The organism is Bosea sp. 29B (assembly GCF_902506165.1).
Lineage (GTDB): Bacteria > Pseudomonadota > Alphaproteobacteria > Rhizobiales > Beijerinckiaceae > Allobosea.
In genome coordinates this window covers 5,921,583-6,141,675 of sequence record NZ_LR733817.1, presented here as the reverse complement: position 1 = coordinate 6,141,675, position 220,093 = coordinate 5,921,583, and the positions used below count along the sequence as shown (strand labels likewise).

Annotated in this window: 221 protein-coding genes and 1 pseudogene (1 of these 222 running past the window's edge); 106 read left to right on the top strand and 116 right to left on the bottom strand. The window is 66.7% G+C overall.

Annotated features, from left to right (window positions below; translation table 11 throughout):
• From puuE to uraH, 3 genes and pseudogenes are all read right to left on the bottom strand, one after another.
• On the bottom strand, window positions 1-1,136 hold the 5' portion of the coding sequence (gene puuE / locus GV161_RS29865) for an allantoinase PuuE (RefSeq protein WP_193219495.1). The gene continues 286 nt to the left of window position 1, outside the view; only the first 1,136 of its 1,422 coding nucleotides appear in the window; the start codon lies at window positions 1,134-1,136; the stop codon falls past the left edge of the window.
• A gap of 63 nt (window positions 1,137-1,199) precedes the next feature.
• A pseudogene (locus tag GV161_RS31295) lies at window positions 1,200-1,364 on the bottom strand (polysaccharide deacetylase); the annotation flags it as partial.
• 68 nt (window positions 1,365-1,432) lie between these two features.
• Window positions 1,433-1,786, bottom strand: coding sequence for a hydroxyisourate hydrolase (gene uraH, locus GV161_RS29855; protein ID WP_152012885.1), 354 nt, complete (start codon window positions 1,784-1,786; stop codon window positions 1,433-1,435).
• Window positions 1,787-1,954: 168 nt separating this feature from the next.
• Between uraH and GV161_RS29850 the strand changes: the two genes are divergently transcribed.
• Together GV161_RS29850 and GV161_RS29845 are read left to right on the top strand one after the other, a co-directional pair.
• Window positions 1,955-3,187 carry a urate hydroxylase PuuD gene (locus GV161_RS29850; protein WP_152013555.1) on the top strand — a complete coding sequence of 411 codons (1,233 nt, stop codon included), beginning with the start codon at window positions 1,955-1,957 and terminating at the stop codon, window positions 3,185-3,187.
• A 180-nt stretch (window positions 3,188-3,367) separates the two neighbouring features.
• On the top strand, window positions 3,368-5,842 hold the full coding sequence (locus GV161_RS29845) for a YfhO family protein (RefSeq protein WP_152012884.1): 2,475 nt from the start codon (window positions 3,368-3,370) through the stop codon (window positions 5,840-5,842).
• A gap of 123 nt (window positions 5,843-5,965) precedes the next feature.
• Here GV161_RS29845 and GV161_RS29840 read toward each other — a convergent pair whose 3' ends face one another.
• Both GV161_RS29840 and GV161_RS29835 read right to left on the bottom strand, forming a co-directional pair.
• The gene (locus tag GV161_RS29840; protein ID WP_152012883.1) at window positions 5,966-7,036 is read right to left on the bottom strand and encodes an NAD(P)/FAD-dependent oxidoreductase; all 1,071 of its coding nucleotides are present in this window, start codon (window positions 7,034-7,036) and stop codon (window positions 5,966-5,968) included.
• 126 nt (window positions 7,037-7,162) lie between these two features.
• Window positions 7,163-7,597 carry a heme-binding protein gene (locus GV161_RS29835; protein WP_152012882.1) on the bottom strand — a complete coding sequence of 145 codons (435 nt, stop codon included), beginning with the start codon at window positions 7,595-7,597 and terminating at the stop codon, window positions 7,163-7,165.
• A gap of 283 nt (window positions 7,598-7,880) precedes the next feature.
• Between GV161_RS29835 and lysM the strand changes: the two genes are divergently transcribed.
• From lysM to GV161_RS29790, 9 genes are all read left to right on the top strand, one after another.
• Entirely contained in the window at window positions 7,881-8,324 is a 444-nt protein-coding gene (lysM, locus tag GV161_RS29830) for a peptidoglycan-binding protein LysM (RefSeq protein ID WP_152012881.1), read from the top strand.
• A gap of 205 nt (window positions 8,325-8,529) precedes the next feature.
• Entirely contained in the window at window positions 8,530-9,582 is a 1,053-nt protein-coding gene (locus GV161_RS29825; protein WP_152012880.1) for a TRAP transporter substrate-binding protein, read from the top strand.
• A 4-nt stretch (window positions 9,583-9,586) separates the two neighbouring features.
• On the top strand, window positions 9,587-10,093 hold the full coding sequence (locus GV161_RS29820; RefSeq protein WP_152012879.1) for a TRAP transporter small permease: 507 nt from the start codon (window positions 9,587-9,589) through the stop codon (window positions 10,091-10,093).
• Complete coding sequence (locus GV161_RS29815) at window positions 10,090-11,409, top strand: TRAP transporter large permease (RefSeq protein WP_152012878.1); 1,320 nt, start codon at window positions 10,090-10,092, stop codon at window positions 11,407-11,409. The genes GV161_RS29820 and GV161_RS29815 overlap by 4 nt, the downstream gene beginning before the upstream one ends.
• 16 nt (window positions 11,410-11,425) lie before the next feature.
• On the top strand, window positions 11,426-11,740 hold the full coding sequence (locus GV161_RS29810; RefSeq protein ID WP_152012877.1) for a rhodanese-like domain-containing protein: 315 nt from the start codon (window positions 11,426-11,428) through the stop codon (window positions 11,738-11,740).
• An 88-nt stretch (window positions 11,741-11,828) separates the two neighbouring features.
• Complete coding sequence (locus GV161_RS29805; protein WP_152012876.1) at window positions 11,829-12,782, top strand: YiiG family protein; 954 nt, start codon at window positions 11,829-11,831, stop codon at window positions 12,780-12,782.
• Between the two features lie 119 nt (window positions 12,783-12,901).
• A complete protein-coding gene (locus tag GV161_RS29800; RefSeq protein WP_152012875.1) occupies window positions 12,902-15,211 on the top strand; it encodes a xanthine dehydrogenase family protein molybdopterin-binding subunit in 2,310 nt (769 codons plus the stop codon).
• 132 nt (window positions 15,212-15,343) lie between these two features.
• Window positions 15,344-15,775 carry a cytochrome c gene (locus GV161_RS29795; protein ID WP_152012874.1) on the top strand — a complete coding sequence of 144 codons (432 nt, stop codon included), beginning with the start codon at window positions 15,344-15,346 and terminating at the stop codon, window positions 15,773-15,775.
• Between the two features lie 146 nt (window positions 15,776-15,921).
• Window positions 15,922-16,857, top strand: coding sequence for a cytochrome c (locus GV161_RS29790; RefSeq protein WP_152012873.1), 936 nt, complete (start codon window positions 15,922-15,924; stop codon window positions 16,855-16,857).
• Window positions 16,858-16,897: 40 nt separating this feature from the next.
• Here the strand turns inward: GV161_RS29790 and GV161_RS29785 are convergent, their stop codons facing one another.
• From GV161_RS29785 to GV161_RS29770, 4 genes are all read right to left on the bottom strand, one after another.
• Complete coding sequence (locus GV161_RS29785; protein WP_152012872.1) at window positions 16,898-17,518, bottom strand: XRE family transcriptional regulator; 621 nt, start codon at window positions 17,516-17,518, stop codon at window positions 16,898-16,900.
• A gap of 119 nt (window positions 17,519-17,637) precedes the next feature.
• The gene (locus tag GV161_RS29780) at window positions 17,638-18,567 is read right to left on the bottom strand and encodes a DMT family transporter (protein WP_152012871.1); all 930 of its coding nucleotides are present in this window, start codon (window positions 18,565-18,567) and stop codon (window positions 17,638-17,640) included.
• A 134-nt stretch (window positions 18,568-18,701) separates the two neighbouring features.
• Window positions 18,702-19,154 (bottom strand): GNAT family N-acetyltransferase, encoded by a 453-nt coding sequence (locus GV161_RS29775; RefSeq protein WP_152012870.1) that lies wholly within the window; start codon window positions 19,152-19,154, stop codon window positions 18,702-18,704.
• A gap of 56 nt (window positions 19,155-19,210) precedes the next feature.
• Complete coding sequence (locus tag GV161_RS29770) at window positions 19,211-19,990, bottom strand: SDR family oxidoreductase (protein WP_152012869.1); 780 nt, start codon at window positions 19,988-19,990, stop codon at window positions 19,211-19,213.
• Window positions 19,991-20,115: 125 nt separating this feature from the next.
• Here GV161_RS29770 and GV161_RS29765 point away from each other — a divergent pair, with 125 nt between their 5' ends.
• Window positions 20,116-20,943 carry a UDP-2,3-diacylglucosamine diphosphatase gene (locus GV161_RS29765; RefSeq protein WP_152012868.1) on the top strand — a complete coding sequence of 276 codons (828 nt, stop codon included), beginning with the start codon at window positions 20,116-20,118 and terminating at the stop codon, window positions 20,941-20,943.
• On the top strand, window positions 20,943-22,043 hold the full coding sequence (locus GV161_RS29760; protein ID WP_152012867.1) for a glycosyltransferase family 1 protein: 1,101 nt from the start codon (window positions 20,943-20,945) through the stop codon (window positions 22,041-22,043). The genes GV161_RS29765 and GV161_RS29760 overlap by 1 nt, the downstream gene beginning before the upstream one ends.
• 168 nt (window positions 22,044-22,211) lie before the next feature.
• Here GV161_RS29760 and GV161_RS29755 read toward each other — a convergent pair whose 3' ends face one another.
• A complete protein-coding gene (locus GV161_RS29755; protein WP_152012866.1) occupies window positions 22,212-23,999 on the bottom strand; it encodes a cation:proton antiporter in 1,788 nt (595 codons plus the stop codon).
• Window positions 24,000-24,180: 181 nt separating this feature from the next.
• On the opposite strand from GV161_RS29755, the gene GV161_RS29750 reads away from it, so the two are divergent.
• A complete protein-coding gene (locus tag GV161_RS29750) occupies window positions 24,181-25,026 on the top strand; it encodes a MoxR family ATPase (RefSeq protein ID WP_152012865.1) in 846 nt (281 codons plus the stop codon).
• Here the strand turns inward: GV161_RS29750 and GV161_RS29745 are convergent.
• The gene (locus tag GV161_RS29745; protein ID WP_210253498.1) at window positions 25,001-25,777 is read right to left on the bottom strand and encodes a hypothetical protein; all 777 of its coding nucleotides are present in this window, start codon (window positions 25,775-25,777) and stop codon (window positions 25,001-25,003) included. The genes GV161_RS29750 and GV161_RS29745 overlap by 26 nt on opposite strands.
• On the opposite strand from GV161_RS29745, the gene GV161_RS29740 reads away from it, so the two are divergent.
• Together GV161_RS29740 and GV161_RS29735 are read left to right on the top strand one after the other, a co-directional pair.
• Window positions 25,770-26,279 (top strand): DUF2975 domain-containing protein, encoded by a 510-nt coding sequence (locus GV161_RS29740; RefSeq protein WP_159650542.1) that lies wholly within the window; start codon window positions 25,770-25,772, stop codon window positions 26,277-26,279. The genes GV161_RS29745 and GV161_RS29740 overlap by 8 nt on opposite strands.
• 10 nt (window positions 26,280-26,289) lie before the next feature.
• Entirely contained in the window at window positions 26,290-26,535 is a 246-nt protein-coding gene (locus GV161_RS29735) for a helix-turn-helix transcriptional regulator (RefSeq protein ID WP_152012862.1), read from the top strand.
• A gap of 6 nt (window positions 26,536-26,541) precedes the next feature.
• Here GV161_RS29735 and GV161_RS31000 read toward each other — a convergent pair whose 3' ends face one another.
• The gene (locus tag GV161_RS31000) at window positions 26,542-27,804 is read right to left on the bottom strand and encodes an ABA4-like family protein (protein WP_201303062.1); all 1,263 of its coding nucleotides are present in this window, start codon (window positions 27,802-27,804) and stop codon (window positions 26,542-26,544) included.
• Window positions 27,805-27,905: 101 nt separating this feature from the next.
• Between GV161_RS31000 and GV161_RS29725 the strand changes: the two genes are divergently transcribed.
• The 7 genes from GV161_RS29725 (at window position 27,906) to GV161_RS29695 (ending at window position 36,679) form a co-directional block, all read left to right on the top strand.
• Window positions 27,906-28,610 carry a TetR/AcrR family transcriptional regulator gene (locus GV161_RS29725; RefSeq protein ID WP_152012861.1) on the top strand — a complete coding sequence of 235 codons (705 nt, stop codon included), beginning with the start codon at window positions 27,906-27,908 and terminating at the stop codon, window positions 28,608-28,610.
• Window positions 28,611-28,619: 9 nt separating this feature from the next.
• Window positions 28,620-29,147 carry a histidine phosphatase family protein gene (locus GV161_RS29720; RefSeq protein WP_152012860.1) on the top strand — a complete coding sequence of 176 codons (528 nt, stop codon included), beginning with the start codon at window positions 28,620-28,622 and terminating at the stop codon, window positions 29,145-29,147.
• Between the two features lie 13 nt (window positions 29,148-29,160).
• A complete protein-coding gene (locus GV161_RS29715; RefSeq protein WP_152012859.1) occupies window positions 29,161-30,609 on the top strand; it encodes a YcjX family protein in 1,449 nt (482 codons plus the stop codon).
• 13 nt (window positions 30,610-30,622) lie between these two features.
• Complete coding sequence (locus tag GV161_RS29710) at window positions 30,623-31,624, top strand: TIGR01620 family protein (RefSeq protein WP_152012858.1); 1,002 nt, start codon at window positions 30,623-30,625, stop codon at window positions 31,622-31,624.
• Between the two features lie 188 nt (window positions 31,625-31,812).
• Window positions 31,813-33,216 (top strand): flagellar hook-basal body complex protein, encoded by a 1,404-nt coding sequence (locus tag GV161_RS29705; protein WP_152012857.1) that lies wholly within the window; start codon window positions 31,813-31,815, stop codon window positions 33,214-33,216.
• A gap of 77 nt (window positions 33,217-33,293) precedes the next feature.
• On the top strand, window positions 33,294-35,153 hold the full coding sequence (gene flgK, locus GV161_RS29700) for a flagellar hook-associated protein FlgK (RefSeq protein WP_152012856.1): 1,860 nt from the start codon (window positions 33,294-33,296) through the stop codon (window positions 35,151-35,153).
• A gap of 11 nt (window positions 35,154-35,164) precedes the next feature.
• On the top strand, window positions 35,165-36,679 hold the full coding sequence (locus GV161_RS29695) for a flagellar biosynthesis protein FlgL (protein ID WP_152012855.1): 1,515 nt from the start codon (window positions 35,165-35,167) through the stop codon (window positions 36,677-36,679).
• Between the two features lie 88 nt (window positions 36,680-36,767).
• On the opposite strand, the gene flaF is transcribed toward GV161_RS29695, so the two are convergent.
• The 9 genes from flaF to GV161_RS29650 form a co-directional block, all read right to left on the bottom strand.
• Window positions 36,768-37,139, bottom strand: coding sequence for a flagellar biosynthesis regulator FlaF (flaF, locus tag GV161_RS29690; RefSeq protein ID WP_152012854.1), 372 nt, complete (start codon window positions 37,137-37,139; stop codon window positions 36,768-36,770).
• Window positions 37,123-37,515, bottom strand: a complete 393-nt coding sequence (gene flbT, locus GV161_RS29685) for a flagellar biosynthesis repressor FlbT (protein ID WP_152012853.1) — start codon at window positions 37,513-37,515, stop codon at window positions 37,123-37,125. The genes flaF and flbT overlap by 17 nt, the downstream gene beginning before the upstream one ends.
• Window positions 37,516-37,651: 136 nt before the next feature.
• Entirely contained in the window at window positions 37,652-38,992 is a 1,341-nt protein-coding gene (locus GV161_RS29680; protein ID WP_152012852.1) for a flagellin, read from the bottom strand.
• Between the two features lie 188 nt (window positions 38,993-39,180).
• Window positions 39,181-40,509, bottom strand: a complete 1,329-nt coding sequence (locus GV161_RS29675; RefSeq protein WP_159650540.1) for a flagellin — start codon at window positions 40,507-40,509, stop codon at window positions 39,181-39,183.
• Between the two features lie 276 nt (window positions 40,510-40,785).
• Entirely contained in the window at window positions 40,786-42,111 is a 1,326-nt protein-coding gene (locus tag GV161_RS29670) for a flagellin (RefSeq protein ID WP_152012850.1), read from the bottom strand.
• Between the two features lie 258 nt (window positions 42,112-42,369).
• On the bottom strand, window positions 42,370-42,840 hold the full coding sequence (locus GV161_RS29665; RefSeq protein WP_152012849.1) for a hypothetical protein: 471 nt from the start codon (window positions 42,838-42,840) through the stop codon (window positions 42,370-42,372).
• Between the two features lie 244 nt (window positions 42,841-43,084).
• The gene (locus tag GV161_RS29660; protein WP_152012848.1) at window positions 43,085-43,573 is read right to left on the bottom strand and encodes a hypothetical protein; all 489 of its coding nucleotides are present in this window, start codon (window positions 43,571-43,573) and stop codon (window positions 43,085-43,087) included.
• Window positions 43,566-43,937, bottom strand: coding sequence for a rod-binding protein (locus GV161_RS29655; RefSeq protein ID WP_152012847.1), 372 nt, complete (start codon window positions 43,935-43,937; stop codon window positions 43,566-43,568). The genes GV161_RS29660 and GV161_RS29655 overlap by 8 nt, the downstream gene beginning before the upstream one ends.
• On the bottom strand, window positions 43,937-44,989 hold the full coding sequence (locus GV161_RS29650) for a flagellar basal body P-ring protein FlgI (RefSeq protein WP_152013554.1): 1,053 nt from the start codon (window positions 44,987-44,989) through the stop codon (window positions 43,937-43,939). Before GV161_RS29650 ends, GV161_RS29655 begins: the two co-directional genes overlap by 1 nt.
• A gap of 453 nt (window positions 44,990-45,442) precedes the next feature.
• On the opposite strand from GV161_RS29650, the gene GV161_RS29645 reads away from it, so the two are divergent.
• Both GV161_RS29645 and GV161_RS29640 read left to right on the top strand, forming a co-directional pair.
• Window positions 45,443-45,850, top strand: coding sequence for a flagellar assembly protein FliX (locus GV161_RS29645; protein WP_152012846.1), 408 nt, complete (start codon window positions 45,443-45,445; stop codon window positions 45,848-45,850).
• A gap of 90 nt (window positions 45,851-45,940) precedes the next feature.
• Window positions 45,941-46,852 carry a hypothetical protein gene (locus tag GV161_RS29640; protein ID WP_152012845.1) on the top strand — a complete coding sequence of 304 codons (912 nt, stop codon included), beginning with the start codon at window positions 45,941-45,943 and terminating at the stop codon, window positions 46,850-46,852.
• Between the two features lie 24 nt (window positions 46,853-46,876).
• Here GV161_RS29640 and GV161_RS29635 read toward each other — a convergent pair whose 3' ends face one another.
• Together GV161_RS29635 and GV161_RS29630 are read right to left on the bottom strand one after the other, a co-directional pair.
• Window positions 46,877-47,422: a 2,4'-dihydroxyacetophenone dioxygenase family protein gene (locus tag GV161_RS29635; RefSeq protein WP_137882296.1), complete on the bottom strand. Its 546-nt coding sequence runs from the start codon at window positions 47,420-47,422 to the stop codon at window positions 46,877-46,879.
• A 203-nt stretch (window positions 47,423-47,625) separates the two neighbouring features.
• A complete protein-coding gene (locus GV161_RS29630) occupies window positions 47,626-48,345 on the bottom strand; it encodes an SDR family oxidoreductase (protein ID WP_152012844.1) in 720 nt (239 codons plus the stop codon).
• Window positions 48,346-48,561: 216 nt separating this feature from the next.
• On the opposite strand from GV161_RS29630, the gene GV161_RS29625 reads away from it, so the two are divergent.
• On the top strand, window positions 48,562-49,776 hold the full coding sequence (locus GV161_RS29625) for an NADP-dependent isocitrate dehydrogenase (RefSeq protein WP_152012843.1): 1,215 nt from the start codon (window positions 48,562-48,564) through the stop codon (window positions 49,774-49,776).
• Between the two features lie 145 nt (window positions 49,777-49,921).
• Here GV161_RS29625 and GV161_RS29620 read toward each other — a convergent pair whose 3' ends face one another.
• Window positions 49,922-50,560 (bottom strand): TetR family transcriptional regulator, encoded by a 639-nt coding sequence (locus GV161_RS29620; protein WP_152012842.1) that lies wholly within the window; start codon window positions 50,558-50,560, stop codon window positions 49,922-49,924.
• Window positions 50,561-50,653: 93 nt separating this feature from the next.
• Here GV161_RS29620 and GV161_RS29615 point away from each other — a divergent pair, with 93 nt between their 5' ends.
• The gene (locus GV161_RS29615; protein WP_152012841.1) at window positions 50,654-51,310 is read left to right on the top strand and encodes a class I SAM-dependent methyltransferase; all 657 of its coding nucleotides are present in this window, start codon (window positions 50,654-50,656) and stop codon (window positions 51,308-51,310) included.
• 104 nt (window positions 51,311-51,414) lie between these two features.
• Window positions 51,415-51,876: a GFA family protein gene (locus GV161_RS29610; protein WP_152012840.1), complete on the top strand. Its 462-nt coding sequence runs from the start codon at window positions 51,415-51,417 to the stop codon at window positions 51,874-51,876.
• Window positions 51,877-51,879: 3 nt separating this feature from the next.
• On the opposite strand, the gene GV161_RS29605 is transcribed toward GV161_RS29610, so the two are convergent.
• The 7 genes from GV161_RS29605 to GV161_RS29575 form a co-directional block, all read right to left on the bottom strand.
• Window positions 51,880-52,455, bottom strand: coding sequence for a hypothetical protein (locus tag GV161_RS29605; protein WP_152012839.1), 576 nt, complete (start codon window positions 52,453-52,455; stop codon window positions 51,880-51,882).
• A gap of 53 nt (window positions 52,456-52,508) precedes the next feature.
• Window positions 52,509-53,666, bottom strand: a complete 1,158-nt coding sequence (locus GV161_RS29600; RefSeq protein WP_244623927.1) for a cyclic nucleotide-gated ion channel — start codon at window positions 53,664-53,666, stop codon at window positions 52,509-52,511.
• 7 nt (window positions 53,667-53,673) lie between these two features.
• Window positions 53,674-56,325 (bottom strand): alanine--tRNA ligase, encoded by a 2,652-nt coding sequence (gene alaS, locus GV161_RS29595; protein ID WP_152012838.1) that lies wholly within the window; start codon window positions 56,323-56,325, stop codon window positions 53,674-53,676.
• Window positions 56,326-56,510: 185 nt separating this feature from the next.
• On the bottom strand, window positions 56,511-57,596 hold the full coding sequence (gene recA / locus GV161_RS29590; protein ID WP_280179022.1) for a recombinase RecA: 1,086 nt from the start codon (window positions 57,594-57,596) through the stop codon (window positions 56,511-56,513).
• 272 nt (window positions 57,597-57,868) lie between these two features.
• Window positions 57,869-58,459 (bottom strand): TadE/TadG family type IV pilus assembly protein, encoded by a 591-nt coding sequence (locus tag GV161_RS29585; protein ID WP_159650538.1) that lies wholly within the window; start codon window positions 58,457-58,459, stop codon window positions 57,869-57,871.
• Entirely contained in the window at window positions 58,456-59,070 is a 615-nt protein-coding gene (locus tag GV161_RS29580; protein WP_159650536.1) for a TadE/TadG family type IV pilus assembly protein, read from the bottom strand. Before GV161_RS29580 ends, GV161_RS29585 begins: the two co-directional genes overlap by 4 nt.
• Window positions 59,071-59,251: 181 nt before the next feature.
• On the bottom strand, window positions 59,252-60,496 hold the full coding sequence (locus GV161_RS29575; protein WP_152012835.1) for a pilus assembly protein: 1,245 nt from the start codon (window positions 60,494-60,496) through the stop codon (window positions 59,252-59,254).
• 269 nt (window positions 60,497-60,765) lie between these two features.
• On the opposite strand from GV161_RS29575, the gene GV161_RS29570 reads away from it, so the two are divergent.
• Window positions 60,766-61,284: a hypothetical protein gene (locus GV161_RS29570; RefSeq protein WP_152012834.1), complete on the top strand. Its 519-nt coding sequence runs from the start codon at window positions 60,766-60,768 to the stop codon at window positions 61,282-61,284.
• Between the two features lie 6 nt (window positions 61,285-61,290).
• Here the strand turns inward: GV161_RS29570 and GV161_RS29565 are convergent, their stop codons facing one another.
• Window positions 61,291-61,755 carry a hypothetical protein gene (locus tag GV161_RS29565; protein ID WP_152012833.1) on the bottom strand — a complete coding sequence of 155 codons (465 nt, stop codon included), beginning with the start codon at window positions 61,753-61,755 and terminating at the stop codon, window positions 61,291-61,293.
• A 31-nt stretch (window positions 61,756-61,786) separates the two neighbouring features.
• On the bottom strand, window positions 61,787-62,371 hold the full coding sequence (locus GV161_RS29560; RefSeq protein WP_152012832.1) for a TetR/AcrR family transcriptional regulator: 585 nt from the start codon (window positions 62,369-62,371) through the stop codon (window positions 61,787-61,789).
• Between the two features lie 84 nt (window positions 62,372-62,455).
• Here GV161_RS29560 and GV161_RS29555 point away from each other — a divergent pair, with 84 nt between their 5' ends.
• The gene (locus GV161_RS29555) at window positions 62,456-63,277 is read left to right on the top strand and encodes a crotonase/enoyl-CoA hydratase family protein (protein ID WP_152012831.1); all 822 of its coding nucleotides are present in this window, start codon (window positions 62,456-62,458) and stop codon (window positions 63,275-63,277) included.
• Between the two features lie 10 nt (window positions 63,278-63,287).
• Complete coding sequence (locus GV161_RS29550; protein ID WP_152012830.1) at window positions 63,288-63,707, top strand: DUF1330 domain-containing protein; 420 nt, start codon at window positions 63,288-63,290, stop codon at window positions 63,705-63,707.
• Between the two features lie 11 nt (window positions 63,708-63,718).
• Here the strand turns inward: GV161_RS29550 and GV161_RS29545 are convergent, their stop codons facing one another.
• From GV161_RS29545 to GV161_RS29535, 3 genes are all read right to left on the bottom strand, one after another.
• Window positions 63,719-64,192 (bottom strand): ester cyclase, encoded by a 474-nt coding sequence (locus tag GV161_RS29545; protein WP_244623926.1) that lies wholly within the window; start codon window positions 64,190-64,192, stop codon window positions 63,719-63,721.
• Between the two features lie 130 nt (window positions 64,193-64,322).
• A complete protein-coding gene (locus tag GV161_RS29540) occupies window positions 64,323-67,445 on the bottom strand; it encodes an efflux RND transporter permease subunit (protein ID WP_152012829.1) in 3,123 nt (1,040 codons plus the stop codon).
• 9 nt (window positions 67,446-67,454) lie between these two features.
• Entirely contained in the window at window positions 67,455-68,600 is a 1,146-nt protein-coding gene (locus GV161_RS29535) for an efflux RND transporter periplasmic adaptor subunit (RefSeq protein WP_152012828.1), read from the bottom strand.
• Between the two features lie 255 nt (window positions 68,601-68,855).
• Between GV161_RS29535 and GV161_RS29530 the strand changes: the two genes are divergently transcribed.
• A complete protein-coding gene (locus tag GV161_RS29530) occupies window positions 68,856-69,593 on the top strand; it encodes a class I SAM-dependent methyltransferase (RefSeq protein WP_152012827.1) in 738 nt (245 codons plus the stop codon).
• Between the two features lie 84 nt (window positions 69,594-69,677).
• Here GV161_RS29530 and GV161_RS29525 read toward each other — a convergent pair whose 3' ends face one another.
• From GV161_RS29525 to flgB, 7 genes are all read right to left on the bottom strand, one after another.
• Window positions 69,678-72,182: a cell cycle histidine kinase CckA gene (locus GV161_RS29525; RefSeq protein WP_152012826.1), complete on the bottom strand. Its 2,505-nt coding sequence runs from the start codon at window positions 72,180-72,182 to the stop codon at window positions 69,678-69,680.
• Window positions 72,183-72,266: 84 nt separating this feature from the next.
• Window positions 72,267-73,334 (bottom strand): flagellar biosynthesis protein FlhB, encoded by a 1,068-nt coding sequence (gene flhB / locus GV161_RS29520; protein ID WP_152012825.1) that lies wholly within the window; start codon window positions 73,332-73,334, stop codon window positions 72,267-72,269.
• Between the two features lie 12 nt (window positions 73,335-73,346).
• Complete coding sequence (fliR, locus tag GV161_RS29515; RefSeq protein ID WP_152012824.1) at window positions 73,347-74,105, bottom strand: flagellar biosynthetic protein FliR; 759 nt, start codon at window positions 74,103-74,105, stop codon at window positions 73,347-73,349.
• A 77-nt stretch (window positions 74,106-74,182) separates the two neighbouring features.
• Entirely contained in the window at window positions 74,183-74,449 is a 267-nt protein-coding gene (gene fliQ, locus GV161_RS29510; protein ID WP_091840857.1) for a flagellar biosynthesis protein FliQ, read from the bottom strand.
• Window positions 74,450-74,489: 40 nt separating this feature from the next.
• Window positions 74,490-74,822, bottom strand: coding sequence for a flagellar hook-basal body complex protein FliE (locus tag GV161_RS29505; RefSeq protein WP_152012823.1), 333 nt, complete (start codon window positions 74,820-74,822; stop codon window positions 74,490-74,492).
• A gap of 29 nt (window positions 74,823-74,851) precedes the next feature.
• On the bottom strand, window positions 74,852-75,262 hold the full coding sequence (gene flgC / locus GV161_RS29500) for a flagellar basal body rod protein FlgC (protein ID WP_091840862.1): 411 nt from the start codon (window positions 75,260-75,262) through the stop codon (window positions 74,852-74,854).
• Between the two features lie 11 nt (window positions 75,263-75,273).
• The gene (gene flgB / locus GV161_RS29495) at window positions 75,274-75,660 is read right to left on the bottom strand and encodes a flagellar basal body rod protein FlgB (RefSeq protein ID WP_091840864.1); all 387 of its coding nucleotides are present in this window, start codon (window positions 75,658-75,660) and stop codon (window positions 75,274-75,276) included.
• Between the two features lie 219 nt (window positions 75,661-75,879).
• Here flgB and GV161_RS29490 point away from each other — a divergent pair, with 219 nt between their 5' ends.
• Together GV161_RS29490 and fliP are read left to right on the top strand one after the other, a co-directional pair.
• A complete protein-coding gene (locus tag GV161_RS29490; protein WP_159650532.1) occupies window positions 75,880-77,250 on the top strand; it encodes a flagellar biosynthetic protein FliO in 1,371 nt (456 codons plus the stop codon).
• 117 nt (window positions 77,251-77,367) lie between these two features.
• The gene (gene fliP / locus GV161_RS29485) at window positions 77,368-78,126 is read left to right on the top strand and encodes a flagellar type III secretion system pore protein FliP (RefSeq protein WP_152012821.1); all 759 of its coding nucleotides are present in this window, start codon (window positions 77,368-77,370) and stop codon (window positions 78,124-78,126) included.
• A gap of 9 nt (window positions 78,127-78,135) precedes the next feature.
• On the opposite strand, the gene GV161_RS29480 is transcribed toward fliP, so the two are convergent.
• The 3 genes from GV161_RS29480 to GV161_RS29470 form a co-directional block, all read right to left on the bottom strand.
• Complete coding sequence (locus tag GV161_RS29480; RefSeq protein ID WP_152012820.1) at window positions 78,136-81,549, bottom strand: hypothetical protein; 3,414 nt, start codon at window positions 81,547-81,549, stop codon at window positions 78,136-78,138.
• 231 nt (window positions 81,550-81,780) lie between these two features.
• Window positions 81,781-82,380 (bottom strand): hypothetical protein, encoded by a 600-nt coding sequence (locus GV161_RS29475; protein WP_152012819.1) that lies wholly within the window; start codon window positions 82,378-82,380, stop codon window positions 81,781-81,783.
• Between the two features lie 231 nt (window positions 82,381-82,611).
• Window positions 82,612-83,520 (bottom strand): LysR family transcriptional regulator, encoded by a 909-nt coding sequence (locus tag GV161_RS29470; RefSeq protein WP_152012818.1) that lies wholly within the window; start codon window positions 83,518-83,520, stop codon window positions 82,612-82,614.
• A gap of 141 nt (window positions 83,521-83,661) precedes the next feature.
• Between GV161_RS29470 and GV161_RS29465 the strand changes: the two genes are divergently transcribed.
• Window positions 83,662-84,423 carry a hypothetical protein gene (locus GV161_RS29465; protein ID WP_152012817.1) on the top strand — a complete coding sequence of 254 codons (762 nt, stop codon included), beginning with the start codon at window positions 83,662-83,664 and terminating at the stop codon, window positions 84,421-84,423.
• A 149-nt stretch (window positions 84,424-84,572) separates the two neighbouring features.
• Window positions 84,573-85,448, top strand: a complete 876-nt coding sequence (locus tag GV161_RS29460; protein WP_159650530.1) for a tripartite tricarboxylate transporter substrate binding protein — start codon at window positions 84,573-84,575, stop codon at window positions 85,446-85,448.
• A gap of 9 nt (window positions 85,449-85,457) precedes the next feature.
• Here GV161_RS29460 and GV161_RS29455 read toward each other — a convergent pair whose 3' ends face one another.
• The 4 genes from GV161_RS29455 to fliL are packed head-to-tail and all read right to left on the bottom strand — an operon-like array spanning window position 85,458 to window position 88,391.
• Window positions 85,458-86,255 (bottom strand): hypothetical protein, encoded by a 798-nt coding sequence (locus GV161_RS29455; protein WP_244623925.1) that lies wholly within the window; start codon window positions 86,253-86,255, stop codon window positions 85,458-85,460.
• Complete coding sequence (locus tag GV161_RS29450; RefSeq protein WP_152012815.1) at window positions 86,252-86,698, bottom strand: DUF6468 domain-containing protein; 447 nt, start codon at window positions 86,696-86,698, stop codon at window positions 86,252-86,254. The genes GV161_RS29455 and GV161_RS29450 overlap by 4 nt, the downstream gene beginning before the upstream one ends.
• A gap of 16 nt (window positions 86,699-86,714) precedes the next feature.
• Window positions 86,715-87,845, bottom strand: coding sequence for a flagellar motor switch protein FliM (gene fliM / locus GV161_RS29445; RefSeq protein WP_152012814.1), 1,131 nt, complete (start codon window positions 87,843-87,845; stop codon window positions 86,715-86,717).
• A gap of 30 nt (window positions 87,846-87,875) precedes the next feature.
• Window positions 87,876-88,391, bottom strand: a complete 516-nt coding sequence (fliL, locus tag GV161_RS29440; RefSeq protein WP_152012813.1) for a flagellar basal body-associated protein FliL — start codon at window positions 88,389-88,391, stop codon at window positions 87,876-87,878.
• 289 nt (window positions 88,392-88,680) lie between these two features.
• Between fliL and flgF the strand changes: the two genes are divergently transcribed.
• The 4 genes from flgF to flgH are packed head-to-tail and all read left to right on the top strand — an operon-like array spanning window position 88,681 to window position 92,050.
• Complete coding sequence (gene flgF / locus GV161_RS29435) at window positions 88,681-89,424, top strand: flagellar basal-body rod protein FlgF (protein WP_152012812.1); 744 nt, start codon at window positions 88,681-88,683, stop codon at window positions 89,422-89,424.
• A 19-nt stretch (window positions 89,425-89,443) separates the two neighbouring features.
• Window positions 89,444-90,232, top strand: coding sequence for a flagellar basal-body rod protein FlgG (gene flgG / locus GV161_RS29430; RefSeq protein WP_152012811.1), 789 nt, complete (start codon window positions 89,444-89,446; stop codon window positions 90,230-90,232).
• 15 nt (window positions 90,233-90,247) lie between these two features.
• Window positions 90,248-91,279 carry a flagellar basal body P-ring formation chaperone FlgA gene (gene flgA, locus GV161_RS29425; protein ID WP_159650528.1) on the top strand — a complete coding sequence of 344 codons (1,032 nt, stop codon included), beginning with the start codon at window positions 90,248-90,250 and terminating at the stop codon, window positions 91,277-91,279.
• Window positions 91,280-91,309: 30 nt separating this feature from the next.
• The gene (flgH, locus tag GV161_RS29420) at window positions 91,310-92,050 is read left to right on the top strand and encodes a flagellar basal body L-ring protein FlgH (RefSeq protein ID WP_152012809.1); all 741 of its coding nucleotides are present in this window, start codon (window positions 91,310-91,312) and stop codon (window positions 92,048-92,050) included.
• A gap of 259 nt (window positions 92,051-92,309) precedes the next feature.
• On the opposite strand, the gene GV161_RS29415 is transcribed toward flgH, so the two are convergent.
• From GV161_RS29415 to GV161_RS29380, 8 genes are read right to left on the bottom strand one after another with little or no spacing between them, the layout of a single operon-like run.
• Complete coding sequence (locus GV161_RS29415; protein WP_201303061.1) at window positions 92,310-92,984, bottom strand: class II aldolase/adducin family protein; 675 nt, start codon at window positions 92,982-92,984, stop codon at window positions 92,310-92,312.
• Window positions 92,985-93,006: 22 nt separating this feature from the next.
• Window positions 93,007-93,864, bottom strand: a complete 858-nt coding sequence (locus GV161_RS29410; protein WP_152012807.1) for a VOC family protein — start codon at window positions 93,862-93,864, stop codon at window positions 93,007-93,009.
• Between the two features lie 40 nt (window positions 93,865-93,904).
• A complete protein-coding gene (locus GV161_RS29405) occupies window positions 93,905-94,762 on the bottom strand; it encodes a VOC family protein (RefSeq protein WP_152012806.1) in 858 nt (285 codons plus the stop codon).
• Window positions 94,759-95,505, bottom strand: a complete 747-nt coding sequence (locus tag GV161_RS29400) for an ABC transporter ATP-binding protein (protein WP_152012805.1) — start codon at window positions 95,503-95,505, stop codon at window positions 94,759-94,761. The genes GV161_RS29405 and GV161_RS29400 overlap by 4 nt, the downstream gene beginning before the upstream one ends.
• Complete coding sequence (locus GV161_RS29395) at window positions 95,505-96,275, bottom strand: ABC transporter ATP-binding protein (protein WP_152012804.1); 771 nt, start codon at window positions 96,273-96,275, stop codon at window positions 95,505-95,507. The genes GV161_RS29400 and GV161_RS29395 overlap by 1 nt, the downstream gene beginning before the upstream one ends.
• Complete coding sequence (locus tag GV161_RS29390; protein WP_152012803.1) at window positions 96,272-97,291, bottom strand: branched-chain amino acid ABC transporter permease; 1,020 nt, start codon at window positions 97,289-97,291, stop codon at window positions 96,272-96,274. Before GV161_RS29390 ends, GV161_RS29395 begins: the two co-directional genes overlap by 4 nt.
• Window positions 97,288-98,157 (bottom strand): branched-chain amino acid ABC transporter permease, encoded by an 870-nt coding sequence (locus GV161_RS29385; protein ID WP_152012802.1) that lies wholly within the window; start codon window positions 98,155-98,157, stop codon window positions 97,288-97,290. Before GV161_RS29385 ends, GV161_RS29390 begins: the two co-directional genes overlap by 4 nt.
• Before the next feature lie 21 nt (window positions 98,158-98,178).
• Window positions 98,179-99,381, bottom strand: coding sequence for an ABC transporter substrate-binding protein (locus GV161_RS29380; protein ID WP_152012801.1), 1,203 nt, complete (start codon window positions 99,379-99,381; stop codon window positions 98,179-98,181).
• 255 nt (window positions 99,382-99,636) lie between these two features.
• Here GV161_RS29380 and GV161_RS29375 point away from each other — a divergent pair, with 255 nt between their 5' ends.
• The 5 genes from GV161_RS29375 to GV161_RS29355 all read left to right on the top strand — a co-directional run bounded on the left by GV161_RS29375 (window position 99,637) and on the right by GV161_RS29355 (window position 104,270).
• Complete coding sequence (locus GV161_RS29375) at window positions 99,637-100,353, top strand: FCD domain-containing protein (protein WP_152012800.1); 717 nt, start codon at window positions 99,637-99,639, stop codon at window positions 100,351-100,353.
• On the top strand, window positions 100,350-101,090 hold the full coding sequence (locus GV161_RS29370) for an SDR family oxidoreductase (RefSeq protein WP_159650526.1): 741 nt from the start codon (window positions 100,350-100,352) through the stop codon (window positions 101,088-101,090). The genes GV161_RS29375 and GV161_RS29370 overlap by 4 nt, the downstream gene beginning before the upstream one ends.
• A 27-nt stretch (window positions 101,091-101,117) precedes the next feature.
• Window positions 101,118-102,623 carry a 2-hydroxymuconic semialdehyde dehydrogenase gene (locus GV161_RS29365; RefSeq protein WP_152012798.1) on the top strand — a complete coding sequence of 502 codons (1,506 nt, stop codon included), beginning with the start codon at window positions 101,118-101,120 and terminating at the stop codon, window positions 102,621-102,623.
• Window positions 102,624-102,714: 91 nt separating this feature from the next.
• Window positions 102,715-103,497, top strand: coding sequence for a 2-oxo-hept-4-ene-1,7-dioate hydratase (hpaH, locus tag GV161_RS29360; RefSeq protein ID WP_152012797.1), 783 nt, complete (start codon window positions 102,715-102,717; stop codon window positions 103,495-103,497).
• A gap of 11 nt (window positions 103,498-103,508) precedes the next feature.
• The gene (locus tag GV161_RS29355) at window positions 103,509-104,270 is read left to right on the top strand and encodes an HpcH/HpaI aldolase/citrate lyase family protein (RefSeq protein ID WP_152012796.1); all 762 of its coding nucleotides are present in this window, start codon (window positions 103,509-103,511) and stop codon (window positions 104,268-104,270) included.
• Window positions 104,271-104,519: 249 nt separating this feature from the next.
• Here GV161_RS29355 and dksA read toward each other — a convergent pair whose 3' ends face one another.
• The 4 genes from dksA to GV161_RS29335 all read right to left on the bottom strand — a co-directional run bounded on the left by dksA (window position 104,520) and on the right by GV161_RS29335 (window position 109,021).
• Window positions 104,520-104,942, bottom strand: coding sequence for an RNA polymerase-binding protein DksA (dksA, locus tag GV161_RS29350; RefSeq protein WP_152012795.1), 423 nt, complete (start codon window positions 104,940-104,942; stop codon window positions 104,520-104,522).
• Between the two features lie 334 nt (window positions 104,943-105,276).
• Complete coding sequence (locus tag GV161_RS29345) at window positions 105,277-106,650, bottom strand: MBOAT family O-acyltransferase (protein WP_152012794.1); 1,374 nt, start codon at window positions 106,648-106,650, stop codon at window positions 105,277-105,279.
• A gap of 250 nt (window positions 106,651-106,900) precedes the next feature.
• On the bottom strand, window positions 106,901-107,977 hold the full coding sequence (locus GV161_RS29340) for a tartrate dehydrogenase (RefSeq protein WP_152012793.1): 1,077 nt from the start codon (window positions 107,975-107,977) through the stop codon (window positions 106,901-106,903).
• Window positions 107,978-108,046: 69 nt separating this feature from the next.
• Window positions 108,047-109,021 (bottom strand): tripartite tricarboxylate transporter substrate-binding protein, encoded by a 975-nt coding sequence (locus GV161_RS29335; RefSeq protein WP_152012792.1) that lies wholly within the window; start codon window positions 109,019-109,021, stop codon window positions 108,047-108,049.
• A gap of 170 nt (window positions 109,022-109,191) precedes the next feature.
• Between GV161_RS29335 and GV161_RS29330 the strand changes: the two genes are divergently transcribed.
• From GV161_RS29330 to fabF, 9 genes are all read left to right on the top strand, one after another.
• Window positions 109,192-109,899 carry a GntR family transcriptional regulator gene (locus GV161_RS29330; protein ID WP_244623924.1) on the top strand — a complete coding sequence of 236 codons (708 nt, stop codon included), beginning with the start codon at window positions 109,192-109,194 and terminating at the stop codon, window positions 109,897-109,899.
• Window positions 109,900-109,957: 58 nt separating this feature from the next.
• Complete coding sequence (locus tag GV161_RS29325; protein WP_152012790.1) at window positions 109,958-110,557, top strand: Crp/Fnr family transcriptional regulator; 600 nt, start codon at window positions 109,958-109,960, stop codon at window positions 110,555-110,557.
• Window positions 110,558-110,696: 139 nt separating this feature from the next.
• Window positions 110,697-111,104 carry a VOC family protein gene (locus tag GV161_RS29320; protein WP_152012789.1) on the top strand — a complete coding sequence of 136 codons (408 nt, stop codon included), beginning with the start codon at window positions 110,697-110,699 and terminating at the stop codon, window positions 111,102-111,104.
• Between the two features lie 235 nt (window positions 111,105-111,339).
• Window positions 111,340-112,011, top strand: coding sequence for a CerR family C-terminal domain-containing protein (locus GV161_RS29315; RefSeq protein WP_152012788.1), 672 nt, complete (start codon window positions 111,340-111,342; stop codon window positions 112,009-112,011).
• Entirely contained in the window at window positions 112,008-112,964 is a 957-nt protein-coding gene (locus GV161_RS29310) for an HlyD family efflux transporter periplasmic adaptor subunit (protein WP_152012787.1), read from the top strand. The genes GV161_RS29315 and GV161_RS29310 overlap by 4 nt, the downstream gene beginning before the upstream one ends.
• Before the next feature lie 29 nt (window positions 112,965-112,993).
• The gene (locus GV161_RS29305; protein WP_152013549.1) at window positions 112,994-113,893 is read left to right on the top strand and encodes an ABC transporter ATP-binding protein; all 900 of its coding nucleotides are present in this window, start codon (window positions 112,994-112,996) and stop codon (window positions 113,891-113,893) included.
• Window positions 113,890-115,032: an ABC transporter permease gene (locus tag GV161_RS29300; RefSeq protein WP_152012786.1), complete on the top strand. Its 1,143-nt coding sequence runs from the start codon at window positions 113,890-113,892 to the stop codon at window positions 115,030-115,032. Before GV161_RS29305 ends, GV161_RS29300 begins: the two co-directional genes overlap by 4 nt.
• 74 nt (window positions 115,033-115,106) lie before the next feature.
• Window positions 115,107-115,613: a helix-turn-helix domain-containing protein gene (locus GV161_RS29295; RefSeq protein ID WP_152012785.1), complete on the top strand. Its 507-nt coding sequence runs from the start codon at window positions 115,107-115,109 to the stop codon at window positions 115,611-115,613.
• 9 nt (window positions 115,614-115,622) lie between these two features.
• Window positions 115,623-116,888: a beta-ketoacyl-ACP synthase II gene (gene fabF / locus GV161_RS29290; protein WP_152012784.1), complete on the top strand. Its 1,266-nt coding sequence runs from the start codon at window positions 115,623-115,625 to the stop codon at window positions 116,886-116,888.
• A gap of 7 nt (window positions 116,889-116,895) precedes the next feature.
• Here the strand turns inward: fabF and GV161_RS29285 are convergent, their stop codons facing one another.
• Window positions 116,896-117,885: a zinc-dependent alcohol dehydrogenase family protein gene (locus GV161_RS29285; protein WP_152012783.1), complete on the bottom strand. Its 990-nt coding sequence runs from the start codon at window positions 117,883-117,885 to the stop codon at window positions 116,896-116,898.
• A gap of 103 nt (window positions 117,886-117,988) precedes the next feature.
• On the opposite strand from GV161_RS29285, the gene GV161_RS29280 reads away from it, so the two are divergent.
• The 3 genes from GV161_RS29280 to GV161_RS29270 all read left to right on the top strand — a co-directional run bounded on the left by GV161_RS29280 (window position 117,989) and on the right by GV161_RS29270 (window position 119,619).
• The gene (locus GV161_RS29280) at window positions 117,989-118,885 is read left to right on the top strand and encodes a LysR family transcriptional regulator (RefSeq protein ID WP_152013548.1); all 897 of its coding nucleotides are present in this window, start codon (window positions 117,989-117,991) and stop codon (window positions 118,883-118,885) included.
• Between the two features lie 65 nt (window positions 118,886-118,950).
• Window positions 118,951-119,208 carry a type II toxin-antitoxin system Phd/YefM family antitoxin gene (locus GV161_RS29275; RefSeq protein ID WP_152012782.1) on the top strand — a complete coding sequence of 86 codons (258 nt, stop codon included), beginning with the start codon at window positions 118,951-118,953 and terminating at the stop codon, window positions 119,206-119,208.
• A gap of 3 nt (window positions 119,209-119,211) precedes the next feature.
• Complete coding sequence (locus tag GV161_RS29270; RefSeq protein WP_152012781.1) at window positions 119,212-119,619, top strand: type II toxin-antitoxin system VapC family toxin; 408 nt, start codon at window positions 119,212-119,214, stop codon at window positions 119,617-119,619.
• A gap of 61 nt (window positions 119,620-119,680) precedes the next feature.
• On the opposite strand, the gene GV161_RS29265 is transcribed toward GV161_RS29270, so the two are convergent.
• A complete protein-coding gene (locus tag GV161_RS29265; protein WP_152012780.1) occupies window positions 119,681-121,210 on the bottom strand; it encodes an acyl-CoA carboxylase subunit beta in 1,530 nt (509 codons plus the stop codon).
• 119 nt (window positions 121,211-121,329) lie between these two features.
• Window positions 121,330-122,709, bottom strand: a complete 1,380-nt coding sequence (locus GV161_RS29260; RefSeq protein ID WP_152012779.1) for a PLP-dependent aminotransferase family protein — start codon at window positions 122,707-122,709, stop codon at window positions 121,330-121,332.
• 97 nt (window positions 122,710-122,806) lie between these two features.
• Between GV161_RS29260 and GV161_RS29255 the strand changes: the two genes are divergently transcribed.
• From GV161_RS29255 to GV161_RS29240, 4 genes are read left to right on the top strand one after another with little or no spacing between them, the layout of a single operon-like run.
• The gene (locus GV161_RS29255) at window positions 122,807-123,403 is read left to right on the top strand and encodes a LysE family translocator (RefSeq protein ID WP_152012778.1); all 597 of its coding nucleotides are present in this window, start codon (window positions 122,807-122,809) and stop codon (window positions 123,401-123,403) included.
• A 54-nt stretch (window positions 123,404-123,457) separates the two neighbouring features.
• The gene (locus GV161_RS29250) at window positions 123,458-123,769 is read left to right on the top strand and encodes a metalloregulator ArsR/SmtB family transcription factor (protein ID WP_152012777.1); all 312 of its coding nucleotides are present in this window, start codon (window positions 123,458-123,460) and stop codon (window positions 123,767-123,769) included.
• Window positions 123,766-124,107: an SRPBCC domain-containing protein gene (locus GV161_RS29245; RefSeq protein WP_152012776.1), complete on the top strand. Its 342-nt coding sequence runs from the start codon at window positions 123,766-123,768 to the stop codon at window positions 124,105-124,107. Before GV161_RS29250 ends, GV161_RS29245 begins: the two co-directional genes overlap by 4 nt.
• A 51-nt stretch (window positions 124,108-124,158) precedes the next feature.
• Window positions 124,159-124,764 carry an ATP-dependent Clp protease proteolytic subunit gene (locus GV161_RS29240; RefSeq protein ID WP_152012775.1) on the top strand — a complete coding sequence of 202 codons (606 nt, stop codon included), beginning with the start codon at window positions 124,159-124,161 and terminating at the stop codon, window positions 124,762-124,764.
• Here GV161_RS29240 and GV161_RS29235 read toward each other — a convergent pair whose 3' ends face one another.
• The 4 genes from GV161_RS29235 to GV161_RS29220 are packed head-to-tail and all read right to left on the bottom strand — an operon-like array spanning window position 124,765 to window position 127,378.
• On the bottom strand, window positions 124,765-125,154 hold the full coding sequence (locus GV161_RS29235) for a DUF1801 domain-containing protein (protein ID WP_152012774.1): 390 nt from the start codon (window positions 125,152-125,154) through the stop codon (window positions 124,765-124,767).
• A gap of 4 nt (window positions 125,155-125,158) precedes the next feature.
• A complete protein-coding gene (locus tag GV161_RS29230) occupies window positions 125,159-125,947 on the bottom strand; it encodes an ATP12 family protein (protein ID WP_152012773.1) in 789 nt (262 codons plus the stop codon).
• 39 nt (window positions 125,948-125,986) lie between these two features.
• A complete protein-coding gene (locus tag GV161_RS29225) occupies window positions 125,987-126,352 on the bottom strand; it encodes a VOC family protein (protein WP_152012772.1) in 366 nt (121 codons plus the stop codon).
• Window positions 126,353-126,379: 27 nt separating this feature from the next.
• Window positions 126,380-127,378: a P1 family peptidase gene (locus GV161_RS29220; protein ID WP_152012771.1), complete on the bottom strand. Its 999-nt coding sequence runs from the start codon at window positions 127,376-127,378 to the stop codon at window positions 126,380-126,382.
• A gap of 242 nt (window positions 127,379-127,620) precedes the next feature.
• Here GV161_RS29220 and GV161_RS29215 point away from each other — a divergent pair, with 242 nt between their 5' ends.
• Window positions 127,621-128,277: a Spy/CpxP family protein refolding chaperone gene (locus GV161_RS29215; protein ID WP_152012770.1), complete on the top strand. Its 657-nt coding sequence runs from the start codon at window positions 127,621-127,623 to the stop codon at window positions 128,275-128,277.
• A 98-nt stretch (window positions 128,278-128,375) separates the two neighbouring features.
• Here the strand turns inward: GV161_RS29215 and GV161_RS29210 are convergent, their stop codons facing one another.
• Window positions 128,376-128,621 carry a hypothetical protein gene (locus GV161_RS29210; protein ID WP_152012769.1) on the bottom strand — a complete coding sequence of 82 codons (246 nt, stop codon included), beginning with the start codon at window positions 128,619-128,621 and terminating at the stop codon, window positions 128,376-128,378.
• A gap of 282 nt (window positions 128,622-128,903) precedes the next feature.
• Between GV161_RS29210 and GV161_RS29205 the strand changes: the two genes are divergently transcribed.
• Together GV161_RS29205 and GV161_RS29200 are read left to right on the top strand one after the other, a co-directional pair.
• On the top strand, window positions 128,904-129,620 hold the full coding sequence (locus tag GV161_RS29205; protein WP_152012768.1) for an MgtC/SapB family protein: 717 nt from the start codon (window positions 128,904-128,906) through the stop codon (window positions 129,618-129,620).
• A 120-nt stretch (window positions 129,621-129,740) separates the two neighbouring features.
• The gene (locus GV161_RS29200; RefSeq protein WP_152012767.1) at window positions 129,741-130,052 is read left to right on the top strand and encodes a hypothetical protein; all 312 of its coding nucleotides are present in this window, start codon (window positions 129,741-129,743) and stop codon (window positions 130,050-130,052) included.
• Window positions 130,053-130,082: 30 nt separating this feature from the next.
• Here the strand turns inward: GV161_RS29200 and GV161_RS29195 are convergent, their stop codons facing one another.
• Complete coding sequence (locus GV161_RS29195; RefSeq protein WP_159650524.1) at window positions 130,083-130,589, bottom strand: DUF3060 domain-containing protein; 507 nt, start codon at window positions 130,587-130,589, stop codon at window positions 130,083-130,085.
• Between the two features lie 141 nt (window positions 130,590-130,730).
• On the opposite strand from GV161_RS29195, the gene GV161_RS29190 reads away from it, so the two are divergent.
• Entirely contained in the window at window positions 130,731-131,669 is a 939-nt protein-coding gene (locus GV161_RS29190; RefSeq protein WP_152012765.1) for a heparin lyase I family protein, read from the top strand.
• 236 nt (window positions 131,670-131,905) lie between these two features.
• The gene (locus GV161_RS29185) at window positions 131,906-132,874 is read left to right on the top strand and encodes a hypothetical protein (protein WP_152012764.1); all 969 of its coding nucleotides are present in this window, start codon (window positions 131,906-131,908) and stop codon (window positions 132,872-132,874) included.
• 90 nt (window positions 132,875-132,964) lie between these two features.
• Here GV161_RS29185 and rpsD read toward each other — a convergent pair whose 3' ends face one another.
• The 4 genes from rpsD to murI all read right to left on the bottom strand — a co-directional run bounded on the left by rpsD (window position 132,965) and on the right by murI (window position 136,489).
• Window positions 132,965-133,582 carry a 30S ribosomal protein S4 gene (gene rpsD / locus GV161_RS29180; RefSeq protein WP_152012763.1) on the bottom strand — a complete coding sequence of 206 codons (618 nt, stop codon included), beginning with the start codon at window positions 133,580-133,582 and terminating at the stop codon, window positions 132,965-132,967.
• Window positions 133,583-133,790: 208 nt separating this feature from the next.
• Complete coding sequence (locus tag GV161_RS29175; RefSeq protein WP_152012762.1) at window positions 133,791-134,456, bottom strand: antibiotic biosynthesis monooxygenase; 666 nt, start codon at window positions 134,454-134,456, stop codon at window positions 133,791-133,793.
• Window positions 134,457-134,472: 16 nt separating this feature from the next.
• Window positions 134,473-135,462, bottom strand: coding sequence for an alpha/beta hydrolase (locus tag GV161_RS29170; RefSeq protein ID WP_159650520.1), 990 nt, complete (start codon window positions 135,460-135,462; stop codon window positions 134,473-134,475).
• A 163-nt stretch (window positions 135,463-135,625) separates the two neighbouring features.
• The gene (murI, locus tag GV161_RS29165) at window positions 135,626-136,489 is read right to left on the bottom strand and encodes a glutamate racemase (RefSeq protein ID WP_152013547.1); all 864 of its coding nucleotides are present in this window, start codon (window positions 136,487-136,489) and stop codon (window positions 135,626-135,628) included.
• Between the two features lie 282 nt (window positions 136,490-136,771).
• Here murI and GV161_RS29160 point away from each other — a divergent pair, with 282 nt between their 5' ends.
• Window positions 136,772-137,698 carry a helix-turn-helix domain-containing GNAT family N-acetyltransferase gene (locus tag GV161_RS29160; protein ID WP_152012760.1) on the top strand — a complete coding sequence of 309 codons (927 nt, stop codon included), beginning with the start codon at window positions 136,772-136,774 and terminating at the stop codon, window positions 137,696-137,698.
• Here the strand turns inward: GV161_RS29160 and GV161_RS29155 are convergent.
• From GV161_RS29155 to GV161_RS29145, 3 genes are all read right to left on the bottom strand, one after another.
• Window positions 137,622-138,119, bottom strand: coding sequence for a hypothetical protein (locus GV161_RS29155; protein WP_152012759.1), 498 nt, complete (start codon window positions 138,117-138,119; stop codon window positions 137,622-137,624). The two genes, GV161_RS29160 and GV161_RS29155, sit on opposite strands and share 77 nt — an antisense overlap.
• A 10-nt stretch (window positions 138,120-138,129) precedes the next feature.
• On the bottom strand, window positions 138,130-139,140 hold the full coding sequence (locus GV161_RS29150; protein WP_152012758.1) for a hypothetical protein: 1,011 nt from the start codon (window positions 139,138-139,140) through the stop codon (window positions 138,130-138,132).
• A gap of 96 nt (window positions 139,141-139,236) precedes the next feature.
• Entirely contained in the window at window positions 139,237-140,553 is a 1,317-nt protein-coding gene (locus GV161_RS29145) for an NAD(P)/FAD-dependent oxidoreductase (RefSeq protein ID WP_152012757.1), read from the bottom strand.
• A 354-nt stretch (window positions 140,554-140,907) separates the two neighbouring features.
• On the opposite strand from GV161_RS29145, the gene GV161_RS29140 reads away from it, so the two are divergent.
• From GV161_RS29140 to GV161_RS29125, 4 genes are all read left to right on the top strand, one after another.
• Complete coding sequence (locus GV161_RS29140) at window positions 140,908-143,175, top strand: TonB-dependent hemoglobin/transferrin/lactoferrin family receptor (RefSeq protein WP_152012756.1); 2,268 nt, start codon at window positions 140,908-140,910, stop codon at window positions 143,173-143,175.
• Between the two features lie 216 nt (window positions 143,176-143,391).
• Window positions 143,392-146,193, top strand: coding sequence for an autotransporter domain-containing protein (locus GV161_RS29135; RefSeq protein WP_159650518.1), 2,802 nt, complete (start codon window positions 143,392-143,394; stop codon window positions 146,191-146,193).
• Between the two features lie 308 nt (window positions 146,194-146,501).
• Window positions 146,502-147,359 (top strand): flagellar motor stator protein MotA, encoded by an 858-nt coding sequence (motA, locus tag GV161_RS29130; protein WP_152012754.1) that lies wholly within the window; start codon window positions 146,502-146,504, stop codon window positions 147,357-147,359.
• A gap of 28 nt (window positions 147,360-147,387) precedes the next feature.
• Window positions 147,388-148,260, top strand: coding sequence for a flagellar motor protein MotB (locus GV161_RS29125; protein ID WP_152012753.1), 873 nt, complete (start codon window positions 147,388-147,390; stop codon window positions 148,258-148,260).
• 215 nt (window positions 148,261-148,475) lie between these two features.
• On the opposite strand, the gene GV161_RS29120 is transcribed toward GV161_RS29125, so the two are convergent.
• Genes GV161_RS29120 through GV161_RS29110 form a run of 3 tightly spaced genes read right to left on the bottom strand, consistent with a single transcriptional unit; the run spans window position 148,476 to window position 150,897 of the window.
• Window positions 148,476-148,835, bottom strand: a complete 360-nt coding sequence (locus GV161_RS29120) for a VOC family protein (RefSeq protein ID WP_152012752.1) — start codon at window positions 148,833-148,835, stop codon at window positions 148,476-148,478.
• A gap of 48 nt (window positions 148,836-148,883) precedes the next feature.
• Window positions 148,884-150,245, bottom strand: a complete 1,362-nt coding sequence (locus tag GV161_RS29115) for a sensor histidine kinase (protein ID WP_244623923.1) — start codon at window positions 150,243-150,245, stop codon at window positions 148,884-148,886.
• Window positions 150,232-150,897: a response regulator transcription factor gene (locus tag GV161_RS29110; RefSeq protein WP_152012750.1), complete on the bottom strand. Its 666-nt coding sequence runs from the start codon at window positions 150,895-150,897 to the stop codon at window positions 150,232-150,234. Before GV161_RS29110 ends, GV161_RS29115 begins: the two co-directional genes overlap by 14 nt.
• Before the next feature lie 105 nt (window positions 150,898-151,002).
• Between GV161_RS29110 and GV161_RS29105 the strand changes: the two genes are divergently transcribed.
• From GV161_RS29105 to GV161_RS29095, 3 genes are read left to right on the top strand one after another with little or no spacing between them, the layout of a single operon-like run.
• Entirely contained in the window at window positions 151,003-151,782 is a 780-nt protein-coding gene (locus GV161_RS29105; RefSeq protein ID WP_152012749.1) for an ABC transporter ATP-binding protein, read from the top strand.
• A gap of 16 nt (window positions 151,783-151,798) precedes the next feature.
• Window positions 151,799-152,665 (top strand): ABC transporter permease, encoded by an 867-nt coding sequence (locus GV161_RS29100; RefSeq protein WP_152012748.1) that lies wholly within the window; start codon window positions 151,799-151,801, stop codon window positions 152,663-152,665.
• 50 nt (window positions 152,666-152,715) lie between these two features.
• Window positions 152,716-153,732: an ABC transporter substrate-binding protein gene (locus GV161_RS29095; RefSeq protein WP_152012747.1), complete on the top strand. Its 1,017-nt coding sequence runs from the start codon at window positions 152,716-152,718 to the stop codon at window positions 153,730-153,732.
• A gap of 69 nt (window positions 153,733-153,801) precedes the next feature.
• On the opposite strand, the gene GV161_RS29090 is transcribed toward GV161_RS29095, so the two are convergent.
• From GV161_RS29090 to GV161_RS29075, 4 genes are all read right to left on the bottom strand, one after another.
• Window positions 153,802-154,602 carry an RNA methyltransferase gene (locus tag GV161_RS29090; RefSeq protein ID WP_152012746.1) on the bottom strand — a complete coding sequence of 267 codons (801 nt, stop codon included), beginning with the start codon at window positions 154,600-154,602 and terminating at the stop codon, window positions 153,802-153,804.
• 76 nt (window positions 154,603-154,678) lie between these two features.
• Window positions 154,679-156,856, bottom strand: coding sequence for a methyl-accepting chemotaxis protein (locus GV161_RS29085; RefSeq protein ID WP_152012745.1), 2,178 nt, complete (start codon window positions 156,854-156,856; stop codon window positions 154,679-154,681).
• A 121-nt stretch (window positions 156,857-156,977) separates the two neighbouring features.
• A complete protein-coding gene (locus GV161_RS29080; RefSeq protein ID WP_152012744.1) occupies window positions 156,978-159,488 on the bottom strand; it encodes a methyl-accepting chemotaxis protein in 2,511 nt (836 codons plus the stop codon).
• 134 nt (window positions 159,489-159,622) lie between these two features.
• Complete coding sequence (locus GV161_RS29075) at window positions 159,623-160,765, bottom strand: dipeptidase (protein ID WP_159650516.1); 1,143 nt, start codon at window positions 160,763-160,765, stop codon at window positions 159,623-159,625.
• 412 nt (window positions 160,766-161,177) lie between these two features.
• Between GV161_RS29075 and GV161_RS29070 the strand changes: the two genes are divergently transcribed.
• The 7 genes from GV161_RS29070 to GV161_RS29040 all read left to right on the top strand — a co-directional run bounded on the left by GV161_RS29070 (window position 161,178) and on the right by GV161_RS29040 (window position 167,535).
• The gene (locus tag GV161_RS29070; RefSeq protein ID WP_152012742.1) at window positions 161,178-162,095 is read left to right on the top strand and encodes a branched-chain amino acid ABC transporter permease LivH; all 918 of its coding nucleotides are present in this window, start codon (window positions 161,178-161,180) and stop codon (window positions 162,093-162,095) included.
• Window positions 162,096-162,100: 5 nt separating this feature from the next.
• Window positions 162,101-163,483 (top strand): high-affinity branched-chain amino acid ABC transporter permease LivM, encoded by a 1,383-nt coding sequence (gene livM / locus GV161_RS29065; RefSeq protein WP_152012741.1) that lies wholly within the window; start codon window positions 162,101-162,103, stop codon window positions 163,481-163,483.
• Window positions 163,483-164,319, top strand: coding sequence for an ABC transporter ATP-binding protein (locus GV161_RS29060; protein WP_152012740.1), 837 nt, complete (start codon window positions 163,483-163,485; stop codon window positions 164,317-164,319). The genes livM and GV161_RS29060 overlap by 1 nt, the downstream gene beginning before the upstream one ends.
• Entirely contained in the window at window positions 164,316-165,047 is a 732-nt protein-coding gene (locus GV161_RS29055; protein ID WP_152012739.1) for an ABC transporter ATP-binding protein, read from the top strand. The genes GV161_RS29060 and GV161_RS29055 overlap by 4 nt, the downstream gene beginning before the upstream one ends.
• A gap of 28 nt (window positions 165,048-165,075) precedes the next feature.
• Window positions 165,076-165,429 (top strand): DUF6867 family protein, encoded by a 354-nt coding sequence (locus tag GV161_RS29050; protein WP_152012738.1) that lies wholly within the window; start codon window positions 165,076-165,078, stop codon window positions 165,427-165,429.
• A 146-nt stretch (window positions 165,430-165,575) separates the two neighbouring features.
• A complete protein-coding gene (locus GV161_RS29045; protein WP_152012737.1) occupies window positions 165,576-166,691 on the top strand; it encodes a branched-chain amino acid ABC transporter substrate-binding protein in 1,116 nt (371 codons plus the stop codon).
• Between the two features lie 193 nt (window positions 166,692-166,884).
• Complete coding sequence (locus GV161_RS29040; RefSeq protein WP_152012736.1) at window positions 166,885-167,535, top strand: glutathione S-transferase family protein; 651 nt, start codon at window positions 166,885-166,887, stop codon at window positions 167,533-167,535.
• A 49-nt stretch (window positions 167,536-167,584) separates the two neighbouring features.
• Here GV161_RS29040 and GV161_RS29035 read toward each other — a convergent pair whose 3' ends face one another.
• The 6 genes from GV161_RS29035 to purB all read right to left on the bottom strand — a co-directional run bounded on the left by GV161_RS29035 (window position 167,585) and on the right by purB (window position 171,938).
• Window positions 167,585-168,223, bottom strand: a complete 639-nt coding sequence (locus GV161_RS29035) for a LysE family transporter (protein WP_152012735.1) — start codon at window positions 168,221-168,223, stop codon at window positions 167,585-167,587.
• Window positions 168,224-168,396: 173 nt separating this feature from the next.
• On the bottom strand, window positions 168,397-168,957 hold the full coding sequence (locus tag GV161_RS29030) for an alpha/beta hydrolase (RefSeq protein ID WP_152012734.1): 561 nt from the start codon (window positions 168,955-168,957) through the stop codon (window positions 168,397-168,399).
• Between the two features lie 4 nt (window positions 168,958-168,961).
• Window positions 168,962-169,369: a type II toxin-antitoxin system VapC family toxin gene (locus GV161_RS29025; RefSeq protein WP_152012733.1), complete on the bottom strand. Its 408-nt coding sequence runs from the start codon at window positions 169,367-169,369 to the stop codon at window positions 168,962-168,964.
• Complete coding sequence (locus tag GV161_RS29020) at window positions 169,366-169,644, bottom strand: type II toxin-antitoxin system prevent-host-death family antitoxin (RefSeq protein WP_152012732.1); 279 nt, start codon at window positions 169,642-169,644, stop codon at window positions 169,366-169,368. The genes GV161_RS29025 and GV161_RS29020 overlap by 4 nt, the downstream gene beginning before the upstream one ends.
• An 18-nt stretch (window positions 169,645-169,662) precedes the next feature.
• Entirely contained in the window at window positions 169,663-170,442 is a 780-nt protein-coding gene (locus GV161_RS29015; protein WP_159650514.1) for a hypothetical protein, read from the bottom strand.
• A 188-nt stretch (window positions 170,443-170,630) separates the two neighbouring features.
• Window positions 170,631-171,938 carry an adenylosuccinate lyase gene (gene purB / locus GV161_RS29010; protein WP_152012730.1) on the bottom strand — a complete coding sequence of 436 codons (1,308 nt, stop codon included), beginning with the start codon at window positions 171,936-171,938 and terminating at the stop codon, window positions 170,631-170,633.
• 181 nt (window positions 171,939-172,119) lie between these two features.
• Here purB and GV161_RS29005 point away from each other — a divergent pair, with 181 nt between their 5' ends.
• Window positions 172,120-172,470: a DUF1428 domain-containing protein gene (locus tag GV161_RS29005; RefSeq protein ID WP_152012729.1), complete on the top strand. Its 351-nt coding sequence runs from the start codon at window positions 172,120-172,122 to the stop codon at window positions 172,468-172,470.
• A gap of 5 nt (window positions 172,471-172,475) precedes the next feature.
• Here GV161_RS29005 and rpe read toward each other — a convergent pair whose 3' ends face one another.
• From rpe to GV161_RS28980, 5 genes are all read right to left on the bottom strand, one after another.
• The gene (gene rpe / locus GV161_RS29000; RefSeq protein WP_152012728.1) at window positions 172,476-173,156 is read right to left on the bottom strand and encodes a ribulose-phosphate 3-epimerase; all 681 of its coding nucleotides are present in this window, start codon (window positions 173,154-173,156) and stop codon (window positions 172,476-172,478) included.
• A 52-nt stretch (window positions 173,157-173,208) separates the two neighbouring features.
• Window positions 173,209-173,886 carry a glutathione S-transferase family protein gene (locus GV161_RS28995; protein ID WP_244623922.1) on the bottom strand — a complete coding sequence of 226 codons (678 nt, stop codon included), beginning with the start codon at window positions 173,884-173,886 and terminating at the stop codon, window positions 173,209-173,211.
• Between the two features lie 119 nt (window positions 173,887-174,005).
• Entirely contained in the window at window positions 174,006-174,677 is a 672-nt protein-coding gene (locus GV161_RS28990; RefSeq protein ID WP_152012727.1) for a glutathione S-transferase family protein, read from the bottom strand.
• Window positions 174,678-174,743: 66 nt separating this feature from the next.
• Window positions 174,744-175,742: a hypothetical protein gene (locus tag GV161_RS28985; RefSeq protein WP_159650511.1), complete on the bottom strand. Its 999-nt coding sequence runs from the start codon at window positions 175,740-175,742 to the stop codon at window positions 174,744-174,746.
• 103 nt (window positions 175,743-175,845) lie between these two features.
• The gene (locus GV161_RS28980; protein WP_152012725.1) at window positions 175,846-176,289 is read right to left on the bottom strand and encodes an Lrp/AsnC family transcriptional regulator; all 444 of its coding nucleotides are present in this window, start codon (window positions 176,287-176,289) and stop codon (window positions 175,846-175,848) included.
• Between the two features lie 139 nt (window positions 176,290-176,428).
• Here GV161_RS28980 and GV161_RS28975 point away from each other — a divergent pair, with 139 nt between their 5' ends.
• The 3 genes from GV161_RS28975 to GV161_RS28965 all read left to right on the top strand — a co-directional run bounded on the left by GV161_RS28975 (window position 176,429) and on the right by GV161_RS28965 (window position 179,883).
• On the top strand, window positions 176,429-177,481 hold the full coding sequence (locus GV161_RS28975; RefSeq protein WP_152012724.1) for an ornithine cyclodeaminase: 1,053 nt from the start codon (window positions 176,429-176,431) through the stop codon (window positions 177,479-177,481).
• An 18-nt stretch (window positions 177,482-177,499) separates the two neighbouring features.
• Complete coding sequence (locus GV161_RS28970) at window positions 177,500-178,447, top strand: arginine deiminase-related protein (protein WP_152012723.1); 948 nt, start codon at window positions 177,500-177,502, stop codon at window positions 178,445-178,447.
• Between the two features lie 188 nt (window positions 178,448-178,635).
• Entirely contained in the window at window positions 178,636-179,883 is a 1,248-nt protein-coding gene (locus tag GV161_RS28965) for an FAD-dependent oxidoreductase (protein ID WP_152012722.1), read from the top strand.
• A gap of 146 nt (window positions 179,884-180,029) precedes the next feature.
• On the opposite strand, the gene GV161_RS28960 is transcribed toward GV161_RS28965, so the two are convergent.
• From GV161_RS28960 to GV161_RS28945, 4 genes are all read right to left on the bottom strand, one after another.
• A complete protein-coding gene (locus GV161_RS28960) occupies window positions 180,030-180,905 on the bottom strand; it encodes a bile acid:sodium symporter family protein (protein ID WP_152012721.1) in 876 nt (291 codons plus the stop codon).
• Between the two features lie 131 nt (window positions 180,906-181,036).
• Window positions 181,037-181,447, bottom strand: coding sequence for a DUF3574 domain-containing protein (locus GV161_RS28955; RefSeq protein ID WP_152012720.1), 411 nt, complete (start codon window positions 181,445-181,447; stop codon window positions 181,037-181,039).
• A gap of 78 nt (window positions 181,448-181,525) precedes the next feature.
• The gene (locus tag GV161_RS28950) at window positions 181,526-182,758 is read right to left on the bottom strand and encodes an FAD-binding oxidoreductase (protein WP_152012719.1); all 1,233 of its coding nucleotides are present in this window, start codon (window positions 182,756-182,758) and stop codon (window positions 181,526-181,528) included.
• Entirely contained in the window at window positions 182,755-183,081 is a 327-nt protein-coding gene (locus GV161_RS28945) for a cupin domain-containing protein (protein ID WP_152012718.1), read from the bottom strand. Before GV161_RS28945 ends, GV161_RS28950 begins: the two co-directional genes overlap by 4 nt.
• A gap of 118 nt (window positions 183,082-183,199) precedes the next feature.
• Here GV161_RS28945 and GV161_RS28940 point away from each other — a divergent pair, with 118 nt between their 5' ends.
• Window positions 183,200-183,886: a GntR family transcriptional regulator gene (locus GV161_RS28940; RefSeq protein WP_152012717.1), complete on the top strand. Its 687-nt coding sequence runs from the start codon at window positions 183,200-183,202 to the stop codon at window positions 183,884-183,886.
• A gap of 129 nt (window positions 183,887-184,015) precedes the next feature.
• Window positions 184,016-184,531 (top strand): flavin reductase, encoded by a 516-nt coding sequence (locus GV161_RS28935; protein WP_152012716.1) that lies wholly within the window; start codon window positions 184,016-184,018, stop codon window positions 184,529-184,531.
• 48 nt (window positions 184,532-184,579) lie between these two features.
• Here the strand turns inward: GV161_RS28935 and pcaB are convergent, their stop codons facing one another.
• Window positions 184,580-185,950: a 3-carboxy-cis,cis-muconate cycloisomerase gene (gene pcaB, locus GV161_RS28930; protein ID WP_152012715.1), complete on the bottom strand. Its 1,371-nt coding sequence runs from the start codon at window positions 185,948-185,950 to the stop codon at window positions 184,580-184,582.
• Window positions 185,951-186,118: 168 nt separating this feature from the next.
• On the opposite strand from pcaB, the gene GV161_RS28925 reads away from it, so the two are divergent.
• Window positions 186,119-186,571 (top strand): carbon monoxide dehydrogenase subunit G, encoded by a 453-nt coding sequence (locus GV161_RS28925; RefSeq protein WP_152012714.1) that lies wholly within the window; start codon window positions 186,119-186,121, stop codon window positions 186,569-186,571.
• A gap of 3 nt (window positions 186,572-186,574) precedes the next feature.
• Here the strand turns inward: GV161_RS28925 and GV161_RS28920 are convergent, their stop codons facing one another.
• Window positions 186,575-187,918, bottom strand: coding sequence for a methyl-accepting chemotaxis protein (locus tag GV161_RS28920; protein ID WP_159650509.1), 1,344 nt, complete (start codon window positions 187,916-187,918; stop codon window positions 186,575-186,577).
• Window positions 187,919-188,254: 336 nt separating this feature from the next.
• Here GV161_RS28920 and GV161_RS28915 point away from each other — a divergent pair, with 336 nt between their 5' ends.
• From GV161_RS28915 to GV161_RS28905, 3 genes are all read left to right on the top strand, one after another.
• On the top strand, window positions 188,255-188,755 hold the full coding sequence (locus GV161_RS28915) for a (2Fe-2S)-binding protein (RefSeq protein WP_152012712.1): 501 nt from the start codon (window positions 188,255-188,257) through the stop codon (window positions 188,753-188,755).
• Window positions 188,756-188,862: 107 nt separating this feature from the next.
• Window positions 188,863-191,226, top strand: a complete 2,364-nt coding sequence (locus GV161_RS28910) for a xanthine dehydrogenase family protein molybdopterin-binding subunit (protein WP_152012711.1) — start codon at window positions 188,863-188,865, stop codon at window positions 191,224-191,226.
• 17 nt (window positions 191,227-191,243) lie between these two features.
• Window positions 191,244-192,050: a xanthine dehydrogenase family protein subunit M gene (locus tag GV161_RS28905; RefSeq protein ID WP_152012710.1), complete on the top strand. Its 807-nt coding sequence runs from the start codon at window positions 191,244-191,246 to the stop codon at window positions 192,048-192,050.
• A gap of 127 nt (window positions 192,051-192,177) precedes the next feature.
• Here GV161_RS28905 and GV161_RS28900 read toward each other — a convergent pair whose 3' ends face one another.
• Both GV161_RS28900 and GV161_RS28895 read right to left on the bottom strand, forming a co-directional pair.
• Window positions 192,178-192,534: a nuclear transport factor 2 family protein gene (locus GV161_RS28900; protein WP_152012709.1), complete on the bottom strand. Its 357-nt coding sequence runs from the start codon at window positions 192,532-192,534 to the stop codon at window positions 192,178-192,180.
• A gap of 74 nt (window positions 192,535-192,608) precedes the next feature.
• Entirely contained in the window at window positions 192,609-193,211 is a 603-nt protein-coding gene (locus tag GV161_RS28895; RefSeq protein ID WP_152013545.1) for a trimeric intracellular cation channel family protein, read from the bottom strand.
• A gap of 125 nt (window positions 193,212-193,336) precedes the next feature.
• Between GV161_RS28895 and GV161_RS28890 the strand changes: the two genes are divergently transcribed.
• The 7 genes from GV161_RS28890 to GV161_RS28860 all read left to right on the top strand — a co-directional run bounded on the left by GV161_RS28890 (window position 193,337) and on the right by GV161_RS28860 (window position 199,608).
• A complete protein-coding gene (locus tag GV161_RS28890; RefSeq protein ID WP_152012708.1) occupies window positions 193,337-194,254 on the top strand; it encodes a MoxR family ATPase in 918 nt (305 codons plus the stop codon).
• Window positions 194,255-194,357: 103 nt separating this feature from the next.
• Entirely contained in the window at window positions 194,358-194,732 is a 375-nt protein-coding gene (locus GV161_RS28885; protein WP_152012707.1) for a nuclear transport factor 2 family protein, read from the top strand.
• A 163-nt stretch (window positions 194,733-194,895) separates the two neighbouring features.
• Window positions 194,896-196,095 (top strand): VWA domain-containing protein, encoded by a 1,200-nt coding sequence (locus GV161_RS28880; protein ID WP_152012706.1) that lies wholly within the window; start codon window positions 194,896-194,898, stop codon window positions 196,093-196,095.
• A gap of 38 nt (window positions 196,096-196,133) precedes the next feature.
• Window positions 196,134-196,460: an XdhC family protein gene (locus tag GV161_RS28875; protein WP_126110316.1), complete on the top strand. Its 327-nt coding sequence runs from the start codon at window positions 196,134-196,136 to the stop codon at window positions 196,458-196,460.
• Between the two features lie 12 nt (window positions 196,461-196,472).
• Entirely contained in the window at window positions 196,473-197,105 is a 633-nt protein-coding gene (locus tag GV161_RS28870; RefSeq protein ID WP_152012705.1) for a LysE family translocator, read from the top strand.
• Between the two features lie 4 nt (window positions 197,106-197,109).
• Entirely contained in the window at window positions 197,110-197,802 is a 693-nt protein-coding gene (locus GV161_RS28865) for an XdhC family protein (protein ID WP_152012704.1), read from the top strand.
• Window positions 197,803-197,991: 189 nt separating this feature from the next.
• Window positions 197,992-199,608: a molybdopterin-binding/glycosyltransferase family 2 protein gene (locus GV161_RS28860; protein WP_152012703.1), complete on the top strand. Its 1,617-nt coding sequence runs from the start codon at window positions 197,992-197,994 to the stop codon at window positions 199,606-199,608.
• Window positions 199,609-199,611: 3 nt separating this feature from the next.
• Here GV161_RS28860 and bcsS read toward each other — a convergent pair whose 3' ends face one another.
• Window positions 199,612-200,355 (bottom strand): cellulose biosynthesis protein BcsS, encoded by a 744-nt coding sequence (gene bcsS, locus GV161_RS28855; protein WP_159650507.1) that lies wholly within the window; start codon window positions 200,353-200,355, stop codon window positions 199,612-199,614.
• A gap of 148 nt (window positions 200,356-200,503) precedes the next feature.
• On the opposite strand from bcsS, the gene GV161_RS28850 reads away from it, so the two are divergent.
• Both GV161_RS28850 and GV161_RS28845 read left to right on the top strand, forming a co-directional pair.
• Window positions 200,504-200,773: an usg protein gene (locus GV161_RS28850; protein ID WP_152012701.1), complete on the top strand. Its 270-nt coding sequence runs from the start codon at window positions 200,504-200,506 to the stop codon at window positions 200,771-200,773.
• A gap of 82 nt (window positions 200,774-200,855) precedes the next feature.
• Window positions 200,856-201,452 carry an exopolysaccharide biosynthesis protein gene (locus GV161_RS28845; RefSeq protein ID WP_152012700.1) on the top strand — a complete coding sequence of 199 codons (597 nt, stop codon included), beginning with the start codon at window positions 200,856-200,858 and terminating at the stop codon, window positions 201,450-201,452.
• Window positions 201,453-201,461: 9 nt separating this feature from the next.
• Here the strand turns inward: GV161_RS28845 and GV161_RS28840 are convergent, their stop codons facing one another.
• The 5 genes from GV161_RS28840 to GV161_RS28820 all read right to left on the bottom strand — a co-directional run bounded on the left by GV161_RS28840 (window position 201,462) and on the right by GV161_RS28820 (window position 207,898).
• On the bottom strand, window positions 201,462-203,648 hold the full coding sequence (locus GV161_RS28840; protein ID WP_159650505.1) for an EAL domain-containing protein: 2,187 nt from the start codon (window positions 203,646-203,648) through the stop codon (window positions 201,462-201,464).
• A gap of 142 nt (window positions 203,649-203,790) precedes the next feature.
• Window positions 203,791-204,540, bottom strand: coding sequence for a peptidase (locus GV161_RS28835; protein ID WP_152012698.1), 750 nt, complete (start codon window positions 204,538-204,540; stop codon window positions 203,791-203,793).
• A gap of 81 nt (window positions 204,541-204,621) precedes the next feature.
• Window positions 204,622-205,449 carry a transglutaminase family protein gene (locus GV161_RS28830; protein ID WP_152012697.1) on the bottom strand — a complete coding sequence of 276 codons (828 nt, stop codon included), beginning with the start codon at window positions 205,447-205,449 and terminating at the stop codon, window positions 204,622-204,624.
• Window positions 205,450-205,488: 39 nt separating this feature from the next.
• Window positions 205,489-206,430 carry an alpha-E domain-containing protein gene (locus GV161_RS28825; protein ID WP_152012696.1) on the bottom strand — a complete coding sequence of 314 codons (942 nt, stop codon included), beginning with the start codon at window positions 206,428-206,430 and terminating at the stop codon, window positions 205,489-205,491.
• A gap of 52 nt (window positions 206,431-206,482) precedes the next feature.
• On the bottom strand, window positions 206,483-207,898 hold the full coding sequence (locus GV161_RS28820; protein WP_152012695.1) for a circularly permuted type 2 ATP-grasp protein: 1,416 nt from the start codon (window positions 207,896-207,898) through the stop codon (window positions 206,483-206,485).
• Between the two features lie 239 nt (window positions 207,899-208,137).
• Here GV161_RS28820 and GV161_RS28815 point away from each other — a divergent pair, with 239 nt between their 5' ends.
• Window positions 208,138-208,755 (top strand): NAD(P)H-dependent oxidoreductase, encoded by a 618-nt coding sequence (locus tag GV161_RS28815; protein WP_193219515.1) that lies wholly within the window; start codon window positions 208,138-208,140, stop codon window positions 208,753-208,755.
• A gap of 9 nt (window positions 208,756-208,764) precedes the next feature.
• Here the strand turns inward: GV161_RS28815 and GV161_RS28810 are convergent, their stop codons facing one another.
• Window positions 208,765-209,139, bottom strand: a complete 375-nt coding sequence (locus GV161_RS28810; protein ID WP_152012694.1) for a hypothetical protein — start codon at window positions 209,137-209,139, stop codon at window positions 208,765-208,767.
• Window positions 209,140-209,298: 159 nt separating this feature from the next.
• Between GV161_RS28810 and GV161_RS28805 the strand changes: the two genes are divergently transcribed.
• Entirely contained in the window at window positions 209,299-210,336 is a 1,038-nt protein-coding gene (locus GV161_RS28805; protein ID WP_152012693.1) for a tripartite tricarboxylate transporter substrate binding protein, read from the top strand.
• 149 nt (window positions 210,337-210,485) lie between these two features.
• Here GV161_RS28805 and radC read toward each other — a convergent pair whose 3' ends face one another.
• The 3 genes from radC to GV161_RS28790 all read right to left on the bottom strand — a co-directional run bounded on the left by radC (window position 210,486) and on the right by GV161_RS28790 (window position 213,051).
• A complete protein-coding gene (gene radC, locus GV161_RS28800; RefSeq protein WP_152012692.1) occupies window positions 210,486-211,214 on the bottom strand; it encodes a DNA repair protein RadC in 729 nt (242 codons plus the stop codon).
• Window positions 211,211-212,035 (bottom strand): type I methionyl aminopeptidase, encoded by an 825-nt coding sequence (map, locus tag GV161_RS28795; RefSeq protein WP_152012691.1) that lies wholly within the window; start codon window positions 212,033-212,035, stop codon window positions 211,211-211,213. The genes radC and map overlap by 4 nt, the downstream gene beginning before the upstream one ends.
• Window positions 212,036-212,130: 95 nt before the next feature.
• Window positions 212,131-213,051: an alpha/beta hydrolase gene (locus GV161_RS28790; RefSeq protein WP_152012690.1), complete on the bottom strand. Its 921-nt coding sequence runs from the start codon at window positions 213,049-213,051 to the stop codon at window positions 212,131-212,133.
• Window positions 213,052-213,205: 154 nt separating this feature from the next.
• On the opposite strand from GV161_RS28790, the gene GV161_RS28785 reads away from it, so the two are divergent.
• From GV161_RS28785 to gpt, 4 genes are all read left to right on the top strand, one after another.
• Complete coding sequence (locus GV161_RS28785; RefSeq protein ID WP_152012689.1) at window positions 213,206-214,057, top strand: FkbM family methyltransferase; 852 nt, start codon at window positions 213,206-213,208, stop codon at window positions 214,055-214,057.
• Window positions 214,058-214,183: 126 nt separating this feature from the next.
• Window positions 214,184-214,948, top strand: coding sequence for a molybdopterin-binding protein (locus GV161_RS28780; RefSeq protein WP_152012688.1), 765 nt, complete (start codon window positions 214,184-214,186; stop codon window positions 214,946-214,948).
• A gap of 366 nt (window positions 214,949-215,314) precedes the next feature.
• Complete coding sequence (locus GV161_RS28775) at window positions 215,315-217,138, top strand: methyl-accepting chemotaxis protein (protein WP_152012687.1); 1,824 nt, start codon at window positions 215,315-215,317, stop codon at window positions 217,136-217,138.
• A 106-nt stretch (window positions 217,139-217,244) separates the two neighbouring features.
• Window positions 217,245-217,754 (top strand): xanthine phosphoribosyltransferase, encoded by a 510-nt coding sequence (gene gpt / locus GV161_RS28770; RefSeq protein ID WP_152012686.1) that lies wholly within the window; start codon window positions 217,245-217,247, stop codon window positions 217,752-217,754.
• Window positions 217,755-217,889: 135 nt separating this feature from the next.
• On the opposite strand, the gene GV161_RS28765 is transcribed toward gpt, so the two are convergent.
• Together GV161_RS28765 and GV161_RS28760 are read right to left on the bottom strand one after the other, a co-directional pair.
• Window positions 217,890-218,792, bottom strand: a complete 903-nt coding sequence (locus GV161_RS28765) for a DMT family transporter (RefSeq protein WP_159650501.1) — start codon at window positions 218,790-218,792, stop codon at window positions 217,890-217,892.
• Window positions 218,793-219,024: 232 nt separating this feature from the next.
• Window positions 219,025-220,093, bottom strand: a 1,069-nt coding sequence (locus tag GV161_RS28760; protein WP_159741850.1) for a serine hydrolase, incomplete at its 5' end; no start/stop codon positions are given.

The window sequence follows — 220,093 nt, the reverse complement described above, 5'->3', positions numbered from 1 at the left end:
GCGATCTTGCCGACAAGGTCCGGATGGGCGTCGAGCAGCGCCTTCTGCCGCTCGCGCGGGGCCTTGCGGACAACCGCGACCATCGCTGCGTGGAGACCCTCGGCGCTGTCCTGCGCCGTCGAGAGCCCGGCGGCATGGGTCTGCTCGGCGATCCAGGGCGAGTGCTCCCAGACCCGGCCATAGACCTCGGTGAACAGCGCCTGCGGCAGCCGCGAGGGGACATAGCCGCCTTCCGGCGGATGCGTCCTGACCCAATGGCGGGCGATGTCGAGCCGGGTCGCGACCCAGACGCGGTCATGGCTCTGGACGTAGTCGAGGAAGCGGGCGAGCGCCGCGGCCCGGCCGGGCCGGCCGACGAGGCGGCAATGCAGGCCGACCGACATCATCTTCGGGGCGCTCTCGCCCTCGGCATAGAGCGTGTCGAAGCTATCCTTGAGATAGGCGAAGAACTGCTCGCCGCTGTTGAAGCCCTGCGGCGTCGCAAAGCGCATGTCGTTAGCGTCGAGCGTATAGGGCACGGCGAGCTGCGGGCCGTGCGGGCCTGCGAGCCAATAGGGCAGCTCGTCGGCATAGACGTCGGCGGTGTAGAGGAAGCCGCCTTCCGCCATGGTCAGCGGAATGGTGTTGACCGAGGTGCGGCCCTGATAGCAGCCGAGCGGGCGTTCCCCGGCGAGCTCGCTCTGGATGCGGATGGCCTCGGCGATGTGCTCGCGCTCGAGCTCGGCGGATGCGTCGCGATAGTCGATCCATTTCAGGCCATGGGTCGCGATCTCCCAGCCGGCCTCCTGCATGGACGAGACGATCGCCGGGTAACGCTGCAGCGCCGAGGCGACGGCAAAGACCGTGACCGGCAGGTTGCGCTCAGTGAACATCCGCCAGAGCCGCCAATAGCCGGCGCGCGAGCCGTATTCGTAGATCGACTCCATGTTCATGTGACGCTGGCCGGGCCAGGGCGCGGCGCCGACGATCTCGGAGAGGAAGGCCTCCGAGGCGGCGTCGCCATGCAGGATATTGTTCTCGCCGCCTTCCTCGTAATTGACCACGAACTGCACCGCGATGCGGGCCCCGCCCGGCCAATGCGGATGCGGGGCGTTACGGCCATAGCCGACGAGGTCGCGCGGGTAGGAAGTGCTCATCAGGTGATTCAAGTCCATGCGACGGTGATTCAAATGCGGCTCGCAAGCCGTTGGCGACAGAGNGGAGAGGAAGGCCTCCGAGGCGGCGTCGCCATGCAGGATATTGTTCTCGCCGCCTTCCTCGTAATTGACCACGAACTGCACCGCGATGCGGGCCCCGCCCGGCCAATGCGGATGCGGGGCGTTACGGCCATAGCCGACGAGGTCGCGCGGGTAGGAAGTGCTCATCAGGTGATTCAAGTCCATGCGACGGTGATTCAAATGCGGCTCGCAAGCCGTTGGCGACAGAGTCGTTCTTAGCTGCCGCGATAGGTCGAGTAGCTCCAGGGCGAGGCGAGGAGGGGCACGTGGTAATGCCCATTCGGCTCGGCGATGGCGAAGCGGATCGGCACGAGATCGAGGAAGGCTGGCTCGGGCAGCTTCGCTCCGAGATGGCGGAAATAGTCGCCGATGGCGAAGGTCAGCTCATAGCTGCCCACAGCCAGTTTGCCGCTGAGCAGCGGCGCATCGGTGCGGCCATCGGCGTTGGTCACCACATCGGCGATGCGGCTGCGGCTGCCGTCCGGCAGCAGCGCGTCGAGTGCGATCGCGACGCCCGCGGCCGGCCGGCCGTTGACCGTGTCGAGCACATGCGTCGACAGACGCCCCATGGCCTATAACCTCTCGTTGAAGCCGCGCTGAGCAGCCGGAATGCCGCTTGCCTTCCAAGGCTGCGAACCTAGTCTGGACTGCGATGCAAATTCCCTCCCGGATTCCGCCCTGTCAATTCGTGTGCATGCGGCCCCGATCGGAGCCCGCCCGTGCTTGAGGCCTATCTGATGGAATGGGGCAGCCAGCTCTTGCGCTGGCTGCATGTGATCGCGGCGATCGCCTGGATCGGCTCGTCCTTCTTCTTCATCCATCTCGACGCCTCGCTCAGGGCCGCGCCCGATGCGCCGAAGACCGAAACCGGGCAGCCGACGCAGTTCCTCGCCTGGCAGGTCCATGGCGGTGGCTTCTATGCGATGCGCAAATATCTGGTCGCGCCGGAGGTGCTGCCGAAGGAGCTGACCTGGCACAAATGGCAGGCCTACTGGACCTGGATCTCCGGCTTCTTCCTGCTGGTCTGGGTTTATTACGCCCAGTCCGAGCTCTATTTGATCGACCCGGCGGTGATGGCGCTCTCGCCCTTCGCGGCGGGCGCGATCGGTATCGCCGCATTGGCCGGCGGCTGGCTGTTCTACGACCTGCTCTGCAAGTCGCCGCTCGGCAAGAACGACGTCGTGCTCGGCCTACTCGGCTTCGGCTATGTGGTTGCGGCGAGCTGGGCCTTCGCCTCGGTCTTCTCGGGGCGCGGCGCGCTGATCCACACCGGCGCTCTGATGGCGACGATCATGTCGGCCAACGTCTTCTTCGTGATCATGCCGGGCCAGCGCAAGACCATCGCCGCGATGGTCGCCGGCGAGGTGCCCGATCCGAAATACGGCAAGCAGGCCAAGCAGCGCTCGCTGCATAACAACTACATCACCCTGCCGGTGCTGTTCCTGATGCTGGCGAACCATTACCCGGTGACCTACGCCAGTTCGGCGGTGATTCCGGCCCTGGTCGCGCTGATCATCGTCGCCGGCGCGCTGATCCGCCACTTCTACAATGTCCGCCATGCCGACCATGCCAAATCGCCCTGGTGGACCTGGGCGGTGGCGGCGCTCGCGCTCTGGCTCGCGTTCTGGGTGGCGATGGCGTCCTCGCCCGGCGGGCGCGAGCGTCTCGGCCTGAAGCCGCTCGATCCGGTGAAGCCGGTGATGCTCGCTGGTCTCGTGCCGCCTTCGCCCGAGGTAGCGAATATCGTCACAGGCCGCTGCGCCATGTGCCATGCGCCCGAGCCGTCCTGGCCAGGCATCGGGATTGCGCCCAAGGGCGTCTTCCTGCACGAACCCGAGCTGATCGCACGCCAGCGCCGCGCTATCGGCGTGCAGGCGGTACTGACCCATGCCATGCCGCCGAACAACCTCTCGGGGATGACCGCGGACGAGCGGCGCGTCCTCGCCGCCTGGGTAGCGCAGAAGCGCTGATTCCGCTGCGCCGGCGCGGCATGGTGACGCTGCCACGCCACAGTCGGGCGCCTGATCCACAGCGTTCAGTTTCATTCAGTTTCGGTTCATCGCGGAACCTTCATCGTCGAACGTGATCACATCGGCGTGATCGGCGCGTGATCATGCGCGCCGGGTGCGCCAGGGGCCTTGGGGGTCCAGTTGAAAGCGGTTTGGAGATCGGGCTCCAGCTACTGGCTGGCGGCCGCGCTGTTCTGTTGCGCCTGGGTGGCGCTGTGCTGGCCCTGGCTGTCGGGGGCGGTGACGATTCCGTTCGACGCCAAGGCACATTTCCAGGCGCAGATCCAGTTCCTGGCGCAGGCGCTGCATTCAGGGCAGTCGCCGTTCTGGACGCACAACGTCTTCGCCGGCTCGCCGCAGGTCGCTGATCCGCAATCGCTGATCTTCTCGCCCGCGATCCTGCTGGCGCTGTTCAATCCCTCGCCGAGCTTCCGTGCGGTCGATGCCTATGTGCTGGCGCATCTGCTGGTCGGCGGGCTCGCCATGCTGATGTTCTTCCGCGACCGCAACTGGCATCCGGCCGGGGCGCTGCTCGCGGCGCTGGTCTTCGCCTTCGGTGCCTCCGCCGCCTGGCGGGTCCAGCATGTCGGCCAGATCGCCAGCTTTGCTTTCTTCGGGCTGTCGTTCTGGCTGACGGCGCGGATGCTGCAGCGCGCCTCGCTGCGCTACGGCCTGCTCGCCGGCTTTTCCGCCGGCATGATGGTGCTTGAGCCCGATCAGGTCGCGTTGCTCGGCGCCTATATCCTGATCGGCATGGTGGTGGCCTACTGGCTCTCCGAGGGCTGGACGGGCTTGCACGAGAGTCTCGCGCCGATCGCGGCCGCCTGCTTTGCCGGAATCGTCACCATCGCGGTGCCGCTGCTCTGGACCTGGCTCTTCGCCGAGGCGACGACGCGTCCCGCCATCGATCTCGTCGAAGCCGGCAGGGGCTCGCTGCACCCGGCCTCGCTGCTGACCGCCTTCGTCGGTGACCTGTTCGGCGTGCGTGACCCGTCCGTCGAATTCTGGGGACCTTACGCCCCGGACTGGAACGCCAAGGAACTCTTCCTGTCGAAGAATATGGGGCAGGTCTATCTGGGTGCGCTGCCTTTCCTGCTGCTGATCGTGCCGGGCCTGACGCGCGGCTGGCTCTGGGACAGGGCGATCCGGCCCTTCACCATCCTGTTCGTGCTGATGGTACTGTTCGCGCTCGGCCGCTACACGCCGTTCTTCCACCTGGCCTATGACTATCTGCCGGGCGTCAAGGTGTTCCGCCGGCCGGCCGATGCGACCTTCCTGATCGGCGGGCTCGGCGCCGTGCTCTCGGGCTACCTGCTGCATCGCATGCTGAGCGAGGAGAAGCAGGGCGCGATCTGGCGCGATCTCGGCATCGGCGCCGGCGCGATCACCATACTGATCGGCGTTGCCCTGCTGGTGGCGCGCGATGCCGGCCATCTCGGCCAGGCCTGGCTGCCGAGCGCGACCGCCGCCGCCTGGTTCGCGAGCGCGCTGCTGCTGCTCGTCGTGCTGACGCGCTGGCGCGGCGCTGCGACCCCGCTTGCCGCAAGCCTGTTCATCACCGGGGTCGTCGCTGCCGACCTTGCCGCCAATAACGGCCCGAACGAGGCTACGGCGCTGGCGCCGGAGGTCTACGACGTGCTCAGGCCGGAGACCAAGAACGAGACCGTCGCGGTGCTGAAAAAGCTCACGGCACAGCCGCCGGATTCGCCGCGACGCGACCGGGTCGAGTTGCTTGGCATGGGGTTCGAATGGCCCAATGCCGGCATGATCCACGGCTTCGACCACACGCTGGGCTACAATCCGCTGCGCCTGGCCGACTTTTCGGACGCGGTCGGCACGCGCGATTCGATCGCGGCGCCGGGCGAGCGCGTGTTCACGCCGCTGTTCCCGTCCTATCGCTGCCGCCTCGCCGACTTCCTCGGCCTGCGCTACATCGCGACACGGGTGCCGATCGGCCAGGTCGACCGCTCGCTGCGCGAGGGCGACCTCAAGCTCGTCGCCTACACGAAGGACGGCTACATCTACGAGAACCCGCGGGCGCTGCCGCGCGTGATGTTCGTCGGTGGCTGGCAGCTTGCCGATTTCGACGGGATGAAATCGGCCGGCAAATGGCCGGATGCCGACTCCCAGCGCGTCGTCCTGCTCGACCAGGAGCCGGAGCCCGGAGTGCCGGAGGGGCCGGTGACGAGCAACGCCGAGGTCAAGCTCAAGCGCTACCGCAATACGGTGGTCGAGATCGAGGTGACGAGCGCGCAAGCCGGCTTCGTCGTGCTGAACGACATCTGGCATCCCTGGTGGAAGGCTGAGCTCGACGGCCAGGAGGTCGAAATCCTCAAGGCCAATGTCCTGTTCCGGGCGGTGCAGATCCCGGCGGGCACGCACAAGATCCGCTTCAGCTTCCACCCGCTCGAGGGCGCGATCGCCGAACTGCGCGACCGCGTGACGCCGCCGGAAGAGGAGGGTGTGGTCGCGGAGGCGCCGACGCATAGCGGTCCCTCGGGCTCGCCGGCGACGCGCATCCAGCCGGTGCCGGCCGAGCCGGCCGCGCGCCCGGCGCACGACATGGCCGCGCACGACATGCTGCCGCCTTCGTCGGCAATGTCGGTGCTGCGGTAGGCCCACGCCGTCATGCTCGGGCTTGACCCGAGCATCTCAGGCCGGAGGAGGCGCCAATGGCGCCTCCTCGTCAGGAGATTCCCGGGCCTGCGCTTCGCTTCGCCCGAGAATGACGGTTGAGGCTCAAGCCACGCCGAGCTTCTTCTGCAGGGCGCTCGACGAGGTCGTGTACTGGAAGGTCAGCCGCTTCTCCGGATAGACGTAGCGGTGGACCTTCTGGGCGGCGAGCGCCGCCTCGTGGAAGCCCGAGAGGATCAGCTTCAGCTTGCCGGGATAGGTGTTGATGTCGCCGATGGCGAAGATGCCGGGCACATTGGTCTCGAACTTCTCGGTGTCGGCCGGGATCAAGTTCTCGTGGAGGTTCAGGCCCCAGTCGGCGATCGGGCCAAGCTTCATCGTCAACCCGAAGAAGGGCAGCATCGTATTGCAGGCGATCTCGAACTCGGCGCCGGCATTGTCGCGGCAGATCGCGCCGTGCAGGTCGTTGCCTTCGCCCTTGAGGCTCAAGACCTGGCCGAGCCGCAGATCCATCGCGCCGGAGGCGACGAGGGCGCGCATCTGCTCGACCGAATGCGGCGCGGCGCGGAAATCGTCCCGCCGATGCATCAGCGTCACCCGCTTGGCGATCGGCTGCAGGTTCAGCGTCCAGTCGAGCGCCGAATCGCCGCCGCCGACGATCAGGATCTCGCGGTCGCGGAAGGCCTCCATCTTGCGCACGGCATAGTGCACGCCGCCGCCGTCGCTGCGGCCTTCATAGGCTTCGATGCCGGGGATCGGCGGCTTCTTGGGCAGGAAGGAACCGCCACCGGCGGCGATCAGCACTGTCTTGGCCTCGAACACCGTGCCGCCATCGGTACGCAGGCGGAAACGCGGGGCCTCGGCTGAGCCGAGCACCTCGATCTGCTCGATCATCTGGTTGAGATGGAAGGTCGCGCCGAAGGGCTTGATCTGCTCCAGCAGATTGTCGACCAGCCCCTGGCCGGTGACGAGCGGGAAGCCGGGAATGTCGTAGATCGGCTTCTCCGGATAGAGCTCGGCGCATTGGCCGCCGACCTTCGGCAGGATGTCGACGAGATGGGCCTTGATGTCGAGCAGGCCGAGCTCGAACACGGCGAACAGGCCGCAGGGGCCGGCGCCGATGATCAGCACATCGGTCTGGACGGTCTCGCCCTCGATGGCGGCGGCAATGTTCATGGTCGCAGTTCCTGAGACGGCTTCAAGGGCCGCCGGTCACGCACCCGTTGCCGGAAATCCGCCGGCCTTGCAATGCGACATGGCGCAAGGCCGGGCCGGCGGGGCCGCATGTGACGATAGCAGAATTCAGCCGCCGGTTTCGGCAACCAGCCCTGCCGCGGCGATGCCGGCGAGCGCCGCCGCCTCGTCATTGTCCGAGGTGTCGCCGGAGATGCCGACGACGCCGATGAGGTTGCCGCCGGCATCGCGGATCAGCGCGCCGCCGGGCACGGGCACGACCGGGCCGCCGACCGAGAGAGCGACGCCGTTGATGAAGTGCGGGCGCTCCAGCGCCATCTTGTTGAGCGTGCGCGGGCCGACGCCGAGCGCGATCGCGCCATTGGCCTTGCCGAGCGCGATCTCGCCGCGCTTCAGGCTGGTGCCGTCCTGGGCGAGGAAGAATTTCTGCACGCCGCGCGCGTCGAGGACCGCGATGGCGAGCGGCTTCAGCCCGTTCTCGCGGGCATATTTCAGGGTGCCATCGACGATCACGCTGGCCTGTTCGAGGGAGAGGGCGGTCATGGCTGGCCTTTCATAGGTATCGATGACGGAGCTTGTCGGCTCGGCACCGTTCTGCCAGTGCCGGCGACGCGAGGGAAGGGCAGACCTCGCCGTCCTGCCGCGAAGGTTTCGTCTTGCAGTTGTCGCTCCGAGCAGGCTTCATGGGGCGCCCGCCTCGGGGCATGTTCACGCAAGATGGTCGCCTTGTTTGCGACCAGAACATGCGCCAAGGCAGTCGAGTGGCGCGAAGCCCGATCGTCCAGCCGATCCTGGCGGGGCGGCTGGTGCGTTAGGAGAACATGCTATGGGTCTGTTCAGTTTCATCAAGGATGCCGGCGCCAAGATCTTCGGGTCGAGCCCTGCCAATGCGGCAACGTCTGAGCAGTTGCAGAAGGAACTGGCCGGCCACGGCCTGCCGTCCGATGTCAAGATCGACGTCTCGGGCGACAAGGTGAAGGTCTCGGGCAAGGCGCTGAGCACCGAGGAGGCCGAGAAGATCATCCTGGCGATCGGCAACACCGCCGGTGTCGGCTCGGTCGAATCGGAGCTGATCGTCAACAAGGAAGCGCCCGCCGCGGTGTTCTACACGGTGAAGAAGGGCGACACCCTCTGGAAGATCGCCGAGGAGAACTACGGCAAGGGCAAGGGCGCCAAGTACACCGAGATCGTCAAGGCCAATACGCCGCCGGTCAAGGATCCCGATCTGATCCAGCCGGGCTGGGTGCTGCGCATTCCGCCGCTGGCCTGAGCCGGCGCGGCGTCTCCGCCGCTTGCCAATTGGTTGCAAATGAAACTATTATGACCGGGAGGCCGTCGATGACGGCCTCCCGGCTTGCGTTCAGGCCGGTTTCCACCTCAATAGTGCAAGACGCGAGACGGGACGGGCGGTCAGGCCGCCGAAAGCCCGCGGCAGGGGCGACCGCAACCACTGATTTTCCCCAGGGGAGGGATAGATGACTTTTGACCGCCGCAAATTCCTGACGCTCGCCGGCTCGGCCGTGGCCGCGCCGGCCGTGCTGCGCGCTACGCGCGCCAATGCCCAGGAAGTGACGCTGCGCATGCACCACTTCCTGCCGCCGGTGGCGAACGGGCATTCCAAGTTCCTGAAGCCTTGGGCCGACAAGGTCGGCGCCGAATCGAACGGCCGGATCAAGATCGACATCTTCCCGTCGATGCAGCTCGGCGGCACCCCGCCCCAGCTTTACGACCAGGCCCGCGACGGCGTCGTCGACATCGTCTGGACGCTGCCCGGCAACACGCCCGGCCGCTTCACCGGTATCGAGGCGTTCGAACTGCCGTTCGTGCCGAACAAGCGGGCGCTGGTGAACTCGCTGGCGCTGACCGACTATGCCGCCGAGCACCTCAAGGACGAGTTCAAGGACATCCATCCGATCTGCTTCTGGGCGCATGATCACGGGCTGATCCACGCCAACAAGCCGGTGAAGACGATGGAGGACCTGAAGGGCCTCAAGCTGCGCTTTCCGACCCGGCTCGCCGGCGAGGCGCTGCGCGCGCTCGGCGCCAATGCCATCGGCATGCCGATCCCGCAGGTGCCGGAATCGCTGGCGCAGCGCGTCATCGACGGCTGCGTCGTGCCCTGGGAGGTCGTACCTTCGATCAAGGTGCAGGAGCTGGTCAAGAACCACACCGAGATCCCGGGCTCGCCGACCTTCTATGTCGCGACCTTCGTGCTCGCGATGAACAAGGCCAAGTACGAGGGCCTGGCGCCAGACCTCAAGGCGATCATCGACAAGAACTCCGGCGCTGCCGCCTCGGCCATGGCCGGCAAGGTCTGGGACGAGCAGGCCGTCGTCGTCTCCGAGATGGTCAAGAAGCGCGGCAACAACATCATCACACTTGAGCAGGCCGAGGCCGATCGCTGGCACAAGGCGACCGCTCCGGTGATCGAGGGCTGGCTCAAAACCGCCAAGGACAAGGGCCTCGACGGCGAGAAGCTGCTCGCCGCCGCCCGTGCCGCCCTGACCAAGCACCAGAACGCCGCCTGACGCGATGACCGACAGGGCAGGGGATGAGAGGCCGCCATCGCGCATCGACGCGGTGGCGGAAGCGGTCGCGCTCATCGGCGGGGCGCTGCTGATCGCGGTCGCGACCATGGTCGTGGTCAGCGTGACCTTGCGCAGCGACCTCGTCGGCGCGGCGGGTGTGCCCGGCGATTTCGAGCTGGTGCAGATGGCGACGGCGATCGCTGCCTTCTGCTTCCTGCCGCTGTGCCAGTTGAGGCGCGGCAACATCTTCGTCGACACCTTCACCCTGAAGCTGCCGCAGCGCTGGCGCGATGGCATCGATGCGCTCTGGGACGTGGTCTACGGCCTCGCCATGGCGCTGATCGCCTGGCGGCTCGGCGTCGGGGCGCGGTCGGCCCTCGCCAGTGGCGAGAACACCATGGTGCTGCAGCTGCCAAGCTATCTGCCGATCGCGCTCTGCGCGGTGCTGGCCGGCTTCGTTTCGCTCGCGGCCTTCGTCAGTGCCAGCCGCCTCATGAGGCAGCCCCGATGAGTGGCGCCTCCCTCGCGATCACCGGCTTTACCGTCATGCTGGCGCTGATGGCGCTGCGCCTGCCGATCGGCCTCGCCATGCTGGTCGTCGGCAGCGCCGGCTATGTCCAGCTCAACGGGCTCGAGCCCTTCCTCAACTATATCCGCACGACGCCGTACCAGATCTTCGCCAACTACACGCTCTCGGTGATCCCGCTCTTCGTGCTGATGGGCGCCTTCGCCGAGCGCTCCGGGCTGGCGGGCGACCTGTTCAAGGCGGCTTCGGCCTTCGTCGGCCATCGCCGCGGCGGTCTCGGCATGGCGATGATCGGGGCCTGCACCGGCTTCGGCGCGATCTGCGGCTCCTCGGTCGCAACGACCGCGACCTTCGCCCGGGCCGCGCTGCCGCAACTACGCAGCTATCGCTACGATCCCGGCTTCGCCTGCGGCGTCACCGCGGTCGGCGGCACGCTCGGCATCCTGATCCCGCCCTCGGTGATCCTCGTCGTCTATGCGATCTCGACCGAGCAGAACATCGCCAAGCTGTTCCAGGCGGCGCTGATCCCCGGCCTGATGGCGGCGACGTTCTACTGCATCACCATCTGGATCATGTCGCGGCTCGACGGCACGCTGGCGCCCGCTCATGAGCGCATCACCTGGCGCGAGCGCTGGCCGCTGCTGCTCGGCGTGATCCCGGCGCTGACGGTCGCGGTGATCGTGGTCGGCGGCATCTATGGCGGCGTCTTCACGCCGACCGAAGGAGCCTCCGTCGGCGCCTTCATCATGCTGGCGATCGGCCTGTTCCGGCACACGCTCGGCCTCAGCGAGATCAAGCAGTCGATCCTGCAGACGGCCGAGACCTCGGCGATGATCTTCGCCATCCTGCTCGGCGCCGAGGTCTTCAACGCCTTCCTGGCGCTGACGCAGGTGCCGACGGCGGCGGCGGAGATGATCGCGGCCTCCGGCTGGGCGCCCTATACCGTGCTGGTCGGCCTGCTGCTGTTCTACATCGTGCTCGGCGGCGTGATGGACGAGCTCGCCATGATCCTGCTGACGCTGCCGGTGTTCTTCCCGATCGTGACGGCGCTCGATTTCGGCATGGCGACCGACGACATCGCGATCTGGTTCGGCATCCTCGTGCTGATCGTGGTCGGCATCGGCATGACCTGCCCGCCGATCGGGCTCAACGTCTTCGTGGTGGCCTCGCTGGCGCGCGACGTGCCGGTGACGCGGATCTATCGCGGCGTGTTGCCCTTCGTCGGCGCCGACGTGATCAGGCTCGGCATCTGCGTGGCATTTCCGGCGCTCACCCTCTATCTGGTGAAGCTCCTGAACTGAGCAGCGGAAGACCGGCATGATCGTACACGACCTCGACATCGACGCCGTCAAGGCGGGCTTGGCCGACGGCTCGATCCTCATCGTCGACGTGCGCGAGCCGCATGAGTACGCCGCCGGGCATATTCCCGGCTCGGTGTCGCGGCCGCTGTCGCAGTTCGATCCCGCCGATCTGCCGAATGAACCGGGCAAGCGTGTCGTGCTCTCCTGCGCTGCCGGGGTGCGCTCGCTGCGGGCGCTCGAATTCGCACAGGCCGCCGGGCTCGACATCGACAGCCACTATATCGGTGGCTTCAAGGACTGGGCCATGCGCGGAGAACCCGTAGAGCGCTAAGGCACCGCCTTTCGGTTGCGGTTCGCGGCGCCAGCGTCGATAACGTGGCGCGGCCTCAAATCCGGCCGTGGTCGACCAAAGGTGCCCTATGAAGGCCTCTCGCCTGCTGAGCCTCTCCCTCGCAGCCCTGCTTTGCTCCGTGTCCGCAGCGCCGCCCGCCTTTGCGCAGGCCGCCCCGCAGACCGCAGCGAAAAAGCCGGCGCAGGACCCGGAGCTGCAGGCGGCGATCGCCAAGTCGAATGCCTATACCTCGCTCTCCAACCGGACGATCCGGGCGATCGAATCCTGGGATCGCTACAAGAGCTGGGTCGACATGAAGAAGGGCCCGACCGGCAAGGAGCGCTACATCGATTACGGGCTCTACAGCCTCTATGACGTCAAGGACGAGATCGCCAAGGCCGAGGCGGCCGCCGGCCAGCCGCCGGCACAGCCCGAGCTCGACGGCGCGGTGAAGCGCTATATCGCCGCCTATCAGGAGCTGGCGCCGCTGATCACGCGGGCCGAGCGCTATTACGAGCGCAAGGACTATCGTGGCGACAATGTCGCTGAGGGCCGCGAGCTGCACGCCAAGATGCTGCCGGCGGCGGAGGCCTTCCTGCGCGAGCGGACGATCTTCAGCAACCAGCTCAACGGCTACAAGAAGGGCATCGACACCCGCGAGCTCGCGGCGATCGAGGCGAGCGAGGGCCGGCAGGCCCGCTGGCAGCTGCGCAACATCATGATCAATGCCCGCGCCGTCATGGACGTGATGCCGAGCAACGAGAAGCCGATCGTCGACCTCGCTGCCTTCGATACGGCGCTGGTTGGGTATTCCGGCGCGATCAAGGAGATGGACGCCTTCAAGGACAAGAACCCGTCCGGCGTTCCGATGATCGATTCCTCGGCCAGTTCCTGGCTCGGCTCGCTGCGCGATTTCCGCGAGAAGCTCGGCAAGTCGAAGGGCGATGTCCGCAAGGGCGCGGCCAACGATGCCAACCGCATCGTCTCCAGCTACAATATGATGGTGAGCATGTCCGACAGCGCCGCGCGCATGATCCGCTGAGTTTCAAGGCCCACCTGCTTGCGCTCGGCGCATCCCGGTCCCTCTATGGGGACCGGGGTGACGGCGCGGCCATCCTGCGCCAGTCTTTCTCATTCGAGTGATCCGAAGGAAGTTTGCCGATGCGTCCGATGAAGTTCGGGATGGGCCAGCCGATGCGGCGGGTCGAGGATCACCGCCTGGCCACCGGCACCGGCCGTTATACCGACGACACCGCGGTCGAGGGCGCGCTGCATGCCTATGTGCTGCGCTCGCCGCATGCGCATGCGACATTCAAGATCGTCGACAAGCAGGCCGCGCTGAAGCGCAAGGGCGTCAAGCTGATCCTGACCGGCGAGGACGTCGCCCATCTCGGCGACATCCCTTGCAAGGGGCTGATCAAGGACATCTCCGGCAAGAGCGTGAAACCGAATCCGGTGCCGGTGCTGCCGATGGACACGGTGCGCCATGTCGGCGAAGCCATCGCCTTCATCGTCGCCGAGACGCTCGACCAGGCGCGCGACGGCGCCGAGGCGATCGAGATCGAGTTCGAGACGCTGCCCTCGATCACCGGCATCGCCGAGGCGCTCGAGAGCGGAGCGCCGCAGGTCTGGCCGGATCGTGACGGCAACGTCGCCTTCGAGGCGGAGCAGGGCAATCGCGAGAAGGCCGACAAGGCCTTCGCCCAGGCGGACCGGACGATCTCGATCACCATCGTCAACAACCGCCTCGCCTCCAACTACATGGAGACGCGCGCCTGCATCGCCGAATATGACAAGGCGACCAAGCGCTGGACCCTGACGCATGGCAGTCAGGGCAGCCATGGCACGCGCGACATCCTCGCCAGCTACATCCTGAAGGTCGACCCCTCCCGCATCCGGGTGATCACCCCCGATGTCGGCGGCGGCTTCGGCACCAAGATCTTCATGTATCGCGAATACCCGCTGACCATGGTCGCGGCCGAGAAGTTGAAGCGGCCGGTGCGCTGGGTCGCCGATCGCACCGAGCACTTCCTCGCCGACACCCATGGCCGCGCCAACCTGACGACGGCGACCATGGCGCTCGACAAGCGCGGCAAGTTCATCGGCCTCAAGGTCGATCTTGCCGCCGATATGGGTGCCTATCTCTCGCAATATGGGCCCTTCATCCCCTGGGTCGGCACGACGATGACGCCGGGCTGCTACAACATCCCGGCGGTGCATGTCCGCTTCCGCGGCGTCTTCACCCATACGACGCCGGTCGATGCCTATCGTGGCGCCGGGCGCCCCGAGGCGGCCTATCTGATCGAGCGACTGGTCGATGCGATCGCGCGCGAGACCGGGAAGACGCCGGATGCGGTGCGGGCCCTCAACTTCGTCAAGCCGAGCGAGATGCCGCACAAGACGCAGACCGGCCCGGTCTACGACTCCGGCGAATTCGAGGGCCATATGCGCCGCGCCATGGAGGTGGCGGACTGGAAGGGCTTCAAAAGCCGTCTGAAGACCTCGCAGAAGGCGGGCAAGATCCGCGGCATCGGGCTCGCCTGCTATATCGAGGCCTGCGGCGGCGGCGGGCCGGAGAGCTCCACCGTGATCCTGGAGAAGGACGGCACGGTCACCGTGCTGATCGGCACCCAGTCGAACGGGCAGGGGCATGAGACCGCCTATTCGCAGCTGGTCGCCCAGCATCTCGACATCCCGCTCGACCGCATCAAGGTGGTCCAGGGCGATACCGACCGGATCGCGACCGGCTCGGGCACCGGCGGCTCGCGTTCGATCCCGGTGGGCGGCGCGGCGCTGAATGCGGCGACCGGCATCCTCGCCGACAATCTGAAGAGCCTCGCCTCGGAGGCGCTCGAGGCCGCTCCTGGCGATCTCGAGATCGTCGACGGGGCCGTGCGCATCGTCGGCACCGACAAGGCGCTCGATCTCAAGGCGATCGCCAACCTGCCCGGCGCCAAGGCCGAGCAGCTCAGCGTGCATCAGAGCTGGACGCCGCCGGAGGCGACCTATCCGAACGGCACCCATGTGGTTGAGCTGGAGGTCGATCCGGCGACCGGGGGCACCGAGATCCAGAACTATGTCGTGGTCGATGATTTCGGCGTGACGCTGAACCCGATCATGCTGCAGGGCCAGGTCCATGGCGGTGCGGCCCAGGGTATCGGCCAGGCGCTGATGGAGGAGATCCGCTTCGACTCGTCCGGCCAGATGCTGACCGCGACTTTCATGGACTACGCGCTGCCGCGCGCGGTCGACATCCCGAACTTCCATTTCGAGACGCGCAACGTGCCTTGCGTCACCAACGCGCTCGGCGTGAAGGGGGCGGGCGAGGCGGGCGCGATCGGCGCCTGCCCGGCGGTGATGAACGCCGTGGTCGATGCGCTGAACCGCGCTGCCAGCGTCACGGCGATCGATATGCCGGCGACCCCGCCCAAGGTGTTCGCGACGCTGAAGGCGGCAGGCTATCCGTCCTGATGCAAGGAGGCGTTTGCCTCTTTGCAAGGAAGTTCACGACAATGCGACTTGGCGCTGTCGTGCACGTCAGGTGATCTGGAAGGGTTCAAAACAGCGCCGGGTCCGGCGCTGCCTTCCGGAGGATTCCCACGCATGCTTCGCTCTGCTTTCGTCGCCCTCGGTTTCGCCGTCGGCGTTTCCGCCGTCCTGGCCCAGGCCAATCCGATCTCCGAGCGGCGCGACACGATGAAGGCGGTCGGTGCTGCGACGCGCGAGGGCGCGGCGATGGCCAAGGGCGAGGCACCGTTCGACGCTGCCAAGGCGCAGGCGGTGTTCAAGGCCTATGGCGATGCCGCCAAAAAGATGCCCGGCTTCTATCCGGAGAGCGCCAAGACCGGCGGCGAGACCACAGCGGCGCCGAAGATCTGGGAGGACCAGGCCGGTTTCAAGGCCGCCTTTGCCAAGTTCGAGGGGGATGCCGCCAAGGGCGCCGCGGTGACCGATCTCGCCGGCTTCCGCACCGCTTTCGGTGACGCCACCAAGAATTGCGGCGGCTGCCACGAGACCTACCGCATCAAGAAGTGACGGGCGCCTACCACCGCAAGATTTGACCTGATCGAAGGAGCGGGCTTCCTTGAGGGAAGGCCCGCTCCATTCGTGTCTGCGATGTTCGGTTCGAACCCTGTCGCGATACGAGCGTTGTTTGCCCGGGACAACCGAATGAGGAACCGATGCGCCGCCTGCTGATCACGCTTCTGGTCTTCATCGCGCTCGGCGCTGCCGGCTTCTTCGTCCTCACCGATCCGCGCGTGGTTTCGCCCGGGCCGGAGGTCGGCACGCTGCCGGCGCCCGATGTCGAGAACGGCAAGCTCCTGTTCGCGGCCGGCGGCTGTGCCTCCTGCCATGCGACGCCGGGGCAGGACGACAAGAGCAGGCTCGGCGGCGGGCTGGTGCTGGAGTCGCCCTTCGGCAAGTTCCATGTGCCCAATATCTCGCCGCATACGCGCGACGGAATCGGCAACTGGGGCACGGCCGACTTCATCCAGGCGATGACCGCCGGCGTCTCGCCCGCGGGCCAGCACTACTACCCGGCCTTTCCCTATACCTCCTATCGGCTGATGCCGGCGAAGGCGGTGGCCGATCTCCTCGGCTATATCCGCACGCTGCCCTCGGTCGAGGGTAAGGCGCCGGCCCATGAGCTCGGCTTCCCCTTCAACATCCGCCGCACTGTCGGCGGCTGGAAGCTGCTCTTCTTCGACGGGACGCCCTTCAAGGCCGATCCCAGCAAGAGCGATGAATGGAATCGCGGCGCCTATCTGGTGAATGGGCCAGGCCACTGCGCCGAATGCCACTCCAGCCGAAACGCGCTCGGCGCCATCGTCCAGGCGACGCGCTTTGCCGGCGGTCCCGATCCGGAGGGCAAGGGCTGGGTGCCGAACATCACCCAGGCCGAGGACGGGCTCGGAAAATGGTCGAAGGCCGAGATCGCCGAGTTGCTCAAGACCGGCTTCACGCCGGGCTTCGACAATGTCGGCGGCTCGATGGCTGCGGTGGTGCGCAACATGGCGCAGCTATCGGATGCCGACCGGCTGGCGATGGCGGAGTACCTGAAATCGCTGCCGGCCGTGCAGGGGCCGCCGCGGCCGCAGAAGGCGGCCGGGGGGTAGAGGCCTACCGAAAAGCGGGAAGGGCTCGCGGAGCGGCCCTTCAGTCCATCACCGCCGCCTTGAGGATGCAGACCATCAGGGCCGTGCCCGGCTGGTCGCCGATGCAGCGGACGACGTGCTGGCGGTCGCAGCGATAGCGCAGGGTCTCCCCGGCCTTGGCGCGCTGGGTGATGCCGCCGACATCGACCTCGAATTCACCGGCGCTGACCGAGAGCGATTCGATCGAGCCGCGCTGATGGCCTTCCGAATCGAGCTCGCCGCCGGGCTCGGCGCTGACCTCGTACCATTGCAGCCATTCGACAGTCTTGATCCAGCCGATGATGGCGAGGCGCAGCTTGCCGTCCTCGGAGACCAGGATCGGCGTATCGGGCCGGGCGATCTTCTCGATGAAGGCCTCTTCCTCATTGGTCGAGAGCACGCGCTCGATCGAGACGTCGAGCGCCTGCGACAGCCGCCAGATCGTCGCCAGCGTCGGATTGGTCTCGTTGCGCTCGATCTGGCTGATGATCGACTTGGCGACACCGGACTGTTCGGCCAGTTCCGAGAGCGAGAGATTATAGGCCTTACGCAGCCGCTGGATCGTCTTGCCAAGCTGGCCCGAGATCACCTGCGCGCCGGATGCGAGCTCCCGGCCGCCACGTTCCCTGGTTTCGATGCCCATTGTACTCTTGCCTGCCGTCGTCTCTAGCCCGGCCACGATTTTGCTGTTTGGGAAAGAGAACGATTGTTTGTCCTAGCGGACAATGCCTTGGATTGCTCCAAGCAGCAAGTCGAGTGGCATCAGACCGAGCGGGACGGGCCGGCTTCGCGCGTCTCTTTCTTGAGCAGGCCGAGCTGCTGCTCGCGCAGGATGACGTAGATGCCCGAGGCGATCACGATCAGCGAGCCGAGGAGCACGGCCAGGACCGGCCATTCGCCGAAGACGAACCAGCCGAGCGCGGTCGCCCAGATCATCGTCGAATACTCGAAGGGCGCGATCAGCGAGGCGTCGCCATAGCGGTAGGCCTGGACCAGCAGCATCTGGCCGAGGCCGCCGAGCACGCCGATCGTGACGAGCAGGACGAAATCCTTCAGGTCCGGCACGGTCCAGCCGAGGGCGAGCGTCAGCAGGCCGAGCAGCGAGGTCAGCGACATGAAATAGAAGACGATGGCGCCGGTCTTCTCGGTATGGGTCAGCAGCCGGACCTCGATCGAGGCGAAGGCGGAGCAGAAGGCTCCGGCGAGCGCGAGCAGGGCGCCGATGGCCGGGCCGCCCGAGAGCCCGTGCCCGAAGGCCTGCGCGCCCATATGCGGGGAGAGCATTAGCAGCACGCCGAGGAAGCCGACGGCGACCGCGGTCCAGCGATAGATGCGCACGCGCTCCTTCAGGATCAGCGCCGCCAGCACGACAACGATCAACGGTGCGGCATAGCCGATCGCGACCGCATCCGAGAGCGGCAGCAGATGCAGCGCGGCGAAGCCGAGGAACATGCCGGTCGAGCCGATGACGCCGCGCTTGAGATGGCCGCGCAGATTGTTCGTCTTCAGCGCCTCGGGGAACTCATGGCGCCAGGCCAGCCAGATGATCAGCGGAATCAGCGCGAAGAAGGAGCGGAAGAAGACGAGCTCGCCGGTCGGATAGCGCGAGGCCAGCGTCTTGATGCCGGCCGACATCAGCGTGAACGACAGGGCCGAAAGCAGCTTGAGGCTGATGCCGAGGAGCGGTGACAAGGCTAAAAGGTCGGGCAGGAGGAATGGAAGTCTTGTGCAAGACCTCCACTCTTTAGACCACGAGCGTCGAGCCGTTCCAAGCACCGATGTTGCACATCGGACCGGCGCGCTGCGGGAGGCGACGGTGGCCCGGGTCAGGCGAGGCGGTATTCGAGGATCTCGTCGCCGCGATCGTCGAAGGTGCCGGTCGAGGTCCAGCCCAGATGCCGGTAGAAGCCATAGGAGCGGACGGCAGGATCGGACGAGCAACTGAGGAACAATCTGGCGAGACCCAGCTCCCTGAACTCCGCAACGACCAGGTTCAGCAGGGTCTTCCCGACTCCTTGTCCTTCATGCTCCGGCAGCAGCGCCAGCACGGCGATTTCGCCGGTCTCACGCTCGCCGAAGCAGTAGCCGACGATCTCATCGTCCTCGGTCGCGATATGGCCTGGCAGGCTGCCATCGGCGATGGCAACCTGCCAGCTTTCGAGCGTGACACCCGCTTCCGCGAGGCGCTCGACTGAGAAGGCGTTCTCCCGTGTCCTGCCGCGCAGGACGACACAGGCAGGCGTATCCTCGGGGACGGCGCGTCGATAGGCGATGGTCATCGGTCTCAATTTGGTACGGGAGGTGAAAGCCGGGGCGCGCCCCGGCAGGCTCGGTGTCAGAAGTTCGTCCGGAACGAGCCGCCGTCGATCAGGAAGTTCTGGCCGGTGATGTAGCCGGCATGGGTGCTGGCGATGAAGGCGCAGAGCTTGCCGAATTCGTCGGGCGTGCCCAGGCGGCCGGCCGGGACAGCGGCGAGCCGGCGCTTCGTCGCTTCCTCGATGCTGATGCCCTGCATCTCGGCGACCTTGTTCGTCGCGGTCTTGATCCGGTCGGTATCGAACACGCCGGGCAGGATGTTGTTGATGGTGACGTTGGCATGGGCGATCTCGCGCGCCACCCCGGCGAGGAAGGCGGTCAGACCGGCGCGGGCAGCGGAGGAGACATCGAGGCCGGTCAGCGGGGTCAGCACGCTCGCCGAGGTGATGTTGACGATGCGGCCGAAGCGCCGCTCGATCATGCCGTCGACAACGCGCTGCACCAGTTCCAGCGGCGTCGCCATGTTCTGCGCCACACCTTCGAGCAGCCCCTCGCGCGTCACCTCGCGGAAAGGCTTTGGCGGTGGGCCACCATTGTTGTTGACGAGGATGTCGGGGTTCGGCGCGGCAGCGAGCAGCGCGTCCTGGCCCGCCTTGGTCGAGACGTCGGCGACGACGGCGATCACGGTCGCACCGGTGCTGGCGCGAATCGCAGCTGCGGTCTCCTCCAGCGTCTTGGCGTCGCGGCCGTTGATGACGACAGTGCAGCCCGCTTCGGCGAGCGCCTGCGCGCAGCCACGGCCCAGCCCCTTGCTCGAGGCGCAAACGATGGCCGTGCGGCCGGCGATACCCAGATCCATTGTCGTCTCCCGGAAAGATCCGTTCCTGTGCGGGCAGGCAAAGCACGGTTTTAGCGCCGCGTCATCAAAGCGTAGTGCAAATCAGACACACGCCGCAGGCAAGGCAACAGCATGGGCCGGCGGCCATGAGTGACGACAGCGACGCCAAGCAGGTTCGCAGCATCTTCATCTCGGACTTGCATCTGGGCACGCGCGGAGCCCAGGCGGATCTCGTGCTGGAGTTCCTGCGCGACTACGACGCGCCGACGATCTACCTGGTCGGCGACATCATCGATGGCTGGCGGCTGAAGAGCGGCTGGTACTTCCCGCAGTCCCATAACGACGTGGTGCAGAAGCTGCTGCGCAAGGTGCGCAAGGGCTCGAAGCTGATCTACGTCACCGGCAATCACGACGATTTCCTGCGCGATTATGCCGGCCTGCAGTTCGGCGGCATCACGCTGGTCGACGACATCGTCCATGAGACGGCCGATGGCAAGCGCATGCTGGTCATCCACGGCGACCTGTTCGACCTCGTGGTGCGCAATGCCAAATGGCTCGCTTTGCTCGGCGACTGGGCCTACACGATCGCGCTCGTGCTCAACCACGGCATCAACCGGGTTCGCCGCGTCCTTCGCCTGCCGCACTGGTCGCTCTCGGCCTGGGCCAAGCACAAAGTCAAGAACGCCGTGAACTATATCGGCGAGTTCGAGCAGTGCCTCGCCGACGAGGCGCGCCGGCACAAGGCCGACGGCGTCATCTGTGGCCACATCCACCATGCCGCCCAGCGCGAGATCGGCGGGCTGACCTACATCAACACCGGCGACTGGGTCGAAAGCTGCACGGCTGTGGTCGAGCACGACGATGGCCGCTTCGAGATCGTGCGCTGGCCGCAGCATCGACAGAAGGGCGAGAAGCCGGCACTGCCCACAACAGCGCGCCCGGCGCCAGTACCGAGCCTCGTCGAGGCCGCGTGATGCGCGTCCTGATCGCGACGGACGCCTGGCGGCCGCAGATCAACGGTGTCGTGCGCTCGCTGGAGCGGATGGTCGAGGCGGCGCCGGAGTTCGGCGTCACCCCGCATATGCTGACGCCGGAGGGCTTCTGGCAGGTCGGGCTGCCGTCCTATCCCGATATCCGCATCGCACTGGCGACGCGCCGGCATGTCGCTCGGCGCATCGCCGAGTTCGGTCCCGATCACATCCATATCGCGACCGAGGGGCCGATCGGCTGGCTGACGCGCGCTGTCTGCCTGGCCCAGAAGCGCACCTTCACGACGAGCTACCACACCCGTTTCCCGCAATATGTCGCGGCGCGCTGGCCGATCCCCGAAAGCTGGAGCTACCGCTTCCTGCGTCGTTTTCACGGGCCGGCGGCTGGCGTGATGGTCTCGACCGCCACCGTCGAGGCGGAGCTGCGGGCCCACGGCTTCGAGCGCATCCTGCGCTGGGGCCGGGGCGTCGATCTCTCGCTGTTCCATCCGCGCCCTGAGAGCGTGCTCGACCTGCCCCGGCCGATCTTCCTCAGCGTCGGCCGGGTCGCTGTCGAGAAGAACCTCGAAGCCTTCCTGTCGCTGCGCCTGCCTGGCAGCAAGGTCGTGGTCGGCGACGGGCCCGCCCGTGCCGACCTCAAGCGCGCCTTTCCGGAGGCGCATTTCCTCGGGGCGCGAGAGGGCGAGGACCTTGCTGCGATCTATGCTTCCTCCGACGTCTTCGTCTTTCCAAGCCTGACCGACACGTTCGGCATCGTGCTGCTGGAGGCCGCGGCGAGCGGGCTGCCGGTCGCAGCCTTCCCGGTGCAGGGGCCGAGCGACGTCTTTGCCGGCAGCGAGGCGGCGGTGCTGCACGAGGATCTGCGCAGTGCCGCGCTGGCGGCGCTGCGTCTGCCGCGCGAGGCCGGGCTTCAACTCGCCCAGCGCCATAGCTGGCACAGCAGCGCCGAGCAGTTCTATGGCCACATGCGCCGGGCGATGCAGGCGACCGCTGCGGGCAAGATGGTGCGTATCGAGCCGGCGCCGGCCTCGACCACTGCGCTGTCCGTGCGGCTGGAGCCGACGGAGCGGAAGGAGTTCGCCTAGGATCACGCCGTCATTCCGGGGCGCTGCGCAGCAGCGAGCCCGGAACCCAGAACCGATGCCTGTTTCCGATGAAGCGCTGTCGCTGCCGAGCTTTCGCGATCAGGCTCACCGCTTCTGGGTTCCGGGCTCAGGCCTGCGGCCTGAGCCCGGAAATACAGCGAGAAAGCGTCACAGCCTGCGCGAGCGGGCATGGCGCGGCAACGCTGGCTGCGGAGCGCTCGCCGGCTTGAGCTCGCTGCGGAAATCGTCGCGGCGCTGGTGCACCGAGGCGATGACGAGGCCCATCGGCACGCCGAGGCCGACCAGCGCCGCTTCCGACAATTGCAGGCTGGCCTCGATCGTCTCCGGCACCGCGTCGTTGACGCCGAGCTCGTAGAGATGCCGCGCATGCTTGGCGTCGCGGGCGCGGGCGACGATGATGAGGTCCTGCCGCACGCCGCGCGCTGCCGCGACGATCTCATCGACGGCGCGAGGATTGTCGATGGTGACAATCAGCGCGGTCGCCTCCTCGAGACCACAGAGCCGCAGGAAGTCCGGCTGTGTGGCGTTGCCGTAGAAGGCGGGGCGGCCGGCGCGGCGCTGCGTTGCAATCAGCGTGGGATCGGCGTCGATGGCGATATAGGGCACCTTGTGCTGCGAGAGCATCTCGCCGACCAGGCGCCCGACGCGGCCGAGGCCGACGACGATGGCGCGGGGAGCATGGTCGTCCGGTGGCAAGATATTCGCTTCGTCCGGAAGCTTCACAGCCGGCGCCAGGCGCGCCGAGAGCTTTCGCGCCATGCGGGCGGCCAGCGGCAGGAAGATCATGGTCAGCGAGACGCCGGCGAGCACGAGCGAGGCCGCGTTCTGGTCAATCAGCTTGGCCGCGACGGAGGCGGTCAGCAGCACGAAGGCGAACTCGCCGCCGGGTCCGACCATGATCGCGGTTTCGAGCGCGGTCGGTACCGACAGTTTGAAATAGCGGGCGAACAGGAAGGTGATCGCAACCTTGGCGAGGAAGAGCCCGGCGGCGATGCTCAGGATCGCGGCAGGCTGGGCCGCCAGGGCTGCGGGGTTCACGCTCATGCCAACGGTGAGGAAGAAGACGCCGATCAGCAGCGACTTGAACGGCTCGATCGTCACCTCGATGGCGCGGCGATACTCGGTTTCTGCCAGCAGCAGCCCGGCGATGAAGGCCCCGAGCCCCATGGAGAGGCCGGCTCCTGCGGCGATCAGTCCTGTGCCGAGCGCAACCAGCAGGGTTGCCGCCATGAAGCTCTCTGAGGAATCCGTCGATGCGACCAGACGAAAGAGCGGGCGCATGGCGAGGCGGCCGATGACGATGATGGCAGCGACCGCGGCGACCGCCTGCAGCAGCGCCTGGGTCAGGCCGGCGATCAGCGAGCCGCCATTCTGCGCACCGAGCACGCTGACCAGGAAGAGCAGGGGAATCACTGCAAGGTCCTGGCAGAGCAGGATGGCGAAGCTGGCGCGTCCGGCCGAGGAGGTGATGCGGCGATGGGCCGAGAGCAGCTCGACCACCATCGCGGTCGAGGACAAGGCGAGCGCCGTGCCGATCAGCAGGGCCGCAGCCGCTGGCTGACCGAAGGCATAGGCGATGGCGCTGATCGCAGTGGCCGAGAACGCGACCTGCCCGAGGCCGAGTCCGAAGACCAGCCGACGCATCGTCATCAGGCGCTCATAGGAGAGCTCGAGCCCGATGACGAAGAGCAGGAAGGCGACACCAAGTTCGGCAGGACCGGCAAGCGCATCCGCATTCGAGACGGTGATGGCGCCAAGGAAGGGAATCTTGGCGGCGAGCCCGCCGAGGCCATAGGGGCCGAGCACGGCGCCGCAGGCCATGAAGGCGACGACGGAATTGACCCGGAAACGCTTGGCGAAGGGCACGATCACGCCGGCCGTGGCGAGCACGACCACGGCGTCACGATAGGCGGAAGGATCGATCGTCCCGGCCACGTCACCCTCGAAGAATCAAGCGAAGCTGCTGATCTCGAAGCTTTGCTTGGTAAAGCCTTGCAACACAAACCAAATCACGCGCCGGGCTGACGAAAACTTGCCCCGCCGCCGGCTGACCTCTAAGCACATTGCCATCTGCGGCGGCAGCATGGCCGCGGAGCAGCCAAATGAAGGGCCTCGCATGCGCTTTACCGGCACCGCTTCCTACGTCGCCACCGAGGATCTGACCGTCGCGGTCAATGCCGCGATCCGTCTGGAGCGGCCGCTGCTGGTCAAGGGCGAGCCCGGCACCGGCAAGACCGTGCTGGCCGAGGAGATCGCCGCTGCGCTCGGCGCGCCGCTGCTGACCTGGCACGTCAAGTCGACCACCAAGGCGCAGCAGGGACTCTACGAATACGATGCGGTCAGCCGCCTGCGCGACAGCCAGCTTGGCGACGCCCGCGTCTCCGACATCGCCAACTACATCAAGCGCGGCAAGCTCTGGGAGGCCTTCGTCTCGCCGGCCCGCCCGGTGCTGCTGATCGACGAGATCGACAAGGCCGATATCGAGTTCCCGAACGACCTCCTGCTCGAGCTCGACCGCATGGAGTTCCATGTCTACGAGACCGGCGAGACGATCAGGGCGGCGCAGCGGCCGGTGATGATCATCACCTCGAACAACGAGAAGGAATTGCCGGACGCCTTCCTGCGCCGCTGCTTCTTCCATTACATCCGCTTCCCGGATGCCGAGACGATGCAGAGAATCGTCGAGGTGCATTTCCCCGGCATCAAGAAGCGATTGATGGAGGAGGCGCTGCGCCTGTTCTTCGAGGTGCGCGAGGTGCCCGGCATCAAGAAGAAACCCTCGACCTCCGAACTGCTCGACTGGCTGAAGCTGCTCGTCGCCGACGATATCGGCCCCGAGGTGCTGCGCGAGCGCGATCCGCGCAAGCTGATCCCGCCACTGCACGGCGCGCTGCTCAAGAACGAACAGGACGTCTCGCTGTTCGAGAAGCTCGCCTTCATGGCGCGGCGGGAGAGCCGCTGAGCTTCGCCTCCGGCACAGCGTCACAAGGTGGGATCGCGGTGGCCAAATCGACCTTGGGATCGATCTCGCGGACGGCTTCCTTCAGATCGAAGTCGCGCATCAGCAGGACATAGTCCTGCGTCTCCGACGTCCTGAGATAGCCGCTCATCGCGATCGGCTTGCCCGAGAGCTCGCCGAGGCGGCAGGCCTTGTCAGCTCCCAGCGCCAGGCTGCCGCGATTGCCGCTGTTCTGCGGACCGGCGAACATCTCCTCGCGGAAGGCGCCAAGGCGCGCGGCGTCGGCCCGGCTCAGCCTGAACAGGGTGAAGCGGCGTCCCGGCGAAGCCACCGCCGGCAGCTTGGCCAGTTCGGCGGCATCACGCACCTCCTCCAGCACGACCTTGCGCTCATGGCGCCCGCCATCCTTGGGCAAGGCGACGAGCGTCATGGTGACGCCGCCGGGCAGCGTGCGGATATCAGCCGGCAGGCTGATGCCGGCGCGCAGCTGCGCGAGATCTGTGGTCTTCATGTCGATCTTCGAGAGCTTCGGCAGCGAGGTCAGCGGGACGTGGCCGCAGCCCGCGAGCAGGCCGAAAAGAAGGAGATTGGCAGGCAGGGCAGTGCGCATGGCGGCTCTCGATGAAATGGCTTTGACATTCAGAAATTCATCTCTTAGTTTAATTTTGTCAATTGCGGAGTGAAATGAAATGGCAGCCATATCGAATTCCGCCCAAGGCCGATCCGCCATGGCGAGGCTGCGCCGCGTGAGCACGGTCGCTCGCGTCCTCTGCTTTGCGGCGGCGGCGCTGATGGCCGTCGGCGCAATCTGGCTCTGGCGCGATCCCGAGCAACTCGCCGCCTATGCCCGCAGCACGATCGGCGTCAGTGCCCCGATCGGCTCGCTCTCGGAGCGCGGCTACTGGGCCGCCCTTACGATCGGCCTCGTACCTGCGGGCCTCTTCGTTGCCGCGATGTTGCGGCTCTCAAGCCTGTTCGGCCGTTTCGGCCGCGGCCAGGTGCTGGAGGAGGAGAATGCGCAACGCCTCACGCGGATCGGCTGGCTGCTGACGGCGATGGGCGTCGCGACGCCGCTGACGCGCGCGGCGCAAAGCGTGGCGCTGACCTTCGACAATCCCTCAGGCCAGAAGCAACTGGCGATCACGCTCGATCCGGGGACGTTCGGCGTGCTGGCGGCAGGGGCGGCGCTGGTCGCCTTCGGGCTGGTGCTGAAGGAGGCGGTCCGGCTGGCGGACGAGAATCAGAGTTTCGTGTAGGTGTCGGGTGATGCCGATCATCGTCGAACTTGATGTCATGCTGGCGCGCCGCAAGATGCGCTCGAAGGAACTGGCCCAGCGCATCGGGCTGACCGAGCAGCAGGTCTCGCAGCTGAAATCCGGCAAGGTCCGGGGCATGCGCTTCGATACGCTGACGCGGATCTGTGCGGTGCTCGACTGCCAGCCGGGCGACCTGCTGCGCTATGAGCCGGGCGCCGATGATCTTGTGCCCGGTTCCGATGGCGATGATGCGTGATGCCTGTCAGCCGAGCCCGAGCAGCGGGCGCGCCTGCAGCGCCGCGACGAGCGCCATCGCGGTGATGGCGGCATAGGCGGCCGAGACCGTTCCGAGCGCGACGAGCCCGGCCTTGCTCTGTCGCATTGCCAGCCAGAGAGCCACGCCGATCGCCGGCATGATCTGCAAAGCGTGCAGGCCGAGGAAATGCGCGATGCGCAAATCCCCGATCGCGAGCGACCAGCCGAAGATCGGGAGCGTCCGGTGATCGACCGGCACGACGCCGACATAGTGCCCGCTGGCGCTGGAGCCGAGCAGGGCGCCGCTCAGCAGGCCGAAGACGCAGGTGAGGGCAAGGCCGGCGACCAGCGCCCAGCGCACGACCTGCGGCATGGGAGCGGCGTCGCGACGGGCGAGCCCATAGGCGAGGAAGCCGGGCGCGATCGTGAACATCACCGCACCGACGCCCATCAGCGTGTAGAGCCAGACACCGAGCGCGCTGTCGCTGTTGTAGTGCGAGGCCTCCACACGCGAGGCGCGCCAGGCGATGTAGAGCACTTCAAGCAAGATCGGCACGATCACCGGCCAGACCATGTAGCGCCCGAGCCAGGAGGCGCGGAAGCGGTCGCTCGCGAGCGGCAGGAACAGCGCCAGCGTCAGCAGGTAGAAGGCGACCGAGATCTCGAATTTCAGCGGCTTGATCCAGGTATCGACGCCCTGGAACTGCCTGATGTCGATCAGCCAGGCGAACACGGTTGGCACCGCCAGAGCGAACATGGCGAAGGCCGCCGCGGTGAGACGCGGCTCCAGCTCGAGATCAGGCAACCAGGTGGGAAGGCGGGCTTGCAGGCGGGCGATGCGATCCTCGCGCGCCAGGCGAAAGCAGGCTTCCAGCAGCAGATAGGTCAGGAGGCCGACCGGGCCGAACAGGAAGGTCAGCAGGAGCACGGGCAACATCAGCCAGTGCGGCATTGCTTCCGCTTGCGAGCGGCGCAGGATCCAGTTGCCGAGGAAAAGATCGAAGGCGAGATAATGCACCCAGCCGGCGAGCAGCAGCGGCTTCGAGGCGAACAGGGCCGCAACCGAATCGAGCGAGGAGAAGCCGCCCTTGGCGTCGTGCCAGTGAACGGCGATCAAAACGGCATAGCCGAGCGAAAGCAGGGCCGGGATGATCCAGCCGGCCAGTGCCGCCGAGATGCCGCGCCAGCGCGGCAGCAGGATCAAGGCGGCCCAGCCGAGCATGGCGAGTTGGCCGGCCCGGGTGAAGGCGTCGTCCAAGCTGAGAGGCATCATGCGCTCCAATCTTGACGCTGTTCAGTTGCGGCTCTGCCCTATTGCGTTATCTTGACGCCGTCAAGTTTGATGGCGGCGGCGTGCGGGCAGGGCGTGCGATGGATACCAAGGTTGGCAAGCGAGGCGGCTATCATCATGGCGACCTGCGCCAGGCGATGATCGACGCGGCCGAGGCGGTGCTGGCCGAGAAGGGCGTCGGCGGCTTCACCCTGCGCGAATGTGCCCGCCGGGCCGGCGTGTCACCGGCGGCGCCGGCGCATCATTTCGGCAATCTCGTCGGCCTCCTGACCGCGATCGCGACGCTCGGCTTCGACGATCTGTCCGAGAGCATGGAAGAAGCTGTCGCGAAGGCCAAGGCGGCTGGCGGGGACCGGCTGGCGGCGATCTGCGAGGCTTATCTCGCCGTCGCATTGACCAGGCCCGGCCGCTTCCGAGTCGTCTTCGGGCGGCTCGGCCTGAGGAGCGGGGACGACGATCTGCGTCGCGCCGGCATCCGCGCCTTCGGTATCCTGGTCCGCGAGACCAAGCTGGCGCTGGGGCGAGAGGTCGACGCCGATGTGCTGACGCGGCTGCCGTCGAGCTATGGCGGCGATGCCGATCTCGCCGAGATTCTCTTCGTCTGGTCGATCACCCATGGCTTCTCGACCATGCTGATCGACGGCCAGCTCGCGCCGCTGGAAATGCAGCCGGGCGGGCGCGAGCGGCTGATCGCGCTGTATTCGGGGCGGCTGATGGAGATGCTGCTCGCCGCAGTACGGGCTTCCCCGCCCAAGCCACTCGCAAATCCCGCCAGCCATGGTTAGATGGCGGCCATGCGCCGCCTCATGCTTCTGCGCCATGCCAAATCGGCCTGGCCCGCCAACACCGCCGATCGCGACCGGCCGCTCGCCACGCGTGGACGCGAAGCCGCCCCGGTCATGGGGCGTTATCTCGCCGAGGAGCTGCTGCTGCCGGATCTCGTCCTGATCTCGCCGGCCAAGCGCACGGCCGAGACCTGGGAGCTGGTCAAGCCGATGCTGCCGGAGAAGCCGCCGACCCATTACGAGCCGCGCATCTACGAGGCCAAGCCCGAGCGCCTGCTCAACGTGGTGCAGGAGACGGACCCTGGCGTTCGCACGCTCCTGATGATCGGCCACAATCCCGGCTTCGAGGAACTCGCCGCCAAGCTCGCCGGCCATGGCGACCGCTATGCGGCAGCGCGGATGGCGCAGAAATACCCGACCTGCGGGCTTGCCGTGATCGATTTTGCCATCGAGGACTGGCGCGATCTCGTGGCGCAAGGCGGCCGGCTCGACCGCTTCGTCACGCCGGGCTCGCTCGGCGAAGGGCCCGACGAATGATGCGGATCGCCTGATGGCGTCCGGCTCCTATCTCGACGAGGCGCGCAATGCCGCGCTCGCTTTCGGCGACAGCCTGCTCGGGCTGGCGCGGCCGCGCCTGCGCATCGGCGTCACCGGCCTGTCGCGCTCAGGGAAAACGGTCTTCACGACCGCGCTGATCCAGAACCTGGTCGAGGGCGCCAAGCTGCCGGTGCTGAAAGCTTCGGCGGAAGGGCGGATCGCCCGTGTCCGGCTGGTGCCGCAGCCCGATCCCGAGATACCGCGCTTTCCCTATGAGGCGCATCGCGCCGCACTCTCGGGACCGGATCGGCGCTGGCCGGAATCGACGCGCCGCATCTCGGAGCTTCGGATCGAGATCGATTACGAGCGCGCCGAGGGCTGGTTCAAGGGACCGGCGACGCTGACCCTCGATATCGTCGACTATCCCGGCGAATGGCTGCTCGATCTCGCGCTGATCGGGCAGGACTATGCCAACTGGTCGGCGCAGGCGGTGGCGGATGCGCGCAAGGCGCACCGGCTCGCCATCGCAGCGCCCTGGCTCGACGATCTCGGGCAGCGCGATCCGGCCGGGCCAGCGGACGAACTCGCGGCGGAAGCGGCGAGCGACGTGTTCAAGGCCTATCTCGCCGCCCTGCGCGCCGATCCGGAGTCGGTGGCGGTGACCCCGCCCGGGCGCTTCCTGATGCCGGGCGATCTCGAGGGCTCGCCGGCCCTGACCTTCGCGCCGCTCGATCTGCCGCCGGGCGTGCAGCCGCAGCCCGGCACGCTCGCCGGACTGATGGCCGAGCGCTTCGAAGCCTATAAGCGCATCGTGGTCGGGCCGTTCTTTCGCGAGCATTTCGCAAGGCTCGACCGGCAGATCGTGCTGGTCGACGCGCTGGCGGCGCTCGATGCCGGTCCGGCTGCGCTGGCCGACCTCGAAACCGCGCTCGGCCAGGCGCTCTCGGCCTTCGCCGTCGGCCGCAACAGCCTGTTGTCGAGCCTGTTCGCGCCGCGGATCGAGAAGGTGCTGTTCGCCGCGACCAAGGCCGATCATCTGCACCATACCAGCCACGACCGGCTCGCCGGGGTGATGTCGCATCTGGTCGCCCGGGCCGCTGCGCAGGCGCAAGGGGCGGGGGCCAAGGTCGAGGCGATGGCCTTCGCCGCGATACGCGCCACCCGCGAGGTCCGCATCCGCGAGGGCCGCGAGGAGCTGCCCGCGATTGCCGGCGTGCCCGAGGCCGGCGAAATGGTCGATGGCGAGGTCTTCGATGGTCAGACGGAAGCGGCGATCTTCCCTGGCGACCTGCCGGAGCGGCCCGGCGCGATCTTCGATTCCAGCGCGCCGCGCTGGCATGTCAGAGCGCCGCGTTTCCGGCCGCCTCTGGTCAAGCCGGATGCCGGTGGGCGCCTTGCACCGCCGCCGCAGATCCGCCTCGACCGCGCGCTCGAATTCCTGATCGGCGACAGGCTGGCGTGAAGGAGGGCTCAGCATGAGCAAGGCGCCGCGCGCGATCCGCCTCGACCCGCAGGACAGCTCCTCCGACGATGCCGTCTTTGGCGGGCGCGGCGATGTCGCCGTCGTGCCGGAGGTCGAGCCGATCGAGCCGGAAGCCGCTCCGGTTCCGCAGCCGAGGCGTCGCCGCTTCAGCTGGGGCAGCCTGTTCGTCGCGGCGCTGTCGGGGCTGCTGGCGCTCTCCGTCACGGTCTGGGCGGAGCAGACGATTCGTTGGCTGCTCGCCCTCAATCCGGCCGTCGGCATCGCGGCGCTGGTCTGCGCCGGCGTTGCGGCTCTGGCGCTGTTGGTCATGCTGCTGCGCGTGCTGCGCGACATCCTGCGCGAGCGGCGGGTCGAGGCGCTGCGCGAGCGCGCCGTCGCGGCGCTCTCCGAGAGCGATCTCGCCAAGGCGCGCACCGTCGCGACAGAACTCGACAAGCTCTATGCCGGCCGGCCCGAGACGGCGAAGGGCAGGGCGGAGCTGACCCTACATACGCCACAGCTGCTCGCTGCCCGCGACCTGCTCACCGTTGCCGAGCGCAGCCTGCTCGCACCGCTGGATGCGCTCGCGCAGGCACAAGTGGCGCAGGCGGCGCGGCGGGTCTCGCTGGTCACTGCGGTCAGCCCGCGGGCGCTGGTCGACGTCGTCTTCGTGCTCGTCGCCTGTGCCCGGCTGCTGCGGACGATCGCGACGATCTATGCCGGCCGGCCCGGGACGCTCGGGCTGTTCAGATTGGCGCGGCAGGTGCTCGGCCATCTCGTCGTCACCGGCGGCATGGCGGCGGGCGATGCAGTGATCCAGCAGGTGCTCGGCCAGGGGCTGGCGGCGCGGCTTTCGGCGAAGCTCGGCGAGGGCGTGCTCAACGGATTGCTGACCGCCCGGATCGGGCTCGCGGCCATCGCGGTCTGCCGGCCGCTGCCCTTTATCGAGGAGACGCCGCCGGGACTGTCTGATGTCGCCGGCGATCTCTCCGGCTGGGGCGGCAAGGACAGTTGAGCCCGGCAGAATTTGCCGGTAGCGGACGAATCTGCCCGGTCGGAATCGTCCGGAAACCTTTCGAAAACCATCCAAGCTCTTGAAATATCTCAGGCATGGCCGTGGCACAGGCCGTGCAAACTCAGCCTCGGTTCGACATGCCGCCCATGGGGGGCGCTGTCCAGGTCAGGTGACCAGGTGAGGTTGCGATGGGTGTTTTCAGTGCGCTGACGACGGCGGTGACGGGCATGCAGGCCCAGTCCTATGCCCTCGAGAATATCTCCGGCAACATCGCGAACTCGCGCACCGCCGGCTTCAAGCGGGTCGATACCAGCTTCTCCGACCTGGTGCCGGATTCGGCGCTGAACCGGCAGGTCGCCGGCTCGGTCGCCTCCTATAGCCGCGCCACCAACACGATCCAGGGCGACCTCAACGCGACGCGTATCGACACCAACGCCGCGATCAATGGCGACGGCTTCTTCGTCGTCGATCAGCGCAAGAGCGGCGTCGGGGCTTCGACCCAATTCTCCAACAGCAATCTCTATACCCGCCGCGGCGATTTCGACTTCGACGCTGACGGCTACCTCGTCAATGGCGCCGGCTACTACCTCAAGGGCCAGAAGATCGACCCCGTCACCGGCCAGATTATCGGCAGCCAGCCCGATGTGCTGCGCATCACCAAGGATCAGTTCCCGGCCAAGGCGACGACCCAGATCGAATACAGCGCCAACATCCCGGCCTATCCGAAGACGAACAGCGCCGTTTCGACGACACCCGGCTCCGAGCTCCTGAATGCAGGTACGGGCTTCGGCACCAACCCCAGCACGACCGCGTCGGGCGGTACCGGCACGGTGGTGGGCAGCGACCTGACCACCTTCCTCAACCGCTCGATCCCCGGCGGCTCGGTCACGGTCTACGATACGCTCGGCAAGGCAACCAGCGTCGAGCTGCGCTGGGCCAAGGTCAGCAATGCCGCTGGCGCCACCCCCGACACCTGGAACCTGTTCATCGCCGAAAACACCGGCGCGACCGGTGCGACCGTCGCCTACCGCAACGTCAACACTGACATCACCTTCGACAACACCGGCAAGATGACGGCGCCGGCCAGCGGCAACATCACAATCCCGCCCATGACCATCGGCGGAAACGCCATCTCGCCCGCCACCGCGCCAATCAGCATCGTCACCAACGGCACCAGCCTGACCCAGAACGGCGATACCAGCGGCCAGATCGACGCCCGCAGCATCCGCCAGAACGGCTACACCGCCGGCACGCTCGACCGGGTCTCGATCTCGAACGAGGGCCAGGTGATCGGTACCTTCAGCAACGGCCAGGTCGTGCCGCTGGCGCAGATCGCGGTCGCCCGCTTCAACGCAGGCAATGCGCTGAAGCGTCTCGATGGCGGCGCCTTCGAGGAGACGATCGAGTCGGGCGCTCCGATCGTCGGCCTCGGCACCGCGGCGCTGATCGGCGGCAATGTCGAGCAGTCCAACACCGACATCGCCGACGAGTTCTCGAAGATGATCGTCACCCAGCAGGCCTATTCGGCCAACACCAAGGTGATCTCGACGGCGCAGGAGATGCTGCGCGACGTCTTCAACATCATCCGCTGAGCGCTGAAAGCAGCCTGGCCTGACGGCCCAGAAGGGCCGGGCCAAAGAACAAGAGCCAAAGACGACAGGAGTTGACGATGGGTCTCAACACCGCACTCGGCACTTCGATTTCCGGGCTGAACAGCGCCCAGATCGGCATCGGCGTCGTCTCGCAGAACGTCGCCAATGCCGGCACGCCGGGCTATGTCCGGCGCAATGTCTCGAGCGTCGACTCGATCAGCGGCGGCACTGTCGGGGTCAGCAATCCCAACGTCCAGCGGCTGCTCGACCGCATCGTCCAGCACCAGCTTCTGCAGGAGAGCTCGGGCGCGTCCTATACCTCGACCCGCGCCCAGGTCTTCGCCAATCTCGACCAGCTCTATGGTGCTCCTGGCAGCAAGACGGCGCTGGACTCGATGTACAGCACCTTCACCAATTCGTTGCAGGCGCTGCAGAACGACCCGTCCTCCTACACCAACCGCACCGCCGTGCTCGATGCGGCGAGCCAGCTCGCCAACCGGCTGCGCGGGCTGTCGGATGGCGTCCAGCAGCAGCGCTCACAGGCCGAGGCCGGCATCGGCTCGGGGGTCACACGCGTCAACGAGCTGCTCGACCAGCTGACCAACGTCAATGCGCGGATCGTCAACGCCCAGCAGACCTCTGGCACGGCGGATCTGCGCGACCAGCGCGACCGCATCGTTTCCGAGCTCTCGCAATACGTCGAGATCCGCACCGACGAGCGGCCGAACGGCTCGCTCAGCATCACCACCGCCTCGGGGACGCAGCTCTTCGACGGCCGCCCGACGGTCAAGTTCGAGGTCGACGCGCGCGCCAATATCGGGCCGCAATCGCAATGGAGCAGCGACCCGACCAAGCGGACTGTCGGCACGATCGTCGCCCGAGACCTGAACGGCAACGCCTTCGACGCGATCGCCAACAACACCTTCCGCTCCGGCGAGATCGGTGCGCTGGTCGAACTGCGCGACAAGACGCTGGTGAAGGCACAGGCGCAGCTCGACGAGATCGCCGCCCAGCTCTCCAGCGCGCTGTCGGATCGCGAGATTGCCGGCACAGCGGTCACGGCCGGCGGCTTCAACGGCTTCGACGTCGACCTCAGCGGGCTGGCTGCCGGCAATTCGGTGACGCTGGACTACAAGATCCCGCCCAGCGGGCAGACGCAGCGCTTCACCTTCGTGCGCGTCGACTCGGCGACGTCGCTGCCCTTGCCCGCCTCGGCCCAGGGCGATGCCAACAACCGCGTCATCGGCATCGACTTCTCCGGCGGCCCGGCCTCGGTCGCGACGCAGATCCAGGCAGCCGTCGGCGCCGGCTTCACCGTGTCCAACACCGGTTCGACGCTGCGCGTGGTCGGCAGCGCGACGCGCGACGTCGCCGGACTGACCGCGCGCCCGACCCAGACCTCGCTGACCGGCGGCACGGCCGAGATGCCGTTCTTCGTCGATGCCGGGCGCAACAATGCCGCCTATACCGGCTCCTATGAGGGTGGGGCGCAGGCGGTTGGCTTCGCCTCGCGCATCGCCGTCAATCCGGATCTGGTCGCCGACCGCTCGCGGCTCGTCATCTACAATACCAGCCCGGCGACGCCGCAGGGCGACGTGACCCGGCCGAAATTCCTCTACGACCGGCTGACCTCGAGCCAGCGCAGCTTCACCAATGCGACCGGCTTCGACGGCTCGACCGCGACCTCGACCGGCACGGTTTCCAGCCTGGTCCAGCGCGTCGTCGCCGGGCAGGGCCAGGCGAGCGAGCAGGCCAAGCGCCTCGACGAGGGTCAGCAGGTCGCCTTCTCCTCGGTGCAAAGCCGTTTCCTCGAGGACACCAAGGTCAATGTCGATCAGGAAATGTCGACGCTGATCGAGTTGCAGAGCGCCTACGCCGCCAACGCACGCGTCATCTCCACCGTCAAGGAGTTGCTCGACGTGCTGATGAGACTGTGAGGAGATAGTCGATGACCATCACCCCGACCGGTACCGGCGCCTACCGCCTCGCCAATCCCAACCAGTTCGTCTCGATGCGCGGCCAGCTCGAGGATCTGCAGCGGCAGCTCGCGACGCAGAAGAAGTCGCAGACCTTTGCCGGCCTCGGCATGGATCGCGGCACCAGCCTCGACCTCAACAACAAGCTCTCGACGCTCGACGGCTATCTGACCGGCATCCAGCGCTCGGACGTCAATCTCAAGCTGATGACCAAGGCGGTCGAGAATTTCACCAAGCTCGCCGGCGAGACACGGGCCGATGCCCGGCCGGACAGCTATGTCGAGACCTCGACCGGGCGCACCTCGCCGCAGGTGCTGGCCGAGGAAAAGTTCAAGCAGACGCTCGATCTGCTGAATTCGCAGGTGAATGGCCGCTACCTGTTTTCTGGCCGCACCTCCGATGTCGAGCCGGTGGTGGACTATTCGCTGATCATGGATGGCGATGCCACTCATGCCGGCCTGAAGCAGCTGATCTCCGAGCGCAAGCAGGCCGATATCGGCGCCGGCGGCATGGGCCGGCTCGTCACCGGCGGCGCCGGCACCAACGCGACGATCGCCGAGGAGGCGGCCGGACTGCCCTATGGCTTCAAGCTGACCGGCGCCTCCAGCAGCACCGCGGCGATGACCACGGCCTATAATGCCGGGCCGCCGGCCGATATCGCCGTCAATGTCGCCGCGCAGCCGCAACCGGGCGATACGTTGAAATTTGCGCTGAAGCTGCCCGACGGGACGACAGAGGAAATCACCCTGACGGCGCGTGCAGCGGGCACGACTGGCGACCCGGCCGAAGGCTTCGTCATCGGGGCGGACGCCAATGCGACCGCCGCGAACCTGCGGACTGCGATCGGCGCGGCACTGTCGCGTGAGGCGAAGACCTCACTGTCGGCGGCGTCGGCCCAGGTCGCAGCCAAGGATTTCTTCGCGGGCAGCAAGAGCAATCCGCCGCTCCGGGTGCCCGGACCGCCCTTCGACACCGCAACCGCTGCGCCGGCGCCGGGGACGGCCGCCAATACGGTGATCTGGTATCAGGGCGATGATGCCGCCGGCTCCGCCAGGGCGACGTCGAACGTCCAGGTCGACCAGGGCCAGCAAGTGGCGGCAGGCGCCCGCGCCAACGAAGAAGCCTTCCGCACCGGACTGGCGCAGTTCGCGATCATGGCGGCCGAGACCTTCCCGGCGAGCGATCCGAATTCGAAGCTGGCCTACGGTGCGATGACCGAGCGCGTGCGCAGCACCATCGGCTTCCCGACCGGGACGCAGGCGCCGTCTGAGATCATCGTCGAGCTCGGCTCGGCCCAGACCGCGATGGCGCAGGCCAAGGAGCGGCACACCGCGACCAAGGACTATCTGAGCACGACGCTCTCGGGCGTCGAGGACATCACCAAGGAGGAGGTGGCGATGCAGATCCTGGCGCTGCAGACCACTCTGCAGGCGAGCTACCAGACCACCTCCATGCTGCAGCAACTGCGCCTGACGAATTATCTCTGAGGCCGTTGCCCAGGGCCCCGAAACAGGAAACGGCCCGGATCGCTCCGGGCCGTTTTCTTTCGTGTTCCGAATTGTCGCCCGGGGGCGCTCAGCGGCCCCGCAGGCCGGCGGCGATGTCGCGGTTGATGTTGACGAGGATGCCGATCGCGGCCGGCTCCGGCGCCGCGGCGATCTGGAACGTCCGGTTGAAGATGAAGTTCGCGAGGCCGAGGATGTTGCGCTTGATCTCGACGGGCAGCGGGTTGTCCTCGGCGATCACCGCCGAGACCAGAAGGGTCCAGAGCTTGCGGTTATAGGCCAGGGCTGCGTCGAGTTCGCCGGAACGGGCGGCCCAGTCATCGACGATCATCTGGAGACGGGCGCCCGCCTTGAGCAGCAGGCCGGCTTCGAGTTCACGCGGTGACTGGACGTTCTGTGCCGTCTTCGACGCCGCGGCGTAGGCATTAAACCCGCTTTGCATGCTCGAGCAGTTCCGCCTCGTAAGAGATCAGCTTCTTGGCAGCCTTGAGAGCTTTGTAGAGCTCACCGCTTAAGATGCAGTTATTGATTTCGGACATATGCGGCAAAGCGCTTGGCGCGGCCTGCATGAAGTCGCGCACGAGCTGGAAGTAGACCTCATGCTCCGCCGTCGGATCGCCGGCGAGATACATCAGCTGGATCGCGAGGTAGATCTTCTTGGCTGGCGTGTCGGCGCTGGCCGCGGTGAGGATGTCCTTCTCGCGCAGGATCGGCGCCTCGCCCTCGATGAAGAAGCGCGTGCGCTGCTCGTCGTTGCGGATGACGACCGAGCCGATGATGATGCGCTCGTTCGGCTTGAGCTCGACCTTGAGGGCCATGTCTATCCCGCCTTCTGGCTAGGCATCGGACCGAAACGTGGAGTCCACTTTTCGAAAGAATCCGATGCGGCAACAATATGTAGATCGTCGTGACCGCGTCCGTCCGGACGCGCGATGATCGACGAGGGGAGAGGCGTCAGCCGAACAGGCGCAGCACGCCCTGGTCGGCCTGGTTGGCGAGCGAGAGGGCGGTCTGCGAGAGCTGCTGGCGCGTGTTGAGCGCGAGCAGGCTGGCGCCCTCCTCGTTCGGATCGGCCAGGACGAGGTTGCCCGCGCCGGTGATCAGGACGTTGGAGAGTTCCTTGGTGAAGTCCTGGCGGGCCTGGGCGACCGAGAGGTTCGAGCCGAGCGTCGAGGCCAGCGACTTCAGCGAGCTCAGTGAGCTCGTCAGCGCGGCGGTCGCCTTCTCAAGATCCATGTCGTTCTGGAAGTTGATGAAGCCGGCGAGCTGCGTGTTGATCGCGCGCGGGATGCCGAGATTGTCAGAGGTGATGTTCGAACCCTGGATGTCGAGCTTGGTCTGGTTGCGGCCGGTCTTCTCATTGAAGACGATCGAGAGGCGGTCGCCCGAGAGCAGGTTGATGCCGTTATAGCTCGAATCCTTGGCGAGATCGTCGATCTTGTCGCGCAGGTCGTTGAACTGGTCGATCAGGTTCGAGCGCACTGCCGAGGTGATGTTCGACGAGGTGATGGTCGAAGTGGCCACATCAGCGTCGCCGGCGGCGAAGTTGATCGCGGCGTTGCTGTTGGTGCCGGCGACCTGCGCCGCGGTGATGGCGGCCGGGCCGGCGTTGCCGACGCCGAAGCCGAATTCGACGGTCTGGGAGCCCTTGCCCTTGACGTTGAGTTGGCCCTTCTCGTCGACGAATGCCGTGACGAGGCCCGACTTGTTGATCTCGTTGACGATGTCGCGAACCGTAGTCGTCGCCGTCAGCGCGAAGCTCGCCTCATAGGTGTCCGAGCCGACGGTGATCGAGAAGGCGGCATTGGTGTTTGTGGTCGTGTTGATGCCGAGATGACCGGGCGAGGTGGCGGTCGCTGCTGCGGGAGCGGCCGCTCCGGGCGCCCCGATCAGCTTGTCGAGTGCCACATCCTTCAAGCTTTTGCTGGTCACCGCGGTTTCGGCGGCGTTCGCCAGGGCGCCGCCGGCCTTGGTCGGGCGGTTCTGGGCCGCGTCGGCCTGAGCCTGTTTCACCGTGGACTGCAGTGACTGGACCAGCTTGGTGATGCCGTCGATGCCCTTGGATGCAGCCTGAATGGTCTGGATGCCATTCGAGATGCCGTCGAGCAGGCCGGTGAGCTGACTGGATCGATCGTTCAGCGAAACGGAGGTGAAGTAATTGACCGGGTTGTCGATCGCGGAGTTGACCTTGCGGCCGGTCGCGAGGCGGTTCTGGATCACGCCCTGCTGAGCCGTGGTCTGCTGAAGGGTCAGCAGGTTGTTGCGGACGCCGTTCGACAGGATGGTGTTGGCCATTTCAGGTCCCTCAGACAGCGCACTTCGGCGCTCAGCCAGCTTGCTCGGGACCGACAATCCTTTGTTAAGGCTAATAAACGGTTAATGGCGCCGACAGGCGCAAACGAAAAGCGGCGGAGCCATGGGCTCCGCCGCTCTTTTGCTTCGTCCCGCGTTCTGCGGGATGATCCGCTCCTGCGGACCGAAGATCAGCCGAGGAGACGCAGGACGCCCTGGTCAGCCTGGTTGGCGAGCGAGAGCGCCTGCTGCGAGAGCTGCTGACGGGTCTGCAGCGCGAGCAGGGAGGCGGCTTCCTGGTTGAGGTCGGCGTTGACGAGGCTGTCGGCGCCGGTGGTCAGGACGTTCGCCATGTCCTTGGTGAAGTCCTGCCGGGTCTGGACGACCGAGAGGTTGGCGCCGAAGGTCGAGGAGAGCGACTTCAGCGAGGTCAGCGCGCCGGTCAGCGACTTGGTGGCGGCTTCCAGATCGGAGTCGTTCTGGAAGTTGACGGAGCCGGCGAGCTGGGTGTTGCCAGCCTTGACGAGGCCGAGGTTGTCGGAGGTCAGCTGGGTGCCCTGCACGTCAAGCTTGGTCTGGTTCTTGCCGGTCTTCTCGTTGAAGACGACCGACAGACGGTCACCGCCGAGCAGGTTGATGCCGTTGAAGCCGGCATCCTTGGCGAGATCGTCGATCTTGTTGCGCAGGTCGTTGTACTGGTCGATCAGGTTCGAGCGAACTGCCGAGGTGACGGTCGGGCCCTTGATCGCGGTCGCTGCGACGGCGTCAGCGGGGAGGAAGTTGATTGCTGCGTTGCTCGTTCCGGTCTGAGCAGCAGTGATGGCAGCGGCGCCGCCTGCAGCGGCGCCGACGCCGAATTCGAGATCCTCCGAGCCGGTGCCCTTGACGTTGAGCTGGCCCTTCTCGTCGACGAAGGCGGTGGCGATGCCCGACTTGTTGATCTCATTGACGAGATCGCGCACCGTCGCACCCGCTGCGGCGAACGACGCCTCATAGGTGGTGGAGCCGGCCGTCAACGAGATGCCGATATCCGTGTTGGCGACGAGGATGCCGAGGTCGCCGGCGCTGGTCGCCGTCGCGGTGTCCGCACCGACCGCGCCGACGGCGCTGTCGGCCAAGCGCTTGTCGAGAGCGATGTCCTTGAGGCTCTTGCTGGTGAGGGCGACTTCAGCCTGGGTGGCGAGAGCGCCACCGGCCTTGGTCGGGCGGTTCTGAGCCGCATCGGCCTGGGCCTGCTTGACCGTCGACTGCAGCGAGCTGACCAGCTTGGTGATGCCGTCGATGCCCTTGGAGGCAGCCTGAATGGTCTGGATGCCGTTCGAGATGCCGTCGAGCAGGCCGGTGAGCTGGCTCGAGCGATCATTCAGCGAAGCGGCGGTGAAGAAGTTGACCGGGCTGTCGATCGCGGAGTTGACCTTCTTGCCGGTGGCGAGACGGTTCTGGATCTGCGAGGACTGAGCGGCGGTCGACTGCAGCGTCGAGAGGTTGTTGCGGACGCCGGCAGAGAGAGAAACGGCCATAATTCGATACCTTCCTGGTATGGTGCCTTCTGGCAGCGCGACCATTCTGGCCGCGACCGAGAGACCATGGGGCCGATCCCGTAACGAGTGGTAAATCCGAGCCCGCGAATTGCTCGGAAATTGGGCGAAGTCCCGACGTGGTTAATGGATGTGGAACAGCGCGCGCGTGGTGGAGATCCGGGCTCCCCGCAAACGAAAAGCGGCGGAGCCATGGGCTCCGCCGCTCTTTTGCTTCGTCCCGCGTTCTGCGGGTGATCCGCTCCTGCGGACCGAAGATCAGCCGAGGAGACGCAGGACGCCCTGGTCGGCCTGGTTGGCGAGGGAGAGCGCCTGCTGCGAGAGCTGCTGACGGGTCTGCAGCGCGAGCAGGGAGGCGGCTTCCTGGTTGAGGTCGGCGTTGACGAGGTTGTCGGCGCCGCTGGTCAGGACGTTCGCCATGTCCTTGGTGAAGTCCTGCCGGGTCTGGACGACCGAGAGGCTCGCACCGAAGGTCGAGGAGAGCGACTTCAGCGAGGTCAGCGCGCCGGTCAGCGACTTGGTCGCGGCTTCCAGATCGGAGTCGTTCTGGAAGTTGACGGAGCCGGCGAGCTGGGTGTTGCCAGCCTGGATGATGCCGAGGTTGTCGGAGTTCAGCTGGGTGCCCTGCACGTCGAGCTTGGTCTGGTTCTTGCCGGTCTTCTCGTTGAAGACGACCGACAGACGGTCACCGCCGAGCAGGTTGATGCCGTTGAAGCCGGCATCCTTGGCGAGATCGTCGATCTTGTTGCGCAGGTCGTTGTACTGGTCGATCAGGTTCGAGCGCGTGGCCGACGTGATGGACTGGCCCTTGATGCCGGTACCCGCCACGTTGTCCGTCGCCAGGAAATTGATCTTGGCGTTGCTGTTGCCGGCACCGGCGGCGGCGGCCTGCGAGGTCGTGGCGTCAGTGCCGACGCCGAAGCCGAACTGGACTTCTTCCGAGCCGGTGCCCTTGATGTTGAGCTGGCCCTTCTCGTCGACGAAGGCGGTGGCGACACCCGACTTGTTGATCTCGTTGACGAGATCGCGAACCGTCGTGGTGGTGGCGTCGAAGCTCGCAGTGTAGGTCGTGGAGCCCGACTTCAGGAACACGGCAGCCGTGTTGTTGGTCGTCGTGTCGATGCCGATGTCACCGGCCGAGGTGGCGGTGGCAGCGTCAGCAACGGCATCCGCGCCGCCGATCTTCTTGTCGAGGGCGATGTCCTTCAGGCTCTTGCTGGTGGCGGTGACTTCCGCCGCGTTCGCCAGAGCCCCGCCGGCCTTGGTCGGGCGGTTCTGAGCCGCATCGGCCTGGGCCTGCTTGATCGTCGACTGCAGCGAACCGACGAGCTTGGTGATGCCGTCGATGCCCTTGGAGGCAGCCTGGATGGTCTGAATGCCGTTCGAGATGCCGTCGAGCAGGCCGGTGAGCTGGCTCGAGCGATCATTCAGCGAGGCGGCAGTGAAGAAGTTGACCGGGCTGTCGATCGCGGAGTTGACCTTCTTGCCGGTGGCGAGACGGTTCTGGATCTGCGAGGACTGGGCAGCGGTCGATTGCAGCGTCGCAAGGTTATTGCGAACGCCGGCAGAGAGAGAGACGGCCATTTTATAATACCTTCCTGGTATGGTGCCTTCTGGCGTCGAGACCGTTCTGGCCGCGACCGAGCGAGAATGCGGCCGATTTCGTAATGAGGGATGAATCCAAGCCGGCGAATTGCCCATGATTTGGGCGAAGTCGCGAACTAGTTAACGAGCGTAAAATATTGCTGCGCCGAGGCTGCTGCAGCCTGGCTTTGCCTGCACGAACGAAAAACGCCGCCGGCGAAGGCCGGCGGCGTCAAGAGGAGAGGGCGGTCGGCAGGCTCAGGCGAGCCGCTCGACCTCGTGGCTGCGAGGAGCTTCCGCCTCACGGTTGCGCTCGATGATCTCGCGCGACCAGATGCGCAGCTTCAACAGCGTCTCGTCTGGGAGCTGCTCGACCACTTCGCCGGTGTCGCGATTGGTCTTGCGCAGGATGACGCTGCGCGTCTTCGGCTCGATGTCGAGACGCCGCTCGATCACGTCGCGCAATTCCTGCTGGCGGCGCTGCTCGTCGAAGCGGCGCTGCTGGGTCGCCTCGTCCTGCGTGCTCTGCTGGCGCTGCGCATCGGAGCGACGCTCTTCGGCACGGGCGCGGATGTCGAGCTGGACCGGCTCGCCGGCCGCAACCGAGCGCACGGTCTTCTCCGGGGGGAGCTCGACCGGCGTCGCGCCGTTCTGGACGGAAATATCGGTGCGTATCGTCGCCTGGACGGCACCGGTCGCGAACGTCTTGGGTGTCGCGCCGAAATCCATTCTGGACTCCTCTCGCAAAGGCGGACTTCTTCCAAGCCTGCGAAGATGCGGCAGAGAGTTGAATCTGCCGTTAGAGAAATTGGTAAATTGCAATGCGTTTTGCGCATTTCCTGCGCTTCGACAGCGTTAATGCGGCTTAGGTCGAGTCTCGGCTCAGATTAACCATGCAGTTGTCGACCTGCGGTGAGTTCCTGATCTGGATGTGCCGCAAGTGCTCGGGTGTTTCTTCTTACGGGCGCAGGTCTCACAGACTCTTCGAAATCACCAGCGGGCCGGCATTGGGCCGGGCGAAGACTCCGGCACCGACGGTCGCGGTCGGTCCGTAGCCGGGCGCCCTGTTCTGCTTGTTGGTGTCGACGGCCAGGTCACGCATGATCGATTCCGAGATCGCCCGCGCCGTCGCCAGCACGGTCTGGTTGAGGTCGATCAGCTCCTGGAAGGCGAGATGGGCGCTCTTCAGGCGCTTGACCCTCTCCGGGGCGAAGCGGGCGAGCGCGACCGCGTTCAGTTTCACCTGCTCGACGCCCTTCATATAGACGCCGGCGAGCTCGGCCTTGCGCGCCTCGCGCTCCATCGCATCCTTGAGGCGCCCGGCCTTGACCAGCCCGGTCTCCTCGCCGACGACATGGGAGAGCGCGCTCAGCGTCTCCATCACGGTCTCGATCAGGCGTTCTGCCTCGCCGGCGTTCGAGACGCGCGGGCGTTCGTCGACGACGCGCATCCGCTCAAGCATTGCCGGCTCCCGCCGAGGTGCTGGCCGACTTGCCGGCCGAAGCCTGGACCTGGATCAGGTCGCGCATGATCTGGTCGGAGAGGCCGACGCCGCCGGATTTCTGGATCTGCTTGGCATATTCCTGCGTCAGCATCGAACGCCAGACGTCGCCGCCGGTGCCGTTCTCGCCGAGCGGGCCTTCGGTCCCGCTCGAGCTCATCATGGTCTGGGTGAAGTTCTCGAGGAAGACGGTCTCGAAATCGTCGGCGGTCTTCTTCGCCTTGGTGTTCTGCGTGGAGCTGAGCGCGTCGGCGATGCCGCCGGCCAGCTTGGTGGCGGCGCCGATGGCGAGCTTGGCGGCAGGAGCGGCGAGGAGGGCACTCATTACATTACCTCGATGTCGGCTTGCAGCGCGCCGGCTGCCTTGATGGCTTGCAGGATGGAGAGCAGGTCGCGCGGGCCGATGCCGAGCGCATTCAGCCCGTCGACCAGCTCGCGCAGAGTGACGCTCTCCTTGACGAGGGCGAGCTTGTTGTTGCCCTCGGTGTCGACCTTGACGTTGCTGCGCGGGACGACGACGGTCCGGCCGTTACCGAACTCGTTGGGCTGGCTGACCTGCGGCTCCTCCGAGATCGTCACCGTCAGGTTGCCCTGGGCGACGGCGACGGTGGAGACGCGGACATCCTTGCCCATCACGATGATGCCGGAACGCTCGTCGATGACGACGCGGGCACCCTGATCGGGCTCGACCCGGAGCTGCTCGATATCGGTGAGCAGGCGGATCATGTTGCCCTGGAAGCGCGGCGGGATCTGCAGCGCCACGGTCGACGGGTCGGTCGGCTCGGCCGAGTCGCCGCCGATGAAGTCGTTGATCGCGGCGGCGATGCGGCGGGCGGTGGTGAGGTCGGGATTGCGCAGCGACAGGCGCAGCGTCTTCAGCTTGTTCAGGGCGAAGTCGATCTCGCGCTCGACCAGGCCGCCATTGGCGATGCGCCCGACGGTCGGCACGCCGCGGGTGATCTTGGCGGCGTCCGCCTCGGCCGAGAAGCCAGCGATCGCCACCGGGCCCTGCGAGACGGCGTAGACCTCGCCATCGGCGCCGAGCAGCGGGGTCGCGAGCAGCGTACCGCCCTGCAGCGACTTGGCATCGCCCAGCGCCGAGACGGTGACGTCGAGGCGCGTGCCCTGGACGGCGAAAGGCGGCAGATTGGCTGTGATCATCACCGCCGCGACATTGGCGGTGCGCATGCTGGCGCCGCGGGTGTTGACGCCGAGGCGCTCCAGCATCGCCTGCAGCGACTGCTTGGTGAACGGCGCGTTGTTGAGTGTGTCGCCGGTGCCGTTGAGGCCGACGACGATGCCGTAGCCGAGGATCTGGTTGCTGCGCACGCCCTCGATCGAGGCGAGGTCCTTGATGCGCGAGAGCGCGGTGCCCATGCCGCCGCTGCCGGCGAAGGCGGTACGCGAGACGCCGGCCTCGGCCGCGCCGTTGCGCGTCGGAGCGTGGCTGCTGACGCCATTGCCGCCACGGCTCGGCGGGGCCGCCGGAGCAAGATCAGCCGCCATCGCGGCGCCGGCCAGCAGCAAGGCTGCGAGCGGCGTCAGCAAATGGTGGAGGCGGAAGGGGCGAGGCATTTGGCACCGGTTGAATCTGATGTCGCCACGCCGTTGCGAAGAGCGTGCCAATTCGAGAGAAAGCGAAAACGCTTTTTAATCAGGATTTTAGAGATGAGCGGCCTGATTGCTCAGGGAAGGGTGGCCGGTGCAAAGCTGCCGCCCCGGCAAATCCTGCCGGGTGGTTTACCGCTCGTTAACCACGTTGCCGGCACAAGGAAGTGGGTCGGGCAGCGTTCGTGCAGCGCCTTTTCAGGCCGACCTTGCGAGAGCGTGATGATCCGCATCGACCAGCGCAGCCCGATCTCCTCGACCACGTCGACCAGTCGCAGCGGCACGACCGGCGGCTCGAACTTCCGCCTGCCGGCGCGCGAGAGCGCTGGTGCAGCACAGGGCGGGGCCGTCAGCCATGCCGGCTCGCTCGACGGGCTGCTCGCGGTTCAGGCCGAGGAGGACGGGCAGGAGCGCAAGCGGCGCCAGGCCCGGCGCGGCCACGATCTGCTCGACGGGCTCGACCGGCTCAAGGCTGCCCTGCTTTCCGGGCGCGTCTCGCCGGCCGAACTCGAGCGGCTGAAGGCGATGCTGTCAGCGCGGCGTGAGGCGACCGACGATCCGCGCCTCGACGAGGTCCTCGCCCATATCGAATTGCGCGCCGCAGTCGAGCTGGCGAAGCTCGGGCGCTGACGCCGGCGCAGGGCGCCTTCAAAAAAGCCGAAACACAGTCATGCATCTCCGCGTTTGCCGGGGCGTTCCAGCACGTCGGAGTTGCAGCCTATGGATATCGTCTGGATCGGCCCGCGCGCGGCCCGCATCGTATTGATGGCGTGGCTGGGACTACTCCCAGCCGCCTTGGCGCCCAGCCCTGCCCAAGCGCAGAGCCGTGGGGCAGAGCGCTTCGAGAAGGCCGGCCCTTACGAGGTCGGCACGATCGAAAAGCCGCTGTGCTGCGACAGCAAAGGCAACGGCGTCGAGGTCTACCTGCCGCGTGCAAGACGTGCCGGCGAGATCTTCCCGATCGTGACCTGGGGCAACGGCACTTGGGCAAAGCCGGAGAAGTACGCCTTCCTGCTGCGGCATCTGGCGTCCTGGGGGATAATCGTGGTCGCGACGCGCGATTCCAGTGTCGGCACCGGCGAAACGCTGCTCGATGCGCTCGCACTGCTCGAGCGGAGCGAACTGGCGCCGCTGGCGGATCGCAGGCGCATCGCTGCGATCGGGCATTCGCAGGGCGCTTCGGGCGCCTTCAACGCGACAGCGGCGACGTCTTCGCAGATTGGCACCACCATCCTGATCGACCTGCCTGGCCGCCGCCTGTGCAACAAAGAACATTGCGCGGCGATCCCGACGGGTCTGCAGGAGAAGCAATCGATCCTGTTCCTGTCCGGCGAGAACGACCCGCTGTCGTCGCCCGAGATGATCGACGGCTATTTCAGCGAGGTTCCGGCCGGGCGCCTGCGCGCCAAGGCTGCGGTGGCCGGCGCCGATCACAACGACATCCAGGGCCAGCCGGGCTGCCAGCTCTTCGCCATCGGGTGCCGGACCGGCATCGGCGCCTTCCTGCCCTATGTCACCGCCTGGCTGCGCTGGCAGCTCGCAAGCGACAAGGCGGCAGCGGCTGTCTTTACTGGAAAGGCCGCGCCGTTCGTGCGTGATCCGCAGCTGATCGACGCGGTGATCGGCCGTTGAGGGCTGATTTGCAGAGCGGCCCGATCAGCGGATGAACTGGTCGGCGTAGTCTGCTCCGAGCCCGTTGGTGGCGTAATGCGCCCGGCATTTGTCGAGCCGGGTGAAGACGTCATCATAGCCGAGGCATTTGCCGTCGGGGTCGACATAGATCATCGCGCCATTGACCTGGAACATGGTGATCATCTCCTCGACATCGGGGTCAACCACCAGCGTATGGGTCTCGCCGGGCGCCTCGTAGACATAGGAGCCCTCTGTCGCGGTCCAGTCATGTTCGAGATAGCGCCACTTTCCCCGTAGCACATAACCATGGACGGGCTGGGGATGGCGGTGGCGCGAGAGCACGCCGGCGCGGCGCACGCGCAGCAGATTCATCCAGTAGCCGCGCGTCACTGACAGGCAGAGCGGCCGGAACCAGACATTGTCGTCGACCGGTACCCAGACGCGCTCATCCTCCGGGATGACGTTCGGCACGATCAATTCCGGCGGGGAATCTTTCGGCTGCGGATGCCGATAGGGGGTCCAGCGCTCTTCGGTGCTGACCTGGACGGGGACCGGGCTGACCTTGTTCATCGCTGTTTCCTCCGGTTGAGCTTCTGATTCAGCTGGCTGGGCGGTCGATTCAGGAAACGCTGCCAGATCGTTGATGTTTCTAGATCACGATGATTTTGGATCGGATCGATCCAAAATCATAAAACGTGATCGATTCTAAGAGTTTAGAGCAGGATTTCTGCGAAAAACCGGTTTCCACTTTTTCGCATCCTGCTCTAGGTCTTTCAGACCGCGAGATAGCCGCCGTCGACCGGCAGGATCGTGCCGGTGATGAAGCGGGCGGCATCCGAGAGCAGGAACAGCACCGCGCCGCCGACATCGCCCGGCTCGCCCCAGCGGTTCATCGGGGTGCGCGACAGGATCGGGGCGGAGCGGGCGGCATCTTCGACGAGCGGTCTGGTCAACTCGGTCGCGATCCAGCCGGGCGCGACCGCGTTGACGCGGATGCCGTCCGGCGCCCAGGCAGCGGCGAGCGATTTGGTCAACTGGCCGACGCCGCCCTTCGAGGCGGCATAGCCCGGCGCATAGGCCGAGCCGTGGAAGGTCAGCATCGAGGCGGTGTTGACGATCGCGCCCTTGGCCTGGGCGAGCTTGTCCTTCGCCGCCAGGCACATGCGCATCGAGCCGGAGAGATTGACCTCGACCGTCAGTCGGAAGGCCTCGATCTCGAACTCCTTGCCGCCGCGCTGGATCATGCCGGCGCAGTTCACCAGCGCGTCGATACGTTGGCAGCCAGCGATGATCGCCGCGACCTGCGCATCGCTGGTGACGTCGAGCCGGGCATGGCGGATCGCGGCATGGGCGGGCGACGCCGCAACCTCGTCCTCGGTGAGGCCGGTGGCGAGGACCTGGTAGCCGGCCTCGGCAAGTGCGAGCGCGGCGCCGGCGCCGATGCCACGGGTGCCACCGGTTACGAGGGCGAAGGGAGAAGATGAGCTTGTCATGGCTCCAATCTAAATCGGTTCGCAGCGTTGCCAACTGCGTTGGCCGGCGGGGCGCCCTGCGTTGACACGCTCACCGCCGCAGCAGCCACCAGCCCGTTGCCCAAAAGGCCGGCTTCCCCCTGGCAGCGGAACCCGCTAGGAAGCGCGCGGGCCGGTGGTGGCGCTCTGCTGCTGCCTGCAATCGTTCCAGACTGACCAGAGCAGGGGTCGCATCACATGAGCAAGATCAAGGTCGCCAACCCGGTCGTCGACATGGACGGCGACGAGATGACCCGCATCATCTGGCAGCATATCAAGGACAAGCTGATCTTCCCGTATCTCGACCTTGAGCTCGATTATTTCGACCTCTCGGTCCAGAACCGCGATGCCACCGACGACCAGGTCACGATCGACGCCGCCAACGCCACCAAGAAGCATGGCGTCGCGGTCAAGTGCGCCACGATCACGCCGGATGAGGCGCGCGTGACGGAGTTCAACCTCAAGTCGATGTGGAAGAGCCCGAACGGCACGATCCGCAACATCCTCGGCGGCGTGATCTTCCGCGAGCCGATCATCTGCAAGAATGTGCCGCGTCTGGTTCCCGGCTGGACCCAGCCGATCGTCATCGGCCGCCATGCCTATGGCGACCAGTATCGCGCCACCGACTTCAAGTTCCCCGGCAAGGGCACGCTCTCGATCAAGTTCGTCGGCGAGGACGGCAACGTCATCGAGAAGGAGGTCTTCAAGGCCCCGGACGCCGGTGTCGCCATGGCGATGTACAATCTCGACGACTCGATCCGCGATTTCGCCCGCGCTTCGCTGAACTACGGCTTGCTCCGCAAGTACCCGGTCTATCTCTCGACCAAGAACACCATCCTCAAGACCTATGACGGGCGCTTCAAGGACATCTTCCAGGAGATTTACGACGCCGAGTTCAAGGCGGAGTTCGACAAGCTCGGCATCACCTATGAGCACCGTCTGATCGACGACATGGTGGCGTCGGCGATGAAGTGGTCGGGTGGCTATGTCTGGGCCTGCAAGAACTACGATGGCGACGTGCAGTCGGACACGGTGGCGCAGGGCTTCGGCTCGCTCGGCCTGATGACCTCGGTGCTGATGACGCCGGACGGCAAGACCGTCGAGGCCGAGGCCGCCCACGGCACGGTGACCCGCCACTACCGTGAGCACCAGAAGGGCAAGGAGACCTCGACCAACTCGATCGCCTCGATCTTCGCCTGGACCCGCGGCCTGTCGCACCGCGCCAAGCTCGACAACAATGCCGAGCTCGCCAAGTTCGCGCAGCTGCTGGAGAAGGTCACGGTCGACACCGTCGAGGCTGGCGACATGACCAAGGACCTGGCGCTGCTGGTCGGCCCCGACCAGAAGTTCCTCTCGACCACCGGCTTCCTCGACAAGGTCAGCGACAACCTGCGCAAGGCGATGAGCGCGTAAGCGGCGCTAGCCCGGTTGCAAAAAGAGAAGCCCGGCCGTTCTGGCCGGGCTTTTTTGTTGCGCGCAAGCGGCGCCCGCTTCCGGGCGCAACTGCGTGCATCTCCAGGATCCGGTCCGGCGAGATCTGGCGTATGCCGCCCGAGCTTCAACCATGGGGCTGTTCCAGATGGCGCAGATAGGCGCAAAACATGTCGGCGAGGGCGTCGGCATAGGCCTGGATTTGGGCATCGGTCCTCGCTGTTTCCGAGAACTCCTTGCCGACGGCGCTCAGCGTCATGGTGATGAGGCTTTTAGCCAGGGCGCGTTCACCGGTCGAAGCAGCTGGCAGCGCCGCCGCCATGAACCTCTCGAAAAGCCGGTTGCCGGCCGCGCGCGCCTCCCGCGCCTCAGGGGTGTCGCGATAGAGCGGAGCTGCATCGTTGAGCGCGATGCGCACCGCAGCCTCGTCGCATTCTGAGCGGATGAAGGCATGGACCAGCGCTCGCAAGCGGGCGAGCGGCGGCTTGCCGGCATCGCCGAGGATATCGGCCAGCATGGCGTTGGTCTGCCGCCATTCATCGCTCTGCAGCCGGAACAGGATAGCCGCCTTGTTCGGGAAATACTGATACAGCGAGCCGACGCTGACGCCGGCCTTCTCGGCCACCCGTGCCGTGGTGAAGCGCTGAGCGCCCTCCTTGGCCAGAACCTGAACAGCCGCTTCCAGAATGGCCGCGACCAGTTCAGCCGAGCGCGCCTGCTTCGGCGTTTTTCGTGAGGAAATCCGGGAGGTTGGCTGATCGGCCATGTCACGCTCCGACAATGCGAATAGGAAACGCGACGAATTAGTCGTATTTTCTGGTTGGGACAAGACCCAACGACTTTTAACCGGAGCACTCCAGTGACAACCCTGACATCTTCCCCGCTTGCACCCCTCCTGGACCAGCTGTTCGAACGGGCGAGCGAAGCGCCCAGCCCTGCGCTTGCGAGCTTCTCTCCGGCGGAGCGTGACCGCCTTATGGGCAGCAAGACGGAATATCTCGACCTCTATGGCCGCCTGAAGGACCTCTGGCTTCCGGTCTCGCGGGAGGCGGGTCAGCTGCTCTACATGCTGGCGCGCAGCAGCCGGGCCCGGGCGATCGTCGAGTTCGGCACCTCCTTCGGCATCTCGACCCTGCATCTTGCCGCCGCCCTGCGCGACAATGGCGGAGGACGTCTGATCACCACCGAATTCGAGCCCTCGAAGGTGGCGCAGGCCCGCAAGCACCTGACCGCAGGCGGCCTCGCCGACCTCGTCGAGATCAGGCAAGGGGATGCCTTGAAGACGCTCGCCACCGATCTGCCCGAACAGGTCGACCTGCTGCTGCTCGACGGCGCCAAATCGCTCTACCCCGATATTCTGAGCCTGCTGGAGGGCAGCCTGCGCCAGGGAGCGTTCGTCGTCGCGGACAATGCCGATGACTCCCCGGATTATCTCGAGCGGGTGCGCGCGCCCGGTAGTGGCTATCTGTCCATTCCCTTCGCCGAGGATGTCGAATTGTCGATGCGCATCGGCTGATCTGCGCGGCGACAGGCGATATAAGCGTCTCGTATCGGGTTTCGCGCTCTGCTGCCTCACGGCATCGAGTTGCGTGGAAACCCTGCGAGGAGGCGGGAGCCGACATGACCGTGACGACGCCCATTCTCACCGGCGGCTGCCAGTGCGGCGCGGTGCGCTATCGGCTGCTGAAGCCGCCGCACAAGGTCTCGGTCTGCTTCTGCCGGATGTGCCAGAAGGCCGTTGGCAATTATTTCGGCGCCTTCGCCTCGTCCCGTACCGCCAACGTGGTCTGGACGCGCGGCAGGCCTTCGATCTTCCGGTCGTCGGAGGTCGCCGAGCGAGGCTTCTGCCGCGATTGCGGCACGCCGCTGAGCTTCAGCTATCCCGGCGCGGGCTCGCTCTCGCTCGCGGTCGGCAGTCTCGACGATGCCACCGCCTTTTCCCCGACCCATGCCTATGGCGTCGAGGGCCGGGCGCCCTGGTTCGACGCGCTATGCCGCTTGGAGGGCACGCGCACCGAGGACGATATCCCGGCGGATGAGCTGCCGGGTTATCGCTCGCGTCAGCATCCCGATCATGATTGAGCGCTACTCGACCACGACCTCGCGCCGTGCCAGCACGCGCGGGCCGGTGAGAGGCGCGTCCATCACATAGCGCAGCTCATAGGTCCCGGGCTCGGCCGGCGCCTCCAGCGTGCTCTCGACATTCTCGGCCGGGAAGAAGTTCGGCCCCTGCCCCTCGGGCGGTGCCCCCGGCTTGACCAGCACGACGCGGTCGCGGTCGCCATTGGGGCCGATGCCGCGCACGGGCAAGGGATTGCCGCGCGCGACGCGGGCGGGGGCGGCGAGCGTCGCAGTCGGTTCTGTCGTCACCAGCGGCTGGCGCAGGAGGATGACCGGCTTGCCGTCGCTCTCACCGAGCAGGCGCCATTCGAAGCTGCCGACCTCGCCCGGCGCCGGCAGCGACAGTGCCGGGACCTGACCGAGCGGAGAGGCGACGATCGCCGCGTCCGGCGGATCGCCCGGCCTGCTGATGGCGAGACGGGCATTGGCCGGGGCGCGGCCGACGAAGACGGTCGCCATGGCGCCGGCCATCAACGTCCGCGGCGCCGAGAGACTCGGACCCTGCGGCGGGCGCTGCTGCGGCCGTGGCTGCTGTGCCATGGCAGGGCTGCCTGCACAGAGGAGCAGGGCGAGGATCGTGCGGCGGATTGGCATCATACTGCTGCAAGTCGATGGAGATGGGCGGCGAGTTCCGGGTGGCGCAGCATGAGCAGGCGAAAGTCGGCAGGATCAAGGACGAGCAGCTTGGTTGCGACCGTGGCGCGTGCCGCAATGCCGCTTTCCGCCGGTGCCAGTTCGGTCAGACGGAGCTCGCCGAAATAGCAGCCCTCGTCGAGCCGCCGGCTGCCATCGGGTTCGACAAGCTCGACCTCGCCGCTGGCGACGAAATAGAGAGAGTGTGCCGGCTCGTGCGGGCGCAGCACGACGCCACCACCGCGCACGGTCTGGGCGCGCAGCGCATGCATGATCTCGGCGATCTCGGCGGCGTTGAGCCCGCTGAACAGCGGCACGCGCGCCAGCATGCTCCAGGTGACGACGAATTCGCGCCGGTGGATTTCCTGGGCGAAGGCGGTGGCGATGATGCCGACCGGCAGCGCCAGCATGACGAGGCCCATGACGGCGGTGAGCGACGCCACGACCTTGCCGAGCGGGCTGACCGGAAAGGCATCGCCATAGCCGACCGTGGTCAGCGTCACGATCGCCCACCACATCGCATCGGGGATGGTGCCGAACTTGTCCGGCTGCACGTCGTGCTCGACGAAATGCATTGCCGTGGCGGAGAGCAGCATGACGCCGATCAGGATGACGACGCAGGCGGCGAGCGCCTTGCGTTCTGCATGCAGCGCGGCTCCCAGCGAAGCCATGCCGGGTGAATAGCGGCCGAGCTTGAAGAAGCGCACCAGCCGGAAGAGCAGCAGGATCTTGAGATCGCCATAGCCGAGCAGGGCGGCGTAGAGCGGAACGGTGGCGAGGAAATCGAGCAATGCCGGCGGCGACAGCGCATAGGCACGCCGTGCGGCCCAATCGCTCATGCCGCGATAGCGCGCATGCTCGGGCGCGACCCAGAGCCGGACCGCATATTCGAGCGTGAACAGCACGGTCGAGACCAGCTCGATCCCATGGAACAGCCGGTCATGGGCAACGGCGAGCCGCGGCACCGATTCCAGCACCAGCGCCGTGATGTTGACGACGATCAGCGCCACCAGCCCGCCATGGACGAGCCGGGCCGAGAGATCGTCGCCCGCGCCCCGGTCGATGATCAGATGCGCCCGCCGCCGCCAGCTCATGCCAGGCTGCGGGGCGGCGGGCATGGCCCTGTCAGCCCATCGCTGCGGCGACGGCTTCGAGCGCGGCCTCAGCCTGCGTGCCGTCCGGGCCGCCGGCCTGGGCCATGTCGCGGCGGCCGCCGCCGCCCTTGCCGCCCAGGCGCTCGGAGGCTGCGCGCACCAGCGCGACCGCGTCGAAGCGCTCGGTCAGATCGGGCGTGACGCCGACGACGACACCGGCCTTGCCATCCTCGGCGACACCGACGATGGCGACGACGCCGGAGCCGACGCGAGCCTTGGCTTCGTCGGCCAGGCTCTTCAGGTCCTTCATCTCGACGCCGGTGACGGCGCGGGCCAGGAGCCTGGCGCCGGCGACCTCGCGGATCGGATCGCTGGCTTCGCCGCCACCGCCCATGGCGAGCTTCTTGCGGGCTTCGCTGAGCTCGCGCTCGAGCTTGCGGCGCTCCTCGACCAGGGTCGCGACGCGCGCCGGCAATTCGGCGATCGGTGCCTTCAGCAGGCCGGCCATCTCGTCGAGCGCGACGCTCTCCTCACGCAGATGGCGGCGGGCGGCCTCACCGGTCAGCGCCTCGAGCCGGCGCACGCCGGCCGCGACGCCGGCCTCGGCCAGGACGGTGACGAGACCGATATCGCCGGTGCGGCTGGCATGGGTGCCGCCGCAGAGCTCGACCGAGAAGGCCTTCGGCGTCTCGGCATCACGATCGGTGCCCATCGACACCACGCGGACCTCGTCGCCATATTTCTCGCCGAACAGCGCACGCGCGCCCGAGGCGATGGCGTCGTCGACCGACATCAGCTTGGTGGTGATCGGCTCGTTCTGCAGCACCAGCCGGTTCGCCATCTCCTCGACCCTCGCCAGCTCCTCGCGCGAGATCGGCTTGGGGTGGCTGAAGTCGAAGCGCAGGCGCTCGGGCGCGACCTGCGAGCCCTTTTGCGCGACATGGTCGCCGAGCACGCGGCGCAGCGCCTCGTGCAGCAGATGGGTGGCCGAATGGTTGGCGCGGATGCCGCCGCGCCGGGCATGGTCGACCGTCAGCTCGGCTGGCTTGCCGAGCTCGATCGCGCCGGAGACGACCTTGACCTGATGGGCGAAGACGTCGCCGAGCTTCTTCTGAACGTCCAGCACCTGCGCCTTGAAGCCGTTGCCGACCAGCGTGCCGGTATCGCCAACCTGGCCGCCGGATTCGCCGTAGAACGGGGTCTGGTTGAGGATGACGATGCCGCTCTCGCCTTCCTTCAGCGAGGCGACCTCGGCATTGTCCTTGACCAAAGCGGTGACGACGCCCTCGGCGCTCTCGGTGTCGTAGCCGAGGAACTCGGTCGCGCCGACGCGCTCGCGCAGCGGGAACCAGAGCGTCTCGGTCGCGGCCTCGCCGGTGCCGGCCCAGGCGGCGCGCGCCTTGGCCTTCTGCTGCGCCATCGCCGCATCGAAGCCCTCGATGTCGACGCCGACGCCGCGGGCGCGCAGCGCGTCCTGGGTCAGGTCGAGCGGGAAGCCATAGGTGTCGTAGAGGGTGAAGGCGACGTCGCCCTTCAGCTTGTCGCCGGAGTTCAGGTCCAGCGATTCCTGGTCGAGAATGGACAGGCCGCGCGCCAGCGTGGTGCGGAAGCGGGTCTCTTCCAGCTTCAGCGTCTCCGAGATCAGCGCCTCGGCCCGGATCAGCTCGGGATAGGCCTGGCCCATTTCGCGCACCAGCGCAGGCACCAGCTTGTGCATCAGCGGGTCCTTGGCGCCGAGCAACTGCGCATGGCGCATGCCGCGCCGCATGATCCGGCGCAGCACATAGCCGCGGCCCTCGTTCGAGGGCAGCACGCCGTCGGCGATCAGGAAGGCGGAGCAGCGCAGATGGTCGGCGATGACGCGGTGGCTCGCGCTCATCGGCCCGTCCGAGGGGACGTTGGTGAGATCGGCGATGGTGCGGATCAGTGTCGCGAACAGGTCGATCGAATAGTTGTCATGCGTGCCCTGGAGCACGGCGGCGATGCGCTCGAGGCCCATGCCGGTGTCGATCGAGGGGCGGGGCAAATTGGTGCGAATGCCACCCGCCGCTTCCTCATACTGCATGAAGACGAGGTTCCAGATCTCGATGAAGCGGTCGCCATCCTCGTCGGGCGAGCCCGGAGGGCCGCCGGGGATGTGGTCGCCATGGTCGTAGAAGATCTCGGAGCAGGGGCCGCAGGGGCCGACATCGCCCATGCGCCAGAAATTGTCCGAGGTCGAAATGCGGATGATGCGCGAATCCGGCAGGCCGGCGATCTTCTTCCAGAGCGTGTGCGCTTCGTCGTCCTCAGAGTAGACCGTGACGGTCAGCTTGTCCTTGGGCAGGCCGAATTCACGGGTGACCAGGGTCCAGGCATGGGTGATCGCCTGTTCCTTGAAATAGTCGCCGAAGGAGAAGTTCCCCAGCATCTCGAAGAAGGTGTGGTGGCGGGCGGTGTAGCCGACATTGTCGAGGTCGTTGTGCTTGCCGCCGGCGCGCACGCATTTCTGCGCCGTGGTGGCACGTGCGTAGGGGCGCTTCTCCTGGCCGGTAAAGACGTTCTTGAACTGCACCATGCCGGAATTGGCGAACATCAAGGTCGGGTCGTTGCGCGGCACGAGCGGGCTCGACGGCACCACCTCGTGGCCGTTCGACTTGAAGTAATCGAGGAAGGTCGACCTGATCTCGTTGACGCCGCTCATCGCAATCTTGGCTCTGTTCTGGTGGGGCCGGCCGGCCCGGCGCAGTGGTTCTAGTCAGCCCATGTGCGCCTGTCCAGAAAGCGCCCGCAAGGACGCCATACCGGCAAGCTTCTGACCACAAAACGGAAACGGGCGACCCGAAGGCCGCCCGTCGACTTAACTACTCCAAGCGCGGGTTTGAAGGCTCAGGCCTCGCCCTCGTCGAGATCCTCGGCGGTCGGGTCGGCATTCTCGAGGATGCGCTCGGCGACTAGGCCGGAATTCTGGCGGATGGTCGTCTCGATCTTGGCGGCGACGTCGGGATTGGCCTTGAGGAAGGTCTTGGCGTTCTCACGGCCCTGGCCGAGCCGCTGGCTGTCGAAGGAGAACCAGGCGCCCGATTTCTCGACGATGCCGGCCTTGACGCCGAGATCGACCAGTTCGCCGGCCTTCGAGATGCCCTCGCCGAACATGATGTCGAACTCGACCTGCTTGAAGGGCGGCGCGACCTTGTTCTTGACGACCTTGACGCGGACCTGGTTGCCGGTCGCCTCGTCGCGCTCCTTCAGCGTCGAGACGCGGCGGATGTCGAGGCGGACCGAGGCGTAGAATTTCAGCGCATTGCCGCCGGTGGTGGTCTCGGGGCTGCCGTACATCACGCCGATCTTCATACGGATCTGGTTGATGAAGATGACCATGCAGTTCGAGCGCGAGATCGAGGCGGTGAGCTTGCGCAGCGCCTGGCTCATCAGGCGGGCCTGGAGACCGGGCTGGTTGTCGCCCATCTCGCCCTCGATCTCGGCGCGCGGCGTCAGCGCAGCGACGGAGTCGATGACCAGCACGTCGATCGCGCCGGAGCGGACCAGCGTATCGGTGATCTCGAGCGCCTGCTCGCCGGTGTCGGGCTGCGAGATCAGGAGGTCGTCGAGATTGACGCCGAGCTTGCGGGCATAGACCGGATCGAGCGCGTGCTCGGCGTCGACGAAGGCGCAGACGCCGCCCTTCTTCTGCGCTTCGGCAATGGTGTGCAGCGCGAGCGTGGTCTTGCCGGAGGATTCAGGTCCGTAGATCTCGATGACACGACCCCTCGGCAGGCCGCCGACGCCGAGCGCGATGTCGAGGCCGAGCGAGCCGGTCGAGACCGTCTCGATCTCGATCGCCTGCTGGTTCTTGCCCAGGCGCATGATCGAGCCCTTGCCGAAAGCCCGTTCGATCTGCGAGAGCGCCGCATCGAGCGCCTTGGCCTTGTCCATCGAAGAGCCTTCCACGAGCCTGAGATTTGCCTGATTCACGACGTGCGCTCCTTATGGCAGGGGCGCGACCACATCTCAATCCGCGCCATGGGGATGACTATGGTCATGGTTTGTTCTCTCTCGCAAGTTCTTTTTTTGTTCCTGTTGGGGTATAGCGAAAGTAGGTGTCTTGAGCCATTTTTGACCAAAGCTCGCGGTCGCTGATTTGTGTCACGAGCGGAGCTTCAGATCGGAGGTGTTATGGCGGGATCAGCCTGACCCGGATGAAATGGGGAACGCCTTGGTGGCGCAGGCGGGTGCCATGGGCATTTTCAGCTGGGGCAGGCCGCCGTGTCAGTGCGGACGATCTGCTCGATATTGGCGGTGCCAGCCGCCTGCCCGGCGCGGGGGCGCGTATAGATCGGATTGTTGCCCAGGGTGAGGCTTCCGGTCAGCACATAGCCGAGCGTCGGCGTATAGCGGTAGGTCGCTCGCGCCATGATGACCGAGGTGCCGGGAACGCGTACGCTGTCGGGCAAGGTCACCGGGGCGCCGGAGGCGAGCGCCGTGGCGTTGCGCTGGCTGCTCCAGCACACTTTGGCGACGCCCTTCGCGTCGATGACGACACTGGAAACGACCATGCCGGCCAGCGTTGCATTGAGCGGCGCCATGATGGACTGGGCCGCATCGAAGATACCGTTGACATCGTTGGGCGTGACGGAAGCGGCTCGCGCCGTCAGATCGGCGATGGTCAGCGTCAGCTGCGTCACCTTACGTTTCGCCATGAGCGCCTGAACGACATCGATCATTCCGAAACAGGCGAGCAACATCAACGGTAGCACCATGGCGAACTCGACCGCCGCGACACCGACCGTATCGCGCTGGAAACGGCGCCAGCGCAGCTCAAACCGGGAAACCCTCACGTTCCAGCTCCAGAATTCCCGGCGAAGGGCTCAGCCCGGAATACCGCGGTGGCAACGAGACCGCGATGACCCGGGCCGATATTGGCCAGGGCGGCCGAAGCCCAGGATGTGAGGAAGAGACGATAGTCCAGCACGGCGCGGGCGACGACGATCTGCCCCGCCTTAGGCTGGTCATAGGAAAAGTTCCGGGTGTTCAGTGCCCCGCCGGAAACCGGGCTGGCCGTGCCCGCCTTCGCATCGCCGAAGTTCGTATAGACCTTGACGTCGATCTGCAGCTTGCTGCAGTCGATCAGGTCGATCGGCGCCAGCGCGCAGATGTCATTGCGAAAGGCCGCCGCGTTCTTGGCTGGATCCGTCGAGGCGTAGCGGCTGGTGGCCTGGCCGGTCAGCAGGCGGCGCGACGCCTGGGTCAGCGAATCCTCGAGGATCTCGCTCGTCCAGAACATCAGCCCTGTTTCCAGGATGGCAAAGATCAGCGCGAAGAACGGGAATGCGATGAAGCCGAATTCAATGGCCGTCGCTCCGTCTTGAGATTGACGGAACCGTCCGATCAACCGTCTTTTCGCGGGGGGCGAAAAGCTTGCGCCGCCGGCTTGAGAAGTGGCCATCATTCGATTTGTCATCCGCTGATGTTGTCGCGCCGTGCCTGATGATGCGATGTACCGCAAAAGCATTTCGGTTTGGTTAGAACCGACCGCCCCGTCTCGATGGCGGAGCGGAGACTTCGTTTACCAAGGTCGCGGGGCGCCGTTCAGGGCGGTGCGATGATTCGGGGGCAGTCTGATCCTGGAGTTACTGTGTCAGTCGGACCTGGCTGATCTCGCTGGCGATCGCCTTGAAGATCGGGCCGAGCTGTGAAGCCGCCGAGACTTCAAAATATTTTCCTGGTTCGGACGCGCAATTGCGCAGCAGCGTGGCGTTCCCATCCATCACTCGAATGGTATAGACCGTGACTCCCGCTGCCTTGATGTTGGTGCAGGCGAGCGCGGTCCGGGTGTCGACGGCCGGGCTGGGGTTGATGCCATCGCCGTCCCAGCGATTCTTCGTGTTGTCGCCGTCGGTCAGCAGGATCATGTACTTCTTGAGGAAGGGCGTCGTTGCCGGCTTCGCTTCAGCGAAGGGATCGCTCGGGCTCAGTGTCGCCATGCCCCAGATCGCCCCGATCGTGACGTTGGTCGCGCCGCCCGGCTGCATCGCGTTCACGCGATTCGTCAGGGCCGTCCAGTCGCTGGTCAGCGGGAGCACCTTCGCCTGGCTCGCGAACACAACATAGTTGTCGCAGACATCCGCCGGATACATCATCGCATTGGACGATGTGCCGTCGCCATCGGTGACATCGTAGGACTTGTCACGGTCCGTCATGCAACCCTGCCAGTTCGCCTTGGAGACCCGGCCCCAGCGCAGCCAAGACGAGTTCTTCAGACTGGTGTCGAGGAGCACGCCCACCGAGAACGGAACGATCGATATCCTGATCTGGTCCGTCCGCTGGGTCGCGTTCTTCATGATCTGAATGAGATCGAGCGATGCCTGCTTCAGGGCATCCATCTTCCCGCTCTTGCTCATCGAGCCCGTATTATCGAGCACGAGTGCAAGTTCGATCGTGTTCGTCCCCCAGGTTGACTGGCTCTTGCTGGAGACCACGGCATTCTGAGGACCAAGGACGCGGGAGATGGTCGCCGGCACATTGGCATTGGCCTCGATCTTGATCGTGCGCGCCGTCCGGTCGATGCTCACCGTTGCGGCGGTGAACTTGTCCTTGATATCGGCGGGCAGGTTATCCTTCACCCAGGCGTTGATACGAGCCGTGAGCTGTGCATCGCTGGTGAGAGTCGGCGCATCATGCGCGGCCATCAACGCGGCGGAGTCGATCGCAGCGCTCAATGCGGCCCGCGCGTTGATGGCGCGCGAATAGTCGATCGCCACGCCCACCAAGCCCACCAGCGGCAGAAGTAGAAACCCGAATATGATCAGGACGTTGCCGCTGCGGTCCTTCTGGAACCGCATCATCGTGTCGCGCAGGAAGCTGACCGTGCTCATTGCTGCTCTGTCCCAGGCCGAATTGGGGCATTCGGTTGCACGAGCGTTAGGGGAGGGAACTTACAAATTGCTGAAGCAGATTTCATGAAACTCGCCCTATCTGCACAATTTGAGGGAACATCGCTTCCCTAGCGTTAAGCGGCTGATAGCGAGCCCCCCAACCGGGCTCGACTGAAGGCGAGATTGCCGTACCTCTCCTTGTTCTTGTTTCGACGCGCACCGGTTGTGCTCCGACAGGGTGATCGCAACCGGCTCTCAGGGTATAAGGCGTGATGCGCAAGACCCTGATCAAGCTTCTCCTGATTCCGCTGGACCTCGTCGTCGGGCTCGTCATCCTGCTCGACGAGGTGCTGAGGCCGCTCTACCGGCCGCTGATCGCCCGGTTCGCCTCGCTCAGGCTGGTGGCGCGCTGCGAGGAGGCGATCGGGCGGCTGCCGCCCTATGGCGCGCTGGTCGCGCTGGCGATCCCCTTCGCCATCGTCGAGCCGCTGAAGCTGCTCGGCCTGGTGTTCCTGGCGCGCGGGGCGCTCACGGCCGGCATCGTCACGACGGCGATCGGCCATCTCGCCGGTTTCCTCCTGGTCGAGCGCGTCTACCATGCCGGGCGGGCGCAGCTCCTCACCATCCCCTGGTTCGCGCGGATCATGGGCTGGATCGATACGATCCGGCAGGCGGTGATCGGGCGGATCAAGGCCAGCGCTGCCTGGCGGCGGGCGGTCGAACTCGTGCAGGTGGTGCGTGAGCGCCTGCGGGGGCTCAGAGGCTGGCTCGCCAGCCTGCGCGCCTGACGCGGGTCAATCCTCCGGATCGGCCTGCCAGGCGGCGGCGAGCCGTTCCAGTTCCAGCGTGTAGCAATAGAGCGCGAAGACGATCGCCAGGAGCAGCGCGGAGCGCCAGATGAGAGTGAAGTTGTCGCTGAGCCTCGTCAGCTCCGGCAGATGCCGCAGGAAATAGATGGAGGCGAGCGCGCCGCCGACGATCGCGCCGAGGCGGGCGGCGAAGGCCAGCAGATGGCCGAGAGCCAGGCTGCGGAAGCCTTGCGGTAGCGGCAGGCGGTAGAGCCGCGCCCAGTAGCAGCACTGGCCGAGCAGTGCCGCGACGACGACCCGGATCAGGATACTGGTCGGCAGTGCCTGCTGCTCGCCGATATGCTCGACCAGAATGCGGAAGATCGCGTGGATATAGAAGAGGATCACCAGCGCGCAGGCTGTCTGGACGAGCAGCAGCAGCGTGTAGGCGAGGATCGGCCTTTGCGTCATCGGCTCAGGATACAGGGCGGCGTGGCGACGATCAAACCGTCTGGTTTTGCGCCGATGACGCCAGCGCGGCGGCGGCCCGGCCGGCAGCCTCGACATAGGCCGGGTCGCGGTGGACCAGCATGACCGAGAAGGCGCCGTCCATCAGCAGCACGACTTGGCGGGCGAGCTCCTCGGGCTCGCCGGCGCCATGCTCGGCGCAAGCGCCGGCGAGCCAGCGCTCGAAGCCGGCCTTGTGGCGGGCGCCGATCTTGATCGCCGGATGGCCGGGCAGGTTGGCGAGCTCGGCGGCGGTGCGCAGGAAGCCGCAGCCCTTCCAGCGTGGATGGCGGGCAGAGCGCGCGAGATTCTGGAAGATCGCCTCGATCTTCTGCGGCAGGGGCCCCTCGGCCTTGTCGAACCAGCCGGCCATCAGCTTGAGATTGGGCTGGTCGCGCGCCTCGAGATAGGCGGCGACGAGCTCGTCCTTGCTCTCGAAGTGATAATAGAGCGTGCGCTTGGTGACGCCCGCCTTCTCAGCCACGGCATCGACGCTGACGGCGCGGATGCCCTCGCCATAGAAGAGCTTGCTGGCGGCCTCGATGATGCGGGTGCGTGTCGGCTTGTCGGGTTCGGCCATGCCCATGTATACCGTACAGGTAGTATACATCGTCAAGTCTGGGGCGCAGCTTCGACCGGTCGAAACCGGAAGAAGGCCAAGGCCATGCCCGAGAATGATCCCGTCCTGATTCAACAGCGCGAGGCGATCGCGACGCTGACGCTGAACCGGCCCGAGAAGCTCAACGCGCTGAGCTACGGGCTGATCGACCGCCTGCTCGAGCTGCTCGATGCGATCGAGGTCGACCCGTCCATCCGCGCCGTGATCCTGACCGGCGCCGGCGAGCGCGCCTTCTCGGCCGGTGGCGACATTCCCGAGTTCTCGCGGAGCGTCGCGGCCGGGCCGGAGCAGGCGGTGCGCGATTTCGTCCGCCGCGGGCAAAAGCTGACGGCGCGGCTGGAAGCCTTCGGCAAGCCGGTGATCGCGGCGGTGAACGGGCTCGCCTATGGCGGCGGCTGCGAGGTCACCGAGGCGGTGCCGCTCGCCATCGCCAGCGAGCGGGCGATGTTCGCCAAGCCGGAGATCAATCTCGGCATGCCGCCGACCTTCGGCGGGACGCAGCGCCTGCCGCGGCTGGCCGGCCGCAAGCGCGCGATGGAGCTGCTCCTGACCGGCGATCCGTTCACGCCGCAGCGGGCGCTCGATATGGGGCTGATCAACGCGGTGGTGCCGCATGAGGCGCTGCTGCCGTCGGCGCAGGCGCTGGCAGCTCGCATCCTGCGACATTCTTCGTTGGCGGCGGCGAGCATCCTCACGGCGGTGACGCGCGGCATCAATGCCAGCATCGCCGAAGGATTGCTGATCGAGAGCGAGCAGTTCGCCCGCGTCGCGCCGACGGCCGATCTGCGCGAGGGGCTCGACGCCTGGATGGCGCGGCGGCAGCCGGTCTATTCCGGCGACTGGTCGCTGGTCGCCAAGGCCGGGTGAGGAAGCGGGCATGAGCGACCATGCGAGCTTCAGCCGCGAGGCCTTCGCCGCCTTCCGTGCCGATGACCGGCCGGGGCCGGTGCAGATGCTGAACCTGATCCGGCTCAATGCCGAGGCGCAGTACCCGGACGGACCGCATGGCGGCGGCCGCGAGGCTTTCGCCGCCTATGGCCGGATCAGCGCGCCGGTGCTGACGCGGCTCGGCGGGCGGATCCTCTGGCGCGGCGGCTTCGAGCAGACCCTGATCGGCCCGAGGGGCGAGCGCTGGGATATCTGCTTCATCGCCGAATATCCCAGCGTCGAGGCCTTCGCCGCGATGTTCCGCGATCCGATCTATCGCGAGGCGATGATGCATCGGCAGGCAGCGGTGAAGGATTGCCGCCTGATCCGCCTGGAATCGCGGGAGGCGGGCGTGACCTTCGCGGGATAGGGCGGGGCCACTCAGCCCTGCTCCAGGCGCCCGATCAGGCCGTGGATGTCGCCGAGCACGAAGAGGTCGCGCACGAGGCCGTCCTCGAAGGTGAAGGCCGGTGCGCCATGCCACCAGACATGGCGGCCGCTCGGCGGCAACCCGAACATCTCGCGGCGATGGAAGCCGTGGAAGCGCAAGCGCCCGAAGACGCGGTTGCCTTCCTCGACCAGTGCCAGGATGTCCGAGGTGTAGTCGCCGAGCGAACCGGTGACCCAGTCGACATAGCCGGCGAATTCGCGATGGCCGCGCAGGACCGGCCCGAGCGAGCCGCGAAAGGTGAAGTCCTCGTGAAAAATCCGCGGGATCAGTGATTTGTCGGCGTGGTCCCACATCTCCTTGTAGAAGATCCGGACAAGCTCCTTCTGCGGCGAGAGCACGACGCCGCGAAAATCGAGGGCAGGTTCGTCCGGCGGTGCCTCGCGCCCCTTCGGCATCTGCGTCATGTTTACCCTCCCGTGCTGGCGCAGGCTTTCGAAGCCAGGCTTTGCGCACACTCGGCCGAAGGGGCGCCCGAGGGCACAGCAAATCTCGCAAAGCGCTGTTGGCAAACCGCCCGCGCAGTCTGGGAGCTGATCAACCTGTCGCCTGGGATGTTTCCGCCGGGGCGGGCGCCTTCGCTCCCTTGCTGCCCAGCCGCCGCGAGAGCCCTTCCATGAACAGGAAGATCACGGGGGTGATGAACAGGGTCAGCACCTGCGAGACGATCAGCCCGCCGACCACAGCGAGGCCGAGCGGCTGGCGCAGCTCGGCGCTGGCGCCGGCGCCGATCGCGATCGGCAGGGCGCCGAGGATCGCCGCCAGTGTCGTCATGATGATCGGCCGGAAGCGGCGCAGACAGGCTTCGCGGATCGCGGTGTCGGGCGGCTCGCCGGCGCGCTGCAGTTCGAGCGCGACATCGATCATCATGATCGCGTTCTTCTTGACGATGCCGATCAGCATCAGCAGCCCGATCACGGCGATGACCGAGAGGTCGAGGCCGAAGAGCTTCAGCGTCAAGAGCGCGCCGAGCGCTGCCGCCGGCAGGCCGGTCAGGATGGTCAGCGGGTGGATGAAGCTCTCATAGAGGATGCCGAGCACGATGTAGATCGTCAGCACCGCGCCGGCGATCAGCAGGCCCTGATTGCCGAGCGATTGCTCGAAGGTCTTGGCGACGCCGGCGAAGCTGGTGCCGATCTGCGGCGGCAGGCCGAGCTCGGCCTTGATTACATCGATGCGCTGCACGGCTTCGCCGAGCGCCCGGCCGGCCGGCAGGTTGAAGGAGAGGGTGACGGCCGGGAGCTGGCCGAGCTGGTTGACCGTGAGCGGGCCGGCCTTGCGCTCGATCCTTGCGAAGGTGCCGAGCGGGACGAGCGCGCCCGAGGAGGAGCGGAAGCGGACCTGGTCGAGCCGATCGTTCGACCATTGGATGTCGGGGTTGAACTCGATGATGACCTGATAGCTGTCGCTGGTGGTGTAGATCGTCGAGATCTGGCGCACGCCGAAGCCGGAATAGAGGCTGGAGCGCAGTACGTCGGCGCTGATGCCGAGCGACTGCGCCTTGGCCCGGTCGACGACGAGGTTGGCGAGCAGCGCCTTGTTCTGCAGGTCCGTGGTGACGTCGACGAAGAGCGGGTCGTGTTGCAGCGCGTCCAGCATCTTGCCCGACCAGTCGGAGAGCGCGGCCTGGTCGATCGACTGCATCACGAACTGGTACTGGCTCTTCGAGGAGCGCGCGCCGATGTTGAGGTTCTGCACCGGCGACATATAGGTCGCGATGCCGGGGATGGCGGCGAGCTCTCGGCGCAGCCCCGCGAGCATCTGCTGCAACGGCGGGCGCTGGTCCTTCGGCTTCAACTCGACGAAGAGCCGCCCGGCATTGAGGCTGCTCGACTGGCCGCCGGAACCGATGGTCGAGGCGACATGGGTGACATAGGGCGAGCGCCGGAAGACCTCCTCGACCTTCTGCTGCAACGCCGACATTGCGTCGAAGGAGATGTCCTGGCGCGCTTCGGTCGCGACCTGGAGCTGGCCGATGTCCTCCTGCGGGAAGAAGCCCTTGGGAATGGTCACTACCAGCCAGGCGCTGGCGGCGACGCTGGCGAGGAAGAGCATCAGCACGGTGCGGCGGTATTTCAGGCTGAGGTCGAGCCCGGAGCGATAGGCGCCGAGCACGGCGTCGAAGCCGCGTTCGAGGAAGGCGAGCCGGTCCTTCTTTCCAGACTCAGCATGACCTGCTGCGCTCGCGCTGAGCCGGGCGCACATCATCGGCGTCAGCGTCAGCGAGACGAAGGCCGAGGCGAGGATGGCGACGGTGACGACCACCGCGAACTCGTTGAAGACGCGCCCGATCACGCCGCCCATCAGCAGCACCGGGATGAACACCGCGACCAGCGAGAGCGAGATCGAGATGATTGTGAAGCCGATCTCGCTCGAGCCCTTGAGCGCCGCGTCGAAGGCGGAAAGCCCGTCTTCCTCCATATGCCGGACGATGTTCTCGAGCATGACGATCGCATCGTCGACGACGAGGCCGACGGCCAGCGTCAGGCCGAGCAGCGAGATGTTGTCGATCGAGAAATCGAGCAGATACATCGCGCCCAGCGTCGCGATCAGTGAGATCGGCACCGCTACCGCCGGGATCAGTGTCGCGGTGAAGCGGCGCAGGAACAGGAAGATCACCGCGACGACCAGCACGATCGTCAGCCCGAGGGTGAATTGCACATCCTCGACCGCCTGGCGGATCGAGGCGGAACGGTCGTTGAGCAAGCCGAGCGTCGTCGCCGGCGGCAGCAGCGACTGCATCTGGCCGATCGCGGTCTTGACCCGGTCGACGACCTCGACCGTGTTGGCGTCGGGCTGGCGGAAGACCGCGACGACGAGGGCGCGCGAGCCGTCATACCAGCTGGCGAGCTGCAGGTTCTCGACAGAGTCGATCACCTTGGCGACATCGCCGAGCCGGACAGGGCGGCCGTCGCGGGTAGCGATGATGATATCGGCGAAATGGCCGGCATCGGCGAGCTGGGTCTGCGCTTCCAGCGTCAATTGCTGCGGGCCGGACTGCATGGTGCCGACCGGGGTGTTGACGTTGGCGGCGGTGATCGCCGCCTGCAATTCGTTGATGCCGATGCCGCGGGCGGCCAGCGCGGTCGGGTCGACCTGGATGCGGACCGCGTATTTCTGGCTGCCGAAGATCTGGACCTGCGCTACGCCCTCGACGGTGGACAGCGTCGGCGAGAGCACCTGCTGGACGAAGGCGTCGATCCTGGAGAGCGGCGTGACCTCGCTCTTCAGCGCCAGCAGCAGGATCGGGGCGTCGGCAGGATTGAACTTGCGGTAGCTCGGCGGCGTCGTCATGTCGACCGGGAGCTGGCGCTGGGTCCGCGCGATCGCCGCCTGGACGTCGGCCGCCGCCGCGTCGATGTCACGGTCGAGCGCGAACTGGATCGCGATCGAGGTGTTGCCTAGCGCGTTGGTGGTCGCGATCGAATCGATGCCGGCGATGGTGGCGAACTGCTTGATCAGCGGCGTCGCGACCGAGGTCGCCATGATTTCGGGCGAGGCGCCCGGTAATTGCGCGGAGACGTTGACGACCGGGAACTCGGCGCGTGGAAGCGCCGCGACCGGCAGCGAGCGCCAGGAGAAGAGGCCGCCGAGGATGAGCGCGCACGACATCAGGATCGTCGCGACAGGGTGGCGGATGCAGAAGGCAGAGACCGACATGGCGCGCCCTCACGGCTTGCTGGTTTGCGGGGCGGTAAGCCTGATCCTGGCGCCCGGCGCCAGGCGCGACTGGCCTTCGGTGACGACCTTCTCGTCCTGAGACAGGCCCGAGGCGAGCGCGGCGACGCCGTTCTCGTTGGAGGCGACCTTGACCGGCCTCGCCTCGACCGTGTCGTCGGGTTTGGTGACGTAGACGAACGGGCCCTTCTGCCCTTCCTGCAGCGCAACCGACGGCACCGTGACCGAGCCGGGCATCATGCCGAGCTGGATGACGACGTCGACATATTGCCCCGGCCAGAGCCGGTGCGGATCGTTGGCGAACAGCGCCTTGACGCTGACCGTGCCGGAGGGGATGTCGACGGCGGAATCGATGAAGGAGAGGTCGCCGGTGGCGAGCTCCTCGCGCGTGCCGGAGGCGTAGGCGGTGACCTTGGCCGGCGTCGATGCCTTCGCCGCCGCCTGCAGCAAGGTCAGGTCGCGCTCGGGCAAGGTGAAGGTGACGCGGATCGGGGCGAGCTCGGTCACCGTCACGAGGTTGCTGCTGGCGTCATTGGCGCGCACCGCATTGCCCGGCGTCGCGGTGATGGCGCCGAGCCGGCCGGAGATCGGGGCGGTGATCGTGGTGTAGCCGAGCCGGACCCGGTCGAGCGCGAGGGTCGCCTCGTCCGCCTTGACGGCGGCGTTGGCGACGGCCTCGTCGGCGGTGGCCTGGTCGAGCGCCTGCTGCGTGCCTGCGCCCTTGTCGACGAGGCTCTTCTGGCGGGCGAGGTCGGCGCGCTTTTGCGCCACGGTCGCTCTGTCGCGCTCGACATTGGCCTCGTCGCGGGCGACCTGCGCCTTGAGCTCGCGATCGTCGAGGGTGAAGAGCAGGTCGCCCTGCTTGACCTCCTGGCCCTCCTTGACGTGCATGTCGGCGATGACGCCGTCGAGGCGGGACTTGACCGCGACGATGGCGACCGGCTCGGCGAAGCCGATCGAGCGGCGTGTAACCGGAATATCGGCGCGGTCGGCGAGCACCGTCGTGACCGGGCTGGCCATGGGGCCGGCGCGGCGCTCGGCATGGGCCTGCTCAGGGCCGTCCTGCGGCCTGATCACGCGCCAGGCGGCAAAGGCGGCGATGGCCACCAGGAGGGCTATGATCGCGTAACGTTTCATCGAAGGCCCCGGCGCGGCGCTGTCCACGCGCTACTTTACCGCCTCCCGCCGCAGGGGGCCTGTCCGCCGGATGAACTCTTCGTAATGCTGGCGAAGGGCGCGGCGAGCAGCAGCCGGATAGCGCTCCGTCAAAACGCGGAGCGAAGGCGCACGGTTTCTTGATCGGATAGGCACCAATTCTACGATCCCGGGGGCAATTATTTAATCTGTCTGCGCTATCTGCCTGCTGGTGAGTGCTTGGGAAGGTTGCGCTGCATGAATGCGCTGTCGCCGAATGATTTCAGGTCGTCGATCGATCTGGAAAAGCGCAAGTTCCATATGAAGTCCTATTTCGAAAGCAGCTTCTATCGGCAGTTTCGCTCGGCGAACATGGCGTTGAGCGCGCTGGGGCGCAGTCCTCGTGTCCTGTCCCTTGGAGCCGGCGGCGCTTTCGTCGAGGAAATCGTCCAGAAACATCTGGATGCTTCGGTCTTCGTAGTCGATTTCGCCGAGACCCTGGCGATCGAGAACGATCTCTACGGCAATTTCGCCGGAATGTTTGCCGGCGACATCTCGGCGCCGGACTGGGTCTCACCGCTCGACGGCGTCGATGCGGTGTTCTGGTTCGACAATATCGAGCATCTGCGCATCGATCCGACGAGGATCCTGCGCAAGCTGCGCTCGGCGCTGTCGGAGAACGGCCAGATCTTTATCACCACCGACAATTTCGCGCGGCTGCGGAACATCTTGAAGCTGATCTTCAATCGCTCGATCGTCGCCTTGCCGAAGGATCTCTTCGCCGAGGTCGATTTCGAGCACGAATACGTCCACCGGCGCGAGTATACGCGGCCGGAGCTGGAGGCTTGCCTCCGGGAAGCCGGCTTGAAGCTCGTCGAGGTCGAGATGCTCTGGCAGAGCCCGTCGGAAAGCCTGAAGAAGCTGCCGTTCCGGAGCTTCGAATACCTGTTCCCGCGCTTCCGCCCGCATATGCTGATCCGGGCGCAGAAGGCCTGAGGCGCAGGTCAGCGCGCCGAGCCGCCGGTCGAAGCAGGCGGCAAGGGCTGAGCACTGCAGGCGACCCTCTGGCCGCCGCAACTGCTAGCTCATCGCCGCCTTCACCGTCTCGACGAGCTGCTTCATCGTGAAGGGCTTGGGCAGGAAGTGGAAATCCTCTCCTTCCGGCAGGTTCTTGCGGAAGGCCTCCTCGGCATAGCCGGAGACGAAGACGACCTTGGTCGACGGGCTGCGCTTGCGCAGTTCGCCGAGCAGGGTCGGCCCGTCCATCTCGGGCATGACGACATCGGAGATGACGAGGTCGATCTTGCCCTCGTGCTTCTGGAACTGGTCGAGCGCCTCGACGCCTGAGGCTGCTTCATGGACGGTGTAGCCGCGCGAGACCAGCATGCGAGCGTTGAGGGCGCGCACCGCATCCTCGTCCTCGACCAGGAGGATGACGCCCGCGCCCGTATGATCGGCGGCAGCCTTCTTCGGCGCCTCCTTTGCAGCGGCCTCGGCGGCGATATCCTCTTCCGTCGGGATATAGCGCGGCAGGAAGATGCGGAAATTGGTGCCGCGTCCGACGACGGAATCGCAGAAGACGAAACCGCCGGTCTGCTTGACGATGCCGTAGACCATGGAAAGGCCGAGGCCCGTGCCCTTGCCGACATCCTTGGTGGTGAAGAACGGCTCGAAGATCTTCTCCAGATGCTCCGGCGAGATGCCGGTGCCGCTGTCCTCCACCTCGAGCAGGACGTAATCGGTCGCGGGGAGGGCGTCGTAGCCGAGTTCGCCGATCTCGGCCGCCGGCACGTTGCGGGTGCGGACCTGGAGCTTGCCGCCGCCCTGCATGGCGTCGCGGGCGTTGACGGCGAGATTGACCACGACCTGCTCGAGCTGGCCGAGATCGGCCTTGACCGGCCAGAGATCGCGGCCCTGGCGGACATCGAGCGAGATCTTGTCGGCGACGACGCGCTTCAGCATCAGCGAGAGGTCGGAGAGCACGTCGCCGAGGGCCAGAACCTGCGGGCGCAGCGTCTGCCGACGCGAGAAGGCGAGCAATTGCCGGACCAGGGAGGCCGCCCGATAGGCGTTCTGCTTGATCTGCATGATGTCCGGGAAGGACGGGTCGGTCGGCTTGTGGCTGGCGAGCAGGAATTCCGAGGCGTTGATGATGACCTGCAGCACGTTGTTGAAGTCGTGCGCGATGCCGCCGGCGAGCTGGCCGACCGCCTGCATCTTGCCGGCCTGGTCCATATTGTCCTTGAGTTTGCGCTCGGCCGTGGTCTCCAGCGCATAGACGATGGCACGCTCGCCATCGGCGTCCTCGCTCGCCGGGACCGGCGACAGATAGAGCCTTGCCGAGCGACCATCCTCGCCTGATAGCGCCACATCGAGCGGGGCGATCTCGCCCTTGCCTGCGAGCGCGGCGTCGAAGGCCTGGGCGAAGGCGCCGTTGCCATTGACCAGCTCCTGGATGGTCGCTGGCTGGGCCTGGCCTTGCATCAGGCGGGCGAAGGACGCGTTCGAGCGCAGGATCGCGCCATGGCGGTCGACGGTCGCGATCGCCATCGGCGTCGCATGGAAGAAGCGGGCGAAGCGCGCCTCGGCGTCGGTGTGACGGTCGGCGCCGGCTTCGCCGGCAGCGCGATTGAGCACGAGGGTGCGCGAGGCGCCGGCGCGTCCGTCCTGCCCGAAGGCGACCTGGTGGTGCAGCCGGACCGGCAGCGATTGGCCGTTGCGGCGGCGCAGGTCGACGTCGAGCACCTCGATGCGGACATCGCCGGGCTGGCCGCGAATGGCCTGGATCAATGCTGCGGCGTTGGGCGAGGCGATGTCGTCCAGCTGCAGGCCGCCGGAGCCGAAGCGGGCGAGATCATAGTCGAGCCAGCCGGCGAGCGTGGCGTTGAGATAGGGCACCTCGCTGTCGGCGTCGATCGACAGGAAGCCGGCCGGCGCGTGGTCGAGATAATCGATCGCGTGCTGCAATTCCTGGAAGGCGTTCTCCTGGCGCTCGCGCTCGGGCGTGACGTCGGCGACGCTCCATTTGCAGGCCGGGCGGCCGGCGCGGGTGATCGGCGTGACGCGCACCCGGTACCAGCCGACGGCGCCGCGCTCGTTCAGCGCTGGTTCCAGCCGGATCTCCTCCGACAGCCGGCGGCCGGCGCGGGCGGCGGTGGCGAGGCGGTAGATCGCCTCGGAGACCTCGGCGCGGCCCTTGAACAGGCGCTCGACCGGGGCGATCTCGCTGGCGTTGCGGGCGCCGGCGAAGGCGAGATAGGCCTCGTTGGCGTAGACGATGCGGTTCTCGCCCTCGGTGACGACGACGCCGTCCTCGGCGCCGTCGACGATCGCTTTGGTCAGGTCGTTGCGGGCAGAGCGGCCGGCGAACTGGATCAGCCCGATCGCGAAGGCGAACAGGCAGAACACCCCGACGACCGAGAGCAAAGCGAGCAGGCCGAGGATCAGCGGCTGGGCCCATTCATTGGCGATGAAGCCGAGCGCGATCGCGGCGCCGACCAGGAGGCCCGCGACCAAAAGAATGATGCCGACATGGCCGGGCCGGTCGGAGCGGTCGATCGCGCTCGGTGCCGTGCTTGCGCTCATTGCAGCGGGTCCGTTTCCTTCAGTCGCCCGTCGGTGATGGGTCGGCGCCGGGCATAGCGTAGAGAGGTCTGCCCGACCAGTGAGTTAGGCGCGCCGGCGCTTCAGGCGCAAGACGTATCCGATGACTTCGGCCACCGCCTGATAGTGTTCGACAGGAATCTCGTCGTCGACGTCGACGGTGGCGTAGAGTGCGCGCGCCAGAGGCGGGTTCTCGACGATCGGGATGCGGTGCTCGCCGGCGACCTCGCGGATCTTGAGCGCGATCGCATCGACGCCCTTGGCGAGGCAGAGCGGTGCGCCCTGACCGTTCTCGTATTGCAGGGCGATGGCGTAGTGGGTCGGGTTGGTGATGATCACCGTCGCCTTGGGGACCTGCGCCATCATGCGGGAGCGCGCGCGCTGGGCGCGCAACTGCCGGAGCTTGGCCTTCACCTCGGGATTGCCCTCGGTGTTCTTGTATTCGTCCTTCAGCTCCTGCTTGGTCATGCGCTGGCGCTGGTACCAAGTGAAACGCTGATAGCCGAAATCGCCGATGGCGATGACCGCGAAGATGGCGAGAACGCTCGCCATCAGCTTGATCGTCAGCACCAGAACGGCCGGCAGCAAAGCGTGCACGTCCATCTGGGCGAAACCCTGCAGGCGGTCACGTTCGCCCCAGAGCACCAGCCAGACGCCGACGCCGACCAGAGCGATCTTGGCGAGGCCCTTGGCGAAGTTGACCCAGGCCTCCTTGCCGAAGATGCGCTTCGCGCCGGCCATAGGCGAGATCCGGTCGAACTTCGGCATCATCGGCTCGGTGGTCCAGAGCGGCTTGTGCTGGATCAGGGCGCCGAGGAAGGCGGCGATGAGGATGAAGCCGAGCGGCAGGGCCATGATGGCGAAGCCGGTCATCACGCCCTTGCTGGTGACGTGGAAGAGCGCGCCTGCATCGTCCGAGACCTGATGGGCGTTCATCAGGAAGGAGCGCAGCGAGAGCGCGGCGTCGCGGGCGGAGCTGCCGGCGGCGACCAGCAGCGCCAGAGTGAAGCCGCAGAGCACGAAGAAGGTGCCGATCTCCTGGGATCTCGCGACGTCGCCCTTCTCAATGGCCTCGTCGAGCTTTCGCTGGGTCGGTTCTTCTGTGCGATCTTCGTTCTCGACGTCTCCCGCCATCGCTCTGTGTCCTTACAGGCCGATGAACTGGCGCAGGAAGGCGCCGAGATCGTCGAGGAAGACGCCCATCATCACCCCGACGGAGGCGAGCAGCACCAACATGCCGCCAAGGATCGAGGCAGGGACCGCGAGGAAGAAGACCTGGAGCTGCGGCATCAGCCGCGCCAGCACGCCGAGGCCCAGATTGAACAGCAGGCCGAAGACGATGAACGGCGCGGAAATCTGCACCGCGATCGAAAACCCCTGCGCCATCGCCTTGACCGCGAGCGTCATCACGTCGCCGATCTCGGGGAAGCCGCCGGGCGGCAGTAGGCGATAGCTCTCATGGATGGCGGCGAGCGCCAGATGATGCAGGTCGGCGGCCAGGATCAGCGTGATCCCGAGCATCGACAGGAAGTTGGCGAGCGAGGGGTTCTGCAGGCCGCCGGTCGGATCGACGGTGACGGCAAAGCCGAGGCCGAGCGTCTGGGCGATGATGAAACCTGCGGTCTGGAGTGCCCCCATCAGCAGGCGCGCGCTGGCGCCGATGACGAGCCCGACCAGGATCTCGCTGATCAGGAGCCCGCCGAGCGCCACCGGGGTCTGGGGGATCGTGATCGTGCCGCGCGCCATCGGCAGGATCACGAGCGCGACGAAGAAGGCGAGGGCGAGCCGGCCGCGCGAGAGGATGAGGCGCTCGCCTATGCCGGGCATCAGCATGACGAGAGTGCCGACGCGCGCGAAGACCAGCACGAACAGCGCGCTGATCTCGGGCAGGATGGCGATCTGCATCGGGCGGACCCGGCTCCTGCGCCAGCAAGGCGCGCCGGCCGGACTCCGCAGCAGGGAGGCGCTGGCTGGCGCTGGACTCATTCGCCCGTGGCGATTCGGACGGCGACCCTGCCCATATAACCCGCCAGAGCGTCGCCCATGAACGGCAAAAACAGCAGCAAGGCGGCGAAGACCGCGATGATCTTGGGTACGTAGACCAGGGTCTGCTCCTGGATCTGGGTCAGCGCCTGGATGAGCGAGACGACGAGGCCGACCACGAGCGCGATCAGCATCAGTGGCGCGCCGGCCTTGAGGAAGACGACGATGCCGTCGCGAGCGACGTCGAGGATGGCTCCGGAGGTCATCAGCTTGCGTTCCGTTTTCGTGTTCGGCGGGGTGGCGGCGTCAGACCGGCATCCGCATGATTTCCTCATAGGCGGCGATGACGCGGTCGCGCACGGCCACCAGCGTCTCAATCGCGGCCTCGCTCTCGGCCACTGCAGTGACGACGTCGACGACGTCGGAGCGGCCGGCGGCGACCTTGCCGGTCTGGATATCGGCCTGGCGGGCGCTCTGGGCGGTCGATTCGAGCGCCTTGCTGACCAGCGAGGAGAAATCGGGCAGGCCGGCTCCGGCGCCGTCGAGGCCGCCGACCGAGGCCGGCTTCTTCAACAGGGCGCTCGTGCCCACTCCCTGCATCGAGGCATAGGCGCCGGCGGCAAAGCTCGAGGTGGTCATCGGTTTGGCTCCGCTTCAGCCGTGCCTGATCAGGCGCGCAGGATGTCGATGGTGCGCTGGATCATCCGGCGCGTGGACGAGATGACGTTGAGGTTGGCCTCGTAGCTGCGCTGGGCCTCGCGCATGTCCATCGTCTCGATCAGCGAGTTGACGTTGGGCAGCTTGACCTGGCCGCTGGCGTCGGCCGCCGGGTGACCGGGATCGTATTTGCTGCGGAAGTCGCTGCGGTCGCGGCTGACGCGGCCGAGCTCGACGACCTGGGCTTCGAGCTCGCGGTCGAGCTTGCCCTGGAAGGTCACGATCTTGCGCCGATAGGGGTCGGTGCCGGCGCGTTCCGGCGACGAATCGGCGTTGGCGAGATTCTCGGCGATGACGCGCATGCGGCCGGCCTGGCCCTTCAGGCCGGAAGCGGCGACGGCGAGACTCTTGAGCAGATCCATGACGCGGCTCCTTACCGGCCTTTGCCGATCGCGATCTTCATCAGCCCGAGGCTCTTGCTGTAGAGCGAGGCGGCGAGCTGATAGTCGGACTGGTTCTGCGCGACCTTCATCATCTCGTCCTCGAGATTGACGCTGTTGCCGCTCGGTGTGGTCTCGAAGCGCTTGGGATCGCGCGGGTCGAAGCCGCCGTTCTGGCCCGAAAGGCCCAGATGCTGTGGCGAGGTCTGCGCCAGCGTCACGCCGCCATTGCCGGCCGGGGACGGGGCACGCAGGTCATGCGGCTTGAAGCGCGGCGTATCGGCATTGGAGACATTCTCGGCGAGCAGCTTCTGGCGCGCCTGGTGCCAGTGCATCCGCGTCTTCAGCGCCCCCATCAGGCCAAGGCCGTTGTTCGCCATGCCGCAATCTCCCGTCGGCTCCTGCCGAAGTGGGAAATTATTGCCGGGTGCATGGTTAATATCGGGTTAATTCACAGGGATCTGCACGATGGGGTTAACCATCCGCTAACCATGTTTCCCGAATTGGCGGGGCTTATGATATAGCCAACCCCGTCTATCCGCCTGAGCGCCCTTACAAAGAGCGGTCAGCGGCTGTCGCGTCGCTTCATGAGGCAGACCTTGCAGACTCTGTTTGGCTTCGAACTTTCCTCCGGCTTGCGTTGGATCATCGCCTTCGCTGTGGTGCTGCTCCTGGTTGCGCTGCTCGGCTTCTTCCTACGGCGCATGAGCGGTGGTCGGCTGAAGTTCAAGGGGCAGGGCGGAGGCCGCACCCGCCAGCCGCGCCTCGGCGTGGTCGACGTCTACGATCTCGACCGACAGCGCCAGCTGATCCTGGTGCGGCGCGACAATGTCGAGCACCTCGTGATGATCGGCGGCGCCTCCGACGTGGTGGTCGAGACCAATATCGTGCGCAGCGGCGGACGCGTCGCGGCGCCCCTGCCGAGCGAAGGCCTGGCGGAACGCCCGCTGGCGTTCGAGCCCGAGTCGCGCCCGCAGCCCGTCGAAGACACCCGGCCGACGCCGCCTCTGCCGGTGCCGGCTCCGGCGGTACCGGTCGATGCCGTGCCGCCGCCGCGGCCGGTCTCGCCGCCCCCGGCTCCGCCGCGCGCAGTCGTCCAGCCTTCGATTCAACCTCAGCCGCCGCGGCCGGCCCAGGCGCCGACGTCGATTCCTCCGGTCGTCGCTGCGGGTGCTGCCGGAATCAGCGCGACCCTGGCGCGCGATCCCGCTCCTGCCGCCAGCGCCAGCGAGCTCGGCGACATGGCCCGCCAGCTCGAAGAGGCGCTGAAGCGTCCGTTCTCCGCGGTGCGACCCGGCTCGGCCGGTCCGCGACCTGAGCCCGAAGCGCCGCAAGCGTCCAAGCCCGCCGTGCCGCCGGCTCCTCCCGTACTGCAGGCCCCCGTCAAGCCTCCGGCTCCGACTCCCGAGCCCGCGCGCCCGGCACTCGACATGGAAGCCGAGCTCGAAATGGCGCTGGGGCTGAAGCCGGGGCCCGCACGTCCGGCCGCAGCCGAGGCGCCGCTGGTCGCCCCGCCGGTCTTCGCGCCACCGAAGCCGCCCGCTCCCGCACCGATGAAGCTGGACGAGAAAAAGCCCGAGCCGGCGAAGGAACAGGCGTTGCCGGTGCCGGCCTCGGAGCCGGAGAAGCCCGCCAAGTTCGCGCCCGTTTTCGACGACGTGCTCGATGCGGTCGAGAATGCTGCCAAGGCCGAAGCGCCGGCCAAGAACGAGCCCAAGCCGAACGAGCAAAAGCCTGCCGAAGGCAAGCCGGTCGAGGTGAAGCCTGCGGAGTCCAAGTCGACGGAAACCAAGCCGACGGAAACCAAGCCGGCGGATGCCAAGCCAGCCGACACCAAGCCGGCCGAGGCCAAGCCTGCAGACGAGCCGAAGCCGGCCGCCAAGGCGTCCGAGGACGACCCGTTCTCGGTCGATGCGATCGAAGCCGAATTCGCCCGCCTGCTCGGGCGCGATCCCAAGCCGAAGGGCTGAGCTTGCTCCCCGGCGCGAAGGCGCCGGGGGATAGCCGCCGAAACCCTCTTCGCCCGGCCCCGAGCCTTGCTCTAGCGTTCCCGCGAGCCCGCGCCTTGATTCGGGCAGGGACGGATGATGGCCAGGCAGATACTCACGGGACGGAGACTGCGCTGGCTGGCGGGTTTCGCCGCCACGCTCGGCGTACTCGGGATCGCCGCCGTCGCTCAGGCCCAGACGCTTTCGCTCGATCTCGGCCAGGGCGGCGTCACCGAGCGGGCGCTGCAACTGATCGCTGCGATCACGGTGCTGTCGCTGGCGCCGTCGATCCTGATCATGGTGACCTCGTTCACCCGCATCGCAGTGGTGCTGTCGCTGCTGCGTTCGGCGCTCGGCACCCAGACCGCACCGCCCAATGCGGTGATCATCGGGCTCTCGCTGTTCCTGACCGGCTTCGTGATGGCGCCGACCCTGAAGGAGGCCTATCGCGTCGCCGGAGCGCCGCTGATCGCGGGGCAAATGCAGCCGCAGGAGGCGTTCGAGCGCGGCATCGTGCCGTTCCGCGAGTTCATGCTGAAGCATGTGCGCGAGAAGGACCTGGCGCTGTTCATGGAGATGTCGCGCGAGCCGAAGCCGGAGCGGCCGCAGGACATCCAGATCCAGGTGCTGGTGCCGGCCTTCATGATCTCGGAGCTCAGGCGCGCCTTCGAGATCGGCTTCCTGCTGTTCGTGCCCTTCCTGATCATCGACCTCGTGGTCGCGTCGATCCTGATGTCGGTCGGCATGATGATGCTGCCGCCGGTGACGGTGGCGCTGCCGTTCAAGCTGATCTTCTTCGTGCTGGTCGACGGCTGGGGGCTGGTCGCCGGCTCGCTGGTAAAGAGTTACGGCAGCTGAAGCATCCGCTCAGCCCTGGCCCGGCTTCGGCCCGGCATTGGCGGCATCGGTCTCGGCGGGCTTGCGCCGCTCGCGCACGGTGCTGGAATAGGCCGGGTAGCGCTTGCGGTATTCCTTGAGGAACTCGCTCATCGTATCGGAGCCGGCCGCAGCCCGCGCCGCTTCGCGGATGTCGGCGGCGCTGGCCCGGCTCGCGCCGGTGACGAAGCCGAACAGGCGGGCATCGGCGCCCTGCGCCATCTTGGCGGCGAACTTGGTGCGCAGCCGGTCGAGCGAGAGCGCCTCGTCCGACATGACATAGCCGACTGCGGCGCGCATCACGTCGGCGCGCTCGCCGTCGGCGAGCGGCGCCTGGCCGCGCCAGCTTTCGCCCAGGATGCGTTCGAGCGCCTCGCCGGCTTCGCGCCAGCGCCGGCCGTTCCAGAGGATGTCGGCACCCAGCCGGTCGACCTCGGGTCCGTTCTCGCCTTCGAGCAGGTCGAGCGCCTGGTCGGTCCGCGAGAGATCGGAGAGCGCCTTGGCTTCCAGCAGCAGGCGGGCGCGTTTGACGTCGGCCGGCAATTCGGCGAGCCGGGTCGAGACGATCGCCTGCAGCGCCTCCGCCGGCTTGCCGTTCATCAGCCGGATCATGGCGAGCCGCGTCGCCACGGTGGAGCGCGCCGCGCCGGTCAAGCGGCGGTCCATCTGGTATTGCAGGATCTCGCTGGCCTGGTCGAGCAGGTCGAGCTCGACCAGCCGGTCGGCGAGCAGACGGGTGATCTCGTCGCCGCGCCGGCCGATCGGCAGGTAATCCTTGAAGTCATAGAACAGCGCCAAAGCTTCGAGCCGCGGCAGCTTCTCCAGATTGGGATCGCTGAATAGCGCCTCGAAGCGCTGGGCGGTCTCGTCATGCAGCAGCCGCGTCGCTGGGTCTTCCGGGAAGACCTCGTTGGCCCGCCGTGCCGTCTGGAAGGCGTCGCGCCAGCGCTGCTGCTCGGCATAGAGGCGGCCGAGCTCGGCCAAGGCCTCGATCTCGACCTCGCCGCCGCGCCAGATCGCCGAGACGGTCTCAAGTCGGGCGATGGCTTCGTCGGCCGAGAAGTCCGCGCGTTTCTCGGCGCGGGCGAGCTTCACGGCGCGCAATTGCGCTTCGGCCGCGACCGGCCGGGTCTTTGCCTCGAAGAGCGGCTTGTAGCCGTTGATCGCTGCCTCGGGCCGGCCGCTGACATCGTCGAGCCGGGCGCGCAGCAGCGCCAGCTCCTCGGGATGGACCAGCTCCTCGGGCATGTCGGCGAGCCGGCCGATCTGCTTTTCCGCCACCGTCGCTTCGCCGGTGGCGAGCGCAGCCTGTGCCATGGCCGGGCGGAATTCCGCCTGGAGGTCGGCGGGATAGCGATCGAGGATATCCTCGGCCCGGCGGAAGCCGGCGAGCGCCTGGGCGTTGCGGCCGAGCCGCTGCTCCGAGAGCGCACGCCAAAGCCCGGTCTCGGCCTCGTCGCGGATCGGCGCGGCATCGAAGGCCTTAAGCGCCTCGGAGCTGCGTTGCATGCCGGTAGCGATCACGCCGCGCAGGAAGAGCGCGTCGCGATTGCCGCGCATCGCGGCGTCGTCTGCGAGCAGCGCATTCAGCGGCCCGGCCGCTTCCGGCATCATGCCGTTGGCGGCGAGGAAACGGGCGAGCGCCAGCCGGGTCTCGGATTTGCGGCCACGCGAGGCGGCGGCGACCTCGCGCAGCAAGGCCGCGGTGCGGTCGCGGATGTCGTTGGTGTGCAGAGCGGACCAGGCCTCGCCGTCGAGCAGCGGCCGGGCGGGAGCCTGGGCGGTCTTGTCGGCTTCGCGCGGCTTCTCGGCATCGAGGCTGACGATCAGGCCATTCTGCCGTCCGATCCGGACCTCTTCGGTGTCGGCGCGTACGGCAAGATCGTCGGCGACGGCGCTGACGACGACGCCATGGGCGCTTTGCGGCAGGCCGAACTCGAGGAAGCGATAGGGCTTGGAGACCGCGCGCGTCGGGCCGAGCGCGGTTGCGACCGCGAGGTTCGGGCCGCCTTCGCTGTTCTCCAGCCAGTGCACGCCGGTCAGGCCCGGCACCGGGACGGCGACGATGGTCTGGCCGCGCTCGTCGGCGTCGCGGCGGGGCGTGAGCGCGACGGCGGGCTTGCCGCCCTTGTCGCCGAAGCTCAGCGACCATTGCGCGTTGTCGTCGGAGAGCCGGACCAGCTGCTGGCGGCGCGTCTTCAGCCTGACGAGGGTGACCTTGGCCTCGCGCGTGACGGTGACGCCCTCGATCAGCGCCGGCAGCACGCCTTTGAGCTTGTCGGGATCGAGCGTGTCGCGCGTGTCGAAGACGAGCGTGACCCGGCCCGGTTCGGTAAAGGCGGCGGCGCCTGTCGGCCGTGAGAAGCGGAAATCGATGCGCCCGCCATCGCCGTCGACAGCGGAAGCGATTTCGACGTCGCGGGGCGGCGCGTCCGGGGCGACGGCGGTCGCCGGCTTGGGCTGGGCGGGCGGTGCCTCGGCTTTCGGGGCGGGAGATGGCGGCGCCGCGGCTGGCTTCTGCTCGGACGGCTTGCCGTCCGCCGGCCTGGTCTCGGCCGGCTTGGCTGCGCCCGGCGGGGCGGCCTGCAGATCGGCGAGCGAGAGCGGGGTGGCGGCGCCGGGATAGGGCAGGTCGACGGTCCAGCCGGCCTCGTCGCGGAAACTGCGGAGCTGGCGGTCCTTCGGCACGCTGAAGACGAGCTGCGTGCGGTCGTCGCCGATCGTCGCCTGCTCCAGCGTGAAGTCTGCCGGGAGCAGGCTACGGATCTGCGATGGCGTCACCGCCAGCGGCTGGTCGAAATTCAGTGTCAGCTTGCCGTCATCCAGACCGGGGGTGAGCAGAGCTTCGGGCGGCGCCGAGAACATGAAGCGATCGAGCGTTGGCAGGCGGGCGGCGCGGAAGCCGAGCGGCTTCGGCGCGGGCACCGGCATGCGGGCGATCTCGCGGGCGCGCGCCTCGGCGAGGCGCAGGCGCTGAGTGAGTTCGGCGAGAACCTCGGGCGGCAGGCCCGGCAACTGCCCGGTCCAGTTCTCCGGCAGCAGGTCGACGAAGGCCTTGTCGCCGGCTTCGAGCAGATTGGCGCGATAAGGGCGGGCGAGCGCCAGGCGCAGGCCGCGCCCGTCGGGGTCGATCCTGATCACGGAGACATAGGCCGGCAGCTCGGCGGCGAGCCGGCTCGGATCGAGCTTCACCGGCTGGCTGAAGCCGATCATGACGACGCCGTTGGCAACGCGTACCCGCGTCGTCACCGGCTCGTCGAAGGTGAAGGCGATGCGGCCGAAGCCGGCGCGCATGGCTTCGCCCCGCAAGGTGGCAGTGGCAGCCGTTGCCGGCGCGGCAAAGCCGGCAGCGAGGCTCAATGCCGCCAGGCCGATGCCGAAGCTCAGGGACCGCAGGATACGCACGACCGCTACTCAACCCGACGCGATAGGAGGAGCGGCGACAGGCTGCTCCAACCTGCGCGGAGGCTAGCCCGTCAAGGATAATGGAGGGTTAAGAGTGCTTCATCGTAAGGCCGCATAATCAGATATCTGTTCGAAGGATCGGCGCTGACTGTCGCAGTAAGCCATCGAGCAGGATGCGTTGATTGTTGCCAGATCGGCTCGTTTCTGAGCCGGGTCGTGATGTCAGATTTGTCAATTTCTATTCAATTTTTCATATCTAATCTTGCGTTCTTTGTGTACGTCCCAGTGTTTTTTTACGTTATAATATAATACTAATGCGTCCAGTATGATTGCAAATATATAATACAGCAACTCCGTTGAGTCTGTTTTGCAATAATTTATAATATATATAGAGATAATTATTTGATATAAGCACGGTGTGCTTAATATTATCATTTGAGATAGAGTTCTGCCGTCCAAAAAATATACTTTTTGTTTTGCTAAATCAGACTCCTCCCAGAATTTTATTCCAGATTCGTCATTTAATTCAGTTAAAATATAATTCCATAGCTTATCAATAACTAAATGATGCCCGAGCACAATATTGGTAAATGCTAAAGATATCAATGGAATTGGCAAAAGTAATAATATAGATTCAAAGTGACTTGCTGACGCTGTGCAGGCGCCGAGTAATTTTTGGTGCTTCTCGATTGAAATTGCTGTGTATGCGCCAGCTGCCGCCATAAAAACAAAAAGCGCCTGATCTCTTAGTGAAAATCTCTGGTTTATCTCGGTTCGAACCGAGTTATATGCAGCTAAGCGTTTTCCATTTCCTGCGGATTCTTCTGCCATAGGCTTTTCTCGCTGGGGCGCCATGTGAAACATAATAAAGGCGATTCTCAACAAGAAGTCTTGAGCTATCAAGGGCGCAATTGGAATAGCGTGGGCAAGAGCCCAACCCACGTTTAGAGGAGCAATGCGTCGGAACAGAAATACGCGTCGAGCAGTGTTTCTGCCGGCTCCGAATTGGAACGCCGCGAAGTGGGATGCAGCGGCAGGGTAGCGTGGAAAACGCGAGGCAACTCACGCATGGCTTGCCGCGTATTTGCGCGCGCTGCGCGCCAGATGCCGCGCCAGTGCCCGTGCCGCCGGGGACAAGGTCCGGCCGTTGCGCACGCAGATCTTGAGGCAGGCCTTGCGCAGATTGCGACCCTGGAGCGGAACCGCGACCAGGCGTCCTTCGGTGACATCCCGCCGCGTCGCGCAGCGCGTAAGGACGCTGACGCCGAGGCCGGCCCGCGCGAAGGAGCGCAGCGACTGGATCGAATTGGTGACCAGCGCCGGCTTGAGCGCGACGCCGGCCGCGGCGACCATGTCGTCGACGAGACGGCGCAGGCCGAAGGTCCGGTCGGGCAGGGCAAGGCGCATCTCGCCGATCTCCGAGATCCTGACCGACGCCCGTTGCGCGACGGCGTCGCCGGGATGGGCGGCGAGGACCAGCGCGTCGGCGATCTCGGCGAGCGAGAGCACGCTGCGATGCAGGATCGGGTTGAAGGCGACGATCACATCGGCCTCGTCGTCGAGCAGGCGCTGCACCAGCTGGTCGGAGCTCGCCACCATGATGTCGAAGCTCACCGATGGGTGGGCGGCCGAGAATTCGGCCAGCGCGGGATAGACGAAATCGTCCATCGCGCCCTCGACCGTCCAGACGCGGACATGCCCGCGCTTCATGCCCTGGAGCTCGTCGATGGCGGCGCGCGCGGTCTGGACGCTGTCGAGGATGGTGCGGGCCGCCTCCAGCACGGCCGCTCCCGCCGTGGTCAGCCGCATGCCGCGTGCCCGGCGCTCGAACAGGACCGTGCCGTACTCCTCCTCGAGGCTGGCGATCTGGCGGCTGATCGCCGAGGGCGCGACGCGCAGCGTATCGGCCGCCTCGCGGACCGAACCGTGATCGGCGACGAGCGCGAAATAGCGATAGCGGGTGAGCGACATGGCAACGGGCCGCGGTCGATGCGAGAGCCTGGAGTGTAAGCGAGTGTTGCCGGATCGGCAACGAACTCTCCGCGAAACCGCGCTGGCTGAGCTGCCAGCCCGCCCTCTACGACTAGGAAAACCAGGCGAGGAACCGACCCGATGTACTCCACCCGCACCAGCCAGGACGGCAGCTACAGGTTCATCCCGGCCGTCTACCAGTATTCCGGCGGGGTCGCGGCCGAGCCGGGCTTCCGGATCGAGCGGGCGCAACTGGCGAGCCCGGTTGCGCTGGACAAGGGCCTTGCGCTGATCGAGGCGCATCTGAAGCGGATCGGCCGGCCACTGGCGGCGTTCTGCGCCTGCGAGCTGCGCTCGCCGGAGCCCTTCTCGGAAGGCGGTTTCGACGCCTTCAACCGGCTCTACGCATCGCGGCTCGATCAATGGGGCATCCTGCAGGGGCAGGTGAACCCCGTCGCCCGCACCAATATCTGCCCCGAACTCGGCAAGCCGGAGGCCGTCTCGCTGCACGCCTTCAGCTATACCGTTCCGGATGCCTCGGCGGGGGCGAGCTTCGTGGTGGCGGGCAGCGGCGAGGCGCCCGAAGGCGGCGCGAGCTACGCGCACGGCACGATCCGGCCGGGTGACGCCTCGCCCGAGGGCGTGCGTGCCAAGGCCGAATGGGTGATGGGCGAGATGGAACATCGCCTCGCCGGGCTCGGCCACGACTGGCGGGACGCTACGGTCGCGAACATCTACACGATCCGCGACATCCATCCGCTGCTGGCGGATGTCCTCCTGCCGATCACCAGCCTCGGCCGCGCCGTGACCTGGCACTTCTCGCGGCCGCCGGTGGCTGTGCTCGACTACGAGATGGATGTACGTGGCCTGCCGCGGGAAATCGTGATCGAGGCGTCTGCCTGATCGCGGCCAGCGATGTGATGCGTTGCCAGAAATCGAACGGTCAAGTGGAGACGATCCCGATGTTGCTCGATCGACGTGCGCTTCTCCTGGCAGGATTGACCCTGCCGACGCTGGCAAAGGCACAGTCTGTCTGGAAACCGGAACGCCCGGTGCGTCTCATTCTGCCGTTCACCGCGGGAACCTCGATGGACCCGGTGGCGCGGCTGGCGCAGGAGAGCCTCAAGGACACGCTCGGCCAGAGCGTCGTGGTCGAGAACATCGCGGGAGCGGCGACCGTCATCGCTGGCGCCGAGACGCTGAAATCTCCGCCGGACGGGCATACCATGCTGATGATCGCCAACAGCTTCGCGGCGAACATCACGCTGCGGACACGAACCGCGGATTGGCAGCGCGCCTTCGTCCCGGTGGTGCAGGCGACGGTGGTGCCGCATGTGCTGACGGTGGCGCCGGCGCTGAAGGCGGACTGGGCTGGCTTCGTGAAGCACCTGCGCGAAGGTGGCGGGGCGATGACCTATGGCTCGCCGGGGATCGGCACCTCGCCGCATCTGGGCGCGGAGCATTTCCTGCGTCTCGTCGGCGGCAAGGCGGTGCATGCGCCCTATAATGGGACCTCGCAGCTTTTCGTCGACCTGTACGCCGGCCGGATCGATTTCGCGCTCAGCAACCTGCCCGATGTCGTGCAGCCGATCGCGGAGGGCAAGCTCGTCGCGCTCGCGGTCACTTCCGAGCAGCGGGTGCGGGAATTACCGGGTGTCCCGACCTTCGCCGAGCTCGGCCTGCCGGGCCTGCTGTCGGACAGCTGGTTCGGCATCATGGTCCGCCGCGACACGCCGGCGGCCGCCCGCGAGGCGCTGGAGCGCGCCTGGCTCACGGCCCTGGCGCGCCCTGATGTGCGCGAGCGCCTGCAGGGGTTGAGCTTCACGATACTGGCGCGGCCGGGCGCCGAGTTCGAGAAGGTGATCGACCGGTACGTTGCGACCTATGCGACGATCATCAAGGAGAGCGGCATCACCGTCCAGCAGTGACCGGTGGGGTCAGCGCTTCGGCGCGGGCTCGATCGCTTGCAGCTCGTTGCCGGCCGGCGTCGGGGCTGGGGCGCGCTCGGTGGCGACTGCGGGGCGGCCGCGCACTGAGAGGGCGACGGTGAGGCGCTCGGCCGCCTCGGGCGACATGGCGGCAAGCACGTCCGACATCTTGCGCGGGCTCATCTGCTGGACGACCGGAACCAGGATGTCGAGCGCCAGCCGGTCGAAGACGCGGGCGGCGTCCTTCGGCTTCATCGTCTCGTACATGATCACCAGGTTCTTGACCGCCTGATTGGCCTCGCTCTCCTGCTTGCGCGGGCCTTCGACCTTTTCTTCCAGCGCCTTGAGGTCGTCGACGCGGCCGCCGAGCTTCTTCTCGGCCGAATCGAGCAACTTCTCGCGCATGTCGAGCTCGCGCATGCGCGCCTCGATTTCGTCGCGGCGCTGGCCGAGGCGCTCGAGCAGGGCCTTCTCCGCCGGCGAGACCGGCTGGACAGTGCCGTTCATCAACCCGGCCTTGTTGTTCGGATTGGTGTCGCGCTTGGCCTGCTCCTCGGGCGAGGTCTTCGGCTTCGGCGGGTCGATGGTCCCGGTGGTCTCGGGATCCATGAAGGTGTCAGGCTGATGGGCCTTGGCGATGACCTTGGCGAGGCCCCAGACTTCCTTCTCCGGCTTCACGGTGAACACCGGGGCGCTGGCGGGCACTTTGCCCGGATAAGGCTCCCCCGACCAGGCGAGCAGCTTCAGCGCCAGGAGGCCCATGGCGCCGAGGATGACGGCCGGGATGAGGCGGGGCGTCTGGATCACGCAGCCTGGCCTTCGAGCCTGCGGGCGGCGCGGGCGCGGATCGCGGCGGCAGCGTCGGCGGTGCTGGCCATGCGGGAGAGGGCAGGCTTCTCCGCGACGGGCTCCGGCGCGGGCGCGACCATGGTCGCGGCGCTGACGATCTGGCCGATGCGCTCCATCACGGTCTGGCCGGCCTCGATCTGCTGGGCGAGGTCGGCGGCATAGCGCTCGGCGGTCTGCAGCCGCTCGGCGAGGGTTCGATCGCAGTCGCCCAGGGTCAGCTTCAGGCCGGCGATGGCGCGCTCTGCGGTATCGGTGGCGGAGATCAGGGCGCCGATGGTCTGGCGCATCGCGCTTTCATCGGCCTTCAGCCGCTCGATGCGCTTGGAGAGCACGAAGCAGGTGACGATGGTGGCGACCAGCAGGCAGGCGACCAGGACATCGGCGATCAGGGTGATGGTCATGGGCTAGTCTTCCTGGTCAGGACGCTGGACTGAGATGGCTGGTGTCGAAGGCAGCCATGGTCGTCTTCGAGCGGCGCAGCGGGCTGACGACCTGGACGGCGATCTTGTCGTCGACGCGGCCGATCCGGCCTTCGCTGACGATGAACTCGCCGCAGCGCAGCGAAGCGACCGAATCGGGGCGGGCATCGAACATCAGCGTGTCGCCGATCTCGAGCTTCATCACCCGCTTCAGTGGCATCGTGCATTCGTGGAGGACGCATTTCACGGCGACGTCCGCCTGCCAGACCTCGGTGGCGAGGTGGTTCTCCCAGATGGGGTCGCGCCCGAGCTTCTCACCCATGAAGCTCTCGAGGAGCAGCTCACGGATCGGCTCGATGGTGGCATAGGGCAGGAGCAGATGGAGCGAGCCGCCGCGCCCTTCCATGTCGAAGCGCAGCTCGACGCGGATCGCGGCATTGGCCGGGCGCGAGATCGAGACGAAGCGCGGATTGGACTCGATCCGGTCGACCTTGAAATTCACCGGCGAGAGCGGCCGGAAGGCGGCTTCGGCATCACCGAGCACGACGCCGATGACGCGGCGCAGCAGGCTCATCTCGATCGAGGTGAAGGGGCGCCCGTCGACGCGCGCCGCCGCCTGGCCGCGCTTGCCGCCGAGCATGGTGTCGAGCACCGAATAGGTGAGGGCGGACTCGATGGTAATGAGGCCGAAGTTGTCCCATTCCTCGGCCTTGAACACGGCGAGCATCGCCGGCAGCGAGATCGAGTTGATGTAGTCGCCGAAACGCACCGAGCGGATGCCTTCCAGCGTCACCTCGACATTGTCGCTGAACAGGTTGCGCAGGCTGGTGGAGAGCAGGCGGACCAGACGCTCGAAGATGATCTCGAGCATCGGCAGGCGTTCATAGGTGACCGAGCCCGAATCGACGATCGCCTGGATGCCGTTGCGGCCGCCCTTGCCGTCATCTCCGATGGAGAAGCCGAGCATGGTATCGATCTCTTCCTGATTCATCAGGCGATCGATATTGGCCTCTGCCTCGCTACCGTCGTCCTCGACGATGTCGGACATGGTGGCCCACTCGGCCGCCATGCCTTCCGGCGTCAGCGGAACCTTGTCCTTGTCCGGGGCTTCGAGATCGTCGTTGGCCATGGCGGTCTGCTTTGCGCGATCTGGCTGCCGCTATTGCAGCAGCAATTCCTTGAAGAGGACGGCGTCGACCTTGGCCGGGTAGACGGTGACGTTGACCCGGCGCAGCAGTTCTTCCTTCAGGCGGTACATGCCGGCCGAGCCGTCGAGGTCGGAGGGGCGCAGTTCGCGCATGAAGACCTGGAAGGCGTCCTCGACGCGCGGCAGCAGCGGCTTGACCTGGTCGGCGGTCTTGGGATCGGCGATCTCGAGCGCGACCTTGATCTTGACGATCGGCTGGCGGTCCTGCTGCGGGCCGGCGGTGATGCCGATCATCATGTCCTTCATCTCGACGAAGGTGATCAGCTTCTTGGCGGCCGCGGCAGCCTGCTCGGCGCTCACCTCCTCGACGTGGTTCTTCTTCAGAAAGAAAAACCAGCCGCCACCGCCGAGCACGGCAACGAGCGCCACTGCGCCACCGATCATGACGAGCTTCTTCTTGCCGGACTTCGGCGCCTGGTCGGCGCCGCCCTCGGCGGCTTCCTCGTCCTTGTTCGACTTCTTCGCCATCTCGGCCCGCCCGCCCAGAACGGGCGTCGCCGCGGCCCGTCTCTCTGGCGTTAACCTTCGCCCGATTACGGTTAACGGCCCGTTAAGGACGGCAATTCTTGCCGGGTCGTTTCTGCCGCGCGGGCCGTTTCCGTCCAGTGTTGGTGAAGGCCGGCTTCCAATCTATCTCCAATGATATCAATTATTTGCTTGGATTAACCATGTTGGCACGTCGCTTGCCACCTGTTTGCCGTGGCCACCGCGCTGGGGAGCGTCGGGGCGGCCATGGGACAGATCGGGAGCAGGAGCCGTGGAAAACGCGCTTCTCGTCAGCCTGTCGCGCCAGATGGCTCTGGCGCGTGAGCTCGACGTCATCGCCAACAACGTCGCCAATGTCGGCACGAACGGCTTCAAGGCCCGTTCCGCCCGCTTTGCCGAGTATATCTCGCCGACGGCGCGGGCCGACACCTTCCCGACCATGGATCGGCGGCTCTCCTATGTCATCGACAAGGGCACGCCGATCGACCTGTCCGGCGGCATGATCGAGCGCACGGGCAACCCGCTCGACGTCGCCCTGCAGGGCGACAACTACCTGGTCGTCCAGACGGCGCAGGGCGAGCGCTACACCCGTGCCGGCTCGCTCGAGATCAACGGCCGCGGCCAGCTCGTGACCCAGGCCGGCCAGCCGGTCATGGGCGATGGCGGGCCGATCGTGTTCGGCTCGACCGAGAGCAATGCCCGCATCGCCACCGACGGCACGGTCTCTTCCGACCAGGGCCAGCGCGGCAAGCTCAGGATCGTGCGCTTCGACAATCCCCGGGCGCTGGCCAGCGACGGCGCCAACCTGTTCTCCTCGACCGCCGCCGCCCAGCCCGCCGGGCCGCAGGCGCGGCTCGAGACCGGAGCGATCGAGCGCTCGAACGTCAAGGCCGTGGTCGAGATGACCCGGCTGGTCGAGGTCCAGCGCGCCTACCAGACGCTCTCGGCGATGATGGGCAAGACCGACGAACTACGCGCCAAGGCGATTTCCCGCCTGGCCGATCAGCAAGCCTGACGCGGAAGGAGCCAGATCCATGCGCGCACTCTACACCGCCGCCACCGGCATGATGGCCCAGGAACTCAACGTCCAGGTCATCTCCAACAACATCGCGAACGTCCGCACCACCGGCTACAAGCGCCAGCGCATCCATTTCCAGGACCTGCTCTACGAGCACTTCCGCCGCGCCGGTACGCAGACCTCGGACCAGAATACGCAGGTTCCGGCCGGCACCTTCGTCGGCTCCGGCGTCAAGACCGCCTCGACCGGGCGGGTGATGAGCCAGGGCAACCTGTCCCCGACGGAGAAGGAATACGACGTCGCCATCCGCGGCGAGGGCTTCTTCCGCATCCAGATGCCGGACGGGCGCACCGCCTATTCGCGCGACGGTTCGTTCGATCTCGACAGCCAGGGCCGGCTGGTCACCCGTGACGGCTACCTCGTCCAGCCGGGCATCACCGTCCCGAACAACGCGACCAGCGTCTCGATCAACGCGCAGGGCACGGTCGAGGTGAACCTGCCCGGCCAGACCGCGCCGCAGCAGCTCGGCCAGATTCAGCTTTCGCGTTTCATCAACAAGGTCGGCCTCGAATCGATCGGCGACAACCTGTTCGTCGAGACGGCCGGCTCCGGCCCGGCGATCGACGGACTCGGCGGCGAGGAAGGCTTCGGCACGCTGCAGCAGAACTACCTGGAAGAAGGCAACGTCCAGGCGGTCACCGAGCTTTCCTCGCTCATCGCGGCCCAGCGTGCCTACGAGATGAACTCGAAGGTGATCTCGGCTGCCGACCAGATGATGCAGTCCACCACCCAGATCATGCGCTGACGGAGGATGAGCCAGATGATCCGCTCCGCTTTCATCTTCGCGACTTTGACGGCGCTTCCCGCCATGGCGCTCGCCCAGGCTCCGGCTCCGGCCGAGGAGCGTGCACCCGTGGCGGCGCCCGCTGCGGCCGCCAAGCTCAAGCTGAAGGCCGATCTCACGCTGTCGCGCGACATCGTCGGCTTCGGCGACCTGATCGCCGGACTGTCGCCGCAGGATGCGGCGTTGCCGGCCTTCCGGGCGCCGGCGCTCGGCGACACCGGCACCATCCAGGTCGCCCGTATCGTCGATGCGGCGGTGAAGCACGGCATCCTGCGCGATGCCCAGGATCTCGACAGCCAGGGCGTCGCCCAGGTGGTGGTGAGCCGGGCGGCGCGCCGGATCACCGGGCTCGATGTCGAAGCTGCGGTGAAATCGGCTCTGCTCGAGCGTTTCGGCTTCGACGGGCGTGCCTTCGCGCTGCAGCTCGACGGGGGCGCGCCTTCCGTCGTGGTCGAACCGGAACTGACCGGAGACCTTGCGGCGCTCGACCTGAACTACGATGCGCGCACCCGCCGCGTCACCGGCCGGCTGACCATGCCGGGCAGCGCGGCGACCAGGCTGAAGCCGGTGCGCGTTTCCGGCCAACTGGTGGAGACCGCCGAGGTCGTGGTGCCGCTGCGCACCATCGCCCGCGGCGAGACCCTCAAGCCCAGCGACGTCACGGTCGAGCGCCGGCCGCGCGATGCGCAGTTCAACGACGTGCTCGGCGAAATGAAGGCGGCGATCGGCAAGGTTGCCAAGCGGACCCTGATGGCCGGTTCGGTGCTGCGCAGCGGCGACGTCCAGCGCGAGGAGGTCGTCGGGCGCGGCGACATCGTCACCATCGTCTACGAGGCGCGCGGTATCGCGATCAGCATGCGCGGCCGCGCCAGCGAAGCCGGCGCCGTCGGCGACAGCATCGCGGTCACCAATATCCAGTCGAAGCGCGTGCTGCAGGGAACCGTCACCGGTCCCGGGCGCGTCAATGTCAGCCCGCATGGCGGCGGCCAGATCGCTGCCGCTCGCTGACCCCCATTGCTCAAGTTGCGGACCGTAGCCATGACCTCAACCAGCCCTCTTGCTCTTCCTGCCGCGCTGAGCCTCAGCCTGATGCTGGGCGCCTGCGGCGCCGTCGACCGGCTTGCCAATGTCGGCCAGGCGCCGGCGCTGTCGGCGATCGAGGACCCGACCGCAGCGCAGGGCTACAAGCCGGTGCAGATGCCGATGCCGGCGGTGGAGCATGCGTCCTACGCGCCGAACTCGCTTTGGCGCACCGGCTCGCGCGCCTTCTTCAAGGACCAGCGTGCCCGGCTCGTCGGCGACCTCGTCACCGTCAAGGTCAAGGTCACCGATCGGGCCCAGCTCGACAACACCACCAAACGCAGCCGCAAGAACGGCGAGGATTTCGGCGCCGAGAATGCCTTTGGTGCCGAGACCAAATGGGCGAAGAACGCCAAGCCGGGCTCCCTGCTGAAGCTCGACTCGGATTCGTCGAGCGAGGGCACCGGCTCGGTGCGCCGGGCCGAACAGCTCGCCACCAATGTCGCTGCCGTCGTCACCCAGACGCTGCCGAATGGCAACCTCGTCATCGAGGGCAAGCAGGAGATCAGAGTCAATTTCGAGGTGCGCGAGCTGATCGTCGCCGGCGTGATCCGGCCTGAAGACATCGAATCCGACAATACGATCGACTCGGCCAAGATCGCCCAGGCCCGCATCGCCTATGGCGGCCGCGGCCAGATCACCGATGTGCAGCAGCCGCGCTACGGCCAGCAGGTGATGGATATCCTGCTGCCGTTCTGAGGCAGTCCCGGAAAAGTGGAAACCGGTTTTCCGAGACAGGACATGCCTGAAAGATAAATCCCGATCCCCAAGTTTCCGGCGCGACGGCAACGCTCCCCACGTTCCATGCCTTCGCGCCGGACCGGCGGTCTCTCCCGAGCCGCCATTCCTCCCGGCCGCCCGCCACGCTCCCCAAGCTATCCAAGGCTGGCGGCCAGAAGCCCCGCGCCCTCCCGCGCGGGGCTTTGCTTTCCGGGATTGGGCTGGGTGCCGTCGGTGCTCAGCGCTGCGGCGACGTCAGATAGGCCCACATCCGGTCGAGGATGGCGCCGGACCAGGTCGCGCGCTGCGCGACTTCCGCCTCGCCGAGGATGACACCGGCTTCGGCGATGCCGGCGGCCCTGGCCTCGAACTCGATGCGCGCTGCGTCTTCCAGATACCAGGTCAGGACGACCGCCTCTTCCAGGCTCTCGCCGGCGGTGACTGCGCCGTTGCCACGCATGACGATGGCGCGGGCCGCGCCCATCTGCTCGGCGAGGGCGGCGGCTTGCGCGTCATTGCGCAGCAATTGCGGATCGTCCCAGAGCGGCGGCTGCGGGGCGAAATAGCTGCCGAATCCGTGTCGTGGCTGCGGCGTGATCCGGGCCGTGCCGAGCGTCATCACGCGTTGCGGCATCGAGCGCACGATGCCGCCGACCTCCGGCCGCCGGCGATAGATCTCGCGATGGATGCGGACTTCGCCGAGCACGCCGTCCGGCAGTGGCCCGTCGATCGGCACGACGCTGCAGGCATCATCATCCGCGACCAACCCGAGCGGCTTGGCCGGCGAGACCAGGAAATGGCCCTCGTCGAGGCGCATGCTGCAATGGCCATAGGCATGGACGAGGCCATGGCGCGCCAGAGCGCGCCCGGCCTGCCGGACGAGATCCTCCTGAGCGGCGCTGGGCCGCGGCAATGACGCGCTCACTTGGGCGCGCTCACTTGTTGAATTCGGTGATGTTGGGCTTGGCGCCCCATTTGCAGAAGCCCTTGGGCTCGAACATGTACTGGCGCTCGCGCCAGAGCAGCTCGTCGGCGATCTCACGCACGCCGCTGGAATATTCGAAGACCATGCCCTCCGGCCCCTCGAAATAGAGGAACTTGGCCGAGGAGGTCGGGTGTCGGCCCGGGCCGAAGACCATGTGTACCTGCCGATCCTTCAGGAACTGGTGCGAGCGCATGATGTCGTCGCCGGTCTCGACCTGGTGGTTGATGTGCTGGATGCCGGGCTTGGGCGAGGGAAACAACGCGATGGTGTGGTGGACCTCGTCGATGCGCAGCAGCGGCGCGTCGCCAATCCGGTCCGAGACCTGGGCATTGGTGACCTTGGTCCAGAACGCCTCGTCGCGGGCGAGGTCGCTGGAGCAGAGGCCGACATGGCTGAAGCCGGTGATGCCGGCATCGCGCGCGCCATGGTAGCGCCGCCCGCTATAGGCCGGCCGCCAGGCGAGCTCGATCGGATTGCCGGTCGGGTCACGGAAGGCGATGAAGTCGTGGACCTTGCGCAGCGCCGCCTCGGAGGCGGTACCGCGCCGGACCGGGTGGCCGAGGCTTTCGAGCTGCGTCGCGGCCTCGTCGAGATGGGATTGTTCCTCGACCTCGAAGCAGACGACCTGATCGCCCGGATCACCCTCGAAATAGCAGAGGGTGTGCTCACGCTCGTCCGACTTGAAATAGACCGAGCCCTTGGCGCGCTCGGCAACGTCGAGGCCGAGATATTCGGTGGCGAAATGGGTCGCGCCCTCGAGATCGCGGGTCCCGAGCCGGACATAGGAGACATCGGCTAGCTTGATCATGGTCGCTCCCTCCTGCCGGCGCGGGGCCGGCGAAGACGCTTCACTGGTATTCGGGAATCTGCGTGTCGCTCCCCCAGGCGCAGAAGGATTCGCGCTTGCGCGGGAACTGCCGGGCGCGGCGAGGGGAGGCGAGGCGCTCGCCCTCGGCGACATAGGAGAAGTTGACGCCGTCGGGACCGGCGACGCTGAGGACAAGCTGCTGCGAGGCGGTGCGCCGGCCGGGGCCATCCATGATGCGCGCCTGCGCACCCCGCAGATGGTAGGCGTTCTGCATGACGAGATCGACGTCCTCGACGCCGAACTCGATGGCGAGGATGCCCTTCTCCTGCGAAGGGTGCACGGCGATGCGGTGATGCGCCTCGTCGAAGCGGATATAGGCGGCTTCGCCGACCCAGTCGCTGACCTTGCCGCCGAGGAGTTTGGTCCAGACCTGCTGGTCGGAAGCATCCGGCGCGCCGCGCAAGGCGATCGCTTCAAGCCCGGTGATGCCGGCATCGCGCGGACCGTGATAGCGCCAGCCGGATTCGAGCGGCCGGACCACGAGCTCGATGTCGTAGCCGGCTTCCATCCGGAACGAAATGAACTGCCGAACCTTCCGGACGACGCAGGCCTCGGCATCACCGCGCGTGGTGGCGAAACCGGCGCCCTGCAGCACTTGTTCGGCATGGGCGAGCGCATCGGGATCGCGCACCTCGAAGCCGATCGCCTGGCCGGCATCGAGCCCGTCGACATAGACCAGCGTGTGGTCGCGATAGTCCGAGCGGAAATATGCGGCGCTGTCGGTGCGGTCGACCAGTTGCAGGCCGAGGATGCGGGAGGCGAAATCGGCCGCGCCCTTCAGGTCGGCAGTGCCGAGCCGGACATAGCGCAATTGCTCGATGGTGATCGCGTCGCTCATAGCCCGAGATGCTCTTTCTGAAGGTCCTTGTCGGCCAGCAGCATCGCCGATGGCCCGTCGAACACGACGCGGCCATGGTCGAGGACCAGCGCCCGTTCGGCGAGCTTCAGCGCCATGGCGAGGTTCTGCTCGGCGATCAGCAAGGTATAGCCCTCGCCGCGCAGGCGCCCGACCGTGCCGATGATGACCTCTTCGATGGCGCGAGGCGAGAGGCCCTCGCTCGGCTCGTCGAGCACGATCAGGTCGGCCTGCGTCAGCAGTGCCCGCGCGATCGCGAGCAATTGCCGTTCGCCGCCGCTGAGCGCGCCGCTGGAGAAGGAGCGCCGCTCGGCGAGGCGCGGGAAGTCCTCGTAGATGCGCTCCTTGACCCAGCGCCGGTTCGGCTGCTTGCGCGACCAGAGCGCGGCCATGGTCAGGTTCTCGTCTACGGTGAGGTTGGCGTAGACGCCGCGCCCCTGCGGCACCAGGGCGACGCCGAGCCGGGCGATGCGGTGCCCCGGCCAGCCGGCGACCTCCTGGCCCTTGATCGCGATCCGACCGGAGATTTGCGGTTCCAGTCCGAACAGGGCCGAGCAGAGCGTGCTCTTGCCGGCGCCGTTGCGGCCGAGCAAGGCCACAGCCTCGCCCTGCGCCAGTGAGAAGTCGACGCCGTGCAGGACGCGCACGCCGTCATAGCCGGCATCGAGCCCAGCGACCTCGAGATAGGTTACGGCGGTGGGTTGTTGCTGTGCCTGCGCGGACATCATGCGGCCTCCCCGAGCGACGCGCCGAGATAGGCGGCCTGGGCGCCCTCATGCGCCTTGATCGCATCTGGCGTATCGCAGGCGATCAACCGGCCGAGATCGAGCACGGCGACGCGGTCGCAGACGCCGAAGACGATGTCGAGATCATGCGCGATCAGGATGGTCGAGAGGTCCTCGCCAAGCGTGCGCACGACCTCGATCAGGTGCTCGCCTTCCGCCCGCGAGAGGCCGGCGGTCGGCTCGTCGAGCAGGAGCACGCGCGGGCGCATCGCCAGGGAGACCAGCACGTCGACGATGCGCTGCTCGCCATAGGACAAGCCTGCGACCGGCAGTTCCGCCCGCTCGCGTAATTGAGCCCGGGTCAGCAATTCATCGGCGGCCTCGTCCGCCGCCGCGACGGCCTTGCCACTGCCGAACCAGCGATAGCCTTCGCCGCTCCGGGACCGTGCTGCCAAAGCGAGGTTCTCACGGACGCTGAGCTCCGGGAAGGCCATGCTCTTCTGGAAGGTACGCACCAGCCCGGCGCGGACACGAGCATCCGGCTTTGCCCTGGTGATGTCCTCGCCGGCGAAGGCGACGCGGCCCTGATCGGGGATCAGGAAGCCGGTGACGATGTTGAACAGGGTGGTCTTGCCGGCGCCGTTGGGGCCGATCAGGCCGAGGCATTCGCCCTGGCCGAGCGTGACCGAGACATCGCTCAGCACCTTCAGCCCGCCGAACGACTTGGCGACGCCCTCGATCGCGAGGGCAGGGACGGCGTTCGCGCTCATGAGCGGCCCTCCGCATCCTTGCGCCGTCCGAAGGCGGCCTTGAGCCCGGCGACGACGCCCTTCGGCATGATCATCACGGTCAGCACGAAGACGAGGCCGACGACCAGTTGCCAGCGATCGGTGTAGGACGAGACATAGGTCTGGATGCCCAGATAGATCGCTGACCCGATGAAGGCGCCATAGAGCGAGCCGACGCCGCCGATCACCAGCATGATGATCATCATCGCCGACATCGTCCAATGCACGGCGTTGGGGCCGACATACTGGTTGACGAAGGGATAGAGCGCGCCGGCCGCGCCGGCGATGGCGCCGGAGGCGAGCAGGGCCATTAGGCGGATGTGCGGGATCGAATAGCCGAGCGCGCTCATCCTGAGCTGCCGCTCGCGTGTGCCGAGCAGGGCCCGGCCGATCGGCGCGTTGACGAAGGAACGGGCGGTGAAGAAGGCCGCGAATGCCAGCACCAGCGCGGCGAGGTAGAGCGCGACGCCGTTGTTGAGCGGGATGGTGGCGAAGCCGGTGTGCAGGGTCAGCACCGGGAAGCCACGCAGGCCGTCGGCGCCGCCGGTGACCTCGCGCCAGTGGAACACCACCTCCCAGACGATCTGGCCGACGATCAGGCTGAGGATCAGGAAGAACAGCGCGATGGTGCGCATCACCACGATGCCCATCAGCAGCGCCGCCGCCATGCCGGTGGCGATGCCGACGGCGAGCATCACCACGACATCGGCGCCGAGCGTCTGCGCGGCGATCGCGGCGGCGTAGGCCGCGCCGCCGAAGAAGACGGCATGGCCGAGCGAGACCAGTCCGCCGAAGCCGACCAGGAGGTCGAGGCTGAGCACAGCGGTGCCGATGATCAGGATTTCGGCGAGGAAGCGCAGCTGGTAGTCGCCCGCGAACAGCAGGGGGATGGCCGCCGCGAGGGCGAGCAGCGCGAGCTTCGCGGGCATCGGCAGGCTGCGCCGCTCACTGGCGGGGCGCGTTTCCACGCGGCCGGTCCCGTCGGCGATCGAGCTCATACCTGCCTCACCTTCCTGGCGACCAGGCCTTCGGGCAGCGCGACCAAGAGCGCAGCCATGACGGCGAGGGCGACGACATTGGAGAATTCCGGCACCCAGACCTTGGAGAAGGTCATGGCGAAGCCGAGTAGCAGTGCGCTCAGCACCGTGCCGCGGAAGGTGCCGAGCCCGCCGGCGACGACGACGATCAGCGCCAGGATCAGCACCTCCTCGTCGAGGCCGGGATAGGCTGAGAGGATGCCGGCGCCGAGCGCCCCGGAAATGCCGCCGAGGCCGGCCGAGATCACCAGCACGGCCGTGAAGATCCGGCGCGTATCGAGGCCGAGCGTCTCGACGAAGCCACGATCGGTGACGCAGGCCCTGACCACCGCGCCCCAGATGGTGCGGTCGATCACGTACCAGAGTGCGAAGGCGAGCGCCGCGCCGAAGCCGATGATGAAGAGCCGGTAGATCGGGAACGGCATGTCCATGATGAAAACGACGCCCCGCAATGCCTCCGGGATTTCCGCCGAGAGGATCTGCGCGCCAAAGCCCCAGCGCATCAGGTCGGCGAAGATCACCGAGAGGCCATAGGTCAGCAGCACCTGCATCAGATGGGTTCGCGCGTAGAACTGCCGGAACGGGAAGCGCTCCAGCAGGAAGCCGGCGAGGCCGGCCGCCAGGAAGGCGACCGGGAAGGCGAGCCACCAGGGCGCGCCCGAGGCGAGCCAGTAGACGCCGACATAGGCGCCGAGCAGGAAGAAGGAGCCGTGAGTCAGGTTGACGAAATTCATCAGGTTGAGCACCACCGACAGGCCAAGCCCGGTCAGCAGCAAGAGCATTGAGAACGACAGCGCGTTCAGGCTCTGGACGGCGTAGAAGCCCACGGAAAAGCTCCTTCGTAGACCTTAGGCCACCGGGCCCGGATCGCGCACGGCCTTGTAGGTGTGGATCACCTGGTTGACCGGGCCGCCGGCGCCTTCCTTGATCTCGTTGACGTAGATGTCGAGGATCGCCTGGTTGTTGCGGGGATCGAACGGCATCGGCCCGAACACGGTCTCGACCTCCTTGGCGAGCAGCGCCTCCTTGACCTTCTCTTTGTTGGAGAGATCGCCCTGGACGCGCTCGACCGCGGCCTTGATCACCTGGCCGGTGACGTAGCCGGCCGTGCCCATCTCGCCAGGCATGGCGTTGCGAGCCGCCTGATAGGCCTTGGTGAAGGCGGCCGAGCTCGGCGCCGTCGGCGACTGGTTGCAGGTGTTGAGTCCGCCGAGCGCCGCTTCCTTGACGGCGGAGACCACGTCCTCCTGGTCGAACAGCGCGCCGCTGCCGATCAGCTTGACCTTGCCGTGCAGGCGGTACTCGCGCATCTGGCGCAGGAAGCGCACCGCATCCGAGCCGGCGAAGAACGAGAAGATGAACTCCGGCTTCTCGGCCGCGATTGTCGTCAGCAGCGGCCCGAAATCGGTGGTGCCGAGCGGCGCCCAGAGCTGCTTGCCGACCTTGCCGCCCTGCTGCTGGTAGCTTGCGACGAAATCACCGACGGATTCGCGGCCGGCGGCGTAGTCGGCAGCGATCGTCAGGCAGCCGGACTTGCCGAGCTTCTCGAACGCCCACTGGCCGGCGGTGTGGCCGAGCATCCAGTTGGTCTTGGTCGGCCGGAAGACGAAGGGGCTCGCCGCCTTGCGGGCAAGATCATTGGCCGAGCCGGCCGAGATGAAGGTCAGCGCCTTGGCCTCGGTCACCACGTCGCGGACGGCAAGCGCCACCGCCGAGGAGATCACGCCGGAGACGATGTCGACATTGTCCTGTCCGAGCAGCTTGCGGAATTTGCGCACGCCTTCGTCGGGCTTGGCCTGATCGTCCTCGACGATCAGCTCGACAGCGCGGCCGGCAAGCTTGCCGCCATTCTCGGCCAGGAACATCTGCATGCCGGCGCGCATGCTCTCGCCGAGCGCCGTGAACGGCCCCGACAGCGAGGTCACCATGCCGATCTTCAGCGGCTTGTTGGCGGCCTGCGCCAGGGCCGGCGCGCTGATCGCGCCGGAGAGGGCGGTCGCGCCTGCAGTCGCGAGGAAGCTGCGGCGGGACAGCGGAAAGCGCTCGGTCATGGGACGTCCTCCAACGGGGCGATCTTGGTGCCACTCGATTGGCCGGCATCCGATCAGAACGGCTTTGGCCTGTCAATATTATTTCGATATTTTTTCAATGCAGGGAATTCACCTCAACGCGGTCTCTTATAGAGAATTCCTTGAATTATAGGAATTAAAGGGATTTTGACCGGCCGCGATTAATGCCGTCAGGATTGTAATTTCGAAATTTGATGCTAGAGAGGGCTATCGACAACAAGAGCTGCGTGCTTCGGAATGTCCTCTTCCGACAAGACTCTGGCCGACCGGACCTACCGCCAATTGCGCGGCGACATCGTCAATGGCCGGCTCGCGGCCGGCAGCAAGCTGAAGCTCGAAGGTCTGGCGCAGGACTATGAGGTCGGCATGTCGCCGCTGCGCGAGGCGCTCGCCCGCCTGATGGGTGACCTGCTCGTCGTCTCGGAAGGGCAGCGCGGCTTCTGGGTGGCGCCGCTTTCGCTCGACGAGCTCGATGACGTCTCGCGCGTTCGCGCCCTGATCGAGACCGAGGCGCTCAACGCCGCGATCCGCAATGGCGATGCGGCGTGGGAGCGCGACGTCACGGCGGCGTTCGAGGCGCTGGCTGCGGTCGAGGAGCATCTGCCGCATACCAGCGAGGCGCTGCCGCCGGGGCAAGTCGAGATCTGGGAGGCGCGCAACCGCGCGTTCCATGCGGCGCTCGTCTCGGCTGCCGGTTCGCCCATGCTGATCAAGCTGCGGGACCTGCTCTACCAGCAGTCGGAGCGCTATCGCCGCGTCTCGCTCAACGTTTCGCGCGGCTGGCGCAACGTCCATGACGAGCACCGCGCCATCTACGACGCGACCATGCAGCGCAATGCGCTGCGAGCCTGCCGGATGACCGAACTGCATCTCGCCCGTACGGCGGAAGAGGTGCGCAAGGCGATGGCCGCGCTGGCGCGGGACGACGACCAGATTTTCGGAGGCAAGGCGTGAGCGGTTTTGATCTGAGCGGCCGGACCATTCTGGTCACCGGCGCGGCCGGTGGCATCGGCGCGGTCACCGCGCAGGTTCTGGCAGGCCTCGGCGCCAGGCTCGTCCTCACCGACCGCATCTCCTGCGCCGCGACGATCGCTGGGCTCGGCGAGAAAGCGGGTGCGGCCAGAGAGATCGTCATCGACCTGCTCGACAGTGATGCGCCGCGGCGCCTGTCGGAGCTGGCCGGGCCGATCGATGCCGCCGTCCTCGGCGCCGGCATCTACCGCCCGCTCGACTGGGACGCGGATGGCTGGGAAGAGGTCGCCGAGACCACGCTGTCGCTCAACCTGATGGCGCCGATGCGGCTGGCGCGCGAGCTCGTGCCCGCCATGGCGGCGCGCGGAGGAGGGCGGGTCGTCCTCGTCGGCTCGATCGTCGCCGCGACCGGCGGTTCCTTTCCTGGCGTCGGTCCGCACTACGCGGCTTCCAAGGGCGGCCTGCACACGCTGGTGCGCTGGCTCGCGGCCCGTTTCGGCGGGCAGGGCGTGCTCATCAACGGCGTTGCGCCGGGTGTCACCGACACGGCCATGGTCGGCGTCCACGACCTTTCGGCGGCGCTGGCGAAACATCCGCTCGGCCGGGCCGCCAAGCCGGAGGAGATCGCGTGGCCGATCGCCTTCCTCTGCTCACCGGCGGCGAGCTTCGTCTCCGGCGCCATCCTCGACGTGAATGGCGGCGCGATGATGCGCCCATGACGACATAACCAGACCGGGAGTGAGACGATGAACAGCGCCGTTCCGCGCTACCAGGGCGCTGCCGCCAGCGCCGAAACCGCCCGCCTGTCGCATTTCATCGACGGGCGCTTCGTGCCGGCCGGCCGCAGCAGCTTCGAGAACCGCCATCCGGCAACGGGCGAGGTAATCAACCTCGTACCGGAGGCCGACTCGGCCGCGGTCGACGATGCGGTCAAGGCGGCCAAGCGCGCTCTCAAGGGGCCGTGGGGCAGGATGAGCGAGCAGCAGCGCTCGGCCATCCTGCGCAAGGTCGCCGACGGGATCATGGCCCGCTTCGACGATTTTCTTGCCGCCGAGGTGCTCGATACCGGTAAGCCCAAGAGCCTCGCTTCGCATATCGACATTCCGCGCGGCGCCGCGAACTTCAACGTCTTCGCCGACCAGGTGCTGACGCTCTCGACCGAGACCTTCCGCATGGCGACGCCGGACGGCGCCGGCGCGCTGAACTATGCGATCCGCGGGCCGCGCGGCGTCATCGCCGTGGTCTGCCCGTGGAACCTGCCGCTGCTGCTGATGACCTGGAAGGTCGCTCCGGCGCTCGCCTGCGGCAACACTGTCGTGGTCAAGCCGTCCGAGGAGACGCCGACCACGGCGACCATGCTTGGCGAGATCATGAACGAGGCCGGTGTGCCGCCCGGCGTCTACAATGTCGTGCACGGCTTCGGCGAGGACAGCGCCGGCGAATATCTGACCAGCCACCCCGACGTCGACGGGATCACCTTCACCGGCGAGACCCGCACGGGCGAAGCGATCATGCGGGCGGCGTCCAAGGGCGTTCGCCCGGTCTCGCTCGAGCTCGGCGGCAAGAACGCCTCGCTGGTCTTCGCCGATTGCGACATGGACAAGGCGATCGAGGGCGTCGGCCGCGCCGTCTTCGCCAATTGCGGCCAGGTCTGCTTGGGCACCGAGCGCGTCTATGTCGAGCGGCCGATCTTCGAGCAGTTCACGCAGCGGCTGAAGCAGGCGGCTGAGAAGCTGAAGCCCGGCAATCCGTTCGAGGGCTCGACCACGCTCGGCCCGCTGATCAGCCAGGTCCATCGCGACAAGGTGCTGTCCTACTACGCCAAGGCGAAGGCCGAGGGGGCTGAGATCGTCACCGGCGGCGGCGTGCCCGAGCTTCCGGCCCCGTACTCCGCCGGCTCCTTCGTCGAGCCGACGATCTGGACCGGTCTTTCCGAGGATTCGGCGGTGATGCGCGAGGAGATCTTCGGGCCCTGCTGCAACATCGTGCCCTTCGACGAGGAGGACGCCGTCATCGCCCTGGCGAACGACAGCCCCTATGGTCTCGCCACCTCGATCTGGACCGAGAACCTGACGCGGGCGCACCGCGTCGCGGCGCAGGTCGAGGTCGGCATCACCTGGGTGAACTCCTGGTTCCTGCGCGACCTGCGCACACCCTTCGGCGGGTCAAAGCAATCAGGCATCGGCCGCGAGGGCGGCGTGCATTCGATGGAATTCTACACCGAGCTGCGCAACGTCTGCATCAAGCTCTGAGGGCTCTTCGCTTTCTCCATCACACCCGGCGGTCGCAAACGACCGTCGTCTCCACAAGCGCGCTCAGCGCCGCAAATCATAGGAAACGTCCATGCTGACCGAAGCCCAGCGCGCGCAGGTCGTGCGCTCCCTGCTTGAGAGCCACCGCACCAAGAAGCAGGGCGAGCGCCCCTCGCAGATGTTCCCGGACATCAAGATCGAGGACTCCTACGCGATCTCCTCGGCGGTGGCGCAGGAGCGGGTCAAGGCAGGTGCCCGCATCATCGGCCACAAGATCGGCCTGACCTCGAAGGCGATGCAGGCCTCCTCGAAGATCGACGAGCCCGACTACGGCTATCTCTTCGACGACCTTCTCCTGAACGACGGCGCCAAGGTGAAGTTCGAGAACTTCTGCGTGCCACGGGTCGAGCCGGAACTGACCTTCATCCTGAAGGAGCCACTGAAGGGGCCGAACATCGGCCTGATCGACGTGCTGCGGGCGACCGAATATGTCGTGCCCTCGATCGAGATCATCGATGCGCGCGTCACCGAGCCGCGCAAGATCTTCGACACGGTCGCCGACAATGGCGCCGCCGCCGGCATCGTCCTTGGCGGCCGGCCGGTCCGGCCGGAAGATGTCGACCTGCGCTGGGTGGGCGCGATCTTCTACCGCAATTCCGAGATCGAGGAGACCGGCCTCGCCGCTGGCGTGCTCGGCCACCCGGCGATGGCGATCGCCTGGCTCGCCAACAAGCTCGCCCCGTTCGACATCACCCTGCAGCCGGGCGACCTGATGCTGTCGGGCTCCTTCACACGGCCGGTCTGGGCGGCTAAGGGCGATACGCTGCACGCCGATTTCGGGCCGCTCGGTAGCGTCTCCGTGCAGTTCGTCTGAGAGGGAGCGCCATGGATCTGCCCCGCAACGCCTTCAAGGCCGCGCTCGCCCGCGGCGAGCTCCAGATCGGGCTGTGGAGCAGCCTGTGCAGCCCGATCGTCGCCGAGATCATCGGCCAGAGCGGCTTCGACTGGATACTGGTCGACACCGAGCATTCGCCGAACGAGCCGCCGGCCGTGCTCGCCCAGCTCCAGGCGCTGCAGGCCGGCACGGCGACGCCGATCGTGCGCCCGGCCTGGAACGATCCGGTGCTGCTGAAGCGCCTGCTCGACATCGGCACGCAGGCGGTGCTGGTGCCCTTCGTGCAGAACGCGGAGGAAGCCGCCAAGGCCGTCGCCGCCTGTCGCTATCCGCCGGCCGGCATCCGCGGCATCACCGTGAGCGGGCGCGGCAGCCGCTATGGCCGCGTGCCGGATTATCTCAAGCGCGCCGATGCCGAGATCTGCGTCCTCGTGCAGGTCGAAACCGGCGAGGCGCTGGCGCAGCTCGAGGCGATCGCCTTGGTCGATGGCGTCGACGGCGTCTTCATCGGCCCGGCCGACCTCTCGGCGTCGCTCGGCCATATCGGCAATCCCGGCCATCCCGAGGTGCAAGCCGCGATCAAGGGCGCGGTCGATCGCCTCACGGCGGTCGGCAAGCCGGCCGGCATCCTGACGCCGTCCGAGGCCGATGCGCGCCGCTATATCGAATGGGGCTATCGCTTTGTTGCGGTCGGCTCGGATCTCGGTCTGCTGACCAAGCACGCGGACGTGCTGGCGAAGACGTTCCGATAGGGCGGGCTCGCCCATCTGAAGCGTCATTCCGGGGCTTCGCGCAGCGAAGAGCCCGGAACCCAGAACCGATGCCGGTTCCGAGGATCGCACTACGGCCGCCGCGTTTTTTCCGGCGATGGCATCGGCTCTGGATTCCGGGCTCAGGCCTGCCCCGGAAAGACAGGCGCAGCCGATCGTTCCGCCACTCTTACAAAAAAGGCCCCGCAGTCGCCTGCGGGGCCTTTCTTGCAAGCGCGATGCGCGCTTTCCTCAATCGTCCCGGAACACCCGCTCATTGCGCTCATGGCGCTCCTGCGCCTCCAGCGAGAGCGTCGCGATCGGGCGGGCTTCCAGGCGCTTCAGCGAGATCGGCTCGCCGGTCTCCTCGCAATAGCCGTAGGAGCCGTCCTCGATTCGGGAGAGCGCGGCGTCGATCTTCGAGATCAGCTTGCGCTGGCGATCGCGGGCGCGCAGCTCGATGGCGCGATCAGTTTCCGAGGAGGCGCGATCGGCGATGTCTGGGTGATTCTCGCTTTCGCTTTGCAAGGTGACCAGGGTCTCCTTGGCCTCCTTGAGGATCTCTTCCTTCCAAGCGAGCAACTTGCTGCGGAAATACTCCCGCTGCCGCTCATTCATGAACGGCTCGCTCTCGGAGGGCTTGTAGTCAGGGGCAAGACTGATCTGCTTCGACATGGCAGGCCTTCTGCATGAGCGCTCGAAGACCTCGCCGGCTTTGCCGTGTCGAGGCCGCCGATTTGGCGCCCTTATAGCGATTGGTCACACCGGGAACAATCGCTTTCGCGCAGCCGTGAACAAGCTGGCAAAGCGCTGGAAAATCAGCGCAATCCGGTATCGCCGTGGCGATGCCGGTGTCGGGCGGTGCCGGAGCCTTCCGGGATCGCCGGGTCTGGCCGGGATCGTTGCCCGGCTCTCGATTCTCCGGGCGGGGGCGAGCGGGTCGCCAAGCACGGTGCATGGCCGGCTCACGACGAGCTTCGCAGCATCTCAGTGCCGCTGCCGGTGCGTGTCAGAACTGAAAATAGATGAACTCGTAATTGGCGTCGTCGCCGATCTTGAACAGGACCAGCACGAAGAGGATGGCGGTGACGACAGCGAGCCAGCGCGCCGGCGTCGCCTTGTGTACCGCTGCCCAGGCAGTAGGCCCGATCATCGCGACTGCGATCGCGGGCAGGAAGGCGCGCCATTTGAAGCCGGAGCCGATGGGCGAAAGGCCGAGGAGCCCCTTGTAGATCGCCAGCGCCGCGTCGAAGGAGGTGGCGCGGAACAGCACCCAGCAGAAGGCGACGAACAGGAAGGTCAGAGCCCAGCCGAGCAGCCTGGGCATCGGCAGGCCGGCGCGTCGCCAGAGCACGCCGATGGCGAGCACGACGCCATGCGCCACGCCCCATGCGACGAAGTTGAGGCCGGCGCCGTGCCAGAGGCCGCCGAGCGCCATGGTGGCGAACAGCGCCCAGAGCTGCAGCGGCAGGCCATGCCGCGAGCCGCCGAGCGGGATGTAGAGATAGTCGCGCAGGAAGCGCGACAGCGTCATGTGCCAGCGCCGCCAGAAATCCTGCAGGCTCGTCGCGCGGTAGGGCGCGTCGAAGTTCTGCGGCAGCACGATGCCGAAGAGCAGGGCCAGGCCCAGCGCCATGTCGGTGTAGCCGGAGAAGTCGAAATAGATCTGGAAGGTGAAGGCCAGCGTCCCCTGCCAGGCCTGCGCCATGCTCACGACCTCGCCGGCGGCTGCCGCCGCGAAGACCGGGTTGGCATAGTCGGAGAGCGGGTCGCCGAGCAACACCTTCTTCGCCAGGCCGATCGTCAGCAGCATGATGCCGCGGGCGATGCGCTCGGTGGCGTCGGACCTGAGGTAAGGCCGCTCGTCGAACTGGTGCATGATCTCGCGCCAGCGCACCAGCGGCCCGGCCAGCACCTGCGGGAAGAAGGCGATGTAGAGCGCGTAGCGCACGAGATCGTAGCGCGGGGCTTCGCCGCGGCGCAGATCGGTCAGGTACATCACATGGTGGAAGGTGAAGAAGGAGATGCCGAGCGGCAGCGCGAGATCAAGCTTCGCTGTCGGCAATCCCGGAATCATCGCAGCGAGATCGGCGAAGAAGTTGAAGTATTTGAACAGGGCCAGGATCGCGAGGTTGATCACGATGGCGAGCGTGATCAGGCCGCCGGCCCTGGTCTTCTGGAAGGTTTCGGCGATCAGCCAGTTGAGCAGGATCGAGAAGCCGAGCAGCGGCACGAAGCGCCAGTCCCACCAGCCATAGAAGGCGAAGGAGAGCACCGCCAGCAACGGCAGCCGCCAGGTCGGCGCGAAGCGCTCGACCAGCCAGTGCAGGGCGAGTGCGAGCGGCAGGAAGCCGAGCAGGAAGGCGAAGGAGTTGAACAGCATCGAGCGGGCGAGGGGCGGGAGAGCGCCGCCTTAGACGATTATCGCCGCCCTGTCATGGTCGGGGTGGTGGGTTCGATGCCGATGCTCGACGTTTCCGCGTTCCCTTCCCCCCGCTTGCGGTGGGGAAGGGTTAGGGATGGGGGGCCGCAAAGCAGGGTGCGGGGCTTCTTCCAGTTCAGAGCCGAGCGGCACTGCCCCCCACCCCGGCCCTCCCCACCGCAAGCGGGGGGAGGGAGAGGCGTCGAGCCGTTCAGATGTTGTCACCCCTGAGCGCTTCGCAGACGGCTTCCGTCACCTGTGCCGTCGTCGCGGCGCCGCCGAGATCGGGCGTGTGCAAAGCGGGGTCGGCGGTGACGCGCTCGACCGCGCGCATCAGGCGCGCCGCCGCGGCCTTCTCGCCGAGATGCTCCAGCATCATCGCCCCGGTCCAGAAGGTCGCGACCGGGTTGGCGATGCCCTTGCCGGTGATGTCGAAGGCCGAGCCGTGGATCGGCTCGAACATCGACGGCGTCTTGCGCTCGGGGTTGAGATTGGCGGTCGGCGCGATGCCGAGCGAGCCGGCCAGCGCCGCGGCGAGATCGGAGAGGATGTCGGCGTGGAGATTGGTCGCGACGATTGTGTCGAGCGTCTCCGGCTTCAGCGTCATGCGCATGGTCATCGCGTCTACCAGCATCTTGTCCCAGATGACATCCGGGAATTCGCGCGCCACCTCGGCTGCGATCTCGTCCCACATCACCATGCCGTGACGCTGGGCGTTCGACTTGGTGACGACGGTCAGGAGCTTGCGGGGCCGCGAGCTGGCAATCACGAAGGCATAGCGCATGATCCGGGTCACGCCGGCGCGGGTGAACATGGCGACATCGGTCGCGACCTCCTCGGGCAGGCCCTTGTGGACGCGCCCGCCGATGCCGGAATACTCGCCCTCGGAGTTCTCGCGCACGATCACCCAGTCGAGCTCGGGGCCGGAGACATGGCGCAGCGGGCTGGTGATCCCCGGCAGGATGCGGGTCGGGCGGACATTGGCGTACTGGTCGAGAGGCTGGCAGATGGCGAGCCTGAGGCCCCAGAGCGTCAGATGGTCGGGGATATCCGGCGCGCCGACCGCGCCGAAATAGATCGCATCGAAGGCGCGCAGTTGGTCGGCGCCGTCGACCGGCATCATCACGCCATGCCTGCGGTAATAGTCGGAGCCCCAGTCGAAGGCCTTGATGTCGAGGCGGAAGCCACCATCGCGCTCGGCGCAGACATCCAGGGCCTGGAGCCCGGCGGCGATGACCTCGGGGCCGATCCCGTCCCCGCCGATGGCGGCGATCCTGTGCGTGCGCATGCTCTTGTCCGATGCTGTGGTGCTGCTGTTTTGAAGATGCGGCGCCCGCCGGGAGCGCTGCCTTGGTGATTACTGAACCGTCACGCCGGCATTGCGGATGACCGGCACCCATTTGTCGATCTCGCTGCGGACGAGCTCGCCGAGCGCGGCCGGGGTCTGACCGGCTTCGTCGGGCAATTCGGCGCCGAGATCGAGGAAGCGCTTGCGCGTCGACTCGTCCTTGAGCGCGGCGCGGGCTGCGGCGTTCAGCTTGTCGATGATCTCCTTCGGCGTGCCCTTGGGAGCGAACATCGCGTTCCAGCCGGTGGCCTGGAATTGCGGCAGGCCCTGTTCGGCCGAGGTCGGGACATCGGGAATGACCGACAGCCGGCTCTTGACCGCGACGACGAGGCCGTTGCCCTCCTTGGCCTGCACGCTCGGGACGATCGCGACGGTCTGGTCGCAGACATAGTCGACCTGGCCGCCGAGCAGCGCGTTCAGCGCCGGGCCGGAGCCGCGGAAGGGGACATGCTGCGGCTTGGTGCCGAGCAGCGAGTCGAGGAAGAGGCAGGTCAGATGCGAGGTCGAGCCGACGCCGCCGGAGCCGTAGTTCAGCTTCTCGGCATTGGCCTTGAGATAGGCGACGAACTCTCGGAAATCCTTGACCGGCAGGTCCTTCTTGGCGACCACCAGCATCGGCGTCGAGGCCGAGTTCATCACCGGCTCGAAATCGGTGCGGGGATCATAGGCGAGCCTGGGATAGAGCCCGACGCTTGCCGCCTGGGTGCCGAGATTGCCCATCAGTAGCGTGTAGCCATCGGGCGTCGCCTTGGCGACGCGGGTCGCGCCTGTGGTGCCGCCGGCCCCGGCGACGTTCTCGACCACGACCGACTGGCCGAGCGTGCGGCCCATATGGTCGGCCATCAGCCGGGCCACGATGTCGGTGGTGCCGCCGGCCGCGAACGGCACGACCAAGGTGATCGCGCGCGCCGGGTAGGGCGCCTGTGCCATCGCCGGAGACGTCGCCGCCAGCCCGAGCGCCAGCGTAAGCAGCATTCGCTTCATCGGTTCTCTCCCTTGAGCAGCGCCGATCGGCGACGCTTCGATCTGCTCTCTCATTTGTCTTCCATGGAAGTTTGCATGGCTGATCGTTGCCGCAGGGATATGCGCTGTCAAGCTTCCATTCTTGCTTGCATGGAAATAATCAAATGTGCTCAATCGGCCGTGGAGGAACCATGGTCGAGCTTGCGCGTCCCGAGACCGTCGAAGTTGGAGCCAGGCGCGGCTCGCTGGTCGACGAGGCCTATGCGGCGCTGAAGCAGGCGATCCGCGACACCGATTTCCCGCCGGGCTATCAGGGCTCGGAGCAGGAAATTGCGGTCCGGCTCAGCATGAGCCGCACGCCGGTGCACGAGGCGATCATCCGCTTGCAGGAGGACGGGCTTGTCCGCGTCCTCTCCAAGCGCGGCGTGCTGATCTGCCCGCTGGCGCCGCAGGACATCCGCGAGATCTACGAGGTCGTGATCGCGGTCGAGTCGATGGCAGCGGAGCTGCTGGCGGCCTTGCCCGACGCCGATCGCGCGGCAGCCGCAGAGGAACTGGAGGCGGCGACCGCGGCGATGGACGAGGCGCTGACGCGCGACGATCTGCCGGGCTGGGCCGAGGCCGACGAACTGTTCCATCGCGTATTGGTCGAGCGCTGCGGCAATGGCCGCCTGCGCCGCATCGCCCAGACGGTGACCGATCAGGCGCATCGCGCCCGCATGCTGACGCTGAAGCTGCGGGCGAGGCCGAGCGGCTCGGCGCAGGCGCATCGCCTGATCATCGCTGCCTTGCGGGCCGGCGAAGCCGGGGAGGCGCATCGCCATGCCCGCGCCCACCGTGTCGCGGCGCGCGACGAGATCGTTCCCCTGATCGAGCATATCGGCCTGCGCCAGCTGTGAGGTGCCCCGGCGGCCTAACCATGCTCGATCAGGATGGTGTCGCCAGCAGGTTCGATGAATGACGACTGACGCCTTCTTCGCGAAAATCCGGACCTACGCCGATCTGTCGGAGGCGGCGGAGCGCGCCTGGGTTGCCCTTCTGCGGCAGAGGCACTATCGCAGGGACGAGCCGTTCATCCGGGCAGGGGATGTTCCGACGCGCTATGCCTTCGTCGTCGAGGGGCTGTTCTACCAGCACTATGTCGGCCCGGATGGCGACCTGATCGTCAAATACTTCTTTCCGGAGAATCGTATCGCCGCCTCGGTCAGCGCCACGCTGCTGGGCGAGCCGAGCCTGTTCACCATCACCGCGATCGAGGACAGCACCGTCCTCGAATACGACTTCGCGGCCTTCAGGACACTCGCCGCGACGTTCCCCGATATCGCCGCCTTCTACATCCGCTACATGGAACGCCACTGGATCATCGACAAGGAACCGGACGAGATCTCCTTCCGGCACGACGATGCCATGAAGCGCTACCGCGACTTCATCCGCCGCGAGCCGGAGCTGCACAAGCGGTTGAAGCAGCACCATATCGCAGCCTGGCTCGGCATCACCCCGGAAAGCCTCAGCCGCCTGAGACGAGCAATCGCCTATGGCCGGATGGATCGCGGCTGAGGCGTTTTTCTTACCAAACATCAATTCGCCGACGCCGCATCGCCCCTAACACTCACCGTCAAGCAGCCGCGATGGTGGTCATCGCGGCGCTTGTCGGAGAGAGCGGGGCGCGCCTCGCCACGATTGCGGGAGATGCAAGATGGCCAAGATGATTTTCGTGAACCTGCCGGTGACGGACCTGGCGCGCGCCAGGGCCTTCTACGAGGCGCTCGGGTTCATCAACAACGCTCAGTTCAGCGACGACAATTCGGCCTGCATGGTCTGGAGCGAGGCGATCCACGTGATGCTGCTCACCCATGCCAAATGGCAGGGCTTCACCAGCCGCCCGATTCCACCCGCGGGTATGAGCGAGGTGATGCTGGCGATCTCCTGCGACAGCCGCGAAGCGGTCGACCGAATGAACGAGGCGGCGGTGCGCCATGGCGGCACCGCCGACGTCAATCCGCCGCAGGATCTCGGCTTCCTGTTCAACCGCAGCCTGGCCGACCCCGACGGCCATGTCTGGGAAGCGGTGTGGATGGATCCTGCGGCGATCCCCGCAGGCTGAAGTGTAGGCTCGGCCCTTTGCAATGGCCTTCCAATGGTCAAACCGGCCGCAACAGCCCGGCGGGAAACCGCCGGGCCTTTTTCAACGCGACGCTAGCTGAGTGCATCATGGTGCCAAGTTGCGCATCGCCGTGCCGGACGCTGCTCAGCGAAACGACGACGAGGCGTTTCGATGGCTGGCTTCGTAATTCAATCAATCGATTGATTGAATTACGAAGCGATGCTATGCTTCCGCCATGGCACGCACATCCATCCTCAACGACGCCGAGGGCACGCGGCAGGCACTGATCCGTGCCGGGCTCGATCTGTTCGGCCGCAATGGTTTCGACGCGACCTCGACGCGCGAGATCGCCCAGGCAGCGAAGGTCAACAGCGCCGGCATCGCCTATCATTTTGGTGGCAAGGACGGGTTGCGGCAGGCCTGCGCCGAGGCGATCATCGCCCGGATGCAGACCGTGCTGGGGGGCGGGGCGCCGGCCGTCTCGATCGCGATCGATGCAGCGGATCGCGACGTTGCCACCGACCAGCTGCTCGCGCTGATCGACCGGGTCGTCGCCTTCCTGACGACGGTCCCCGAGAGCGAGGTCGTCGCCCGCTTCGTCGTGCGAGAAATGCTGACGCCGAGCCCGGCCTTCGACACGATCTATGGCGGGCTGTTCGAGCCGGTGCATCGCCGCGTCTGCCAGGTCTGGGCGGCGGCGACCGGCATGGCCCCGGAAGCCCCGGCGACCAAGCTCGCCGTCTTCGCCGCGATCGGGCAGGTCTTCTATTTCCGCATCGCGCGGCCGGCGGTGACCCGGCGCCTGGGCTGGGACGGGATCGGCCCGGAGGAGGCGCGCGCCATCGCGCAAACCGTCAGGCGCTCGGTTCGCGCCAGCATCCTCGCCTGCAGGGGAGAGGCGTCATGATCCTCGATTTCATCTGCTCCTTCGCCATCGCTGCGTCGCTCGGAATCTGCGTTCCGCCGACCACCCGCGTCGTCGGCTATGTCGAGGGCGAATATGTCCGGCTCGGGCCGATCGACACGGCGCGGATCGAGAGCGTCTCGGTCCGGCGTGGCGAGCGCGTCGCGCCCGGCGCACTGCTCGCCGAATTGCAGGCCGACGATGCCCGCAACGCCGTCGCGGAGAGCGAGGCGAGGCTGGTCCAGGCTCAGGCGCAGCTCGCCAACCTGCTCAGCGGCAAGCGGCCGGAAGAGATCGCGGTGATCGAGGCGGTCGCGGCCTCGGCCAAGGCGCAGGAGCGCGAGTCCGAGCGGGCCCTGGAGCGCCGACAGGACCTCTTCCGCCGCGGCGTCTCGACCCAGGCCGACCTCGACCAGGCCCAGACCGCGCGCGATGTCGCGACGTCCAGGGTGCGCGAGACGGCTGCCAATCTGGCGGTTGCCCGGCTGGCGGCGCGCGAGGAGGAAATCAAGGCGGCGCGCAACCAGGTGGCGCAGGCGCAGGCGGCGCTCGACCAGGCCAAGTGGCGGCTCGGCCAGCGCAAACTGATGGCGCCTGCCGCCGGCATCGTGACCGATCTGGTGCGCCATCCCGGCGAGCTCGCCGGGCCATCCGCTCCGGCGCTGACGATCCTGCCCGACGGTGCGGTCAAGCTGATGCTCTATGTGCCGGAGGCGCTGCTCTTCGGCACCACCGTCGGCACGCGGCTCGATGTGCGCTGCTCGGGCTGCCCGCAGGGGCTTGCCGCCGTCGTGTCTTACGTCTCGCAGGAGCCGGAATTCACCCCGCCGGTGATCTATTCGGCGCAGACCCGCCAGAAGCTGGTCTATCTCGTCGAGGCGCGGCCCGAAGGCGGGCCGGCGACGCGGCTCCAGCCCGGCCAGATCGTCGACGTCATGCTGCGGGGCCGCAAGTGAGCGACGACAACGTCATCGACGTGCGCGGCATGACCAAGCGCTTCGGCAAGCGCACGGTGGTCGACAATGTCGACCTGACCGTCAGGCAGGGTGAGATCGTCGGCTTTCTCGGGCCGAACGGCTCCGGCAAGACCACGACGATCCGGCTGATCTGCGGCCTGCTCACGCCCGATGCCGGCGAGGGCACCGTGCTGGGGCTCGATGTCCGCACGCAAAGTGCGCAGATCAAGCTGCAGGTCGGCTACATGACCCAGAAGTTCTCGTTCTATGAGGACCTGACGATCGAGGAGAACCTGACCTTCGTCGCCCGCCTCTACGCGCTGAAGCCGGTGGAGGAGGCGGTTGCGCGCACGCTCGACAATCTCGGCCTGACCTCGCGCAAGGACCAGCTCGCCGGCACGCTGTCGGGCGGCTGGAAGCAGCGCCTCGCGCTCGCCGCCTGCATCATGCACCAGCCGAAATTGCTGCTGCTCGACGAGCCGACTGCCGGCGTCGATCCGAAGGCGCGTCGCGAATTCTGGGACGAGATCCATCGCCTCGCCGGCGACGGGCTGACCGTGCTGGTCTCGACCCATTACATGGACGAGGCCGAGCGCTGCCACCGCATCGGCTACATCGCCTATGGCAGGATGCTGGCGACCGGCACGGTCGACGAGGTCGTGAAGGGCTCGGGGCTCTCGACCTTCGTCGTCCATGGCGCGCTGAAGCCGACCGAGATCGCCGAGCTGGCGAAGACCGATGGCGTCGAGCAGGTCGCGCCCTTCGGGACGACGCTGCATGTGGTCGGCACCGACAAGGCCAAGCTCGAACAGGCGCTGGCGCATCTGAAGGATCGCCCCGGCATCAGCGTCGAGCCGGACGCGACCAGCCTGGAGGACGTCTTCATCCAGTTCATGGCCAAGGCCCAAGCCGAGGGGAGAGCGGCATGAGCGCGCTCGCTTTGTTCTCGCCCGGCCGGCTCGGCGCGGTGCTGGCCAAGGAGTTCGTGCAGATGCGGCGCGACCGCATCACCTTCGCGATGATGCTGGTGGTGCCGATCGTCCAGCTGCTGCTGTTCGGCTATGCGATCAACAACGATCCCAAGGGCTTGCCAGCGGCAGTTCTGGCGTTGGGGCAGGATCGCTACACCCGTTCCGTCGTCGCGGCGCTGGAGGTCTCCGGCTATTACCGCTTCGCCAAGCGGCCGGAGAGCGCGGCCGAGGCCGAGAGCCTGATGGCGCGCGGCGCGATCTCGTTCCTCATCACCATTCCCAGCGATTTCGGCATGCGGGTCGAGCGCGGCGACGAGCCGCGCATCCTGGTCGAGGCCGATGCGACCGATCCGGCGGCGTCGAGCAATGCGGTCGGAGCGCTGCAGACCATCGCCAGCCGGGCGCTGACGCGGGCGCTCGGCACGGAGGAGGTGAAGCGCGAGCAGAGCAACAGCGCGCTCTCCTTCGTGGTGCACCGGCGCTACAACCCGGAAGGGATCACCCAGTACAACATCGTGCCCGGCCTGCTCGGCGTCATCTTGCAGATGACCATGGTGATGATGACGGCGATGGCTCTGACCCGCGAGATCGAGCGCGGCACGATGGAGAACCTGCTCGCCATGCCTGCGACGCCGGGGGAGATCATGCTCGGCAAGGTGCTGCCTTATCTTGCCGTCGGCAGCGTCCAGGTCGCGGTGGTGCTCTCGGCGGCGAAGCTGCTCTTCGGCGTGCCCTTCCTCGGCAGCCTCGGGCTGCTCCTGACCTGCGTCACGATCTTCGTGCTGGCGCTGGTGCTGCTCGGCTACACGATCTCGACGATGGCGCGCACGCAGCTCCAGGCGATGCAATTGACCTTCTTCTTCTTCCTGCCCTCGCTGCTGCTGTCGGGCTTCATGTTCCCCTATGCCGGCATGCCGCTCTGGGCGCAGTGGCTCGGCGAGATCTTCCCGCTGACGCATTTCCTGCGGGTCGTCCGCGCGATCATGCTGAAGGGCGCCGGTCTCAACGATATCGGCACGGAGGTATTTTATCTCTCCGTCTTCGTGCCGCTCTATGCCGGCATCGCACTGATGCGGTTCAGGAGCACGCTGGATTGACCGGGCAGAGCGGAGCGCTCCGCCTGGCATTGTGGCTTGCAAAATGATAGTGACTACGCTAGCGAACCCGGGCCATGCAGCCCGAGCTCGCTCCCCTCACCGAATGCCCCTGCGCCCTTGCGGTCGAGACCGTCGGCGAGTGGTGGAGCATCCTGATCCTGCGCGATGCACTGCAGGGGCTGACCCGCTTCGACGAGTTCGAACGCAGCCTCGGCATCGCGCCGAACATGCTGACGCGCCGGCTGAAGCATCTCACCGAGAGCGGGCTGTTCGAGCGGCGGCTCTATAGCGAGCGGCCGAAGCGCTATGAGTACGTCCTGACCGAGAAGGGCCGCGACGTCTTTCCGGTCGTCGTGGCGCTGATCGGCTTCGCCAACCGGCATCTTGCGCCCGAGGGCGCCTCGCTATTGCTGGCCGAGCGCGGGACCGGGCGGCCGATCACGCCGATCGTCGTCGATGCCGCGACCTTGCAGCCGGTCACTGCGGACAGCGCCACCGTCATCGCCGGGCCCCGCGCCAGCAACGACCTGCGCGAGCGCCTCGCCGCGCGCCAGGCAGCCACCCAAGCCAGATCGTACTAGGAGCCTGTCATGCGCCGCATCGTCGTCACCGGGTTGGGCGTCGTCTCGCCTTTGGGCTGCGGCACCGAGCTCGCCTGGCAGCGCCTGCTCGCCGGCCGCTCGGGCTTGCGCCGCTTGCCGGACGCGGTCGCCGAGACCCTGCCGGCCAAGGTCGCCGGCCTGGTGCCGGGGAAGGCCGAGGACAATGAGGGCGGCTTCGATCCCGACGTGGCGATCGCGCCGAAGGACCAGCGCAAGATGGACCGCTTCATCCAGTTCGCGCTGGTCGCCGCCAAGGAGGCGCTGGCGCAGGCCGGCTGGCAGCCGCAGGACGAAACCGAGCGCGAGCGCACCGCAACGGTGATCGCCTCCGGCATTGGCGGCTTCCCGGCGATCGCCGAGGCGGTGCGGACCACCGACCAGCGCGGCGTGCGCCGGCTCTCGCCCTTCACCGTGCCGTCCTTCCTGGTCAATCTCGCCGCTGGCCATGTCTCGATCGACCATGGCTTCAAGGGGCCGATAGGCGCGCCGGTGACCGCTTGCGCCGCTGGCGTGCAGGCGATCGGCGATGCCGCACGGATGATCCGGGCCGGCGAAGTCGACATCGCGCTCTGCGGTGGCAGCGAGGCCTGCGTCGATCTCGTCGCGCTCGGCGGTTTCGCTGCGGCGCGGGCGCTTTCGACGGGCTTCAACGACGAGCCGGAAAAGGCTTCGCGCCCCTTCGACCGCGATCGCGACGGCTTCGTCATGGGCGAGGGCGCCGGGATATTGGTGATCGAGGCGCTTGAGCATGCGCAGGCGCGCGGCGCGACGATCCTGGCCGAACTCACCGGCTACGGCACCAGCGCTGACGCCTATCACATCACCTCCGGCCCCGAGGACGGCTCGGGCGCGCGCCGGGCGATGGAGACGGCGCTGAAACAAGCGGGGCTGAAGCCCGGCGATGTCGGCCATCTCAACGCCCATTCGACCTCGACGCCGGTCGGCGACCGCGGTGAGCTGGCGGCGATCAAGGCCGTGTTCGGCGAGGCGGGCGGCATCGCGATCAGTGCGACCAAGGCTGCGACCGGCCACCTGCTCGGCGCAGCCGGTGGGCTGGAGGCGGTCTTCACGATCCTCGCCTTGCGTGACCAGATCGCGCCGCCGACGCTCAATCTCGAGAACCCTGACGAGGATGCGGCCGGGCTCGACCTGGTAGCGAAGACGGCCCGGCGGCTGCCGATGGAGCACGCCATCTCGAACGGTTTCGGCTTCGGCGGCGTCAATGCCAGTGTGGTGTTCAGGCGCTGGGCCTGAGAGCCCTCTAAAGCGTCACCACGACCTTGCCGAACTGTTCGTTCGATTCGAGGTAGCGATGCGCTTCGACGATCTGCTCGAACGGGAAAGTCCGGGCGATGATCGGCTTCAGCGAGCCATCGCCCAGGCCGTCGAGGATGAAGGCCTTGGCGGCGGCGAGGCGCGCGGGATCGCCGGCGATCTCGTGGACGAGATAGCCGCGCAACGTCAGGCTCTTGCTCAGTACGTTGAAGAGCGGGAAGGGCGTCGCCTCTGGGCTGAGGCCGCCATACTCGATCAGCATGCCGCCGCGTGCCATCGCTGCGGTCAGCGGCAGGAAGGCCGGGCCGCCGACGGCGTCGAACACCGCCCTGACGCCGTGCTCGCCGGCGATCTCCTTCAGCCGGGCTTCAAGGTCGTCCTCGGCCGAAGCGATAACATGGGCGGCTCCAGCCTCGCGCAGCGCCTGCGCCTTGCGCGAAGTCCGCGTCACCGCGATCGGGATCGCGCCGATCCGGTTGGCGATCTGGATCGCGGCGAGGCCGACGCTGCTCGATGAGGCGGTGATAACGACGAACTCGCCGCGGCCGAGGCGGGCGATGTCGATCAACGCGCCATAGGCGGTAAGGTATTGCATCCAGCTGGCCGCGGCGGCCTCCCAGCCGAGCGGCGACGGGTGCTTCACCACCAAGTCGGCCGGGACGGTGACGAGCTCGCCATGCACCGGCGAGCTCACCATCGAGCGTGGCGGCACCAGGCTGACGGCATCGCCGGGCAAGAGGCCCTCGACGCCGGCGCCGATGTTCTCGATCAGGCCGGCGGCTTCAAGGCCGATGCCGGACGGAAAGCGCGCCTGTTCGATGTAGGTGCCAGAGCGAAATAGCGCCTCGGCCCGGTTGAGGCCGAGCGCCTTGGTCCGAATCTGGACCTCGCCGCGGCCGGGCAGTGCAACGTCGATATCCTCGATGGTCAGGACTTCGGGGCCGCCATGGCGGTGAAAGCGGATCGTACGGGCCATGCTCATGACTCCAAAACAGAGCGAATGAATGAGCTATGGCAGTGCGCTATCCTGCGATAAATTGTGCTCCGTGATCGATAATTAGAACTGGTGATTTCGAATGATGGATCGCCTCACCAGCATGGCCGTGTTCGTCAGGGCGGTCGATCTCGGCTCCTTCGCCGCGGCTGCAGCGGCGCTCGGCCTGTCCGCGCCGATGGTCGGCAAGCATGTCCGCTTCCTCGAGGAGCGGCTCGGCGTTCGCCTGCTCAATCGCACGACCCGCCGGCAGAGCCTGACCGAGTTCGGCCGCGCCTATTATGAGCGCTGCCGGACGGTCCTCGCTGAGGCCGAGGCGGCCGATGCGCTCGCTGCCGACCAATTCGGCGAGCCGCGCGGCAAGCTTCGGGTGGCGCTGCCGGTGCTGTTCGGCCGGTGCTGCGTCATGCCGATCCTGCTCGATCTGGCGCGCCGCCACCCGCAGCTGGAGCTCGACCTTGCCTTTGGCGACGGCTTTGTCGATCTGGCTGAAGGTGGGCACGACCTCGCCATCCGCACCGGCGAGCTCCCCGATGCGGCCAATCTCGTGACGCGCCGCGTCGCCCGGCAACACATGATCGTCTGCGCAGCGCCGTCCTATCTAGAAGCCCATGGAGTACCGGCGCAGCTCGCCGATCTCGCTGATCATGACGCGCTGATCTATCGCCGCTCCGGCGGCGTGCGCCCCTGGCTGTTTCCCCGGGAGGATGGGCCCGTGGCGGAGATGATGCCGCTTCACCGTCTACGGTTCGACAATCTCGAGGCGATCGCTGATGCGGCCGTGCTCGGCATGGGCCTGGCCTGGCTGCCGTCCTGGCTGGTGCGCGAGCGCCTGAAGGCCGGCGCGCTCGTCGAATTGCTGCCGGGTGAGGGGCGGCTACCTTATGACGTCCATGCGCTCTGGCTGCAGACGCCGCATCTGCCGCCGAAGGTGCGCGTTGCCATCGACGCGCTGGCGGCGGAGTTGCCGGGGCTGATGTGAGCGCTTGCGCATTGCTTAGAAAAGACTAGTTATCTGACTAGGCTGATCTGGGCATGGAGGGCCGCATGAAAACTTGGCCGGTGCAGGATGCGAAGGCTCGCTTCAGCGAGTTGCTCGAGACCTGTCTCAGAGAAGGCCCCCAGATCGTCAGCAAGCGAGGTGCCGACGCGGCCGTTCTTGTCCCGCTGAAGGATTGGGAACGGCTTCAGCGCAGTGCGAAGCCCACATTGAAGGAATTGCTGCTCGCGGACGAGGCTCGCGTCGATCTGGATTTGCCCAAGCGCGGCAGGCTCCGCCGGCGTGAGCCGGGGGAGCTCGTCTGAGGCATGTATCTCCTCGATACGAATATCGTCTCTGAATTACGGCGGCCGCGGCCACATGGCGCCGTGTTGGCTTGGCTGGAAGGTGTGGCCGATGCCGATCTTCATCTCTCCGCGGTCACCATCGGAGAGATACAGGCCGGTATCGAGATGACGCGAGAGCAGGACGTCGCCAAGGCGGCGGAGATTGAGGCTTGGCTGGAGCAGGTCGCGCAGACCTACAATATCCTCGACATGAATGCCGAGGTCTTTCGCGCCTGGGCCAGGCTGATGCACCGAAAGTCGGGTGAGATCATTGAAGACGCGATGATCGCAGCTACTGCCTCTGTTCACGGCTTGACGGTGGTCACGCGCAACATCCGCGATTTCGAGGGATTGAATGTCCCTCTCCTCAACCCGTTTTCAGCCGCTTGAGCGGTGAACAGATTGATGCGGCCGGGGCTGATGTAAGGCGGCCCCGGCGTCGAGATTCCGCTCAGAGCGGGATATTGTCGTGCTTTCGCCAGGGGCGCTCGACGCTCTTGGTGCGCAGCATGGCGAGCGCGCGGGCGATCCGGCGGCGGGTCGAATGTGGCATGATGACTTCGTCGATATAGCCGCGCTCAGCCGCGACGAAGGGGCTCATGAAGCGGTCTTCGTATTCCCTGGTCTGGCGCGCGATGGTTTCGGCGTCGCCGCCGCGGAAGATGATCTCGACCGCGCCCTTGGCGCCCATCACCGCGATCTGCGCCGTCGGCCAGGCATAGTTGACGTCGGCGCCGATATGCTTGGAGGCCATCACGTCATAGGCGCCGCCATAGGCCTTGCGCGTGATGATCGTGACCAGCGGCACGGTGCATTCCGAATAGGCGAAGAGCAGCTTGGCGCCATGTTTGATCAGGCCGCCATATTCCTGCGCCGTGCCCGGCAGGAAGCCGGGAACGTCGACCAAAGTGACGATCGGGATCTCGAAGGCGTCGCAATAGCGCACGAAGCGGGCGCCCTTGCGGCTGGCGTCGGAATCGAGCACGCCGGCCAGCACCATCGGCTGGTTGGCGACGATGCCGACAGTGCGGCCCTCGATCCGGGCGAAGCCGGTGACGATGTTGCCGGCGTAAGCCTGCTGGATCTCGAAGAAATCGCCCTCGTCGACGACCTTCAGGATCAGCTCCTTGATGTCGTAGGGCTTGTTCGGATTGTCGGGGACGAGCGTGTCCAGGCTCATGTCGACGCGATCGGGCACGTCGAAAGAGGGCCATTCCGGCACGCCGACCGTGTTGTTGGCCGGCAGGAAGTCGATCAGGCGGCGCACCTGCAGCAGCGCCTCGACATCGTTCTCGAACGAGCCGTCGGCGACCGAGGACTTGGAGGTATGGACCTTGGCGCCCCCTAGCTCCTCGGAGGTCACGGTCTCGTTGGTGACGGTCTTCACCACCTCCGGGCCGGTGACGAACATGTAGGAGGTATCGCGGACCATGAAGATGAAATCGGTCATCGCTGGCGAATAGACGTCGCCGCCGGCGCAGGGGCCCATGATCACCGAGATCTGCGGGATGACGCCCGAAGCCTGCACGTTCCTCTTGAAGACCTCGCCATAGCCGCCGAGCGCCGCGACGCCCTCCTGGATGCGGGCGCCGCCAGCGTCGAACAGGCCGACTACGGGTGCGCGCATCTTCAGCGCCATGTCCTGGATCTTGATGATCTTCTGGGCGTGGGTCTCGGAGAGCGAGCCACCGAAGACGGTGAAGTCCTTGGAGAAGACGAAGACGGTGCGGCCATTGACCGTGCCCCAGCCGGTGACGACGCCGTCGCCGGGGATCTTCTCTGCCTTGTCCATGCCGAAATCGACGGCACGGTGCTGCACGAACATGTCGAACTCCTCGAAGGAGTCCTTGTCGAGCAGGAGCTCGATGCGTTCGCGGGCGGTGAGCTTGCCGCGCTTGTGCTGGGCCGCGATGCGCTTTTCGCCGCCGCCCAGACGAGCGCCCGCGCGCCGGTCTTCGAGCTGTTCGAGAATGTCCTTCATGAAGAGCCTCCCGGGGCGCGGTCTTTAAAGGTCTTGTTTCCCGCTTAAGCGGCGCTGAGGGCGAAGTCCATTGCGGCCTTCGCAGCATGCGGCTGGAGTTTTGTGCACCGCGGTGCCGGTCACGGCATGGCCGGAGCCTGCAAGCCACTGCCGCTATCGAGAAGCAAGGCACGCAGGCCCGCAACTGCATCGTGCAGCCTGTCGAGCTTCGGGCCGCCGAGACTGAGCCGCACGCCCCATGACGGTGCCTGCGCATCGGCCAGGAAAATCTCGGGAGCTGGCAGGAGGATGCCCGAGGCGGCGGCGCGAGCCGGGAGCGCCTTGGCCCGCTCCGGCGCCATCGGCAGCCAGACATGGAAGCCATTGCCCGAACTCATGGCGATCCCTGGCGGCAGCAGCTCACGCGCCATGGCGACGCGGCGGCTGGCCTCCTCGCGGATCGAGCGCGCCACCGAAGCGGCGGTGTCCTCGCTGAGCCAGCGCTCCATGATCAGGCAGGAGAGCGGGGATGCCATGGTGCAGGTGGCCGCGAGCTCGGCGAGGGCAGGCTCCAGCCAGGGCTCGGGGACGAGCAGCGAGCCGATACGCAGGCCCGGGCTCAGGACCTTCGACAGGCCGGAGACATGCAGCGTCCGTTCGGGCGCGAGCGCGGCGATCGCTATCGTGCCCGGCTCGGCCAGGGCAGCGTGGATGTCGTCCTCGATAATGAGCACATCATGGGCGCGGCAGAGCTTCGCGATTTCCTGGCGCCGGGCTTCGCTCATCGTCGCAGTGGTCGGATTATGCAGGGTCGGCGTGATGTAGAGCACGGCACGCCGCCCGGCCGTTTTCGCCTCATGCAAGGCCTTGTCGAGCGCCTGCGGGATGAGGCCCTCATCGTCGATGGCGAGGCCGGTCAGCCGCAAGCCGCGCCGGCGGGCGAGGGCGATCGCACCGGGATAGCTCAGCGCCTCGGTCAGCAGCTCGGTGTCCGGGCCGCAGGTGATCGCGAATGCGATGGCGAGCGCATGCTGGGCGCCGTTGCAGATCAGCAGCCGCTCGGGGGGAGCGGCAAGGCCTGTCGGCGCGAGCCAGCGCGCCAGCAGCGCGCGATGCTGGAGCATTCCGGCGGGCGCGGCATAGGCGCCGAAGCTGTCGGCGTCGAGCCGCCTTGCAAGGTCGGACAGGCTGGCGGCGAGCAGGCGATCGCTCAGCTGCTGCGGCGGCACGTTGATGCTGAGGTCGATCGTGCGGCTCGTCGCCAGCGACATGCCAGCGACGAACATCCCGCGGCCGCGGACGCTGCGCACCAGGCCGCGGCGTTCGAGCTGGGCATAGGCCTTGGTCACCGTGCCGATGCCGATATCGAGCTGCCAGGCGAGGGGACGATGGGCCGGCAGACGCGCGCCCGGCGGAAGCGAGCCATCAGCGATGTCGCGGGCGAGGGCCTCGACCAGCCTCTCGCTGGCCGAGCCGCCACCATCCGCGAGACGGGGGGACCAGGGCGAAGCGAGAAGCATGTCACCTCGAAATTGCGTCACGAGACGCTTTTTAGTCTATGCAGGAAGTGTCACATGCACAATCACCGGTACGACGTTTTCCAACGCCGGACCGGACATGACCCCACAACTCCTCATTGCCTTCGTCGGCTATGCCTTCGTGACCTCGATCACGCCCGGGCCGAACAACACGCTGCTGCTGGCCTCCGGCGCCAATCATGGCTTCCGCGCCAGCCTGCCGCTGCTGTTCGGGATCAATCTTGGCTTCTCCGGGCTGGTCCTGGCTGTTGGCCTCGGGTTAGGGGGCCTGTTCACCGCTATCCCCATCCTGCACGACGTCCTGCGTTATGCCGGCAGCGCCTATCTGCTCTATCTCGCCTGGAAGATCGCCCGTTCAGCTCCGATGGAGCCTGGAGCAGAGGCGGCGCCGCCACTCAGCTTCCCGGCGGCCGCGGCGTTCCAATGGGTCAACCCGAAGGCCTGGATCATGGCGGTCGGAGCCGTCGCGGCCTACACGCCGACGGAGGGCTATTTCCTCAACCTCGCCATCGTCGTGATCGTCTACGCCCTGGTCAACGGGCCCTGCATCGCCGTCTGGGCAGTCGGCGGCACGCTGTTGCGCGGCCTGCTGGCCGATCCGGCCCGCCAGCGCGTGTTCAACGTCGTGATGGCGCTGCTGCTTGCCGCCTCGCTCTATCCGATCCTGGTGAGCTGACGGGAGGTTCGGGGCAGCTTGCGAATGAAATAAGTGTATGCTTATGTATTGGCCATGGAGCAGGACATCTTCAGGGCACTGGCCGACCCGACCCGCCGGGCGATCTTCGAGAAGCTCGCTTCCGGCGGTCTGAACGCCAGCGCCTTGCGCGAGGGCATGGCGATCAGCCAGCCGGCGATGTCGCAGCATCTTGCTGTGCTGCGGACCGCCGGGCTGGTGCGCGAGGAACGGCAGGGGCGCTTCGTCAATTACGAGGTCGACCCGGACGGGCTTGCCCTGATCGCGCAATGGCTGGCGAAATACCGAGCCTACTGGCCGGCGCGCATCGATGCCCTCAAGGATCTGCTGCGGGACATGGACCAATGAGCGAGAGCGACATTCAGGATCGGGCGAAGCAGCTGGTCTTCGAGTATCAGCTCGATGCGCCGCCCGAGAAGGTCTGGCGGGCGCTCAGCATCCCGGCCTTCCGCGAGCGCTGGCTGCCGGCTGAAGTCGAGGCGCTTTCCACCGTCCCGGGGGAGGAAGTGCGCTACCGACTGAGAGAGGAAGAGCCGCCCTTCCTCGAAAGCGTGGTGACCTTCCAGCTCGCGCCGAACGAGGGCGGGACCGAGCTACGGATTATCCATAGCCTGACCGATGCGAGGCTGAGCCAGCCGCCCGCGCCTGCCAACAGCAACCAGCCGCTGATGCTGCGCGCCGCCTGACGCGGGTCGCAAGCCAGTCCATCACCAATCCGAAACCTGAGGAGGTCGTCGATGCACGGCACGATGCAGCTCGTCCCTATGGTCGTCGAACAGTCGACGCGCGGGGAGCGCTCCTTCGACATCTATTCGCGCCTGCTGCGCGAGCGGATCGTCTTCCTGAACGGCGAGGTCAATGACGCCAGCGCCGCGCTGGTCTGCGCGCAATTGCTGTTCCTGGAGGCCGAGAACCCGAAACGGCCGGTGCACTTCTACATCAACTCGCCGGGCGGCGTCGTCACCAGCGGCCTCGCGATCTACGACACGATGCAATACATCCGCTCGCCGGTGCATACGCTCTGCATGGGAACTGCCCGCTCGATGGGCTCCTTCCTCCTGATGGCGGGCGAGCCGGGCGAGCGCGCGGCGCTGCCCAATGCCAGCCTTCATGTCCACCAGCCGCTCGGCGGCGCGCAGGGGCAGGCCTCGGACATCCTGATCCATGCCGAGGAGATCCAGAAGACCAAGCGCCGGATGATCCGGCTCTATGCCGAGCATTGCGGGCGCAGCGAGGAGGAGGTCGAGCGCACGCTCGATCGCGACTGCTTCATGACCGCCGAGGAAGGCAAGGAGTGGGGTCTGATCGATCGCGTGCTGACCGAGGCGCCGGTAGAGGCCTGATCAGGTGCTCGGCTTGCTCGGGTCGCCAATCTCGCGGTTGAGCGCGACGGCGGCACGTACCAACTCGCTTGCGACGGCGGCATCGACCGCATCGCCCTCGCGCAGAACCATGGTGGCGAGCTCGAACTTGCCGCCCGGCTTCAACCGCGGCTCGATCCCGCGCAGCCGCTTGCCGCGCCAGAAGCCGAACAGCACGCGTTCGGCCTCGGCCCGGATCAGCAGCACCGGCCCGTTCGAAAAATAGACCAGATGGGTCCACTTGATCCGCTCGTCGAGCGGGGCGGCGGCCTTCACCGCGGCGCGCAGGGCCTCGACTGTCGCCAGCCGCCAGCCATCGAGCTGGGCGACGTAGTCTTCCGGGTTGTCGGCCTTGGGCGCACCCGGGACCATTCCTCTAGCCTTTCGTCAGCAGCAGCACCGCGGCGTCATATTCCTTGCGGCGGATGGCGCGGCGCTCAGCTGCTTCCTCGTCCTGGCCCCAGATCTCGATCTGGTAGTCCTCGTCGAGATGGGCGGCGGCCCAGGCCGCTTCGGCGTCGATCAGACCCTCGGCCAGCGCCAGCATCAGGATGGTCGAGCCTGTCAGGGTCATGACGTTGTGGGTGCCGGCGAGCGCGACCGGGGAGGGGATCATCGCGACGCGTTTGGCGACAGCGTCGAGCACCGCTTGCGGCTGCTGCGCGAAGACGACGCCCTGCGCCATGACGAAGCGGCCGCCAATCTGCTCTTCGAGCGCCGCGATCAGCGGATTCCAGACCTGGTCCTGCCGCTCGACCAGCGCTTCGGGCTCGCCGGCGCGATAGCAGAGCGCATCGCTGCCGGCATAGCGGACGATCTCGGCGCGCACAGCCTCATGCTGGTCGGCAACGCCGTCGAGCGCCGAATTGACCAGCCGGGTCAGCGGCATGCGGGCTGGATCGATCTCACCGGTCTGAGCCTCCCATTCTGCTGCCAGCGCCTCGGCGACGGTGCGCGACGCGACGGCGAGCGGTTTGCGGGCCGGGGTGCGGGCGGTGCGGCCGTCGAGCGCGACATGAAGCAGGCCGTCGCGTTCGAGCACGCCCGCCTTCTCGTAGAAGCGCTTGGGCAACGGGTTGCGCATCGCCTGCTGGGCGGCGGCGACGGGATCGGGCTGGCGCTGGCCGGCGGCGCCGAAGCGGGCGAGGAAGTCATCGGTCGACATGGGCCGCGCTCTAGCACAGCCGGCGGACGCTTGTCGCCGTCAGCCCGGCTCGAACAATTCCACCACATTGCCCGAGGGGTCCTCGCACAGGATCTGCTTGCCTCCCGGCCCGGTCACGATCTCGTTGCGGAAGGGCACGCTCTTTCGGCGCAAATTGTCGACGAACTCCGCCAGATTCTCGACCTCGATGACGAAGCGGTTCCAACCGCCGGGGATCGGCTTGCCTCCGTCCGGCATCGCCCGCGAAGCGGAGGCGCCGGGACCGGCGAGCCAGAGCGTCAGGTCGCCGCGCTCGAGGATCGCCATGGCCGGCCCGAATTGCTGTTTCAGGGCAAAGTCGAGCCTATCGACATAGAACCTTGCCGCCTCGTCGACGTCGACCACGAAATAGCGGACGGTGGCCATCGGTTCGCTCCCTCGCTGTGCTGTCGTCTATGCGCCGAACCTGTCGCGCCAGGCCGGCTTGGCGCCGGCAAAGGGCAGGGCGCTGGCGCAATATACCGCCCGAGCCACGGCGCGCGCCAGCACGTCGGCGGCGGTGGCGCAAAGCTCGGTCAGGGCATAGGCGTCGGATGGAGCGCCGCTATGGCCGGTCGCGGCGGCGAAAACGACGTCGCCATCGAGCGGGGCGTGGACAGGCCGGAGCGCTCGCGCCAGCCCGTCATGGGCGCAGAGCGCCAGGCGCTTGGCCTGCGCCTTGGTCAGGACCGCATCGGTCGCGACCAAGGCGATGGTGGTGTTGGCGCCGGGCCCGCCCTTGAAGCGCAAGGTCAGATCATCGGGCGCGAGCGTCGCCGGCCAGCCGCGGCCGCCGAATTCGGCGCCTTGCTCGTAAGGGGCAGCCCAGAAATGCGGGCTGTCGCCGATCGTCGCCGTGCCGACGGCGTTGACGGCGACCAGCGCGCCGACGACCTGGCCAGTCGCGGCCCTCGCGCTCGCCGAGCCGAGGCCGCCCTTGAGATTGGCCGTGGTCGCGCCGAAGCCTGCGCCGACGCTGCCGAGGGTGAACTCGACCGCCGCGGCGGCGCTCGCGGTCTCAGCGAGCGCGCGATAGGGGGCCTCGCCCTCGCCACGGGCGAAGGGCTTGTCGCCGCCATTGGCGAGGTCGAACAGGATCGCCTGCGGCACAATCGGCACCCGATATCCGGCGATCGGGAAGCCTCGTCCTTGCCGCGCCAGCCAGCTCAGGGCGCCGTCGGCTGCGGAGAGGCCCCAGATCGAGCCGCCGGAGAGGACGATGCCGTCGACATGCTCGACCGTCATGCCGGGTTCGAGCAGCGCGGTGTCGCGCGTGCCCGGCGCGCCGCCGAGGACGGCGACGGAGGCGATGCTGGGCCGCTCGAACAGGGCGACCGTCACGCCGGTCGCGGCAATGGAATCCTCGGCATTGCCCACGAGAACGCCACGAACATCGGTGATGAGATTGCGCATGGCTGAAGCTCGTTGCGGATTCGGCGCGTTGATCATTGCCGGCATGCTGCGCCGATTCGGCGTAGCACGGCGACCCTGATGGAACTTACCGCTCGCCGGTGCGTCGTGCCGACATTACGATCTTGTCATGCGTGCGCCATGGCCGGGTCAGGCCGTCCGAGGCATCGTGGCGAGATCGCGACCCGGCTTCGAGACCCGCAAAGCGACCCGTTGTTGTAGAGACCACAATCCGGAGACCTCGCATGAAACGTATCGCCCTCATCGTCGCCTCCAGCGCTGCGGCTGTCGCTGCGACCCTGGCGATCGCACAGCCGCAGCCGATCCCGCCCGCTCCGGGCAGCAATCCGCCGGGGCAGCAGCAGAGCGAGTCGCGCGGCGATCGTGCGGATCGCGGCGACCGTACCGATCGGCGCGAGGAATGGCGCCAGCGCCGTGCCGAGCAGGCGACCGCCCGGATGAATGAGCGCCTCGCCCAGCTGCGCACAGACCTCAAGCTCAAGCCCGAGCAGGTGCCGGCCTTCGAGAAGCTGGAGGCGCTGATCAAGCGCAATGCCGAGCAGCGCCGCGAGCGCTTCGCCAAGATGCGCGATCAGCGTGAGACCTTCCGCGACGCCGACATCATGGAGCGCCTCGACATGATGGCGAACCGCCAGGGCGAGCGCGCGGCCCGCAGCAAGGAGATGGCGGAGACCGTGCGCCCGCTCTGGTCGACGCTCTCGGATGAGCAGAAGACCGTGGCGCGCCGGGCCGTGCGCCAGGCCATGTCGGAGGGGCGTGAGCGCATGCATGAAATGCGCGGGCGTAGCTGGCACGGCCGCGACGGCGACCGTGATCGCGACGACGACCGTGGCCCGCGCCGCTGGCGCGACCGCGGCCATGACGACGACGATCGCGGCTGATTTTCAAGATTCTGGAAGAGATAGAGGGCGGTCCGGCTGGGCCGCCCTTTTTCGGTTGCTCGGCCCCTCGGGATGGGGGCGGCGACCGCTCGCGTTTCTCAGGTTCCGACCGCGTCCTTGACGCATTTCGTCGTAAAGCTGGACTTGGCGGCGCCGGCCAGCTTCTTGTCGGCCGCCTGCTTGTCGCAGGCCGCGCCGGCGTCCTTCTCGCATTTGGTGACGAAGCTGGTCTTGGCCGCGCCGGCGAGCTTCTTCTCTGCGGCCTGAGAACTGCAGCTCGGGCTCTGGGCGAAGGCGGCGCTCGACAGGCCGATGGCGAGGGCAGCGAGGATGAGCGTCTTCATGGTGGGATGATCCCTGTGGCGGGACAAGGATGCTAGCCTGAGTCGCGACGCAGCGTCATCGCGCAGGCAGAGTGCGCGGGGCGTCGATCCAGCGGGCCGATTTCGCGAATCGGGCCAGAGTGTTGCTACGCTCGGCTGAGAGGTTGAATCAATGCCCGAGGCGCAAGGGGTCGCGCCTGCCGGCCAGATCGGATCCCCTTCATTGAACCGTCACATCCTGCCCGTTATAGGCGGCCGGGTTGCGGCGGTCGGAAGCGCGCCGCCGTCACCGGGGGCAGGCGCATGCGCTTCATCCAGACCTTCGAGCTCTATCCCTTCTTCGATTCGGTCGTCAGCCTGCTCGCCGCCTTCGTGCTTGGCGCGCTGATCGGGGCCGAGCGGCAGTACCGGCAGCGCACGGCGGGCCTGCGCACCACCGTGCTGGTCGCGGTCGGCGCCGCCGCCTTTGTCGATCTCGCCATGCGCATCGCCGGCTCGGGCGAGGCCGTCCGGGTCATCTCCTATGTCGTCTCCGGCATCGGCTTCCTGGGCGCCGGCGTGATCATGAAGGAGGGAATGAACGTCCGCGGCCTCAATACGGCGGCGACGCTCTGGTGCGCGGCCGCGGTCGGCGCCTGCACCGGCGCCGACATGGTGGCGGAGGGGGCGCTGGTCACGGTCTTCGTCATCGCCGGCAACACCTTGCTGCGGCCGCTGGTCAACGCGATCAACCGCATCCCGATCAACGAGAAGGCCTCGGAGGCGACCTATGAGGTCGTCGTCACCACCAATCCGGAGGCACTGCCCTCGGTGCGCGAGACGATGGTCGAGCTGCTCGAGCAGGCGAGCTATCCGGTCGGCGACGTCAAGACCGTCGAGCGCGGCGAGGAGGCGATCGAGATCGTCGCGACGCTGATCAGCACGGCGGTCGAGCGCAAGGAGCTCGACGCCGTCGTCGAACGAATCGAGCGCCTAGCTGGCGTGACCCACGCGACCTGGGAGAGCAGTACGAGCGATTGAGCGTCATGGCCGCGCCGAAGCAGGCAATGGGTTGGTGAAGGCTTTGTAAAGGTGGCCGCCGTATTCGTGACCTATTCTTGGGTGAAGCGGGGCGCACCTTTCTAGGACGGAGACGCTTGCATGCGTGACGTAAAATCGATCTGCGGTCTCTTGATCGCGGGCTGTATGGCAGCCACCACTCTGGTTGCGGCCCCGACGGTGGCCGAAGCGCGCGATGGCCGCAAGGCGGCGATCTTCGGCGGGCTCGCCGCTGGCGCGATCCTCGGCGGAGCCCTTGCCGCTGGCGCCGGCAGCCGGGCCTATGCCGCTCCGGTCTATGTCGATGACGACGAGCCGGTCGTGGTGCGCCGGCGCTGCTGGCGCGAGCGCCAGGCGGTCTATGACGACTGGGGCGATTTCGCCGGCTACCGTCCGGTTCGCGTCTGCAACTGACGTGAGCCGTGACGCGATCGAGGACCGCCGTCAGCGCCTGACGATGCGGTTCTCGACGCCGGAAGTCGAGATGCTCGGCGCCTTGACCTCGGCGCCCGCGGTCCAGCTCAGGTTGTTCTTGGCACCGCCGACTTCGATCTTGGCCGGGCCGGTCAGCTCCAGCTCGATCATGTGATCGGCACCGGAGATGTCGATCTCGGCCGCGGTCTCGCCGGCATGGACCTTGGTCGAGACCGTGTTCTCGGCCGTCTCGACCGTGAGGTTGCCGGTCGAGCCGCCGCTCGCCTTGTTCTGCGCGCCGCTGACGGCCAGCGAGGTCGAATCCTCGAAGCTGACCTTGTGGCCGCTGCCGTGGACACCGATCGCGCCGCAGCTTCCCTTGAGTTCAACCGTATGGCCTTGGCCGGTGATGGCGACATCCTCGCCATTGCAGGTGAAGTCGCGCGACTGGCCGACACCGGTGATGCTGATCTCGTCGGCGCATGCGAGTGCCGGCGCGAGGACGGTCGTGGCGAGCAGCAGATGGGGCAGGCGCAAGGTGGTCCCTCCGGTTTGCTTTGGGAAGCTCATCCTTGCGGGTGACTATGGCGCCGATACGGAACGCCTCTGCATCGGATTCGATTGATCCTCGTCACCAGGCCGGTAAGCTCGCCTCGGACACTGGCAGGCGAGGGCTCGATGACGAGGGGCGTGACACGCCGCAGCAACGCAGCTGCGGCGTTTTTCTGCGGAGCGATTCTCACCTGCAGTCCCGGTCAGGCCGAGGCGCCGGCACCCGCCTTCCAGACGAGCTTCGCGACGAACTGCTTGAGCTCCAAGGACTGGAAGATTTCCGGCCAGCTCGACAAGGCGGTGCGGGCCGATCGCATCCGCTGCGTCGACGGCGAACGCGCTGGGCAGGAGAGGCCCGCGCTCGCGATCACGGTGAAGCCCGGCGACGCCTACGATCCCAATCCCGGCTCGACGCCGACCGAGCGATCTGAGGTCCAGACGACGGCGGAGCTGATCCGCTTCGACGCGACGAGCTGGTACAGCTTCCGCTTCCGGGTTGAGAGCCCGTGGGCACCGCGGCGCAACCGCACGGTGATCCAGCAGATCAAGCAGAACATCGACCTGCGCTACGAAAAGGGCAGGGGCGGCGAAGAAATCTGCGACGCCGCCAACCCGTTGTTCAAACTCGAGGTCGATTCGGACAATGGCAAGCCCGTGTTCCGGGCCAAGACAGCGGGCACGGACAGCTGCGGCGACAGTCTCGGCCAGGCGCAGTTCTGCGGCGACTGGCACATCGAGCCGGATCGCTGGCACCGCGTCAACGTCATGATCCGGCCGAGCCAGCAGGCTGGCGAGAGCCGCCTCAGGCTCTGGCTCGACGGGCGCGCCTGCCCGGAGTTCCGCGGCGTGCTCGGCTATCCGCGCTATGGCACGATGAAGGACGGCAAGCCCTTCATCGACACGCAGCCGCGCTTCGGCATCTATCGCGACGCGCTGCCCGAGGTCAGCCAGACGATCCTGTTCGACGACATCGCCTTCTGGGCGCAGGACCCGGCCGGCCATCCGGCCTGGGATGGCGTCGCCGTAACCCGCCCCGATCAGCCGATGGTGCAGGCCGATCGCTAACTCGCATCGCTGCTAGAGCGGTCATCGACCATGCAGGATCGCCGGTGCTCTCGACCGGATGCGCGGCGGTGGCCTTCCTTTGCCGGGAGAGCGGACATTCCAAAATGAGGAGTCCACTTTACGGGCCGATGCTCTAGCATTCCGTTGGGTCCGGGGGCGGATCGATCGTGGAACAACGGCTTTCTTAGGCGGCTGCTGCGTATCGAGACCGAAGATGCTTCACATGGAGTCTCGTCATGGGCAACATCGCGCAGTTCACGCCGGTCGACTACATCAAGCGCCTGCGTAGCCTTTCAGTTCCTGGCTACGATGGAACTGTCGCAATCACCCGGTATATGTCGGCTAATCCTGCCTATGGTGGCAATGCCCGCCCGGCCGATTTGCTGAACGCAATCGCCGCCGCGGTGAAGAAGCGTACCGATCTGGCGGCGAAGACGAAGGTCGACGGCTATGCACGCGTCTTCACCGGGCAGGGCGATCCCGACGGCTTCATCAACGTCATGAGCCTCGTCGTCGAGCTGCGCGAGGAGCTCATGAAGACCAAGGCCCTGGCCGAGCCGCTGAAGAAGGGCAACTATCTGCAGGAGCTCTGCGACAAGGGCGTCTTCGGCATGGACTGCATCGGCTTCGTCGGGACGTACATGTCGGAGTCCTGCCTCGAGCCGAGCTATCCGGGTGGGCGACCGCTCGACTACACGGCCAAGTTTCCGCCGATCAAGGATGTCGACGAGATCGAGCAGTACAGCGTCGTGATGAAGGCCGACGGCCAGCACATCCAGATGATCAACGACTATGAGCTTCTGGCGAACGGTACGCTGAAGGTCGATCTCTGCCAGTCGGCCAGCTGGGCCGGTGCATTTGATTCGAGCAAGGGATACGGGCCGCAGTTCAATGGCGGCGTCCTGCTCCGTCCCGGAGGTGGCAGCTATCTCCCTGTCGAAGCATTTCGGGCCGCGATGGCCAAGTTCAAGCAGCAGAACAGCGATCCCAAGGCGATCGTCGCCAAGGAGAAGGAACTCCGCAAGGAGATGACGGAAACGAACCGGAAGTTCGGTTTCTGCGGCGGCGCGATCTTCCAGCTTGGCGGCGACGGGAGCCCGCCGAACCCGGTTTCCGGCTCGGTCTATATCGGCGTGATGAAGGGCGGCGGCATCCGGATCAAGACACCGCGGGACTGGTCGGCCGTGGAATACCAACAGCGCTGAGACACCGGGCCAATAAAAAAGGAGAGGGCGATGTCTCGCCCTCTCCTGAATAGTTGATAGCAGCCGGACCGTGCAAACCGGTCCGAACGATCAGCGCGAGTAGAACTCGATGACCAGGTTCGGCTCCATCTGCACCGCGTAGGGCACGTCCGTCAGCGTCGGGGTGCGGGTGTAGGTGGCGGTCGACTTGGTGTGGTCGGCGTCGATGTAGTCAGGCACGTCGCGCTCGGCGAGGGCGGCCGACTCGATCACGATGGCGAGCTGGCGCGAGCTCTCCTTGATCGCGATCACGTCGCCCGGCTTGACCTGGTACGAAGCGATGTTGACGCGCTTGCCGTTCACGGTGATGTGGCCGTGATTGATGAACTGGCGAGCGGCGAACACGGTCGGGACGAACTTGGCGCGGTAGATCACCGCGTCGAGACGACGCTCGAGCAGGCCGACCAGGTTCTCGCCCGAATCGCCCTTCAGGCGGATCGCCTCGGCGTAGTAGCGGCGGAACTGCTTCTCGGAGATCGAGCCGTAATAGCCCTTCAGCTTCTGCTTGGCGCGCAGCTGGGTGCCGAAGTCGGACGGCTTGCCCTTGCGGCGCTGGCCGTGCTGGCCGGGGCCGTATTCGCGACGGTTGACCGGGGACTTCGGGCGGCCCCAGATGTTCTGACCGAGACGGCGGTCAATCTTGTACTTCGCCTCATGGCGCTTCGACATGTCGCGTGTCCTCTATGGTTCGCGAGTTGAGGACCGCGCCCTCCTCCTCCCCGTCTCCGGGGCGACAGATCCGGCTCGAGAAGACGAGCGGATCACGGGTGCGGAAAAAGCCACGCGGCCCCGTGAGGAGCCGCGCGACGCCGGCTTACAAGCATTGCCGGCGCGATTTGTCAAACCCGAAGGGCAGATTTCTGTCACCCGGAGCCAGTCAGCGGCTCACCGGCGGAAAATATTGCGGCGCCTCGCGTCTGTCGAAACGGCCATAGTCGCGGATGATGCGTACCGTTCGGTGGCGCAGCGCCGTCACGCCTGTGACCGGCTTCAGCACGAAGGCCCTGGCCACATCGGCATCGCGCCAGGAGGCGAGCAAAGCGAGCTTGCCGGGATTGTAGATGCTGGCGAAGAGATCGTGCTCGACCAGGCCGGGTGAGCCCTTCAGGCCGATCTGCGCGAGGAGCTCGTCCGGCCGCTCGCCGAGATCGATTCCGTCCTGCGGCGTGAGCTCGGTGAAGCTTACGACCTTGGCGATGCCGGCCTCGGTCTCGTCGAAGCGCTGGCTTCCCGATGAGGGTTCCTGCGGAGCACTGTCGTGGATCACCTCGCCGATGCGCAGGTGATAGTCCTCGAACACCTCGTCGCGCCCCTTGCGTTGCACGGCGTGGTGTTCGCCCTGGGCGCGCCAGCGGACCAGCGATTTCTCGTCGCGCCAGGATGAATGCGACAGCACCCAGCCGGGCCGCATCAGGCTCTCGAAGCGCTCATTGTCGATGAAGCCGTCGATGCCTTCGAGGATCGGCTTCAGCTGCTTGCCGAGAGTGAGGTACTCGTCCTTGCGGTCGGTGTGAGGGTGGACTTCGAAGATCACGGAAAACATCGGTTTCTCCGTCGGTTCAAGCAGCAAGGGCAGGCGCGTCGGCGCCGGTGAGGAAGGCGATGCTCTCCTGCCAGAGCGCAAAGCGCATCGTCTCCAGATGCATCAGATGCGTGCCGCGGCTGAGCTTGATGTCGCGCTTCAGGGGCGAGGACCTGAAGGCGTCGAAGAGCCAGCGCGCATCGGCGTCGGTGGTCAGGCTGTCCCACTCGCCGCGGATGATCGAAACGGGCGCGCGGACCGCAGCCGGATCGTAGGGCAATCGGCCCTGCCAGGCCTTGCCGATATCGGCCATCGGGCCGGCCGGCGTCTGGACGCTGGCGGGTTCGTGCGAGCGTGATTGCGGATCGCTGTCGAGATAGCGCTCGCCCCAATCGTCGAAATGCCGGCGCGACAGGACAGGCTCGGCACCGGCCGGGACGTCCTCGACGAAGCGCCGCCACTGGTCGTCGAGCGAGATCAATCGCCAGGCCGGCAAATTGGGCGAGGGCGCGTTGCCTGACGGCTGTCGTTGCGCGATCGGCCCGAACAGGACGAGGCGGTCAATCAGTTCGGGATGAGACCCGGCGAAGCGGCCGGCCGGCATCGAGCCCCAGGAATGGGCGATCAGGGAGACCCGGTCGAGACCGGAGCGGCCAAGGATGAAGCGGACGGCAGCTTCGATCTGCGATGCGGCTTCATCAGTCGTGCCGAGTGGTGGGTTCGCCGAGGCCGGTTCGTCCATCGCCGGATAGCGGCCGGAATGGCCGTAGCCATAGAAATCCAGCCCCCAGACATCGAAGCCGGCTTCGCAGAGCGCATCGCGCCAGGAGCGTCCGTCGAAACGATGGGCGATCGACAGTGCCGAGGGGAAGGTCGCGCCATGGATATAGAGGACGGTGCGGCGTGGTGCGAACGCCGTTGCTGGCGCCGGCAGATGACGCAGGAACAGCGGCAGCCCCTCGATCGGGCCGGGAATGAAAAAACACTCTTCCCGCGGGTCGAGCGGGGCGACGTCGTCAGCAGTCAAGGCGGACCTCCAGCGATGCGAGCGTGCGACGGCAATGCCGAAGACGAGGGATCGCCTCCGGCCGTGCTGTCCGCTCTTGGCTATGGTCCGAGATTAACCTAGGGGCGGCCGCTCTGTTCGCTGTGATCGCTTCGGCCATGGCCGAAGCGATCGGCGCTGCTGGTCAGAGTGCGAGCGGCAGTGGCTCGGTCTCGATCCGCGCCAGGCCGAAGCCGGCGAGCGCGATATGAGCCGGGCCGGAGAGGTGGGTGCCGTCGGTGAAGACGGCGACGGTCGAGGCGTGATCCGCGCGGGGCAGGGCCGGCCCGAGTAGTTGGGAGGTGCGCCGCGCGATCGCCGGAGCGGGGTCGATCCACTCGACCGGCCAGGGCGCGAGACGCTGCAGGCGCGGCAGCAGCAGCGGGTAATGCGTGCAGGACAGCGTCACCACATCGGTGCGCCTGCCGTCGCGCGTGACGAAGCAGGGCGTGATCTCGGCGAGGACCGCAGCGTCGTCGACCGGCTCGCCCTTCAGCGCCGCTTCCGCCAGGGCGGCCAGATTGCGGGCGCCCACCATGGTGACCTCGCAGCCGGCGGCATAGCGCTCGATCAAGTCGTGCGTGTAGTCGCGGGCGACGGTACCGGGCGTCGCCAGTACCGCGATCAGGCGGCTGCGGCTGCGCTCGGCCGCCGGTTTCACCGCAGGCACGGTGCCGACGAAGGGAATGGCGAAACGGGCCCGCAGCGCTGGCAGCACCAGGGTCGAGGCGGTGTTGCAGGCGATGACGACGAGATCGGGATGGAAGCGATCGACCAGGCGCTCCATCACCGAGAGCACGCGCTCGACAAGCGCCGGCTCCTCGAGGCGGCCGTAGGGGAAGGCGGCATCGTCCGCGGCGTAGACGATGTCCGCATCGGGGCGCTGGCGCATGACCTCGCGCAGCACGGTGAGGCCGCCGAGACCGGAATCGAAGACGAGGATGGTGGGGATTCGCAAGGGGAACACCGGCGCGGCATAGCCGGCTCCGGCCAGAAGATCGACCCGCATCGCACTCATACCCGTCGCGTCCGGTAAGCTCTCGATTGGACGCCGCAGCCATTAAGGAGTGGTGAATGGAGGGTGGCTTTCATCAATAGAATCGGCGTCATCCCGGATAAGCCGCGTTAGCGGCGCTGATCCGGGATCCATTCCTGAACCGTTCCGGAATGGGTCCCGGGTCTGCGCTTCGTTCCGCCCGGGACGACACGCGGATGGAAGCTCGATTTGTGACAATTTAGTTGACTTTGTCAATTAAATGGCATTTCTCACCGCAAGATGAGGAGGTCAGCCATGTCCGCCATCGACACGCCTGCCATCGCGGCGATCCGCCGTTTCGGCCGTTTCCACACCCGCTTCATCGGGGCGCTCGGCGGCGATCTGCACGGCTCCGGCTTCGGCCTGACCGAGGGGCGGGTGCTCTACGAGCTGGCGCATCGCGACGGCTGGCGGGCCGGCGAGCTGGCGCGCGAGCTCGGGCTCGATCCGGCCTATCTTTCACGCCTGCTGAAGCGCTTCATGGAGATCGGCTGGCTGGAGCGGGCGAGGGCGGATGGCGACGGCCGCGCCTATGAGCTGAAGCTGACGGTGGCGGGTCACGAAGTCTTCGCGCCACTCGACGAGGCCTCGCGCCGGCAGGCCGACATGATCCTGTCGCGCCTGGCTGCGGGCGAGCAGGCGAGCCTCGTCTCGGCGCTGGAGCGGGCGCAGACGCTGCTGTCGGGCGCCGCCAGCCCGCAGCCCTCGGTGACGATCCGCGAGCACCGTCCCGGCGATATCGGCTGGGTGATCGCGGCCCATGCCAGGCTCTATTTCGAGGTCTATGGCTGGGACGTCAGCTTCGAGGCGTTGGTCGCAGAGATCGCGGCAAAATTCCTGCGCGAGTTCAAGCCGGGGCTGGAGCGCTGTTTCATCGCCGAACTCGATGGCGAGCCGGCGGGCTCGGCTTTCGTGGTGCATGAGAGCGACGAGGTCGCGAAGCTGCGGCTCGTGCTGGTCGAGACGCGGGCGCAGGGGCTCGGCCTGGGCAAGCGGCTGGTGCGGGAGGCGGTCGCCTTCGCCCGCGCCGCCGGCTATCGCCGCATGGTCCTGTGGACCAACGACATCCTGCATGCGGCCCGCGCGATTTACATCGCCGAGGGTTTCAGGCTGGTGGCGGAGGAGCAGCATCACTCCTTCGGGAAGGATCTGGTCGGGCAGAACTGGGAGCGCGATCTCTAGCCCCGGGCCAAAGCAGCAGGAGCAGCAGCGAAGCCAGCGAGAGCGCGCCGCCGAGCGGCGTCATCGTCTCGAGCGGCGCCGGCAGGCGTGCCTGCATCAGCACCGGCAGCACGGCATATTCGAGCAGCTCGATCGCAGCCATCACGGCGATGACAGGCAGGACCGGAAAGCCGGTGTCGCGGATGCGCTGGACCGCGAGCGCCAGCAGCGTCCAATAGAGCAGGGCCTGGATCGCGGCGTTGGGGATGGGCTCGACGAAGAGGCGTGGGTCGGCGTCTTCCGCTATGGTCAAACCCAATAGTCGTTCGGCAGCGATAGTGATGCCAAGTATCAGGAGGCATGCCAGCAGCAGGTAGCCTGTGAAGGCTCCCCGCCCGAGCCTGCCGTCGAGCCGCCACAGGCGGGAGAAGCCGGAGAGCATCCGTTCGCCGTCACTGCACCGAGGTCAGCGCCGCCCGCTGGAAATCGGCGCGGCGCTGCTGGTGCAGCGAGCCGTCTCCGGTGGTCACGACCGAGAACATCACGAAGCCGCCCTGCTTGCGCGGCAGCACATAGAATTCGGAATAGCGGGCATCGCCGCCATTCTCGCAGGACGAGAAGCCGCGTAGCACGCTGGCCCCTTCGACGGTGTCGGTGGTCCGGCCCGAAGCGAACCTGCCCTGGCAGCCGCGCGCATCGGCGGCGGAGACTGCAGCGGCGACGTCGACATCCTTCTGGTTCGGATTGGCCAGGACGCGCACGAGCCCGGTCGCGCCCTTGGCCTGCCAGCCGGCACCGTTGCCGCCGATGCCGGACGGCGCCTCCGCGCCGCTCAGCACTTTCGGCTCGGGCAATTGCGCCTTGAGCAGGAAATTGGTCGCGAGCGTCACCGCCTCGAGCTGGATCGCCGGGTCGGTTGCCGCGGCCGTCGTGGTGCCGCCGCCCTGCGCGGGTGCCGGCGTGCCGGGCGCGACCTTCAGATTGGCGTTGGCCTTCACGCAGTCGAGCAGCGCGGGCATGATCTCGGCGGTCGCGGTCAGGCGGAAGGTGTAGCGTGCGCCGAGCATGTTGGCTTCGAGGAACTCGGCGCCGCGAAAGGCGCGGACGATGTTGGAGTTTGCCGGCATGGTCACGACGACGAGCTGCGGCTGCACCGCCTTGGCGTTGATGCGGACGATGTCGTTGCGGTCGAAGGCCATCTCCATCGGCACGTCGGTGCCGGGCTTCAGCCCCCAGGCCCGGTTGGAGAAGCCGAGGTTCCAGCCATAGCTGCTGTTGAGCGAGGCGTGCATGGTGACGCCGCTCTTGTAGCTCGCCGAGACGGCGCAATGCGAGAAGTCGCCGGTCTGGTTGTTGGTGAAGGCGCCGCCGGCCCAGTTGCCGACCGAGAATTTTGCATAAGGCCCGGCAGCCAGCACAGGCGAGGCCAGCAGGACACCGGCGAGAACGAGCGACAGGCGCATCATCAGGCTCCGCATCGATCCCCAGCGCGGCCATGGTGGCAAAGACCTGCCGGGTTGGGCAAGCCTTGTCCGTGCCAGAGCCGGTCTCGGGGACGCCTAGACCTTGAGGCGAGCCGCCGCAGCCGCAGCCGTGCGGCCGGCCAGGGTCGCGCCGCCCGCGGTCATGGCGCCGCCGCCGGCGGTCGCCTCGCCGGCGAGCCAGAGCTTGCCGCCGATCGGCTCGGCCATGATCTCGCGCGCACCGGCATGCCCTGGCCGGCAAACGGAATAGGAGCCGTGCGAGAACGGGTCGGTCCACCAGGCCGGGAAGGAGACCGGGCCTGCCGCCTTGCGGAATTCGGTCCCGACCATTGCGGCGAGCAGGTCGACGATCTGCTCGCGGGCGGCCGCGGGGCCCGCGCCCGAGAGGTCGCGGGCGAAATCGCCGCCGCAATAGCCGATCACCAGCTCGCGATCGTCGGGGAAGAGATCGAAGCTGATCAGCCGCTCCGCCGAGCCGGCCTCGAAATAGGTCGTGCCGGGCGTGATGCCGAAACGATCACCTGCGACCTTGAGCGCGATCTTGGTGAGCGCGCCCATGCCGATGCCGGCGAGCGCGTCGCGGGTGCGGGCGGGAAGCTGGGGCGTGAAGCGGATCGCGCCCGACTTCAGCACGCCGACCGGCACGGTGACGATGCAGGCGCGAGCCCGGAGCGTTCCCGCGGCGGTGGTGATGGCGACGCGCGGGCCGCTCCAGTCGATCGCCGTGACCGGCTGGCCGAGGCGGATGTCGAGGCCTTCAGCGTAGCGGGCGACGAGATTGCCGTAGCCGCTCGGCACGACATAGTCCTCGCCCGCCCAGAGCCGCTGATAGTCGCGGGCCGAGATGCGCGCCGATTCCTCGCCGATCGAGAGCAGCATGCCGGAGGCCGCGACCGGCGCGAGATCGGGGCCGAGATCGCCCAGCACCTCGGCGACCGAGAGGTCGCGATCGTCCAGGTCGGCATTGTCGAGCCTTCGGTCGATCTCGCCGAAAGCGCCGCGGCGGCGCGCGCGGTCGCCGGCGGGCATGGGCTTGCCGCTCTGGAAGAGCTGGAAGCCGCCGCCCCGGCTCTCGTTCGGGGTCTGCACGCCGAGCTCGCGGGCGATCTCGGTCCAGGGATTGCGCTCGGCCCAGTGGATGAACATCGCCCCGGCGTCATAGGCCGGGCCGAGCGTGGAATCGGTGAAGGTCCGGCCGCCGAGGCGATCGCGGGCTTCGAGCACGACCACAGAGCGCCCGGCGGCCTGGAGCTGCCTCGCCGCGGCGATGCCGGCCGCTCCGGCCCCGATCACCACCGCGTCCGGCTCGGCGGCGCGGGCGGGCGAGGGGCAGCTGGCGGCGCTCATCGCCAGCGCGCCAGCGCCTGTCAGCAATGTCCGGCGGTCGAGCATGAAGAAAAGTCCGTTCTGCGGTGGGCTGATGATGCCAGCCGCTTTTCGCGCTGCAATACACGAGCACGCGTGTGGCGGGAGCAGGGCCATCACAGCTTTGCGAGGCCGATCGCATGTCCGTCTCGGCCATTATCCGTATTTCAGTTTAGACGAATGATAAACTCAGTTTAGAATTCCAATAAGTAAGTAATCTATCACGCAATCGCGAGTCTATTGACAGTTAAATTGAGCTTTAATAACCGCTGATGGTGAAAGTAAGGCGCAAGGCCTAGTTTTCACGGATTATAAAAAGCAATTCGACTTGGCAAGTCAGTTTGGCAAGCCGATCTGCTTCTCAGCGACAGGACATGGGCGATGGGGATGAATTGCAGCGGGCTGCGCCGGGGCGTGGCGCTTGGAGCCTTGATGCTGGCGGCGGCGCCGGCGCTGGCGCAGCAGCAACGCAATCCCGCTCCGCCCGCGGTCACCGAGCAGGTGCAGCTCGACCAGATCAACGTGCAGGGCGAGCGTGAGGCGGCGCCGCTGTTGCAGGGGCCGACGACGACCACCACCACCCGCGCCCAGCTCGACCGTCAGCAGGTGCAGAGCCTGACGGACCTGTCGAACCGGGTCGAGGCGGGCATCACCTTCAACCGTCAGAACGGCTCGCTCAACATTCGCGGCCTGGACGGCGCGCGCGTGCTGACGACGATCGACGGCATCCGCCAGCCCTTCCTGATCGACACCCGCGTCAACCGCGCCGGCACGAACGCCTTCGACTTCGACTCGCTGTCCTCGCTCGACCTGCTGCGCGGCGGCAGCGGCGGCGCCACGCTCGGCGGCGGCGCGCTGGGCGGCGCACTAGCGGTACGTACGCTCGATCCCGAGGACATCATCCGCAATGGGCGCTCCTACGGAGCGCTCGCCAAGACCGGCTATGACAGCACCGACCGGGCCTGGTTCGGCAGCGCGGCAGCTGCGGCGCGCATGGGCAACACATCAGTGCTGCTGCAGGGCGGCTTCCGCAACGGCCACGAGATCGACAGCAAGGGCAACGACAAGTCGATCGGCGCGACCCGCACGGCGCCGAACCCGGCCGATTTCAACCAGTACAGCTTCCTCGGCAAGATCTACCAGCAGGTCGGCGAAGCCCATCGCTTCGGCATCACCGGCGAGTTTTTCAAGCGCGCCGACCGGATCCAGACCCGGACCAGCACGGTGTCGCTGACGGGCAATTTCCGCCCGGGTGCCTACCAGACCGGCGAGGACGTCGAGCGCAACCGTGTCTCGCTGACCTATGACTACAAGCAGCCCGGTGGCCTCCTCATCGACGAGGCGCATGCGAATCTGTACTGGCAGCGGCTGAAGCGCAACGACCTGGTCAGCGCCTATCGCTACACCAGCATCATCGGGCCCTATGGCCGCGACAACGAGAACGAGCAGACCGCCTACGGCTTCAACGGCCACGTCATCAAGAACCTGCAGACTGGCGGGCTCTCGCATCGCGTCCTGCTCGGCACCGAGCTGCGCATGTCGTCGCTAAAGCAGTATTCATCGGGCATCGACAATTGCCCGACGCGGCCGGCCTCCGGCTCGTTCACCGGCGCACTCGCCACCTGCAACAACCTGTTCACCAACCAGTCGGACCAGCCCGATGTCGATGGGCGCCTCGTCGGCATCTATGTCCAGGACGAGATCGGCCTGCTCGAAAACCGCCTGCGTATCACGCCCGGCGTGCGCTTCGACTGGTATGAGGAGAAGCCGCAGACGACGCCGGCCTATTCAGCCGGCGGCTCGCGCCCGGTCGGCCTGCCGCCGTCGTCGAGCGACTCGGCCTGGTCGCCGCGCGTCAGGCTGGAATACGACATCCTGAAGAACGCGCCTTTCGTGAAGGACGTCACCGTGTTCGCGCAATGGGCCAAGAGCTTCCGGGCGCCGACGGCGGACGAGCTCTATGGCCGCTTCGGCGGGCCGAGCACCTATCTGCGCGCCGGCAATCCGCTCCTGCGTCCGGAGGAGGGCAACGGCGTCGATGTCGGCGTCCGCTTCGGCGACAAGCAGCTCGGCGGCTCGATCACCTATTTCCACACCAGCTACCGCAACTATATCGAGCAGTATCAGCAGCAGGCCGCGGGCGTGGGGGGCCTCTACCCGCAGGGCGGCATCGTCGGCCTGCGCAACATCCCGCGCGCCGAGATCCAGGGCGTCGAGATCAACGGGCAATACGGTTTCGCGCCGAACTGGCTGGTGCGCGGCTCCTTCGCCTATACCCGCGGCCGCAACAAGACCGACGACATCTTCCTGAACTCGATCCCGCCGATGCAGGGCATCGTCGCCGTCGCCTACGGCACGGATCGCTGGGGCGCCGAGATCTCGGCCAAGATGGCCGGCAAGCGCGACGACGTCTCGACGGTCCAGGCCGGCACCGGCTTCAAGGCACCGGGCTATACGCTCGTCAACGCCTCGGCCTGGTGGCGCCCGATGCCGGAGATTGCCGACCTCGAATTGCAGATCGGCGTCTACAACATCTTCGATCGCAAGTACTTCGATGCCGCCAACGTGCCGCTCTCCCGTCCGCAGCCGCGCGACTACTACAGCGAGCCCGGCCGCACCGTGAAGGCGACGCTCAAGTACCAGTTCTGAGCGCGGCGAGTTTCGAGACCACTTCAGCCGGCCCCGAGGGGCCGGCTTTTTTATTGCGCGAGGGCAGGGGTGCGGGTTCCGCCTGCGCCTGCATCGGACGCAGGCCCCCGATGCGGTTTTTGCCTCAGGTCTTAACATTCCCTTAGCGGGCCGACTCTAGTCATGGTTGTACGCCGCTTGAATCGTTTCAGGCGGCGCTGGCTACCGGGGGGTTGCATGCGCGCTGGTTCGAAGGGTTTCGCAGCAGGACAATTTCTCCGCACCGTCAGCCTCGCTGCTTTGGCGCTGGGCTTGGCCAACTCGGCGGCCCCGGCCGCGACCTATCTCGTCGGCAACGAAACAGAGCTGCGCGACGCGATCGCCGCGGCGAATGCGAGCCCGGATGCAAGCTCGACGATCGTCTTCACCCAGAGTTTCACGGTCACAACCGCGCCCAATCTGGCAACGCCCACCAAGTCGCTGACGATCGACACGCAAGGGTTCGTCCTGTCGGGAGCCGGAGCCAGCAGCATCACCGTCAACGGCAATTTTCCGAGCGGTTCGCTGATCATTTCCGGCACCTTCGTCGGCGGGACCGGGAGCTCCGGCCTGGTTGTCAACAGCGGCATCACGACGGTTGGCGCCAGCTCCGGGCAGGTCGTCAACAATGGCTCGATCAGCGGCGGGGCTGCCGCTTCCGGAGGCCTCGGCGTCTCGCTCCTCAATGTCGTGACCTTCGTCAACAACGGCACGGTCAGCGGCGGCACCGGGACGGGCTCGGGCCTCGGCAACAATGGCTCCGGCGTCAACATCCTCAACACCGGCGCGACGCTGATCAACAATGCCAGCGGCGTCATTCAGGGCGGCAACAGCACAGCCGGCGGGCATACCGGCGCGGGCGTGTACGTGAGCACGACCAGCAAGGCGGCGACCATCACCAATTACGGCACGATCCGCGGCGGGTCGGCCGTCGCAGGCCCAGGCGAGGCGGCGATCGTCGGCCGCGGCGCCTCCGCTACTCCAGTGACGATCTACAATCTCGGCACCGGCGTCATCGAAGGCGGCAATGGCGCGGCCGCCATTACGAACAGCAATTTTCCATCGACGATCTCGATCATCAACAGCGGCACGATCCGGGCCGGCGCCGGCGCGGCCAACGCGATCTCAATGTCCAACCAGGCAGCCGGGGTTAATCTCATCCTCGAGCTGCAGGCCGGTTCGCAGATCATCGGCAACGTCGTTGCGAGCGCCGCGGGCACCCGGGACGTCCTGCGTCTGGGCGGCGCCGACAACTGGACGCTGGATGGCGGCATCGGCAGCATGAGCCAGTACCAGGGCTTCGACAAGCTGGAGAAGATCGGCGCGGGCACCTGGACGATCACCAGCGACAGCTCCGGCTTTGCCGGCACGACCAGCGTCGACGAAGGCGCTCTGATCGTGAACGGCTCGCTTGCCGGCTCGGCGGTGACGGTTGGGTCGGGCGCGCGGCTCGGCGGATCGGGTACGGTCGGGGCGCTGACGCTGGCTTCGGGTGCCAGGATCACACCGGGCAACTCGATCGGCACGCTCACCGTCAACGGCGCCTATGTCCAGAATGCCGGCGCGGTCTACGAGGTCGAGATCGATCCGGGCAGCGCGACCTCCGACCGGATCGACGTGAAGGGGACGGCGACGCTCGCCAATGGCGCGACGGTCTCGGTGGTGAATACCACCGGCGCGACCTATGTCGCCGGCCAGCGCTACACCATCCTGACTTCGACCGGACTGACCGGCAGCTATAGCGGCGATCTGGTGCTGACGGCTTTCCTCACTTTGCGCAACAGCAGCGACGCGACCAATGCCTATCTGACGGTGGTCCAGACCGCGACGGCCGGCAACATCGGCGGTACTGGCAATGAGCAGGCGGTCGGCCAGGCGATCGACAGCCTGCCGACCGGCAATGCCGTCCAGACCGGCGTCTACAACCAGCCGACGGTCGAGGCGGGCCAAGGCGCGCTCCGCCAGCTCGCCGGCGAGATCCATGCCTCGGCCCGCACCGTGCTGGTCGACGAGAGCTGGCATGTGCGCTCGGCGGTGAACGACCGCTTGCGCTCGGCTTTCGGCGCGGTCGGCGCCGCCCCGATGGCGACGCTGTCTTACGGCTTCACTGCCGACCTCGCTCCGGCGGTGAAGGGGCCGCTGCCGAAGCCGCCTTCGGCCGAGCGCTTTGCCGTCTGGGGCCAGGGCTATGGCTCCTGGGGCCGCACGCGCAGCGACGGCAATGCCGCGAGCCTCTCGCGTTCGACCGGCGGCCTGCTGGTCGGCGCCGATGCGGCCGTCTTCGAGGCCCTGCGCCTTGGCGTCGTCGCCGGCTTCAGCCACAGCAAGTTCGACGTCAACGGCCGGCTCTCCTCGGGCGAGAGCGACAATTACCATCTCGGTCTCTATGGTGGCGGGCAATGGGGCGCCCTGAACCTGCGCGCCGGCCTGAGCTACACTTGGCACGATCTCTCGACCCGCCGCAGCATCGTCTCGGCCGGGCTCGGCGATACTTTGCGGGCCGATTACGATGCCGGCACGGCCCAGGCCTTCGGCGAGCTCGGCTATCGCCTCGATCTCGGCCAGACCGCTTTGGGCCGGGTTGCGCTCGAACCCTTCGCCGGCCTGGCCTATGTCGTGCTGCGCAGCGATCGCTTCCAGGAACGGGGCGGGAGCGCGGCTCTCTCGGCCGCCAGCGACGACACCAGCCTCGGCTACACCACGCTCGGCCTGCGCGCCGCGACGACGACCCGGCTTTCCGGCATGGACCTGACCCTGCGCGGCGGGCTCGGCTGGCGCCATGCCTTCGGCGATGTCGATCCGAAGACGACGCTCGCCTTCGCCGGCAGCAACCCGTTCGCCATCGCCGGCCTGCCGATCGCGCGGGACGCCGCCCTGGTCGAGGCCGGGCTCGACCTCGGGCTCGGTCCGAATGTCAGCCTCGGCGCCTCCTACACAGCCCAGCTCGCAAACGACGCTCAGGACCACGCCTTCAAGGCAAACCTCGCGGTGAGGTTCTGAGGGGGGTACGCGAAAAGCGAGCGTCCGCTAAGGGCCAGAGCCGACGTTCGATTACTGCCGGAAAGCAGATGTAATCAGGCGACCGTTGCTTACTAACCGCGATCGGCCCTCTGCGGGCATTCGCAAGAGTTGCTGCTCACCAAGCGAGCCGCGGGCTCGTCATTGCACGCCGATGTCCTCCCCTGGGCCAATTTGTCGCCCCAGGCCTGCCATGCCCCTAACTCGCCCTTAACCTTGATCAGTCATTTCCTCGGATGGGTGGTGGCTTCGCGCGGGCTGTAGCTGCTGCGGTGCGAGGGTGACACACCATGCGGCTGATCGTCGGCGCAATCATTGTCTTCGTCTGCGTCTTCGGCAGTTACGCGGCCATGGGTGGCCACCTCGAGGTCCTCTGGCAGCCGTTCGAGTTCGTCATCATCCTCGGCGCAGCGATCGGTGCCTTCATCATCGGCAATCCCGCGCCGGTCCTCAAGGCCGTGCCCTCCATGCTCGGCACGATCATGAAGGGCTCCAAGTACTCGCAGGAATGCTATGTCGAACTGCTGGGGATGCAGTATTCGCTGTACAAGCTCGTGAAGCAGAAGGGCATGCTCGCCGTCGAGGAGCACATTGAAAATCCGGAAAAGTCGACGCTGTTCAATGCCTTCCCGACATTTGCCGCGAACCATCATGCAGTCGAGTTCGTCTGCGACTACATGCGCATGTTGACGCTGGGCGCCAACAACGCCCACGAGATCGACGCGCTCATGGACGAGGAACTGGAGACGCACCACCAGGAGCAGGAGCGTCTCGTTTCGGCCATGCAGTCGATCGCCGACGGAACACCGGCGCTCGGCATCGTCGCCGCCGTGCTCGGCGTGATCAAGACGATGGGGGCGATCAAGGAGCCGCCGGAGGTGCTGGGACATCTGATCGGCGGCGCGCTCGTCGGCACCTTCTTCGGCGTCTTCGTCGCCTACGGCTTCTTCGCGCCGATGGCGGCGTCGCTCAAGAGCACCTTCGAGGCGGAAGCCAAATACTTCCTGTCGCTCAAGGCGGGTCTCCTCGCCCATATCAGCGGCCAGCCGCCGGTGATGGCGGTCGAATTTGCTCGCAAGGCTCTGATGAGCGACGTCCGCCCGACCTTCAGCGAAGTGGAAGCGGCAACCGCCAAACTGGCCGCCTAGATCCGGCTCAATCTCCAGCAGGGACCCGATGACCAAGCCCGTCCAGCAGATTATCGTCAAGAAGGTCAAGAAGGCCGCTCATGCGCACCATGGCGGCGCCTGGAAGATCGCCTATGCGGACTTCGTGACCGCCATGATGGCGTTCTTTCTGCTGATGTGGCTGATCAGCATGACGACGCAGGAGCAGAAGGAAGGCCTGGCGGAGTATTTCGCGCCGGGGTCTTTGAGCCCCAGCACCAGTGGCGCTGGCGGCATGCTGTGGGGCACCGCCCTCGACAAGTCAGGCAGCAAGCCGTCGCCGCCACGCGAGGCGGCGACGGGGACCAGCAGGCCGGAGGACAAAGCGCGCCGGACCAGCTCCGGCGGCACCGGCGACCGCGAGGCCAACCGCTCGGCTGCCGGCCAGCAGGCCAGCCACAGCGCGATAGCCAGCCTCCGGCAGGCGCTCCAGAGCATGCCCGAAATTGCCGATCTGTCGCGCAACATCGTGATCGAGCCGACCAAGGAGGGGTTGGATGTCGCCCTCATGGACGAGTCCGGCCGCTCCATGTTCCCCGAGGGCTCGGTCCAACCCTATCCGAGCACCCGTCGCGTGCTGGAGACGCTCGCGCCGACTCTGCGCCGCCTGCCCAACCGCTTGGCCATCACCGGCCACACGGCCGCCACGCGCCCGGGCGCGGCGGCGGGCGCCGAGCCCTGGAGCCTGACCACCGGGCGCGCGCTCGCCGTCCGCGAGATCCTGTCGGGCGCAGGGTTCCCCAATGACCGCTTCGCTTCCGTGGTGGGACGCGCCGACACCGAGCCGGTCTTCCCCGACAATCCCTACATCTCGCCGAACCGGCGGGTGAGGATCACGCTGCTCAGCGAAGAGCCGCCATTGCCCCCGAACCTCTTGCGCTGAACACATCGCCTCGGCCGCCTCACGGTCCGTTTGAGCTTGAGCTCAAGGCTGACAAAAGGTGAGAGGCTGATCATTGCAACGCGGAGCGTCAGCGCCCCGGCGTCAGCGCCAGTCGATCGCGAAACGCCATCCATCACGTCAGGCTGTTTGCCAGCCAGGCCCCCGAATCCGGACACTGCAAATGCCCGCAATTGGGTCGGGAATCAGCCGCTCTGCTAGGTCAACTCGAGCAGCTCGATGCGATTTCCGAAGGGATCGTCGACATAGCTTCGCCTGATGCCCGGCAGATCGACATCAGGCCGAACTTTGACGCCATTCAGTCGTAGTGTGGCGATCGCCTGTTCCAGGCTCTCCACCCGGAATGCCGGATGCGCTTTCCTTGCCGGCGAGAACGGCGTCTCGACGCCGAGATGGACCTTGATCGTTCCGCTCTCGAACCACACGCCGCCTCGCGCGCGCAGCTCTTCGGGCTTGTCGACCTCGCGCAGGCCGAGAACATTGCAGTAGAAGGCCCGCGCCTCCTCTTCCCGGCCTTCCGGCATTGCCAGCTGGATGTGGTGCAGTTCGAGGATCATGCCGCTTCTCCCGCGCTTACGACATTCGCCGGATGCTCGCCATCCGGCTTACTCGGCAAGCACGAGCCTGACCCGCGTCATCCCATCCTCGCGCGCCAAAGTGAGCTCACCCTTGTGCGCCCGTGCCACCTCGGCCGCGATGGCGAGGCCGAGCCCTGAGCCATGTGACGTCGCGCCTTTGGCGAAGGGCTGGGCCAGCTCCGCCAGCGAGCCGGAAAAGCCGTCGCCATCATCGGCGACCTCGATCCAGACATGTGTCTCGTCGGCGCCGACCTTGACGAGGAGACGGCTATGGGCGCCGTGGGCGAGGGCGTTGTCGATCAGATTGCCGAGCGCCTCGCGCAGGCTGACGGCGTCGCCGGGGATGATCGGCGCCGGTACCGCCGGTTCGAAGCTGATGTCGACCTCGCGCGGCAGCGACAGCGGCACCGCGGTGCTGAGCACGGTCTTGGCCAGGGCGTTGAGGTCGACCGGGGCGAGCGCTGCCGCATCGGCCCGGTGGATCACCATGGCATGGTCGAGGAGCTGGCCGGTCAGCCGGCCGAGCTCGGTGGTGCGCTCGCGGACGCGTGTGATCGTCTCGGCCTTGCGCCGCGACGGTGCGGTCGCCGAGAGGATCTCGACCTGCGCATCGAGCGCTGCCAGCGGCGTGCGGATCTGGTGGGCGGCGTCGGCGATGAAGCGCTGCATCAGGGCGACGCGATCGGAGAGGCGGCGCATGAAGCCATCGATCGCCTCGACGAGGTTGCGGACCTCGACCGGTGGCTGCGTCTTGATCGGGCTGAGATCGTCGGGAGTTCGCCCTGCGATCTCCTGCTCGATGCGGGCGAGCGGCTTCAGCGCGAGCCGGACGGCGAAGCCCGTCGCCAGCAGCGCGAGCGCGCTCATGATCGCGATGACGCCGAGCGCCTTGAAGGTCAGGTCGCGCGCCAGCGATATGCGTGCCTGCATGGTCTGCGCGACGACGATGGTGGCCCAGCCGCCGGCGAGCGGATCGTCGAAGCGGCGCGACAGCGTCGCGATCCGGACCGGATGGCCCTGATAGATGCCATCCTCGAGCACGACGCCGCTGCGCGTCGCCTCCCAGGTCGCTTGCGATCGCAGGTCCTCATAGCCGGCGACGACGATGCCGCGGGGATCGACGACCTTGTAGAAGACGAGGTCGTAATCGGAGAGCGTCGCGATCGCAGAGGCCGGCGGGTCGAGCGTCAGCACGCCGCCCTGGAGGTAGACGTTCTCGGCGATCTGGACGGCGCCGCCGGAAAGGAGCCGGTCATAGGCCTGCTGCGCCGCGAGCTCGGCGGAATGCCAGGCGATCAGCCCGAGCGCGACGGCTCCGCCCGCCAGCACTGCCGAGAGCACGGCGATGATGCGGGCGCGCAGCGAGAGGCGCAGGTCAGAGAGCGGCAAGTTGATAGCCCAGCCCGCGCAGGGTGCGGATTTCGATCGGCGCGTCGGCGAGCTTGCGCCGCAGCCGCGCCACGAACTGCTCGACGGCGTTCGGGCTCGCCTCCTGCTCGAAATTGAAGAGCTGCTCGACCAGCTCCTCCTTCGGCACGATGCGTTCGGGCCGGGCGGCGAGGATCTCCAGCACGGTGAGCTCGCGTCGCGTCAGGTTGAGCGGGCGGTCGCCGATGCTGGCGATGCGGCCGGCGCGATCGATCACGAGCGGGCCGACGCGCAGGAGATTGTCGGATTGCCCGGCGCTGCGGCGCAGTAGCGCCCGGGCGCGGGCTTCGAGCTCGCCATAGTCGAAGGGCTTGATCAGATAGTCGTCGGCGCCGAGGTCGAGCGCGCCGATGCGCTCGTCGACATGCGAGCGGGCGGTGAGCACCAGCACCGGCGTCTTGAGCTTGCGCGCCCGCATGCCTTTCAGGATGGCGAGCCCGTCCTGCCCCGGCAATGTCAGGTCGAGGATGACGAGGTCATAGGCCTGGACCTCGATCAACTCGGCGGCGGTCTGGCCGTCCTGCTCCCAGTCGACGGCGTGGCCGATCTTCTCGAGCCGCATCACGACGGCTTCGGCAATGTCGGCCGTGTCTTCGACGACGAGGATGCGCAAGCCCTGGGTCTCCGTTCGCCTGAGTCAGGTTGGTGTCAGCGGAGCAGGCTATCCCATCCGGCAAGCGCCCATAAGTGCGCTGGGAAACGAAGCAAGGGAGGGTTCATGCTAGCCCCGTTCGATGCCGCATCCGCGACGCCGCTCCTCTCCGTCGAGGGCGTGACGCTGCAATACAAGACGCCCGACGTCGTGGTCACCGCGACGCGGCAGGTCTCGTTCGACGTCTACCCGTCCGACCGCTTCGTCCTGCTCGGACCCTCCGGCTGCGGCAAGTCGACCCTGCTCAAGGCCATCGGCGGCTACCTTTCGCCGGTGGAGGGAGAGATTTCCCTGAAAGGGCGCGCGGTCACCGGCCCCGGTCCGGACCGGATGATGGTGTTCCAGGAATTCGACCAGCTGCTGCCGTGGAAGACGGTGCGCGAGAATGTCGTCTTCGCGCTGACGGCTTCGGGCCGGGCGACGCCGGCCGAGGCCGAGGAGCGGGCGCGCTCCTATATCGAGAAGGTCGGCCTCGCCAAGTTCATCGACAGCTATCCGCACATGCTGTCCGGCGGCATGAAGCAGCGCGTCGCGATCGCCCGCGGCATGGCGATGGAGCCTGACGTGCTGCTGATGGACGAGCCCTTCGCGGCGCTCGACGCGCTGACCCGTCGCAAGATGCAGGACGAGCTACTGCGGCTCTGGGACGACACCAGGTTCACCGTGCTTTTCGTCACCCATTCGATCGAGGAGGCGATCCGCATCGGCACCCGCATCCTGCTGCTCTCGCCGCATCCCGGCGAGGTCAAAGCCGAGCTCAACAGCGTGCCGCCCGAGGAACTGGGCACCGGCAAGCAGGCCGAGCTCGAAACCCGCATCAACGACATGCTGTTCGCTCATCATTGAGCCGGAGGTGACCGTCATGACCGATCTCGTCAGCTTCCGCCCCGAAATCATCCGCGAGGTTCATTCCAGCGATGCGCCCGTGGTGGCCAAATCGATCGGCCTCGCCGAGCGGATCTATCGCATAGGCTTTGTCCGCAAGGCCTTCATCCTCGCCGTCCTTGCCCTGGCCTGGGAGCTCTATGGCCGCTGGCTCGGCAATCCCCTGCTGTTCCCGACCTTCGGCCAGACGGTCGAGGCCTTCGTCGGCAACATCGTCAACGGCATCATTCCCCAGCGCATGCTGGTCTCGCTGCAGACGCTGGTCATCGGCTACGGCATCGGCATCGGCCTCGCCGCGCTCCTGACCACGCTGGCGATCGGCTCGCGCATCGGCGCCGACCTGCTGGAGACGCTAACCTCGATGTTCAATCCGCTGCCGGCGATCGCGCTCCTGCCGCTGGCGCTGATCTGGTTCGGGCTTGGCACCGGCAGCATCATCTTCGTGCTGGTGCATTCGGTGCTCTGGGCGATCGCGCTCAACACCCATGCCGGCTTCCGTTCGGTCTCGAACACGCTGCGCATGGTCGGCCAGAACTATGGCCTGCGCGGACTGAAGCTGGTGCGGCTGATCCTGATCCCGGCCGCTTTCCCGGCGATCCTGACCGGCCTCAAGGTCGGCTGGGCCTTCGCCTGGCGCACGCTGATCGCGGCCGAGCTCGTCTTCGGCGTGTCCTCGGGCTCCGGCGGCCTCGGCTGGTTCATCTTCGAGAACCGCAACCAGCTCGAGACTGCGAACGTCTTTGCCGGCCTGTTCACGGTCATCCTGATCGGCCTGTTCGTCGAGAACGTCATCTTCGCCACCATCGAGCGCAAGACCATCCGCCGCTGGGGCATGCAGCACTGACTATCCGCATCAGAAGGCCGAACGGCCGTCACTCAGAGGGAGAAAACCCAATGAAACTCAAGACCTGTCTTCGTGCCGCAATCACGGCCCTGGCACTCGGCGCCGCCTTCATCGCCCCGGCCCGGGCCGAGGTCAGCGAGGTCCGCATCTCCAAGGGCTTCGGCATCCTCTATCTGCCGCTGATCGTGATGCAGGATCAGCAGTTCCTGGAGAAGCGCGCCAAGGCGGCCGGGCTCGGCGACGTCAAGGTCAACTGGCTGATGCTCGACGGCGGCAACGTCATCAACGACGCGATGATGGCCGGCACGCTCGATTTCGCCGGCACCGGCGCCCCCGGGTTCGTCACGCTCTGGGCCAAGGCCAAGGGCATTCCGGGCGTCGAGGTCGTCGGCGTCTCCGGCATGAGCTCGACCTCGCTCTGGTTGATGTCGAACAAGCCGGAGCTGAAGGCGCTGAAGGACTTCACCACGGCCGACAAGATCGCGCTGCCGGGGATCAAGACCTCGCTCGCCGCGGTGGTGCTGCAGATGATCGCGGCCAAGGAATTCGGCGATGCCAGTTATGCCAAGATGGACCCGATGACGGTCAGCCTGCCGCATCCGGAGGCGCTGGCGGCACTGATTGGCGGCAAGACCGAGATCAAGGCGCATTTCACCTCGCCGCCCTTCCAGTACATCGAGGCGAAGAGCCCCGGCATCCACCGTGTGCTCAACTCGGTCGACTATCTCGGCAACCTGACGCTGGACGTCACCTTCGCGCCGAAGAAGTTCGTCGACGCCAACCCGAAGATGACGCAGGCCTTCATCGACGCGATGGACGACGCCACCGCACTGATCGCCAAGGACAAGAAGCTGGCGGCCGAGATCTTCGCCAAGAGCTCGAAGGTCAAGGTCGACGCGGCCGAGGTCCAGGAGATGATCGAGGACAAGGATGCGCGCTTCACCGCGACGCCCGAAGGCGTGATGAAGTTCACCGAGTTCATGCACAAGGCCGGCTCGATCAAGGTCAAGCCGGCCAAGTGGAGCGACATGTTCGTGCCGCAGCTCGCCGGGCGCTCGGGAAGCTGAGGTCTTCGCGAGCTGACAATTGCAAAGCGCCGCCGCAGGTTCTGCGGCGGCGTTTTCATTCGGAGACTGTCAGGCCTTCGGTTCGCCGCGGCCGGCTCTCGGTCCTTCGGCCAGCGATTTGAAGACGCCGCGCAGGGTGCGCGCTTCCTGCTCGGTCATGTCGAGCCGATGCAGGATGTCGCGCAGATTGGCGGTCATGACCGGCTTCTTGCCCGGAGGGAAGAAGCCGCAGCGCTCGAGCTCACCCTCGAGATAGTCGAACATCGAAAGCACGGTGGCCCGGCTCGCCGGCGGGGAGGGGTTGTTCTCGCGGAAGGGCGGCTCGCCGCCGCTCGCCTTGAGCCATTCGTAGCCGCAGAGCAGCACCGCCTGCGCCAGGTTGAGCGAGGCGAACGCCGGATTGACCGGGAAGGTCAGGATCGCGTCGGCAAAGCTGATCTCCTCATTGGTCAGGCCGATGCGCTCGCGCCCGAACAGGATGCCGACGCGCTCGTCCGAGGCGATGCGCTCCGAGAGATTCGGCATCGCCTCGGCCGGGGTGAAGACGCGCTTCATCTGGCCGCGCTCGCGGGCGGTCGTCGCCAGCACATGGTTGAGGTCGGCGATAGCCGCGGCGGCATCGGGGAAGAGCCGGGCATTGTCGAGGATGTGGGTGGCGCCGGAGGCGGCCGCGGTCGCGCCTTTCTTCAGGCCGCCGCCACTCGGCCAGCCATCGCGCGGTGCGACGAGGCGCAATTCGGTCAGGCCGAAATTTGCCATGGCCCGTGCGCACATGCCGATATTCTCGGCGAGCTGCGGTTCGACGAGAATGACGATGGGGGCCTGTCCCGCGATGGACGGGCGGGTGCGGTCGGTGCCGGAACCGGTCATGTGATGAAGGCTGCGTCCTGAAAGAGGGCGCAGCCATGCGCCGGCTGTGCCGCTCCCGTCAACCGCCTCGCCGAGGTCAGGCGCGGCGACGCTCGCGGGAGAAGTCGACGACCGGGCCGCCGCCATCATGCGTCCGGAAGGCTGCGACCAGCCCGTTCAACCGCTCGATCTGCTGCGCCAAGGCCGTGGCCGAAGCGGCGCTCTGTTCGGCGAGCGCAGCGTTCGCCTGGGTCATCTCGTCCATATGGGCGATGGTCTGGCTCATCTCGTCGATGCCGCTGGCCTGCTCGGACGAGGCCGAGGAGACCTCGGTGACCGTCGTCGCGACGCGCTGCGAGGCCTCGACGATCTGGCTGAGCACGGCGCCGGCCGAGCGCACCAGCTCGACGCCGTCGCCGACCTGCGTGTTCGAGGCCTTGATCAGCCCCGAGATGCTCTTGGCGGCGTCCGCCGAACGCTGGGCGAGGGTGCGGACCTCACTGGCAACCACGGCGAAGCCCTTGCCGGCATCGCCGGCCCGGGCTGCTTCCACCGCGGCGTTGAGGGCGAGCAGATTGGTCTGGAAGGCGATTTCGTCGATCACCGAGGTGATGTCCGAGATCTGGTGCGAGGCCTTTTCGATCCGGGTCATCGCCTGGACCGCGTCGTCGACGATGGCGCCACCCTTGCGGGCGATGCTGCTCGCCTCATGCGAGAGCCTGGCGGCCTGGCGCGAGGCGTCGGCCGCGGCCTTGACCGAGGCGGCGAGCTCCTCGGTCGTGGCGGCGCTTTCTTCCAGCGAAGACGCCTGTTCCTCGGTGCGCTTGGAGAGATCGTCGGCGCCGCTGGTGATCTCGCGGCCGGCGGTCGCGACCTCGACCGAGGTCGCCTTGATTGCGTCGACAGTGGCGGCGAGGCGCTCGATGGCGCTGTTGAAGTCCTGCTTCAGCGTCTCGTAGTCCAGCGCGACCGCATCCTCGATCCGGACGGTGAGATCGCCCTGCGAGAGCCGGGCGAGCGCATCGGCCAGGAGCGCGACGACTTCGCGCTGCTCGGCGAGCCTGGAGCCTTGCGCTGCGGCGGCCTCCTCGCGCTGTCTGATGATGGCGAGGTTCTGGCGTTCCGCTTCGGCCCGGCCCTCGCTGGTCTCGGCTTCCAGCCGCTGCACGGCAAGGCCGTTCTCCTTGAAGACCTGCACAGCCTGCGCCATCTGGCCGATCTCGTCGCGGCGCGACAGGCCGGCAATGGCGACCTCATAGTCGCCGGCGGCGAGCTTCAGCATGGCATCGCGCAGGCGGCGCAGCGGCAGGGCGGTGGTGCGGCCGACGATGAAGGCGGCGATCAGGCCAAGCACCAGCGCGGCCGCAATCGTCCCCAGGATGATCATCTGGGTCCAGCTCTGCGCCTCGGCGAGGCGGCCGCCGGCCTGCGCCTCTTCGGCGGAAAGCTTGGCTTCGAGCTCCTGCAGCGGCGGCGCGATCAGATCGAACTCGCCGGAGAGTTTCTCGCCGGCGAGCATGAAGTCCTTCTCGGCCTTGCTCCAGGCGGGGACGATCTCGGCATAGGCCTTGAAAGCCGGCTCGATCTCGGCCTTGGCCTCGGCCGGAACGCCCTGGCGGCCAAGCGCGCGCTCGAAGCGGCCCTGCTCGACTTCCCATTGGCCAAGAAGGCTCTCGTCGAGGGAGAGGCGATAGGCGGCGTCGATCCGGCGCAAGGCCGCAAGGATGCCGGGGAGGCGCGCAAGGTCGGGCGAATCAGAGCCCATGCTGTTGGAGCGGACCTTGGTTTCAAGCGCTTCGGCAGCGTCTTCCAGCCTGGCGGCGAGGCCTTCGGGCGCAGCCGAACGGAGGGCGAGCTGCATCGCGCTGATCGCCTTGAAGTCGACATCGATCGCCTTCATTGGCGCGTCGAGTGCGGCGATGCTGTCGTGCACGCGCTCGGCGCCGTTGGCGCTGCCGAGGCGCGCGATCGCCTCCCTCAGTGATTCAAGGCCAGTGCCGAAGTCTTTGAGATCAGTGGCTTCCTGACGAAAACGGACGTCGCGGCTCAAGGCCTTCAGCGCAAAACTGGCGGCGCGGACCTCGCGTGAACGGGCTGCGAGCGTGGAATAGGCCTTGTGATCCTCGAAAGCGGCGGTGAGGCGGCCGCTGCCGGTCCAGGATGCCAGGCCGATCAGCACGAGGCCGAGGACGAAGACGACGCTGACCAGCGCGATCCGGAGCTGGATCGTCAGGCGCGATGCGGCCGAGCGCGATTGTTCGGTAGACAACGCCATGGCCCTCACACCTGTCGAGATCGGGCGGGAGCATGGCAAAACAGGCTTAATGTTCCGCTAAACGAAAAAACGGGCGCGGCCTCTCGGCTGCACCCGCTTTTTTCAAGACGGCCTGTGGGCCCTAGAACTCTTCCCAGCCGGACTCGTCCGAGCGGGTATTGGCCTGCTTGCGGGCCGGAGTCTGGCGCGGCGCTGCCTTTTTCTGCTCGGCGATAGCAGCCGCGAGCTTGCGCAGGCGTTCCGGCTCCGCGCCTTGGCCGTTCGCGATCGCTGCCAGGTCGGAGGTGCGCAGAGGCGGGGGAGCATAGGGAGCAGCCGGTGCCCTGGCGACCGGCGCAAGCTCGTCGCCGGTCCTGAACGTCGCGACCAGCGCATTGAGCTCGGTGATCTTGCCGGCGAGCGCGTTGGCCGAAGCGGCACTCTGTTCGGCGAGGGCGGCGTTCGCCTGGGTCATCTCGTCCATATGCGCGACGGTCTGGCTCATCTCCTCGATGCCGTTGGCCTGTTCGCTCGAGGCGGTCGCGACCTCGGAGATGGTGGTCTGGACGCCGCGCGAAGCCTCGACGATGCGGGTCAGCGCGTCGCCGGCCTGCTTGACCAGCTTCACGCCGGCCTCGACCTCAGTGTTCGAGGAGGAGATCAGCCCCGAAATGTCCTTGGCCGCCTCGCCCGAGCGCTGGGCCAAGGTGCGCACCTCGGAGGCAACCACGGCAAAACCCTTGCCGGCGTCGCCGGCGCGGGCGGCTTCGACCGCGGCATTGAGCGCGAGCAGATTGGTCTGGAAGGCGATGCCGTCGATGACCGAGACGATCTCGGAGATCTTCTTCGAGGCGCCCTCGATCCGGGCCATGGCCGCAACTGCCTCGCCGGCGATCACACCGCCATCCTGGGCGACCTGCATGGCCTGGCCGGCCTGGCGGACCGCCTGCTGTGAGGCCTGGGCGGACGCCTTGACGGAAGCGGCGAGCTCCTCGGTCGTTGCGGCGCTCTCCTCAAGCGAGGAGGCCTGCTCCTCAGTGCGCTTGGAAAGGTCGTCGGCGCCGGTCGAGATCTCGCGGGCCGAGAGGCCGACATCGGAGGCGTTGGCCTGGATCGTCCGCATCGTGGTCGAGAGCCGCTCGGCGGTCTGGTTGATCGCCTCCTGCAGCGCGGCGAAGCGGCCGCGATAACCCGTCGTCACGCGATGGGTGAGATCACCGTCGGCAAGCAACTGCATCGCCTGCGCGAATTCGGTGGTCGCGGCATCGACGACGGCGTTGATCTCGTTGACGCCCTCGACCAGCTCGCGCAGCGGTCCGTCGACATCACCGGCCTCGGCCTGGCCGGAGAAATCGCCGGCGCGGGCCGCCGCGACGATCCCGGCGACCTCGCCGACGAGGGTGCGGACCTTGGCGGCCTGCTCGGCATCGGCCAGCATGGCGACCTCGCGGTCGCGCCGGTTGGTTTCGAGTGCGAGCGCGTTCTGGCGGTAGTCCTCGAGCGCCTCGCTGAGCGTGCCGAGCTCGTCGGGGCAGGGCGGAGCCGGGATCTTCTGGGCGAAGTCACCGGCCTGCATGCCGGCAAGCGCGGTCTGCAATTGGACCAGCGGCCGGGTGATGCGGCGCTGCACGCCGCGCCAGCTCACGACGCAGATCGCGAGCAGGGCGAGGAACAGGCTGCCTGTGATCGCCAGCCGGGTCCAGGCCCGCGTCAGCGTCGCCTGCGTCACATTCTCCATCTCGTCGAAGGACTGGCCGACGGCGGCGAGGATCGTGTTGAACGGGCCGTTGCACTGCTTGGTCCATTCCTCGGCGCCGACGACCGGGCTGCTGCCCTGGCCGACGCGGCCGATCTGCTCGTCCATCAGCCGGTTGGCGGCGGCGACCTCGCCGTTCATGGCGCCGACCTTGCGCACCAGCTCGGGGCTGACGCCCGGGCGAGCTGCCAGCTGGGTCAGCTGCGTGACGCTGGCGTCGGAAGCGCCGCGCATCTCGCCGAGCCGGCGAAGCTGCGCCGCGTCCATCGGCTTGTTGCTGCCGAAGACGGGACGGAGCACCGAACACTGCGTGCCGTAGCTCGAACGCACGCGCCAGCCGGCCGCCTTGAAGTTCTGTAGGTCGGCGAGCGCCGGATCGGACATGCGGACCGCGGTCGAGGTCGCGTCAGAGGCCGTCGTCATCGCGGTCTCGATATCGCCGACGCCGTTGTACCAGGGCATCGTCGCGGCGAGGCTGCGCTGCGCCTTGGGCTTGCCAGCCTCGGCGTACATCTCCGGCAGCTTGGCGGCAGTCGCCTTCTCCTTCTGGTCGATCGCATCGGCGAGCCCCTTGCGGTCGGCGAGATCGGTGCTGCGCAGCAGGGTCATGGCGCTGGCGAGCGCGTCGCGATTGGCCTGCTCGATCTTCTTCAGCGTCGGCGCGGGATCGTCGGCGACCTGGATCGCGGTCTGGGCCTGGCCGCGATTGGAGCGGATCGTGTTGCCGGCGTTGAGGAGAGCCTCGTCGGCCGCGACCAGCTCGACGAGGCGTCTGCTGGTCAGAACGTCCTCGACGGCCTGCTCGGCGAGAAAGGCGAGCGCGCCGAGGCCGGGCACGCACAGGCATGCCATGGTGGCGACGAGGTAGTTCCTGATCGAAGCGGGGAAGAGATTCACGGGCGCTGTCCGGGCTGTTCTGGCGCGGACAGGGAGGAGTTAGTGCTCCGTCCCCGTTCGCAATGTCGGGTCCGGCAGCGTTGCCAGCATACCTTTAAAATTTTGCCTCATTTCCGCCTTGGCGATTGCCGCGCTCAGCGCGCGGCAACGCTCGCGACCGAGCGCATCACCCGGAGCATGTTGCCGCCGGCGAGCTTGGCGAGGTTCTCGTCCGACCAGCCGCGCCGGATCAGCTCGGCGATCACGCGCGGGAAGGTCGAGGCATCCTCCAGTCCCTCGGGATTGAGGCCGCCGAAGAAGTCAGAGCCGATGCCGATATGATCGTGGCCGATCCGCTTGGCGAGGTATTCGACGTGGTCGCAGTATTCAGCCAGCGTCGCCTTGGGGCGGGGTCCGGCTGTGCGGACGATCTCGGCCTCGGCCTTCTGGTAGTCGAGCCCTTCCGGCGTCTTGCCGTACTGGTCCTTGGCCGGCCGGTGCCAGTCGCGCGAGGCCTGGCTGATGAAGTCGGGCACGAAGGTCGCCATCACCAACCCATCGTTCTTGGCGACCCGATCGAGCACGTCATCCGGGACATTGCGCGGGTGGTCGCAGAGCGAGAAGGCATTGGAGTGCGACCAGACCACCGGGGCCGTGCTGACGTCGAGCACATCGTGCATCACCTTGGGCGCGACATGAGCAAGGTCGACCACCATGCCGAGCCGGTTCATCCGGCCGATCACCTCTTTGCCGAAGGCGGTTAGCCCGTTGTGGCGCGGCGCGTCGGTGGCCGAATCGCACCAGTCATGGGTATCGTTGTGGCAGAGCGTCATCAGCCGGACGCCGAGGTCCCAATAGGCGTCGAGCGCATCGAGCTCGTTGTCGAGCGCCGAGCCGTTCTCGATCGTCATGAACAGGGCGATGCGACCTTCCTTCTTGGCGGCCTCGACGTCGTCGGCCGACAGGCCCGGCCTGAAGACATCGGCATGGCGCTCCCAGATCCGGCGCATCAGCGCGATCTGTGCCAGCGCGAAGCCGGCGGGCTTGGGGTGATTCGGCGGGACATAGGCCGCGAAGAACTGCCCGGCGAGCTTGCCGGCCTGCATGCGCGGGATGTCGGTGTCGGTCTCGGGGTGGACCTTGCCAAGGTCATAGGCGGCGAGATCGCCCTTCGCCGTCCGGTCGAGCCGCACGACAAAGGGAAGGTCGTTGTGGCCGTCGATCAGCGGGACGCGGTCGAGCAAAGCGAGCGCCTTGTCATAGGCGGCATCGGTGACGGGAGCGGCGGCGAGGACCATGGCGCACCTGGGAAGCAGGATTCGGGGAGCGGATTCGCGAGGGGGTGATCGTGGCAGCGCTCGGGCCCCTGCGCGAGGCCAAAAGCGCACGCCTTGAACACGATCGAAGCCACCATTCCGGTATCTCGCGTCCAGGTGGTGCGACATCAGCGACCGCAGGGCCCGATATCGCAGGATCGTGTACTGCATGCCGAGCAATCATCTTGCGCCGAATGCGCGCAGAGCCGCAGCATCGGCTGCCTATTGCATATGCAATGTGACGCAGATTGCTTTTGACAGAAATGTGGCGCGGGGTGATTGTCGAGCGCGCAGACGGTTGGTAGCTCTGCGCCGTAATCGCATCCCGCATGCGTCGGTGTCATACCGCGCAAAAAAGAACGGGTAATTGATTCGAGGGGTTAGGCGTCGTTCAATGGAAGTATTCGTCCAGCAGCTCATCAACGGGCTGACCCTGGGGTCAATCTACGGCCTCATCGCCATCGGCTACACGATGGTCTTCGGCATCATCGGCATGGTGAACTTCGCGCATGGCGACGTCTTCATGCTGTCGGCGTTCATCGCGTTGATCTTCTTCATGCTGATCTCGGCCTGGTTCGGGGCCGGTCTGATCGTGCTGGCGCTGATCTTCGTCCTGATTCTTGCGATGTTCTTCACCTCGCTGTGGAACTGGACGATCGAGCGCGTCGCCTACAGGCCGCTGCGCGGTTCGTTCCGCCTCGCGCCGCTGATCTCGGCGATCGGCATGTCGATCTTCCTGATGAACTTCGTCCAGGTCGTGCAGGGGCCGCGCAACAAGCCGATCCCGCCGATGCTGAACAAGTCGATCCTGCTGATCGACAGCGCGACCTATCCGGTCTCGATCTCCTACAAGCAGATCGTCATCATCGTGACCACGATCGTGCTGCTCGCGGCCTTCTGGTACCTGGTGCAGAAGACGCCGCTCGGCCGGGCCCAGCGCGCCTGCGAGCAGGATCGCAAGATGGCCTCGCTGCTTGGCGTGGACGTCGATCGCACGATCTCGATCACCTTCGTGATGGGCGCGGCGCTCGCGGCGGTCGCCGGCGTCATGTACCTCGTGCTCTACGGCGTCGTGAACTTCGCCGACGGCTTCACGCCCGGCGTCAAGGCCTTCACCGCGGCAGTGCTGGGCGGCATCGGCTCATTGCCCGGCGCGGTGCTCGGCGGGTTGCTGATCGGCCTGATCGAGGTGATGTGGTCGGCCTATTTCACCATCGACTACAAGGACGTCGCCGCCTTCTGCATCCTCGCGGTCGTCCTCGTGTTCATGCCCTCCGGCATTCTCGGCCGGCCGGAAGTCGAGAAGGTCTGAAGCTCATGGCAGGAGAGGCATCTACCCCGGCCAAGCGCCAGGCTGACATGATGAAGGCATTGAAGGAGGCGGCCTTCGCGGCGCTGGTCACCTTCGGCCTGTGCATCCCGATCATCGCCTGGGGCACGCGCCAGAATCTCGACAACCAGCTCGTGCTCGATCCGCGCTGGGACGCGGTGGCCTGGGCCGTGGCGATCATCTTCGTCGGCCGCTTCCTGATGGCGCTGCGCCAGCAGACGCGCGGCGAAGGCAAGCCGGCGGTGCGGCTGCTGCCGCATGGCACGATCGGCTTCTTCCAGCGTCATTCGCGAATCTTCTCGGTGTTCGGCCTGGGCTTCCTGCTCACCTTCCCGATCATCGCGATCACGCTCGCGGGCTGGGGCGGGGCGCTGAAATGGATCGACAATTTCGGCGTCCAGATCCTGATCTACGTCATGCTCGGCTGGGGGCTGAACATCGTCGTCGGCCTCGCCGGCCTGCTCGACCTCGGCTATGTCGCCTTCTACGCTGTCGGCGCCTATTCCTACGCGCTGCTGGCCAAGAATTTCGGCCTGTCGTTCTGGATCCTGCTGCCGCTCGCCGGCATTCTCGCTGCCTTCTGGGGCATGATCCTGGGCTTCCCGGTCTTGCGGCTGCGCGGTGACTACCTCGCCATCGTGACGCTGGCCTTCGGCGAGATCATTCGCCTCGTCCTGATCAACTGGACGGAGTTCTCGAACGGCTATGCCGGCATCTCCGGCATTCCGCGGCCGAGCTTCTTCGGGATACCGTTCACGGCGGGTGATGACGGCTTCGCGGCGGTGTTCGGGCTGGAATTCTCGCCGCTCTACCGAACGATCTTCCTCTACTACGTCATCCTGTGCATGGCGCTCCTGACGGCCTATGTCAGCCTGCGCCTGCGGCGCCTGCCGGTCGGGCGCGCCTGGGAGGCGCTGCGCGAGGACGAGATCGCCTGCCGCTCGCTCGGCATCAACACCACCAACACCAAGCTGACGGCCTTCTCGCTCGGCGCCATGTTCGGCGGTTTCGCCGGCTCGTTCTTCGCGGCGCGGCAGGGCTTCATCTCCCCCGAATCCTTCGTCTTCATGGAATCGGCGGTGATCCTCGCCATCGTCGTGCTCGGCGGCATGGGCTCGCTCTGGGGCTGCGCCATCGCCGCGATCGCGATGATCGGCGGCACCGAGCTGCTGCGCGAGCTCGACTGGCTGAAGCAGATCTTCGGTCCCGATTTCGACCCGACCAAATACCGCATGCTGATCTTCGGCTTCGCCATGGTGGTGATCATGATCTGGAAGCCGCGCGGGCTGATCTCGACCCGCGAGCCGACCGCCTTCCTCAAGGAGAAGAAGGTGATCTCGGCCGACATGGTCCAGGAGGGGCACGGCTGATGACGACCAAGCCTCTCCTGCAGGTCGAGCATGTCACCATGCGCTTCGGCGGCCTGACCGCCGTCAACGACCTCTCCTTCGAGGCCCGCAAGGGCGACATCACCGCGCTGATCGGTCCCAACGGCGCCGGCAAGACCACGGTGTTCAACTGCATCACCGGCTTCTACAAGCCGACCGAAGGCATGATGACGCTGACGCAGGATAGCGGGGACAGCTACCTGCTCGAGCGCATGCCGGACTTTCGCATCGCCTGGAAGGCCAAGGTCGCCCGCACCTTCCAGAACATCCGCCTGTTCGGCGGCATGACGGTGCTGGAGAACCTTCTGGTCGCGCAGCACAACCCGCTGATGATCGCCTCGGGCTTCACGTTCCTCGGCGTACTCGGCATCGGCGGCTACAAGGCGCGCGAGAAGGAAGCGATCGAGAAGGCCAAGTTCTGGCTGGAGAAGATCAAGCTGATCGATCGCGCCGACGATCCGGCCGCCGATCTGCCCTATGGCGATCAGCGCCGCCTCGAGATCGCCCGGGCGATGTGCACCGATCCGGTGCTGCTCTGCCTGGACGAGCCGGCCGCGGGCCTCAACCCGCGCGAGAGCCTCGACCTCAACAATCTGCTCCTGTCGATCCGCAAGGACCACGGCACGGCGCTGCTCCTGATCGAACACGACATGTCGGTGGTGATGGAAATCTCTGATCATGTCGTGGTGCTCGACTACGGCACCAAGATCGCGGACGGCACACCGGCCGAAGTCCAGGCCGATCCGAAGGTGATCGCGGCCTATCTCGGCGTCGACGACGAAGAGGTCGAGCAGGTGGAAGCGGAGGTCGGCCTATGAGCGAAGCAGGGGCGCTTCTCTCCGTCCGCGGCGTCAAGACCTATTACGGCAAGATCATCGCGCTGAAGGGTGTCGACGTCGATGTCCGCCAGGGCGAGATCGTGACCATGATCGGCGCCAACGGCGCCGGCAAGTCGACGCTGATGATGACGATCTTCGGCACTCCGCAGGCGCGCGAAGGCACCATCACCTATGAGGGGCGCGACATCACCAAGATGCCGAGCCATGAGATTTCGCGCCTCGGCATCGCGCAATCGCCGGAAGGCCGCCGCATCTTCCCGCGCATGACGGTGTTCGAGAACCTGCAGATGGGCGCTGCCGTCGCCGGCATGCAGCATTTCGACGAGGATCTCGAGAAGATCTGCACGCTATTTCCCCGCGTGAAGGAGCGGCTGCAGCAGCGCGGCGGCACGCTCTCGGGCGGCGAGCAGCAGATGGTGGCGATCGCACGGGCGCTGATGGCGCGGCCGAAGCTCCTGATGCTCGACGAGCCTTCGCTGGGTCTCGCGCCGCTGATCGTCAAGCAGATCTTCGAGGCGATCAAGGAGCTCAACCGCAGCCAGGGGCTGACCGTGTTCCTGGTCGAGCAGAACGCCTTCCATGCGCTCAAGCTCGCCCATCGCGGCTATGTCATGGTCAACGGCGTCATCACCATGAGTGGCTCCGGCAAGGAGCTGCTCGCCAATCCGCAAGTGCGGGCGGCCTATCTCGAAGGCGGACGGCATTGAGCGCCGCGAGCTTGAACGGAGCACGATGATGCAGGGCATTCTCTATGAGGAGCCGACCATCTGGCTCTTCCTGCTTGTGACGGTGGTGATGGGCGGCTGGGCCGCTTGGATGGCCGGCCGGGCGGTGGCGATCACTTGGCGCCCGCCGCTCCAGCTCGTCTTCTATACGCTGATCCTCGGGCTGGTGATCCGCTTCATTCACTTCGCGCTGTTCGAGGCGACGCTGCTGACGCTGCACTACTACATCGTCGACACACTGGTGCTCTTCGCCTTCGCCGTCGCCGGCTGGCGCTACAACCGGGCGCGGCAGATGACGACGCAATATCGCTGGCTTTATGAGCGCACCGGCCCCTTCAGCTGGAGGGCTCGCGAGAGCTCCTGACGCCGCGCAAACACCACCAAAGTTCACCGGGCTTGCCGCGTGACAGCACCTCGAAAAAGCGCAAGACTGCGCATTCCGGTGGCACCACGCGCCGAGACGGGACGGCCAAGCCGACCCGTAATATACTCACAGGGGAGTCACAACGCATGAAGAAGCTGCTCTTGGGCGGTATTGCCCTTGGCGCGGTCCTCGCCTTTTCGGGCGTAGCGAACGCACAGATCAAGCTCGGCGTCGGCGGCCCGATCACGGGGCCGAATGCGGCCTTCGGCGCGCAGCTGAAGAACGGGGCCGAACAGGCTGCCGAAGACATCAACGCGGCCGGCGGCATCCTCGGCCAGAAGATCCAGGTCGTGGTCGGCGACGACGTCTCGGATCCGAAGCAAGGCGTCTCCGTCGCCAACAAGTTCGTCGGCGATGGCGTCAAGATGGTGCTCGGCCACTTCAACTCCGGCGTCACCATGCCGGCGTCGGAAGTCTACGCAGAGAACGGCATCCTGATGATCAGCCCGTCGGCGACCAACCCGAAGATCACCGAGCGCGGCCTGTGGAACGTGTTCCGCACCTGCGGCCGTGACGATCAGCAGGGTTCGGTGGCGGCGGAATACATCGCCAAGAACCTCAAGGGCAAGAAGATCGCCGTCGTCCACGACAAGACGACCTATGGCCAGGGCCTCGCCGACGAGACGCGCAAGGGTCTGACCAAGGCCGGCATCAAGGACGTGCTCTATGAAGGCGTCAACGCTGGCGAGAAGGACTTCTCGGCTCTGATCTCGAAGCTGAAGTCGACGGGCGCCGACTACCTCTACTGGGGTGGCCTGCACACCGAAGGCGGCCTGATCGTGCGTCAGATGCGCGACCAGGGCCTGAAGACCGTGCTGATCTCCGGCGACGGCATCACCACCGACGAGTTCGCCACGATCGGTGGCCCGGGCGTCGAAGGCACGCTGATGACCTTCCCGCCGGATCCGCAGAAGCGTCCTGAGGCGGCTGCCGTCCTGAAGAAGTTCGAGGCCCGCAAGTTCAAGCCGGAAGCCTACACCCTGTACAGCTACGCCGCTGTCCAGGTCATGGCCGAAGGTGCCAAGCGTGCGAACTCGCTCGATCCGAAGAAGATCGCTGCGGCGCTGCACGGTGCTGCCCCGGTCGATACAGTGATCGGCAAGCTCGGCTTCGACAAGAAGGGCGACATCACCCGCCCGGACTACACTGTCTACACCTGGAAGAAGGGTGCCGACGGCAAGATCGGTTACGTTGAGAACTGATCGTCGCTGATCGCCGCAAGGCATGAGACGAGCCCGCTCCGGAGCGATCCGGGGCGGGTTTTTCTTTGAGGCTGGCCCTGCATCGGATCACGGGGCCACGAGGCAGAAAAAGAACGCGCGGATTGTCGGGAGCCGCGATGGCTTTTCGTCCTTTGGATGCGAAGCCCACCAAGCAGTCCCTGGGAGCCTGCCGATGACCGCCACCATCACCGCCTTTGAACGCTCGCCCGATCGGGGCAATGGGCTGGCGCGCGATATGCGCGTGCGTTGGGCGCTCGAAGAGGCCGGCCAGCCCTACGCGGTTCGTCTTCTGTCATTCAAGACGATGAAGGAGCCCGCGCATCTCGCGATTCAGCCCTTCGGGCAGATCCCGACCTATGAGGATGGCGATCTCACCCTGTTCGAGTCGGGGGCGATCGTGTTCCATGTCGCGGAGCGCCATCCCGGCCTGCTGCCGGACGAGGCGAAGGCCCGGGCGCGGGCGATCATGTGGATGTTCGCGGCGCTCAACACGCTTGAGCCGCAGATTTTCGACCGCAGCCTGGTCAGGATCCTCGAGCGCGACAAGCCATGGTACGAGGAGCGCCTGAGCGCCCTCGACGACATCATACGCAAACGGCTCGAAGGCCTCTCCAACCACCTCGGCGATGCCGACTGGCTCGACGGCGCATTCAGCGCCGGCGACCTCCTGATGGTGACGGTGCTGCGGCGGCTGCAGGGCTCGGGCTTGCTGGAGGAGCGGCCGAACCTTGCCGCCTATGTCACCCGCGCCGAGGCGCGTCCAGCTTATCAGCGCGCTTTCGCGGCTCAGCGAGCGGTCTTCACGGCCGCATCATCCGGCTGACAAGGAGCGGGGAGGCGCGGCAGAGGCTCGCGACTGCCGCTTCCCAAAGTCAAACGGACGAGCGCACGCTATCCGTCATCAGCTTGAGGCCGAGGGCTCCGACTACGGCTCCGGACGCGCGGTCGATCCAGATCTTCGAGCGCAGATAGGCCGCCTTTGGCGCGCGGGCTGAAAACCCGACGGCGACGATCGTGTACCAGATGAATTCGATCAGGAAGAGCATCGGCGGCAGGGTGAAATACATCCATGACGGCGTGGGCGAGGGCAGCAGGGCTGCGAACATGGAGGCGTAGAAGATCGCCGTCTTTGGATTGGAGAGCTGGACGAAAAGGGCTTTCAGCAGCGACTTCCAGAGCGTGCTCGATCTCTCGCCCGCTGTGTCGGCGACCTCGAGCGGTTCGGGCGCGGCGCGCCAGATATTGATGCCGAGCCAGACCAGATAGGCGCCGCCGGCCAGCCTGAGCGCCAGGTTGAGCCACTCGACTTGCAACAGGAGCGTCGTCAGGCCTGCGACCGCGACCGTCGCGAAGATGAAGCCGCCAATGCCCATGCCGATCGCTGCCATCACGCCATCGGCGCGGGACCCGGAGATGGCGATGCGCGAGACCACGACGAAGCTCGGGCCGGGACTAATCGCGCCAAGCAGGAAAACACCGAGGATCGAGGCTAGAACGGCAAGTTCATGCATGGCTATTCCTCGCTAGCTTCATTTTGCCGGTCGGTGCCGACAGATGACCAATCTAGCGGCGACGATTGTCAGTCGGCGTCTGGAACAGATCGAACCCCGCCATTTTGATGCAACTTCGGAATGCTGCGGGTTCTTGCTTCAGCTCGCAAAGTGCGGGGCGGCGCCTGCATTGCTCACACCGCCGTCAGGCTCTTCATGAAGCCGGCGAAGCGCAGCAGGCCGTCAGGCCAGGGGCCATGGCCGGATTCGGTGTTGAGATGGCCGCTGTCGCCGGCGTCGACGAATTCCGAGCCCCAGGCCTCGGCCAGCGCCTTGGCCTCCTCCGGTGTGCAGTAGGGATCGGTCGCGCTGGCGATCAGCACCGACCGGAAGGGCAGGGGCTTCAGCGGGATCGCGGTGAAATCGTCGGCCATGCCGGGGATGGCGCGCTTGGCGCGCTCGGAAGCCGGGGCGACCAGGAAGGCGCCGGTGACCTCATGCGGTTTCAGATGCCCGGCCGCATGCGCGACCGCGCTGCAGCCGGCCGAATGGGCGACGATAACGACCGGCTTCGTCGCGGCGCGGACGGCAGCGACGATGCGGTTCGCCCAACCGTCGCGGGTCGGCTTGTACCAGTCCTCCTGCTCGACGCGGCGGGCCGTCGGCAGTTTGGCTTCCCAGCGGCTCTGCCAATGGTCGGGCCCGGAGCCCGACCAGCCGGGGACGATCAGGATGTCGGTGTCGGAGGTTTTCATGGGATCAGAGCACTTTCACGCCTTCCGCCGCAGCGGCGCGGATGAGAGCGTTGTCGATCGAAGCGAGAGGTGCAGCAAGACGCAAGGCGAGTTCCAGATATGCGGCATCATAGGCCGTCAGCCCATGTTTCCAGCACAGAGGGACCACATCGCGCGCCACCTCGGCTGGGGATAGCTGGTCGAAGGTCAGTGGAATGCGATAGGCACTCTTTAGAGCCTGCTCAGCGGTTGTGGAGGAGAGCAGGCCCCGACGTACTTTCCAATACAGCGGGTTCGCGATCTCAAACGGCCACAGCGCAGGGGCATGACCGCCGCCCAACAAGAATGGCTCGATTATGCGCATCGCGGATGGCGACGCTTCGTCCGGAGCCAGCGCAGCGAGGACGATCGAAGCGTCGATGACGGCCTTCATCGGCGGCCCAGATCTCTGAGCTCGATAATCTCGTCACGCGTGAGGCTGACACCTTCGCGGCGCAACATCTCCCTTGTCCGAGCAAATTCCGCCTTGATCTCGGCCGCCTTGGTTTCGCGGGCCTTCCGCTCAGCCTCGGCATCGAGCGGTCCATCGGGCACGATCCGCGCCACGGTCTTGCCATGGCGCGTGATCACGACCTCCTCGCCCCGCTCGACACGATCAAGCAACTCGGAAAACTTGGTCTTGGCCTCAAAGGCGCCAACGGTGATCATGTGATGAACTTAAACTGGTCAACCAGTTGATTCAAGGTCGATGCTCAGCGGAGGAGTGAATACGGTGTCGAGAACGTCGAAGAGCGCCTCCAGCAACTCGTCGGGGCTACTGGACTTGCGAGCATCGCAATAAAAGCGCGAAGGGCTGTAGTCGATCCCTACCCCGAATAGCCCGATCTCGCCGCCGTTCTGCACTGCCGCGACGACGCTTTTGAGGTGGTCAACGAGATAGTTGAGATCGTTGGCTTGCAGGGTTGAATCGTCGACCGGAGCTCCATCAGAAATCACGATCAGCGCTCTTCGGCTTGCCTTCCGCGACATGAGGCGTGAGCACGCCCATTCGATGGCTTCGCCATCGATATTTTCCTTCGGCAGATCAGGGCGCAGCAATTGGTCCAGCTTGGCAAGGCGGGCGCTATCGTGAACGTCTGCCTCCGCGATCACCACGTGAAGGAGATCGTTCAAACGCCCCGGCCAATGCGGCTTCCCGGTGTCGATCCACTGTCGCCGCGACAACCCTCCCTTCCAGCGAGCCGTCGTGAAGCCGAGAATCTCGAACTGAATTCCAAGTGCCTGCGGTACGATGCCGACAACATCGAGAACGCCCCGGACCATCATGATGCGCTGGTCGCGCATGGAGCCGGACAGATCGAGCAGGATGGCCACGCATGTGGCCTCACGGTCCGCTCGCGCGGCCAGGCTGGCGAGCTTGTTGCGCCGGATGAGCGCTTTGATATTCGCTTCTGCCTGCCACTCCGCCAGGCCCATCGAGCATGCCTGCTTGCGCAGTTCGAACACGCCTTGCTCGGTGGGGCTTAGCGGCCCGAGGACATTGTCAAGGTCGGCGAGGCGAATCTCGCGATCATGAGCCTTCGTGAAAGCCTTGTATCCGTTCGGCCGAGGTGCTGGGGAAGATGAGGGATTGGATACAGGCCGTGGTTGCCCGCGGCCAGCTAATCTCTTCCAAAGCGTCCCGAGCCGGGACATCACGCCTCGCCGAACACCCGGCGGAAGATCGTGTCGACGTGCTTGAAGTGGTAGCCCTCGTCGAACATCGCCTCGAGCTCGGCCACCGACAGCTTCGCGGTGACGTCCTTGTCGGCCTTGAGGTTCGTCAGGAAGTCCTCGCCATGCTCCCAGGTGCGCATGGCGTTGCGCTGGACCATGGAGTAGCTGTCCTCGCGGCTGGCGCCGGCCTGGGTCAAAGCGAGCAGGACGCGCTGCGAGTTATGTAGCCCGCCGAGCTTGTCGAGGTTCTTCCGCATGTTCTGCGGATAGATCAGCAGCTTGTCGACAACGCCGGTGAGGCGGGCGAGGGCGAAATCGAGCGTCACTGTCGCATCGGGGCCGATCATCCGCTCGACCGAGGAGTGCGAGATGTCGCGTTCGTGCCAGAGGGCGACGTTCTCCAGCGCCGGGGTGACCATGCCGCGCACCAGCCGGGCGAGGCCGGTCAGGTTCTCGGTCAGGACGGGATTGCGCTTGTGCGGCATCGCCGAGGAGCCCTTCTGGCCCGGCGAGAAATACTCCTCGGCTTCGTAGACCTCGGTGCGCTGGAGATGGCGGATCTCGGTGGCGAGGCGCTCGACGCTGGAGGCGACTACGCCGAGCGTGGCGAAGAACATGGCGTGGCGGTCGCGCGGGATGACCTGGGTCGAGACCGACTCTGGCGTCAATCCCATCTTCTCGGCGACGTATTCCTCCACCTGCGGGTCGATATTGGCGAAGGTGCCGACTGCGCCGGAGATGGCGCAGGTCGCGATCTCAGCGCGTGCCGCGACGAGCCGGGCGCGGCAGCGGTCGAACTCGGCATAGGCCTGGGCGAGCTTCAGGCCGAAGGTCACCGGTTCGGCATGGATGCCGTGCGAGCGGCCGATGGTTGGGGTCAGCTTGTGCTCGAAGGCCCGGCGCTTGATGGCGGCGAGGAGGCAGTCGACATCGGCGATCAGGATGTCGGTGGCGCGCGCCAACTGCACCGAGAGCGTGGTGTCGAGCACATCCGAGGAGGTCATGCCCTGGTGGACGAAGCGCGCCTCGGGGCCGACGATCTCGGCGAGATGGGTCAGGAAGGCGATGACGTCGTGCTTGGTGACGCGCTCGATCTCGTCGATGCGGGCGACGTCGAAGGTGGCGTCCTTGGCCTTGGCCCAGATCGTCGCGGCCGCTTCCTTCGGCACGACGCCGAGCTCGGCGAGCTTGTCGGTGGCGTGCGCCTCGATCTCGAACCAGATGCGGAAGCGCGTCTGCGGCTCCCAGATCGCGACCATCTCGGGGCGGGAATAACGAGGGATCATAGCGGGCTCGCGACGTGACGATGAAAGGCTCGCCGGCTCGCTAGCACGGACGGGCCGCTGACGGAATGCCGGAGGGCTGCTGCTGACAGCTTCGGACCCATATCCTGCCTAGCGTCCGCGCCGGCTGGGCGGGATGCTCCGTAGCTTTGGAGCGCCGACAGACCCAAGGAGGAAAAGACCGATGTCCTATGTCGATGGTTTCGTCGCGGCCGTGCCGGCCGCCAATCGCGAGGCTTATATCGAGCACGCCCGCAAGACCGCACCACTGTTCAAGGAAAATGGTGCGACGCGGATCGCCGAGCATTGGGGCGACGACGTCCCGCATGGCAAGCAGACCGATTTCTATCGCGCTGTCGCTGCCAAGGACGACGAGGTCGTCGTCTTCTCCTGGGTCGAATGGCCGAGCAAGGAGGCGCGCGATGCCGGCTGGCAGAAGATCATGGAGGATCCGCGCATGGCACCGGGCGCCAATCCGATGCCGTTCGACGGCGCCCGCATGATCTATGGCGGCTTCGCCGGGATCGATCTTTAGAGCTCTCAGACCCAGTCGCCGCGCGCCGCCTCCGCCGCCTTGCGGATGGCGGCGATGTTGCCGGCGTAGGCCGAGGGGCCGCCCTTGAACACGGCCGAGCCGGCGACGAGCGTGTCGGCGCCGGCCTTGATGCAGAGCGGCGCCGTCTGCGGCGTGACGCCGCCGTCGATCTCGAGCGCGATCGGGCGCTCGCCGATCAATGCACGCACCTGCGCGATCTTCTCGACGACCGAATGGATGAAGCTCTGGCCGCCGAAGCCGGGGTTGACCGTCATCAGCAGGATCAGGTCGACATCGCCGATCAGCGGCTCGGCCGCGCTCGCCGGCGTGCCGGGATTGAGCACGATGCCGGCCTGCTTGCCCTGCGCCTTGATCGCCTGCAGCGTCCGGTGCGGATGCGCCCCAGCCTCGACATGGAACGAGATCAGGTCGGCGCCGGCCTTGGCGAAGGCCTCGATGTAGGGATCGACCGGCGCGATCATCAAATGGACGTCGAAGAACTTCTTCGTGTGTGGGCGGATCGCCTTCAGCACGTCGGGGCCGAAGGTGATGTTGGGCACGAAATGCCCGTCCATCACGTCGCAATGGATCCAGTCGGCGCCAGCTTCGTCGACGGCGCGGACCTCCTCGCCGAGTTTGGCGAAATCGGCTGAGAGGATGGATGGGGCGATGCGGATCGTGCTCATGCGCCGTGGTCTAGCGCTGCGCCGCGCCCCTCGCAATCGCGAAAGGCCGTTCTCAGGCGCGTTTCAACGGGAAGGAGAGGCGCCGGTCGGCCTCGGCGATCTCGACGGTAGCCTGGGTGAAGGCAGGCCGCAGCTTCAGCCGCTCGAACCAGCGCGATAGGCCGTCGAAGGGCGCAAGCGACGGGCCGCCGAGGCGAAGCGAGAACAGCACGCTCATGAACAGGGCGATATCGGCGACCGAGACGGCGTCGCCGAAGAATTCGCGCCCGGCGAGCCGGTCCTCCAGCACGCCATAGTGCTTCTCCAGCGCATTTTCGGCGATCAACGCATCGGTTTCCTGGGCGAAGCGCCGGGTCTGGTCGGTCGAGGGCGGCGTGGTGCGATGCATCAGCGGCTTCAGCGCCTGCAGCATGATCTCGTCGGCATAGAGCTCGTCGAGCCGGCAGCGTGCCCGGGCGCCGGGGCAGAGCGGCAGGAGCGGCGGCTCCGGATAAGCGTCTTCGAGATATTCGAGGATCACGGTGGAATCGTAGAGCACGATCCCGTCATCGTTCAGCACCGGGACCTGCTGCTTGGGGTTGAGGGCGACGACTTCGGGATGCTTGGGGTCGTAGCCGGTGGTCTGGTTGAACGGCACCATGATGCGCTCGAAGGCGAGACCTTTCTCGCGCAGTGCGATCTCGACTTTGCGCGAGAACAGGCTGAGCGGCCCCGAATAGAGCGTGATCATAACAGGAACTCCGGTTTTGTTTGCCGGAACTCTGACAAAGCTTGCAGTCAGCTCGCGTCAGCAGGGATTTCTTCGAGACTGCGACGCCGGCCTATGCGCCTCGGCCATCGCCCTCGGACTCAGAGGCGCTGGAGCGGCAGCGAGAGCTTGCGGTCCCAGTCGGAGATCTCGGCCAGTTGTGTCGCAAAGACGGGACGCGCGCTGATCCGCTCGTACCAGGCGGCGAGTGCCGGAAGAGCAGCGAATGACGGCCCGTCAAGCCGGCGGGCATAGTGCACCATCAGGAACATCCCGATGTCGGCGACACTGAACGCGCCGCAAAGATAGGGTTTTTGGCCGAGCGCCGCCTCGATCTCGACGAAATAGCGCGCCAGCAGGGCCTCGGCCGCCCTGGCTTCGCCCTCCGCCCGCTCCAGCTCCGTCTGCGGCAGGCGTTCGCCGTTGCGGTGGAAGAGTTGGCGCAGCGCGCCGAACAGCACTTCGTCGGCGAAGAGCTCGTGCTGGCGACAGCGCGCCCGCTCGATCGGCGTTGCGGGGTAGAGCGGTGGCTGCGGATAGGCCTCATCGAGATATTCGAGGATCAGGGTGGAATCGTAGAGGGTCAGCTCGCCATCGACCAGGACCGGCACCTGCGCCTTCGGGTTGGCCGCGAGCACGTCGGGGTGCTTCGGATTATAGCCGACCATCTGGTTGAACGGCACCACGACACGCTCGAAGGCCAGCCCCTTTTCGGCAAGGGCGATCTCGACCTTGCGGCCGAACAGGCTGAGTGGTCCGGAATAGAGCTTCATCGGCATTGTCTCCCCGCTCCAGACCGTCAAAGCGGCTGGTTAAGAGCAGCCTGGGAGCCGGTCTGGTCAGCTCGCGTCAGCAGAGGCCTCCTTGCGCCTGATCCGCGCTGCGACGCCGCGCAGCAGCCAGGGCAGCAGATAGATCGGGAACTGGGCCAGCGCGAAATAGAGATAGGTGGTCGGCGGTACGCCGGCGCCGAGCGCTGCAACCAGCAGGCCCATGTTCCGCTGGCCGGTGCCGTAGCCGATCATGAAGCGCTCGGAGACGGGGAAACGGCGGAGCGCGAGCCAGGCGCTGGCGAGGCCGACCGCGGAGACCAGGAAGGCGACGGCCAGGAACAGCCCGACTTGGCTCGGCCGCTCCATCGCCGCTTTGGTGACGCCGTCCATCGCCGCGATGGCGAAGACGAAATACATCAGCACGCCGAAGCCATCGAGATTGGGCTTGAGCTCCCGGATGCGCTCGGCCCCGAGCCAACGCCTGATGGCAAAAGCGACGACCATGCCGCCGCCGATGAACATCACCAGCCGCAAGGCCAGCGCCAGCCGGTCGAGCGGGACGGCGGCTCCCGCCAGCCAGTCGACCAGGAACGGTGCAATGATCGGGCTCACGATCGTGGTGACGATGACGCCGGCGATGATCAACGAGGGCTCGAAGCCGTAGAGGATGGCGACCGCCGGCGACGACATGATCGGCGGCGCTGCGCCCATGATCGCGACGCCGAGCAGCAGGCCGGGGTCGAGCGCCTCGCGCCCGAGCAAAGCGAGGGCCGCGGCGATCAGCAGCGCTGGCGTGAAGAGCAGCCAGAGGCAGGTCACGATCAGCTTCGCCGGCCGGCGCACCAGCCCGGCGATGACGCGCAGGTCGGCGCGCATGAACACGACGGTGGTGAAGCAGAAGATCGTGATCGGCAGGAGCGGGCGCGCCGCCGCCGAGAACTGCGGCAGAGCGAGGCCAAGGAAGATCGAGAGCGCGAAGCCCTGCGTGCCGTAGCGGCCGAGCAGAGCGAGGGCGGAGGCGAGGGCGGCGAGCATCGAGACCGGAGAAGTGAAACGGAGGGCCACACTGGCCGATCCGGAGGGCGGCGTCATCTGGTGCCGGCGCAGGGCGGCCTGCCGTCATTGCGCGGCCGGGTGGGACGTGGCGCCCATTTCGCTCGAAAAAGCTCTAGGCGCTGCTCAGCAGCAGGCTGGTTTCGCTGTTCGCGACACCGTCGATCATCCGCACCTCGCGCAGGATGCGGTCGAATTCGGCGAGGCTGCCGGTGCGGATGTTGGCGACCAGGTCCCAATTGCCGTTGGTGGTGTGCAGCGTGTGGACCTCCGGCAGCCCGCGCAGCTTGCGGATGACCTGAGTGGTCGACTTGCCGACGACCTCGATCATCATCACCGCATGCACAGCATTCGTGTCGTAGTCGTCGCGGACGCGGGCGGTGAAGCCGAGCAGCGTTCCGGTCTCGATCAGCCGGTCCAGCCTGTTCTGGACAGTGCCGCGGGCGACCCCCAGCACGATCGCAAGCTTGGAGAGCGAAGCGCGGCCATCGGCCCGCAACTGCGTGATCAGGGCCCGATCAAGCGTGTCGGGGACATATTTGGCGATTTCGATGACCATCGAGGCTCCTGACCGAATGGGCAATCTGTATAAGTAATCTGTTCAATTAGCTGCCAGAAATACCACAGTTCTGGTATTTCGGACAGCATGCCGCCGGCTGTAGAGTCACCTCTCAACAGCACGGGACCTGGCGCCACGCATGACCGCATTACCCCCCTCAGCGAAGGCGATGGTGCCTTTCGTCAGCGTCGACAACATGATGCGTCTCGTCCATCGGGTCGGCATCGAGACGATGCTGCGCGAGCTTACTGATCGCATCGAGGAGGATTTCCGGCGCTGGGAGAGCTTCGACAAGACTCCGCGCATCGCCAGCCATTCGCGCGACGGCGTGATCGAGCTGATGCCGACCTCGGACGGCACCATCTACGGCTGCAAATACGTCAACGGCCATCCGAAGAACGTCGCGTCCGGCCTGCAGACCGTTACTGCCTTTGGCCTGCTGGCCGAGGTCGCCAGCGGCTATCCCGTCCTGCTCACCGAGATGACCTTGCTGACCGCGCTGCGCACCGCCGCCACCTCGGCCATGGCGGCCCGGCATCTGGCACCGAAGGGCGCCCGCACCATGGCGATGATCGGCAATGGCGCGCAGGCCGAGTTCCAGGCGCTGGCAATGAAGGCGGTCATCGGTATCGAGGCGGTCAGGCTCTACGACATCGATCCTGCCGCCACCGAAAAGACGCGGCGCAACCTGCAGGGGAGCGGGCTCTCGGTCACCGCCTGCAGCACGGCGCAAGCCGCGGTCGAGGGAGCCGAAATCATCACCACTTGTACCGCCGACAAGCAGTTCGCGACGATCCTGACCGACAACATGGTCGGGCGCGGCGTTCACCTCAACGCCATCGGCGGCGACTGCCCGGGCAAGACCGAGCTCCATCGCGACATCCTGCTGCGCGCCGACACCTTCGTCGAATACCCGCCGCAGACCTGGATCGAGGGCGAAATCCAGCAGATGGACAAGGACTATCCGATCACCGAGCTCTGGCGCGTCATCACGGGGCAGGTTCCGGGCCGGCGGGATGCCAGGCAGATCACGCTGTTCGACAGCGTCGGCTTCGCGATCGAGGATTTCTCGGCGTTGCGCTATCTGCGCGAGCGCATCGGCGGCACGGACCTCTACCAGAACCTCGACATGATCGCCGATCCCGACGAGCCGCGCGATCTCTTCGGCATGCTGCAGCGCGCCGCTGACTGACCCTTCAAGGATACTCCGATGGCACGCCAGCCAGCCTTTTCCGTCCAGGCTCCCTCCGCCGTGGTCATGGTCCGGCCGCATCATTTCACGGTCAACACCGAGACCGCGGCGGACAATCATTTCCAGCGTCTGCAGGAGGAGGGGGACGATCTTGCTGAGCTCGCCTTCCAGGAGATCACGGAGGCGGCCGCGCTGCTGGAGGAGCATGGCGTTACCGTGCATCTGTTCGAGGACGAGGGCACGCTGACGCCGGATTCCGTCTTCCCGAACAACTGGTTCTCCACCCATGCCGGCGGCCATGTCGCGATCTATCCGATGAAGGCGGTCAGCCGCCGGCGCGAACGCCGCAGCGACGTCATCGAGATGCTGAAGCGCCGCTACCGGGTGCAGGAGGTGATCGACTATTCCGGCCTCGAACCGGACGGTCTCTTCCTCGAAGGCACCGGCGCCATGGTGCTCGATCATATCGACCGGATCGCCTATGCGGCCAAATCCGAACGCACCGACCCGATCATCCTGGAGCGCTTCTGCACCCAGTTCAATTTCGAGCCGATGGTGTTCTCGGCGAAGGATGGCAACGGCGCCGACATCTACCACACCAATGTGCTGATGTGCGTCGCGACCGATTTCGCCATGATCGGCCTCGACATGATCACCGATGCGGTGCGGCGCAGCGAGATCGTCGATCGTTTCGAGCGCGCCGGCCGCCAGGTGATCGCGCTCAGCAATGCGCAGATCGAGGCATTCGCCGGCAATGCGATCGAGCTTCAGGGCCGGAACGGGCGCGTCCTGGCCTTGTCGACGACGGCCTTCTCCGCCCTGACGCCCGAACAGCTCGGCATCATCGGCGAGAGTGCGCGGCCGCTGCCGCTCGCGATCCCGACGATCGAACGGGCCGGAGGCTCGACCCGCTGCACCATCGCCGGAGTGCATCTGAGCCCGCGTTCTTTCCCTTCATCGGAATGACGGGTTCGAGCCTACGCAGAAAATTGCGTAGGATCAGCTTGGATGCCAAGCGGAATCGCTGCACTGCAATAAGTGTGGCAGAAGCTGCGAAACTTTGCCGGTTTATCCGCAACATTCAACGAAATGGCTGACAGCGCTGCAGCTGGCGTTATTCTTGCTGGCGGGGAAGGCTGGCGGAGACAGGGCTGATGCGCACGGACGCGATCGTTGTTGGGGCAGGCATCGTCGGGATTTCGGTGGCGCTGCATCTGCAGAAGGCCGGCCGCTCGGTGCTGCTGGTCGATCGCGGCCAGCCTGGGGCTGAGACCAGCTACGGCAATGCCGGGCTGATCCAGCGCGAAGGCGTCTACCCCTACGGCTTCCCGCATGATTTCGGCGCTCTTATCCGCTATGCGATGAACAACACCATCGATGCGCACTATCATTGGAACGCGATCCCCAAGCTCGCGCCCTTCCTGTGGTCGTACTGGATGCATTCGCGCGCCTCGCAGCACGAGGCGATCGCCCACAAGTATGCGACCCTGATCGAGCATTGCGTCACCGAGCACGATGCGCTGGCGCAGGAAGCGGGCGCGACCGATCTCTTGCGCCGCAAGGGCTGGATGAAGGTGTTCCGGACGCCCTTCGAACAGGAGACCCGCCTGGCCGAGGCGGCGCGCTGGAAGCGCGATTACGGCCTGAACCATCGTGCGCTCGACGCGGCCGAGCTGCGCGCCGAGGAACCGCATCTCGACCAGAGCCTGATCGGCGGTCTGCACTGGACCGATCCGGTGACGGTGATCGATCCGTTCGGCCTGTCCAAGGCCTATCTGGCGCTGTTCGAAAAGCTCGGTGGACGTTTCGCCCAGGGCGATGCCGGTACGCTGACCCAAGACGGCGATCGCTGGAGCGTGACGCTGGCCGACGGCACCAAGGCGCTCGGCATGGACGCGATCGTTGCGCTCGGACCCTGGGCCGACGTGCTGACGAACCGGCTCGGCTATCGCCTGCCGCTCGCGGTCAAGCGCGGCTACCACATGCACTACAAGCCGCTCGGCAACGCCGTGCTGAACCACCCGGTGCTCGACACCGAGCGCGGCTATTTCCTGGCGCCGATGCGCCAGGGCGTGCGCCTCACCACCGGCGCCGAATTCGCCAATCGCGGCGCGCCGAAGACGCCGGTGCAGCTCGCCCGGGCCGAGCCGATCGCCAAGACCCTGTTCCCGCTCGGTGAGCGGCTCGACGCCGAGCCCTGGCTCGGCAACCGGCCGTGCACGCCGGACATGATGCCGATCATCGGTCCTGCGCCGAAGCACAGGAACCTGTGGTTCTCCTTCGGCCACGCCCATCACGGGCTGACGCTGGCGGCGGTGACTGGGCGCATGGTTGCCGAGATGGTGAGCGGGCAGAAGGTCTTCGTCGATCCGACGCCATTCGCGCCGGCGCGGTTCGGCTGATTACCTCCCCTCATCGCGGTGTCATCCTGGACGTAGCGAAGCGAAGATCCGGGATCCATTCCTGAGCCTATCCGATAGAGGTTCCGGAACGGGTCCCGGGTTTCCCTCCGGTCGCTCGGGACGACTCGCGCTTTTTCGGTAAGGAATCAGGCTCTGGCGGGGAAATTCCTGCTGGAGCGCAGCAGCCAGACGGCGAAGGCCGACGCCGTCACGTACATGATCAGGCTGTAGATGCCGGGCACCACGGCTGCAGCCGGGTTGCGCAGCACGTTGAGGGCGATGAAGATCGCCAGAGCGGCATTGTGGATGCCGATCTCCATGGCTATCGCCACCGCCTGCCCCTTTGGCAGGCGCAGCGCCAGCGGGGCGAGGTAGCCGGTGAGCATGCTGACGAGGTTGAAGGCGAGGCAGGCGCCACCGACCGCGATCAGGCTCGGCAGCAGCGCCTTGCGCTCGATATAGATCGCGCCGGCGATCAGCACGGCGAGCACCAGGATCGAGAAGATCTTGATCGGCGCCTCGGCGCGGATGGCGAAGCGCTCGGCCCGAGCGCGGATCAGCATGCCGATCGCGACCGGGATCAGGATGATCGCGCCGACCTCGATCACCTTGCGGTGGGGCGGCGGCACATAGTGCTCGGCGTCGAGGAAATAGCTGAGCGAGAGGTCGAGCACGATCGGCAGGGTCAGCAGGCAGAGCAGGCTGTTGACCGCCGTCAGCGTGATGTTGAGCGCAACGTCACCGCGGGCGAGGTGGCTGTAGATATTGGCCGTCGCTCCGCCGGGAGCCGCCGCCAGCAGCATCAGGCCGATGGCATGGTCGGCCGACAGCTTCAGGCCGATCGCGATCGCGAAGGCGGCGAGGGGCAGCAGCAGGACCTGGAGGAAGAGGCCGAAGCCGACGGCGAGCGGATAGCGCGCGACGCGGCGGAAATCCTCGATCGTCAGGCTCAGGCCGAGGCCGAGCATGACGATGCCGATGGCGAGCGGCAACAGCAGATCGGTCAGGATCGAAGCCTGCATTGCGCGTTTCCCCTTGTCGGCATTTTCTATGCCGCAGCGTCAGGCTAGTTGAGGAATGGTGGCCAGGCCACTGACCTCGCGGAGTCTTTTCGCGACAAGGTTTCCACTTTCCTCGCTGGGGCGATCTAACGTTAGAACGAGGCGCAGGCCGGCTTCAGGATCAGCCCGACCGATTGTTGATCGAAGCGGTGTTTGTAGGCCTCGGTGATGGCGGTGAGCTTGTCGCGGTTGCCGGCGTCGTCAGGCAGGACGATGAGCACAAGCTTGCTCGGCTCGCGGATCAGCCCTCCGCGCTCGCGGTCGCGATACTGCCCGCTAGCGTCGAGGATGGTGAGGCCATCGGGAAAACGCGGCGTCATCTCCTCGTCGATGAAGCGGCGGAAGTCCGTTTCGCTGACGCCGATGCGGTCGCCGATCTTGCGGCCGAAGAGCAATTCGGCTGATAGCATCGCCTGCTGGCCGGGCGCGCAGGCCTGCGGCGCGAGGCTGGTGCAGCCGGCGATCGCGGTTGCCGTAAGAAGCGCAAAGCCGAGTCGGATCATGACGTTACCCTTGTCGGCTAAGGCTTTGATTCAATGGCTTCAGCCGCCGATTCAAAGCCTAACGCCGGCGAGGTCTGATCAGAAGCGCTGCGGGCTGAAATAGCTCATGTCGATCGCGGCCGGCCGGCCGGCGATCAACGCTGCGACGAGACCGGCCGTCGCGGTCGACTGGGTCATGCCGTAATGGCCGTGGCCGAAGGCGTAGACGACATTGGGGTTGCGGCTCGCCTTGCCGATGACGGGCAGGGAGTCCGGCAGCGAGGGGCGGAAGCCCATCCAGAGCGTGCCGCTCTCGAAGGCCGGCAGACCGTCCACTAGCTTCGTCGCCTTGTCGTAGAGCGCCTTGGTCCGGGCGTGGTTCGGTGGTGCCTGCAGGCCACCGAACTCGACCGCTCCGCCGATGCGCAGGCCGCTTTCCAGCGGGGTCATGACGAAACCGTCATCCTTGAAGCCGATCGGGCGGCTGGTCAGGCCGGTCACGCCCGGGAAGCTGACATTGTAGCCGCGCTCGGTGTCGAGCGGGATGGTATCACCCATCGCCGCCGCCAGCGGCTTCGACCAGGCGCCGGCCGCGACGACGACGCGATCGACAACGCGCTGCCAGCCATTGGGGCCGACCAAAGCAGGGCGCTCGCCCATCGAGATGTTGGTGACCTCGGCCTTCTCATAGGTGGCGCCGCGCGCCAGCGCCGTCTCGAACAGCGCCATGGTGAGCGCGAGCGGGTCGCTGATATGGGCGCAGTCGGGATGGAAGGCGGCGCCGGCGAAGCGATCCCTGAGCGCCGGCTCGAGTTGGCGCAATTCCTCCGACTTCAGCATGTCGACGGCGATGCCGGCGGCGCGCTGGCGCCGGGCGAGCGCTTCGAGCCCGGCGGTGTCGCCCGGATTGCTGTAGGTGTAGAGCGCGCCGCGGCGATGGATATGCCCGCTTATCCCGGCCTTCTCGGCGCGCGCCAGCCAGGCCGGCAGCGCCAGTTGCTGGATGGCGATCATGCCGGCGATCGAGCGCTCATAGGCGGCGGGACGCGCCGCGAGCAGGAAGCGCGCCAGCCAGGGCAGCAAGTGCGGGAGATAGCCGAGGCGGATCGCCAGCGGCCCGAGCGGATCGAGCAGGAAGCCCGGCACCTTGCGCAGCATGTTCGGGCTGGCGATCGGCAGCACGTCGGTATGCGCGATGATGCCGGCATTGCCGCGCGAGGGACCGAAGGCCGGACCTTCCTTGTCGAGGATCAGGACTTCGTGGCCCTCGTCGAGCAAGGCATGGGCGGTGGCCGTGCCGACGATGCCGGCGCCGATGATCGCGATCTTCATGTTGTCGGCAGGAGCTTGAGCGCCGCCGGCTGCTTCACCTCGATCTCGACGAAGGCGATCGGGTGGGGCGAGCCGTTCATCACATCGTGCTGGATGCCAGCCTGGCGCATATAGGCCTGGCCCTCTGCCAGCGGCACGTCGGTCTCCTTGCTGCCGTCATGGATGCGCAAGGTCCCGGCGACCAGCATGATCACGAAATAGGGCCAGCCATGGCTGTGCCAGCCGGTGACCGCGCCCGGTTCGAAGTCCCAGCGCGTGATCCGGACGGTGTCGTCGTCCTGCTGAAGCGTGGCGACGGCGGGGATCGTGCAGGTGAACGCCATGTCGCCTCCATGCGCGGATTATTAACCGCCGATCGGCCGGCTTGCCCGCCTTGCGGTCCTGTTGAAAGTTCTGATATATCAATGCAATCCGAAGCGTCAAGCATCACGGGTGCCGCCCATGACCGAGGATGCCCGCGTTTCCGGTGAGGATTCCGTCGGCGCTCGCGCCTCCGCCAGCCTGTCGGATCTGGCCTATCGCCGCCTCGAGGAAGCGATCGTGACCCTGTCGCTGCGGCCGGGCGCAGTGCTGACCGAGGCGCAGATGATCGACCTCGTCGGCGTCGGCCGCACGCCGGTACGTGAGGCACTGATCCGGCTGGCGCAGCAGGGGCTGGTCGAGATCCTGCCGCGCAAGGGCGTCGCCGTCACCGCCATCGACGCGATCGACGTGATGGCGGCACTCGACGCCCGCGAGGTACTGGAGCGCCTGATCGCGGCCGAGGCGGCCAAGCGCGCCGGCCCGGCTGAGCGCAGCGCCATCCTGGCCAAGGCCCGGGCGATGCGCGAGGCGGCGCAGGCGGACGACGTCAACGCCTATATGCGCCTCGACAAGGAGCTCGATACGCTGGTCGCGGCGGCGGCGCGCAGCCCCTATGCCAGCCGGGCGGTCGAGCCGCTGCAGGCGCTGATCCGCCGGGCCTGGTACTTCTTCGACCGGCAGATCGATCTGGTGCCGGCCGCGCAGCACCATGTGATCCTTGCCCAGGCGCTGGTCGCGGGCGAGCCGGAGGCGGCCGCCGAGGCGAGCGATGCGTTGATGGGACATCTGCGTGCCGGGCTGCTCGCGGCCCTGAGGCGCGAGTAAGCGGGCCGCGCCGCTGTGATATATCTTAACCTTGCTGCAGAATCGCCCGGAATGTCGACAATTGATGCAACTGGCCTTTTACCCCTGCGCGCTTAGATAAAAGGCAGTAACCTCGCGCAGAGTTGGGCGATGAACAGCATGGTCGATGCCGCCTTACGCGCCGCGCTTCCCGATGCGCAGGCCTTTCGCGAGGCGATGGCGCAGGTGGCGAGCGCCACCCATATCGTGACGACCCTGGGGCCGGCGGGCCGTTCGGGGCTGACGGCGACTGCCGTCAGTTCGGTCTCGGTTTCGCCTCCGACCGTGCTCGTCTGCATCGAGGCCGCCAGCCGGACGCTGGCGGCGATCGAGGAGAGCGGCATCTTCTGCGTGAACACGCTGGCGGCTGCCGATCACGAGCTCGCCACGGTGTTCTCGGGCCGGCGCGGCCTGATGGGCGAGGAGCGCTTCGCCATCGGCGAATGGGGCGAGCTTTCGACCGGGGCGCCGGTGCTGGCGAGCGCGCTCGCCAGCTTCGATTGCCGTGTGGCGGCTGTTCACCGCGTCACCACCCATCGCATCCTGATCGGCCAGGTGGTCGCGCTCGGCGGCGGCGGTTCCGGTCCGGGGCTGGTCTATCGCCATCGCCGTTTCGGCGGCTTCTGAAGCAGGCTTTTCCAGACTTCTCGCCGCGACCTTTGCCCGGCCGGGCACTCAGCCATTGCCGCTCATATACTCGCGCTCCTCCTCGTAGAGGACGAGGATGCGGTCGATGATCGCGTCGGTCGCGCCGCGATAGGTGGTCGGGTCGAACAAGTCGTCGAGTTCCTCGCCGGTGAGCCTGCCTGCCAGTGTCGGATGCTCGGCCAGCACCTCCTTGAGATGGCGGCCGCTGGCGATGCAGTCGCGGCTGGCATCCTCGAGCAGGTGATGGGCCTCGCCGCGGCCGATCGTCTGCGCCAGCGCGAGCGAGACACGCTCGGCCATGACGAGGCCGTTGGTGAGGTCGAGATTGTACTGCATCTGCTCGGGGAAGACCTGCAGCCCCTCGACCAGGGCGACGGCGTGGTCGAGCGCAACGCCGGCGATCAGGAAGAGCTCGCGCAAGGTCGGCCATTCGGCGTGCCAGCCGCCCATGGCGCGCTCATGCTCCTGCGGCATCGCCGCGAGCATGGTCGCAACCAGCCCCGGCGTCCGCTTGGCCGCGGTCAGGATCAGCGTGCACAGCACCGGGTTGCGCTTGTGCGGCATGGCGGAAGAACCGCCTTTGCCCGGCGCTTCAGGCTCGGCCAGCTCGCCGATCTCGGTCTGCGCCATCAGGGCGATGTCACCGGCCATCTTGCCGAGATGGCCCAGCAGCAGGCCAAGCTCGGTCGCGATCCGGGCCGGGCGCCGGCGCTGCGTGTGCCAGGGCACACGCACGGCACCGATCGAGGGCATGGTGCGGGCGAAGGCTTCCGAGACCGCATCGGCCTTGTCGCCAAGCGAGGCGAGGCTGCCAGCGGCGCCGCCGAGCTGATGCGCCGCTTCCCCCCAGATCATGAAGTCGTCATGGAAGGAGACGATCGGGTCCAGCCAGTTGGCCGCCTTGAGCCCGAAGGAGATCGGGACCGCATGCTGGAGGAAGGTGCGGCCGATCATCGGGGTGCGGCGATGATCACGGGCGAGAGCGGCGAGCGCATGGGCGAGGCGGGCGGAGCGGGCGAGGATCAGGTCCTGCGCGGCCCGGTACTGCTGGGCCTGGCCGGAATCGATCACGTCCTGGCTGGTCGCGCCGTAATGCACCCATTTCGCCGCGTCGGCATCGGCAGCGGCGACACGGGCCGTCAGCGCCTTGACCAGCGGGATCGCCGGGTTGCCGGCGAGCGTCGCGGCCTTGCCGATCGCGGCGATGTCGTAGAGCTCGGCCTTGCACTGCGGAGCGATCGCCTCCGCCGCCGTAGCAGGGATGACGCCGGATTCCGCTTCGGCTCGGGCGAGGGCGGCTTCGAAATCGAGCATGCCCTGCAGCGCGGCGCGATCGTCGAGGACGGCCGCCATCTCGTGGTCGGCGAAGAGCTCGCCATAGAGGCCACCCTCAGCCATGTCGGCGCGCGCCTTGGTGCGGAGCGGTCATTGCAACCCACATCCCAGCTTCGTCCTCTTGTGCGCGCCGGTCGTTTCCGGCCATGGATTAAGGGAACTTGGATAGACCCGAGGCGGGCCGGGCTGCAACATGTCAGTGGCTTCGGAAAACGGTGAGGAACTCAGCCCATGGCGATGACGATGAACGGCGAGGCGACGCTGCCCGCAGCCAAGCAGGTGGTCTGGGAAAAGCTCAACGACGCCGAGGTGCTGAAGGCCTGCATCCCTGGCTGCGAGCAGCTCACCAAGGATGACGACACGCATTTCTCGGCGGTGGTGAAGATCAAGCTCGGCCCGGTGAAGGCGACCTTCAAGGGCAAGGTCGAATTGCAGGACCTCGACCCGCCGAACGGCTATCGCATCGTCGGCGAGGGCGAGGGCGGCATCGCCGGCTTCGCCAAGGGCGGCGCCAAGGTCATGCTCGAAGATGCCGAGGGCGGGCAGACCCTGCTGCGCTACGAGGTCGATGCTCAGGTCGGCGGCAAGCTGATGCAGCTCGGCTCGCGCCTGATCGATTCGGTCTCGAAGAAGCTGGCCGACGAGTTCTTCGCCAATTTCGCCAAGGCGGTCAGCGAGGGCTGACGCTCACGAGGCGCGGCGCAGTGCCGCCAGTGCCTCGCTGACCGTCGTTTCGGCCGCGCCGACCTGGAGGGCGATGTCGGCGGCGGCGGAGTTGGCGCGCTCCAGCGCCTTCTCGGTCTTGCCGAGGCTGTCGTTGACACGAGTGGCGCTATCGATCGCCTCGTCCGAACCGTGCGCGACCTCGGCGGCGTGCCGGGCGATGCCGCCGGTGACGCTGCTCTGCTGGGCGACCGCGTCCGAGATCGCCTCCGAATCCGACTTGATCTCGCCGATGGTCGCGCCGATCGAGGCGGCACGGACGCCGCAGGCTTCGGCGCTGGCCGACAGCTCGGCGATCTGGGCGGCGATCTCCTGTGTCGCCGAGGCGGTCTGCGTCGCCAGCGACTTCACTTCGGCTGCGACCACGGCGAAGCCGCGGCCGGATTCGCCGGCGCGGGCCGCCTCGATGGTGGCGTTGAGGGCGAGGAGATTGGTCTGCGCGGCGATGTCGGCGATCATGCCGACCACGGTGCCGATGCTGCTGGTGACGTGGCGCAGCCGGGCGATCGCCTCGTCCATCGCCTCGGCATCGGCGACGGCGCGGTTGGCGATCTCGAGGCTCTGGCGGGCGCGCTGGCCGATCTCGGCGATGTTGGCCGACATCTCCTCGGTCGCGGCCGCGGTCTGCATCGCCTTCTCGCGGACGAGCAGCGAGCTCTGGGTGACCGAGCCGACCTGATCCTTGATGAAGCTGCTGGCCGCCGAGGTCTCGCCGGCGGTTTCGACGAAGAGATCGACCGCCTTGCTGATCGCGCCGTCGAGCTGGCCGATGCGCGAGGTCAGCGTCGCGGCGACCTCGTCGAGCGCGACGCCGCGGCGGCGAGCCTCCGCCGCCTCGAATTCGCGGTCGAGCGACATGGCGGTGTTGACGTCATAGGTCAGCACCCGCTCGATGATGAAGAGATCATGCGGGATGTCGTGCCGCGAGAAGATGAGCCGCGTGCGGCTCTCTTCTAGGAAGATGCGGAACAAGGTGAAGGCGATCGAGGCGCGGGCGCGGGCGCCGACCTGGCCGTGCCGCTCCAGAAGCGTGAGCTGCTCGAGCGAGTCGCAGTAATTCTGATCGAAATCGCCGTCGAAGAGTAGGCGGAAATGATTGGCTTCGGCCGCGAAAAGCTCGGTCGCGACCGGCTCTACCGCCAGTTTCAGCATTGGATGGATCGAGAAGGCGCGCGCGAAATCCTGCTCGACGACCTCGACGATGACACGCTCGACCGTGGCGCGATAACGGCGCAGGCGCCGGCGCTGGCGTTCGTCGAAGCCGATCGCCATCAGGCGACGCTGGACGTGTTCGAGGATCGTGGCCAACCGCGCCATCCGTGAGCGCGACGATCGGAGATCGTCATTCCAGCGGGAGATGGTGCTCCGATGTCGTTAAGATTCTGCGAAGCGCTCGCCCGCCAGTTGTGACGTCCCGATGATGGCCTGCGAGCGTCAACTGCCAAAACCATGCAAAAACATCGCCAAACCGGGCCGCTTGCGGAAGGGCTGCCCGCTTGACCGCGGAAAATCCCGGGTCCACATTGGTTTTTGAAGTTGTTCCAAGGAAATTCTCCGCTGGTCCGTGACGGGCCGGCGCATGGATCGTTCGGCCTTCGAGATGTCGTCGGCCGTACAGAAAACAGGCTTTCGGAGGAGTGCCCCATGGCCAATCTGTCCATGACGGTGAACGGCAAGTCCGTCACCGCGACTGTCGATCCGCGCACCCTCCTGGTGCAGTTTCTCAGAGAAAATCTCCGGCTGACCGGAACGCATGTCGGCTGCGACACCAGCCAATGCGGCGCCTGCGTCGTGCATCTCGACGGCAAGGCGGTGAAGGCCTGCACCACGCTGGCGCTGTCCTGCGAGGGCGCTTCGGTGACGACGATCGAGGGGCTGGCAAATGGCGGGGCGCTGCATCCGATGCAGGAGGCCTTCCGTGAGCATCACGGCCTGCAATGCGGCTTCTGCACGCCGGGGATGATCATGTCGGCGGTCGATATCGTGAACCGGCGCGGCAACCACCTCGACGAGAAGACGATCCGCGAGGACCTCGAAGGCAATATCTGCCGCTGCACCGGCTACCACAACATCGTCAAGGCGATCGCCGCCGGCGCCGAGGCGATGGGCACGGGCGCCAAGCCGGCTCGGCAGGCCGCTGAATAGCGTGTTCACCAGGCTGTGCCAGCTAAGGCCGGCGCCGCCTTCTTCCGATGTGATCCCCGAAACATGCTGATAGCGCCCGCCAAGAGGCGCCACGCCAGGAGGAATCCATGTCCGCCACCGGAATCGGCGCTCCCGTCCGCCGCAAGGAAGACCACCGCTTCATCACCGGCCAGGGCCGCTATACCGACGACATCAACCGGCCGGGCCAGGCCCATGCCTATTTCCTGCGCTCGCCGCATGCCCACGCCACGCTGAAGACGATCGATACGAAAGCCGCTGCGGCGATGCCCGGTGTGCTGGGGATCTTCACCGGCGATGATCTCGCTGCCGACAAGGTCGGCGGGCTGATCTGCGGCTGGATGATCCACAACAAGGACGGCTCGCCGATGAGGGCAGGCCCGCACCCGGCGCTGGCGCAAGGCAAGGTCCGCTATGTCGGCGACCACATTGCGGTCGTCGTCGCCGAGACGCTGGCGCAGGCGCGCGACGCGGCCGAGGCGATCGTCGTCGACTACGGTGTGCTGCCGGCGGTGGTCGATACGGCGGGCGCTGCGAAATCGAAGACGCAGGTTCATGCCGAGGCGCCGGACAATACGGTGTTCAACTGGCATCTCGGCGACAAAAGCGCGACGGATGCCGCGTTCAAGGCGGCCAAGCACGTCACCAAGCTCGACATCGTCAACAACCGGCTGGTGCCGAATCCGATGGAGCCGCGCGCCGCGGTCGGCGATTACGACCAGGGCGAGGGCGCCTTCACGCTCTACACCACCAGCCAGAACCCGCATGTGGCGCGGCTGGTGCTCTCGGCCTTCATCGGCATCGCGCCGGAGAACAAGCTGCGCGTGATCGCCCCCGATGTCGGCGGCGGCTTCGGCTCGAAGATCTTCATCTATGCCGAGGAGACGGTCTGTGTCTGGGCGGCGAAGAAGGTCGGCCGTCCCGTGAAATGGACCTCGGACCGGACCGAGGCCTTCCTCTCTGACGCGCATGGCCGCGACCACGTCACCCATGCCGAGCTCGCCATGGACGGCGAGGGCAAGATGCTGGCGATGCGGGTGCATACCACCGCCAATCTCGGCGCCTATCTCTCGACCTTCTCGTCGTCGGTGCCGACCTATCTCTACGCGCCGCTGCTGTCCGGCCAGTACGACATCCCGGCGATCTATTGCGAGGTCGATGCGGTCTACACCAATACCGCTCCGGTCGACGCCTATCGCGGTGCTGGGCGTCCGGAAGCGACCTTCGTGGTCGAGCGGCTGGTCGAGGTCGCAGCACGCGAGCTCGGCAAGGATCCGGCCAAGTTCCGCACGCAGAATTTCGTCAGGAAGTTCCCGCACCAGACGCCGGTGATCATGATGTACGACACCGGCAACTACAGCGCCTCGCTGAAGAAGGCGCTGGAGACGATCGACTACAAGGGCTTCGCCAAGCGCCGCCGCGATTCCGCCCGCAGCGGCAAGCTGCGCGGCATCGGCTTCTCCGCCTATATCGAGGCCTGCGGCATCGCGCCCTCGGCCGCGGTCGGCTCGCTCGGTGCCGGCGTCGGCCTGTGGGAATCGGCCGAGGTCCGGGTCAACCCGATCGGCACGGTCGAGGTCCTGACCGGCTCGCACAGCCACGGCCAAGGCCATGAGACCACCTTCGCCCAACTTGTCTCCGACCGGCTCGGCGTGCCGCTGGAGAACGTCTCGATCATCCATGGCGACACCGACAAGGTGCAGATGGGCATGGGCACCTATGGCTCGCGCTCGGGCGCCGTCGGCATGTCGGCGATCTTCAAAGCGATCGACAAGGTGATCGCCAAGGGCAAGAAGGTCGCAGCCTATGTGCTGGAGGCCGACGAGGCCGATATCGACTTCAAGGATGGCAACTTCACCGTCAAGGGCACCGACCGGACGCTCGATTTCGGCTCCTGCGCCCTGCAGGCCTATGTCGCGCACAAGTTCAACGGCCAGGACCTCGAGCCGGGGCTGAAGGAGGGGGCATTCTACGACCCGACCAACTTCACCTTCCCGGCCGGCGTCCATATCTGCGAGCTCGAGATCGATCCGGACACCGGTATCACCAGGATCGAGCGCTGGGCCGCGGTCGATGATTTCGGCAATGTCATCAATCCGATGATCGTCGAGGGCCAGGTCCATGGCGGCATTGCCCAGGGCGTCGGCCAGGCGCTGCTCGAAGGCGCCCGCTACAATGCCGACGGCCAGCTCGTGACCGCGAGCTTCATGGACTACTGCATGCCGCGCGCCGACGATCTGCCGTCCTTCGAGGTCGGCATGACGGTGACGCCGTGCCCGTCGAACCCGCTGGGGATCAAGGGCTGCGGCGAGGCCGGCGCCATCGCCGCGCCGCCCGCGGTCATCAACGCCATCACCGACGCGCTCGGCCATGAGGACATCGCCATGCCGGCGACGCCCCAGGCCGTCTGGCGCGCCGCGCAGAAAACGCTCAGCCGCATGGCTGCCGAGTGATCTGAAAGGACGAGACGATGTACGCCTTCACCTATCACCGCCCGGCGACCGCGCGTCAGGCCGCCAGCCTCCTCGCCAAGAAGGAGGACGCCAAGCTCCTCGCCGGCGGCCACACCTTGCTGCCGACGATGAAGCAGCGCCTGGCTTCGCCCGGCGCCCTCGTCGATCTCTCCTCCTGCGCCGACCTCAAGGGCATCACCCGCAAGGGCCGCAACCTCGTGATCGGTGCCATGACGACCCATGCCGAGGTCGCCGCCTCGCCCGATGTGCAGGAGGCGATCCCGGCGCTGGCCTATCTCGCCAGCCATATCGGCGACCCGCATGTGCGCCATCGCGGCACGATCGGCGGCTCAGTCGCCAACAACGACCCGGCGGCCGATTATCCGGCGGCGCTGCTGGCGCTGGGCGCGACGGTGGTGACCAACAAGCGCAAGCTGCCGGCGGAGGAGTTCTTCAGCGGCCTCTACGAGACGGCGCTGGATGAGGGTGAGATCGTCGTCAGGATCTCGTTCCCGGTCGCCTCCAAGGCGGGCTACGCCAAGTTCCGCAATCCGGCCTCGCGTTATGCGCTGGTCGGCGTCTTCGTCGCCAAGCGCGGCAGCGAGATCGCGGTGGCGGTCACCGGGGCAGGCGAGGGCGGTGTTTTCCGCTGGCCGGAAGCGGAAGCGGCGCTGAAGGCGCGCTTCGCGGGCAAATCGCTCGACGGCCTCAAGCACACCGCCAAGGGCATCAATGGCGACATCCACGCCGATGCCGAGTACCGCGCCCATCTCATCGGCGTGATGGCCAAGCAGGCGGTCGCGCAGGCGACGGGGAAGGCCTGAAGACTGCAGCGCGTCATGCTCGGGCTTGACCCGAGCATCTCAGGCCGGAGAGGGCGCCAGCCGGCGCCTTCTCGTCACGAGATTCCCGGGTCTGCGCTTCGCTTCGCCCGGGAATGACGGAGTCGGCTCAATAGAAGAACCGCTCCTCGGCGATCTTGCCGTCCTTCACGGTGTAGAGCCCGATCTCGTGCATCTTGCGGCGCTCGCCGCTCTCCTTGACGGTGACGTCGAAGTAGAAGTGCACGGCGAACTGGTCGCCGTTGAGATAGGGGCCTGCGGTGGTGAATTCGTGGACCTCGTGATTGGCGGTCCACCACTCGCCCTTGCCCTTCACCGCCTGCTTGCCATGGCACTCCGCCATCGGCCCGGGCATGTTCTCGTAGCTGGCGATATCGTCGGCGTTGTAGCTGCGTGCCGCGTCCTCATGCTTGCCTTCCTTGAGAAGGGCGACGAAATCGGCAGCGAGTTGGGCTGTCTCGGTCATGGCTTGTCCTCCGCCCGCAATCTGGCGGAGCCTGCAACCAGAACCCGGCAGCAGAGTGACATTGGCGCAGGCGCTCAGTGCAGATCGCGCGTGTAGACGAATTTCGGCATGCTCCAGTTGAAGCGGAGCGCCAGCAGGCGCAGCATCAGTCCGACCGTCATCGCCAGCACCGTGACGAAATCATGCGGCAGCTCGACGCCGAGCCCGGCGACATAGATCAGCCCGGTCACCACCGAGACGGTGGCGTAGAGCTCGCTGCGGAAGAGCAATGGAATATCGGCGCAGAGCATGTCGCGCAGCACGCCGCCGACGCAGCCGGTGATTAGCCCGGCGGTGATCACGATGATGAAAGGCTGCTGCATCTCCAGCGCGACATTGCAGCCGATCACGGTGAACAGCACGAGGCCGATGGCGTCGAGCAGCAGGAAGATCTTGCGCAGCCGGTGCATGAACCGGGCGAGGCCGATGGTGACGAGCGCCGCGCCGGCGGTGATCAGCAGGTAATGCGGATGCTTGACCCAGCTCAGCGGATAATGGCCGAGCAGCATGTCGCGCACCGAGCCGCCGCCGAGCGCCGTGATGCAGCCGAGCATGCAGACGCCGACCCAGTCCATGCTTCGGCGGCCGGCCGCCAATGCAGCCGACATGGCTTCGACGATGATCGCGACGATGTACATTACGCCGAGCACGCCGGACTCTCCGCTCGCTATCCCTTCGGCCTGTTAGGGACTAAGGATCGTGACAGGTCAAACCGGCCTTGCCAGGCTGGCGCCGCTGCGACATCTGCCAAGACCGGGACCGCATGACTACTGCCTCACTGCCGACCTCCATCGACGCCACGCTGTCCCTGCTGCAATCCCAGGGCTATGTCTCCGACCGGGCACTGGCGACCGTGCTCTTCCTGGCGCTCCGGATGAAGCGGCCGCTGCTGCTCGAAGGCGAGGCCGGCACCGGCAAGACCGAGATCGCCAAGGTGCTGTCCGCCGCGCTCGGGCGCCGGCTGATCCGCCTGCAATGCTATGAGGGGCTCGACCTCGCCTCGGCCGTCTACGAATGGAACTATGCCGGCCAGATGATGGCGATCCGCCTCGCCGAGGCCGGCGGCGTCGCCGGCGATCGCGCGCGTCTGGAGAGCGACCTGTTCTCCGAGCGCTATCTGGTCAAGCGGCCGCTGCTGCAGGCGCTGGAGCCGCAGGAGGGCGGGGCGCCGATCCTGCTGATCGACGAGCTCGACCGCACCGACGAGGCCTTCGAGGCCTTCCTGCTCGAGGTGCTGGCCGATGCGCAGGTGACGATCCCCGAGCTCGGCACGATCAAGGCCGCCGAGCCGCCGATCGTGATCCTGACCTCGAACCGAACGCGCGAGATCCATGACGCGCTGAAGCGCCGCTGCCTCTATCACTGGGTCGGCTATCCCGACGCCGCCCGCGAGCTCGCGATCCTCAAGGCGAAGGCGCCGGCCGCGCCGGCTAAGCTGGCGAAGCAGGTGGTTTCCTTCGTGCAGGCGATCCGCAAGGAGGAGTTGTTCAAGGCGCCGGGCGTCGCCGAGACGCTCGACTGGGCGAGCGCGCTGGTCGAGCTTGATGCGGTCGCGCTCGACCCGGCGATCGTCTCCGACACGCTGGGCGCACTGCTGAAGTATCAGGACGATATCCAGGCGATGCAGGGCTCCAAGGTCGGCGAGTTGCTCGACCAGGCCAAGCAGGCGGCGCGGGGGTAGCGCATCGTCATGGTCGGCCTTGTGCCGACCATCCACGTCTTTCCCTGCATCCGCGCCGCTTGACGTGGGTGCTCAGGACAAGCCGAGCACAACGGAGTGATTGATGAACGATGACATCAAGGCGATCGAGGCCGCGACCTGGACCTATCTCGACGGGCTCTATGAAGGCAACGTCGACAAGCTGACATCGGTCTTCCACCCAACCAGCGCGCTGACCCAGTCGCTCGACGGCGAGCTCAAGGTCGTGCCGCGCGAGCAGTGGTTCGAAGCGGTGCGAAACCGTAGATCGCCGAAGGAGACCGGGCTGGAGCGCGGCGACCACATCCTCGCGATCGATCTGGTCGGGCCGACCATGGCGCTGGTCAAGGTCAAGTGCCAGATGCCGCCGCGCTATTTCACCGATCTTCTGTCCTTCCTGAAGGTCGACGGCAAATGGGTCGTGGCGCAGAAGGTGTTCATGACCGAGACGGCCGCGTGATGATTTCATCGAAGCGCTGCCGCCTTTCTCCCTCCCCCCGCTTGCGGTGGGGAGGGTTGGGGTGGGGGGCAGTGCCGCTTGGCGAGGCGATGAAGGGTAGGGTTCCAGCTTTCCGGCCCCCCATCCCTAACCCTTCCCCACCGCAAGCGGGGGGAAGGGAACAATGACCGGCAAGCTGCCCGAAAACGTCGCCTATTTTGCCCGCGCTCTGCGGGGCGCCGGCCTGCGCGTGGGCTCAGGCGCCGTGGTCGAGGCCGTCGAGGCGCTGGCTGATGGCGCGCTCGGTGGGCGTGACGATGTTTATTGGGCGCTGCATGCGATCTTCGTGAAGAAGCACGAGGATTCGGCCGTCTACGATCAGGCCTTCCGGCTGTTCTGGCGCCGGCGCGGGCTGATCGAGAAACTGATGGCGCAGATGTCGCCGGTGACGCCGCGGGTCGACAGTGAGCCGCAGAAGCCGGAGGCGGGAGCCTTGCGCGTCGCCGAGGCCTTCACCCCGCCGCCGCGCGAGGAGGAGCCGCCGGTCGAATTGACCGAGCTGAGCGCGCGGCTCACCGTCTCCGAACGCGAGACGCTGAAATCGCGCGATTTCGCCCAGATGAGCGCGGCCGAGATCGCGAGGGCGCGCCAGCTCATCGCGGAACTTCGCCTACCCAATGATGCGGTGCCGACGCGGCGTTTCCAACCTGCTCATGTCGGGGCAAGGATCGATCCGCGCCGCACTTTCCGCCGTTCGCTCAGAGGTGGCGGCGCCTCGATCGATCTTGCTTTCCGCGAGCGAGCCGAGGTTCATCCGCCACTGGTCGCGCTCGTCGACATCTCAGGCTCGATGGCGGAGTATTCGCGCATCTTCCTGCATTTCCTGCATGCGGTCACCGAGCAGCGCCGGCGCGTGCACTCCTTCGTCTTCGGCACGCGCCTGACCAATGTCACGCGCAGCCTGCGCGCCCGCGACCCGGACGAGGCTCTGGCGCTCGCCGGCAAGGCGGCGCCGGACTGGGAGGGCGGCACGCGCATCGCTTCGGCGCTGCACGCTTTCAACCGGGTCTGGTCGCGCCGGGTGCTGGCGGGCGGGGCGGTGGTGCTGCTCTTCACCGACGGGCTGGAGCGGCATTTGGGCCCCGATCTGTCCTTCGAGATGGACCGGCTGCACCGCTCCTGCCGCCAACTGACCTGGCTCAACCCGCTCTTGCGCTATGATGCCTTCGAGGCGCGCGCCAGCGGCATCAGGGCGATGCTGCCGCATGTCGACCAGTTCCGGCCGATCCACAATCTTGCGGCGATGGTGGATCTGTGCGCCGCGCTGTCGTCTGACGCACGGCAGGTCACCGATCCGCGCCAGTGGTTGAAGAAGGCGGGTTGAGGCATGATCTCAACCGTATCCGTAGCGGGACCGCTCCCATGATCAGCACCGACACCGACATCCTCGCCACCGCCGAGGCCTGGGCCAAAGCCGGGCGCGGCGTCGCACTCGCCACCGTGGTCGAGACCTGGGGCTCGGCCCCGCGCCCGGTCGGCTCGCATCTCGTCATCGACGGCGAGGGCAATTTCCTCGGCTCGGTCTCGGGCGGCTGCGTCGAAGGCGCGGTCGTGGCCGAAGCCGGCGACGTCATTGCCGACGGCAAGCCGCGCACGCTGGAATTCGGAGTTGCCGACGAGACCGCCTGGCAGGTCGGCCTCTCCTGCGGCGGCCGGATCAAGGTCTATGTCGAGCCGGTCAAGGCTTAAGGGAGCCCGTCGATGCCCTCCTGGGAAACACTCCTCGCCTTCGCGACGGTGACGCTGCTCATCGCCTATTTCCCCGGTCCGGCACTGCTCTATACGGCGGCGCAGACCATCGCCCATGGCCGCAAGGCCGGGCTGATGGCGATGCTCGGCATCCATCTCGGCTGCTATCTCCACGTCATTGCCGCAGCCTTCGGCCTGTCGGCGGTGTTCAAGCACGTGCCTGAGCTCTACGTCGCGGTGAAGATCGTCGGCGCGCTCTATCTGGTCTGGCTCGGCATCGGCATGATCCGCTCCAAGCTCGGCAGCGCCGATGTGCAGGCCGTGGCGCCCGCCAAGACGATCCGGCGCGCCTTGATCGATTCCTTCATCGTCGAGGTGCTGAACCCGAAAGTCGCGCTGTTCTTCATCGCGCTCTTGCCGCAGTTCGTCGATCCTACTGCGGCGCTGCCGGTCTGGGCGCAGTTCCTGATCCTTGGCACGATCGTCAACTTCGCCTTCTCCTCGGCCGACCTGATCACTGTCCTCGCTGCCAGCCTGGTGATGAAAACGATGAAGGCGAGCCGCGCCGGCTTCGCGCTCGGGCGCTGGCTCGGCGGCTCGCTGATGATCGGGCTCGGCCTCAAGCTCGCCACCGACAAGGGCTGACCCCGTGGATCTCAAGCTTCTCTCCACGCTCAACGCCGAGCGCGCCGCCAGGCGCGCGACGGTGCTGGTCACCGATCTCGGGTCAGGGGAGCAGCGGCTGGTCAAGGAGGCCGATCTCGCGGGCGATCCACTAGTGGAGGCGCTCGACAAGCAGTTGCGCAGCGGCAAGAGCGGCACTGTCGAGGTCGACGGCAAGACCTATTTCCTGACCGTGCAGGCACCGCCACCGCGCATCGTCGTCACCGGTGCGGTCCATATCTCGCAGGCCTTGGCGCCGATGGCGAAGCTGCTCGATCTCGACATCGTGGTCATCGACCCGCGCACCGCCTTCGCCACGCAGGAGCGCTTCCCGGAGGTGACTTTGCTGGCACAGTGGCCGGAGGAGGCGCTGCAGACGGTGCCGTTCGACGGCTACACCGCCTTCGTCGCGCTGACGCATGATCCGAAGATCGACGACCCCGCCTTGCAGGCGGCGCTGCGCTCGACCTGTTTCTATATCGGCGCGCTCGGCAGCCGGAAGACGCATGGCAAGCGGCTGGAGCGGCTTGCCGAGGCCGGCTTCGGCGAGGCCGATGTGAAACGCATCCACGCGCCGATCGGCCTCGACATCGGCGCCGTCTCGCCAGCCGAGATTGCGCTCGCCATCCTCGGAGAGATCGTGCAGGCCCTGCGCGGCCCGCGTCGCAAGCCTGTTTGACGGTGGCGACTCGGCTGTCCTGCGAGGACATACGCGAGTCGTCCCGGACAAGCAGCGAAGCTGCGCAGATCCGGGACCCATTCCGGAACCTTTTCGGAAAGGCTCCGGAATGGGTCCTGGGTCTCCCTCCGGTCGCCCGGGACGACTTGAAAGGGCAGGCAGAGGACTGACTTTGAGGATGATAGCGCGATGAAGTTCGGTCCCATTCCCATCGCTGAAGCCGCCGGCGCGGTTGCGGCCCATACCGTACGCGCCGGCGAGGCGATCGTGCGCAAGGGCGCAACGATCGGCGAGGAGGATGCGCGCAAGCTCGCGGCCGCCGGCCTGAGCGAGATCGTCGCCGTGCAGCTCGAGCCCGGCGACATCGACGAGAACGCCGCCGCCGAGCAACTGGCGCGGGCGCTGGCAGGCCGAGCGGTGGTGACCGAGGCGCCGTTCACCGGCCGGGTCAACCTGTTCGCCGCGGCGGCAGGCATCCTGCAGATCGATACGGGTGTGATCGATGCGCTGAATGCCGTCGACGAGGCGATCACGGTCGCGACCCTGCCGGCGCTGAAGCCGGTGGTCGCCGGCGAGATGGTCGGCACGGTCAAGATCATCCCCTATGCCGTGCCGGAGAAGCGTATCGCCGAGGCGCTCGAACGTCTCGGCGCCGACAAGCCGATTTCGATCGCCGAATACAAACTGAAATCGGTCGCGGTGGTCTCGACTCTGCTGCCGGGCCTGAAGACCAGCGTGGTCGACAAGACCTTGCGCACCATGGCCGAGCGGCTGGAGCCGGCCAGCGCCGCGATCGAGCGCGATGCCCGCGTGCCGCATGAAAGCCCGCCGCTGGCGCAGGCGATCCGCGAGGCGGTCGCCGGGCCCGCCGAGATCGTCGTCGTCTTCGGCGCCTCCGCCATCACCGACCGGCGCGACGTCGTGCCGAAAGCGCTGGTCGAGGCCGGTGGCACGGTCGAGCATCTCGGCATGCCGGTCGATCCCGGTAACCTGCTGATGCTCGGCGAACTCGATGGCAAGCCGGTGATCGGCGCGCCGGGCTGCGCCCGCTCGCCCAAGGAGAACGGTTTCGACTGGGTGCTGCAGCGCAGCCTCGCCAAGGTGCCGGTGACGCGCGCCGAGATCCAGAAGATGGGCGTCGGCGGGCTGCTGATGGAGATCGTCTCGCGGCCGCAGCCGCGCGCGCCGGGACGCGGCGAGGCGGCTCCCGTCGCCGGTATCGTGCTGGCGGCCGGCCGCTCGACCCGGATGGGCGCCGGCAACAAGCTGCTGCAGGATGTCCGCGGCAAGCCGCTGGTGCGCCACGCCGTCGAGGCACAGCTGGCATCGCACGCCGCGCCGGTGATCGTCGTCACCGGTCACCAGCAGGACGAGGTCCGCGCCGCGCTCGCCGGGCTCGACGTCACCTTCGTGCACAATCCGGCCTTCGCCGACGGGCTCGCCGGCTCGCTCAAGGCCGGGCTCGCGGCTCTGGCGAAGGATGTGCCCGGCGTCGTCGTCTCGCTTGGCGACATGCCGAACGTCACGGCGGGGGTGATCGACCGGCTGGCCCAGGCCTTCGCCGATCGTGCCGATGCGCTCGCCGTGGCGCCGACGCTGCTCGGCCAGCGCGGCAACCCGGTACTGCTGGCGCGAAAGCTCTTTCCCGAGGTCGCCAAGCTCGACGGCGACCAGGGCGCGCGCCGCCTGCTCGATGCCGCCGGCGACGCGGTCGAGGAGATCGCGCTCGACGATCCCGCCATCGCGCTCGACATCGATACGCCGGAAGCGCTGCGCGCACTGACGGGGCAAGGGCCGCGCGGTTGAGCTTCACCGCTTCCAGAGCAGCCCGAGCGTCACATAGGCGCCGGCCTTGTCGTCGCGCGTCTTCTGGACGCCGCTGGCCAGGCGCCAGTCCAGGCCGAAGAGCCGCAGGCCGGTGAGGTGCAGGCCGAGCCGCAGCTTGTGATAGTCGCGCTCGCGATAGGCCTCGATCTCGGGGCCGAGATAAAGCTCATCCAGCAGCCGCCAGCCTCCGGCTAGGCGCCCCCAATAGCGGCTGCGATCGCCAGGGATCGCATAGGCATTGGCCTGCACGAGCCAGTTCTCGGAGGGTTTCGACCAGAGATCGGCCTGCAGGCGCAACATGCCGCGCTGCTCGAAGCTGCGCTTGCCGCGGTTCTCGCTATAGCGGGCCTCGATCTCGGGGCCGGCCGAGAGCGACAGGAACGTATCGTCGATCCGCCATTCATAGCCGAGCAGCGCGTCGAACTCGGTCTTGTAGAGGCGCCCCTGCGTCGGCTTGCGCTGGGCCGGCTCGACGCTCTCGCCCCATTTCAGGCCGAGGCGGAAGCCGCTGGCGTCGAGCCCACCGCTGTTGCCGAACGCCCATTTCAGCCCGACTGAGCCGTAGGTCTTGCTGGCGTCGGCTTCGAGCGAGCCGAAGATCGCCAGCGAGAGCGGGCTGCGCTCCATCAGGGCCGGATCGGCTTTCAAGGGCGAGGAGGCGAGCGCAACCACCGCGCCGAAGCCACGCGCGAGCAGCCCCGAACGCTTCGCGACCCCCCACGCCACGCCAACGCCCCTTCCGTCCCGATGGACGGCGCCCCACATGTCATGAGTGTGGCAGTTGGAGAAATTCCCGCAAGTGTTTGTTAACCATCGCGGAGCAGCCTGAAGGCAGCCGGCTCATCGTCTTCCTGGGTCAAGGAGGGTATCAGTCATGGTCTCGCAGGATTTCCTACGCCAACTTGCAGGTTACGGGCTGACGACAGCCAGGATCCTCTACCGCATGCCCGATCATCCCGACTTCCTGCAGGCTTACGTCTGGCAGGAATACGACCTCGCCCCGCGCTTCCCGGAGCTACACAAGTTCCTCGATTTCTGGCGGCGCGAGCTCGACGGGCCGCTGCATTCGATCACCGTGGCGCATTCGCACCTCATTCGCCCGGCCGAGATCGTCAATGTGAACGGCGTATTGACGTTGCACTGACAGGCATGCGTCCCGGCGGGGTTGTTGGTCCGCCGCGGGGCATGCTAGGCCGCAGGCCCTGCTCATCGCCTGGCGAGCCTGCTTGTCCTCCCCCTTGCGCACCTCCGGACTGCTGATCGCGCTCGCTCATCTGCCGGGCCCGCGCGTTGCTATCCGCGACATCGTCGCGGCGCTGCGCGACCGGGCCTATGCGTTGCTCGTCGTGCTGCTCGGCCTGCCGAACTGCCTGCCGATGCCGCCGCCGATCCCGCTGGTCTGCGGCCTGGTCCTCGCCTTCGTCGCCGCGCAGATGCTGATGGCGCGGGCGACGCCCTGGCTGCCGCAACGGCTGCTGAACCGCAGCATCGCCCAGACGGACCTTGCGCGCGCCGTCGAACGCGCCTTGCCGCCGCTGATCCGGCTCGAGCGCTTCTCGAAGCCGCGGCTGACTATGCTGGGCGGCCCCTTCGCGCTGCCGGTGCTTGGCGCAGTACTGCTGTTCCTGGCGCTCGGGCTGATTGTGGCCGCGCCCTTCATCGGCCAGATCCCGCTTGGGCTCGCGGTCTGCCTGGTTGGGCTCGGCCTGGTCGAGCGTGACGGCGTGCTGATCATCGCCGGGGCCGTGGTCGGCGCGGTCGGCCTCGCTTTGTCGGCGGGGTTCGCCTATGCGCTGGTGAGCTGGCTCGCGAGCTTCTTCTAAGCTTTTCGCTCAGGCGGCGAGCGCCTGCTCGAACGGCCGGTCGAGTGTCAACAGGCGGCCGATCTCCTCGGGCGGCACACCCTTGGAGAACAGGAAGCCCTGCAATTCGTGGCAGCCGATCGCCTGCAGGAAACGGTGCTGCTCGGCCGTCTCGACGCCCTCGGCGCAGACGCGCAGGCCGAGCGCCCGGCCGAGATGCACGACCGAATGGACGAGGATCGCCGATTCGCCGGTCGCTTCCATGTATTCGAGGAAGGAGCGGTCGATCTTGATCTTGTCGAAGGCGAAGCGGCGCAGATAGATCAGGCTCGAATAGCCGGTGCCGAAATCGTCGAGCGCCAGGCTGACGCCATGGGCGCGCAGGTCCATCATCGCGGCTTCGGCCGCATCGGCGTCCTCGACCACGACGCCCTCGGTCAGCTCCAGCTCGAGCCGCTCGGGATCGAAGCCGGTCTCCTTGAGCACACGGATCACGCTAGCGACGAAATCCTTGTGGCGAAACTGGATCGGCGAGACGTTGACGGCGAGCTTGATGCCAGGCCATTGCCGGGCCTGCTCGCAGGCGCGGCGCAGCACCCACTCGCTGAGCGGCACGATCAGGCCGCGCTCTTCGGCGATGCCGATGAACTCGGACGGAGGGATCATCCCGTGTTCGGGATGCGGCCAGCGCACCAGCGCCTCGACGCCGACGATGGTGGAGCCGTCGATCGAGACCTGCGGCTGGTAGTGCAGCAGCAACTGGTCGCGGGCGATGGCGTTGCGCAGGTCTTCCTCGACCATGCGCTTGAGATGCAGCGCCCGGTTCATCTGCGGCTCGAAGAAGGAGTAGCGGTTCCGGCCTTCGTTCTTGGCCTGATAGAGCGCGGTGTCGGCAAGGCGCAGCAGCGTGCTGCGATCGGCGCCGTCGCGCGGTGCATGGGCGATGCCGATCGAGCAGCCGATGCTGACGGCGACGCCGCCGATCTCGAAAGGCTCGGTTAGAGCGTCGAGGATGCGCTGGCCGAGCACGGCACTGGCGTTAGGCGCCTCCATATGGGTCTGGATGATGCCGAACTCGTCGCCGCCGAGGCGAGCCACCGTGTCGCCCAGCCGCAGGACGGTGGTCAGGCGCCTGGCGGCCTGACGGATCAGCTCGTCGCCGGCATTGTGGCCGTAGGTGTCGTTGACGGCCTTGAAGCGGTCGAGGTCGAGCAGCAGCACGGCGAGCCCGCTCTTGGTCCGACCGAGCTGGGCGATTTCCTGGTCGAGCCGGAGGTCGAAAGTGCGGCGGTTGGGCAGGCCGGAGAGTTCGTCCTGGCCGGCGAGGCGATGGATCTGGCTCTCGCGTGCGGCGATCTGCTGGGCGGCGTTGCGCAGGCGATGGAAGACATAGGCGAACAGGGCGACGAACAGCAGGACGACTGCGCCGAGTGCCCAGGCGAACTGGTGGATCATCGCATCGCCCGGCCGCTCCGGCGTCCAGCTCAGCCAGGCGTTGACGGAGCCGTCGGGCGAGGAGATGTCGCGCCGTCCCAGCGGGTTGACGGGGCGTTCGGTCACGACTGCCAGCTGGGGAAGGCGATAGCGCAGGCCGAGCTCGTTGAGCTGGGCCTGCGTCACCTTGCGATAGCCAACGATGAAGGCTGCCGACTCGGGAGACTGGGGACGGCCGGTCTGCTCGCCCTTGCGCAGGTCGGCGGTCATGACACCGACGATGTCGGCGCCGTTCTGGATCAGCCTGGCGGTGACCGGACCTTCGCCGATGCCATGTGGTTCTGTCTGAGCCGCGCCGCCAGGCAGGTCCGGCCTGATCCGGGCCAGGGCGTCGTAGTCGGCCTGGGTTGCGGTTTCGCCATGCTGGACGCCGGCGAGGATGCGGCCGGAGGTGGTCACCAGATAGGTGCCGTCGAAATCGAGGAAGCGATTGCTGACCTGGGCGAAGGCCCATTGCAGTGTGACGCTCGGCAGGAGGCTGTTGAGGATCGGCTGCAACACGCCCGCGGCCTGCAGATTCTCGAAGCGTAGCTGGCGCAGGCGCACCTGCGTCGCCAGCGCCGTCTCGACACGGTCGCGCTGGCGGGTGGCTTCGAGCTGGTTGGTGTCGCTCACCATGGCCGACATCACGCCGAGTACCGCCGCCAGGACGAGCGCGAACGCACCGGCCAATGTCGCCAGCGTGCGTGTCAGCATCCGTGCCGACGATTCGGTGTTCGTCATCTTAACGTTCGTCGGCAAGACCCGGACCTGTAGCGGCACGCTGACGGCGGACCTTGGCAGGGGAATCTTGCTATCCGGTTTCCAGAGTCGCCGAGAAGTCAGCGAAGCTGCGGATTTTCCGGCCGAAATCGCCGGCTCGAGGCTATTCGCCGGTCGGCTCATAGGGCGGGCGCGGGATCGCCATATGAGCGGCGCGTAGAGCGGCGGACCAGCGCTCGCGCAGATCATGGAAATAGGGCTCGCCGGCCTCGATGCGGCGGTTGAGCTCAGGCGCTGCCGCATCGCGCCGGAGCACGATGATATCGATCGGCAGGCCGACGCCGAGATTCGAGCGCATGGTCGAATCCATCGAGATCAGCCCGACCTTGAGCGCGTCGTAGAGATGCGACTTGAAGGTGACGGCGCGGTCGAGGATCGGCTTGCCGTATTTGTGCTCGCCGATCTGCAGAAAGGGCGCGTCCATGCCGCATTCGATGAAGTTGCCGGCCGAATAGACCATGAAGAGCCGCATCGGTTGGCCGACGATCTGGCCGCCGAACAGCAGCGACATGTCGTATTTGAGACCGGCCTCGCGCAACGCCTCGCCATCGGTCTCGCGCACGATGCGCACGGCGCGGCCGACGAGCTGCGCGGCGCGGAACATCGAGGGCGCGTTCTGCAGCGTCTCGACCTCGCCCGTCTCCGGATTGGAAATGCCTTCATGGAGCAGGCTGACGACCGACTGCGTGACCGAGAGGTTGCCGGCGGTGGCGAGCGCCATCGTCCGCTCGCCCGGCCAGGAGAAGACGTGCAGCTTGCGGAAAGTCGAGATGTCGTCGAGCCCGGCATTGGTGCGGGTGTCGGCGATCATCACGAGCCCGTCCTGGACGAGGATGCCGGCGCAATAGGTCAAGATGATCTCCGCAGCGCGCCGACATGGCGCGCGAGAGGCTGGGTATCAGGCCGTCATGACAGCGGCAATGCGGTGGTGCCGCTACTGTCCCTGGAAACGGGGCTTGGCCGCCTGGGCGCTGACCTCGACCAGGAGGCTTTCGCCCTGGCCTCCGGTACGGGCGCCGCGCACCGGGGCGGCGTCGGCGAAGTCGAGCCCGGCGGCGACGCGCACATGGGTGTCGATTGGGCAGAGCCCATTGGCGGCATCGAAACCGATCCAGCCATAATCGGGCAGCCAGGCCTCGGCCCAGGCATGGGCGCCGTCGGCATGCGGGAGGGTTTCCGAGGCCGCGACATAGCCGGAGACATAGCGCGCCGGCGCGCCGAGCAGGCGGGCGCAGGTCATGAAGACATGGGCGACGTCCTGTGGGATGCCTTCGCCGGCTTTCGCGCAGGCCGCGGCGCCGATGCCGAGATGGTCGGCCGTCGGGATGCAGCGAATCTCGGCGTTGATCGTCTCCATGAGAGCGTGCAGCTTGGTGAGGTCGCTGCCGCCGCGGCCGGCGGCGGTGCCCGCGAGCGCCCGCACCGCCTCGTTGGCTTGCGTCAGGAGAGTGTCGCGCATGAACACGTCCGGCGGCACCTTCTCGACCGTGCCGCGGACCGCGCCCGCGAGATCGACCGTCTCGACCAGGCCGTTGATCTCGATCGTATAGCCTTCGATCGGGCCCTCAGCCGAGAAGTCGTGGGTGATGTTGCCAAACGGATCCTGTCCGGCATGCAGGCGTCCGTCGATATTGGGCGCGATCCGCCAGGAGACGACGTGCTGGCCCTCATGATCGCGCGGCGTCAGCCGCAGTACCTGCCGAAGCTGACGCACCGGCTCGGCATAAGAGTAGGCGATGCTGTGGGAAATCCGGATCCGCATGCGGCAAGCAATCCAAATTGAAGAGCGGAAGGGAAGCCCTTACTGCAGATATTGTTCGACGATGACGTGTCCGAGGCGGTTGTTCTCGGTGATGAAGTCCTCGATGAATTCGTGCAGCCCGCGCTGGAGTACCTGCTCGATCGGTGTGTTGTCGAAATTGGTCAGCGTCTTGCGGGCCTGGCGCTGGGCTGGGCCATGCCGGTTATAGGCATCGCCGATCTGGTCGAGAAAGCGCGAGATGTTCTCGTAGCAGCTCGCCAGCGAACGCGGCATGCGCTTGTTGAGGATCAGAAGGTCGGCGATCAGCGTCGGCTTCACAGCCTGGCGGTAGACCCAGTGATAGGCCGTCAGCGCCGAGACCTCGCGCAGCATCGTCGTCCACTGGAAATAGTCGAGCGAGCCGCCGACCTGCTCGGTCTCGGGCAGGAGAACATGGTATTTCACGTCGAGGATGCGGGCGGTGTTGTCGGCCCGTTCGATGTTCACGCCGAGGCGTGAGAACCAGTAGCCGTCGTCGCGCAGCATGGTCCGGTAGGCCGAGCCGTCGAAGGTCAGTGAAACGTTCTTCACCCAGTCCAGGAAGCGGGCGAACTCCTCGCGGTCCATGCGCCTGCGCTCGAAGCGCTGGAGCTCGAGCCAGGCGCCGTTGAGCGCATCCCACATCTCCGAGGTCAGCGCGGTGCGGACGGCGCGGGCGTTCGAGCGGGCAAGCGCGAAGCAGTTGCGGATCGAGGTCGGGTTGTCCGGGTTGAAGCTGAGGAAATCGCAGACATTGCGCTCATTGGCCTCGCCATAGGCCTTGGCGAAGGTCTCCTCGCAGCCGGCGGTGGCGACCGCGCTCTGCCATTCGGTGCCGGCGCCGCCATAGGCGGAGGGCAGGTTGGTCAGGCGAGTGGTGGCATCGAGAATGCGGGCGAGGTACTCGGCCCGCTCCACATAGCGCGAGACCCAGTAGAGACTGTCGGCTGTACGGGAAAGCATGCTCAGGTCCGGGCTTCCGGGGTGGTGCGAACTGGGGTGAAGGCGGGCTTCGTCATGCGTCGAGCACCCAGGTGTCCTTGGTGCCGCCGCCCTGGCTGGAATTGACCACGAGCGAGCCCTCCTTGAGCGCGACGCGGGTCAGGCCGCCGGGGACGCAAGAGATGCCGTTGGCGCCGGAGAGGACATAGGGGCGCAGATCGACATGGCGTGGCGCCACGCCCGAGGCGACGAAGGTCGGGCAGGTCGAGAGCGCCAGCGTCGGCTGGGCGATGAAGCCCTCGGGCTGGTCCTTCAGCTTCTGGCGGAAGGTCTCGAGCTGCGCCTTGCTGGCGTGTGGGCCGACCAGCATGCCGTAGCCGCCGGAGCCGTTGACCTCCTTGACGACGAGCTTCTCGAGATTGTCGAGCACATAGGCGTTGGCCTCGCGCTCGCGGCAGCGATAGGTCGGGACGTTCTTCAGGATCGGCTCCTCGCCGGTGAAGAACTTCACGATTTCCGGCATGTAGCTGTAGACCGCCTTGTCGTCGGCGACGCCGGTGCCGACCGCATTCGCGAGCGTGACGTTGCCGGCCTTGTAGGCGCCGATGATGCCGGGCACGCCGAGTATCGAGTCGCTGCGGAAGACCAGCGGGTCGATGAAGTCGTCGTCGATGCGGCGGTAAATCACGTCGACGCGCTTGGGACCCTGCGTCGTGCGCATGTAGACGACGTCGTCCTTGACTAGCAGGTCCGAGCCTTCGACCAGTTCGACGCCGAGCTTGTCGGCCAGGAAGGAGTGTTCGTAGAAGGCCGAATTGTACTGGCCGGGGGTCAGCAGGCAGATCGTCGGATCGGAAGAGGCCGAGCGCGGGGCGACCGAGCGCAAGGTCGCCAGCAACTGGTCGGGGTAATTGTCGACCGGCGCGACGCGGTGCGTGGCGAAGAGCTCCGGGAAGAGCCGGAGCATCACCTCGCGATTCTCCATCATATAGGAGACGCCCGACGGCGTGCGGGCATTGTCTTCGAGCACATAGAAGGTGTCGGCGTCGACGCGGACGATGTCGATGCCGGCGATGTGGCAGTAGATGCCGTGCGGCACCTGGAAATCGACCATCTGCAGCTGGTAGCAGGCGTTGCGATAGACTAGCTCCGGCGGGATGATCCCGGCCTTCAGGCACTCCTTCTTCCCGTAGACGTCGGCCAGGAACATGTTGAGCGCGGTGACGCGCTGGCGCAGGCCCTTCTCCAGCTTTGTCCATTCCGGCTTGGTCAGCACGCGCGGGATGATGTCGAAGGGGATCAGGCGCTCGGTCGATTCCTCGTCGCCATAGACGGCAAAGGTGATGCCGATCCGGCGAAAGAACAGCTCGGCCTGTGAGCGGCGCAGCGCCAGCATCTCGGGCGGCGCCTCCTTCAGCCAGCGATCGAGTTCGCCATAGGCCGCCCGCAGGCCGCCTTCTCCCCCTGTCATCTCGTCGAATGCGACCATGCAGCCGTCTTCCCCTGTTTGGGGTAGCCTATGCGCATTCGCTCGCGTTCGGAAAGGGGTTCTTTGCCAAGCACTTTGGCTGGGCTTGCCTCATTCTTGGGCAGGTGACGGCGCGCGGCCGTCTGGCCCGGAGCGCAGCCGAGCCCAATCGAACAGGACGGCAGACTGCGGGCGCGATCCGGGTTCCGGAGATCAGCAATGTCCTTGCGGACTCCGGTGCGGTGTAGTCGTTGTCGATTATGCGCATTCTGTCCCTGGTCGCTCATCCTCGCGAGTCGAGTTTCTGCCATGCGATTTCGAACCGTGTTCGGACCGTGCTGTCGGATGCCGGACACGTTGTCATCCATCACGATCTTTACGCCGAAGGGTTCGATCCCTGTCTGAAGGCGGATGAAGCTTACACGATCGGCGATACGCTCGAGACGGCGTTCGCGCGCGCCGAAGACCCGGTTGTTCGACAGCATCAGTCCAATATCGCGGCTGCTGATGGCTTGCTTGTCGTCCATCCGAACTGGTGGGGTAAGCCACCCGCGATTTTATCGGGCTGGATGGATCGCGTTCTGGTTCCAGGCGTAGCCTATCGCCTGAGCACTGCGGCTGGTTTGCCGGAGGGGCTGCTGGCGATCCGGACTGCGCTCATCCTGAACACCTCCGACACTCCAGCGCAGCGCGAGGAGAAGGAGTTGGGTGATCCGCTCGAAGCGATCTGGGGGCGCTGTGTACTGCCGTATTGCGGCGTGGAGACCTATACCCGGCATGTTTTTCGGCCGGTCGTCGGCAGCTCCGACGATGAGCGGGCCCGTTGGCTCACCGAGGCCGAAACCGTCGGCCGGACGCTGTTTGCCCCGGGTCGATAGCGCTGGCGTTCAGCCTGGTAAGGCGGGCGGGGCGCCGATCGCAGCCGTGATCAAGACCGCGAGGCTGGCGGCAGCCCGCGCCTCGTCGACTTGACTGCGTAGCAATTCGAGCGAGATCGCTTCGCCCGCGCCGAGGTTGCCGATGCAGCGCAACTGCAACTCGCCCGCTGGCAAATGGCTGGCATGCGGCGCGAAGGCATCGTGCCAGATTCCGACATAACGGGCGGTAAGCTCACGCTGCACCGCCTCCATCGCCTCGCTGCCCTTCAAGGCGGCCGAGAGCGCGTACCACTCGGTGCCGACCTCGCGGGCGCAGCTCATATAGGCCGCGGCGATCGATCGTCGGCAGCCGGCTCGCGTATGCGTCGATGCCAATGCGGACACGCAAGGAGGCCCCGCCGCTTGCTGTTGAATCCAGCAAATAATGCTGCTTCAGCGAATTTATGTTTATGTATTTGCTTTATAAGCAGTTCTGATTCGCAATATCTGCTTATTTAGTGATATTGTCTGCGGTAGTCGCGGCAATAGGCAGGCCGCCTGGCGTTGGCCGGCGGCGATGCGCAACAGATCGCGGTCTTCTGGGAGGATGAGATGCGGCAGCTTCTTTGGCGCGTATGCAGGCGGCTGTCTGCGCTGGCGGGCGTTTTCCTTTTTGCGTTCGCTCCCGCGGCCGACGCGCAAACTGGGTCTGAGAAATATCCGGATCGTCCGATCAAGATCATCGTGCCGTTTCCGGCCGGCGGTTCGGTCGATGCGCTGGCGCGGGTGGTGGCGCACAGCCTGTCGGAGCGATGGGGTCAGCAGGTGATCGTCGAGGCTCGGCCTGGCGCAAGCACGATGGTCGGCACCGGAGCGGCGGCGAAGGCGGAGCCCGACGGCTACACGCTGCTCATGACGGTGAGCAACCTCACCACCAATCCGGCGCTCTATGCGAAGGTCGCGTATGACGCGCAGCGCGATTTCGCGCCCATCGCCATGCTCGCGCGCACGCCAGTGGTGCTATACGCCACGCCGTCGCTGCCCGCGAACGATCTGGTCGAACTCGTCGCGCTGGCGAAGACCAAGCAGGGAGGCGTCGATTTCGGTTCCGCCGGCGTCGGCACCATGACGCATTTGACCGCCGAACAGTTCAAGATCGCATCGGGCGCCCCGATGACGCATGTGCTCTATCGCGGCGGCGCGCCGGCGTTGAACGATCTCATCGCCGGTCATCTCGCCTTGCAATTTGGCACCGTCGGCCAAGCTTATGAACAATATCGTGCGGGCCAGGTCAAAGCGCTCGCGATCTCGTCGGCTGAGCGTTATCCCTCGATGAAGGAGACGCCGACCTTCGCCGAGCAGGGCTTCGACGTCGTCGTCACCGAATGGTACGGCCTGTTCGCGCCGGCGGCGACGCCAAAGCCGATCATCGCCAAGCTCAACGCCGAACTGAAACGCATCATGGCCTCGCCGGATGTTGGCAAGCGCATGAGTTCGATCGAGCTGACGCATTCGACGCCGGAGGAGCTCGACGCCTTCGTGCGAGCCGAAACCGAGCGCTGGGGCGCGCTGATCAAGAAGATAGGCATCACGGCGCAGTGACAGCGATGCGGGGGCTGGGCGAGTTCGGCATCGCGATGCGGGAGGTGTGACAGCTCTCGTCATTCTCGGGCAGGAACCTCTTTCGGCCCGAGATAGCGGGCTCAAGGCCGGCCATGACGCTGCCCGGCGTTTTGTGCCCGTGAGCGGCGTCAGATCAGCCCCAGCCCCTTGAAGCTGGCATGGCCGTCGCGGCCGACGATGATGTGGTCGTGGATCGCGATGCCGAGCGGCTTGGCGATATCGACCAGCTCGCGGGTCATGCGCATGTCGGCGCCGGATGGGGTCGGGTCGCCGGACGGGTGGTTGTGGACCAGGATCAGTGCGGTCGCCGAGAGCTCCAGCGCCCGGCGCATCACCTCGCGCGGGTAGACCGGGGTGTGGTCGACTGTGCCGGTTTGCTGCACCTCGTCGGCGATCAGCGCGTTCTTCTTGTCGAGGAAGAGGATGCGGAACTGCTCGCGCTCGGCGAAGGCCATGGCGAGGCGGCAATAATCGATGACCGAGGACCAGGAGGAGAGCAACGGCTTCTTGGCGACCTGGCCCTTCATCGTCCGCTTCAGCGCCGCCTCGACGATCTTGAGATCGAGCGCGACGCTCTCGCCGACGCCCTTGACCTCCCTCAGCCGTGAGACCGGCGCGCCGATCACCTCGGCGAAGGAGCCGAAATGCTGGATCAGCTGCTTGGCGAGCGGCTTGACGTCACGCTGCGGGATCGAGCGGAAGAGCAGCAGCTCGAGCAGTTCGTAGTCGGGCAAAGCGGCGTCGCCGGCTTCGAGGAAGCGCTGGCGCAAGCGTTCGCGGTGGCCGAGATGATGTGGCGGGACGTCGTCCGGGGCGGCGGCAAGCGGGGCTGGTTTGCCGTTGCCGCCGTTCTTCATGGGCGCGGCGCGAGCGGGTTGTCGAGGCCGGCGGGCGAGAGCGTGAAGATCTCGCAGCCCGTATCGGTCACGCCGACCGTGTGCTCGAACTGGGCCGAGAGCGAGCGATCGCGGGTCACCGCCGTCCAGCCGTCGGAGAGCACCTTCACGCTCGCCTTGCCGAGATTGATCATCGGCTCGATGGTGAAGAGCATGCCGGGCTTGAGCTCGACGCCTTCGCCGGGGCTGCCATAGTGCAGGATGTTCGGCGCGTCGTGGAAGACCTGGCCGAGGCCGTGGCCGCAGAAATCGCGGACCACCGAGCAGCGCTCGCCCTCGGCATAGCGCTGGATGGCAAAGCCGATATCGCCGGTGGTCGCACCCGGGCGCGTGGCGCGGATGCCGCGCAGCAGGCTCTCATAGGTGATCTCGACCAGCCGCTCGGCCTTGCGCGGGATGTCGCCGACCGCAAACATCCGGCTGGAATCGCCATGCCAGCCATCGACGATCAGCGTGTAGTCGATGTTGACGATGTCGCCCTCGCGCATCGGCTTGTCGTCGGGGATGCCGTGGCAGACGACGTGGTTGATCGAGGTGCAGATCGACTTGGTGTAGCCGCGATAGAACAGCGTCGCCGGATAGGCTGAATTGTCCATGGCAAACTGGAAGGCGAGATCGTCGAGGCGCTGGGTGGTGACACCGGGCTTGACCTCGCCGGCGAGCATGTCGAGGCCACGCGCGGTCAGCTGCCCGGCCTTGCGCATCGCCGCGAAGGCTTCAGGCCCATGCAGCTTGATGGCGGGGTCGCGCCGCCCGCGCGAGATCGATTCGTTCAGGGTCATTCCGTAAGGCCGCTCCTTGATCTCCTTATTTATTGGGTTTGGGTAGCGGTGCAAGCGCCGCCGACCGAGCCGGCTCGCTCCGGCGACAGCGACGCTCAGGGTGCGCGGATGAGGAAGCTGCGAACTGCTGCGACGGTCGCCTTCGGATTTTCCTCCATGATCCAGTGGCCGGAATCCGGGACGATGCCTTCGCTGACATCTGTCGCGGCAAATCGCATCACCACGGCCATGGTCAGCCCGAACGACTTCTCGCCACCCAGTGCCAGTATCGGCATCGCGAGTTTGCCCTGCTGCGCGAGGAAGGCCTTGTTGTCGATCGCGTCCTGGTCGAAAGCCGCGAACTGCGCGAAGCCGGAGTGCATAGCGCCTGGGCGGGCGTAAAGAGCCGCATAATGCTGGCGCGCCGCCTCGCTGAAGCGGCTCGGGGTCGCGGAAAACTCGTTCCAGAAGCGATCGAGATAGATGCGCTCGCGCCCGGCGACCAGGCGCTCCATGTCCGGCCCGCCGAAACGGAAGTGCCAGAGCAGCGGATTCTTGAGGATTTCCTCCCAGGGGCCGACACCGGGGACCGGCGCATCGATCAGGACGAAGCGAGAGATGCGGTCGCGATACTGGGCGGCAAGGGCGAAGCCGACCATGTTGCCGATGTCATGGGTCACGAGGTCGGCCTTGGCGATGCCGAGCTTGTCGAGGACGCCGGCGATGTCGTGTGCCTGGTTCTTCTTGTCGAAGCCGCCGGAGGGCTGGGCAGAGAGCCCCATGCCGCGCAGGTCAGGTACGATCACGGTGCGCTCGCGCGCGAGGTCGGCCGCCATCGGCGCCCACATGTCGCCGGTCTCGCCATAGCCGTGCAGCAACACGACGGCCGGCCCGTTGCCGCCGATGCGGACATGCAGTGTCGTGCCGTTGGTGGCGATCTCCTGCGTCTTGAAGTCGGTGGGGAACGGGTCGACCTGGGCCTGCGCGGGCAGGATCAGAGCGAAAACGGCGACCAGGCCAGCGACGAATCCGAGCATGGTGGTTCTCCGATGCGACGGGCTCTCGCAGTGCGATGCGCGCGCGGCTTCATCAGCCCCCAGAATGTCGCAAGGCGCAAGCTCGGCTGTCGTCTGCGACGGCCCACCGTCATCCGGCTGGCGCGAAAGGCCGGCGAGGTGTATCAGCCCGCCGATGGCACTCAATGAGATCAGGTCGGTCGAGGACCAGCCTTTCGGCACTTTCGCGCCGCAGGGGCTCATCGCCCGCATCATCGGCTGGACGCGCTGCGCTTCCGGCTCCTTCCTCGGCCGCAAGCTCGCCTTCGCGCTGCGCCGCCTCGGGCTCAACCGGCTCAAGGGCCAGCCCGTCGACATCGAGGCGCTCGGTGCCCAGATGCGGCTCCACCCCGAGGGCAATGTCTGCGAGAAGCGGGTGCTGTTCACGCCGCAATATTTCGATGCCCAGGAGCGCGAGCTCTTGGCCTCGCGCATCCGCGACGGTTTCAGCTTCATCGATGTCGGCGCCAATATCGGCGCCTATTCGCTGTTCGTCGCGGCGCGGGCGGGGCGGGGCGCGCGTATCCTCGCGGTCGAGCCGCAGCCCGACATCTTCGCGCGGCTGACCTATAACATCGCCCAGAACCCGTTCGGCACGGTCAAGGCGATCGCCTGCGCGCTCGCCGACAAGCCGGGCGAGCTGACGCTCTTCCTCGACCCCGCCAACAAGGGCGAATCGAGCGTGCGCATCCTGCGCTCCAGCAATGCGAACTCGGTGCGCGTGCCGGCGACGACCCTGCTCGCTTTGGTGCAAAGCGAGGGCTATGAGCGGATCGATGCGATCAAGCTCGATGTCGAGGGCGCCGAGGACCTGATCCTCGAACCCTTCCTGCGTGACGCGCCCGAGGCGCTCTGGCCCGGCTTCGTCATCGTCGAGGATTCGCGCGGCCGCTGGCAGGCCGACCTGCCGGCCCTGCTGGAGAGCAAGGGCTACCGGCTGATCGCCCAGACCCGGCTCAACCTGGTCTACGAGCGCACGACCTCGTGACCCGCTGCGCCGCGCGCGCATAGCCGCCCCGACTGGCATGACGCTTGAGCACTTGCGCGCAAGCGGCTTAGCTCGCTGGCCTATCGGGGCACGCATGCGGCGAAATCGAACAGCAGGGACAAGCCCATGACGGCAGCGCCATCGCCCGCCTTCCAACCCGTGGTCACCGCCGCGATCCTGGTGATCGGCGACGAGATCCTGTCGGGGCGGACCAAGGACAAGAACATCGGCTACATCGCCGAGTATCTGACCAATATCGGCATCGAGCTGCGCGAGGTCCGCGTCGTGCCCGACCTGACCGACGAGATCGTCTCGGCGCTGAACGCGCTGCGCTCGCGCTACACCTATGTCTTCACCACCGGCGGCATCGGCCCGACCCATGACGACATCACCGCCGACGCGGTCGCCACCGCCTTCGGCGTGCCGATCGACTACGACCAGCGCGCGATCGACATGCTGCTGGAGCGTTTCCCCAAGGACCAGCTCAACGAGGCCAGGATGCGGATGACGCGCATTCCGGCGGGGGCCGACCTCATCGCCAATTCGGTGTCGAAGGCGCCGGGCTTCAGGATCGGCAACGTCCATGTCATGGCCGGCGTGCCGGCGATCATGCAGGCGATGCTCGATGTCGTCGGGCCGACGCTGAAGACCGGCGCCAAGATCCTGTCGGAGACGGTGCAGGCGGGCCTGCGCGAAGGCGATATCGGCACGCCGCTCGCCGAGATCGCCAAAGCCCATGGCGACTGCTCGATCGGCTCCTACCCGTTCTGGTCCGAGACCGGCCCGGACACCAACATCGTCATCCGCTCGCGCGATCCGGAGAAGCTGGCGCTGACGACGGCGGCTGTGAAGGCGATGGTCGAGGCGGAGCGCCGGCGCCTGGGTGTCTAGGGTGTATTTTTCAGTCTTTACAACCTTAGATTGATCAAGTCTGGATTTCTAACGCCGTTCAAAGTTTAACTGGTTCGAGACTCTGAACAACTGGATGGTGACCCTAAGAGCATGGCGAGGATCATCCTTGCCCGATGTGTCTTATAACAAGGTTAGATTGATTATAGATTGAGATGTATTCGTTTTTGCTTCATTTATTGGGCTGGCGAGTATTGTAACATTTGCCAGAAGATTTTTGAGCGAATGCAAACGAAACAACGATTTAGACTGTTGTTCGATCTTCGGCTTAGCGGGTCGTAAACCATTCTCATCCATTCTGTTCTTGCGGATCAGGAGTCCGCGAGGGGCTGAGTGCGGGGCAAGGGCATGCGGCTAAATCCATTTGCGGGCGGCGCTTCGCGCCGCGAGCTTGAAGGCGAGATGGCGGCGCTGAATCGCGCCATGGCGGTGATCAGTTTCAAGCTCGATGGCACGATCCTCGATGCCAACGAGAATTTCCTCAAGACGGTCGGCTACACGCTGGAGCAGGTGCGGGGGCGCCATCACAGCATGTTCGTGCCGAAGGACGAGGCGCAGAGTGCCGAATACAAGGCGTTCTGGGAGCGACTGCGGCAGGGGGAGTACGATGCGCGGCAATTCCTGCGTGTCGCCGCCGACGGCAACGAGTTCTGGATCGAGGCGAGCTACAATCCAGTCCTCGATTCCAGCGGCAAGCCGATCAAGGTGGTCAAGTTCGCGACAGTGATCACCGACCAAAAGAACCGGGAAGCCGACATGGCCGGGCAGGTCTCGGCGATCCGCAAGGCGATGGCGGTGATTGAATTCACGCTCGACGGCCATATCCTCGACGCCAACGAGAACTTCCTCGCCGTCACCGGCTATTCGCTCGGCGAGATCAAGGGCAAGCATCACGCGATGTTCTGCGAAGCCGCCTATCGCAGCTCGCCGGAATACCGCGCCTTCTGGGAAAAGCTCGGCCGCGGCGAATATGATTCCGGCCAGTACCAGCGCTTCGGCAAGGGTGGTCGCGAAGTCTGGATCCAGGCGAGCTACAACCCGATCATGGACGCCAAGGGGCGGCCGACCAAGGTGGTGAAATATGCCACCGACATCACCGAGCAGAAGGCGGCGCGCCAGCTCGCCAAGGCGGTGGGCGAGGCGCAGAGCGTGATCGGCCGGGCCAAGGACAAGGACCTGACGACACGCATCGACATGGCCGGCAAGGAAGGCGAGGTCGCGGTCCTGTGCAGCGGCATCAACGAACTGATCGAGACCATGGCCGAGATGATCAGCGCCGTCGGCATGATCTCCGGCAAGGTCGGCGCCGCGGCCGACAAGATGGCGAGCGAGAGCGTCGAGCTCGCCGAGCGCGCCGAGTCCCAGGCGGCGAGCCTGCAGCAGACGGCGGCGACGACCGAGGAGCTCGCCGCCTCGATCAAGACCAGCGCCGGCAATTCGCGCCAGGCGGCGGCGCTCGGTGACGAGGCGAAGACCGTCGCCTCGCGCGGCGGGGCGATCGTCACCGATGCGGTGGCGGCGATGGGGCGGATCGAGCAGGCCTCGACCTCGATCGCCGACATCATCTCGATGATCGACGAGATCTCGTTCCAGACCAACCTGCTCGCGCTCAACGCCGCGGTCGAGGCGGCCCGCGCCGGCGATGCCGGGCGGGGCTTTGCGGTCGTCGCCTCGGAGGTCAGGGCGCTCGCCGGCCGCTCCAGCGAATCCGCCAACGGCATCAAGTCGCTGATCGCCAATTCGAGCGAGCAGGTCCGCTCCGGCGTCCAGCTCGTCAAGGACGCCGGCCGCACGCTCGATGAGATCGTCGACGCGGCCAACCGGGTCGCCGGCACCATCGCCGAAATCTCGAGCGCGGCGACCGAGCAGGCCAATGGCGTCGAGGAAATGGCCAAGACCGTCGCCCATATGGACGAGATCACCCAGCGCAACTCGCTGATGGCCGACGCCAGCTCGAAGCTGTCGCGCGGTCTGCAGGGCGAGACGCAGGCGCTGGCGGCGTTGGTCGGCGCCTTCCGGCTCGGTGGCAGCGACCAGTCTGCGCGACTGGCGGCGGATTTGCGCGCGGTCCTGCCGGTGATGAAGGCCGCAGCCGCGCCAGCCAGGCCCATGCCGCTGCCCCGCGCCAGGGTGGCCGGCGGTCGGGGCGACGACGGCTGGGCCGAGTTCTAGGCGATTAAAGCGCTGCGCGGCGGGATTCTCGCCGCGTGGCTCTTGCCAGCGTCCTCCGGATGCGCTTTGCGGAAAGGCTATTTTCCAGCCTGCCGCAGGACCAGCCATGGCCGACGCTTCCGCCAACAAGGCCTTCCCCGTTTCCTGGGACCAGTTCCACCGCGACGCCCGGGCTCTCGCCTGGCGCCTTGCCGATGCCGGTCCGTTCGAGGCGATGGTCTGCATCACCCGCGGCGGGCTCGTGCCGGCGGCGATCATCTGCCGCGAGCTCGGCCTGCGCATGATCGAGACGGTCTGCATCGCGAGCTATCACGACTACAAGAACCAGTCGGAGCTCAAGGTGATGAAGGAGATCGCCCCCTCGATCCGCGCCATCGGCGACGGCAAGGGCAAGGGCGTTCTCGTCGTCGACGACCTGACCGATACCGGCAAGACCGCCCGCATCGTGCGCGAGATGCTGCCGAACGCCCATTTCGCCACGGTCTACGCCAAGCCGGCCGGTGTGCCGGTGGTCGACACCTTCGTCACCGAGGTCAGCCAGGACACCTGGATCTACTTCCCCTGGGACATGGGCCTTGCCTATGTCGAGCCGATCGCCAAGGACCACAAGGGCTGAGGGTCTCCTCAGCCCTCATCCTGAGGAGCGCTCGCAGAGCGCGTCTCGAAGGATGTTCCAGGAAGCTCGGGAACCATCTGGAGCATCCTTCGAGACGCCGCTTCGCGGCTCCTCAGGATGAGGGCTGCAATTGGTTCAAGCGCTGCTCGGCGCCTTCAGCGCCACCACCATGCCGATGACGGCGAGCGCCATGCCGGCGATCTCCAGCGTCGAAGCCTGCTCGCCGAGCAGGATCGCGCCGGCCAATGCCGTGATCACCGGCACCAGCGGCAGGAACAGCGCCGCCCGGCCGGCGCCGAGGATGGCGACGGACTGGGTGTAGAGGAAGAGCGCGCCCGCGCCGACCAGCACGCCCTGATAGAAGGCCTGCAACGCGATCGCCTGCGGCGCCACCTGCAGCAGATGGATCGGCTGGACCAGCGCCAGCAGCGGCAGGAGCGGCAGCGAGAGCAGGCAGGTCGCCATGGTGACCTCGACCGCGTCCGCGCCCCAACGCCGGGCGAGCAGGCCGAATGTCGACCAGAGCAGGGCGATCAGGACGAAGAGCAGGTCGCCGATCCAGGCGCCCTCCCGCGTCGGGGTGTTCGCCATCGCCTCGAAGGAGAAGACCGCGACCCCGGCGACGATGATGGCGAGTCCGATGACCCGCAGCGGGCTGATGCGGTCGCCGAGCACGAGGACGGCGACCAGCGCTGTCGCGACCGGGATCAGCCCGGGCGTGATCACCGAGGAGTGCAGCGCCGGGGCGAAATGGGCGCCGCCGACCAGGAACAGGCTGTAGCTCGGCCCGACCAAAGCGGTGAGGATCAGCGCCCGCTTCCAGCCAAGCCGGCCGACCGGGAACGGTTTCAGCCGCTTCAGTGCGAAGGGCAGCAGCACCAGCGAGGCGGCGAGGAAGCGCAGGATGGTGACGTCGCCGGCCGAGAGCCCGTCCGTCACCGATTGCCGCGAGACCACCGCCTGCACGCCCCAGATGACCGAGGCGAGGATGCCGCAGGAAAAGCCGACGGCGAGGCGAGGGGAGGTGGGATTGGGCACGAGGTGAGGCCTTGCGGTGAGCAAGGCGGCTTATGGGCTGAGGAGGGAGGTGGGGACAAGGGTGGGCGCGGCAGGAGGCTCTACGTCGGACGCATGGGCGGAGAACCCTTCTCCCCTCGGGGGAGAAGGTGGCAGCGCGGAGCGCTGACGGATGAGGGAAGGATGGCTCACCCAGTCGGTCCGCCCTCATCCCCCTGCCGGGACCTTCTCCCCGAGGGGAGAAGGGGACCCTTCATTCCACCGCCGCGACCAGCCGCTCCAGGAATCCGTCGATCGCGGCCTTGTCGATCCAGCGCAGCACGACGACGAGGTCGTGCTCGGGGTCGATCCAGATCACGTTGTTGCCGGCGCCCTGGGCGCTGAAGGAACGCGCCGGCAGCTTGGGGTTCGCCGCCGGGCCGCGATTCAGCCACCAGAGGAAGCCGTAACTCGGCAGGGTCGGCGAGGGCACCACCGACTGCGCCAGCCATGCGGACGGGATCAGCTCGCGCCCCTCCCAGACGCCGTTCTGCGCGATCAATTGGCCGAAGCGGGCATGGTCGCGGGCGCTGATGAAGAGGCCGCCGCCCCAATGGCCGCCGCCGGGGACCGACTGCATGCGCTGCCCGTCGATCTCGAGCCAGGAGGTCTCGTAGCCCTCCCAGCGCCAGCTTTGCGAGGCGCCGATCGGGCCCATAATGCGCTCGCGCAGCACCTGCGGCAGCGGCTTGCGGAAGCGGCGCAGCAGCGCGTAGCCGAGCGCGTTCACCCGGACGTCGTTGTATTCATAGAGGCTGCCGGGCTCGCGCAGCTCGCGGCGCTGGCCTTTCCGGCTGTTGTCGGCGCCAATGCCGATCTGCCTGAAATGGTCAACCTGGTCGGATTTGCCGAAGATCTCGCCCTGCCATTCGCTGTTCATGTTGAGCAGATGGCGCCAGGTGATTCCTGCATTGTGCGGGCTGGAGAAATACGGGCCGTCGACGCTCCGGCCCACCGGCTCGTCGATATCGGCGATCAGGCCGTCGCCGACGGCGAGGCCGGCCAGCACCGAGAGATAGCTCTTGGCGATCGAGAAGGTCATGTCGGCGCGCTCGACATCGCCCCATTCGGCGACGACCTTGCCGCCCTGCAGCACCACGCCGGCCGGCCCGCCGCGCGGCTCGACCGGCCCGACGATTTCGGTCCAGGGACCCTTCTCGTCCCATTCGCGATTCCCGACATAGGCGCCGTCCGGATAGAACATGCTGCGCGGCCAGGGCGAGTCATGCGCCTGCGCGAAGTCGACGGCGGCCTGGAGGCGGGCGGGGGAGAGGGAGTGGGGC

What these genes read in the sequence shown, in the direction of transcription:
- uraH (WP_152012885.1), bottom strand. Translation starts at nt 1,786, where the DNA reads ATGGGGCGTCTGTCGACGCATGTGCTCGACACGGTCAACGGCCGGCCG.
- GV161_RS29850 (WP_152013555.1), top strand. Translation starts at nt 1,955, where the DNA reads ATGGAATGGGGCAGCCAGCTCTTGCGCTGGCTGCATGTGATCGCGGCG.
- GV161_RS29840 (WP_152012883.1), bottom strand. Translation starts at nt 7,036, where the DNA reads ATGAACATTGCCGCCGCCATCGAGGGCGAGACCGTCCAGACCGATGTG.
- GV161_RS29835 (WP_152012882.1), bottom strand. Translation starts at nt 7,597, where the DNA reads ATGACCGCCCTCTCCCTCGAACAGGCCAGCGTGATCGTCGATGGCACC.
- lysM (WP_152012881.1), top strand. Translation starts at nt 7,881, where the DNA reads ATGGGTCTGTTCAGTTTCATCAAGGATGCCGGCGCCAAGATCTTCGGG.
- GV161_RS29825 (WP_152012880.1), top strand. Translation starts at nt 8,530, where the DNA reads ATGACTTTTGACCGCCGCAAATTCCTGACGCTCGCCGGCTCGGCCGTG.
- GV161_RS29820 (WP_152012879.1), top strand. Translation starts at nt 9,587, where the DNA reads ATGACCGACAGGGCAGGGGATGAGAGGCCGCCATCGCGCATCGACGCG.
- GV161_RS29815 (WP_152012878.1), top strand. Translation starts at nt 10,090, where the DNA reads ATGAGTGGCGCCTCCCTCGCGATCACCGGCTTTACCGTCATGCTGGCG.
- GV161_RS29810 (WP_152012877.1), top strand. Translation starts at nt 11,426, where the DNA reads ATGATCGTACACGACCTCGACATCGACGCCGTCAAGGCGGGCTTGGCC.
- GV161_RS29805 (WP_152012876.1), top strand. Translation starts at nt 11,829, where the DNA reads ATGAAGGCCTCTCGCCTGCTGAGCCTCTCCCTCGCAGCCCTGCTTTGC.
- GV161_RS29800 (WP_152012875.1), top strand. Translation starts at nt 12,902, where the DNA reads ATGCGTCCGATGAAGTTCGGGATGGGCCAGCCGATGCGGCGGGTCGAG.
- GV161_RS29795 (WP_152012874.1), top strand. Translation starts at nt 15,344, where the DNA reads ATGCTTCGCTCTGCTTTCGTCGCCCTCGGTTTCGCCGTCGGCGTTTCC.
- GV161_RS29790 (WP_152012873.1), top strand. Translation starts at nt 15,922, where the DNA reads ATGCGCCGCCTGCTGATCACGCTTCTGGTCTTCATCGCGCTCGGCGCT.
- GV161_RS29785 (WP_152012872.1), bottom strand. Translation starts at nt 17,518, where the DNA reads ATGGGCATCGAAACCAGGGAACGTGGCGGCCGGGAGCTCGCATCCGGC.
- GV161_RS29775 (WP_152012870.1), bottom strand. Translation starts at nt 19,154, where the DNA reads ATGACCATCGCCTATCGACGCGCCGTCCCCGAGGATACGCCTGCCTGT.
- GV161_RS29770 (WP_152012869.1), bottom strand. Translation starts at nt 19,990, where the DNA reads ATGGATCTGGGTATCGCCGGCCGCACGGCCATCGTTTGCGCCTCGAGC.
- GV161_RS29765 (WP_152012868.1), top strand. Translation starts at nt 20,116, where the DNA reads ATGAGTGACGACAGCGACGCCAAGCAGGTTCGCAGCATCTTCATCTCG.
- GV161_RS29760 (WP_152012867.1), top strand. Translation starts at nt 20,943, where the DNA reads ATGCGCGTCCTGATCGCGACGGACGCCTGGCGGCCGCAGATCAACGGT.
- GV161_RS29750 (WP_152012865.1), top strand. Translation starts at nt 24,181, where the DNA reads ATGCGCTTTACCGGCACCGCTTCCTACGTCGCCACCGAGGATCTGACC.
- GV161_RS29735 (WP_152012862.1), top strand. Translation starts at nt 26,290, where the DNA reads ATGCCGATCATCGTCGAACTTGATGTCATGCTGGCGCGCCGCAAGATG.
- GV161_RS31000 (WP_201303062.1), bottom strand. Translation starts at nt 27,804, where the DNA reads ATGCCTCTCAGCTTGGACGACGCCTTCACCCGGGCCGGCCAACTCGCC.
- GV161_RS29725 (WP_152012861.1), top strand. Translation starts at nt 27,906, where the DNA reads ATGGATACCAAGGTTGGCAAGCGAGGCGGCTATCATCATGGCGACCTG.
- GV161_RS29720 (WP_152012860.1), top strand. Translation starts at nt 28,620, where the DNA reads ATGCGCCGCCTCATGCTTCTGCGCCATGCCAAATCGGCCTGGCCCGCC.
- GV161_RS29715 (WP_152012859.1), top strand. Translation starts at nt 29,161, where the DNA reads ATGGCGTCCGGCTCCTATCTCGACGAGGCGCGCAATGCCGCGCTCGCT.
- GV161_RS29710 (WP_152012858.1), top strand. Translation starts at nt 30,623, where the DNA reads ATGAGCAAGGCGCCGCGCGCGATCCGCCTCGACCCGCAGGACAGCTCC.
- GV161_RS29705 (WP_152012857.1), top strand. Translation starts at nt 31,813, where the DNA reads ATGGGTGTTTTCAGTGCGCTGACGACGGCGGTGACGGGCATGCAGGCC.
- flgK (WP_152012856.1), top strand. Translation starts at nt 33,294, where the DNA reads ATGGGTCTCAACACCGCACTCGGCACTTCGATTTCCGGGCTGAACAGC.
- GV161_RS29695 (WP_152012855.1), top strand. Translation starts at nt 35,165, where the DNA reads ATGACCATCACCCCGACCGGTACCGGCGCCTACCGCCTCGCCAATCCC.
- flaF (WP_152012854.1), bottom strand. Translation starts at nt 37,139, where the DNA reads ATGCAAAGCGGGTTTAATGCCTACGCCGCGGCGTCGAAGACGGCACAG.
- flbT (WP_152012853.1), bottom strand. Translation starts at nt 37,515, where the DNA reads ATGGCCCTCAAGGTCGAGCTCAAGCCGAACGAGCGCATCATCATCGGC.
- GV161_RS29680 (WP_152012852.1), bottom strand. Translation starts at nt 38,992, where the DNA reads ATGGCCAACACCATCCTGTCGAACGGCGTCCGCAACAACCTGCTGACC.
- GV161_RS29675 (WP_159650540.1), bottom strand. Translation starts at nt 40,509, where the DNA reads ATGGCCGTTTCTCTCTCTGCCGGCGTCCGCAACAACCTCTCGACGCTG.
- GV161_RS29670 (WP_152012850.1), bottom strand. Translation starts at nt 42,111, where the DNA reads ATGGCCGTCTCTCTCTCTGCCGGCGTTCGCAATAACCTTGCGACGCTG.
- GV161_RS29665 (WP_152012849.1), bottom strand. Translation starts at nt 42,840, where the DNA reads ATGGATTTCGGCGCGACACCCAAGACGTTCGCGACCGGTGCCGTCCAG.
- GV161_RS29660 (WP_152012848.1), bottom strand. Translation starts at nt 43,573, where the DNA reads ATGCTTGAGCGGATGCGCGTCGTCGACGAACGCCCGCGCGTCTCGAAC.
- GV161_RS29655 (WP_152012847.1), bottom strand. Translation starts at nt 43,937, where the DNA reads ATGAGTGCCCTCCTCGCCGCTCCTGCCGCCAAGCTCGCCATCGGCGCC.
- GV161_RS29650 (WP_152013554.1), bottom strand. Translation starts at nt 44,989, where the DNA reads ATGGGCACCGCGCTCTCGCGCATCAAGGACCTCGCCTCGATCGAGGGC.
- GV161_RS29645 (WP_152012846.1), top strand. Translation starts at nt 45,443, where the DNA reads ATGATCCGCATCGACCAGCGCAGCCCGATCTCCTCGACCACGTCGACC.
- GV161_RS29640 (WP_152012845.1), top strand. Translation starts at nt 45,941, where the DNA reads ATGGATATCGTCTGGATCGGCCCGCGCGCGGCCCGCATCGTATTGATG.
- GV161_RS29635 (WP_137882296.1), bottom strand. Translation starts at nt 47,422, where the DNA reads ATGAACAAGGTCAGCCCGGTCCCCGTCCAGGTCAGCACCGAAGAGCGC.
- GV161_RS29630 (WP_152012844.1), bottom strand. Translation starts at nt 48,345, where the DNA reads ATGACAAGCTCATCTTCTCCCTTCGCCCTCGTAACCGGTGGCACCCGT.
- GV161_RS29625 (WP_152012843.1), top strand. Translation starts at nt 48,562, where the DNA reads ATGAGCAAGATCAAGGTCGCCAACCCGGTCGTCGACATGGACGGCGAC.
- GV161_RS29620 (WP_152012842.1), bottom strand. Translation starts at nt 50,560, where the DNA reads ATGGCCGATCAGCCAACCTCCCGGATTTCCTCACGAAAAACGCCGAAG.
- GV161_RS29610 (WP_152012840.1), top strand. Translation starts at nt 51,415, where the DNA reads ATGACCGTGACGACGCCCATTCTCACCGGCGGCTGCCAGTGCGGCGCG.
- GV161_RS29605 (WP_152012839.1), bottom strand. Translation starts at nt 52,455, where the DNA reads ATGGCACAGCAGCCACGGCCGCAGCAGCGCCCGCCGCAGGGTCCGAGT.
- GV161_RS29600 (WP_244623927.1), bottom strand. Translation starts at nt 53,666, where the DNA reads ATGCCCGCCGCCCCGCAGCCTGGCATGAGCTGGCGGCGGCGGGCGCAT.
- alaS (WP_152012838.1), bottom strand. Translation starts at nt 56,325, where the DNA reads ATGAGCGGCGTCAACGAGATCAGGTCGACCTTCCTCGATTACTTCAAG.
- GV161_RS29580 (WP_159650536.1), bottom strand. Translation starts at nt 59,070, where the DNA reads ATGATGGCCACTTCTCAAGCCGGCGGCGCAAGCTTTTCGCCCCCCGCG.
- GV161_RS29575 (WP_152012835.1), bottom strand. Translation starts at nt 60,496, where the DNA reads ATGAGCACGGTCAGCTTCCTGCGCGACACGATGATGCGGTTCCAGAAG.
- GV161_RS29565 (WP_152012833.1), bottom strand. Translation starts at nt 61,755, where the DNA reads ATGACGCAAAGGCCGATCCTCGCCTACACGCTGCTGCTGCTCGTCCAG.
- GV161_RS29560 (WP_152012832.1), bottom strand. Translation starts at nt 62,371, where the DNA reads ATGGCCGAACCCGACAAGCCGACACGCACCCGCATCATCGAGGCCGCC.
- GV161_RS29555 (WP_152012831.1), top strand. Translation starts at nt 62,456, where the DNA reads ATGCCCGAGAATGATCCCGTCCTGATTCAACAGCGCGAGGCGATCGCG.
- GV161_RS29550 (WP_152012830.1), top strand. Translation starts at nt 63,288, where the DNA reads ATGAGCGACCATGCGAGCTTCAGCCGCGAGGCCTTCGCCGCCTTCCGT.
- GV161_RS29545 (WP_244623926.1), bottom strand. Translation starts at nt 64,192, where the DNA reads ATGACGCAGATGCCGAAGGGGCGCGAGGCACCGCCGGACGAACCTGCC.
- GV161_RS29540 (WP_152012829.1), bottom strand. Translation starts at nt 67,445, where the DNA reads ATGTCGGTCTCTGCCTTCTGCATCCGCCACCCTGTCGCGACGATCCTG.
- GV161_RS29535 (WP_152012828.1), bottom strand. Translation starts at nt 68,600, where the DNA reads ATGAAACGTTACGCGATCATAGCCCTCCTGGTGGCCATCGCCGCCTTT.
- GV161_RS29530 (WP_152012827.1), top strand. Translation starts at nt 68,856, where the DNA reads ATGAATGCGCTGTCGCCGAATGATTTCAGGTCGTCGATCGATCTGGAA.
- GV161_RS29525 (WP_152012826.1), bottom strand. Translation starts at nt 72,182, where the DNA reads ATGAGCGCAAGCACGGCACCGAGCGCGATCGACCGCTCCGACCGGCCC.
- flhB (WP_152012825.1), bottom strand. Translation starts at nt 73,334, where the DNA reads ATGGCGGGAGACGTCGAGAACGAAGATCGCACAGAAGAACCGACCCAG.
- fliR (WP_152012824.1), bottom strand. Translation starts at nt 74,105, where the DNA reads ATGCAGATCGCCATCCTGCCCGAGATCAGCGCGCTGTTCGTGCTGGTC.
- fliQ (WP_091840857.1), bottom strand. Translation starts at nt 74,449, where the DNA reads ATGACCTCCGGAGCCATCCTCGACGTCGCTCGCGACGGCATCGTCGTC.
- GV161_RS29505 (WP_152012823.1), bottom strand. Translation starts at nt 74,822, where the DNA reads ATGACCACCTCGAGCTTTGCCGCCGGCGCCTATGCCTCGATGCAGGGA.
- flgC (WP_091840862.1), bottom strand. Translation starts at nt 75,262, where the DNA reads ATGGATCTGCTCAAGAGTCTCGCCGTCGCCGCTTCCGGCCTGAAGGGC.
- flgB (WP_091840864.1), bottom strand. Translation starts at nt 75,660, where the DNA reads ATGGCGAACAACGGCCTTGGCCTGATGGGGGCGCTGAAGACGCGGATG.
- fliP (WP_152012821.1), top strand. Translation starts at nt 77,368, where the DNA reads ATGGCCAGGCAGATACTCACGGGACGGAGACTGCGCTGGCTGGCGGGT.
- GV161_RS29475 (WP_152012819.1), bottom strand. Translation starts at nt 82,380, where the DNA reads ATGGCAGAAGAATCCGCAGGAAATGGAAAACGCTTAGCTGCATATAAC.
- GV161_RS29470 (WP_152012818.1), bottom strand. Translation starts at nt 83,520, where the DNA reads ATGTCGCTCACCCGCTATCGCTATTTCGCGCTCGTCGCCGATCACGGT.
- GV161_RS29465 (WP_152012817.1), top strand. Translation starts at nt 83,662, where the DNA reads ATGTACTCCACCCGCACCAGCCAGGACGGCAGCTACAGGTTCATCCCG.
- GV161_RS29450 (WP_152012815.1), bottom strand. Translation starts at nt 86,698, where the DNA reads ATGACCATCACCCTGATCGCCGATGTCCTGGTCGCCTGCCTGCTGGTC.
- fliM (WP_152012814.1), bottom strand. Translation starts at nt 87,845, where the DNA reads ATGGCCAACGACGATCTCGAAGCCCCGGACAAGGACAAGGTTCCGCTG.
- fliL (WP_152012813.1), bottom strand. Translation starts at nt 88,391, where the DNA reads ATGGCGAAGAAGTCGAACAAGGACGAGGAAGCCGCCGAGGGCGGCGCC.
- flgG (WP_152012811.1), top strand. Translation starts at nt 89,444, where the DNA reads ATGCGCGCACTCTACACCGCCGCCACCGGCATGATGGCCCAGGAACTC.
- flgA (WP_159650528.1), top strand. Translation starts at nt 90,248, where the DNA reads ATGATCCGCTCCGCTTTCATCTTCGCGACTTTGACGGCGCTTCCCGCC.
- flgH (WP_152012809.1), top strand. Translation starts at nt 91,310, where the DNA reads ATGACCTCAACCAGCCCTCTTGCTCTTCCTGCCGCGCTGAGCCTCAGC.
- GV161_RS29410 (WP_152012807.1), bottom strand. Translation starts at nt 93,864, where the DNA reads ATGATCAAGCTAGCCGATGTCTCCTATGTCCGGCTCGGGACCCGCGAT.
- GV161_RS29405 (WP_152012806.1), bottom strand. Translation starts at nt 94,762, where the DNA reads ATGAGCGACGCGATCACCATCGAGCAATTGCGCTATGTCCGGCTCGGC.
- GV161_RS29400 (WP_152012805.1), bottom strand. Translation starts at nt 95,505, where the DNA reads ATGTCCGCGCAGGCACAGCAACAACCCACCGCCGTAACCTATCTCGAG.
- GV161_RS29395 (WP_152012804.1), bottom strand. Translation starts at nt 96,275, where the DNA reads ATGAGCGCGAACGCCGTCCCTGCCCTCGCGATCGAGGGCGTCGCCAAG.
- GV161_RS29390 (WP_152012803.1), bottom strand. Translation starts at nt 97,291, where the DNA reads ATGAGCTCGATCGCCGACGGGACCGGCCGCGTGGAAACGCGCCCCGCC.
- GV161_RS29380 (WP_152012801.1), bottom strand. Translation starts at nt 99,381, where the DNA reads ATGACCGAGCGCTTTCCGCTGTCCCGCCGCAGCTTCCTCGCGACTGCA.
- GV161_RS29375 (WP_152012800.1), top strand. Translation starts at nt 99,637, where the DNA reads ATGTCCTCTTCCGACAAGACTCTGGCCGACCGGACCTACCGCCAATTG.
- GV161_RS29365 (WP_152012798.1), top strand. Translation starts at nt 101,118, where the DNA reads ATGAACAGCGCCGTTCCGCGCTACCAGGGCGCTGCCGCCAGCGCCGAA.
- hpaH (WP_152012797.1), top strand. Translation starts at nt 102,715, where the DNA reads ATGCTGACCGAAGCCCAGCGCGCGCAGGTCGTGCGCTCCCTGCTTGAG.
- GV161_RS29355 (WP_152012796.1), top strand. Translation starts at nt 103,509, where the DNA reads ATGGATCTGCCCCGCAACGCCTTCAAGGCCGCGCTCGCCCGCGGCGAG.
- dksA (WP_152012795.1), bottom strand. Translation starts at nt 104,942, where the DNA reads ATGTCGAAGCAGATCAGTCTTGCCCCTGACTACAAGCCCTCCGAGAGC.
- GV161_RS29345 (WP_152012794.1), bottom strand. Translation starts at nt 106,650, where the DNA reads ATGCTGTTCAACTCCTTCGCCTTCCTGCTCGGCTTCCTGCCGCTCGCA.
- GV161_RS29340 (WP_152012793.1), bottom strand. Translation starts at nt 107,977, where the DNA reads ATGCGCACGCACAGGATCGCCGCCATCGGCGGGGACGGGATCGGCCCC.
- GV161_RS29335 (WP_152012792.1), bottom strand. Translation starts at nt 109,021, where the DNA reads ATGAAGCGAATGCTGCTTACGCTGGCGCTCGGGCTGGCGGCGACGTCT.
- GV161_RS29330 (WP_244623924.1), top strand. Translation starts at nt 109,192, where the DNA reads ATGGTCGAGCTTGCGCGTCCCGAGACCGTCGAAGTTGGAGCCAGGCGC.
- GV161_RS29325 (WP_152012790.1), top strand. Translation starts at nt 109,958, where the DNA reads ATGACGACTGACGCCTTCTTCGCGAAAATCCGGACCTACGCCGATCTG.
- GV161_RS29320 (WP_152012789.1), top strand. Translation starts at nt 110,697, where the DNA reads ATGGCCAAGATGATTTTCGTGAACCTGCCGGTGACGGACCTGGCGCGC.
- GV161_RS29315 (WP_152012788.1), top strand. Translation starts at nt 111,340, where the DNA reads ATGGCACGCACATCCATCCTCAACGACGCCGAGGGCACGCGGCAGGCA.
- GV161_RS29310 (WP_152012787.1), top strand. Translation starts at nt 112,008, where the DNA reads ATGATCCTCGATTTCATCTGCTCCTTCGCCATCGCTGCGTCGCTCGGA.
- GV161_RS29305 (WP_152013549.1), top strand. Translation starts at nt 112,994, where the DNA reads ATGACCAAGCGCTTCGGCAAGCGCACGGTGGTCGACAATGTCGACCTG.
- GV161_RS29300 (WP_152012786.1), top strand. Translation starts at nt 113,890, where the DNA reads ATGAGCGCGCTCGCTTTGTTCTCGCCCGGCCGGCTCGGCGCGGTGCTG.
- GV161_RS29295 (WP_152012785.1), top strand. Translation starts at nt 115,107, where the DNA reads ATGCAGCCCGAGCTCGCTCCCCTCACCGAATGCCCCTGCGCCCTTGCG.
- fabF (WP_152012784.1), top strand. Translation starts at nt 115,623, where the DNA reads ATGCGCCGCATCGTCGTCACCGGGTTGGGCGTCGTCTCGCCTTTGGGC.
- GV161_RS29285 (WP_152012783.1), bottom strand. Translation starts at nt 117,885, where the DNA reads ATGGCCCGTACGATCCGCTTTCACCGCCATGGCGGCCCCGAAGTCCTG.
- GV161_RS29280 (WP_152013548.1), top strand. Translation starts at nt 117,989, where the DNA reads ATGGATCGCCTCACCAGCATGGCCGTGTTCGTCAGGGCGGTCGATCTC.
- GV161_RS29275 (WP_152012782.1), top strand. Translation starts at nt 118,951, where the DNA reads ATGAAAACTTGGCCGGTGCAGGATGCGAAGGCTCGCTTCAGCGAGTTG.
- GV161_RS29270 (WP_152012781.1), top strand. Translation starts at nt 119,212, where the DNA reads ATGTATCTCCTCGATACGAATATCGTCTCTGAATTACGGCGGCCGCGG.
- GV161_RS29265 (WP_152012780.1), bottom strand. Translation starts at nt 121,210, where the DNA reads ATGAAGGACATTCTCGAACAGCTCGAAGACCGGCGCGCGGGCGCTCGT.
- GV161_RS29260 (WP_152012779.1), bottom strand. Translation starts at nt 122,709, where the DNA reads ATGCTTCTCGCTTCGCCCTGGTCCCCCCGTCTCGCGGATGGTGGCGGC.
- GV161_RS29255 (WP_152012778.1), top strand. Translation starts at nt 122,807, where the DNA reads ATGACCCCACAACTCCTCATTGCCTTCGTCGGCTATGCCTTCGTGACC.
- GV161_RS29250 (WP_152012777.1), top strand. Translation starts at nt 123,458, where the DNA reads ATGGAGCAGGACATCTTCAGGGCACTGGCCGACCCGACCCGCCGGGCG.
- GV161_RS29245 (WP_152012776.1), top strand. Translation starts at nt 123,766, where the DNA reads ATGAGCGAGAGCGACATTCAGGATCGGGCGAAGCAGCTGGTCTTCGAG.
- GV161_RS29240 (WP_152012775.1), top strand. Translation starts at nt 124,159, where the DNA reads ATGCACGGCACGATGCAGCTCGTCCCTATGGTCGTCGAACAGTCGACG.
- GV161_RS29235 (WP_152012774.1), bottom strand. Translation starts at nt 125,154, where the DNA reads ATGGTCCCGGGTGCGCCCAAGGCCGACAACCCGGAAGACTACGTCGCC.
- GV161_RS29230 (WP_152012773.1), bottom strand. Translation starts at nt 125,947, where the DNA reads ATGTCGACCGATGACTTCCTCGCCCGCTTCGGCGCCGCCGGCCAGCGC.
- GV161_RS29225 (WP_152012772.1), bottom strand. Translation starts at nt 126,352, where the DNA reads ATGGCCACCGTCCGCTATTTCGTGGTCGACGTCGACGAGGCGGCAAGG.
- GV161_RS29220 (WP_152012771.1), bottom strand. Translation starts at nt 127,378, where the DNA reads ATGCGCAATCTCATCACCGATGTTCGTGGCGTTCTCGTGGGCAATGCC.
- GV161_RS29215 (WP_152012770.1), top strand. Translation starts at nt 127,621, where the DNA reads ATGAAACGTATCGCCCTCATCGTCGCCTCCAGCGCTGCGGCTGTCGCT.
- GV161_RS29210 (WP_152012769.1), bottom strand. Translation starts at nt 128,621, where the DNA reads ATGAAGACGCTCATCCTCGCTGCCCTCGCCATCGGCCTGTCGAGCGCC.
- GV161_RS29205 (WP_152012768.1), top strand. Translation starts at nt 128,904, where the DNA reads ATGCGCTTCATCCAGACCTTCGAGCTCTATCCCTTCTTCGATTCGGTC.
- GV161_RS29200 (WP_152012767.1), top strand. Translation starts at nt 129,741, where the DNA reads ATGCGTGACGTAAAATCGATCTGCGGTCTCTTGATCGCGGGCTGTATG.
- GV161_RS29190 (WP_152012765.1), top strand. Translation starts at nt 130,731, where the DNA reads ATGACGAGGGGCGTGACACGCCGCAGCAACGCAGCTGCGGCGTTTTTC.
- GV161_RS29185 (WP_152012764.1), top strand. Translation starts at nt 131,906, where the DNA reads ATGGGCAACATCGCGCAGTTCACGCCGGTCGACTACATCAAGCGCCTG.
- rpsD (WP_152012763.1), bottom strand. Translation starts at nt 133,582, where the DNA reads ATGTCGAAGCGCCATGAGGCGAAGTACAAGATTGACCGCCGTCTCGGT.
- GV161_RS29175 (WP_152012762.1), bottom strand. Translation starts at nt 134,456, where the DNA reads ATGTTTTCCGTGATCTTCGAAGTCCACCCTCACACCGACCGCAAGGAC.
- murI (WP_152013547.1), bottom strand. Translation starts at nt 136,489, where the DNA reads ATGCGGGTCGATCTTCTGGCCGGAGCCGGCTATGCCGCGCCGGTGTTC.
- GV161_RS29160 (WP_152012760.1), top strand. Translation starts at nt 136,772, where the DNA reads ATGTCCGCCATCGACACGCCTGCCATCGCGGCGATCCGCCGTTTCGGC.
- GV161_RS29155 (WP_152012759.1), bottom strand. Translation starts at nt 138,119, where the DNA reads ATGCTCTCCGGCTTCTCCCGCCTGTGGCGGCTCGACGGCAGGCTCGGG.
- GV161_RS29150 (WP_152012758.1), bottom strand. Translation starts at nt 139,140, where the DNA reads ATGCGCCTGTCGCTCGTTCTCGCCGGTGTCCTGCTGGCCTCGCCTGTG.
- GV161_RS29145 (WP_152012757.1), bottom strand. Translation starts at nt 140,553, where the DNA reads ATGCTCGACCGCCGGACATTGCTGACAGGCGCTGGCGCGCTGGCGATG.
- GV161_RS29140 (WP_152012756.1), top strand. Translation starts at nt 140,908, where the DNA reads ATGGGGATGAATTGCAGCGGGCTGCGCCGGGGCGTGGCGCTTGGAGCC.
- GV161_RS29135 (WP_159650518.1), top strand. Translation starts at nt 143,392, where the DNA reads ATGCGCGCTGGTTCGAAGGGTTTCGCAGCAGGACAATTTCTCCGCACC.
- motA (WP_152012754.1), top strand. Translation starts at nt 146,502, where the DNA reads ATGCGGCTGATCGTCGGCGCAATCATTGTCTTCGTCTGCGTCTTCGGC.
- GV161_RS29125 (WP_152012753.1), top strand. Translation starts at nt 147,388, where the DNA reads ATGACCAAGCCCGTCCAGCAGATTATCGTCAAGAAGGTCAAGAAGGCC.
- GV161_RS29120 (WP_152012752.1), bottom strand. Translation starts at nt 148,835, where the DNA reads ATGATCCTCGAACTGCACCACATCCAGCTGGCAATGCCGGAAGGCCGG.
- GV161_RS29105 (WP_152012749.1), top strand. Translation starts at nt 151,003, where the DNA reads ATGCTAGCCCCGTTCGATGCCGCATCCGCGACGCCGCTCCTCTCCGTC.
- GV161_RS29100 (WP_152012748.1), top strand. Translation starts at nt 151,799, where the DNA reads ATGACCGATCTCGTCAGCTTCCGCCCCGAAATCATCCGCGAGGTTCAT.
- GV161_RS29095 (WP_152012747.1), top strand. Translation starts at nt 152,716, where the DNA reads ATGAAACTCAAGACCTGTCTTCGTGCCGCAATCACGGCCCTGGCACTC.
- GV161_RS29090 (WP_152012746.1), bottom strand. Translation starts at nt 154,602, where the DNA reads ATGACCGGTTCCGGCACCGACCGCACCCGCCCGTCCATCGCGGGACAG.
- GV161_RS29085 (WP_152012745.1), bottom strand. Translation starts at nt 156,856, where the DNA reads ATGGCGTTGTCTACCGAACAATCGCGCTCGGCCGCATCGCGCCTGACG.
- GV161_RS29075 (WP_159650516.1), bottom strand. Translation starts at nt 160,765, where the DNA reads ATGGTCCTCGCCGCCGCTCCCGTCACCGATGCCGCCTATGACAAGGCG.
- GV161_RS29070 (WP_152012742.1), top strand. Translation starts at nt 161,178, where the DNA reads ATGGAAGTATTCGTCCAGCAGCTCATCAACGGGCTGACCCTGGGGTCA.
- livM (WP_152012741.1), top strand. Translation starts at nt 162,101, where the DNA reads ATGGCAGGAGAGGCATCTACCCCGGCCAAGCGCCAGGCTGACATGATG.
- GV161_RS29060 (WP_152012740.1), top strand. Translation starts at nt 163,483, where the DNA reads ATGACGACCAAGCCTCTCCTGCAGGTCGAGCATGTCACCATGCGCTTC.
- GV161_RS29055 (WP_152012739.1), top strand. Translation starts at nt 164,316, where the DNA reads ATGAGCGAAGCAGGGGCGCTTCTCTCCGTCCGCGGCGTCAAGACCTAT.
- GV161_RS29050 (WP_152012738.1), top strand. Translation starts at nt 165,076, where the DNA reads ATGCAGGGCATTCTCTATGAGGAGCCGACCATCTGGCTCTTCCTGCTT.
- GV161_RS29045 (WP_152012737.1), top strand. Translation starts at nt 165,576, where the DNA reads ATGAAGAAGCTGCTCTTGGGCGGTATTGCCCTTGGCGCGGTCCTCGCC.
- GV161_RS29040 (WP_152012736.1), top strand. Translation starts at nt 166,885, where the DNA reads ATGACCGCCACCATCACCGCCTTTGAACGCTCGCCCGATCGGGGCAAT.
- GV161_RS29035 (WP_152012735.1), bottom strand. Translation starts at nt 168,223, where the DNA reads ATGCATGAACTTGCCGTTCTAGCCTCGATCCTCGGTGTTTTCCTGCTT.
- GV161_RS29030 (WP_152012734.1), bottom strand. Translation starts at nt 168,957, where the DNA reads ATGAAAACCTCCGACACCGACATCCTGATCGTCCCCGGCTGGTCGGGC.
- GV161_RS29025 (WP_152012733.1), bottom strand. Translation starts at nt 169,369, where the DNA reads ATGAAGGCCGTCATCGACGCTTCGATCGTCCTCGCTGCGCTGGCTCCG.
- GV161_RS29020 (WP_152012732.1), bottom strand. Translation starts at nt 169,644, where the DNA reads ATGATCACCGTTGGCGCCTTTGAGGCCAAGACCAAGTTTTCCGAGTTG.
- purB (WP_152012730.1), bottom strand. Translation starts at nt 171,938, where the DNA reads ATGATCCCTCGTTATTCCCGCCCCGAGATGGTCGCGATCTGGGAGCCG.
- GV161_RS29005 (WP_152012729.1), top strand. Translation starts at nt 172,120, where the DNA reads ATGTCCTATGTCGATGGTTTCGTCGCGGCCGTGCCGGCCGCCAATCGC.
- rpe (WP_152012728.1), bottom strand. Translation starts at nt 173,156, where the DNA reads ATGAGCACGATCCGCATCGCCCCATCCATCCTCTCAGCCGATTTCGCC.
- GV161_RS28995 (WP_244623922.1), bottom strand. Translation starts at nt 173,886, where the DNA reads ATGATCACGCTCTATTCGGGGCCGCTCAGCCTGTTCTCGCGCAAAGTC.
- GV161_RS28990 (WP_152012727.1), bottom strand. Translation starts at nt 174,677, where the DNA reads ATGAAGCTCTATTCCGGACCACTCAGCCTGTTCGGCCGCAAGGTCGAG.
- GV161_RS28980 (WP_152012725.1), bottom strand. Translation starts at nt 176,289, where the DNA reads ATGGTCATCGAAATCGCCAAATATGTCCCCGACACGCTTGATCGGGCC.
- GV161_RS28975 (WP_152012724.1), top strand. Translation starts at nt 176,429, where the DNA reads ATGACCGCATTACCCCCCTCAGCGAAGGCGATGGTGCCTTTCGTCAGC.
- GV161_RS28970 (WP_152012723.1), top strand. Translation starts at nt 177,500, where the DNA reads ATGGCACGCCAGCCAGCCTTTTCCGTCCAGGCTCCCTCCGCCGTGGTC.
- GV161_RS28965 (WP_152012722.1), top strand. Translation starts at nt 178,636, where the DNA reads ATGCGCACGGACGCGATCGTTGTTGGGGCAGGCATCGTCGGGATTTCG.
- GV161_RS28960 (WP_152012721.1), bottom strand. Translation starts at nt 180,905, where the DNA reads ATGCAGGCTTCGATCCTGACCGATCTGCTGTTGCCGCTCGCCATCGGC.
- GV161_RS28955 (WP_152012720.1), bottom strand. Translation starts at nt 181,447, where the DNA reads ATGATCCGACTCGGCTTTGCGCTTCTTACGGCAACCGCGATCGCCGGC.
- GV161_RS28950 (WP_152012719.1), bottom strand. Translation starts at nt 182,758, where the DNA reads ATGAAGATCGCGATCATCGGCGCCGGCATCGTCGGCACGGCCACCGCC.
- GV161_RS28945 (WP_152012718.1), bottom strand. Translation starts at nt 183,081, where the DNA reads ATGGCGTTCACCTGCACGATCCCCGCCGTCGCCACGCTTCAGCAGGAC.
- GV161_RS28940 (WP_152012717.1), top strand. Translation starts at nt 183,200, where the DNA reads ATGACCGAGGATGCCCGCGTTTCCGGTGAGGATTCCGTCGGCGCTCGC.
- GV161_RS28935 (WP_152012716.1), top strand. Translation starts at nt 184,016, where the DNA reads ATGAACAGCATGGTCGATGCCGCCTTACGCGCCGCGCTTCCCGATGCG.
- pcaB (WP_152012715.1), bottom strand. Translation starts at nt 185,950, where the DNA reads ATGGCTGAGGGTGGCCTCTATGGCGAGCTCTTCGCCGACCACGAGATG.
- GV161_RS28925 (WP_152012714.1), top strand. Translation starts at nt 186,119, where the DNA reads ATGGCGATGACGATGAACGGCGAGGCGACGCTGCCCGCAGCCAAGCAG.
- GV161_RS28915 (WP_152012712.1), top strand. Translation starts at nt 188,255, where the DNA reads ATGGCCAATCTGTCCATGACGGTGAACGGCAAGTCCGTCACCGCGACT.
- GV161_RS28910 (WP_152012711.1), top strand. Translation starts at nt 188,863, where the DNA reads ATGTCCGCCACCGGAATCGGCGCTCCCGTCCGCCGCAAGGAAGACCAC.
- GV161_RS28905 (WP_152012710.1), top strand. Translation starts at nt 191,244, where the DNA reads ATGTACGCCTTCACCTATCACCGCCCGGCGACCGCGCGTCAGGCCGCC.
- GV161_RS28900 (WP_152012709.1), bottom strand. Translation starts at nt 192,534, where the DNA reads ATGACCGAGACAGCCCAACTCGCTGCCGATTTCGTCGCCCTTCTCAAG.
- GV161_RS28895 (WP_152013545.1), bottom strand. Translation starts at nt 193,211, where the DNA reads ATGTACATCGTCGCGATCATCGTCGAAGCCATGTCGGCTGCATTGGCG.
- GV161_RS28890 (WP_152012708.1), top strand. Translation starts at nt 193,337, where the DNA reads ATGACTACTGCCTCACTGCCGACCTCCATCGACGCCACGCTGTCCCTG.
- GV161_RS28885 (WP_152012707.1), top strand. Translation starts at nt 194,358, where the DNA reads ATGAACGATGACATCAAGGCGATCGAGGCCGCGACCTGGACCTATCTC.
- GV161_RS28880 (WP_152012706.1), top strand. Translation starts at nt 194,896, where the DNA reads ATGACCGGCAAGCTGCCCGAAAACGTCGCCTATTTTGCCCGCGCTCTG.
- GV161_RS28875 (WP_126110316.1), top strand. Translation starts at nt 196,134, where the DNA reads ATGATCAGCACCGACACCGACATCCTCGCCACCGCCGAGGCCTGGGCC.
- GV161_RS28870 (WP_152012705.1), top strand. Translation starts at nt 196,473, where the DNA reads ATGCCCTCCTGGGAAACACTCCTCGCCTTCGCGACGGTGACGCTGCTC.
- GV161_RS28860 (WP_152012703.1), top strand. Translation starts at nt 197,992, where the DNA reads ATGAAGTTCGGTCCCATTCCCATCGCTGAAGCCGCCGGCGCGGTTGCG.
- GV161_RS28850 (WP_152012701.1), top strand. Translation starts at nt 200,504, where the DNA reads ATGGTCTCGCAGGATTTCCTACGCCAACTTGCAGGTTACGGGCTGACG.
- GV161_RS28840 (WP_159650505.1), bottom strand. Translation starts at nt 203,648, where the DNA reads ATGACGAACACCGAATCGTCGGCACGGATGCTGACACGCACGCTGGCG.
- GV161_RS28830 (WP_152012697.1), bottom strand. Translation starts at nt 205,449, where the DNA reads ATGCGGATCCGGATTTCCCACAGCATCGCCTACTCTTATGCCGAGCCG.
- GV161_RS28825 (WP_152012696.1), bottom strand. Translation starts at nt 206,430, where the DNA reads ATGCTTTCCCGTACAGCCGACAGTCTCTACTGGGTCTCGCGCTATGTG.
- GV161_RS28820 (WP_152012695.1), bottom strand. Translation starts at nt 207,898, where the DNA reads ATGGTCGCATTCGACGAGATGACAGGGGGAGAAGGCGGCCTGCGGGCG.
- GV161_RS28815 (WP_193219515.1), top strand. Translation starts at nt 208,138, where the DNA reads ATGCGCATTCTGTCCCTGGTCGCTCATCCTCGCGAGTCGAGTTTCTGC.
- radC (WP_152012692.1), bottom strand. Translation starts at nt 211,214, where the DNA reads ATGAAGAACGGCGGCAACGGCAAACCAGCCCCGCTTGCCGCCGCCCCG.
- map (WP_152012691.1), bottom strand. Translation starts at nt 212,035, where the DNA reads ATGACCCTGAACGAATCGATCTCGCGCGGGCGGCGCGACCCCGCCATC.
- GV161_RS28790 (WP_152012690.1), bottom strand. Translation starts at nt 213,051, where the DNA reads ATGCTCGGATTCGTCGCTGGCCTGGTCGCCGTTTTCGCTCTGATCCTG.
- GV161_RS28785 (WP_152012689.1), top strand. Translation starts at nt 213,206, where the DNA reads ATGGCACTCAATGAGATCAGGTCGGTCGAGGACCAGCCTTTCGGCACT.
- GV161_RS28780 (WP_152012688.1), top strand. Translation starts at nt 214,184, where the DNA reads ATGACGGCAGCGCCATCGCCCGCCTTCCAACCCGTGGTCACCGCCGCG.
- GV161_RS28775 (WP_152012687.1), top strand. Translation starts at nt 215,315, where the DNA reads ATGCGGCTAAATCCATTTGCGGGCGGCGCTTCGCGCCGCGAGCTTGAA.
- gpt (WP_152012686.1), top strand. Translation starts at nt 217,245, where the DNA reads ATGGCCGACGCTTCCGCCAACAAGGCCTTCCCCGTTTCCTGGGACCAG.